A 191,424-nucleotide genomic window follows, 5' to 3' on the forward strand; every position below is an offset into this window, starting at 1 on the left:
CGCCAAGGCGGCTGGCTGACGGGAGCCAGGTGGGTCAGTTTTACTTCGGCGATTCTTGCCAAAGTGGGTCAGATTTAAATCGGCGTTGACAAATAATCGAAGACTTCCAAGTTGCGCTATATGAGAACCGCATTATTGGATGTGCGGCAGCGGAACATCACGGTTCGAACGTGCTTATCCGCTCAGTAGCCGTTGAGCCAGCATACCGAGACAGAGGTATTGCTGGGTGCCTGGTTGAGGCATTATTGATGCGGGCTCGGGGTACGGAAGCACGCGAAGCCTATATCTTCTCCACAGTTGCTCCAGCTTACTTCGCTCGATGGGGATTCGAGCTTGTCTCGGCTGAAGACGTGCCACTGGAGGTCATGTCCTCACCACCTGTCCAGCGCGCGGCTCTAACATCAGCGCTTTGCATGCGATGTAAACTGCGATAGGAAGATGGCCTTCCGCGCTACTAGCCCCGGGCTCCGCTGATTGCAGTCGCTGCTACATACGATCCGCGGATAGCAATCCTTCCCGGGAATACGGAGTTCGGGCCATGCCAGCTGTCTCGTGCACCAAGCGCGGCTGCCTGAGCCCAGCCAGCGAGTGAGCATCCCGAGAACCAAGATGCGCAGCGCTAGGGGTCAGCATCGTCGTGGGACACTCCAAAGCTATCGGATGCCTGCAAGGCGGCACGGATTCTTCGCACCGTTAGCCCGGCCAGGCACTCAGACGACGCTAGCCAAGACGGTATGCTGCGCGTGGACACTGCGATTCAGTGAGTGACCGACACCACCAGCCCGGACATGTCTTCCAAAATACATTTCTGGTAGACCTGTGCGACCACCGCCGCCCGAACGCCCTTGGCGGGGTCGCGTCCCATCGCTTCGAGTGTCTCCCACACCCATCCGGGACTTACAACATTCACGCGAACCTTGCCTTGCAATTCGAGCGCTGCTGCCCGCCCGAATGCCTCGATGCCGGCGTTCACGGTGCTCATTGCTGCGCCACCAAGGATTGGATGCTGCGCGAGGGTACCACTGGTCAGCGTGACCGACCCGCCCTGGGAGATGTACGGAACTCCATACCGGACAAGATTGACCTGCCCCATCAGCTTATTGGCCAGGCTGAATGCAAAATCATCGTCAGTCAGGGCATCCAGTGGGGCGAATTTCGCTGTGCCTCCTACGCAGACCACGGCGTCAACCGTGCCCACCTGTTTATACATTTCCAGAATCGACTGCCTGTCGGAGATGTCCACTGAGACCGCCGGAGAGCTACGGCTGGCCCCTACCACGTCATGTTCTTCCGACAATAAAGCGGTAATTTCCTTCCCAAGGAGTCCTGTGGCTCCAATGACCAGTATGCGCATACGTCCCCCTGATAACAGATGATGGGTAGGGAACGGTCCTTCAGTACTACCCAAACTCGCCTTCAAGTGAAATAGCCTTGCGCATAGCATACGCCTTACCGCCACTGCGCGCCGACTACCAGTACCTGCATACCGAGCGGCAAGGATTGGCCACCCACTCACGCAAGCAGTCGCCCTACCATGCCCGCAGAACAACCGCACCGATGCCTGCATCCCCCTGCCGCATTCATGACATACCGAGTTGTGAGAACCGGCCGCTGGGCTGCCACGGGAAGGTACCCACAAGCCCCACGGCCTGCAGCATTGTCGATGCTTTGCAAGCGCTTGATGCGCCGTCGAACGTACTTCGCGTCGACACCAGTGGGCTGTTAAAAAAGGGGGGTCAACCTCCGGCAAACTCCGGCCGTTTTCCCGATGGGAGCGTAACGCGATTTGTGCTCGGTCGCACGTACTGCGATGCATCATTACAGGACCATGGAGGCGCATGGAGGCACCTCATAGCCTGCTTGCTCGCTGTTGCCATTTCGCAAAACGATACGTAGAGACGCCACGTTATGACCTAGGCTTAAAGCGCTTTCTCAAGATTCGGCTGCGATGTCAGGTGCGCCACGAAGCGCATTGCAGTGCAGTGATGCCTTCAGGGCGATTCTGACAATTGTTGGGCGCTCCAGGAGCTCTGCGGCAAACAAGAACTGGGGTAATGGAGGGGGACATGAAAAGCACAAATGAGCAGTCGCTGCGCTTTCAGGTCGATAAATGGCTCGCGCCTGGTCCAACGTCGTCCGTCCACGTAGTCGAATTCAGTCGCACCCAATCGGGCCGGCGACGCTACGTATGCGTTGAGACCGTGCAACCGGCCGGTTTGCGCGCGTTGTTCTTCTTTCGGCACGATGACGGCTGCTGGCGCGTGTTTCCGCCTGCAGTAGATGGACCGCCAATGAGTGCTGACATTGTGTCGTTGTGAGCAGCCATTGCCAGTTCGTTTCAAATGGCCCGCCTCTGCTCAGCCGATTCTCCGCGCGGCAACTCGTACTACTGGACTCGGGCATGATGCCTCATATCAAGGTCTCCCTCGACTGGCTCGACGGGCGTACAGTTTGCTTGCGCCAATCCAAGTGCGCAAGAAATGTCTATGCTTGAAGCGCCCCTCCAGTCTCGGTCATTTTGGTAGGACAATATGAAGCCGACAATTCACCATTTCCATACGCATCCACCCCATCACGGTGCACGGTACTATTTGACGCTAGCAGCTTGCCTTCTGATGCCCGCCGCTATCTACGCGCTCATAGCGCGTTGGGCAAAGCTTTAACGGGCCTCCACGCTGGATTCCTCAGGCACCGGGTTCACATGCATGCAAAGGCCGATGTGAGCCTTGATTTGGCCCTTCGTCAACGCGCAGGTGCAGGCAGCCCGTGCGCCTGTTCCATGCACGGGAAGCGAAAGATGCATCAATTCTACTGACGGCACATAGCACGGGGTATGCCCCCGAATCTGCGAATGAGCTTCTTCGAGAGTTCTAGTTCTTCCGGCATGGCATCCATTGAGGCAAGCGAAGATTTACATGGTGGCCCTGCGCTATAAGCTTTTGCCGTGACGAGCACAGCCTTCGTACAACCTTCCGCGCAAGCTCTCATAAGCACGGCGCCAACGAGATGCATGACAATCCTGCGGTCGCTGTATTCCGGAAGAATAGCCACGGAGCGGACTACAACGGTCTTGTCATAGCGCTCGGCGCAGGCGCAGCCGACAACCTTGCCGTGCAGCAACGCGATGTGGAAGAGGCGCGAGGACAGGTCAATGTCGTCGTGGGGCAATCCACAGCTATCGAGCACCTGTGAAATGCGTTGCCATTCAGCTGCCTCCGCCGCACGAATTTTCAGGTCTCTTGCCATTCTAGGTATGTCCTCCCAGCGAGCGGAAAGCTGAATAACCTGCGTGAGTATGCTGCGCTTCTTACATTGCAGCGAACGTCGGCACTGGCGCTCTGGATTGCTCTGCCCCGCGTCGAACTGAGCAGAGCAGAGCATCGGGTCATTGCAGGTGTTGCCTACCGTTGATGGCAATGTTTGCGCCCGTCACGAAAGCGGCATCATTCGAGCGGAGATACGTAATCAATGCTGTCACTTCTTCCGGCTGGCCCAGTCGACCGACAGGGATTTGCGGGATGATTTGGGTATCGAGAACCCGGTGAGTACGTTACGACACGGTATGCCCGGCGTCGTGCAGCTTGATGGCAGTCGCCTCGCCCAAACCTCCCATGCCGCCTGTCACCAGTGCAGATTCTCCTGGCTATTGTCTCCTCCACTTCTTCTGAAATGCAAATTTCTACCTGGCCCAAAAATGGTCGAGCAATGTATGGTTTTTGAACGAAAGCAAGGCAGCGCGCCTATGGGAAAAGCGCGTCTTATGTCGCCATATCGCCATGGGCGAGGAGGCTATCAGTAGTGCAGTCCTTGCGCGTGGTGCTCTGCGCTCAAGTGCCAAATTGCTGGGCTAACTTTTCGAAACCCGTGCAGAAGCGGACTTATTGGAACCTTTCCCATCCGGGCTGCCGGGAAAGAAGTATGCACGAGTGGTTGCGAGAACTTCGTTGGCAGCTCGCTGCATCAACTCGAAGGTACTGGCAGTCAACGCGACCGATGATTGCAGCAGGTTACCCAAAACCTCAGCACTTGCCGGGGCGTTTTTCACATAGCTGTCGACCAAAATTTGCATACTCTGGATTTGCGCTTCATATTTCGCCTCCGCGATATGAGACGCTTCTAGTTGTGCTGTGTTGGCAAATTCGAAAAGTTGCCGTGCGTAATCAATGCCATTTTCAATCCCGCCAGGCGTCGCGAGATTCTTAGCGATGAATCGCTCTTTGAAATCCTTATTATCAAGAGCGATTTTCCATTGACCTTGGCTATATTCGAGCGCAGAAGTCGCGGCTTGTAGGTTCAACTCTGTGAGCGTTGGGAACCCTTCCACAACCGGTTTCGAAAGTGCAAACAACGACTCAAAACGGGACTTTTGAAGCGCAGCAAACTGTTCGGCCATTGAAGCGGACATGCGCAGTCTCCTAGGTAAGAAGTGCTGGACCGGCCATCGCCATGCCGGGCAGCCAAGCTCTTTGAACTAGCGTGAGCAAACTCAAGGAGGCTCAAATCCTAGAGCGTTTGTTCGAAATTGTTTCCTAGGGAAATACCTTGTTGAGTTTGCAAAATTGCGCATTGGGGAGCCGTATGAAGTACCCACGTAACAACTGCTTACGTAAAGTTTGCTGCGGTGCTGTTGAAAGTGCTCCTAATGTGGGTCTGCGTGCGAACTTTGCAGCACTTGCACTTTGTTACAGGCTAGGATTTGAGCTTGCAAGACTTCGGCGCCTACGATGGTCACTCCGGCGCGGCTGGTACCACTTGGGCGCCGCTAGTACACCCGGCCTTCCCCATGCCGGACAACAGCAAACGACAGTTCCGCAAAGGAGATGCGCATGCTGACACACCATGAGATGGCGACACTGTTTCTCGTCCAGGACGCCCGCAATCCCGAGGCCCTAGACCCGATGGACTTAAGTCAGCTCGTTGAGCATCGATTCGTGGTGTGCGACACGTATGGTCAAGGCGGTATGTGCCCGCAGCTCACTGACCGCGGCCGCAGCCTGCTCCAGGCAATGGGGCGGTACCACTGAGACCTATGAGCTTTTAGTCGCGGGCATGCCACCGCACAGGCTTAACGATACGAACCCAATATCGTGCGGGCTTACAGCTAGGCGCAAGTCGACTCCAGCGCCATTCCCCGAACACCTAAACATCGCGACAAATCGAGAGCGAATGTTAGCGTATGCGGGCACAAGCAGAACGAGATGAATGTTGAGGCGAGGGTCGATTCTGGGAAGGAACGCGTGTATATGACGCAAGGCCTCGTCCTTCGCACGGCAGCTCTATCTCGGAAAGATTTCAGTAGACCATGAAAGGTTTCGCTACGAGGCATTTTTCCGTGCTGTATGAAACGCCGGACGGCTGGGTTGCCGCGGAGGTGGACGGTTTGGACATCTCCCAGCACGGCCCTCTCGCGAGCTGTCCTGCTCCACGCGCGTTCGCTGCGTCAATGTTTGAGTGCTTGCCGCTGGTCGAATTGGAACCACAGCTTTCGGAATTGGACGAAATGATGGTGTGGATTCTCAGTCATCGCGCCGGTCAAACCGACGCTAGCCGTCGATGAGGCTGCTCCGCCAACATCTCCCCCCACACCGCCAGGACTACTTGCAAGTAGCGCGGTAAGGACCAGGACTAGCAAGTTGTCCAAAAATGGACAGGTTGCCGGTGGCTCGTATTCGACCGTCCGCAGAGTGCGTCCAAAATTGACATCGAAGTGTAGTGGCAAGCTGAGAGCATGTTTGAGTCTGCGCTGGCACCACCATTTGCCGTCTCGCAGGTGTCAGTCAAGCTGCCGCCACATGCAATACATTCTTGCACCAGCGCGCCGCTGAGATTCTTTCGATAGCTTTATCCCCTCAGGCATCTCTTCCAATGAGCTGAGCGAAAAACCGTGTCGTGCGAAATAGCTGGGGTGCGATGTCGTGAGCAATGCGGCAGCCTTGCACCCATTGGTGCGAGCGCGCACCAAGACGGCATTGATACCTTCGCGGGCTCTGTCGCAATAAGCCTCCGGTAGAATGGGCCGGTGTCGAACTCAGCAAGTGTTGGCAGCGGTCATGAACTTGGAAGTTGCGAAGGTATTGAAGCGTCTGCACTACCCACTGGACGTGATGCTGACCTGCGTGCGGTGGTATGTGGCCTACCCGTTGAGCCTGCGTCATCTCGAGCAAATGATCGCCGAGCGTGGCATCTCGGTTGACCATTCGACCGTGCACCGCTGGGCTCTGAAATTGCTGCCGGCGTTGAACAAGATCTTTCGCTCTCGCAAGCGCCCGGTGGGAAAAAGCCGGCGCATGGACGAGACCTACATCCTGGTACGCGGTCAGTGGAAGTACCTGTACCGGGCGGTCGACAAGGCGGGCCATACCATCGACTTCCTGTTGCGCGCCCAGCGCGACAAGGCTGCGGCGCGGCGCTTTTTCGAGAAGGCCATCGCGCATAACGGCCAGCCCGAGTCAGTGACCATCGACGGCAGCCCGGCCAACCCGCCGCCGACTTGGCGAGGAAGATTGGTTAACCTAACAGGGCCGCCACGACTGAGGTACGTCTTAACGCTGATGCCCTTCCTGATCGATCTATTCGGAAGCACAAACAAGAAACCCGCCGAAGCGGGTTGGTGGGTCGGGCGTCGGAACGAAGTAGAGGTGGGGTTGCGGCCCGGTATGGGTGGCCGCCTTTGGGTACATTCGTTCCGACTTGGGGTCAGTCTACGAGCAGCGACTTACGTTCACCTATTGGGAGAAACCGTGATGGCGAAACGAAGAAGTGACGCAGCGTAGACGACTTCGATCTCTGCGGGAGTGTCTTCGTTCAAGCCTTCAACAACCGCTGAGCGTTGCCTCGTCAAGGCCGCCTCACCTAGACTTGACGTTGATCAAGGGGACGAGGTAGGCCACCGTCTAGCCTTCCCGATTTGGCGACCCCCACGCCCGCGCAACGGAGAGAAGCAATGCTGACGCAGAAGACGAAGGACATCGTAAAAGCCACGGCACCGGCTCTGGCCGAACACGGCTACGACATCATCAAGTGCTTCTATAAACGCATGTTCGAAGCGCATCCCGAACTGAAGAACGTGTTCAACATGGCCCATCAAGAACAGGGCCAGCAGCAGCAGGCGCTGGCACGGGCGGTCTACGCGTATGCGGAGAATATCGAGGACCCGAGTAGCCTGATGGCCGTGCTGAAGAACATTGCCAACAAGCATGCGAGTCTCGGCGTCAAACCGGAACAGTACCCCATTGTTGGGGAACACCTGCTGGCCGCCATCAAGGAAGTGTTGGGCCAAACCGCAACTGACGACATCATTTCCGCATGGGCGCAAGCCTACGGGAATCTGGCTGATGTCCTGATGGGGATCGAAAGCGAGTTGTACGAGCGTTCAGCAGAACAACCCGGTGGCTGGACCGGCTGGCGTACCTTTGTCGTGCGCGAGAAGCGGCCTGAGAGCAGCGTGATCACGTCGTTCATCCTAGAACCTGCGGATGGTGGGCCGCTGGTGAACTTCGAACCCGGTCAGTACATCAGCGTCGCAGTCAATGTGCCCACACTCGGGCTGCAACAGATTCGCCAGTACAGCCTGTCGGATATGCCAAATGGGCGCAGCTATCGCATCTCGGTGAAGCGCGAAGGCGGCGATACACAGCCAGCGGGCTATGTCTCCTGTCTGCTGCACGATCACGTCAATGTCGGGGATGAGATCAAGCTGGCTGCGCCGTACGGGAGCTTCCATATCGACGTTAACGCCAAGACGCCCATTGTTCTGATCAGCGGCGGCGTGGGGCTGACCCCGATGGTTAGCATGCTGAAGCGAGCAATACAAGACCTGCAACGGCAAGTGGTGTTCGTTCATGGCGCACGAAACAGTGGGGTTCACGCCATGCGTGACCGGCTGCGCGAGGCCGCCAAGACGTATGCTAACTTCGATTTGATTGTGTTCTATGACGAGCCGTTGCCGCAGGATGTCGCAGGCCGGGACTACGATTACGCAGGGCTTGTTGATGTCAAGTCGATCAAAGATTCGATCCTGCTACCTGACGCCGATTACTATATCTGCGGACCGATCCCGTTCATGCGGATGCAACATGACGCGCTGAGGGATTTGGGTATTCGCGAGACACGTATCCACTATGAAGTGTTCGGCCCGGACCTGTTTGCCGAATAACACGAAGCCAGTCCATCAGTCCGCCGCCGACTTGGCGAAGAAGATCGGCGACCGGACGGCAATCGCTTATGTTTCTGTCAGCCTGGCGTGTCGAACTGCTTCCTTCTTGTTCTTGTCAGGTGACGACTTACGCGGCGTCATTCTTCCGGGACTGCTCGGGAACGGCGGAGATCGCTAGTTGCAGTTCCTCATCGCTGATGATCCCCGTCTCACACGCGGGACATCGCCACACATGAGCAACATGAATCGTGGTATCGCGTCTGGCCCCTACAGTGATGGCCAGCGGGAGTGAGACAGGAACCAGTTCGGCCTGTCCACAGTCGGGGCATTGCATGATGTGATCTTGAAGGAGGAATGCCCCCATTCCTGTATTTTGGCTTGTCCCAAGACCTCACATTTTTGCCGACGCGTCAGGGCTGGGCAAACCGATCATGGAACTATGCCACAGAAGGACGCCAGTCACCCGGACTCCGAAACGTGGTTCGCAATGGGATTGACAGGCAAAAAAACGCCCGCGATACAGCGGTGTGGCGCGGACGGTAGCAGGTACTACAAGGGCATTTTGCCCTGATCTAAGGCGGTTTTATGTCAGAATTAAACGGGACTTTGTGCCGCAATTCTGCATCGCGGCGCAGTTGATCACCATACGTTCTGTCGATCAGCCTGCCCTCGTTGAAGGTCAAGCAAGGGAACCCGGACCGGTTGACCACTGACCCGGAGTTTCTGACGATCAACCCATGCAGGTATGGCAGGACCACTGTCGGGTCATCGCCCGCTTCAATGGGACATGCGTCAATAAACAAGGCACAGACCTGTGCAACTCATGCTCGTCACCGAGCCGGAATACCGCGTTATCAAGGATATCCAGCGCTGCGCGGGCTTCCTCCAGGAATTGCCTACCATGTTTGTCGTTTCCACGCGCCGTGTCGTGCAGTCCAGCAAGCGGGAGCCGAGCGACTTTTCCAGTTTCTCGATCCGCCGGCTGAGCGCGGGCTGCGAGATGTGAAGTGCTTCGGCGGCCGTACGGAAGCGTCCTTTTTCGGCGATAGCGACAAACGCCTGCAGATCTTCCATAGCGAAATTAATGCGTGACATGCATCAGATCATCAAAACATTGCAATTCACAGATTAGTCGTCTCCGAATACTCTTGCAATGCCTGACCGGGACGTTGTGACGTGCCGCAAAGCGCACACAAATAGATTGATCCCGGAGACTTACCTTGAAATTCGCAGTTCGCCATCTCGCACTCGCCCTTACCCTGACTGCATGCACCTTGACCGCCTGGGCTGAAACCTGGCCCGCAAAGCCAGTAAAGTTCGTCGTACCGTTCGGTCCCGGCGGCGCCAACGACCTGGTTGCGCGCGCCGTGGCCGAGGCGGCATCCAAGCAACTGGGCCAGCCCATCATCGTGGAGAACAAGCCTGGCGCCGGTTCGGTACTGGGTGCCGACTATGTGGCCAAGTCCGCGCCGGACGGCTATACCTTCCTGGCACCGGCAGCCGGCGTGATCACCAACGGCATGATCAAGGCCCACCTGCCGTACAAGGAGCAAGACCTGGTGCCCGTCGCCATGCTGGCCGTCAGCCCGTCGGTCATCGTGGTGCCCGCCGACTCGCCGATCAAGGATTTCAAGGGTCTGGTTGCCAGCGGCAAGGGCGGCAAGAGCCTGAATTTCGCTACGGCGGGCACCGGAAGCACGCCGCACTTCGTCGCAGAAATGCTGAAGCTGGCGACCGGCGCAAAACTTGAGATCATTCCCTACAAGAGCGGCTCCGAAGGTATGGTCGCCGTTGTCGGCAAACAAGTAGACGCGACCTCCGAAGCCAGTGTTGTGGTCCTTCCGCAGGTCAAGGGCGGCAAGCTGCGCCCGATCGCTTCCACCTGGAATACCCGCATTGCCGCGATGCCGGATGTGCCCACCACCGCAGAACTCGGCTATCCCAGCGTATTCATCGGTCACTGGTCCGGCGTATTCGCACCGCGCGGTACCCCTGACGCGATCCTCGACAAAATGAACAAGGCTATCGACGCCGCTATCAAGTCACCTGAACTGCGGGCCAGGCTGATCCCGCAAGGTATCCAGCCGATGGGCGGGACGCGGGCGGACTTCACTAAGTTCCTGGCAGGCGAAAAGGCTCGCCTCGGCCCGATCGCGCGCGCAGCCAATATGAAAGAAGACTGATTGTCAGCGCGGTCCGCAGCTGTGAATCATTGGAGACGATATGAAGCCGACAATCTTTGCCGCCAGGCATACCTTGCTGGTTCTCATGCTCTGGCTGGCTGCTCCGGCCTGGGCAGACGAGATCCGCGTGATTACCTCGGGCGGCTTTACCGCTGCCTACCAGCAACTCGTGCCACTGTATGAGGCCGCCACGCAGGACCGTGTCATCACTGCCTACGGCGCGTCGATGGGCAATGCGCCCGATTCCATTCCCAGTCGGCTGGCACAGGGCGAGACGTTTGATGTGGTGATCCTGGCGGACTCGGGCCTTGAGAAGCTGATATCGGAAGGCAAGGTGGCAGCCGGCAGCCGGGTCGACCTGGCGCGATCATTGATCGGCATGTCCGTGCGCAAGGGCACGCCTAAGCCGGATATCAGCACGACTGAAGCCTTGAAGCAGACCCTGCTCAATGCAAAATCCATCGCGTATTCCGCCAGCGCCAGCGGCACGTACCTCTCTAACGAGTTATTCCCCCGACTTGGTGTCTCGGACAAGATCAAGGACAAAGCCCACAAGATCTACAGTGAACGTGTCGGCGCCGTGGTGGCGCGAGGTGATGCTGAAATCGGCTTCCAGCAGGTCAGCGAACTGCTGCCCTTCAAGGAGCTGGACTACGTCGGCCCGTTGCCAGCCGAGTTGCAACAGAAGGTGTTCTTTTCCGCTGGCACAAGCCGACTGACACCGGCATCTGCCCGGTTTGTCAAATTTCTTGCCTCGCCGGCTGCGGCTGCGATCGTAAACAGCACGGGATTGGAACCCGTAGCGACACCTCTGCCGCCACCGGCCCCTCCGGTTTTGGGCCAGCCGCAGAAGCCTTGACCATTGAGGCCTATACGCTCCCTGAACTTTTCGACACTACGCGAGCTACATAAAGCGCGGGCGCTACGACCGACAGCGCGATGGGGGCGTAAGTCCACATTTCTTGTAGAGCGATCGCATGGTGGAAGCCAGAACGGCATCGAAAGTGGTGGCCAATCCAGGCAGCGGCCTGTAGCTGCATCCACCACATATCCCAGAACATCCAAATGAGCCAAAAGGAGGCCGTATGGCCTCTTTCGCTACTTAATCTCTGTTTCCGGCCAAGAAGCGTCGTTCGCCTGCACCGTCATTCGGACATTTGGACGTCTGCGCCCCACCTTCCTTCCGGCATCAGGCCCAACGTCGATGACCCCTAGCCTTGGTGCTCTTCCAGCGGCGCTTTCCTCGACCTGAGCTGCGCGGCATGACTGCGACAGTGGATCGCCGGGGTGGCCGCGTTGAAGCGGTGAACTTCCCGCAGACACACAATGACAGCATCGGATCGGATTATTCGGCATCCGAGCCGCTTGTCGAAGAAGCGCTCAGGTATATGCCGCACCCCCCGTTGATTCGAAGTTCGATGCATTCAAACAGGTCGGTGCAGCCAAGTAATCCGTTACTGCGCCGATCGTTGGAATGGTCTGCGATGCAGTTCGGCGGAGTGCATGTAAACACTGAGGGCCGGCCCGGCCGGCCAGGCCAACATCATCAGATGTCGAACCGAATCTGTCCCCTGGAGCGGAGGGAACCTTTATGAGAAGATTGTGCGCCACAAGCGCCGCGAAAGTTAACCGGGTGCCGTGTTGCTCCCGGTGCTTCTCATACTTGCCAAAACCAAACCATAGGCAAGGTTATTCGTTGGCGTCTTGGGCGATGTCGTTAGCAGGGTTCGCTTACGCAGCATTCATCAGGAGACTCCATGAATCCGAAGTCAGGATTGCGGTGGTACACCGCGATTGCATCCCTTTGTCTGACGACGAGCTTCGCGCCGTCGTCGTACGCGGCTTCCGTGGCGCCGGTCGCCGCCGAGAACGGCATGGTCGTCACCGCGCAGCACCTGGCTACCAGAGTTGGAGTCGATGTGCTCAAGCGCGGTGGCAACGCTGTCGACGCCGCCGTGGCGGTGGGTTACGCGCTGGCCGTGGTGTATCCGGCCGCGGGCAACCTGGGTGGCGGCGGATTCATGACCATCCATCTGGCTGACGGCCGCAAGACATTCCTTGACTTCCGGGAGGTCGCGCCAAAGGGTGCAACCGCGAACATGTACCTGGACAAGGACGGCAATGTCATCAAGGGCGCCTCCACCAAGGGACATCTGGCCGTGGGCGTGCCCGGCACCGTGTCCGGCATGGAGTACGCTCGCCGGAAGTATGGAACGATGAAGCGCGCGGACCTGATTGCCCCTTCCATCAAGTTCGCCGAGAACGGCTTCACGCTCGAGCAGGGCGACGTGGATATGCTGCTCACCGCAACCAAGGACTTCCAGGAAGACCCTGCCTCCGGCGCAATCTTCCTGAACAAGGGGCAACCGTTCCAGGTGGGCCAGAAGCTGGTTCAACGCGACCTGGCCAAGACGCTGCGCGCGATCAGCAACGGGGGAACCGAAGGCTTCTACCAGGGCTGGGTGGGGAAGGCGATCGTCGCCTCCAGCCAGGCTGGGAAGGGCCTGATCACGCAGGCAGATCTTGATGCCTACAATACGCGCGAACTGGCGCCGGTCGAGTGCGACTACCGCGGCTATCACGTCGTGTCGGCACCGCCGCCGAGCTCGGGCGGCGTGGTCATCTGCGAGATGTTGAACATTCTGGAAGGCTACCCGCTCAAGGACCTGGGCTACCACTCCGCGCAGGCCGTGCACTACCAGATCGAAGCCATGCGCCACGCCTATGTGGATCGCAACAGCTACCTGGGCGATCCGGATTTCGTGAAAAACCCGCTGGACCGCCTCCTGGACAAGAACTACGCCGCCAAGATTCGCGCGGCGATCGACCCGAAGAAGGCAGGCGTTTCGAAGGACATCAAGCCCGGCGTGGAGCCGCATGAAGGCAGCAACACCACGCATTACTCGATTGCCGACAAGGCCGGCAACGCCGTTTCCGTCACGTACACGCTCAACGACTGGTTTGGCGCGAAGGTCACTGCAGCCACGACAGGCGTGGTCCTGAACGATGAGATGGACGACTTTACCGCCAAGGTCGGCGTGCCGAACCTGTATGGCCTTGTCCAGGGCGAGGCCAACTCCATTGCCCCAGGCAAGCGCCCGCTGTCCTCGATGAGTCCGACCATCGTCACCAAGGACGGCAAGCCGGTGATGGTGGTGGGCACGCCAGGCGGCAGTCGTATCATCACGGCTGTACTGCTGACCATGGTCAACGCCATCGACTACAACATGAACGTGCAGGAAGCCGTGGACATGCCGCGATTCCATCAGCAATGGCTGCCGGACCTGACCAATGTGGAGGACTACGCATTGTCCCCGGATACGCGCAAGATCCTGGAGGACATGGGGCATCGCTTCGGCCCGCCACAGCCTGCCAACCACCTGGCGACGATCATCGTCGGCGCACCGGCTCTCGGTGGCAAGCCGGTCGGCAACAACCGCTTCTATGGCGCCAACGACCCGCGCCGCAACACCGGGCTGGCGGCCGGTGGTTATTGATTCGGCATTGCACGTTGGTTGCCCGCTTTGGCGGGTAAGAAAGATGCAAACGGCGCGAGACCACTCGGCTCACGCCGTTTGCTTTTCAGCGCCGCTCATCGCTGGAATCCGTTGATGCCACGCTAAGGGCGCTTTCCTATAGCGGTCATTTGACGCCGCGGCGTCAAATGACCGAGAAGGGTCGGTCGGAGACGGCCGCAGTTTCGCGGCGGGCATCCGACCGAGATCGGCCAGTTTGAGTCATTTGCCTGACTGGGAGGAAGGAATTAGGTTGTTACGCATTGACACTGTTCCTGTTTCCCAATGTCGGCTCTTCAACCCATTAAGGTCAGTTGCTGGTCGCAGCTTAAACGACTTCCGATCAAAATCGGCTCGGAGTACCTGACCGCCATTGCCAATGCCGCCAGTCCCAATGCCGAGGGTAGGCATCAAGCGTTGTTCACCCCTAAATAGCTAACTCAAACAGTCTTCCGGAAAGGCCTGCCTTTGCCAGTACCTCCAGCGAAACCTGCTGGCGTGATGATGTGATATACAGGGTGGTCGAATCCGCCCCCCCGATACAGACATCTGACGGGCACGGTACCGGCATGCCGACGACGCGGTCTAGCGTTCCATCGGAAAGGAAACGCATCACACTCCATCCCTCACACAGTGCAGTCCAGATGCCGCCACTGCCGTCCAGTGCCAGTCCATGGGGTTTTCCCGCTCCCTTCGGCACCGTGGTCAGTCGGCGCACAATGCTGCTACCGGGTTCCAGGACCAGGATCGATCCAGATGCCGGCGTTGTGGCATAGAGCCGGCCGTCGGAGGTAGACCAGCGCAACGCCTGGACGCGTTCGCCCAGGGTCCACTGCGTCACCAACGCACCGCCCGGCTTCAGCAAGCCAATACTGCAACCCTCTCCGGCCGCTGGTACTGCCACCCAAAGGTCCCGGTCCGCGCCTTCGCACAAGGCGATGGCGTTGCGGGCGGCGGCGGGCCAGTTTTCGACCTCGCTGACCGTACCGTCCGGCGCAACGCTGGCAGCGCCGTTCTCATGCAACACCAGCATGGCATCCCCACGCGGCAGCAACGCGCGGATGGGGGACTCGATGCGCGCCAGGACGTAGTCATGTGGCTCGCCGCTGCCGAGCTCGAGGCAGCGCACCGCGGGTGCAAGCACATCGGCCCAGATGAGCCGGCTCGAGCCAGCCAGCCAGAACGGGTAGCCGCCCTGGAAGGCCCACTGTCCGGGGATCGGCTGTGCGGGCGTGTCGGTGGCCGGCGGCTTGATCGCCTCCATCTCCGCGCCAATGCGTCGCGCTGCCTGGGCAATCTCAGGGCCTAGCAACTCCAGCCGTTCGCGCGTCAGGCGGTAGGCAGGGCCGGCAATGCTGATCGCGCCGCGCACGGCGCCTTGGCCGTCCACGATCGGCGCCCCGACGCAGCGCACACCCAGCACGATTTCTTCATCGTCGATGGCATAGCCACGCGCGGCGGTGATATTGAGCTCCGCATTCAGGCGGCGCCGGTCCGTGATGGTCAGGGGTGTCAGAGCCTTGAGCGACAAGTCGCGCACGATCGCGTCGCGCGCCGGGCCCGCCATCGCGGAAAGTATCGCCTTGCCCTGACTGGTGCAATGCAGCGGCTTGCGCTGGCCCAGCGCCGCCGCGGAGCGCTCGCTGTGCGCGCCGTCGCAGCGCTCCAGCGAAATCACTTCGAGGCCGTCCAGCGTGGCCAGGTAGCAGGTCTCGCCGGTCAGGTCGCGCAGCCCGCGCATCTCGCTGGCGGCGGCCGCGACCAGGTCCGGCATGGTGTAGGCCTGCCGTGCCATCTCGAAGCAACGGAAACCCAGGCGGTAAACCTTGCGCGCCGGGTCGCGGCGCAGCATGCCGCGCGTTACAAGCGTGGCCAGCAGCCTGTAGATCGTCGTGCGCGGCAGCGCGAGCTGGGCGGTCAGCTCCTGCTGGCTCAGCCCGTCGGGTGCTGCCCCCACCGCCTCCAGCACATCGAAGGCCTTCTCAATGGCGCCGGTGCCGTCACCAGGATTCGCGGACATATCAATCTGTCTCAGTATGTGGAAATGTCGCGGACATGCCGTCTTGGAACGCCGCCGCAGCCATTCTAAAACCGGGCGAAGGTGTCTAGGATAAGTCCAAGGCGGGGCCCGGCCCACGGTCGCATTCCCCGCGCTACGCGATCCCAGATGATGGGACGCAACCCAGAGTTTCCCAATTCCCCGGACTTCCGAGACCTACCATGAGCGTGAATCCTTCCCCGCTGACCGCCATCCCCCAACGTGCCCCGGCTCCTCATGTGCCGGACTCGGTACTGGAACGCCTTGCCAAAGTCACCAGCGGCTCGCTGACTACCCAGCTCTATATCAAGGGCTTCCGCCAGCCGGTGCTGCACGGCCTCACGCCGCTGAACAAGAAGATCAAGCCGTTTGCAGGGCGCGCCTACACAATGCGTTTTATCCCGGCGCGCGAAGACATCGATGTCTACGGCAACCTCACCACTGAGCCCTCCGCCGACAACTTGCAGTGGGTCGGCGTGGAACAGATCGAACCCGGCCACGTGCTGGTGATCGACAGCAACCGCGACGGCCGCGCCGCGTCGATGGGCAATATGCTGATCACGCGGATGATGATGCGCGGCGCGCGCGGCGTGATCACCGATGGGTCGTTCCGTGACGGCACCGAGCTGTCGCAGATGGACTTCCCGATCTGGTGCACCGGCGTCACCGCAACCACACGACTGTCGTACCACCATGTCGCCGACCTGCAGGTGCCGATCGGCTGCGCCGGCGTGGCGATCTATCCGGGCGACGTGATCCATGGCGACGGCGACAACATCACCGTGGTGCCCGCTCACCTGGCCGAGGAAATGGCCGACCTTTGCGAACGCCGCGACGATATCGAGGCCTACCTGGCGCTGCGCGTGCAGGCCGGCGAAGCGCTGTGGGGGCTTTATCCGCCCAGCGAAGCGACCCGTGCCCAGCATCGTGAATGGGTCGCCGCCGGCCGCCCGCCGATCCCGCCGGCGGCCCTTGCCAACAGCCGCTGAACCACGAGAACAGACGTATGACGAAAACTTTCACGCCGGACTACTACGAAGCCCTGATCCGCCGCTACTTCGACGCCTGCAACGCCGCCGACTACGACGCGCTGATCGACTGCTTCACCCCGGACGCCGTGCACTACTTCCCTGCCGGCTTGCCTGAAGTGCCCTGGCGATCCGCAGACACTATCGCCAGGAAATGGATTTGGTGCGTTGACACACTCGGCTCGCAATGGACCATCGAGCGCATCCTGATCAGCCATAACCGGCCTGAGGCGATGATCGAATGGACCCATTGGAAGAACAATAGCGGCACGGCACTGCGCGGCGCGGAGTGGTACGACTTCGATCCGCATACCGGCAAGATCGCCGAGATCCGAGCCTACTACGCTTCGCCGGCTGACAAGAACGCAGCCATCAATGAACTGGTCGACTTCGACTACGCCGGGCGCGGCTACCACCTTAAGTGCGAATGAGTCATCCCATGCCAACCATGTTGCAATCGATCGACGCGCGCACCGGCCAGCGCGTGGGCGAGCCCTGGCCGGAAACGACGCCGGAACAGATCGATGCGGCCGTGAGCGCCGCCGCAGAGGCTGCCCAATCCTGGGCCGCCAGCGACGGCGGCACCCGCGCCAGACTGCTGCGCGGCCTGGCCGATGCGCTGGAAGCCTCGCGCGATACGCTGGTGCCGCTGGCCGACCGTGAAAGCGGCCTGGCTCTGCCGCGCCTGAACGGCGAGTTGGACCGCACCGCGTTCCAGTTGCGCGGCTTTGCCGATGTGGCCGAGCGCGGCGATGCCTTCGCCGTGCTGGATGATGCCGCGGTCGCGGGCGCGCCGCCGGCGGGGCGTCCGCGCCTGACCCGCATGCGCGTGCCACTGGGCCCGGTGGCGATGTTCGCCGCCAGCAATTTCCCGTTCGCATTCTCGGTGCTGGGCGGCGATACCGCGTCCGCGCTCGCTGCAGGATGCCCGGTGGTTGTTAAGGGCCACCCTGCTCAGCCAGAGCTGTCTCGCCAGACTGTCGCGCTGGCACAGGGAGTGGTAGCCGACCAGAACCTGCCCGTGGGCCTGATCGCGTTTGTCGAAGGCGCTTCTATCGAGACCGGCGTGCGTCTGGTGCAGGCCGGTCCGATCGCGGCGGTGGCCTTCACCGGTTCGTTTAAGGGCGGCACCGCACTGGCGAAAGTGGCCGCGGAGCGCCCGCGCCCGATCCCGTTCTATGGAGAACTGGGCTCAGTCAACCCCATCGTCGCGCTGCCGTCCGCATTGCGCGAAAACGGCGTGGCTTTGGCGCAGACGCTGGCTGCCTCCATCTGCCAGGGCAGCGGTCAGTTCTGCACCAGCCCGGGCGTGATCGTGGTGGCCAGGGATGCGGCGGGCGATGCGTTTGTCAGCGCGCTGGCCAGCGCGCTAGCCGGCCTGGCACCACATGCGATGCTGACTGCGGGAATCCGCCGCGCATTCGACCATGGCGTGGCGCGCTGGCAAGGCGTTGCCGGCGTGCGCCCGCTGGTGGCGGAGGTGGCCGATGCCGGCAGCGCGCCTCGTCCCTTCCTGGCTGAAGTGGACGGCGCCGACTTCATCGCCAACGCCGCGCTGCATGAAGAGGTATTCGGATCCGCGGCACTGGTGGTGCGCGTGGATACGCCCGCGCAGGCGGTCGATGTGCTGCGCGCCGTCGGCGGCTCGCTCACGGTGACGTTATGGGGCATTGACGCAGGCAGCGCCACACCGGACGCACAAACGCGTGACCTGGTCCGTGCGGCCACGCAGATTGCCGGCCGCGTGCTGTTCTCTGGCGTGCCCACCGGCGTTGCAGTCACCGCTGCCCAGCACCATGGTGGTCCCTACCCCGCTTCCACCGCGCCCGCGACGACGTCGGTCGGATACGCCGCGCTCGACCGCTTCCTGCGGCCCGTGGCACTGCAGGATGCGCCGGCCTGGCTGATTGCGCACAAGGGGGTGCCATGCTGAGGCATATCGTGCTGTTCCGCCGCAAGCCGGAAGTGAAGCAAGAACTTGACACGGAAACCGCGCTGGCCGCGCGCATGGCGGCGCTCGGCGCGCAGATCCCGGCGATCAGCGCGTGGACCTTCCGCAAGAACGAGATGGACCGGCCGATCTGCTGGGATTATGTGCTGGAGTCCGAAGTGGCCGATGCCGAAGCGCTGAACGCCTACCTGTTCCACCCGCTGCACCAGGCGCTGGTGACGGACCTGAAGCCATATTTTGAGTGGGCGGCGGTCGATTACACAGTGTGAGTCGGACGGCTGGTCTTCGCAATAAGGGCGCCTGATCGAGGCGCCCTTTCTTTTTATGGCTGGTTGCCGAACGACACCTTCTGCGCTGTCCACTTCACCGCCTGCTCACTCAGGCTGAAGCCAAGCCCCGGACGATCCGGCACGATCATGCGCCCGTCGCGCAATTCCAGGCGCTCGTTGAACATCGGCTCCAGCCATTCGAAGTGTTCCAGCCACGGCTCCCGCGGATACGCGGCAGCCAGGTGCAGGTGGATCTCCATGGCGAAGTGCGGCGCCAGCCGGATGCCCTTGTAATCGGCCAGGCTCATGATCTGCAGGAACGGCGTGATACCTCCCACGCGCGGCGCGTCAGGCTGGACAAAGTCGCAGGCGCCGCCCGTGATGAGTTGGGCATGCTCTCCAAAACTGGTCAGCATCTCGCCGGTCGCGATCGGGGTGTCGAGCGATGCCGCCAGCGCGGCGTGTCCCTCAGTGTCGTAAGCGTCGAGCGGCTCCTCGATCCAGACGAGGTTGTAGGCATCGAGCGTGCGGCCCATGCGTTGCGCGGTGGCACGGTCCCATTGCTGGTTGGCGTCGACCATGAACGGGAATGCGTTGCCCAGGTGCTCACGCACGGCCTTGACCCGCTTCAGGTCTTCAGCAGTGTCCGGCTGGCCTACCTTGATCTTGATGCCGCCGATGCCGTTGGCCCGTGACTTGTCGATGTTCTTGAGCACCTGGTCCAGCGGCATCGACAGGTAGCCGCCGGAAGTGTTGTAGCACTGGACCGAGTCGCGGTGCGCGCCCAGCAGCTTGGCCAGCGGCAGGCCGGCACGCTTGGCCTTCAGGTCCCACAAGGCCACGTCGAACGGCGCGATCGCCTGCGTGGTCATGCCGCTGCGTCCCATCGACGCGCCGGCCCAGAGCAGCTTGTTGAACAGGCGCGCAATGTCGTTAGGATCTTCGCCGATCAGCTCCGGGGCGATTTCCTGCGCATGGGCGAACATGCCCGGGCCGCCGGCGCGTTTGGAATAGCCGAAGCCAATGCCGGAATGGCCGTCTCGGGTATGGATCTCGGCAAAGATAAACGCAATCTCCGTCAGCGGGCGCTGCCGGCCGGTCAGCACCTTGGCATCGCTGATGGGCACGGCCAGCGGCAGGATGACAAGCGAAAGATCTATGGATTCGATGCGGTCTTGGGATGACATGGTATGGGCGGGATGGGAGGGGGAAGACGAGCCGGCCCAGTGTGGGCCGGTACACAACTACAGCGTCAAGGCAGACATGACGGCGATCACTCCGGCTTGATGCCGGCTTCCTTGATCACCTTAGACCAGCGTGCAGTCTCCGCCTGGACAAACTTCGTATAGTCCTGCGAGTTGGACGCGACCACGACAAAGCCATTGGACTCCAGCTTTTCCTTGACCGCCGGCTGCTTGAACGCCGTGACCATGGCCGCCTCCAGCTTGTCGACGATCGGCTTGGGCGTGCCCTTGGGTGCCGACAGGCCGACCCACGAGACCGCCGAGAAGCCGGGGAAGCCGGATTCAGCCACGGTCGGCACGTCCGGGAACAGCACGTTGCGCTGCTCGCTGGTGACCGCCAGGGCGCGCAGCTTGCCGGACTTCACGTAGGGCAGCACGGCGTCCTGGTTGACGAACATGGTGGGGATTTGCCCTGCCAGCACATCGGTAAGCGCCGGGCCGCCGCCCCGATACGGGATGCCGACCATGTCCAGCTTGGCGGTCTGCTTCAGCAGTTCCATTGCCAGGTGCCCGGACGAGGCGTTGGTCACGCCGTAGTTGACCTTGCCCGGATTGGCCTTGACGTAGGCGATGAACTCCTTGAACGTCTTGGCCGGGAACGCCGGGTTGACCACCAGCACGTTGGGGCCCGACTCCAGTTGCGAGATATGGATGAAATCCCTCGCGGAGTCATAGTTGGGCTTGGGCGTCATGCCATGCGCGATGGCGTTGCTGCCGATGCCGGACAGCAGCAGCGTATAGCCATCAGCGGGCGCCTTGGCCGCCTGCTCGGAACCGATGGTGCCGCCGGCGCCGCCCTTGTTCTCGACGATGAACGGCTGCTTGAGCGCCTTGCTCAACTGGTCTGCGATCATGCGTCCCATCAGGTCGCTGGTGCCGCCGGCCGGGAACGGCACGATGACCCTGACCGGACGGGTGGGCCAGTCTTCGCCCTGCGCCAGCGCGGCAAAACTCACCGGTAAAGTGCCGAGCGCGGCCAACGCGCAGGCGGCGAGAAAGGTTCTACGCTGCTTCATGGTTGTCTCCAGATTATGTTTGGGTACCGTGATTCTTGATGGCTCTTGCGGCCCGGACCGGTATCGGGGAATCGCGCTAGTCGACGACCCCGATCGGCCAGGGCACGAATTCATTCAGCCCGACGCCAAGCGCTTCGCTCTTGGTCGGCTCGCCCGAGGCGTGCCGCAAGATCTGCGCGAAGATGCGTTCGCCCATCTCGGCGATGGTCGCTTCGCCGTCGATGACCACGCCGCAGTTGATGTCCATGTCGTTGACCATGCGCGTGTACATCGGCGTGTTGCTGGCCAGCTTCATGGTCGGCGCCGGCACCGAGCCAAAGCATGAGCCGCGGCCCGTGGTGAAGCAGACCAGGTTGGCACCGCCAGCGATCTGGCCGGTGGCGGAGACCGGGTCGTAGCCCGGCGTGTCCATGAACACCAGCCCGTGCTGGGTGACAGGCTCGGCGTACTTGTAGACTTCCATCAGCGGCGCATTGCCGCCCTTCTTGGCGCCGCCCAGGCTCTTCTCGAGCACGTTGGCCAGGCCGCCGGCATTGTTGCCGGGGCTGACGCGCCCGTTGATCTGGGTATCGCGGCCTTTGTTGTACTCAAGCCACCAGTCGATGCGCGCCACCAGCTTCTTGCCTACTTCGGGCGTGACCGCACGCGCGGTCAGCGTGTGCTCGACGCCGAAGATCTCCGAGGTCTCCGACAGGATCGCCGTGCCGCCGTTCTGGATCAGCAGCTCCATCGCGGCGCCCAGTGCGGGATTGGCAGAGAGGCCGGAGAAGCCATCGGAGCCACCGCATTGCAAACCCACGGTGATGTATTCAGCAGACACCGGCTCGCGGCGTGCGGTGTCGGCCTGCGGCAGCATCTCGCGCACCAGCGCGATGCCTGCCTCTATTGAACGGCGCGTGCCGCCGGCCTGTTCGATGTTCAGCGTCTTCAGCATCGGCCCGGCCTGCAGCCCCTGATGCGCCAGGAAATCAGCCAGGTCGTTGTGCTCGTTGCCGAGCGCGATCACCAGCGCCCCGGCGGTATTCGGATGCCGGATATAGCCCCCCAGCGTGCGGCGCAGCAAGTCCATCGGCTCGCCGCTGCGTTCCATGCCGGCGCCCTGCTCATGGATGTAGGGCACCACGCCGTCCACGTGCGGATAGTCCCGTAGCGCGGCCTCATCGAAGGCGTTGGCGACCTTGCGGGCCACTGTCGAGCCGCCGTGCCCCACCACGAAGATGCCGATATAGTTGCGCGTGGCCACGCGGCCGTCGGTGCGGAAAATGCCCTGGAACCTGGCGCGCTGCGCCTCGGGAACGAACTCGGTGGGCTTGTAGTCCAGTCCTTGCCGGTAGTCCTTGACCAGATCGCCGAACGCGATGTTGTGGCTGTGCATCCAGGTACCCGGCGGCAGGTCCTCGGTGGCAAAGCCGATCACGGTGTTGTACTTGAACACGGGTTCGCCCTTGGCGATAAAGCGTGCCGCGATCTTGTGGCCGGACGGCACGTCATGCAGCGTGGTCAGGTGCTCGGAGGGTACGGCAGTGCCGGCTGGCACTTCGGTGCGTGCGACGACAACATTGTCGGCGGGATCCAGTCGGATGAAGGGGTTGCGGGTGGCGCTCATGGTGATTGTGGATTCGTTCGTGGACGTCGTCATGCAAGCACCCCGATCGGCCAGGGCACGAACTCGTTCTCGCCAACGCCCAGTTCCTCGCTCTTGGTCTGCTTGCCTGACGCGTGCGCCAGCATCTGCCCGAAAATCTGCCGGCCCATGATTTCGATCGAGACCTCGCCCGTGCCGGCGGGGCCGCAATCGATATCAAGGTCGTCCTCGAGTCTGGCGAACAGGCTGCTGGTCTCGGCCAGCTTCAGCGTCGGTGCCGGCATCGCGCCGAAGGCGCTGCCGGTGGCAGTGGTCACACACACCAGGTTGGCGCCGGCCGCGATCTGGCCGGTGGCGGAGACCCCCTCATAGGCCGGCGCATCCATGAAGACCAGTCCATGGGTGGATACCGGGTGCGCGTAACCGATGACGGCGGCAAGCGGCGCATGGCCGCCGCGCTGCAACCCGGCTGCTGCCGCCTGTGCGGCACGGAGCGAGCCGTCCTGCAGGCGCGTGTCGCGCCCGGCGTGATAGCTGCGCCACCAGTCCACGCGCGCAGCCAGCGCCTCGCGGACGGCGGGCGTGGCGGCGCGTGCGGCCAGGGCATCTCCGCCTTGCGCGACGTCGGCGGAGCCTGACAGCACCGCCGTGCCGCCCGCGGCGATCAGCAGGTCGACAGCGGCGCCAAGGGCGAGATCCGCCGTCGCGGCGACCGAACCCTCACGGCCAGCCGTTTGCAGGCCGACGACAAGGTGCGCAGCCGATACGGTCTCGCGCCGGCAGTCGTTGGCCAGCGGCAGCATGTCCCGGATCGCGGCAATGCCAGCCTCGATGGTGTTGGCCGTGCCGCCGAGTTCCTGCATGACCAGCGTTTTCAGCATCGCACCGGTCGCCAGCTGCTCTTGCTCCATGAAGCCGTAGATGTTGTTGCGCTCACAGCCAAGCGCAATGACCAGGCCGCCGGCAATGTTGGGATTGCGGAATGTGCCGGCGATGGTCCGGCGCAGCAGGTCCATCGGCTCGCCGGTCATCTCCATGCCGCAACCGATCTCGTGGACGAACGGCACCACGCCGTCGATGTTCGGATAATCGGCCAGGCGCGCTTCGGTGAACCAGTCGGCAACCTTGCGCGCGACGGTGGCGCCGCAGTTGCCGACCACGAAGACGCCAAGGTAGTTGCGCGTGGCCACGCGGCCATCGGTGCGAACGATGCCTTCGAACGTGGCATGCGACGCGCTTGGTGCTTGGGTGCCGGGGGTATCTTGCATGTTGTCTCGCGAATGCCGTCACGCCCGGGTGCTTGATGAGGCTGACGGTCGTCTGTCTGTTGGACGCGCTTCCATTCTTCGAGATGCTCGCGGACAATACAAGCCGACCAGCGCCGGCGCAGCATGCGCGTCCCAAACAATGGGACAGATGCACACCCGGCGGTCCATACACGCTTCAATACATCACATCTCCTTCGTCACAGCAACCATGTCACGCGATTCCCGCAACGCCAGAATCCATGCGAGCGCAGCCAGCCCCGGCGGGAAGATGATCGACGTAGCGCGCATGGCCGGTGTATCGCGCGTCACGGTGTCGCGCGCCATCAGCCATCCGGAACTGGTGTCGCCGGAAACGCTGGCCGCGGTGCAGGCCGCCATCGCGCAACTGGGCTACGTGCCCAACCTGAACGCGGGCAGCCTGGCCACGCGTCGCTCACGCATCGTCGGCGCAATCGTCCCTACCTTGGCGAATTCATGGTTTGCGGAAACCGTGGATGGGCTGGGCGAAATGCTGGAGGAAAGCGGCTATCAGCTCTTGCTGGGGCAGTCGCGCTATCGCGAAGCAGGCGAGGAAGCATTGATCGACACGTTCATTGGCCGCCAGGTGGACGCGCTGGTGCTGACCGGCGTCGACCACGGTGATGCGGTCCGGCGCAAGCTGCGCGCGTTCGGCAAGCCGGTGGTCGAGACCTGGGACCTGGCCGATGATCCCATCGACATGGTCGCGGGCTTTTCCAACGAGGCGGCAGGCGCCGCGGTCGCGCACTACCTGGCGCAACGGGGTTACCAACGCCTTGGCTTTCTTGGCGCGCAGGAACATCGCGCCGGCAAGCGGCTCGCCGGCTTCCGTGCCGCGGCGGCAGAACTTGGCTTGCCGGAGATTGAGGCGCAAGCCGTGCCGCCGCCGTCGACCATCGAAGACGGTGCATGGTTGCTGCGCCAACTCGTCACGCGGGCCCCGCAACTACAGGCGGTCTGCTGCAGCAACGACACGCTCGGTGTCGGCGCGTTGCTCGCCTGCCGGCAAGAGGGCTGGGCAGTGCCACAGCGCATGGCCGTGGTCGGCTTCTCTGACCTGGCGATCGCCGCGGCCAGCCAGCCCACGCTGTCCAGTGTACGCGTGCAAGCGCGCGAGATGGGCCGGCAGGCCGCACGCATGCTGCTGGAACGCCTGACCGGCGTGGCCGGTGACGACAGCCCGCGCGTGGCAGACCTCGGCTTCAGCGTGATCAGCCGCGAGAGCAGTTGACGCTCAGTGCTTTGCCGGCGTCGACCAGACGCCCGCGGCCTGCAGCAGCCCGCGCGTATAGCCGAGCGCGAACGACATGAAGCGCTCGCGGTTTTCGTCGAGATCGGACACCGGTACGTGATCGGGACACAAGGGACCCTTGTAGCCGCCACGCTGGTAAGCCTTGATCGCCTGGAACATGTCCACGTCGCCTTCATCCGGGAACACTTCCTGGAAGTCCAGGTAGCCCCCCCGGATATTGCGGAAGTGGACCATGAAGATCCGGCCGGTCGACGCGAACTCTTCGATTACCGGGATCATCGCCTTGCCCGGCTCGGTGAACATCTCGGCCACCGTTCCCTGGCAGAAGTTCAGCCCGTGGTTCTTGCTCGGGCTCAGTGCCAGGAATCTGCGGATCCCGTCGGCGGATCCCACCACGTGCTCGATGCCGTTGAGGCCGCCGACCGGGTACGCCGGATCATGCGGATGGCAGGCCAGCCGCACTCCGGCACGGTCCGCCGCCGTCACCAGCCCTTCCACAAGGAACTCGATCGCATCCCAGCCCGCCTTCTCCGTGACCGGCGGCACGTCGCGCGCCATCTTCTGGCCGCACAGCGTCGCGCTCTCGGCACCGCCCTCTTCCTGGTTGGTTGGATAGCCCACGCCCCAGTATGAGTGCTTGCGGTCTTCCTCCGGCGAGTACTCGGCATAGACGAAGCCCGAGTTCTGCGCGCCGCCGCGGCCGGGCCTCAAACCCGTGCGCGTGATGCCCACCATCTGCACGTTGTACTTGAGACAGGTGATGCCGGCATCGGCCGCCTTCTGGATGTTCTGGGCCAGCACATCGCGCTGCTTGCGCGCACTGTCCAGGTCGATCAGCGAGTCCAGCAGGATCGATCCCACATCCAGCGCGAACACCTCGAGCTTCAGGCCGAAGCTTTCCACCCACTTGCGATAGCTGGTCAGCTTGCTGGTGTCCCAGGCGCTGACGCCGCCGGCCGCCGACACCAGCTCGGTGCCGCGGTTGTCGAGCACCACGCTCTCCACGCCCAGTTGCGTGGAGAGGCGCAAGCGGCGCTCATCGGGGTTTAGCAGTTGTTCGCTGATGTACATGTGGCGTCTCCGTAACGTCGAATCGGGCCGTGGCGAGGCGGAATGCCATCGCCGCTGGGAAAAATGAACACGTGTTCATTGTTCTCATTCCGCAGGTTGCCGGCAAGTGACGGCAACGCCTGACTCCCTCCGCAATCCCACGTGCTGGGACACTGCGGGCCCTTTGATAAGCCGCGCCTTTCCAAGATGGGCACGTGTTCACTACGATTTCGCCCAACTTGCGCCCGAACGGGCCGAACAAGACCACACGGAGACGTCGTATGTCCGGTACGCATCACCCGGCCGCGCCCAAGGCGGCTACTACCGCTATCTCACCCTTGCCCTCATCACCATCGTCCTGGCCCTGAGCACGGGCGATCGCGCCACCCTTTCCGTTGCCGGCCCGCACATGTCGAAAGACCTCGGGCTGGATGCCGTGCAGATGGGCTGGCTGTTTTCCTCGTTCGCCTGGGCCTACGTGCTGAGCCAGGTGCCGGCCGGCTGGCTGGTGGACAAGATCGGCGCCAGGGCCGCCATCACCGCCGGCCTGGTGCTGTGGTCCTGCACCACCCTGCTGATGGGCGCGGTGCACTGGTTCACCTTCGCCTTCGCCGCGCTGCTGGTACTGCGCTTTCTGCTTGGGGCGATGGAGTCGCCGGTCGGCCCGGCATCCGGGCGCGTCATCGCAGCGTGGTTCCCGGCGTCGGAGCGCGGCGTGGCTGGCGCAATTTTCAACAGCGCGCAGTACCTGTCGCTGGTGGTCTTCACGCCCCTGATGGGGTGGCTGGACCATCAGTTCGGCTGGAATCACATCTTCACGGTGATGGGCGGGCTTGGCATCCTGCTGGCGCTGGTCTGGATGCGCCAGTACTTTTCGCCGGCGGAGCATCCTCGCGCGAGCCCCGCGGAGATTCGCTACATCGAGGCCGGCGGCGCCCTGGTCCACCTTGGCGGCAAGCGCGCCGCCGACGCCGCCAGGCCCACGCTGGCCGATATCGGCCAGTTGTTCCGCAGCCGCATGCTGGTGGGCATCTTCATTGCCCAGTACTGCATCACCTCGATTACGTGGTTCTTTGTCTCGTGGTTCCCCAGCTACCTCGTCAACGGCCGTGGATTCTCGATTCTGCAAGCGGACTTCGTGGCCGCCGTGCCGGCGATCTGCGGCTTCCTTGGCGGGGTCTCGACGGGCTTTGTCTCGGATGCGCTGTTGCGACGTACGGGCTCGCTGACGCTGGTGCGTAAGCTGCCGATCACGCTCGGCCTGCTGCTCAGTGCCAGCATGATCGCGTGCAACTACGTGAACACGGACTGGCTGGTGATTGCGCTGATGAGCGTGGCGTTCTTCGGCAAAGGCTTCGGCTCACTGGGCTGGACGGTGGTGGCCGACACCGCGCCGGCACGCATTGTCGGCAGCACCGGCGGCGTATTCAACGCGGTGGGCAATGTGGCCGGCATCGTCACACCGATTGTGATCGGCTATATCGTCGCCAATACGCACTCGTTCAACGGCGCGCTGGTCTACGTGGGCGCGCACGGCCTGGTCGCCATCCTCTGCTACTGGCTGGTGGTCGGCCGGATTGAACGCATGGTACTCCCTGCGCCACCCGCTGCCGCCACGACGCGCCAGCCAGGCACGGCTTACCGCGCCGCAGCGTGCGGCGCCGACGCTGGCAGGTCCGCCTGATCGCGGCGCCGGGCCGCACGCCAGACACCTTCAGCGAGATACAGACATGCCTGAATTGAAGAAGATGCGCAGCCAGCGCTGGCTGGGCCGGGAAGACTTCCGCACGTTCAACCATCGCTCGCGCATGATGCAGATGGGCTACGACCGCAAGGACTGGGAAGGCAAGCCACTGATTGCCATCCTCAACAACTGGTCCGATTACAACCCGTGCCACATGCATTTCAAGCACCGCGTGGAGGAAGTCAAGCGCGGCGTGCTGCAGGCGGGCGGATTTCCGCTGGAAATCCAGACCGTGTCGCTTGGCGAAAACCTGATCAAGCCCTCCGCCCTGCTCTATCGCAATATGCTTGCGATGGAAGTGGAAGAGATGATCCGGGCCTACCCCGCCGACGGCGTGGTCCTGATGGGCGGCTGCGACAAGACCACCCCCGCCATGCTGCTGGGTGCCACCAGCGCCAACCTGCCGTGCATCTTCCTGCCGGCCGGCCCGATGCTGCGGGGCAACTGGGGCGGCAAGACCCTCGGATCGGGTTCGGATGCGTTCAAGTACTGGGACGACAAGCGCGCAGGCATCATCGACAATGACGAGTGGGAAGCCATCGTCGGCGGCATCGCCCGCAGCCACGGTACTTGCATGACCATGGGCACGGCCAGCACGATGACCGCCATCGCGGAGGCGCTGGGCATGACGCTGCCAGGCGCGTCTTCGATCCCCGCCGTCGACGCCAGCCACCAGCGCATGGCCGCCAATGTCGGCCGGCGCATCGTCGAGCTGGTGGAAGAGGACCTGCGTCCGGCGCAGATCCAGACCCGCGATGCGTTCCTGAACGCCATCACCGTGGCCATGGCCATGGGATGCTCCACCAACGCGATCATCCACGTGATTGCTCAGGCGCGGCGTGCGGACCAGGACATCGGGTTGAAAGACTTCGACCGTATCAGCCGCGAAGTGCCTGTCGTCGTCAACGTCCGTCCCAACGGCACCAGTCAGTACCTGATGGAGGACTTCTATTACGCAGGTGGCTTGCCGGCATTGATGAGGACGCTGAGCCCGCACCTGCGACTGGATGTACCGACCGTCACCGGCAAGACGCTGGGCGAGAACATCGAGGGCGCACGCGTGTTCAACGACGACGTCGTCCGCCCGCTCGACAAACCGGTCTATGCGGAAGGATCGTTGGCTGTGCTGCATGGCAACCTCGCGCCGGATGGCTGTGTGATCAAGCCAAGTGCGATGAGCGCAAGGTTCCTGGTGCATAGCGGCCCGGCTATCGTCTTCGACGACTACCCGAGCCTGAAGGCAATGCTGGAGGATGAGAATGCCGACATTACCGAGGACCACGTGATCGTGCTGCGCAATACGGGCCCGAAGGGCGGACCAGGCATGCCGGAATGGGGCATGATCCCGATCCCGCAAAAACTCCTGAAGCTGGGCGTGCGCGACATGCTGCGCATATCCGATGCCCGCATGAGCGGCACGAGCTACGGCGCGTGCGTGCTGCATGTTGCCCCGGAAGCCTATGTCGGCGGCAATCTTGCCCTGGTGCGGACCGGCGACATCGTCGCTGTCGACGTGCCGAACCGGCGCATCGAAGTGAAGGTAGCGGACGAGGAACTGGCTCGCCGCCGTGCTGCATGGCAGCGACCCAAGCCCCGCTTCGGCCGTGGCTACGGCTGGATGTTCACCGAACACATCCTGCAGGCCAACGACGGTTGCGACATGGACTTTCTGCAGACGCAGTTCGGCGAGAGCGCAGGTGAACCGGACATTTTCTAAGCAGAGATATCTTCGCAGAACGTCGACGGGGCAACTACGGCTGAGAACGGAAAGCATTGCGGATCAAAGTGCTTGGCGCGCTAGCCCGAACACCGCAGTCGAGCTCATAAGCCGTAAGTGGTCCGCAGGTCATCGACGCTGGCGGCTGTGGGAAAGGCAGCACGGGCAGGCGCGCTCACGTTTATTCAGCCTTGCGATCTTGGCCTGCCTGACTTGACCGTTAGGCTGTGACCTCGCCTATCCTCTCCCGTAGGACAAAGGAAAGGTGGGTCTTCCGCACTTTGTGTGACGGCCCCGTCGAGGGCTTGATCTCGGGCCGATCTGGCCCCACGTTGATCGTTAGCATGAGCCAAGTTCTCGGTGGGATCGATCGTCGTAGAAGAGAGCGTGCAAAATCTTGGGAGACCCCACCTCCACGCCTGTGCGCCCTCGTCACACTAAGTGCGGAAGACCCAGAATTGCTTCGCTCTACGGCACCCGGCTTAACCCAGCGCACGCACCGAACTGCTGATGGCACGCGCGCTCTGCAGCAACGGCGGCGCCAGCCGGGCCTGCGCCTCTTCCAACGACCACCGGCTGGTGGGCGCGACCACATGGATGGCGCCAAGCGGCCGTCCGTTGCCGGCGATCACCGGCGCGGCAAGCGTCATGTCGCCGTGAAACAGTTCCTCGCAATTGATCGCATAGCCGCGCTGTCGCGCTTCACGCAGCGTCGCCACGATTTCCGCGACATCCGTGCGTGTATGCGGCGTGTGCGCGACGCGTTCCGAGCGCTCGATCAGCGTCAGCGCCTCGCCTTCCGGCAAAGCGCTCAGGTAGGCGCGGCCGGAGCCGGTGCAGTACATGGGAATGCGGCTGCCGATCGGCATGTGTACCGGCACGAACTGGGCGCTGACAAAGCGCGCGACATAGACCATGTCCGCCTGGTCCGGCTCCGTCAGGCAGGTGGTTTCCGTCGTCAGCTTGGTCAGTTCCGACAGGAATGGATTGGCCACGTCGATCAGCGGATCGGCGGCCAGGTAATTGAATCCGATCCGCATCACCCGCGGCGTCAACTGATAGCGCCTTGTCTTGGGATGTTTGCGCAGGTAGCCCAGGTGCTCCAGCGTGAAGACCATGCGCTGCGCGGAACTCTTGTTGATGCCAGCCGCCTCGGCAACCTCGCCGATGGTCATGGTGCGCCGCACGGCGCTGAAGGCGGCCAGCACGGCCAGCCCTTTTTCCAGCGACTGGTTGAACAGCAGGCTGGCCGCTTCTTCGACCGGGGGGTGAGAGTCTGGCATCACTGGGGACCTCAGGATTGATGTCATAAGAATCGTATATCGATTCGCCTGAAGCAACTAGTGGTTTTTATCTATTACGAATTGATCGATGCGGATCGAATATTGGCATGCAGGTTGCGTAAACCGCGAAACGCGCACCTTGGCGCGCCCCCTGACCCCCAAGCTAGGAGTGTTCCCATGTCTATCGCCACCATTTCCCGCCGCGCTGCACTGGTTCTGTGCGTGGCCGGCACCCTTTCGACCGCTTCGTTCGCCTGGGCCCAGGGAGGCGCACCAACCTACAACGTGGGCGCGACAGCCACAGGCGTGCCGTTTACGTTCCTCGATGTGAAGACCAACAGCATCCAGGGCATGATGGTCGACACGGTGACCGCCGTGGGCAAGGCTGGCGGCTTCAACGTCAATGTGCAGCAAACCGCGTTCGCGGCACTGATTCCTTCGCTGACCTCCAGCAAGATCGACATCATCTCGGCGGCGATGCTCAAGACGCCCGCGCGGCAGCAAGTGGTGGATTTCAGCGATCCGGTCTACTCCTACGGCGAGGGGCTTATCGTCAAGAGCGAGGACAACAAGGCCTACACCACGCTGGACGAGCTCAAGGGCGAGACCGTCGGCGCGCAGGTCGGCACGGTGTTCCTCGATATGCTCAACAAGAAGGGCATCTTCAAGGAAGTGCGCAGCTACGACTCGATCGCGGACATGACGCGCGACCTTTCGCTTGGCCGCATCAAGGCAGGCCTGGGCGACCAGCCGCTGATCGCCTACCAGTTGCGCCAGCACGCGTTTCCGGGCGTCAAGCTCGTCACGAGCTACAAACCGGTCAATGTGGGCGACGTCTGCCTGGTGGTCCGCAAGGGTGACACCGAAACGCTGGCAAAGGTCAACAAGGCCATCGCGCAGATCAAGGCCGACGGCACGCTGGCGAAGATCATCCAGAAATGGGGGCTGTAACAGCCATGGACGGCGCAACGTTCCTAAACCACGCACGCGAGTTCCTGCCCATCCTGCTTCAGGGTGCGGTGGTCACGGTACAGGTGACCGTGCTGTCGTTCCTGCTCAGCAGTGTCATCGGGCTGGGGCTGGCGCTGATGAAGCTGTCTCCCGTCAGCGTGCTTTCCAACGGGGCGGCGGCGGCGATCAATGTGATCCGCGGCCTGCCGATCATCGTCCAGCTTTTCTACATCTACTTCGTGCTGCCGGATGCGGGGATCCACCTCACCGCCTTCCAGGCGGGCGTGATCGGGCTCGGCATCGCCTACTCCGCCTACCAGGCCGAGAACTTCCGCGGCGGCATCGAGGCCGTCGATCCCGGCCAGCGCGAGGCGGCGCAGGCCATGGGCATGCGCGGACCGCTCATCATGCGCCGCGTGATCCTGCCGCAGGCCTTCCGCATCGCGCTGCCGCCCTATGGCAACACGCTGGTGATGATGCTCAAGGACTCGTCGCTCGTTTCCACCATCACCGTTGCGGAGATGACGCGCGCGGGCCAGTTGATCGCCTCGTCGACGTTCCAGAACATGACGGTCTACACGCTGGTGGCCCTGCTCTACCTGCTGATGAGCCTGCCGCTCGTCTATGGCCTGCGCCGCCTGGAGCAGCGCTTCGGTGCCGGAAGGAAGAAACCATGATCGACATCCAGAATCTGCACAAGCACTTCGGCGATCACCACGTGCTGCGCGGCGTGGGCCTGCATGTCAGCAAAGGCGAGGTGGTCTGCCTGATCGGCCCATCCGGCTCAGGCAAATCCACCGTCCTGCGCTGCATCAACGGGTTGGAATCCTATGACGGCGGCGAGATCCGCGCGTTCGGGGAGCGCGTAGACCGCGACAGCAAGGACATCCATCGGCTGCGCAGCCGCATGGGCATGGTGTTCCAGCGCTTCAACCTGTTCCCGCATCGCACGGTGCTCGAGAACGTGATGGAAGGCCCGGTCTATGTGAGAGCCGAGAGCCGCGACAAAGCGCGCGCCGATGCGATGAGCCTGCTCGACAAGGTCGGGCTGGCGGCAAAGGCACAGGCGCACCCGGCACAACTCTCCGGCGGCCAGCAGCAGCGCGTGGCGATCGCCCGCGCACTGGCGATGAAGCCCGAAGCCATGTTGTTCGATGAGCCGACCTCGGCCCTCGACCCCGAACTGGTCGGCGACGTGCTCGAGGTCATGCGCGACCTCGCGCGCGAAGGCATGACCATGATCGTGGTCACGCATGAGATGGGCTTTGCGCGGGAGGTGGCCGACCGCGTCTGCTTCCTGCACAGCGGCACCATCGTCGAAGAAGGCCCCGCGGCGCAGGTACTGGGCGCACCCCGCCAGCCGCGCACGCAGGACTTCCTGCGCCGCGTGCTGCACAAGCCGGCCGAGGCAACGGGAGACCTCGCCCTATGATCCCCACCCAGTCCGCGCCGGGCCAGCCAGCCTGCCCCGCCCCGCTGCCGCCGTCGCTGTGGGCTGCCACCGCCCCGCCCGCCCCCGCCACGCCGCCGTTGCAGGACTCGAGAACAGTCGATGTGCTCGTGATCGGCGGCGGCTACACCGGCCTGTCGACGGCGTTGCACCTCGCCGAGGCCGGCGCCCAGGTGTGCGTGGTCGAAGCCAATGAGCCTGGCTGGGGCGCATCGGGGCGCAACGGCGGGCAAGTCAATCCCACCCTGAAGCACGATCCGGACGAACTGGTCCGGATGCTTGGCGGCGAGCGCGCCGAACCCCTGATCGACGCCGTTTCGCGCTCCGCCGACCTGGTGTTCGACCTGATCGCCCGCCACGGCATTGACTGCCAGCCGGTGCGCAGCGGCTGGCTGCAGCTCTCCTATTCGCCCAGGGCTGTGCCGGCCATGCACGCTCGAGCGCGCCAGTGGGAACGTCGTGGCGCCCCCGTCGAGATGCTTGACCAGGCGCAAGTGGCGCGGCGCGTCGGGACGCAGGCGTTCGCAGGCGGCTGGCTCGATGGCCGCGCAGGTGGCATCCAGCCGCTGGCCTACGCGCGCGGACTGGTCCGGGCGGCGCAGCAAGCGGGAGCCGCCATCCATGGCAGCAGCGGCGTCACGGCGCTGGCGCGGCAAGGTGCCAAGTGGGTGGCGAACATTGCGACGGGCGCGACAGTCACTGCCGACCGCGTGGTGATTGCCACCAACGGCTATACCGGTTCGCTCTGGCCCGGCCTGCAGCAGACGCTGCTCAGCGCCAACAGTTTTATCGTGGCCACGCGCCCGCTCGAAGGCGAGAATGCCCAGGCCATCCTGGCACGCGGCGAGACGGCGTCGACCTCGCAACGCCTGCTGCTTTACTTCCGCAAGGACCACGCCGGACGGCTGCTGATGGGAGGCCGCGGTTTTTTCGCCGATCCGCGCCACCCACAGGACTTTGCCCATCTGGAGCGCTCGCTGGCGCTGCTGTTCCCACAGCTAGGGCCGCTGGAATTTGAGTACCGCTGGGCAGGCCGCATCGCCGTCACCCGCGACTTCATGCCGCATATCCACGAACCGGCCCCAGGCGTGACGATTGCGGTGGGCTGCAACGGTCGGGGCATCGCGCTGTGCACGAGCTTCGGAAAGCATCTGGCCGCCAGGCTGACGTCAAATGGTGAGCCATTTCCCTACCCGCTTTCGCCTCTGGCACCGATTCCGCTGCATGGCCTGCAGCGCTTCTATATTGCCGCGGGGGTCGCGTGGTACAGCTTGCTCGACAAGTTTGGCTGACAAGGCGACGTGTCCGCCCTGCCCCGGGCCGGCCGCTGTATCGCGCTCGAACTGCGGAAACGTGGGAGCGTACGGGAAGGCCATACGCTCAGCTCGGCGGGAAGGCGCTTGATCTTCGGCTGCCTAGCGCGAATGATCGTGCGGCGCTACCTGCCATCGGTCTGGCTCACTATCTCAAAGCGATGGATTAATTGGCTTGCCTTACACCATCAGCCGTGCACCCCGAGGTGGCCTGATCGTGGCAGTGCTGAATGTGATTGCCAAGGCCAAAGCACGCTGCCGGCTGGGAACTGTGACCGGGCACTTTTTCCCAGCGTTAGGGCGCTTGTCGCTGCACCGGTTCTCCGGGCGGGCTTACTGCCGCAGATTCTGCGTTCCGGACAAAGCAGTTCGCAATTCGATGTGGACTGGAGCGGCAAGATCAGCGTGATGCACGGCAACGTTGCACTTATGCTCGAAAGCATGAGCACGACCGTTGCATCCTCTGAGCCGCCCACCGCCGGCCCCACTGCGGACGACCACGCCCATCCCCGCCTGGGCGCCGCGCTTGCCTACATTCACCAGCACCTGGGCGAACCGCTGCCGCTGCCGCTGCTGGCCGACCTCGTCCAGCTGAGCGTCGGGCGCTTCGTGACCGTGTTCCGGCTGACGCTGGGCATGACGCCGCATCGCTACATCAGCCTGAAGCGAATCCGGCGCGCGCAATGGTTGCTCAGGCAGGGCCACTCTCCGGCGCTGACCGCGCACGAGTGCGGATTCTATGACCAGAGCCACTTCACGCGCTGCCTGAAGAGCGTCTGCGGCATGACGCCACGGCAGTTCCAGACGGCCAGCGCACCGCCCCCCGGGAATGCCGGCCGTAGCCTGCCAAAGCCCAGGGCTCAGGTTGCCGATGGGAACAGCCGTTCGATGGGATAGTGCGTCTTGATGAAAGGCGACTTGATCACGATGAAACTGAAGTACTTCTCGATCCCGATATTGCGCTCCAGCAGGCTTTCCATTAGTTCCTGGTAGTGGTTGACCCCACGGGTGATGAACTTGAGCAGGTAGTCATAGCCGCCGCTGACAAGGTGGCATTCGACGATCTCGTCCACCGCGCACACTGCCTTCTCGAAGCGCACAAAGTCCTCGCGATGGTGGTCCTCCAGCGTGATCTCCGTGAACACCGTCAGGATATCGCCCAGCTTGTCCATCCGGATCTGGGCGCTGTACCCGCCGATATAGCCGGCCTGCTCCAGCCGCTTGACGCGGATCAGGCACGGGCTGGCGGAAAGACCCACGGCATCGGCGAGGTCCACGTTGGTCATGCGGCCGTTCTTCTGCAGCTGGGCAAGGATGCGGAGGTCGAGTCGGTCAAGTTTGATGGGGGCGGACATGGGCTTTCAAGACTGGAATGACTGACACATTGTCCCCGCACGGCTCGGCGAGGGCAATCGGGGCACGCCCGGGAAGGGAGGCCGCATCCTTTCAGTACCCTTTCGCACGATCCACCAGCCCGATCAGCGGCTCGCCGCGCTGCAGGCGGCGCAGATTGTCGAGTACGACCCGGGCCGCCGTGCCTGGCTGCGTCATGCTGGCAATATGGGGCGTGAGCCAGACCCTGGGGTGGCGCCACAAGGGGTGTCCCGCAGGTAGCGGCTCCGGATGCGTGACATCAAGAATGGCATCGCCGAGCTGCCCCGAATCCAGCGCGGCCAGCAGGTCCGCATCGTTCAGGTGCTGCCCGCGCCCGACATGCACCAGCCCTGCCCCACGCGGCAGCGCGCCAAACACGCGAGCGCTCAATACTCCACGTGTTTCGTCCGTCAGCGGCAGCAGGCAAACCAGGATATCGGTGCGCGCCAGGAACGCATCCAGGCTCTCCGGGCCGCCATAGCACTGCACCCCTTCCAGGCGGCGCGGCGACCTCGCCCAGCCGGCGCAGTCGAAGCCGAACAGCCGCAGGTGCTCCAGCACCGCCTGGCCGAGCGAGCCGAGGCCGAGCACGCCAACGCGGCGCTCGTGTGCCGGACGCACCTGCAGGGGCTGCCACGCTTCCTGCGCCTGCTGCCGCTGGTACGCCGGCATGTCGCGATGCAGGGCGAGCACCGAGAACACGACGTACTCCACCATCCCGTCGACGATGCCGGGCTCGATCATGCGCACCAGCGGCACGTGCGCAGGCAGCGCGTCGAGGTCGAACTGGTCGATGCCGGCCCCCGTCGAAAACAGTACCTGCAGGTTCGGGAACCGTTGCGCGATCTGGTCGGGAGGCTCCCAGGCCGCCAGGTACCGGACCTGTCCCGGATCGCCGATATCGGGCCAGATGCGGAAATCGATGCCAGGGGCCTCGCGCGCGAAGACCTCGGCCCAGTCCCGGCCGCGCACGGGATCGGCCTTGTACAGGAAAGTCGTCTCTTGATGCATTGTCATTATCCGAGTGCCTTGTCGGCCAGCGCAAAGGAGAGGAATGGTGCCGTCGGCGCGACCGGAGTTCCCCGGGCCAGCACCGCCGCATCGGCGACGTGCGCCAGGCCGAGGCAGCCAAGCCAGTCCTCGAGCTCGCTGTCGACGTGAACGTCCAGCCGCAGCACGCGCCCGGTCACCAGGCCGGCCAGGTGCGCGATCATGGCCTTGGCCGCCATCGCGCACGGCGCGACCACGGGGCCGACCGCCGCGCCGCGGCCAAAGCGCCGCAGGATCGCGAAGCCGAGCGGCCCGTCGGGGTGATCCAGCACCACCGTGCCGATCGACTGGCGCAGCCAGGCCTGGATCAGCGGCAGGCGCTCAACACCGTGGGCCCCTTTGTCCATCCCGACCAGTAGCTGCAGGTCATTGCGACCGCCAGGACGCAGGCGGCAGTCTTCAGGCAGCGCCATCAACGGCGCCAGCAACGCTTTGCCCTCATATTGATGCACCTCGCCGATGCGCTCGAACCCCATGCGCGCATAGAAGCGATGCAGCTTCCCGGTGGCGTGAAGCAGCACCGTGCGACCGTCCAGGCCAGCACATAGCGCCTCCAGCAACACGCTGCCAATCCCCCGCCCGCGGAAGGCCGGGGCAACGATGACCAGCCCGATCGACGCGTCGCGCTCGCCCCACAGCCAGCGCATGCCGACACCGACCACCGCGCCGCCGAGTTCGGCAACGCGGCCCTCGCCCATCTGGAACAGCGTCTTCCAGTCGCTGAGGCGATGCGGCCAGCGTGCATCGTCCGAAAGCGCAAGCGCGACGGGCAGGTCGGACTGCGCCATCGGGCGGATGACGGGCGGTCCATCGCTTGCATGGAGGGGAGGCTGCGCGGAATTCATTGCGGTAGGGCCAGCGCCGGACGAAGAGAGAGTCCTGATGATGCGATGAACAGGCAAAGCCCGGATAGGAAAAATTTGCTGCACCAGAGGATGCACCGACGCTGTGCCACGCCTAGGGTAATCCCGGGGAATGTTGCGGTGCACATGCACGCCCGCTGTGCGCATGGCAGGCAATGCCAAACCGCCCACGTGAAACCGCAGGTTTTACTGTCATGGCGCGGAATACCCCACAAAGCCATCGGTCGCACATGCTTCAATGTCAGGGAGATGACACGTTGCGCGACCGTGCCGCCTGACCAGGGGCTTGCCCCGCGCCGCATGGTCGTGAGTTTCCGCTTTCGCAATCCCCCGAACTCCGGCCCCTTCCAGGAGCTATTGCCATGTCAGACAAGAAGCCGTTCGAGCGCCTCATTGGCCCCGCAGAATCCACCAGGATCATGAGCGCCCTGCGCCATGGCGCCAGCCGGCGCGACGTCCTGAAGATCCTGGCCGCCGGCGGCATGCAGCTTGGCCTTGCCGGCAGCCTTGCGGGCGCGGCTGTCTCGGCCCATGCGCAGACGCCGCGCCGCGGCGGCCGCATCCGTGTGGGCAGCGACAACGCGTCGCCCAGCGATACGCTCGATCCGTCCAAGCAGTCCAACAAGACCGACTACTGTCGCGGGACCATGCTCTACAACGGCCTGACAAGCCTGGATGCGAAGCTGGTGCCGCAACCGGCGCTGGCTGAGTCCTTTGCCTCGCAGGATGCCGTGACCTGGGTCTTCAAGCTGCGCAAGGACGTCACCTTCCACGACGGCAAGCCGCTGACGCCGGCGGACGTGGTCTTTTCCCTGATGCGCCACAAGGACCCGGCCATCGCCTCGAAAGCGAAGACGCTGGCGGACCCGATCAAGAGCGTGAGCGCCACGGGTCCGAACGAAGTGACCGTGGTGCTGGACGGCCCCAACGCGGACTTCCCCGTCATTGTCGGCACGTTCCACTTCCATATCGTGCGCAACGGCACCACCGACTTCAACACCGGCATCGGCACAGGTCCTTACAAGCTCAAGGAATTCAAGCCTGGCGTGCGTTCGGTGATGGTACGGAACGAAAACTACTGGAAACCAGGCAAGCCTTACCTCGACGAGATCGAGTTTGTCGGCATTGCCGACGAGGGCGCGCGCGTCAATGCATTGCTGTCGGGTGATCTCGACATCGTGGCCTCGATCAACCCGCGCTCCGTCGCGCGTGTCAAGGGCACGCCCACCACCGATGTGTTCGTGACGCAATCCGGCCAGTACACCGACCTGATCATGCGCCGCGATACCGGCCCGGGCACCAACCCCGACTTTGTCCAGGGCATGAAGCTGCTGCTCGACCGGGAGCTGATGAAAAAGAGCATTGCGCTGGGCTATGCCGTGCTGGGCAATGACCAGCCGATCGATCCCACCAACCGCTTCTACTTCGCCGGGCTGCCGCAGACCAAGCTCGATCCGGAAAAAGCCAAGTTCCATCTCAAGAAGGCCAACATCGGCAGTGCCGCCATCCCGGTGGTGGCCTCCCCCGCCGCGCAGTACTCGGTCGACATGGCCCTGATCCTGCAGCAATCGGCGCGGCAGGCAGGCATCAATATCGACGTCAAGCGGATGCCCGCCGACGGCTACTGGTCCAATCACTGGCTCAACAACCCGGTCGGCTTCGGCACGGTCCTGCCGCGCGCCAGTGCCGACACGCTGCTGACCCAGTTCTTCAAGTCCGACGCGGCCTGGAACGAGTCGCGCTACAAGGACCCGAAGTTCGATGCGCTGCTGCTCGCCGCGCGCGCCGAGACCGACCTGGCCAAGCGCAAGCAGATGTACGCCGACATGCAGACCATGATCCGGCGGGACGCAGGGATCGGCATACCGCTCTTTATCGCCACCATCGACGGCTACAACAAGCGGGTCAAAGGCCTTTCCGCGATCCCGCTGGGCGGCCTGATGGGCTACTCGTTCGCCGAGCACGTCTGGCTGGCGGCCTGATCCAAGGAGACACCATGAACCTGTTCATCTTGCGCCTGCTGGCGCGGCGCATCGGTCTGGCGCTGATCTCATTGCTGGCGGTCTCGGCCATCGTCTTCGCCATCACCGCGGTATTGCCCGGCGATGCCGCGCAGGAACAGCTCGGACAGGACGCCACACCGGAAGCCCTGGCCGCGCTGCGTACCCAGATGGGCCTCGATGTCCCCGCGCCGGTGCGCTACGCGCACTGGCTGGGCGGCATGGTGACCGGCAATGCCGGCGAGTCCCTGGTCACCCGCATGCCGGTGTCGGAGGCCATCGGCAGCCGGCTGCGGCATTCGCTGCTGCTGGCCGGCCTGACCGCGCTGATCTCGGTGCCGGTGGCGCTCGGCCTCGGCATCCTGGCGGCGGTCTACCGCGGTACATGGTTTGACCGCAGCGTCAGCCTGGGCGCGGTGGCGGTGGTCTCGGTGCCGGAATTCCTGGTCGCCACGCTGGCGGTATTGCTGTTCGCGGTCCACCTGCGCTGGCTGCCGGCGCTCGCCTATATCGGCAACGACGATTCGTGGGACAAGATCCTGCGTTCGCTGGCCATGCCGGTGCTGAGTCTGTGCTGCGTGATCGTCGCGCAGATGCTGCGCATGACCCGCGCGGCGGTGATCGACCAGCTCAAGGCGCCTTACATCGAAATGGTACGGCTCAAGGGCGCATCCTCAACCCGCATGGTGCTGTTCCACGCGCTGCCCAACGCCGTCGGCCCGATTGCCAATGCCGTGGCGCTGAGCCTGTCTTACCTGCTTGGCGGCGTCATCATCATCGAGACCATCTTCAACTACCCGGGGATCGCCAAGCTGATGGTGGACAGCGTCGCCCAGCGCGACATGCCCGTGGTCCAGGTGTGCGCCATGATCTTCTGTTGTGCGTACCTGATCCTCGTCACGTTTGCCGATGTGTGCGGCATCGTCGCCAATCCGCGTCTGCGCCACCGCTGAAGCCTTGAACGCCATGCAGGAGCTGCAACTCATGTCCCCCACCTCCAACACGCACGCCACCCCCGCCGTGAGTGCCCCCGACCAAGGCGGTCGCCGCCCGCGCCTGCCCAAACTGGGCATGACCGGCTGGATCGGCTGTCTTATCCTCATCGGCTGGCTGATTGCGGCCATCGTTGGCCCGATCCTGATCAGCCATGACGGCACGCCCACGGGCGAGATCCAGATCTTCGGCCCGATCAGCGCCGCGCACTGGCTCGGCACCGACTACCTGGGACGCGACATGCTGACGCGCGTGATCCTCGGCGCGCGCTACACCGTCTGCGTGGCACTGGTCTCGACCCTGTGCGCCAGCGGCATCGGCATCACGCTGGCACTGCTGGCCACCGTCAGCGGCCGCTGGATCGATGCCGGCCTGAGCCGCGGCCTCGATACGCTCACGGCGATCCCCAGCAAGATGTTCGCCCTGATCATGGTCGCGGCGTTCGGCTCGTCGGTGTGGATGCTCGCGCTCACGGCGGCGATCATCTACATCCCGGGCGCATATCGCATCGCGCGCTCGCTGGCGGTCAACATCAACGCGATGGATTACGTGACCGTCGCCCGCACCCGCGGCGAAGGCACCGCCTACATCATGCGGCAGGAAATCCTGCCCAACATCCTCGGGCCCATGCTGGCCGACCTGGGGCTGCGCTTCGTCTACGTCGTGCTGCTGCTGGCCAGCCTCAGCTTCCTGGGCCTGGGCATCCAGCCCCCCGATGCCGACTGGGGTTCGCTGGTGCGCGAGAACATCGGCGCGCTGTCCGAAGGCAGCATGGCGGTGGTGGCGCCGGCGCTGGCGATCGCCAGCCTGACCCTCGCCGTCAACCTTGTCATCGACAACCTGCCGGGTCGCTCGGCACGTACCGGAGTCAAATAATGGGCACGTCCGTAAAGGTCAGCAATCTGCGCATCACCGCAGGCCAGGCGACGTTGGTAGACGGTGTCGATTTCGAGATCGAACCCGGCAAGGTGCTGGCGCTGATCGGCGAGTCCGGCTCGGGCAAGACCACGACCGCGCTGGCGCTGATGGGCTTCGCGCGCCACGGTTGCGAGATCTCCGGCAACATCCGGGTCGGCACCACCGACGTGCTGGGGCTGTCGCCGGGCGAACAGCGCCGGCTGCGCGGACGCACGATCACGTATATCGCGCAGAGCGCGGCGGCCTCGTTCAACCCGTCGCGCACCATCATGGACCAGGTGGTCGAACCGGCGCTGATCCACCGGCTCATGGATCGCAAAGCTGCCGAGAAGAAGGCGGTCGCGCTGTTCCGCGAACTGGCGCTGCCCGATCCCGATGCCATCGGCGAGCGCTATCCCCACCAGGTCTCCGGTGGACAGCTACAGCGCCTGATGGCGGCAATGGCCCTGATCACCGATCCCGACCTGGTGATCCTGGACGAGCCGACCACGGCACTGGACGTCACCACGCAGGTCGAAGTGCTGCGCGTGTTCCGCCGCGCGGTGCAGGAACGCCGCACTACGGCCGTCTATGTCAGCCACGACCTGGCCGTGGTGGCCCAGGTGGCGGACCACATCCTGGTGCTGCGCGACGGCAAGATGCGCGAGCTGGGCGAGACCGACCAGATCCTGTACCAGCCCGCCGACGACTACACGCGCTGCCTGCTGGCCGCGGCGCGGCCGACCGAGCGTCCGGGCGCGCCAGTGGACCCGGACAAGAGCCCCCTGCTGCTCGAAGTCCGCGAAGTTTCCGCCGGCTACGGTGCGGTCGATGCGCACGGGCAGCCGGCCTCGAAGATCCTGGAGGGCGTGGGCCTGAAGCTGTACCGGGGCCAGGCGATCGGCGTCATCGGCGAGTCGGGTTCGGGCAAGACCACGCTGGCGCGGGCAATCGCTGGCCTGGTGGCGCCGTGCCACGGCAGCATCGCCTTCAACGGCCGTCCGCTGAAACCGACGGTGGCCGAGCGCAGCCGCGATGAACTGCGGCGCATCCAGATCGTGTTCCAGATGGCCGATACCGCGCTCAATCCCGCGCGCACCGTCGAGGAGATCCTGGCGCGGCCGCTGCAGTTCTTCCACGGCCTGCGCGGCGAAGCGCAACGGGCTCGGATTCGCCAGTTGCTCGATCTCGTGCGGCTGCCGGCCGGCGTGGCGCAGCGCACGCCTGGCGGCCTGTCCGGCGGGCAGAAGCAGCGCGTGAACCTGGCCCGGGCCCTTGCGGCCGATCCGGAGCTGATCCTCTGCGACGAGATCACCTCGGCGCTGGACACCGTGGTCGGCGCGGCCATCCTTGACCTGATGGCCGAGCTGCGCAAGGAGCTGGGCGTCTCGTATCTCTTTATCAGCCACGACCTGCACACCGTGCGCTCGATCTGCGACGAGATCGTGGTGATGCAGCATGGCCGCAAGCTGACCCAGGTCGCGCACGAGGACTACGACCGCGGACCGCACCACCCCTACTACGCGCTGCTGGCGCGCTCGGTTCCCGAGCTGCGCCGCGGCTGGATCGACGAAGTCGATCTGCATATCGACGGCGCAGTGGCCGCCGCCGCCTGACCCCATTCTCAAGGAGAGTTTGTTCATGCCTTTGTCCCTCCAGAACCAGACCTTGCTTCCCGGCCGCAACTTTATCGGCGGCGAATGGTGCGGCTCCACCGACGATCGCACGCTGTCCGTGGCTGACCCCGCCACCGACGAGGTCTTCGCGACCGTGCCGGACAGCACCGCGGCCGACGCACGCCGTGCCGTCGACGTCGCTCACACGGCATTCCCGGGCTGGCGCAAGACCCCTGCAAAGCAGCGCGCGCAGATCATCAAGCGCTGGAACGACCTGATCGTCAGCCATGTGGAAGACCTTGGCCGCCTGATCTCGCGCGAGCAGGGCAAGCCATTGGCGGAAGGCAAGGGCGAGGTACTGTATGCCGCCAGCTATGTCGAATGGTTTGCCGAAGAAGCCACCCGCACCGATGGCGACGTGATCGCCGCGCCGGTCCCCGGCCGGCGCATGCTGGCACTGCGCGAGCCGGTTGGCGTCATCGCGGCAATCACGCCGTGGAATTTCCCGGCCGCGATGATCGCGCGCAAGATCGCCCCGGCGCTGGCGGCCGGTTGCACGGTAGTGTGCAAACCTGCCGAGGATACGCCGCTGACCTCGCTGGCGCTGGTCAGGCTCGCCGAACAGGCCGGCGTGCCGACCGGCGTGCTGAATATCGTCACCGCGTCGCGCGAGCGCGCGGCCGAAGTCGTCGACGTATGGCTGGACGATGCCCGGGTGCGCAAGATCACCTTTACCGGTTCGACGCCGGTGGGCAAGCACCTGGCGCGCCGCTCCGCCGATACGCTGAAGAAGCTGTCGCTGGAACTGGGCGGCAATGCCCCCTTTATCGTGTTCGATGATGCCGACCTCGACGCCGCCGTCGATGGCCTGATGGTCTCCAAGTTCCGCAACGGCGGGCAGACCTGCGTGTGCCCGAACCGCATCTATGTCCAGGACAAGGTGCATGACGCCTTCGTCGACAAGCTTGCCGCCCGCGTCGGCGCGCTGGTCGTCGCGCCCGCTACCAACCCGGCTGCGCAGATCGGCCCGATGATCAACGCGCGGGCGGTCGACAAGATCGAACGTCATGTGAAGAACGCGGTCAGCCGTGGTGCCCGCGTGGTCGTCGGCGGCGAGCGCATCCGCAACGAGCAATGCCCGGGCCCGAACTACTATGCGCCCACCGTGCTGGTCGATGTGGATGCGTCCATGGACTGCTCCTGCGAGGAGACCTTCGGGCCGGTTGCGCCGGTCACGCGCTTCAGTACCGAGGCGGATGTCGTTGCGGCGGCAAATGCGACCCCGTTCGGTCTGGCAGCGTATTTCTACTCGAATGACTTGCGGCGGATCTGGCGCCTTGCCGATGCGCTTGAGTCGGGCATTGTCGGTATCAACGAGGGAGCGCTGGCCGCGGAAGCGGCGCCCTTTGGCGGCGTGAAGGACTCCGGCTACGGACGCGAAGGGTCGCGCTACGGGCTCGACGAGTACATGCATATCAAGTACGTCTGCCAGGGGCTGCTGGACTGAACTCTCCCATCTTCCTCTCGAGCGGCCGGCGCAAGCCGGCCGCTTTGCATTTGAAGCCCCTGCCCTCCCATCGAAGGAACTGCTGTTCCTCTCGTCACAACAGAATTCGCTGCTGATCCAGGCCCCGAAATCGGTCAAAGCGAGACCAGCCTCGTCCCTATACTGGTCCGGTAATTGCCAGAAAGCGCTGGCGATAAGATCCCTAGCAGGCTTCCACCGTGCCGCACACGAACTCCATGACAGCGATGCCCCAACGCCAGGCCAGTGCGCCAACCGACCTCAATGCGCTGCTGCGATTGCGCACCCGCCTGGAAGCCGAAACCACTGCGGAAGTGCGCTTCGACGCGGTCACGCGCGCCATCTACGCATCGGAAGCCTCGAACTATCGGCAGGTTCCTCTTGGCGTCGTCATTCCGAAGTCTGTCGACGACCTGGAGACCACCGTGCGGCTGTGCGGTGAGCTTGGCGTGGCCATGGTGCCGCGCGGCGCGGGCACCTCGATGAGCGGGCAGTCGGTCAACGCCGCAGTCTGCATCGACCATTCCAAGTATCTCCACACCGTTGAGCTGGTCGATCCGGTCCGGCGCATCGGGCGCGTACAGCCAGGCGTCATCTGCGATCACCTGAAGCAGGCCGCCGCCACGCATGGCCTCACCTTCGGCCCCGACCCCGCCACCCACAGCCGCTGCACGCTGGGCGGCATGATCGGCAACAACTCATGCGGCGCCCATTCGGTGATGGCTGGCAAGACCGTCGAGAACATCGAGCGCCTGGAGATCGTCACCGCCACCGGCGCACGCTTCTGGGTCGGCGCCACCGACGAGGCCGCGTATGCCGAACATCTGGCAGCAGGCGGCGAACAGGCGCGCATCGTCAAGGCCCTGCGCGAACTGGCCGAGCGCTATGCGGACGATATCCGCGCCGGCTTCCCGCGGCTCAAGCGCCGTGTCTCCGGCTACAACCTCGACCAGTTGCTGCCGGAAAACGGCTTCCACATCGCCCGCGCACTGGTGGGGTCCGAGGGAACCTGCGCAACCGTGCTGCGTGCCGACACCTCGCTGGTAGAGGGACTGCCCGAGCGCGTACTGCTGGTGCTCGGCTTCGATACCATCTTCGATGCCGCCGACTGCGTACCCGAGCTGCTGCCGCTCGGACCGATCGCAATGGAAGGCCTGGACACCGGCATCATCGGCGGACTGAAGCAGCTCGGACTGAAGCTCGACGACATCGCCGAGCTGCCGGCCGGGAATGCCTGGCTGATGGTGGAGTTCGGCGCTGCGCAGCGCGACCAGGCCCGCGAGCTGGCAGCCCGCGCCGCCACCGCGGCACGGTCGTTCCCCACGCTGCCGAATGTAAGGCTGGTCGACGATCCCTCGCTGATGGGACGCCTTTGGGGCATCCGCGAGACCGGGGCTTCGGCAACATCGTTGTCGACCGTTCCCGGACAACCCGACCCCACCGTCGGCTGGGAAGACGCCGCGGTCGAGCCGGCCCGGCTCGGCGCCTACCTCAGAGAATTCTCCGCCCTGGTCGAGCGCTATGGCTACAAGACCAATATGTACGGCCACTTTGGCGATGGCTGCATTCATTCGCGCATCACCTTCGACCTGCGTTCCCGGAACGGCGTTGGCGACTGGCGCAAGTTCCTGGCGGAAGCGGCGGCGCTGGTCGTCAAATACCAGGGCTCATTGTCCGGCGAGCATGGCGACGGCCAGGCCAAGGGAGAGTTCCTGCCCCTGATGTTTACGCCCCGGCTGATGCAGGCGTTCCGCGAGTTCAAGGCCATCTGGGACCCGAACGGCCTGATGAACCCCGGCAAGTTGATCGATGCGATGCCGGTGGACGCCAACCTGCGCATGGGTCCGTCATACCGGCAGGATCAGGCAACCAGCGTCTTCACCTACCCGATGGGGGATGGCCCGGGCACCGGCTTTGGCCGCGAGACCGAGCGCTGCATCGGCATGGGCAAGTGCCGGTCGCTCGATGGCGGCACCATGTGCCCCAGCTTCAAGGCCACCCGTGAAGAGCGCTACGCCACGCGCGGCCGCGCGCGCCTGTTCTTCGAGATGCTCAACGGCGAAGTCATCAGCGAGACCCGTGACGGTGAGGCGGTCAAGGACTCGATGGACCTGTGCCTGTCATGCAAGGGCTGCAAGCACGACTGTCCGACGCATGTCGATATCCCCAAGTACCGCAGCGAGTTCCTGTATCGCTACTACAAGCGGCGCCTGCGCGCGCCGATGGATGCCGCGATCGGGCGGCTGGGCCAATGGCTGCCAACGGCCACGCGTGCGGCTGGCCTGCTTAATGCCCTGATGCGCAACCCGCTGACCCGGCGCGTTGGCCACGCTTTCGGCCTGGCGCGCTCGGCCGTGTTTCCCGAAATCGCCGCCACCGCATTCCGCCGCACCGGCACAGCGACCCGCCTGCGGCAGGCCGGCACGCGGCCGTACGGCCAGCGCGACGTCGTCATCTGGACCGATACCTTCAATAACGGCTTCACGCCGCATGTGCTCGAGGCCGCCGTCGCGGTGGTCGAACGGCAGGGATGGAACGCGCGGCTGAGCACGCGCCACGTCTGCTGCGGCCGGCCGTTCTATGACGTCGGCATGCTGGACCAGGCGCGCCGCAACCTGCTCGAGATCCTGGACGTACTGTCCGCGCCGATTGCCGCCGGCGTTCCGGTGCTGGTGCTGGAACCAAGCTGCCTGTCGGTGTTCCGGGATGAAATGCCGGCCCTGCTGCCTGACGAACCGCGCGCCAAAGCGCTGGCAGCACTGACGGTCACGATGGCCGAGTTCGCCACCCGCGCCGGCATGGCGCTGGACAACGATGCCGAGGTCCACCTGCACGCCCACTGCCATCACCGCGCCTGCGGCGGCACGGCGGCGGAACGCCAGCTTGGCGCAAGCGTCCTCGATACCGGTTGTTGCGGGATGGCGGGTGCCTTCGGCTATCACCGCAAGACGGCCGAGCTGTCGCAGCGGATTGGCGAGAGCACGCTGCAGCCAAAGCTTGCCGCACTCCCGGCCGATGCGCTGGTGGCCGCGGACGGCTTCAGCTGCCGCACCCAGATCCGCAAGCTGACCGGGCGCGAACCGCGCCACCTCGCAGAGATCCTTGCCGACTCCAACCCTTCGCAACCACACCGCGACTCCGACTTCGCGGAACCTGAAAGAGGCGTACTGCAATGACCCAGTCCAACCAGGCCCATATCGCGGCCCGCACCCAACATGTGCCGCATGGCGTCGTCACCGCCCATCCGATCTTTGCCGACAAGGCCGAAGGCTCGTTCCTCTGGGATGTGGAAGGACGTCGCTATATCGATTTTGTCGGCGGCATCGGCGTGCAGAATATTGGCCATAACCACCACAAGGTCGTCGAGGCGGTGCGCAGGCAACTGGGTCGGGTGACGCACGCAGCGTTCCAGGTGGTCGGCTATGACGTCTATGTCGAGCTGGCCGCGCGGCTGAACAAGCTGGTCGGCGGCGCCGAACACTACAAGACGCTGTTCGCGACAACCGGCGCGGAAGCGGTGGAGAACGCGGTCAAGATCGCGCGTGCCTACCGCAATGTGCCGGGGATCATCGCGTTCCGCGGCGGCTTCCACGGGCGTACGCTGCTCGGCTCGACGCTGACCGGCATGAGCACGCCGTACAAGCAGAACTTCGGGCCGCTGGCCGGCGACGTCTATCACACGCCCTATCCCGATGAATTCCGCGGCTTCTCGGGCGCGGATGCGATTCGCGCACTGGAAGACCTCTTTGCCACGCAGATCGCCCCGGACCGGGTCGCCGCCATCATCCTCGAACCCGTGCAAGGCGACGGCGGCTTCCTGCCGGCCGGCAACGAGTTCCTGCGGTCCCTGCGCGCGCTGACCCAGAAGCATGGCATCGTGCTGATCCTGGACGAGATCCAGGCCGGCTTCGGCCGCACCGGCAAGATGTTCGGCTTCCAGCATGCGGGCATCCAGCCCGACCTGGTCACGGTGGCGAAGAGCCTGGCCGGCGGCATGCCGCTGTCCGGCGTGGTCGGGCGTGCCGAGATCATGGACGCGCCGGCACCCGGCGGCCTGGGCGGTACGTATGCTGGCAATCCGCTCGCCTGCGCCGCCGCGCTGGCGGTGCTCGACCTGTTCGAGGAAGAACAGTTGCTGGCCAGCGCGCACGCGCTGGGTGAGACGCTGCGCGCCGGGCTCGACCAGCTCGCGCGCGAGTTCAAAGCCATCGGCACCGTGCGCGGCGTTGGCGCGATGCTGGCTTTGGAGTTTGTCAAGGACAGCGACCCGTTCCAGCCCGACGCGACATTCGCTCAAGCAGTGATCGACCGCTGCCGCGAACGCGGCCTGCTGGTCATCAAGTGCGGCGTGCATCGGAACAATGTGCGGCTGCTGGCGCCGCTCAACACCTCCGCGGAAACGGCGCAGGAAGCTCTGGAGATCTTGCGCGCCGCGATTGCGCAAACCAGCGACGAGGCCCGGTAACAGGTCGGGTTCACCAGGCGGCGGACGACACTATGGACGTCCAATGCGCTGTGTGCATTGTCCGGATTGCTGACAAAGCCTCCCCATCGCGGAGGCTTTGTTCATGATGACGCCTCGCAGGCGGACTTGAGACTGGTGACAATCAACTACGAGTGTTTTCTCCCCGCTCCCATTTATGGGAGAGGGGCGGGGGAGAGGGCGGGAGTCTCCACGAAGAAGCGTCATGATGCTTGCCATGCGCCTGCCCTCTCCCCCGGCCCCTCTCCCGCAAGCGGGAGAGGGGAGCAAACCGGCAGCACGCAGGCTTTGTCAGCAATCTGTCCAATGCGCTGTGCGCATCTGCCCGCCTGGGCGGGAATGAGGACAGTAGAGGTTGATGCGTTATCTGAACTGCATTAGCCTGCCCGCCCCTTCAGGCATCGAGCCAGACATGCTCTGCAAACGAATAGCCCATCAGCCCACCCAGCGGGATCGGCGACAAGCCCTTGAGCTTGGATGAATATCCGTCGATGCTGGCCAGGAACAGCGGGATACCGATGCCTGCGTCCTCGTGGATCATGGTCTGCATGTCGGCATACATCTGGCTGCGCTTGGCGGTATCGGTTTCGGCCCGCGCTGCCAGCAGCAACTGGTCGAACTTGGCGCTTTTCCAGCGCGATTCGTTCCAGGCCGCATCGGACTTGAAGAACTGGGTGAGGATGGTGTCGGCACTGGGGCGCGGGTTCACGTTGCCAAAGCCCACCGGGCTGTTGAGCCAGTGGTTCGACCAGTAGCCGTCGGCAGGCATGCGCTTGATGTCGAGGTCCAGGCCGATGCGCTGCGCGGTCTGCTGCAGCACCATCGCGATCTCCACCGAATACATCGCGGCGGGCGAGGTCACCACCGGCACCTTGCCCGTCACGCCGGACTTGCGCAAATGGTACTTTGCCTTGTCCAGGTCGAAGGCGCGCTGCGGCAGGCCCTTGAAGCAGAAGCGGTTGGTCGGGTCGATCGGCTGGTCGTTGGCGACCACAGCATAGTCGAGCGCGATGGCCTTCTTCATCTGCTCGCGGTCGAACAGGTACTTCATCCCCAGCGCAAAGTCCGGGTTCATGCCCGGGCCCATGTCCTTGCGCATGATCAGGTCGGAGTACTGCCCCGATTGCGTGGCGAGGATGGCATAGCCAGGCGTACCCTTGACGCGCGCCACGGCGCGCGGGTTGACCGAGCCCACCAGGTCCATCCCCCCGGACAGCAGCGCGTTGACGCGCGCGCTCTCATCGCCGATACCGACGAACTCGATCTCGTCGAGGTAGGGCTTGCCGGGCTTCCAGTACGCCTCGTTGCGCACCACCACCGTGCGCACGCCGGGCCTGAACTCCTTGATCTTGTACGGCCCGGTACCGATGCCGGCGCTGAAGTCAGTGGTGCCATCCTTGACGATATGGAAGTGGAAGGTGCCCAGGATCACCGGCAGGTCGGCATTGGGGCTGGTGAGCAGCACCGTGACCTCGTTCGGGCCGGTGGCTTTGACGCTCTCGATCTGTTCGGCCAGCGCCTTGGCCTTGGAAGCGGTGGCGGGGTCCTTGTGGCGCATGATCGAGTACACCACGTCGGCCGGGGACAACGCCTTGCCATCGTGGAAGGTCACGCCCTTGCGCAGGGTGAAGACCCAGGTCCTGGCGTCGGTGGTGTTGAACGACTCGGCCAGCGCCGGCCGTGGCGTCAGGGTGCCATCGAGCACGGTCAGGCCGTTGTAGACCATGTTGCAGCGCACGTAATCGTTCTGGTTCGACTGCTTGGCCGGATCCAGCGTATCCGAGGCGGCGGCCGTGGCGGCTGCCACACGGATACGGCCGCCACGGCGCGGCGTCTGCGCATGGGCCTTGACGGCCGCGCCCGCCAGCGTGCCGGCCAGCGCGGCTTGCATGCCGCCCGCCAGCAGCATCCCCAGGACGTCGCGCCGCGTCGCCCCGCGTTTGAGCAGATCCATCACACGAAGGCTTTCGCTGGGACCGACAAGGTTCTCGAACTCGTTACGGCTATCGCTCATCGTAGTGCTCCTGATTGGTCTGGAAAGGAAACAGCGCGCCGGGGGGCGAAATTGTGGTTGGCCTGCGGGGTTGCCCGAGATAGTCAGGCGAACCGGTCCTTGAGCTGGTAGTACAAACCCACCGCCGGCAGGAACCAGGGCGGGCCGAAATGCCCGGGAATGCCGCTCCAGTCGCGATCCCGCCACGGGTTGGCGGCGGCGTCGCCGGCCATCACGGCGGCCATGCGCTCGCCCATGTGCACCGACATCTGGGTGCCATGGCCGCTGTAGCCCATGCTGTAGAAAAGACCATCGCGCTCGCCGGCATGCGGCAGGCGGTCCTGCGTCATGTCGACCAGGCCGCCCCAGCAATAGTCGAGCCGGACCTGGCCGAGCTGCGGAAAGGTCCGGGCCAGCCCCGCGCGCAGGATCTCTCCGCTGGCGGCATCCTGCTGCGGGCCGGAGACAGCAAAGCGCGCCCTGCCGCCGAACACCAGGCGGTGATCGGGCGTGAGGCGGAAGTAATGGTGGATGTTGGCCACCGTGACATAGGTACGGCGCCTGGCGAGCAGTGCGCTGGCACGCTCGGCGCCCAGCGGCTCCGTGGCCACGATAAAGCTGCCGACTGGCACGATGCGCCGGCGCAGCCAGCCGAAGGTGCCATAGCCACCGTGGCGCGAAGCGCCCGTGGCCAGCAGCACCTGGCTGGCCAGCACCGTGCCGCGCGTGGTGTGCAGGCGGTGCACCTGGCCGCGCACGCGCTCGATGCGCTGCACGCAGGTGCCCGTGTGAATCTGCGCGCCCTGGCGCTGCGCAGCCAGTGCCAGACCCTGCGCGAAGCGGCCCATGTGCATCTGGCCGCTGCGCTTGTACAGCAGGCCGCCGTGGAAGCAGTCCGACTGCACCTCGGCGCGCACCTGGGCCGCGTCGAGGATCTCCACATCGGTGTCCACGCCATCGGCGACCAGGCGCTCGGCGCTGCGCCGCAGCGCGTCCATCTGGTGAGCCCTGGTGGCGAGCTTGAGCTTGCCGTTGCGCTGGAAGTCGCAGGCGATGCCCTCGCCGCGCACGAGGCGCGCCACGGTATCGACCGCGTCGTCATAGGCGTGGTACCAGCCGCGGGCGCGTTCCACGCCCACCCTGGCGGCCAGCTCCGCGTAGTCCACCGCCAGCCCGTTGTTCACGTGGCCGCCATTGCGCCCCGAGGCCTCGGGCGCCACGGTGGCCCCCGCCTCCAGCACCACCACGCTGGCGCCACGCCGGGCCAGTGCCAGTGCCGCCGACAGCCCCGTGAAGCCGCCGCCGACGACGGCCACATCGACCTGTGGCGGCAGATCGTGCGCTTCCAGCGCCAGCGCAGGTACCGAATCGTTCCAGTAGGAGTCGAGTTTCATGGGGGTGGCGACGGGAGGTTAAAGCTCGGGTTCAGAGGCCGACGACGCCGGGCAGGTCACCGATGTCCTGGATCTCGGTGTAGCGGTAAGCCGGGTTGCCGGGCCCATGGCCGCGATTCACGAACACCTTGTTGACGATGCCGAGGTCGTCGGCCGACATCAGGTCGTAGCGCAGGCTCGACGACACGTGCAGCACATCCTCGGGGTTGCAGCCCAGCGAATCCAGCATGTACTCGAAGGCCTTTAGGCGCGGCTTGTAGGCCTGCGCCTGCTGCGCGGTGTAGACCCGGTGAAACGGTGCACCAAGCATGGCCACATTCTTCTGGATCTGCGTGTCGGCCGCGTTCGACAGGATCACCAGCGGAATCTCCTTAGCCACCTTGGCCAGGCCGGCGGGCACATCCGCGTGCGGGCCCCACGTCGGCACCGCGTCGTAGTACTGCTGGGCATCGCTGTCGAAATACTGGATCTTCCACTTCTTGCACAGGCGGCGCACGGCGTTCTTCAGCACCACCTCGTAGGGCTGCCAGTCACCCAGGACCTCGTCGAAGCGGTAGGCGCTGAAGTCGGCGACGAACTGCTCCATCTGCTCGGCGGGGATGCGGTCAGCGAAGATTTCGCGCGTCATCTCGCCCATGCGGAAACGCGTGAGCGTGCCGTAGCAATCGAAGGTCACGTACTTGGGACGGAAGGTCATGGTCTCGGATCCTCAGGGTTCTACCGGTCGCCGACCGGGGTGTGATTGCGAAACGATTGAAACATGCGGCCACGCAGCGGTTGTATGGAAATAAGGGGGTGGCACGCGACGAAACTGCGGTTTGCAACGGGGTCCACGGCATGTCATGCGGTTTGCACCGCCGGCGGGCGCGGGCTCGTCATGACGCACCGCTAATGCGCTGCAGCAAAATCGATCAGCACACTTTTGAAGCGCAGGTTCGCCTCCACGGCCTGCCGCCCCAAGTCCTTGCCGATGCCCGACTGGTGGTAGCCGCCCGTGGGGATCGCGAAGTCCGCGCTGCGCCCGTAGCGGTTGATCCATACCGTGCCGGCGGCGATGCCCCGCATGGCGCGCAGCGCCCGGCCGATATCGGCCGTGTGCACGCCGGCGGCCAGGCCGTAACGCTCGTGCGCGGCCAGCGCCAGGCCTTCTTCTTCATCCTCGAAGGTTTGCACGGTCAGCACGGGCCCGAAGATTTCCTCCTGCACGGCGGGATTGGCCGCGCTCACGCCCTCGATCAGCGTGGGCTGGAAGTACGCCCCGCCCGGGCCGCCGTCGAACAGGCCGCCGCCGCAGCGCAACCGCACGCCCGTGCCACGCGCGCGCTCCACGATGTCGAGGATGCGCGCCGCCTGCGCTGCCGAGATGATGGGTGGCAGCGTCGCCGCGTCGTCCCAGGTGGCGCCAGGCCGCAGCGCAGCAAAGCGCGCCGCGATGCGCTCGACCAGCGCCTCGGCGATGCCGCGCTGCACGATCAGGCGTGAGCCCGCGACGCACACCTGTCCCGCATTGCCGGTGATGGCGCCGGCGATGATGCCGGCCAGCCGGTCGAGGTCCGGCGCATCGTCGAATACCAGTTGCGGGCTCTTGCCGCCCAGCTCCAGCGTGACCGGCTTGGGGCCCTGCAACGCGCAGCCCGCCATGATGGCCGCGCCCGTTTGCGTCGATCCCGTGAAAGTCATCTTCGCGACCAGCGGGTGGCGCGTGAGCGCATCGCCCGTGGTGCGCCCGTCGCCCTGCACCACGTTGAACAGGCCCGGCGGCACGCCCGCCTCGATCGCCAGTTCGGCCAGGCGCACGGCGGAGAATGGCGTCTGCTCCGAAGGCTTGAGCACCACCGCGTTGCCGGCGGCAAGCGCCGCCCCCACCTTCCACGACACCATCACCAGCGGGAAATTCCACGGGGTGATCGCCCCGACCACGCCATACGGCTCCGCCACCACCATGCCCAGGTGATCGTGCTGCGTGGCGGCGACGTCCCCGCCAAGCTTGTCGGCATACTCGGCAAAGAAGCGCAGGCCCTCGGCCGTAAAAGGCACATCCCACGCCAAGGCATCGCGCACCGGGCGCGTGGAACACACGGCTTCGAGCGGCGCCAGGCCCCGCACATCGGCTTCGATCAGGTCGGCCCAGCGGCGCAGCACGCGCGCCCGTTCGCGCGGGGCGCGGCGCGCCCAGTCGCTCGTGCGCCAGGCCTTCCACGCGTCCTGCACGGCCGCATCCACCGTGGCGGCGTCAGCCAGCGGCAACTCGGCATGCACCTGGTTATCGGAGGGGCGCCGCACAGCGATGCGGCCCGCATCGGGCACCAGCCGTCCGCCGATGAAATGGCCCGAGGGCACGCGAACTGTCTGAGGGTCGAATATTTGCACGGATAGACGAGGCGCCACAGGCCGGCACCGAGGTTGGCTTCAGGTCATTCATGCTAGACAAGAAGGCTCAGCATTTGTCTCTGTTACAGCCTGCGCTACCGCATCGAATTGCAAAACCGGCACCTCCGGCAGACGAATCTTGCAAGTTACGGAAAAACCCCAATTCGTTCTGGTTCGACAGCACGATGTCGTCCAAGATAAGTGCCGGTGCCAACCTTCCACCACGAGGACATCGCCCATGTTTGCCCCGCTATCGCATGCCCAGGACACCAATGCCGACGACGGCGTGGTGCTGCGCCCGATGACCGCTGACGACCTGACGCGGGCCCACGCCCTGTCGCAGGAACAGCGCTGGCCCCATCGCCTGACCGACTGGGAGCAGATGTTCGCGCACGCCGAGGGCATCGTGGCCGAACACGACGGCCAGCTCATCGCCACCGCCCAGCGCTGGCGCTGGGGCGCGCACCACGCCACCATCGGCCTGGTGATCGTCACGCTGGCGTGCCAGGGCCGGCGCATCGGCCACCGGCTGATGAGCGCGCTGCTCGAAGGCCTGGACGGCTGCACCGTGTTGCTGCACGCCACGGCCGAGGGACGCGGCCTGTACGAGCGCCTGGGCTTCGAACGCACCGGCGAGGTCCGCCAGCACCAGGGCACGGCCCAGCCTGCCCCGTTGATCGCCCTGCCCTCCGGTTGGCGCCTGCGCCCCGCAGGCCACAATGAGGCCGCCGCGCTGCACCGGCTCGACGCGCAGGCGCGCGGCATGCCGCGCGCGGCGTTGGTCGACGACCTGCTGGCCAGCGCCGAGGCCTGCGTGGTGCTTGACTTCGAGGGTGAGCCGCGCGGCTTCGCCATGCTGCGCCGCTTCGGGCGCGGCCATGTCATCGGACCCGTGGTGGCGCCCGACGCCGAAGGCGCCAAGGCGCTGATCGCCTACCTGTGCGGGCTGAACGCGGGCAACTTCACGCGCATCGATATCGACTACGCCAGCGGGCTGGGCGAATGGCTGGAGGGCATTGGCCTGCCGCGCGTGGACGCGCCCACGACCATGGTGCGCGGCGCGCCACTGGCCACGCCGCCGGGGGCGCCAGCGCTGTTCGCACTCGTGACCCAGGCCACGGGCTGAAACCGCGCGAGGCTACTGAACGCGCCGCTGCCAAACAATCTGCTGCCACAGCCCGCATAACAGCAGCCTGCTTCGTTCAGCCCCCTCAATGCAGCACCACGCCATGTGCCACTCGCCCTACTCTTGAGGCAAAGGCCAGCCTGTGGTGCTGGCGCATGAATGGACCCTGCCATGACCCAGCTCACCGACCTGCCCCAGCTCGCCTCGCTTGACGCCGCCGACCGCGCGCACCTGATCCACCCTGTGTCTGCCTGGCGACTCCACGAGCAGCGCGGCCCCACGGTGCTGTCGTCGGGCCGTGGCGCCTGGCTGACCGACTCCAGCGGCCACGAAGTGCTCGACGCCTTCGCCGGGCTGTGGTGCGTCAACGTGGGCTACGGCCAGGAAAGCGTGGTGCAGGCCGCCGCCGAGCAGATGCGCCGCCTGCCCTACGCCACCGGCTATTTCCATTTCAGCAGCGAGCCGGCCATCCGCCTGGCCGAAAAGCTGGTGCAAATCACGCCCCGGTCGCTGAACCACGTCTACCTCACCCTCGGCGGCTCCGAGGCCGTGGATACGGCGGTGCGTTTCATCACGCAATACTTCAACGCCATCGGGCGCCCGTCGAAGAAGCACTTTATCTCGCTGGAACGCGGCTACCACGGCTCCTCGTCCACGGGCGCCGGTCTCACCGCCCTGCCCGCATTCCACCGCGGCTTCGACCTGCCGCTGCCGACGCAGCACTACATCCCCTCGCCCAATCCTTACCGCGCTGCCGACCCCACCGATGCGCAAGGCATCATCGGCGCCTCGGTGGCGGCACTGCGCGCCAAGGTCGCCGAGCTGGGGGCGGACAATGTGGCCGCGTTCTTCTGCGAGCCGATCCAGGGCTCGGGCGGGGTGATCGTGCCGCCCAAGGGCTGGCTCAGGGCCATGCGCGACGCGGCGCGCGAGCTGGACATTCTCTTCGTGGTCGACGAGGTCATCACCGGCTTCGGCCGCACCGGCCCCATGTTTGCCTGCGAGGCCGAAGACGTCGCGCCGGACATCCTGACCCTGGCCAAGGGGCTCACGGCCGGCTACGTCCCCATGGGCGCAACGCTGATCTCCGACCAGGTCTATGCCGGCATCGCCGACGGAGCACCCGGCGCGGCGCCCATCGGCCACGGTGCCACCTATTCGGCCCACCCCGTGAGTGCGGCAGTGGCGCTGGAAGTCCTGCGCCTGTATGAGGAAGGGGGCATCCTGGCCAATGGCCAGCTTGGCGCGGCCGCCTTCGCAGCCGGGCTGGATGCGCTGCGCAGCCATCCGCTGGTGGGCGACTCGCGCCATCGCGGCCTGCTGGGCGCGCTGGAGCTGGTGAGCGACAAGGCCAGCAAACGTGGCTTCGACCCATCACTGGGCCTGTCCGATCGCATTGCCTCGACCGCCTACCAGAACGGCATCGTGTTCCGCGCCTTCGCCGACAACATTCTCGGCTTTGCCCCGGCGCTGACGTACACCGAGGCCGAGTTCGAGCTGATGTTCGCGCGCCTGAAGAAGACGCTCGACGACGTGCTGGCCGTTCCGGAAGTGCGCGCCGCGCTCGCGAGCTGACATCGCTCATCAAAACGTACTGTCCGGTCAGATCATTGTTTCCAAACCAACGCTGAGCCGCCTATGCACGACGACGCCCATCCACAGCCCGCGCGATTCGTGCGGCTGGCAGAATCCGACCGTCCCGCCATCACACTGCGGATCGATGGCCGCAGTACCACCGCGCTGGCGGGCGACACCGTGCTGGTCGCGCTGCTGCTGCATGGCCGGCGCGTACGCGACAGCGAGTTCGGCGACGGCCCGCGCGCGGGCTTCTGCCTGATGGGAGCCTGCCAGGACTGCTGGGTGTGGACACCCGCCGGCGAGCGCCTGCGCGCCTGTTCCACGCCTGCCGAGGCCGGCATGGAGTTGCTGACCCGGCCACCCGCGCACCACTGGCCCGTGACACAGGACCTGCAGGAATCGCTCGAGCGCCACGCGCCGGGAGCCACCGTATGAGCGCGCCCTCGACATTGCCTCGCATCGTCGTGGTCGGCACCGGCCCCGCCGGCGTACGCGCAGCCCAGGCATTGGTGCAGGCAGGGCTGCGTCCAACCGTCGTCGATGAAGGCCGGCGCGACGGCGGCCAGATCTACCGGCGCCAGCCCGAAGGCTTCAAGCGCCCATACGCCAAGCTCTATGGCACCGAGGCGGACAAGGCACAGGCGCTGCACCGCGACTTCGACGCACTGCGCGCGCAGGTCGACTATCGCCCCGACACCCTGGCGTGGAACCTGACCGAAGGTGAGCTGCACGTCGTGCGCGAGGGCGAGCCGCAGACGCTTCCCTTCGACGCACTGCTGGTGTGCTCCGGCGCCACCGACCGGCTCATGCCGGTGCCCGGCTGGCACCGCGCCGGCTGCTACAGCCTGGGCGCTTCCCAGATCGCGCTGAAGGCACAGGCCTGCGCCATCGGTACGCAAGTCGTCTTCCTCGGTAGCGGGCCGCTGCTCTACCTGGTGGCCTCGCAGTACGTGCAGGCCGGCGCGCGCGTGGCGGCGGTACTCGACACGTCCCCCGCTAATAAATCCTGGGGCGCCATCGCAGGGCTGCTGGCGCGCCCGCGCCTCGCGCTGCGCGGGCTCGGACTGATCCGCGGCCTCAAGTCTGCCGGCGTACCGGTACTGCAGGGCGTGACCCCGCTGGCCATCGACGGCGACGACCGCCTTGGCGTGCAGGCCGTGGCCGTGCGCGATGCGCGCGGGCGCGAGCAGCGCTTCGAGTGCGACGCCGCCGGCCTGGGCTGGCACCTGCGCGCCGAGACGCAACTGGCCGACCTCGCCCGCTGCGAGTTCGCCTTCGAACCCGTGAGCCGCCAGTGGCTGCCGCGCATCGATGAGGACGGCCGCAGCAGCACACGCGGCGTCTACCTGGCCGGCGATGGTGCGCGCATCCTCGGCGCAGATGGGGCCGAGGCCGCGGGCCGGCTCGCGGCGCTGGCGGCGCTGGCCGACCTGGGGCATGAGCGCGGCCGCGCGCAATATGCCGCGGAATCGGCCGCCCTGCGCCGCACGCTGGACCAGATGGACCGCTTCCGCCAGGGGCTGGCGCGCGCCTTCCCGTGGCCGCACGCGCAGGCCGCCGCTCTGCCCGATGCCGCGATGGTATGCCGCTGCGAGGCCGTGACGGTGGGCGAGCTGCGCCGCTGCGTGACCGAACTGGACAGCCAGGAAGTCAATCGGGCCAAGGCCTTCAGCCGCGTTGGCATGGGCCGCTGCCAGGGCCGCTTCTGTGGCCATGCCGCGGCAGAGATCGTGGCGCAGGCCTGCGGCATCCCGGTCGAGCAAGTTGGTCGCCTGCGCGCGCAGGCACCGGTCAAACCTTTGATGATGAATACACGCGAGGAGCAGGCATGAGCAGCACGGCAACGAAGACACACGACGCCGATGTGCTGGTGCTCGGTGGCGGCCTGATGGGCACCACCACCGCCTTCTTCCTGCGCCAGCATGGCCTCTCGGTCGTGCTGCTGGAACGCGAGCTGGTTGGCCGCCAGGCCAGCGGCACCAACTTCGGCAATGTGCGCCGGCAGGGACGCGCGCTGCACCAGATGCCGCTGGCCAACCAGGCACGCGCCGTCTGGGGCCGTGTGAAGGAACTGCTGGGCGAAGACCTCGAGTTCGTCCCGTACGGCCACCTGCGCGTGTGCTACACCGAACAGCAGGCCGCGGTGCTCGAGCAGCACGCGCGCGACGTGAAGCCGCTCGGGCTGGACCTGGAGCTTTTCAGCGCGGAGCAGTTGCGCCGGCGCTGGGGCATCTTCGCGCCCGGCGTGGTGGCGGGATCGTATTCGCCGCAGGATGGCCATGCCAACCCGCGCCTGGCCGGCCCGGCCTTCGCGCGCGCCGCGCGCCGCGCCGGCGCGCAGATCGTCGAGCATGCCGAGGTGATGCAGGTCGAGCGCGACGCCAATGGCTTCGTCGCCCACACCGCCGATGGCCGGCGCTTTCGCGCACCGCAGATGCTGGTGGCATGCGGCGCCTGGTCCAACCGCATGGCCGAGCAGTTCGGCGAGGCCGTGCCGCTGGACGCGCGCGGCCCGCAGATGGGTGTGACCGAGCCGCTGCCCTATGCCATCGGCCCCTCCATCGGTCTGTCTTCGCCGATCGAGCACGAGGGCCTGTACTTCCGCCAGATCTCGCGCGGCAACATCGTCTTCGGCGGTGGCCTCAAGGGGCCGGCGTACACCGACCGCATTCGCGCCTACGTGAAGCCCGACAACGTGCTGCGCCAGCTACGCGAACTGCGCCGCTTCGTGCCGGCCTTCGAGCATGTGCAACTGATTCGCGTGTGGAGCGGCATCGAAGGCTACACCGCCGACTGGCAGCCGGTCATCGGCCCCAGCGCCAGGGTGGCGGGCCTGCACTACGCCTTCGGCTTCAATGGCGAGGGCTTTGCGATCAGCCCGGGCGTGGGCGAAACCATGGCGGAGCTGATCGCCACGGGCCGTACGTCGATTCCGCTCGAGCCTTATGCCATCGGGCGCTTTGCTCGTGAGCAAGTGCTGCAGGAAACGAGCTGATCCAGGTTATCGCAACACAGCCTGACAAAGCCTGCGTGCCGCCGGTTTTCTCCCCTCTCCCGCTTGCGGGAGAGGGGCCGGGGGTGAGGGCAGGCGCTGGCAATACCGACGCGCGTTACTTCGTTGATGCTCCAGCCCTCACCCCCACCCCTCTCCCACTTCGCGGGAGAGGGGAGCGTTTGCGCGAGTTCGCGACTCTGTCAGATGCACGAGCGTGAGATGCGCGGCTTTCGTCCCCGCTCGCGTGCTGCCTATTTCAGAATCACATAGACCTTTCGCAGGGTGCCCTGGATCTCCCAGATGCCGGTCGTGTTCGCCGGGAAGAACAGCGTGTCGCCGGCCTTGATCCGGATCGGCGTGCCACCCGTCGGCGTGAACAGGCACTCACCGGCAAGGATGTGCATGACTTCCGCTTCCGCCACTTGGCGTTCGTAGGAGCCGACCGTGCATTCCCACAGGCCGGTCCGGTTCTGTCCGGCCCCCTCGAGATCAACCTTGAAGCTGCTGGTGCGGCACGGCGGTTGGCTTAACGGTCTGCCGACAGGACCGTCGTCGGTCAGGTCGCTGCAAGTCACGGATTGCGGAATGATAGTGATGGGCATGGAGATCAGGGAGCGAGAGAGGGGAAAAGAGACGGGACGAGCAAGGGCGGTGCGACACCGCCCCGGATGGGACTGCCTTACTGGTTGTCCTCGACCGCATCCGCCAGTTGTGCCAGCGAATGGAAGTGGTAGTCCGGCTTGGTCAGCTCCGGCACTTCCATGGTGCCGCCGAATCCCTTCTGCGCATGACGGCGCTCGATCCAGCAGGTCTTCAGCCCCAGCTTCTTCGCAATGCCGATGTCGTGGTATTGGCTCTGCGCCACGTGAAGGTTGTCCTGCTGCTTGAAACCCCATTTGCCGTCATAGCGGCCACGCGCATAGGCGAAGTACTGAGGATCGGGCTTTTCCGTCAGGGCATCGTCACAGGTGACGGTGTCGTCGAACGGGAAGTCCAGCGTCTTTTCGAAGTGCGTCAGCGCCCAGCGCTGGGCGTTGGTCATCGCCACCAGCTTGAAATGCTTGCGCAGGCGCTTCAGCGCCTCGACCGAATCCGGGAACGCCTTCCAGTTGACAACAGAGTCCCGCAGGCCGCGGGCGAGTTCGTCGGAGTCCGGCAAGCCAAGGCTCTGTGCCATCAGGTGCCAGCAACGTTCCAGGTCATCGGGATACCACATCGTCTTGTCAGCGGCGCGGGTGCGGCGGTAGGCGGCGAGGAAATCCTCATCGCTGATGGTGCTGTCGGGCACGGTGCGACGGAAGTAGTCGAGCATCCCGCCCTCGAAGTCAATCAGCGTGCCAACCACGTCGAACGTAAGTACCTTGAAGTCTTTGAGTGCCATGAAATACCTCTACCAGGAAAGAAGAGAAAAAAGCAGGTCGCATACGGCAGCGACCGCGGTGCCAGACATCGAAACGCGTTTAGTGGTCGCTCACGACACCATGTCCTTGAGCTTGAAGTACAAACCGACGGCGGGAAGGAACCACGGCGGCCCCACATGACCCGGGATCGCCGGCCAGTCGCGCGTACGCCAGGGATTGGCCTCGGTCTCCCCCGCCATCACGCGGGCCATGCGCTGGCCCATCAGCACAGACATCTGCGTGCCGTGCCCGCTGAATCCCATCGCGTAGTAGAGGCCGTCGCGCTCGCCGGCGTGCGGCAGGCGGTCTTGCGTCATGTCGACCAGTCCGCCCCAGCAGTGCGTGATCGCCACGTCGGCAAGCTGCGGAAAGGCTTCCAGCATGGTTGCGCGCAGGATTTCACCGCTGCGGGTATCGGACTGCGGTGGCGAGGCGGTAAAGCGCGCCCGGCCGCCGAACAGCAAACGGTCGTCAGGCGTGAGACGGAAATAGTTGTGCAGGTTCGCGGTCGTGACATAGGTACGCCGCTCCGACAGCAGTGCCTGCGCGCGGGCACGCCCCAGCGGCTCCGTGGCCATGACAAAGCTGCCGATGGGAACGATGCGCCGGCGGATCCATCCGAAGCTGCGGTAACCGCCGTGCTGCGTGGTGCCGGTGGCCAACAGCACCTGATTGGCCTGTACCGTTCCGCGGGTCGTGTACAGGCGGTGTCCCTGCGTCTGCCCGATACGCTCGATCTTCTCCACGGCCGTGCGCAGATGAATCTGCGCGCCCTGGCGCGCGGCTGCCTGCGCCAGTCCGTGGGCAAAGCGGCCCATATGCATCTGGCCGCTCTTGCGGTACAGCAGCCCGCCGGCGTAGCGGTCGCTGGCAACTTCCTGCCTGACGCGGCTTGCGCTGAGGAGCTCCACATCCGGATCCACGCCGGAACTCACGAGCTGTTCGCAGCTACGCGCCAGCATGTCGTAATGCTCTGGCCGCGAGGCGAGCTTGAGCTTGCCATGGCGAACGAAATCGCAGTCGATGCCCTCATCCCGAATCAGCGCCTCCACGGCGTCCACGCCGGCGTCGTACGCGTGGTACCACTCGCGCGCCTGGTCGGCGCCCACGCGCGCGGCAAGCGTGGCGTAGTCGACGGCCAGGCCGTTGTTGACATGGCCGCCGTTGCGGCCGGACGCTTCCGCTGCAATGGAATCCTGCGCTTCCAGGACCACGACATTCGCCCCTTGCCTGGCCAGCGCCAGGGCCGCGGACAAGCCGCAGAAGCCGGCGCCGACGATCGCTACGTCGACTTTGGCCGGCAGCTCAGACGCCGAGGTCGGGAACGGGGCAATGCCATCGTGCCAATAGCTGTCAGCAGAGACATGCTCTCCCGACCGGGTGCGATCTGACAGGATGCCATTTCGGGTGATGAGAACGTTCCCCGATTCGCCGGGGCCGGGTGATGCTTGCGCCGGTTCTTGCCGGACCGTGCTGACGCTCAATGTAATAGGCTTGGTGACGAAGGCCTCGCCTCTCTTCTCGCCGGAAAAATCGACCGCCGATAACCCCATGTGACGCACAGACACGGCATTGCTCCGATAATCCGTTGTACGATGCACAAAGTGTAGGGAGCCCCCGCCAGCACGACAACTTCCTAATTGTTGGGGCGAACATAATCTGAGGTTATGGCAGATTTCCGGCGAAAACTTCCCAGCGCGAACGCCCTGTTCGTTTTCGAGGCCGCCGGGCGGTGTGGCAGCCTGACCAAAGCTGCCGCCGAGCTCTATGTCAGCCAGCCGGCTGTCAGCCGGATGCTGGCGCGCATGGAAGACCGCATGGGCGTGCAGTTGTTCGATCGGGTACGCGGCGGTGTCGAACTGACTGAGAATGGCCGCCTGCTACATCGCGCCATCACCGAAGGCTTCAACGTCATCCAGGCGTCGATCAGCGAGATTGAAGCGCGCGCAACAGGAATGGAGACCGTCACGCTCTCCGTTTCAACGGCCTTTACGACGCACTGGATCATGCCGCGCATGGAGAAGCTGCGGCGGGACTTCCCCGGCGTCGACCTGCGGTTCCAGCTGATCTCCGGCAAGGTGGGCGGGCCGATGCATGACGTCGACCTGGGGCTGCGCTTTTTCTCCCCCGGTGAAGCACCGTCGAACAGCGTGCTGCTGATGCCGGAAATCATCCTGCCGCTATGCAGCCCGGCATACCGGGACGATACCGGCCGCGACAGCGATGTGCTCATCAACCTGACCGACAGCAACCGGGACTGGCCGACGCTCTTCCCCGAGCTCGGTCAACGCAGCCGGGACTTGTACAACCTGAACTTCTCCGACTACTCGATCGTCGTGCAGACAGCAATGCTCGGCCAGGGCATTGCGCCGGGCTGGCTCAACGTTGTCACCCATTGGATGAGGCTGGGTGCGCTGGTGCCGGCTATCGAGCAGGTCCATGTTGCGAACAGGCAATGTTGTCTGGTGCAACAGGCGAACCCCTCTCCCCGCCCCACCGTCACCAGACTGCGCGACTGGATCCTCGAGGAAACGTATCAGGATCTGAAGGATATCGACCGCATGTATCCCGGCCTCGGTCTGTTGAAGCTCTCGAGGCGCACGCCGTAGTGAGGCTCTGGTTGGTGGTGGTCGAAGGCAAGACCGCACAACTGAGCAGGAGGCGGCAACCCAGGGCGCAGGCTATCCATGGATGCTTTTAGGCTACCTGGCGGTGCTCCAGCTTTGGTCGTCTCGCTATCGCATGGCTCGCGCTGCTTGCGGCGCCAAATGCACTTTCACTGACGAACCAGCTAACGGCTACGGTTCGGCCCAGATTCGGCCGTTGGCGGTCCCTTCGCAATCGACATTCAAGGGCCGGCTGCCCCCTGACAGCACACGCCTACCCGCTGCAGACGCCGGACGCGGCATCGATCCTCGCTGTCGTCCGGCGTCCCACTACGCGTATTTATCGCCGACCGTACTACGGATCGGATGTGTATCGTAGACGATGACCATCCGCTCGATCAGTCCGTTCACGTCGAACTCGAACACGTCGACACATTCGAAGCGCACAGCGGATCCGTCTTTCAACATCCAGTCGTAGATAAAGTAACCAGTCGCACGTCGAGCTCCTGTCGTGCTCACACAGACGTCGATGGGCGTAATCGTGCTGCGGCCTGACGCTTCACTGACTTTGGCAAAGAATGGCGCAGGCGCCATCCAGCCGAGAAACGGCGAGAAAATCCGCGCATCCGGTGTGAACAACGCACAGATGGCAGCGACATCACCGCGCTCCAACAACCCGAGGTAGGCGCGAACTTGCTGCGTGTATAGCGCTTCCGGTGGTGTGACCACAGCAATCCTCCGATCATTCGTTGAAAACGCACGGGAGACCAACAGCCGGCAATTCTCCGGCACGTTGCGATCGAGTGACCCTTACTGGCCGGCACCTCCAGCGCGGCATCGATGATGACCTGCTTCATCTATGCAGGCAGTGCTTTGGGTAATTTGTGCTTTGCCATCAAGGACCATTCTTGCTGTTGCAAGATATCATGCGGCGCCACATGATTGGGCATCCAGAGGCGTCAGTTCTGAAGCAAGACGTCTAGAAATCGGTCCACGATCAGATTTTTCCTTCGGCCCTTCCGCGTCGCGACGCCGAGTGTCACTACGAAGTGCATCGCTTTGGGGGCCAGCGTTGCGAGCATGCCCTTCTCCACCCAAGTTGCGGCGAAATGGTCCGGCAGGAAGCCAATATACTCACCCGTGAGAATCAAAAAAGCAATGCCTTCGCGGTCCGTCGCCGTTGCCGCGCAATTCAAGTCCTGGTGCAATTGCATGGCCTCAGGACTCATACGATAGCTCGGCGCCACGGCCAGCTCCTCTCGCAAGTCGGCCACGGACACCTTCTTCGCCGACGCAAACAGTCGATGGTTTCGACTGCAATAGAGCTGTGAGCGCTCTTCGTACAACGGACTGTAGTCCAGCGTTGAGAGGGTGGTGAGCATTGGCAAGGCCCCAACATGTAGACGGCCATCCAGCAGACCTCGCTCAATCTCGCTAGGCGTACTCATGCTGATATTGATGCGCACGCCATCACTCTGGCGCCGGATCGCCTTCAGGGCGTCCGTGATGCGCATCTTCGGCTGCGTCACCAGGTTGTTCATGAGCCCAATGTTGAGTTCTCCGCGAAGGCTCTGATGCAACTGATTCACCTCGGTGCGGAAGCCTTCGATGGCGGCAAGCACGGCCTCCCCTGCCCGGAGTACCTCGCGCCCTTCGTCCGTTAGAGCAAATCCCGCGCGCCCGCGTTGGCACAGCCGGACGCCGAGCCGTTTCTCAAGGTCACTCATATGAAGGCTAATCGCCGACCGTGTGATTCCTAACGTACTTTCCGCGGCAGTGAAGCTACCTACTTCTGCAACCGTCCGAAAAACCCGGAGTAGCCGGAGGTCGAAGTCCGTGACCTGTGAAAGCGGAAGCTTCTTCATAGGTGAGTAAATCAATAAGTAATCGTGAGAAGAATTGTATTTTACTCACACAAGGAAACGACCACACTCCAGCATGTAGACCCTCTTCAAAGGAAGCCTCCGTGAACCCCTCTACCGCCCACGCCCTCAAGAAAAAAAACGAGCTGAACCTCAGCGCTCACTGGATGCCGTTCAGCGCGAACCGCAGCTTTCTTCAGGCCCCGCGTCTGATCGTCGCAGCTGAGGGGCGTTACCTGATTGACGCCGATGGTCGCAAGGTCTTCGACGGGTTGTCGGGTCTGTGGACGTGCGGTGCCGGCCATAGCCGGAAAGAGATTCAAGAAGCCGTGGCAAGCCAGTTGGGAACCCTGGACTATGCGCCTGCATTCCAGTTCGGCCACCCGCTGTCGTTCACACTCGCCGAGCGCATCGTGGACATGATGCCTGGCAACCTGAAGCACGTCTTCTACACCAACTCCGGCTCGGAATGTGCCGATACGGCCGTGAAGATGGCGCGCGCATACTGGAGGTTGAAGGGCCAGCCGGCAAAGACCAAGCTCATTGGCCGAGCCCGCGGCTATCACGGCGTGAACGTCGCAGGCACGAGCCTGGGGGGCATCGGTGGCAACAGGAAGACGTTTGGTCAGCTGATGGACGTGGACCACCTGCCGCACACGCTCCAGGCAGATTGTGCGTTCACCAAGGGCCAGGCCGAGACCGGCGGCGTCGAGCTTGCCAACGAGCTGCTCAAGCTCATCGAACTGCACGACGCATCGAACATCGCGGCCGTCATTGTGGAGCCGATGTCGGGTTCCGCCGGCGTCATTGTTCCTCCCAAGGGTTACCTCCAGCGTCTGCGCGAAATCTGCGACCAGCACGGCATCTTGCTGATTTTCGATGAGGTCATCACGGGATTCGGCCGCATGGGCGAGGCGACCGGAGCGGAGTTCTTCGGCGTCACCCCCGACCTGATGAATGTCGCAAAGCAGCTGACCAACGGCGCAATCCCCATGGGCGCGGTCATCGCGTCGAGCGAAATCTACGAGACGTTTATGAACCAGTCGGCTCCGCAGCATGCCGTCGAGTTCGCACACGGCTACACGTACTCAGCCCACCCCGTCGCTTGCGCCGCTGGCCTGGCTACGCTGGACCTGCTCAAGCGTGAGAGCCTGATTCAGAAGGCTGCCGACCTGGCTCCCCATTTCGAGCAAGCAATTCACGGCATCCGCGGTGCAAAGCACGTCGTCGACATCCGCAACTGCGGCCTGGCCGGAGCGATCCAGCTGGCTCCGCGCGACGGTGACGCGACCATCCGCCCGTTTGAGGCCGGCCTTGCGCTGTGGAGGAAGGGCTTCTACGTCCGCTTTGGCGGCGACACGCTCCAGTTTGGTCCGGCGTTTAACACCACGACCAACGAGCTCGACGTCATGTTTGACGCCGTCGGCTCTGTCATCGAGACCCTTGCCTGAGGCAATTCGGGCCCCAGCCTTTTCAGCAACTCCCAATTCAGTATGAACACCATCCCGCATTTCATTAATGGCGAGCGTATCGTAGGCGAAGGCCGCCCCTCGTCGGTCTACAACCCGTCCACCGGCGAAGTCACCGGTCAGATTGTCCTGGCAGATTCCGCCACCCTGAGGCAGGCCATCCTGACCGCCAAGGCAGCATTCCCGGCATGGCGCAATACGCCCCCGGCGAAGCGGGCGCAGGTGCTGTTCCGCTTCAAGCAATTGCTGGAGGAGAACGAAAAGGCCATCGTCGAGCTCATCAGCCAGGAACACGGCAAGACCATCGAAGACGCTGCCGGCGAACTCAAGCGCGGCATCGAGAACGTGGAGTACGCGTGCGGGGCTCCCGAACTGCTCAAGGGCGAATACAACCGCAACGTAGGCCCGAACATCGACGCCTGGAGTGACTTCCAACCGCTGGGCGTGGTTGCCGGCATCACTCCGTTCAACTTCCCGGCGATGGTGCCGCTGTGGATGTACCCGCTTGCCATCGCTTGCGGCAACACCTTTGTACTGAAACCGTCCGAGCGTGACCCCAGCTCGACGCTCATGATCGCCGAGCTCTTTTACATGGCGGGCCTGCCCAAGGGCGTCCTTAATGTGGTCAACGGCGACAAGGAAGCAGTCGATGCGCTGATTGAGCATCCCGACGTCAAGGCTCTGAGCTTTGTCGGGTCCACGCCGATTGCGGAGTACATCTATTCCGAAGGCACGAAGCGCGGCAAGCGTGTCCAGGCTCTTGGCGGCGCAAAGAACCATGCCGTCTTCATGCCGGACGCTGACCTGAACAGCGCCGTCAACGCACTGATGGGCGCTGCCTATGGCTCCTGCGGCGAGCGATGCATGGCAATCTCGGTTGCCGTGTGTGTCGGAGACGAGATTGCCGACGCACTCATCCAGAAGGTTGTTCCGCAGATTCAGGCGCTCAAGATTGGCCCGGGTACCTCGTGTGGGCTGGATATGGGTCCTCTGATCACGGCTGCCGCACTCGAACGAGTGACCGGATACATTGCAGCGGGTGAATCCGCCGGCGCCAAACTGCTGGTTGATGGTCGCGGCTTCAAAGTGGCTGGCCACGAGAATGGCTACTTCCTGGGCGGCACGCTGTTCGACAACGTCAGCACCGACATGACCATCTATAAGGATGAGATCTTCGGACCGGTACTATGCATCGTGCGCGTCAAGAGCCTTCAGGAAGCGATGCAGCTCATCAACGCCCACGAGTACGGCAACGGGACGTGCATCTTCACGCGCGATGGTGAATCTGCTCGCATCTTCTGCGACGAAATCGAAGTAGGCATGGTTGGCGTCAATGTTCCGCTGCCGGTGCCCGTGGCTTACCACAGCTTCGGTGGCTGGAAGCGTTCCCTGTTCGGTGACCTCCATGCCTACGGCCCGGACGGCGTGCGTTTCTACACCCGTCGCAAGGCAATCACCCAGCGCTGGCCCAAGCGCGAGAGCACCGAGAAGGCGCAATTCGCGTTCCCGAGCAACAGCTAACGCGTAGGAGGCGAAGCTAGGGCCGCAAGGCCCAGTTTTCGCCTCCACCCTCGTTGCCCGCGACAGGCAATAAGCGGTGGTACTCGGCTATCCAGCTCGCGATCGGCTATCAAACGGCGTCGTTCTTGCCGTGGAACAATCCTCATCAGCAGCAAGCCATGAAAGTCATAGTTTTGGGCGGTGGTATTATTGGAACCTGATCGCGCGCACCATCCAACAGGCACTGGCCGCCGAACTTCCCGCGGTGGGTAGCAGGCCACCAATGAGGTCTCGCAAGACGAGATGAGGGGGATCGCTTCACATGCCGTGAAGCTGTTGGTGTCTGAGTTTGGAACCTGAGCAGCGAAAGTCTGAATCCGGCCTGCTCTTGACCGAAGGCATGTGCTGCTCTGATCAGCTCAGTCAGTGCGGGGCTTGGCCCGGAGGACAGGCACAGGGCGGTGTTGCGGCCGCGCTGGAGCCAACTGTCAAGGCTTCGGCATCTCCGCACGTGCTACCGCAAGGCCATCGATGCCGCTTCGCCTCACTGAATCGGCAAGGAATCCGTCCTCACGCATGGCATCAAGGGCCGTGTTGATCAACGCCAACCGCTCCGGCCGATTCGAGGGGACCGCAATACTCTGCGCGACACCGAACAAGTTGTCGGGCAACATGCGCAGTTGCGGCTCATTGCCCGCACGGGATGCCAGGCGTTGGCGACCGCCGGCGAAAGCGTCAACGGTTCCCTCACGGAGCCAGCGGAAAGGCTCCTGCATCGTATAGTCCGATGTGGCGCGCACCCTGGCGAACTTCAAATGCTGCTGCAACCAGACGCCAACCGTGTCATCCGTGTTCACCCCAATCGTCCGGCCGGGCCGGTCGAGGTCTTTGACTGACACAAGCGGCGAGTCTGCCCGGACCAATGCGCTCTGCTGTACCAGCACATACGTTTGCGAAAAGAGAACGCCTGAACGATCACGATTCGGCGCCACAAAGCCGATATCCGCGCTGTCATTCTTGACTGCCTCCAGCACTGACGCGGCGGTAGGAAGCGGCATGATCGTGACAGATACGTTAGCCTTGCGGCCCAATTCGCGTGTTATGTCCGCGGCCACGCCGGTGAAGGTACCGGTGACAGCATCGTGTCGCGCCTGGGCGACGTTCGCGACGATGTAGGCGGCTCTCAGGGTCCCTGTTGGCGCGAGCGTGGCATTGGCTGCGGTGGCGTTGCCGGTTGGTATTGCTGCCAAAACCAGCAGCGCACGCAAGCGCCGGAGCGCCTTCGTTGCGTTTTGAATGATCGGCATAACGGTTCTCCAGTTGAAATGGAATGGGGAAAGTGAGCCGACATGCTTGCGCTCAAACCACCATCGGATTGAGAGCACCATCCATGGTAACCAGCGCGCCAGTCACGTAGCTTGCGCAATCCGACGCGAGGAACAACGCAGTCCGCGCAACTTCTTCCGGGTGGGCATATCTGCCGAGCGGAATCCGTTCCTCGTTCGCTTTCAGAAGCTCAGCCTCGGACTTTCCGGTAAGCCTGGATTCGGTCTCGAGTGCATTCTTGACCCGGTCGGTATAGGTGGCGCCGGGATTAATGGCATTGACGCGGATGTTGTGTTTGCCCCATGCATTGGCGAGTCCCGACGAGACCAGCATCAGCGCAGCATTCGCGGCGCCTCCAGGCAGATGGAGCGGACTGGCAATCTTCCCGCCCGTACCAATGATGTTGACAATGGCGCCCTGACGGCGCGCCACCATGGTCTTCAACGCTGCGTCGATCGCGTGCATGTACGTGAAGTACTTCGCATCCATTGCAGCTCGCCAGGCCCCGGCGTTCAGTTCCGCAGGCACTACGCGCTTTGCGCCGCCAGCGGAGTTAACCAGAACATCGACCGGGCCCAGCCGGCCCTCGATCGTTCGGAACGCAGCTTCCGCGCTGTCAGGGTCCTGCAGGTCGGCAGGCTCTGCGACCACTGCGTGTCCCGCCTGGCTCAGGGCATCCACTGCAGCGCGCAACCCGTCCGGGTTGCGGGAAATAATGCCAACCCTGGCACCCTCAGCCGCGAAAGCGTGCGCGCACGCCAGGCCGATCCCCCGGCTTCCGCCTGTGATGATGACAACCTTGTCTTTCAGATTGAGATCCATATCATTACTCCGTATTGATTTAAGAATCACTCGGCCTTGATGTTGGCTTCCTTGACGACCTTCGCCCACCTGGCTGTGTCGTTGTTGATGATTGTTGCCATTTCCTGTGGAGAACTGGGGCGTGCTTCGAGGCCCTGGGCCTCAAAGACGGCCTGCACGTCCTTCATCGCAAGTACCTTCTGCAGATCTGCGTTCGCCTTTTCGATCACCATCGCTGGCGTGCCCTTTGGTGCGACGAAGCCGGACCAAATATCCACGGAATAGCCTGGAACGGTCTCGGCTACCGCAGGAACATTGGGAAAGGACTGGTATCGCTTCGCGCCTGTGCCCGCGAGCAAACGCAGCTTTCCGGCCTTGATCATCGGAATCAGCGAATTGGCCTGGCTCAGGAAAACGTCGACGCGCCCGCCAAGCAGATCGGTCAGTGCAGCCTGGGAGCCTTTGTACGGGATGTGCCGGATCGACGTGCCGGTCATGCTTTTCAGCAACTCCAACGAGAAGTTCTGTGGCGATCCCGCGCCCCCCGATGCATAAGTGAGCTCGTTTGGCCTGGACTTTGCCAACGCCAGCAGCTCAGGCACGTTGTGGACCGGAAGGGATGGATTCACGACCAGAAGGTTCTGGACCGAAATCCCCATGCCAATCGGCGCAAAGTCCTTCTGCGCGTCATACGGTACCGGCCCAATCAGCGGAGCAAAGACGAGTACGCTGTTCGGAGCGACAAGCCAGGTATAACCGTCTGCTGGTGCGCGAGCCACCATCCTCGCGCCGACCGCCCCCCCGGCACCGGGATAGTTTTCCACCACCACCGGCTGCCCCCACATTTCCGTCAGTTTTTGCCCAACGGTTCGCGCAAGCAGATCCGGACTTCCCCCTGCGGTGAACGGGACGATGACGCGCACGGGCTTTGACGGAAAGACCGGGTCCTGTGCCAGCGCCCCGGACACCGCAATAAGACAACAAGGCACGATGGCGCACAGCTTCAGCAAATTGCGACGAATCATGACGACTCTCCCCTGCCTTTAGTGAGACGAATGCGCCAATTGAATCGATTCGAAGCCCTTGGCGGCGTCGGGATTGTGAACGGCGATGGGCGCCCCATCGGCGTAAGCAAGGATTTGCCTGAATGCGTTGCCATACGCCGTCTCATGGTTGTCCATCTCGACGTAGCCGAGATGCGGTGTGCAGATCGCGTTGGGCAATTGCCGCAGCGGATCGTCAGCATCCAGGGCCGGTTCTTGCTCGAACACGTCGACGGCTGCCAGGCCGGGCCGGCCCGCCCGCAGCGCGGTGGCGAGTACCCCAGCGGCGATGAGCTCCGCTCGACTGGTGTTCACCAGCAAAGACGTCGGCTTCATCAACTGGAGGTCCGACGCCGTCACGCTACCCCGCGTTTCAGGCGTGAGGCGAACGTGTAGCGACAAGACGTCTGATTCCCGGAATAACTGTTCCCGGCTCTGCGCAACCATGTGTCCGTCCTCGCTGGCCTGCGCCCGGCTGCGCTCGCGCCCCCACACCAGGACGTTCATTTCGAAGGCGCGCGCATACTGGCCGATCACCTTGCCGATGCGGCCATAGCCAAGGATGCCAAGCGTCCGCCCCCGCAGGCCGCGGCCGATCGTGCTCTGCCATCGCCCCTGCTTCAGGGCCTGCACTTCATATGGAATGTGACGGGTTGCGGCGAGGATCAGGCCCCAGGTCAGCTCGGCCGCCGCATACGACGGTCGCGCAGTCAAAGTGGAGCTGACCACGACGCCATGTCGCGTACAAGCCTCGATATCAATGTGCGGCACGTGCCCGTTCTGGCTGATCAGCTTCAGGTCGGGCAGCCTGGACAGCAACGCCTCGCCCACGGGAGTGCGTTCGCGCAGCAGCACCAGCGCTTCCACGCCACGCAGCCGCTGCGCGAGCTGGTCCAGATCGTTTACGTAGTCGGTATGGACCGTTACCTCGTGGTCTTGCAGCAGCCTGAAACACTGAAGCTGCGGCACGATATTCGAGTAATCATCCAGAATCGCGATCTTCATGCCCTGCCTCCGGTCATGCGTTGCTCGGCAAATCGGGGACCGGCGTGCCGCGGTCAATCAGTGCGCATTTTCTCTGTTCTGCCTCGAATTTTTTCCTGGCCAATTCCAGCACCTCGGCAGCGCGCGCCTGGGGGATGAAACAGATACCGGTTTCGTCGGCGAAGACAATATCGCCCGGGGACACGCGAACGCCGTGTAGTTCGATGTCGCCGTTGATTTCGACGGTTTCAATTCGCCACTTGCCGGTAATCGGCGTGATTTCGGTGGACCATACCGGATATCCCACGCTGCGCGAATGGTCGACGTCTCGAATACCGCCGCTGACAATGGCGCCAGCCTCGCCTTGACGCTTGCCCGTCTGCGCCGAAATACCGCCAATATTGGATACGCCGGAGACGCCCGCAATCACCAGCACATCGCCGCGATGGGCCAGGTTGTGGGCTTCAAACTCAGCCATCTTGTTGACGTGAGCCCTGGCCGTCTCGTAGGCATGCTCGCGCTGCATGATGTTCCGTACCGTGAGCGCTGGGCCGACGATGCAGGCGTCGGCAATGGTCGGCCGGTAAAGCGAGGCCGGTAGTACTCCCGCGATACCGAGCTCGTCCATAATGTCCGACAAAATGCCGCTCGCGTGGCCGAGCTCCTTGAATCCCTCGATCAGATTCGGATCGGGACGCGGTGCCTCCATCAAACGGATGCGCTCGCGCGCGATTTTTCCCGTCAGCTTTTTTTCTTCCATTACGTCTCGCTCCAGGTCAGGATGGTTTTGGCGGCTTGGCAGGCTTGGGAGCGTGTTACAGGTTCCGCTCCCCCAGGCCGACCTTCGCGTAGATGGTGTTGATGTGCTCTTTGACGTCATCCGGCGTGTCATCGTCAGCCGGCAGGTGCGACCAGCCCACTTTGGCGCGGGCATAGCGTGCGATGACTTCGTCCTGGTCGGAGGTGCCACCGCTGATGCCGTAGGCGCCAACCATCACGTTGTTCTTGAAGACGGGAGCGCAGCCACCGGAGGCCACGACCTGGCCGTTGGTGAACACCGATGCGTTTGCCAGCATCTGGGGATTGCGCTCCTTGAACCACTGCTGGATGACCAGGCCATCCGGGAAGCGCGGGCTCATTGAGCGGAAAGCCGCAGCCGTGTAGGCCTTCGCCTTGGCGGTGTCCGGCGTGATAAAGCCGGCGTCGTCCATTCGTTCAAGCGCGATCAGGTGGCCCTCCGGACCAACCACCGCCACGGTGATGGGAACCCGCATCTCGGTGGCCTTTTCGACCACAACCTTGATGAATTCCCGGCACTCCAGTGCTGTGAGCTTTTCCATTGCGACTCTCTCTTCCTTAGTTGAGCTTGATACCGGCGTCCTTCATGACGCGTCCCCATTTGTCCGTCTCTTCCAGCATGTATTTCGCAAAGGCTTGCGGCGCCATGCCCTCCACTTCAAACCCTTGCGTCCCCAACTGCGCCTTCACGTCCTCTGACTTAAGCGCTTCGTGGAATGCCGCAGCAAGTTTCGTTTGCACGGCTGCCGGTGTGCCTGCGGGCGCGACAACGCCGAACCATACCGACGATTCAAAGTTGCGAAGTCCAAGCTCAGCCAGCGTTGCGAGCTTCGGTGCTGCTGGCGAGCGATGCGCACCGGCCGTGGCCAATGCGGTCAACTTGCCATCGTTGACATAGCGCATCACAGTCGACGCCGGTGCGAACATGACGTTGACCCGTCCGGCAAGCAGATCCGTCATGGCTTCGGAGCTTCCCTTGTAGGGAACGTGGAGCATTTCCACCCCGGCAACCTTGTCGAACAGCAGCGCTGCCAGGTGCGGCGAGGTACCAATGCCAGACGACGCGTAGCTCAGTTGACCGGGCTTCGATTTCGCCAGCGAGATGAAGTCCTGCAAAGACTTGGCATTAAGGGAGGGATGGACGACCAGCACGTTCGGCACGCGGCCAAGGAGCGTGATGGGTACAAACGATTTGGGCAGGTCCACGCCCACGGTGCCGCGCGAGTTCGCATTGATCGCATTGGCCACCGTCACGACGAACAGCGTGTAGCCGTCAGGCGGCGACGCGGCGACGGCACGGGCCGCCGCGGAACTGCTCGCACCGGGACGGTTGTCGACTATCACCGGCTGTTTGAGTATTTCCCCCGCGCGTTTCGCCACGATGCGCGACACGACGTCCGTTGAGCTGCCCGCGGCGAATCCGACGGTGAGCTTGATGGGTCGATCGGGAAAAGCCTGTTCCGCCATTGCACCGGCCGGACAAGCCAGTGCAAAGGCCGTGGAAAGGCCACAGATAAGGGCACGGCGTAGCATTTCTGTCTCCTGTGCAGGATGCCTTGTGTGTCATGGCATCCGTTGCCAGGATTTAATACCCGCGCCATCTATAATTCAAACGACTTATACCTATCAATATATTGGGTTTTTCAATGAATGTGACGCTAAAGCAGCTGCAGGCGCTTGTGCTGGTCGCGCGCTACGCCAGCTTCACCAAGGCGGCGGAGTCCATGCATCTCACCCAGTCAAGTGTGAGTCTGCTGGTCCGCGATCTCGAGGAAGCCCTCAATGCCAAATTGCTGGACCGCTCCACACGCTCGGTGGCACTGACGGAGGTCGGACAAGATCTCTTTGCCGGGGCGGAACGTATTCTCGGAGACCTCAACCACGTGGTCACGAACGTGGGCGAGCTGGTGGCAAAGCGGCGTGGCCGCGTGGTGCTGACCGCGCCGCTGGTTCTGTCCAGCACGTTTGTCCCGAGAGTGATTGCCGCGTTCCGATCGCGCTACCCCGGCATCGAGCTGCTGCTCAAGGACTCGCTACCCGATCAGGTACTTCCGCAGGTGGCGAATTCCGCGGCGGACGTTGGCATCGGGACATTCGGCTCGACTCCCGACGGTCTGCACGCCACCGTATTGTTCCGTGAACCGCTCGCCGCGGTCTTTCCCATCGGCCATGCGCTGGCTGGCAAGCCCCAACTAAACTGGTCCGATCTACGGGACATGCCCTTGCTGGCGTTGCCCCGTGGCAGCGTGCTGAGAGAACTCGCCGACAGTGGACTGATCGCTGCCGGTCTGGAAGGCGAACCTGTCTTCGAGGCGACCTACGTCGGCACGCTGATCGGGCTGGTCAAGGCCGGCCTCGGCGTGGCGATCGTTCCGGGCTCTGCGACCGTCCTGGCTGATCAAAGCCAAATCGCCTGGAAACGGCTGGACAATCCCGTGATCGAACGCGAAGTGTTCCTCATCCACCGCGGCGCGAGTTCGCTCTCTCCGGCGGCCGAAGCCTTGATCGAAACGATCGAGCAGGAAGCCTTGACGTTCTCGTCCGCCGTGACGGCATAGGCCGGGCACGCCTGCGCTATGGCACGACCACGCCAGGATCATTCCGGTAGTCGCGCACGATGCCAAGAAATCCCTGCAGCACGGGAGACGTGTCCCCCCGGCGATAGACGCAGCTCAGCTCGATGTCGCGCAATCTGGGATCTCTCAAGGGCTTGTACACGACCCCCGGCAAACGGAGATTGGCTGCAGACTCCGTCGTGATGGCAAGTCCAAACCGGCTGGCGACGAGAGCGATGCATGTCACCACGTCCTCGACCTCCTGCTCGACCCGCAGCCTGGCCCCTGCCAGTCGAAACGCTTCCGCGACCTCCTGCGCAAGACCATGCAACGGAATATTGGGGTAAAGGATCATCGGCTCGTTGTCGAGATCGGCAATTGAAATTGCAGCCCGGCTACACAGTGCATGCCCCTCGAAAAGCGCGACCAGATAGGGCTCGCGCAGGACCGATTCCACAACAAGGTCCTCTTCTTCCGGAACCAGGCGGTTAAACGCAACAGTGATACGGCGCTCGCGCAGCGCAGTGATTTGCTCACTCTTCGTCATGTTGTGAAGGCTGATCTGGACTTCAGGCCGGGAGGTATGAAACCTGGCCAGCAGGCGCGGGACTACATTCAGGATGCCCGCGCTGAAGATTCCCACGTCAAGCCGCCCGAGCAGGCCCGCGCCCGCGAGCCTGGCCTGTTCTTCCGCCAATTGGGTCAGCGCCAGGATGTTGGGGACGTCCTGCAGCAGTCGCTTGCCGGCCTCGGTGAGCTCCGTGCCGCGATTGCCGCGTTCGAACAGTCGCACGCCGATCTGCTCCTCCAGCGCCCGGATCTGTCTCGTCAACGGGGGCTGGGCCATGTGCAAGCGCTCGGCAGCCCGGCCAAAGTTGAGCTCCTCGGCGACTGCCAGGAAGTAACGCATCTGCCGCACGTCCATCGTCGTCCTTATCCAGCGGGGTCACGATACCGGAATGGTATCACCGGGCATGAAAACAGTATTGGACCGGCATGGCAGCACGCCGCAATACTTCCTCCAACTCAGGAGGTTCGCCATGCCAATCGTACATATCTCTCTCGTCAGCGGCCGCGATGAGGCCGTCGTGAAGCGCTGCCTCAAGGCCGTTGCACAGACCGTTCATGAAACGCTAGGGGCCCCGCTCGAATCGATCCGCGTTTTCGCCACGCCCGTAGAACCGGCGCACTGGGTCGTTGGCGATCGCGCCAAGGACGAACCCGCCCCCACAAGCAAGGTATCCCAATGAAGCCAACCGAAATCGCAACAGCTGCCCTTGCGTTGCGGCAAGCGGCGCAAACGCGCGAGTACATCGCCCCGTTACGCGAGACTTATCCGGACCTCACCATCGAATCTGCCTACGCGATCCAGCGTCTCAACACGGTGCAGAAATGTGGCGAGGGTCATCGCGTGGTGGGTTGCAAGATCGGCCTCACCTCCGTCGCGGTGCAGAAGCAGCTCGGCGTTGATCAGCCGGACTTCGGCATGCTGTTCGACGACATGAGCTATGGCGATAGCGAGCCCATTCCTTTCGAGACGCTCACGCAGCCCAAGATCGAGGCCGAGATCGCGTTCGTGCTGGGACGGGATCTGACGATGAACAATCCGGGACAGCTTGACGTCCTCAACTCCGTGGAATACGTGCTGCCGGCGCTCGAAATCGTGGGAAGCCGGATTGCAAACTGGAACATCGGCATCGCCGATACCATCGCTGACAACGCCTCTTCCTCGGCTTTCGTGCTCGGCAGCACGCCGAGAACACTCGGCGAGATCGACCTGCGTCTGTGCGGAATGGTGCTCGAGCGCGCCGGTGACCCGGTGTCGACGGGCGCCGGCGCCGCATGCCTGGGCAACCCTCTGAACGCCGTCGTTTGGCTTGCCCGCACGATGGCCGCGTTCGGCACCCCGCTGAAGGCAGGCTCGGTGGTCCTTTCGGGCGCATTAGGCCCGATGGCCGCGGTCCACGCGGGCGACATATTCGAAGCCCGCATCAGCGGGCTGGGCTCTGTCAGGGCCGTATTCGGGCAAACGGCCAGGGAGGCAGCATGAGCCAATATTCCGACTTCGCACGCATTCTCGACGAAGCCGCGCAGCGCGCGCAGGCCGTCGCCCAGTTTGATCCCGAGGGAGCCATGCCCCTCGCTGAAGCTTATGAAGTGCAGCGCGCATCCATCCGCTGCCGCCTGGATCGCGGCGAAAAACGCGTTGGTATAAAGATGGGCTTTACCAGCCGCGCCAAGATGCTGCAGATGGGCCTGTCCGACGTGATCTGGGGACGGCTCACCTCCGGCATGCTCATTGAAGAAGGTTCGACAGTCGACTTCTCCCGCTTCATCCATCCACGCGTCGAACCCGAGCTGGCGTTCGTCCTGCGCGAGCCGCTTTGCGGGCAGGTCACTGCAGCACAGGCGCTCGCTGCCGTGGAAGCCATCGCGCCGGCGCTCGAAATCATCGATTCGCGCTATCAGGACTTCAAGTTCTCGCTGCCCGAGGTCATTGCAGACAACGCCTCGTCAAGTGGCTTTGTCATCGGACCATGGCAGGACCCGCACCAGGACTTCTCGAACCTTGGCCTTACGCTGTCGATCGACGGGCGCACGGTGCAGGTCGGATCCACGGCCGCGTTGCTCGGACACCCGTTGCGTTCGCTGGTCGCTGCCGCGCGTCTGGCCGAACTCGCCGACGAGCCTCTGCAGGCCGGCTGGATCGTGATGGCCGGTGGCGCGACGCCCGCTGAGTGGATCAGGCCGGGGCAGTATGTCTGCCTCGAAATGGAGCGGCTTGGACGGACGGGCTTTCACGTCGGCGACTGAGGCAGGTTCTCCACCGCAGGTAAGACATCACCGAGTTTTATGGAGACAGACATGCAACATAAGGTCAAGGTTGCGATCATTGGTCCGGGCAATATCGGCACCGACCTGATGATCAAGGTCATGCGCAACAGCAAGCATCTTGAGATGGGCGCCATGGTCGGCGTCGATCCGACGTCGGATGGCCTGGCAAGGGCCTCCCGGCTCGGCGTTGCCACGACATCCGACGGCATCGAAGGACTGCTTCGACTCGAGGTGTTCCGTGATATCGATATCGTCTTCGATGCCACATCCGCAAGCGCGCACGGGCGCCACAACGAGGTCCTGCAACATGAAGGCGTGCAGGTGATCGACCTCACGCCCGCGGCGATCGGTCCCTATGTCATTCCGGCCATCAATCTCGAGGAAGAGGATGCGCCGAACATGAACATGGTCACGTGCGGCGGGCAGGCGACGATTCCGATGGTGGCGGCGGTGTCGCGCGTCGCCAGGGTCCACTACGCCGAGATCGTCGCATCGATCGCAAGCAAGTCCGCGGGACCCGGCACACGCGCAAACATCGACGAGTTCACCGAGACCACCCGTAAGGCGATCGAACAGATTGGCGGAGCCGAACGCGGCAAGGCCATCATCGTGCTGAATCCGGCGGAGCCGCCCCTGATCATGCGCGATACGGTCTTCGTGCTTTCGGAACAGGCCGACCGCGCAGCCGTGGAACAGAGCATCGCCAACATGGTGAAGGCCGTCCAGTCTTACGTACCCGGCTACCGCCTGAAGCAGGCCGTCCAGTTTGACGAGATTCCCAAAGACAAGCCGATCAATGTGCCGGGGCTTGGCCTGCGCCATGGGCTCAAGACCTCGGTATTCCTCGAGGTCGAGGGCGCAGCCCACTATCTCCCCGCCTATGCGGGCAATTTGGACATCATGACCTCCGCGGCATTGGCGTGCGGCGATCTCATGGCGCGTCGCCGGGTAGCCGCCGGGATCGCGCGTGGTGCAAAGGAGTCAGCGCAATGAACGACAGCAAGCGAATCTACGTCTCGGATGTCACGCTGCGCGACGGCAGCCACGCCGTGCGCCACCAGTACAGCATCGACAACGTGAAGGCGATCTCGGCGGCGCTGGATCGGGCCGGCGTCGACAGCATCGAGGTCGCGCATGGCGACGGCCTGGAAGGCTCCAGTTTCAACTACGGCTTTGGCGCACACACGGACGTCGCCTGGATCGCGGCCGCAGCGGAGTCAGTCCGGAACGCGGCAATTGCGACACTGCTGCTACCGGGCATCGGGACCATTCATGATCTGCGCAATGCGTTTGACGCCGGCGCTCGCGTGGTCCGCGTGGCGACACATTGCACCGAGGCGGACGTCTCACGCCAGCACCTGGAATATGCACGTGAACTCGGTATGGACGCCGTCGGCTTCCTGATGATGAGCCACATGACAACTCCGCAGAATCTCGCAACACAAGCGAAGCTGATGGAAAGCTTCGGCGCGACATGCGTGTATGTCGTTGATTCGGGGGGTGCACTGGGAATGAGCGACGTCCGCGACCGCTTCCGGGCATTCAAGGACGTGCTGAATCCGGAGACTGAAACAGGCATCCACGCGCACCACAATCTGAGCCTCGGGGTTGCGAACTCCCTGATTGCGCTCGAGGAAGGTTGCACACGCGTTGACGCGAGCCTTGCCGGGATGGGCGCCGGTGCGGGCAATGCCCCGCTGGAGGTATTTATCGCCGCGGCGGAACGTCAGGGGTGGAATCACGGCTGCGACCTGTACGGCCTCATGGACGCGGCGGACGACTTGGTCCGTCCGCTCCAAGATCGCCCGGTCCGCGTGGACCGCGAAACGCTTGCGTTGGGCTATGCCGGCGTTTATTCCAGCTTCCTGCGCCACGCGGAAATCGCGGCCGACAAGTACGGCCTCAAGACCGTAGACATCCTGGTCGAACTGGGTCGCCGCAAGATGGTAGGTGGCCAGGAGGACATGATCGTCGATGTGGCGCTGGATCTGCTGCGGGACGCAACGCCTCAGTGAGCGCGGCCTGGCGTTCTGCGAATAGCTCTTTGGTGAGGACGACCAAGCGAGGTTGTCCATTCTTCTTGCATATGGAGCGCTGATGACAACTTTCAAACTCAACGTCAATGGCAAGCCCCACACCGGTGCTGTCACATTAGGGAGGCGGCCGCGTAAGATGACGGGATGACGAAGACCAAATCGCTCTATCACGGCCACCGGTTTCCGGCGGCGGTCATCAGCCACGCGGTGCGCTGGTATTTTCGCTTCAACCTGAGCCTGCGCGACATCGAGGAACTGCTGTTCGAGCGCGGTGTGGTCGTTACCTACGAGGCAATTCGCCGCTGGTGTGACAAGTTTGGCGCTGGCTATGCCCATCGCGTGAAGGCCGCACGACGCAAACCAGGCAGCACCTGGCATCTCGATGAGATGTTCGTGACGCTGCGCGGCGAGCCATATCTGCTGTGGCGGGCGGTCGACGAGCACGGCGCCGAACTGGAGATCCTGTTGCAGAAGCGGCGCGACAAGGCTGCCGCCAAACGCTTCTTCCTGCGCGTGCTTCGCTCATGTCCGGCGCCGCGCAAGATTGTCACCGATCAGTTACGCAGCTACCCGGCCGCAATGGCGGACATTCCAGAGCTGGCCAGTGTCAAACACGTGTTCGTGAAAGCCGCCGCACGGGTAAACAATCGAGCCGAGAACAGCCACCAGCCGACCCGCGAACGCGAGCGGCGCATGCGTGGGTTTCGCGACCGAAAACGTACGCAGGCTTTTCTTTCGAGCTTCGGTCCGATCCGACAACACTTCGCGCTGAAACGGCATCTGCTGCGTGCTTCGCTCTATCGCAAACACCTTGCAGCGAGATTCGCTGCCTGGCACGAATTCACTGAAGTGGCCCAAAATCCGTCAACTGCCTTCTGATCAGTGATCCCTGCCACTGCCTTGCCTCGCTATCGGCAAGTTGACAGCGCCCTCGCCTGTAGTAACCCGGGCTGGTTCCAAGCCGAGTCCGGAAATGATTGCGCAACGTGGCTGCAGCACCAAAACCGACTTGCACCGCGATTTCATCCACGGATAAATCGGCCTCTTCGAGCAACGTCCTGGCCCGGCCCAGGCGCTCGGTAAGCAGCCACTCCCCTGGCGGCATCCCCATCGTACTGACAAAGTGCCGCTGAAAGGTCCTGACACTCATCGCCGTTTGCTTTGCCATTCTGACAATCGACCAGCCCTCGTCCAATGTTGCGCGCACCGCGTGCGGATATCGCGCCGCGAGTGCTGCGGCATGACGCCAGTGCACAGTCGCACGCTTTCCGTTGAGCAACCCTACTGTCGCCAAGACAAAGGCGCCCGTGCAGATTGGCATGACGCGCGCCCCGCGTTTGCTCGCCTTCCTCAACGCGCGGCAAAATTCCGGCGGGACGTCCGCTTCGAAACCGCGCCACCCCGGGACGATGATGATGGTCTTCGCGTTGGCCAGTGCAGCGGAGAGACATTTGGAGCACACGCATGTTTCATTGGGGAAGACGCCGGATGGCATATCATGCATTGCTGGCAATCCGCATCCGCCGAATATCCCGCAAGGGAGGCGCACCGAAGAGCCGGGCATACTCGCGACTGAACTGTGATGCGCTTTCATACCCGACGCGCAGACTTGCCGTTCCTGCGTCGAGGTTCTGGCTCAGCATCAGTTGGCGTGCTTCCTGAAGGCGTAGCTGCTTCTGGTACTGCAGCGGGCTGGTCCCCGTAATCGCGCGAAAGTGCTGCCGGAATGTCGACGGACTCATGTGTGCATTGGCTGCGAGTTCTTCCACCTGGAACGACTGTGCAAAATTCAGCTTGAGCCACGCCACTGCCCGGGCAATCTGCTCACTTGGCGAGCCGGTGGCCGCGAACTTTCGAAGTAGCGGCCCATAGGCCCCCGCCAGCAGGCGAATGGCGATTTCCTGCTGAATCAATGCGGCGACGTGAGGTATGAGTTCCGGCTCGTCGAGCAGTCGTACGAGCCGGATCAATGCGTCCAGGACAGGCGGCTCAAGGTCACTGACGGAAATTGCGAGATTCGGACTCTCCTTCCGAGGCTCCATCCCTTCCATTTCTGCGGCCAGTTCCATGACGATGCGCGGCTCAAGCGCCAGCATTAGGCCAAGGAACGGCTTGGCCGGCGTAGCGACCGTGACGTTCGACACGACAGGCACGTCGATCGTCGTCAGCAAGGATTGTCCGGCGGCGTAGTTGAACACCTCATTGCCAAGCATGACCTGCTTGCCACCCTGAGCGACCACCCCTAACCCGAACCCGTAGATGCATGGCATCGGGGCTGCGCTGGCGCTCCTGCGGTGGAGCGTCAGGCCCGAAATCCCGGTGAAATGGTCGCCGTCATTTTGGGCAATTTGGCCGATTGCCTCGGCGAGGGTGTCAATGGCCGCAAGCTTGCCAGGATTTCCAATCTTGTCACGCGCATTCATGCTCCTGCTCCGCCCTCCTTTTGCTGCAGGAAGTCTAGCACCGGCCCGATGACAGGCGGTCGTGACGGGCGTGCAATCGTCGGATTGGGCAAAAAGTGGGGCGGAATTGGCAAACAGTTTTCGGGCACCTTCCCGCAAACTGGGCCCCATCGCTACTCTCCATGGGCTTGCCAGATGTCGTCCCTCTTTACCCCCTACGCATTGAAGGGCGTCACCCTTCGAAATCGTATCGTCGTCTCTCCCATGTGCCAGTACATGGCCGAGGTCGGGCATCTGAGCGACTGGCATCAGAGCCACTACGCTACGCTGGCGCGCGGCGGCGCCGGGCTCGTCATCGTTGAAGCGACCGCCGTGTCACCGGAGGGACGGATTACGCCTGGTGACGTGGGCCTCTGGAGCGACTCGCACATTGCGGGCCTTGCCGCTGTGGCGAAGGCCATCAAGGCCGCCGGCGCCGTAGCGGGCATCCAGATCGGTCACGCTGGCCGCAAGGCCGGCTGCACGCCCCCATGGGAGGGCGGTGCCCCACTGGACATGAACGATCCGCGCGCCTGGCAGCCGGTGGCGCCGAGCGCGCTGCCGTTCATGCCCGCGAACCCGCATATGCCGCGGGAACTGCGCCTGGAGGACATCCGGCGCACGCAACAGCATTTCGTGGATGCCGCCGCTCGTGCCCTGCAGGCGGGATTCCAGTGGCTTGAGCTTCATTTTGCCCATGGCTTCCTCGCACAGAATTTCCTGTCCGCTCTCACCAATGCGCGGGACGACCAGTACGGCGGCTCGCTGGAAAATCGCGCTCGCTTCCTGATCGAGACGGTGGCCGCCGTGAGAGAGGTATGGCCGAAAAGCCTGCCGCTGACGGCACGCCTGGGTGTTGTGGAATTCAACGGTCGGGAAGACGAGACACTCGCTGAGTCCGTTCAGGTCCTGAAATGGCTGAAAGAAGCCGGCCTGGATCTCGTCGACGTCGGACTCGCACTGTCCACTGCGGACGAGCAAGTGCCATGGGGACCCAACTTCCTCGTTCCCTACGCGCGACAGATTCGTGCGCAAACTGGACTGCCGGTTGCAACCAGCTGGCAGATCACGAGTGCGTCAGAGGCGGACGCCCTGATCCGCGAGGGGCAGCTCGACCTCGCGCTGTTCGGCCGTACGTTGCTGGCGAATCCGCACTGGCCGTTCCGGGCGGCGCGGGACCTCAAGGTCGAGCAGGCGGCGTCAGTGCTGCCAACGCCGTACGCCTTCTGGTTGCAGAGCTGGGCGGGCTGAGGCCAGGCGATTCACGGCACTCGTACCCTGACCACCACCTACGGAGAACCCTCCCCGATGAGCACGCTCAACGTTAACGGCCGTAAGCACACGATCGATGTCGATCCCGGCACACCCATCCTCTGGGCGCTGCGCGACTCGCTTGGCATGACCGGCACCAAGTTCGGCTGCGGTGCCGCACTCTGCGGCGCCTGCACCGTGCATCTGGACGGCCAGGCCATTCGCTCGTGCATCACGCCGGTCTCTGCCGCCGAGGGCAAGTCCATTGTCACCATCGAAGCTGCCACCGATGGCAGCGACCGGGTCGGCACCGCAGTCCATGCGGCCTGGGTCAAGCACGACGTGGCGCAATGCGGTTACTGCCAGAGCGGCCAGATCATGAGCGCCACCGCCTTCCTCAAATCCCTGCCTCGCGGCAAGCAACCCAGCGCTGCCGAGATCGACGCCGCCATGGCGGGCAACATCTGCCGCTGTGGTACCTACCCCCGCATTCGCGCCGCGGTGGCCGATGCCGCCAAGACGCTCGCCTGAAGGATCCGCCATGTTGCCCAATTTCGATCACGGCGAAATGCCGCGCAATCTGCAGCGGCTGCTGGCCCGGAGCCAGAGCGACGAACCCGCCATGCTGCCGCGCCGCAGCTTCCTGAAGCTGGCCGGCTCCGTCGGCCTGGCGCTCGGTGCATTTCCGCATCTGGCCATAGCACAGGCCGCCAGTGCCGGCGGTGCCGCGAGCGCCCTGAAGCCGACGCAGCAGCCATTGGCGTTTGTACAGATCGCTGCCGGCGGCGAGGTCACCGTGACCATCAACCGGCTGGAGTTCGGCCAGGGCGTGCAGACTGCCTTGCCGATGATCCTGGCCGAGGAGCTCGACGCGGACTGGAGCCAAGTGCGCAGCCGGCACGGCTCGAACGACGCTGCCTACGTCGACCCGCTGTTCGGCATTCATCTCACCGGCGGTTCGCATTCGGTCAAGAACAGCTTCACGCAGTACCGTGAGCTTGGCGCCCGTGCCCGCGCGATGCTGCTGTCGGCGGCGGCGGCGCGCTGGAAAGTGGACGTGGCCACGCTGCGCACCCGCGCAGGGGTGGTGTTGGGTCCGGGTGGCCGCACGCTGACCTACGGCGAACTGGCCGAGGCCGCCATGGCGCTACCGGTGCCGGAGAAGGTCAAGCTGAAGGACCCGAAGGACTTTCGCATCATCGGCACGCCCACCACGCGCATCGATGCGCATGCCAAGAGCAGCGGGCGCCAGGATTTCGGTATCGACACGCGCCTGCCCGGTCAGCTCACTGCCGTGGTGGCACATCCGCCTGTGTTTGGCGCGCGCCTGACTACGGTGGACGACAGCGCCGCGCGAGCCATCAAGGGTGTCAAGGCAGTGCTGCGCGTGCCGGTCGACCGTGGTGGCGAAGGCGTGGCCGTGGTCGCCGACGGCTACTGGCCGGCCAGGCAAGGGCGCGACGCGCTGAAGCTGCAATGGAACACAACCCCGGTTGAAAAGGCTGACAGCGAACGGTTGCTGGCCCAGTACCGCGAACTGGCGACGCGGCCCGGCCTGCGTCAGTTCGACGCAGACATGGCGCCGCTGGCCACCGCGCCGCGCAAGCTGGAAGCGGAATTCGTGTTCCCCTATCTGGCGCATGCGCCAATGGAGCCACTGAACTGCACCGTGCAGTTGTCCGACGGGCACGCCGAACTATGGGTCGGCAGCCAGTGCCCCGGCCTGGACGGTGCCGCGGCGGCGCGCGCGCTGGGCCTCAAGCCCGAGCAGGTGAAGATCCGTGTGCAGATGGCGGGCGGCGGCTTTGGCCGGCGCTTCGCGAGCACGAGCGACTACGTGGTCGAGGCCTGCGCGATCGCCAAGGCCGCGCGCGCCGCCGGCATGAAGGCACCGATACGCACGCTGTGGAGCCGCGAGGACGACATCAAGGGCGGGTACTACCGCCCGATGCACCTGCATCGCGCGCGCATCGGCTTCGACCAGCAAGGCAAGGTGCTGGCCTGGGATCATGTCATCGTTGGCCAGTCGATTACCTCGGGCACGGTGTTCGGGGAATTCCAGGTGAAGAACGGCATCGACGCCACGGCCACGGAGGGCATGCGCGATCCCTACCCGCTACCGATGCGCCTGACCGTGCACCACCCCACGCCCAACGTGCCGGTGCTGTGGTGGCGCAGTGTCGGGTCCACCCACACGGCCTATGTCATGGAGACACTGCTCGACGAGATTGCGCGCGCCACCAGGCAAGACCCGGTGGCTTATCGCATGCGCCTGTTCGGCGAACAGCATCCGCGCCATCGCGCTGCGTTGCAACTGGCGGTGGACAAGAGCGGGTACGGCAAGAAGAAGCTGCCCGCCGGCCGCGCCTGGGGTGTCGCGGTGCACGAGTCGTTCGATTCCGTGGTGGCCTATGTCGTGGAGGCCTCGGTGAAGGAAGGCCGCCCGCAATTGCATCGCGTCACCGCCGGCGTGCATTGCAATCTGGTAGTGAATCCCCGCACCGTGGAAGCACAGGTGCAGGGTGCGGCAGTCATGGGTCTGTCGATGTGCCTGGCGGGCTCTGCCATCACGCTGAAGGACGGTGTCGTCGAGCAAAGCAACTTTGGCGACTTCACGGTGGCGCGCATTACCGACACCCCCGCGTTCGACGTCCATATCGTGCCGAGCGCCGATCCACCCACGGGCATGGGCGAGCCTGGCCTGCCGCCATTGGCGCCGGCGTTTGCCAACGCCATTGCGCGCCTGACGGGCAAGCCGCTGCGCCAGCTTCCCTTCAAACTGACGTGATCGTTGATTGAGGCTGCCCACCGACGGCAGGCCTTCCCTGCCGCTGTCGGCGCGTGGCCGTCAGCCCTCGGGCATCGATGCCAGACTTTGCTGTCTCGGGTCGATGCCTCGTCCAAAAGCATGCAAGCCCGGGACATCCAGTACGTGGATCGTGCCGTATTGCATACGAACCAGGCCGGCTGCCTCCAGTTCGTGCAGGGCGCGATTCACGACCTGACGGGACAGGCCGCACAGGCGTGCGATTTCCTCCTGTGAAATCCGCAGGACGTCAGACGTAGCCGTGCACAGTGCCGGGTTGAACAGTTCCGCGACGCAAATGGCTACCTGGGCCGTGGTTGTCTGCATGCGGTAACTCTCCACGACCGCAACAAACTGGCCGAGCCGCGCGTTCAACTGGCGCACCAGAAACTGGTTGAAGCTCAGGCTTGTTTCGAACAGCCAGTCAAAGGTCTCTGCCGGCACCAACGCGATCCAGCTGTCGCGCAGCGTGACCACTTCGTAGGGACGAAGCTCGTGCTTGAGCAGCGCCCCTTCTCCCAGCCATCCGCCGGAAGAAACGCCGATGAACGTTGTTCCACGGCCATCCGGCGATACGGTATTGACCTTCACCATGCCGTCCAGCACGCCAATCCAATGCAGGGCCGCTGCGCCTTGCTGGCAGACCAGCGACCCCGCGGCGTAGCTCGACACGCGGGTGTCTCGCTCAACGCGCCCTAGCTGCTCTGCAGAGAGGTGTCGCGCCCACGGCGCTTCCAGCAGGCGATCCCGCATGGCGGCGTATGAATCCGGCAAGAGTCCCTCGCAAGAACTAGATTAGTGGACCGGCGCGTCCAAGGTGCGCCGCGCTTCAACCGTTGCCCGCCCTTCTCAAGGCCGCGCCGACTTCTCCATAGAATGCCCGCAACTTCTCCACCTCGACATCCACAGGCAGCAAGGCGGGCCATAACAGCGCCACCATATCCCTGGCCGTCTTCTCGATATCCACTTGCCGCTGCCGGGCGATCGCGTCCCACAGGATGTGCTCCATCGGCCCGAGGATGGCCGAGCGCAGCAGGCTCAACGGCAGGTCATCCCGGATCTCGCCGTTGTCCCGCGCCCGCGCCAGCAAGTCCATCAACGGCGCCGTATAGCGGCGCTGCAGCGGTACGAACACCTCTCCCAGCCCCGGCCCTTTGGCACGGCCCTCCGACAACACCAGCGCACACAAGCCGGTCCCCTGGATCAGGAACAGCCTCAGGTGTGTCCTGACATAGAACTCCAGCTGCACCTTCGTGCTCTGCCCGTGCGGCATGCCTTGTTCCACGGTGCCGATGATCTCGTCATACCAGTCCTCGATCACGCGTGCGCATAGCTCGCGCTTGCCATGGAAGTAGGTGAACACCGTGCCCTCGGAGATGCCCAGGCGCTGGGCGATCTCGGTGGTCGTGGTCCGCTCATAGCCGAGCTCGGCGAATACCTCGCGGCTGACGCGCAGGATGTCCCGGATGCGTTGTTCCGCCTTGGCACCTGCGGGCACACGGCGGGGCGATGTGACGTCTTCCATCATTGAGTCCTAGCTTGCCCGAAGGCGAGATTATAGGGCCGGCTCAACCTCGACTTGAGCTTTACTCAATTTTAGGTTGCCATTTCGATTGGCACCATGTAATTTTCAATCATCGCACCAAGGGGCGTCAGGCGGACCTCGGAAGAATACATCGAAATCCTAGCGTGCACCCCGCCAATATTCGGGAAAACCCGAAGACATCGTCCCAGAATCCATCGATATGATGTTTGTTGAGTAACACTCACAAACATCTCACGAGACGAACCACAACCGGGCTTTGGAGACAAGTATGACGATGCAGGCCGAGTCCTCTCCCACCATCCTGCCGATTGGCGGGCTTTCGCATGTGAGGGGGGACACCAACATTCCGCTGTCGGAGCAGACCGTGCCGGAGTTGCTGGCGCAAACGGTGGCTCGCTACCCCGAGCGGGAAGCCGTTGCCTTTCGCGAGCAAGGGGTGCGCTGGAACTGGCGCGAATTCTCCGACGCCGTGGACGCACTGGCGGCAGGCCTGCACACATTGGGGCTGGCGAGAGGCGACCGGGTAGGCATTTGGTCCCCCAACCGGGTCGAGTGGCTGGTCACCCAATTCGCCACCGCGCGGCTGGGGCTGGTGCTGGTGAACATCAATCCCGCCTACCGCTTGTCCGAGCTGGAATACGCGCTGAACAAGGTTGGCGTCAAGGCGATCGTCGCGGCGGAAGCCTTCAAGACCTCACGGTACCTGGAGATGCTCCAGGTACTCGCCCCGGAACTGGCCACCTGCGCGCCGGGCGCACTGCAGGCGGCGCGGCTGCCGGCACTGCGCTGCGTCATCCGCATGGGCGACGACCATACGCCCGGGATGCTCCGCTATGCCGATGTGATTGCGCGCGGCACAGGCGTGGCGCGGTCGACGCTGGATGGCATCACAGCACAGCTGGACCGCCATGACCCGATCAACGTGCAGTTCACCAGCGGGACGACCGGTGCGCCCAAGGGCGCCACGCTGACCCATTGCAATATCGTCAACAACGCACGCTCCATTGCCATGGCGATGCGTTTCTCCGAGCAGGACAAGCTCTGCATTCCGGTGCCCTTCTATCACTGCTTCGGCATGGTCCTGGCGGTGCTGGCCTGCGTGTCCTCCGGCGCGGCAATGGTGTTCCCGGGGCAGGCCTTCGAGCCGGAAGCCACCATGCAGGCGGTCAGCGAAGAGCGCTGCACGGCACTGCATGGCGTGCCGACCATGTTCATTGCCCAGCTTGATCACCCGAATTTCTCGCGGTACGACTTCTCTTCCCTGCGCACCGGCATCATGGCAGGGTCGCCCTGCCCGATCGAAACCATGAAGCGCGTGGTGTCGCAGATGCACATGTCCGAGGTGACCATCGCCTATGGCATGACGGAGACGAGTCCGGTCTCCTTCCAGAGCAGCACCACCGATCCGCTGGACAAGCGCACCACCACGGTGGGCCGCATCCAGCCGCACCTCGAGGTCAGGATCGTGGATGCGACAGGCGCCACGGTCCCGGTAGGCGAAACCGGCGAGCTGTGTACCCGCGGCTATTCGGTGATGCTGGGCTACTGGGATGACGAGGCACGTACCGCCGAAGCCATCCGCGACGGCTGGATGCACACCGGCGACCTCGCCACCATCGACGCGGAAGGCTACTGCAATATCGTCGGCCGCGTGAAGGACATGCTGATTCGCGGCGGCGAGAACATCTACCCGCGCGAGATCGAGGAGTTCCTGTTCCGCCACCCGAAAGTCCAGGCGGTCCAGGCGTTCGGCGTTCCCGACCAGAAGTACGGCGAAGAGGTTTGCGCGTGGATCGTGCTCAAGCCTGGCGCGAGCGCCACTGAGGACGAAATCCGTGATTTCTGCCGCGACCAGATCGCGCACTACAAGATCCCGCGCTACATCCGCTTTGTCGACGAGATGCCCATGACCATCACTGGCAAGGTACAGAAATTCGTGATGCGCGAGCGCATGACGCAGGAACTGAAGCTCAGCGAATCCAGGACGGCCTGACGCGCTGGCGCCGGTGCACGGCGCCGGCCATCTCGCCCGATCCCACAGACAACACCAGAGACGACACCGCTATGAACACCCTCCCCGGCCTCAAGTTCGACCTTGGCGAAGACATCGAAATGCTGCGCGATTCCGTGCGCGCCTGGGCCCAGGCCGAACTGGCCCCGCGCGCGGCCGAGATCGACCGCACCGACCAGTTCCCGATGGACGCCTGGAAGAAGATGGGCGACCTGGGCGTGCTGGGCATCACCGTGGCCGAGGAATACGGCGGCGCCAACATGGGCTACCTGGCGCACATGATCGCGATGGAGGAAATCAGCCGCGCCTCGGCGTCGGTCGGCCTGTCCTACGGCGCGCACTCCAACCTGTGCGTGAACCAGATCCACCGCAACGGCACCGCCGCGCAGAAGGCCAAGTACCTGCCCAAGCTGGTCTCGGGCGAATGGATCGGCGCGCTGGCGATGAGCGAACCCAATGCCGGCTCCGACGTGGTCAGCATGAAGCTGCGCGCGGAGCTCAAGGGCGACCGCTACGTGCTGAACGGCACCAAGATGTGGATCACCAACGGCCCGGACTGCGACGTGCTGGTGGTCTACGCCAAGACCGAGCCTGAGCTGGGCGCGCGCGGCATGACTGCCTTTATCGTCGAAAAGGGCATGAAAGGCTTCTCGGTGGCGCAGAAGCTGGACAAGCTGGGCATGCGCGGCTCGCACACCGGCGAGCTGGTGTTCCAGGACGTGGAAGTGCCGGTGGAGAACATCCTTGGCGCCGAGAACGGCGGCGCCAAGGTGCTGATGAGCGGGCTGGACTATGAGCGCGCGGTGCTGTCCGGCGGCCCGGTCGGGATCATGCAGGCGTGCATGGACGTGGTTACCCCGTATATCCACGACCGCAAGCAGTTCGGCCAGAGCATCGGCGAATTCCAGCTGATCCAGGGCAAGGTGGCCGACATGTACACCACGCTGCAGGCCGCGCGCAGCTACCTGTACACGGTCGGCAAGAACCTGGACGGGCTGGGCAGCGGCCACGTGCGCCAGGTGCGCAAGGACTGCGCCGCCGTGATCCTGTACACGGCCGAGAAGGCCACCTGGATGGCGGGCGAGACCGTGCAGATCCTGGGCGGCAACGGCTATATCAACGAATACCCCGCCGGCCGGCTGTGGCGCGATGCCAAGCTGTACGAGATCGGTGCCGGCACCTCGGAGATCCGCCGCATGCTGATCGGCCGCGAGTTGTTCTCCGAAACCATGTAAGCGCGCCTACCTTCGCCATCTGCCGACCGACAGCACCATCTCGCGGCACACCCAGAAGCACGATATGCCAATCATCGAAACCAAACTGAACGCCCGCTCCGAATCCTTCAAGGCCAACGCCGGGGCCATGCAGGCCGTGGTAGCCGACCTGGAGGCCAGGATCGCGAAGCTCGCCGAAGGCGGCGGCAAGGACGCACGCGACAAGCACCTGTCGCGCGGCAAGCTGCTGCCGCGCGACCGCGTGCAGCAGTTGCTCGATCCGGGCACGCCGTTCCTGGAGCTGTCGCAGCTCGCGGCCTACGACATGTACGACGATGCCGCGCCCGGCGCGGGCATCATCACCGGCATCGGCCGCGTGGCCGGGCAGGAATGCGTGATCGTCTGCAACGACGCCACCGTCAAGGGCGGCACCTACTACCCGATGACGGTCAAGAAGCATGTGCGCGCGCAGGAGATCGCCGAGCAGAACAACCTGCCGTGCATCTACCTGGTCGATTCCGGCGGCGCCAACCTGCCCAACCAGGACGATGTGTTCCCGGACCGCGACCACTTCGGCCGCATCTTCTACAACCAGGCCAACCTGTCCAAGCAGGGCATCCCGCAGATCGCGGTGGTGATGGGGTCGTGCACCGCCGGCGGCGCCTACGTGCCGGCGATGAGCGACGAGTCCATCATCGTCAAGAACCAGGGCACCATCTTCCTGGGCGGTCCGCCGCTGGTGAAGGCGGCCACGGGCGAGGAAGTCAGCGCCGAGGACCTGGGCGGCGCCGACGTCCATACGCGCCTGTCCGGCGTGGCCGACTACTTCGCGCAGAACGACCACCACGCGCTGTCGCTCGCGCGCAATATCGTGCAGCACCTGAACCGCCGCAAGCCGGACCAGATCCGTCTGCACGAGCCGGTCGAGCCGCTGTATCCGGTGGAAGAACTGTACGGCGTGATCCCCACCGACACGCGCAAGCCCTATGACGTGCGCGAGGTGATCGCGCGCCTGGTCGACGGCTCCGAGTTCGACGAGTTCAAGGCGCGCTACGGCACCACGCTGGTGTGCGGGTTCGCGCGCATCTGGGGCTACCCGGTCGGCATCATCGCCAACAACGGCATCCTGTTCTCGGAGTCCGCGCTCAAGGGCGCGCACTTCATCGAGCTGTGCTGCCAGCGCAAGATCCCGCTGGTGTTCCTGCAGAACATCACCGGCTTCATGGTCGGGCGCAAGTACGAGAACGAAGGCATCGCCCGCAATGGCGCCAAGATGGTGACCGCGGTCGCCACCGCGCAGGTGCCCAAGTTCACGGTCATCATCGGCGGCTCGTTCGGCGCCGGCAACTACGGCATGTGTGGCCGCGCCTATTCGCCGCGCTTCCTGTGGATGTGGCCGAACGCGCGCATCTCGGTGATGGGCGGCGAGCAGGCCGCCAGCGTGCTGGCCACGGTGCGCCGCGACGGCATCGAAGGCAAGGGCGGCAAGTGGAGCGCGCAAGAGGAAGAGGCGTTCAAGCAGCCGATCCGCGACCAGTATGAGCACCAGGGCCATCCGTACTACGCCAGCGCGCGGCTGTGGGACGACGGCGTGATCGATCCCGCGCAGACCCGCACCGTGCTGGGACTGGGACTGTCCGCGAGCCTGAATGCGCCGATCGAGGACATGAAGTTCGGCGTGTTCCGCATGTAATCACGACAAGGAAGACCGATGTTCAACAAGATCCTGATCGCCAATCGCGGTGAAATCGCCTGCCGCGTGGCCGCCACCTGCCGCCGGCTCGGCATCCGCACCGTCGCGGTGTACTCGGATGCCGACGCCGACGCGCGCCACGTCGCCTTCTGTGATGAGGCCGTGCATATCGGCGGCTCGGCCGCGCGCGACAGCTACCTGCGCGCGGACCACATCATCGAGATGGCAAAGGAGACCGGTGCCCAGGCCATCCACCCGGGCTACGGCTTCCTGTCCGAGAACGAAGCCTTTGCCGAGGCCTGCGCCGCGGCGGGGCTGGTCTTCATCGGCCCGCCGGCCTCGGCCATCCACGCGATGGGCAGCAAGAGCGCGGCCAAGCAGCTGATGGAGAAGGCCGCGGTACCGCTGGTGCCGGGCTACCACGGCGAGGACCAGGATCCGGCACTGCTGCGCCGCGAGGCCGACCGCATCGGCTACCCGGTGCTGCTCAAGGCCAGCGCCGGCGGCGGCGGCAAGGGCATGCGTGTGGTCGAGTCGGGCGACGGCTTCGAGGCCGCGCTGACCTCGGTCAAGCGCGAGGCGTCGGCCAGCTTCGGCGACGACAAGGTGCTGGTGGAGAAGTACCTGACCCGGCCGCGCCATATCGAGATCCAGGTGTTCGCCGATACCCACGGCAACTGCGTCTACCTGCTCGAGCGCGACTGCTCGGTGCAGCGCCGCCACCAGAAGGTGCTGGAAGAAGCGCCGGCGCCGGGCATGACCGAAGAACGCCGCCGCGCCATGGGCGAGGCCGCAGTGGCCGCGGCCAAGGCCGTGGGCTACGTCGGCGCCGGCACCGTGGAGTTCATCGCCAACCAGGACGGCTCCTTCTACTTCATGGAGATGAACACGCGCCTGCAGGTCGAGCACCCGGTCACCGAGATGATCACCGGGCAGGATCTGGTCGAATGGCAGCTGCGCGTCGCCGCCGGTGAAGCGCTGCCGCTGACGCAAGAGCAACTGCGCATCGACGGCCATGCGCTGGAAGCGCGCATCTACGCCGAGAACCCCGACAACCAGTTCCTGCCGTCCACCGGCACGCTGCGCTTCCTGCGCACGCCGCCGGCGGTGCAGTTCATGCGCGGCGGTGACGCGCACGGCCCGGCCGGCATCCGCATCGATGCCGGCGTGCGCGAGGGCGACACCATCAGCCCGTTCTACGACCCGATGATCGCCAAGCTGATCGTCTGGGGCAAGGATCGCGACGAAGCGCTGGCGCGCATGCGCCAGGCGCTGGCGTCGTACCACGTGGTCGGCCTGTCGACCAACGTCGCCTTCCTGCAGCGGCTGGTGTCGTCCGAAGCGTTCTGCACCGCCGATCTCGACACCGGCCTGATCGAGCGCAACGAGAAAGTCCTGTTCCCGCCGCCGGCGCCGGTCGACATGGAGATCATCGCGCTGGCCGTGGCCGCGCTGCTGGATCGCGAGAACAAGGAACGACGCATCGACGCCGCCGACCAGCATTCGCCGTGGACCCATGGCGGCGCATGGCGGCTGAACAGTGGCGCGTCGCGCGCGCTGCGCTTCGGCTATGGCGAGCAGGTGCTCGACGTCACGCTGAACACCAATGCGCGCGGCAGCACGCTGTATTATGCAGGCATGGCCGGGCAGTTCTCCGCGCAATGCAAGGCAGACGATATTCGCGTCGACCTTGGCACGCGCCGCGCGCATGGACAGGTGCATCTCGAAGACGAGACGTTCCACGTCTTCAGTGCCGGCCGTCACGTCACGCTGACCTGGCTAGATCCCCTGGCCCATGCGGGCGAATCGGAAAGCGAAGGCGGCAAGCTGACGGCGCCGATGCCGGGCAAGGTCATCGCGGTGATGGTCGAGGCCGGCAGCACCGTCACGCGCGGCGCGCCACTGCTGGTGATGGAAGCGATGAAGATGGAGCACACCATCAGCGCGCCGGCCGACGGCGTGGTCAGCGAAGTGCTGTACGGCATCGGCGAGCAGGTGACCGAAGGAGCGCAACTGCTGGCGTTTGAGGCTTGATATGGGCAGGTTGCCGACAAAGCTTAGGCCTGTCGGCGCAGTAGCGCAGCGTTGGTGCGTCAATGTGTTGAACGCGAGCCAGCGCCATTGGTGAACGCTCCCCTCTTCCGCAAGCGGGAGGGGGAAGCAAACTGGCAGCATGCAGGCTGGCTTTGTCAGCAAGCTGAGGTGGCATCGCCTGCGATGCCACCCTCTTTTTTTTTGCAAGAAGCACGGAGCCAGCGTCCCGGGGACTAGCCTTCATTCCAGATCGTTCTCCAGCGGCGCCGGACGCAAGCCGCCAACCCTGGTGAACGCTCTGGCGAATTCAGGTTAAGAAATAAAAAAAGACCCCCTGCATCAGGGAGCCCCGAGGCGCGTTGCCGCACCCTCTGCATGCGGCATCACTGGCGCAGTGCCGCCGGACGCGTGCCGACTGCAACTGGCTCAGGAAGCTCGGCGCTGACGTCCTCGTCATGCACCGAGGCCGAACGGCGATGGTCCACCAATGCGATGGCGGCCAACGCAATCACCGCCGGAATGGCGATCGCGAAGAAGTTCTGCTGCAATGGCAGGTTCATCCCGACCAGGGTGCCGATCACGATCGGCGCCAGGATCGCGCCGCTGCGGCCGACGCCCGAGGCCCAGCCGATGCCGGTCGAGCGCACTGCCATCGGGTAGAACTGGCCAACGTATGCGTAGGCGAGGATCTGTGTGCCGATCGTCGTCGCGCCGGCCATGCCGACAAGCAAGTACAGCACCGCGGTCGGAACCTTATAGCCGAGCATCGAGATCGACACGGCCGCCAGCGCGAAGAACACCACCAGCACATGCTTGATGTGAAAGCGGTCGGCCAGCCAGCCGCCGCCGACCGCACCGGCGATCGCGCCAAAGTTCAACACCAGCACGAACGTCAGCGCGGAGCCAAGGCTGTAGCCCGCGTTGGCCATCAACTTCGTCAGCCAGGAACTGAGCGCATACACCATGAACAAACACATGAAGAACGCGATCCAGAACATCACCGTGCTGAAACCGCGTCCCTCATGGAACAGGTGGCGAATCGGTGCATCGTCGGCCTTGTGCTCGGACGGCAGTGCGAAGCGGTCATTCGCATGCGGCTGGTAGCTCGGCTCCAGCTTCGAGACCGTTTGCTTCAATTCGTCAATGCGGCCCGACCTGATCAGGAACGGCATCGACTCGGGCAGCGACTTCATGATCAGCGGGATCAGGATTGCCGGGAGTCCCGCTGCGATGAAAACGGATTGCCAGCCGTAGGTCTCGATCAGGCCTTTGCCCAGCACTGCGGCCAGCATGCCGCCCACCGCATACCCGCTGAACATCAATGTGACCATCGTGCTGCGAATCCGCTTCGGCGAGTACTCGGTCATCTGCGCGACCACGTTGGGCATGACACCGCCGATGCCGAGGCCGGCAAGGAACCTGGTAACGCTGAACAATACTGGGTCGCTGGTGAATCCAGCCGCCGCCGTAAAGACGCTGAACAGTCCGACGCAGATGGCAATGGCTCGGCGACGGCCGATCCGGTCCGCGAACGTACCCAGGAGAATGGCACCGACCATCATTCCGAACAGCGCTGAGCTGACCATGAATCCCGCGCTGGTCGAGTTGACGCCCATGTCTTTCATAATCGACGGTAGCGCGATCCCGGCGACTGCCAGGTCGTAGCCGTCGAAGACGATGATGAGCGCACACCAGAATAGTACGCGCCTGTGAAAACTATTGAAGCGGGCCTCGTCGGCCAGCTTGTGAACGTCGACTTGACGCATTGCTTGTCTCCCCGGTGCTGCTTGCACCAATGTTGGCGGCCTGCGTACACCCTAGACTCTGCAGGCCATTCCCCGTGAACGTCGAGATTCAGGGGGTGTCTAGTGACCGAAGCGCTGCTGAAGTGGCTTCGTGGTGTCGATGTACACGACCAGGGCGAGACAACGCCTTGCGGCAATCGTTGCCGCTGATTGAATTGCAAGCCACCGCCCCCATGCTCAGATAGCGTCGAATACGAGGGCGAGTTTGTCCATGCTCTCGCCTGGCTTCTTACCGAGGAATGTGTGGGGCGGCATGCCGTCGCTCACTGGTCGACGTCAGCATAGGCAATCTGTACGCATCGATCTGTCGTTGCAATGACAATCCACGCCGGGGATTTCCCTAGTACTTTAGCGCGCTGCCCGACAAAGTCGATGATGCCGCGCGCGCCGTGGCGATGGAACGGCACACGTGTTGCTCCATACCACAGGAGCCCTCTGCCAGCCCACGTGCCTGGCGCGGTGTCCGGCGCAGGAACAATCGAAACACCCTGCGCCGGCGCTGCGACATCATGGGCTTTCAGGGCACGAATGAAGGCTGGTCGCAACTGCAAACGCTGCCAGTACTCCGCTATCGCCGGCGTGAAGCGCGACTCAAGCGCCAAGTCCTGTGCGAGCAGCAAGGCGTAGCCCACGGAAACATCGGCCGCAGTGAAACGGCCCGAGCACAGGTATGCGTGCTTCTTGACTACCGGTTCCAATGTGCGCAAGCGCGCCAGAGGCCATTTCGCGTAATCTGCGGCGACGGTCGGCTGGCGCCGCTCTTCTGGCTCGAATCTCGAATAGCGAAGGACAAGTGTCTGCGGAAACGTAAGGGTAGCCTCACCGAAATGAAGGTAATTCAGGTAGGCGCCGAAATCGTCTTCTCCTGCTTCGACCTGCAGCGAAGTCGTAGAACAAAGGAAAGTTTGGTCTTCCGCACTTTGTGTGACGGCCGCGTCGAGGGCTTGATCTCGGGCCAAGTTTGCGGTGCGAGCCATCTCGGAAAGGCTGCGCCATGAAGTGGGCGGCGCGATTCGCACGACGAAGTTCGTGAAGGACTTCTACCAGATCGCGATTCCGTCAGAGGCAGTGGCGCGCGCCATCGCCTACGCGATTGAGCAGCCGGCAGACGTGGATATCAACGAAATCGTGCTACGCCCGACGGTACAGGAGTTCCGAGCGGTCAGGGACCACACGCCCGACATGACTGACGGCCGATCCGGCCGTTCAGCTCCGGCGGCAGAGGATATTTTGGAAAAGGACTGGCAGCGCCTACTTGCTGCTGTCGCGCGCGTCACCGCCGAGCGGGTCGACAATGATCATGGTGCGATCCAGCACGCCGCGCTCGTCAAAGTAGGCGCTGAAGTGCGCCGGCTGATAGGCGCCCGAGTAGAGCCGATAGGACCAGGCCTCGCGTTTCATCATGGGGTAGTACTCGATCGGCTCGCGGGGCCGGCCGAAGCGCTCGGCAACGTCCTGCTTGGTCCAGACGCCAGGGCGGGCCTCATAGATCTCCTTTTCGGTCAGCATCTGGCGGAAATTGGCCAGCTTGCCGCTTGCGTCGAAGTCCGCCGCGTAGACCTGGAAGCCGAGCGGCTGCTTCGAGTAGATCCACCGGCTGGTGCCGTTGGCGAGCTGGTATGTCTCCGAGGGTGCGCCGAAAGTATCGCGTACGGCGCTCTGCGGGCTGCCGAGCATCTTCTGGGCGGTCTCTACGGGCTGGAGGGTGGCACAGGCGCACAGCAGGGTGGCCGCAGCGGCGGCCAGCCAGGCGGACAGGCGATGGCGCATGATCGATCTCCGGTAGGGGCGGCGGGCGCGATTCTATTCAGCATAGTGCACGCCATGCAGGGACTCGTGCCTGCACTGCTTGGTAAACACGCGGGCCCGGCCGAATATTCCAACCCGTTACGATAATCCTTGGACGGGTCCAAACCCGCATCTCGTACCGAGTGATATGAGCCGCCGCAGTCGCAAAGCCGCTTGCGCCGGCTACTGGCGCGCTGTGCTAGAACGACACACACACCTGGCTGCGAACCCGGAGCACTGCTTCCTGCTGAAAGCGGGTCTTGTACTCGTTGACGATTGCTCGCGCCCCGGCTTCGCTGCGCTCGTCCGCGGGGTACACCAGACTGAGGACGTATGAGGCCTCGCGCACCACGCGGCCATTGGCGCCGCGCCATTGTCCTGAAGCAGGCCAGGCCGTGAGACCCTGCGCAAAGCGCGGAGTCACCGAGCCTTGCAGGAAGGCGTCCCATTCAGACGCCGACACCACCCCATCAGGCTTCGCCATGCCAAAGTACATCAGCTCGCTAACCGCGCGCTCCTCGCCGGCCGCGCACGTGGGGCCGGATACGGCTGCGCAGCCGGACAAGGCGAACGTCAGCGCCAACGGCAGCGCAACAGCGACGGCATCTCGGAAACAGCGCGGAGGCAGGAGCCGATCTTGCATCGTTGCGGGGGATTTCGCGACCACGCTCAAAATACCCGTCAAACGCAGCAGCGGAATCCGACGAACATGTCGCTGCGGTGCGGCAGGTAGAAATTCCGGTAGCGGGGATGCCGCATGCGGGCATGCGTGGCGAACGAGCCGCCGCGAACCGCGCGATGCGTGCCGAACCAGGGCGCGGAGTACTCCTGGTAGGGGTCTGCCGAGAAACCCGCATAAGGCAGGAAAGCATCGGCCGTCCATTCCCACACCGCCCCACCCCACTGGATCAGGCCGCGGCTCGCCGCATACTCCCATTCGGCTTCCGTGGGCAGGCGCTTGCCGGCCCACCGGCAATAGGCCTGCGCTTCATAGGCGTTGACATGGCAGACCGGCTGGTCGAGGGGAAGCGGCACCCACTGCCCGAACCAGCGCAATTCCCATGGCCCCGGCACGTCGCGCGCCGCCTGGCGCCACCGTGCCGGATGCGCCAGCCCGCTCTGCTGCAGCCAGGCCATCCCTTCATCCGACCACCAGCGCCGATCGCGATAGCCGCCCGCGGCAACGAACTCGGCGAATGCCGCGTTGCTGACGCATTGGCGGTCGATACGAGCCGGGGCGATGCGGACTGCGTGGGCCCACTTCTCATTGTCAAACACGAATCCGCCGTCCCCCGATGCCCCCATCAGGAAGGCATCGTCGGCGATCGCCACATCGCCGCCGCCGGGCGCGAGCGAAGGCATCGCAAGCGGAGCATGCAGGGGATAGTCAAGCGTCTGGCGCATGTAGGTCAGCGCCTCGGCGTGCATATCTTCGTGAAACAGGGCGAGACGGAAAAAATAGAGCGCCTCGTCAGTGTCGTCGGTTGCGGCAAGCCGGGTGCGCACGCCTTCCAGCACCGCGCCCACATAGTCGCGCATCTCCGCGAGCTGAGGCAGGTCCAGATGCCAGCGGTCCTGGTGGGCAACGCGCATGGAATCGAACCAGCGGTCGGCGTCGGCCAGCAAGGACGGGAGACTGGCAGAGAAGCGCCCTGCCTGGTCGGCACGCGGATCGCGCAGGATCCAGTGCTCCGTAAACCAGGCGATATGGGCATACTCCCACAATGGCGGGTTGATGCCCGGATCGTAGCGAACCTGCCATTGGGACGGCGACAAATCCTGCAGGATGGCCCACGTGCGTCGATGCGCTTCGACGAACGCCTCATCCAGCCCGAACTTGTTTATGCTTCTCGCAGCAAGCCCTTCAGCCTTCATCGCCATGCACCCTCCCCAGGCCACAGTGGCAATTATCAGTCCGGCACTGCGGAAAGCCAATAACGGCAACTGGCAAACCGCCAGCCGCTGGTCCCGCTTTCTGCGCGCCGACTACGATGTCCTGCTGGCCGCGGAGTGGCCGTCGGACGGCGAGCGCGGCGCCCTGCCCGACTGCATGATCGCCTTGCACGCCCGGCGGTCGGCAGACAGTATCGCAAGGTTTGCCGCAGCCTGCCCGGATCGTCCGCTAGTAGCGGTGCTGACCGGGACCGACCTCTATCGCGACATCCACTGCAACGAATCCGCCCGGCGCTCTCTCGAGCTCGCCACCCACCTGGTGGTGCTGCAGGACGAAGGGCCAGCCGAACTGTCTCCCCGGCATCGCGCCAAGTGCCGTGTGATTTACCAGTCGGCTCCGGCATGTGCGCCGGGTACACCCGGTGGTGGCACCTTCGATATCGTACTGGTGGGCCACATGCGGGCGGAAAAGGACCCTCTGACCCCCATGCAGGCGCTGGAACTGCTCCCCGACGATTCGAGCGTGCGGCTCATCCACATAGGCGGTGCCCTTGACGATGCGTACCTGCAAGCGGCGCAGGCTCTGCAAGCGCGTGCCTGGCCGGCGGTGCAGCGCTACGTCTGGCTGGCCAGCCTGCCGCACGCGGAGACGCGCCGGCGCATCCGGCAAGCGCAGGCGATGGTGATCTCGAGCGTGATGGAAGGCGGCGCCAACGTCATCGTCGAGGCCGTAAGCAGCGGTGTGCCGGTTCTGTCCAGCCGCATCCCGGGCAATATCGGCATGCTGGGCTCCGACTATGAGGGTTATTTCCCCGCGGGCGACGCCCGGCAACTGGCGCTGCTGCTCGAGCGGGTCAGCCGGGATGGCGCTTTTCTGGCCCGCCTGCGGGAGCAGGTTGCGCGCCGGGCGCCGCTGTTCGCACCGGCGCGGGAACGGGCGGAAGTGATTAAACTTGTCGCCGACGCCCTGAAACAAGCACAAGCGGCATCCCCGCCGTGAACCGGAAAACGAATGGCGGAAGTTGCGGACACCCGGTGTGCTGTCGGAGATCCTCAAGACTTCGAGGCAATTCGAAGTACTTCCGGGCCCGCGCCGCTGGTAGGCATCGAGACCAGCGACGGCCGCCCGTCCCCACCATTGCCGTGCCAACCCTGAATCCTTCCCCACTATGCTCCCTATTCTCTTGCGCACCCTGAAGCGCCTTTCCATCCTTGGCCTGCTGGGCGTGGTCGGTCTTGCCAGCGCCCAGCCGGTGCTCAAGGTGTCGGCCATCCCCGATGAGGCACCGACCGAATTGCAGCGCAAGTTCGCGCCGCTGGGCAAATACCTGGAAAAGGAAACTGGCATGAAGGTGGAGTTCGTGCCGGTCACGGACTACGCTGCCGTGGTGGAGTCGCTGGCAACGGGCAAGATCGACATGGCCTGGCTGGGCGGTTTCACCTACGTGCAGAGCAAGATCCGCACGAATGGGGCGACCATCCCCATCGTCCAGCGGCAGGAAGATGCCGCCTTCACCAGTAAATTCATCACCGCCGACAAGACGATCAAATCCCTGGCGGACCTGAAGGGCCGCACCTTCGCCTTCGGTTCGCCGTCTTCGACTTCCGGCCACCTGATGCCGCGGCATTTCCTGTTGCAGGCCGGCATCGATCCGGACAAGGACTTCAAGACCGTCGCCTATTCAGGCGCCCACGATGCGACGGTCGCCTTCGTCCAGGCCGGCCGGGCCGACGCCGGCGTCCTCAATGCCTCGGTCTGGGACAAGCTGGTGGAGCAGAAAAAGGTTGATACCGACAAGGTCAGGGTGTTCGCCGTCACGCCGCCCTATTACGACTACAACTGGACCGTACGCGGCGGTCTCGATCCGGCCCTGCGCAAGAAGCTGACCGAGGCCTTCCTCCGGCTTGACCCGAGCAACCCCGAACAGCGGGAGATCATGGCATTGCAGCGGACGTCCAAATTCATCACCACCCGGCCGGAGAACTACGCGGACATCGAGGCTGCGGCGCGTGGCGCGGGCCTGATCAAGTGAGCTTCCGCATCGAGACCGCCAGCATCCGCTATCCCAACGGACAGTGTGCGCTCAGCCAACTGACGCTCGCCGGGGGCCGCGGCGAACGCATCGCCGTCATCGGCCCATCGGGAGCCGGCAAGACCACCTTGCTGCGTTTGCTGGCAACAGCGCTGCGGCCAAGCGAGGGCCGCGTCGAGGTGCTGGAGCAAAGCCCCTGGGCGCTGTCCGCCGGACGCCTGCGGCGCTTGCGCTGCACCATCGGCATGGTGCACCAGGCGCCGCCAATGCCACCACGGCAGCGCGTCGTCACCGCTATCCTGGCCGGCCGCCTGGGCGTCTGGCCAGCATGGAAGTCGATGCTGTCCCTGGCCTACCCGGCTGACCTCGCCGGCGCCACCGAACAGCTCGCCCGCCTCGATCTGGCCGACCGCCTGTTCGACCGTTGCGATCAACTGTCCGGGGGCCAGCTCCAGCGGGTAGGCGTCGCTCGCGTGCTATACCAGCGCCCCGAGCTGATCCTGGCGGACGAGCCCGTCTCGGCGATGGACCCTGTGCTGGCCAACCTCACACTGGGCGAGCTGTGCAAGGAAGCGGCGACGCGGACAGCGACCCTGGTCGCCAGCCTGCACGCGGTAGATCTGGCCTTGCGCTGGTTTCCCCGCATCGTGGGGCTCAGGTCAGGCGCGATCGCCTTCGACCTGCCGGCCGAACGCGTCACCGATGTCCTGCTGCGAGAGCTTTATGCCTCCGAAAGCGAGTCGCCGCCGGTGCACGGCCGCGAGCCGCTGCTCATGGCCGCCTTATCGGCTGGCGGCGACCGGCCCAAATCGGCGTGCCGATGACCGCCCACCCGCGCGATCCGCAGGCGCTGCGCCGGGCGAGCGGCCTGGTCGTTGCGCTGCTTCTGCTGTGGCCCTTGCTAAGGCTTTCCCAGTTCAGTCCGTCGGCGCTGTTCGAAGCCGGAAACCTGAAGGTGATGGGGCGCTTTTTGCGCAACTTTCTTCCCCCTGAGGTTTCGGCCGAGTTTCTCGGCTACGTGGTCAAGGCCACGCTGGAGACACTGGCGATCGCCACTGCGGGAATTGCCCTCGCCTTCGTCGTTGCCACGCCGCTTGCCGTAGCGATGACGAACAGCCTGTCGATCTCCCGCATCGGACCTGGCCCCGCCCGCAAGCCGCGCATGGCATTGCGCGTCGGCGTGCGCGCCCTTGTGCTCCTGCTGCGCGGGGTGCCCGAGCTGGTCTGGGCCCTGCTCTTCGTGCGCGCCCTGGGACTGGGGCCTGCGGCTGGCGTGTTGGCACTTGCCATCACCTATGGCGGCATGCTGACGAAGGTCTATGCGGAAATCCTCGAGTCCAGCGACAGGCGCGCAGTGGACGCGCTCCTCGCCGGCGGCAGCGGGCGCCTGGTGGCGCTGCTCTATGGGCTGCTGCCGAATGCGGCGCAGGAGCTGGTTTCCTACACGGTCTATCGCTGGGAGTGCGCGATCCGGGCCTCGGTGGTGATGGGCTTCGTCGGCGCCGGTGGGCTCGGCCAATTGATGGACCAGGCGATGAAACTGCTCAATGGCGGTGAAGCCGCGACGATCCTGCTTGTCTTCCTGCTGCTGGTCCTGCTGGCGGATGCGGTCAGCGCCCGGCTGCGCAAACTGCTGGCGTAAATCATGGCAAACAAGACCAGCGCCGCCCAGCTCTGCTTGAGCTGCCTGTTCACCCTGATCGCCGTGGTGCTGGTGGTGTCGGCCAGCTTCGCTTATCTCTCGCTCAATCTTGGCCGGCTCTTCTCCATGGACGCGGCCGGCGAGATGCTGCGCTTCCTGCAATCCTTCTTTCCCCCCGACCTGTCGGCCGGCTTTCTTGCCAGGACAGCGAGGGGCATGCTCGAAACGCTCGCGATGTCTGCCGTTGGCACCTTGTGCGCGGCGGTCCTTGGCCTGGTCCTGGCGTTACCTGCCTCCGGCCGGCATGGCGCTGCGCTGAAGGCGCTGTCACGGCTGGTGCTGAACCTGTTGCGCTCGGTGCCCGAGCTGGTGTGGGCGGTCCTCACCGTGCTGGCCGTGGGCCTCGGACCATTTGCCGGCACCCTTGCCCTGGCCTTGCACACCGCCGGCGTGCTTGGCCGCCTGTTCGCCGAAGCACTGGAGAATGCGCCGGCCGCGCCGGCACAGTCGCTGCTGGCAACCGGGGCGTCCCCCGCCCTGGCCTTCCTGTATGGCACGCTCCCCTGCGTCCAACCGCAGTTCCTGGCTTACACCCTGTATCGATGGGAGACAAATATCCGCATGGCGGCGATCCTCGGCTTCGTCGGCGCTGGCGGGCTTGGGCAGATGCTGTACTTCGAACTCTCCCTCTTTCATCTGGCGCAGGCCTGCACCGTCATCATCGCCATGCTCGTCCTTGCGGCACTGGTCGACGCGGCGAGCGCATTCATGCGCCGTGATTGGGTCATGGTTCACGCTTGACCCCCGTGGCTGGCCAGAAAAAGGCGTGGCATGCCGGAGGGAGACAAGGCCTTTCTTTCCCAAGCGGTTACGCTGCGCCCGCCCCGCGCCCCACGTGTGCCAGCGCCAGTGTCAGCCTTGCCCCCACCTCGGCGTGTGCCTTCCAGCAAGGCACACCATTCTTCACGCGTGCGGCCGGCGAAGATCTCGGTGAAATGGCGATGCAACACCCGCCACCGTTTGCGGTCCCACTGACCCGCAAACTGCGGCAAGTCCTGCAGGCCCAGCTTCTCCAGCAGCAGGGCATAGAACTGTGGATCGAGCGCCCCCACGGTGACGAAATTCCCGTCCGCGCAGCGCTAGGTGGCATAGAAATGCGAGCTGTCGTGAACGTTCTCGCCTCGCTTTCCGACCACCAGGCCAGCCTTGCGGGTCGCAAGCAGAAGCTGCAGCATATGGGCCGAGCCGTCGACAATCGCCGCGTCCACAACGGTGCCCCTGCCGGTTTCGCGTCCCTTGAGGAGGCCCGCCAGGATGCCTACGGCCAGATACAACGCACCGCCGCCGATGTCGCCATTTGCCGTGATGGCCGACGAGGGCGGCTCCGCGGGGGTGCCGTTGTAGTAGAGCGCGCCGGAGAGCGAGATATAGTTGTTGTCGTGGCCGGCGACATGCGCCATCGGTCCAGTCTGGCCCCAGCCGGTCATGCGACCGTAGACCAGGCGAGGGTTGCGCGCCATGAGCACCACAGCGTCGCCGCCAAGCCGGGCGCCGGCCGGCGTCCCAACGGCTCGTCACGTTTAGGATGAAGAAACAAGCGAAGCCTTACCGTTCGCTTTGTTTCGTATCCGAGGAGAGAATCTTGTCGTTCCAGTCGTCCAGAGACTGGCTATAGGTGGTATGCGGCTTTTCCGTGAGGGCGGCCGAATCTGGCTTGTCGATGCAGCTGATGGTCCAAAACACGATGCGGCTCCTCTCGACGAAATCGTTGCGGAATGCGAGAGCATCTTAGGTGCCGGTCCGCCGTGGACGCGCGGTGCGAAATTGAATCTCCTTCAAGCACAGCTTGTAAATCGGATGATGCGCTCAATGGCACCGGGACTATCCTTTGCCGCGCTAGGCAAGGAGATGCAATTACGATTCAAGACAAAGTGGCGATCGTGACGAGCGTCAAAATCCGGCATCGACAAGACAAGCGCGATGCGGCTGGCCTGTGTGCCTTTGGACGGGACGGAGCTGCGTATCGAGGCTGAGAGGCTGGTGCCGGCGCTTGAAGATTGGGGCCCCTGTTTCCCGTCTGGCGCCGCCAGCGGCGCTCTCAGCGCAGATGCCGACACAACACTCCAGCGATGTACTGAACCATTTGGAACCATTGCCCGCTCATTGTCGGCCGATAAAGCGGCCACCTGCCCCGCAGATTGCGGTAGGTGCATCATCGAAACCCCTCCCCGTAGCTACTTGTTCCTCGGTACGCCGCTGCACGCTCCAGTGAGTTTCCGTGATTACCCATGACAGCGATCATTGCTTCATGCTGCAGCAAACCTGGTCACTGCGGCCGGCTACCGTCGTATCGAGATCGGGGATCTTGCTCTCTGGGGGCCTCGCGAACGACGGCGCGCTCTAGGCCATATTTCGGCTGTTGGCAACGGGTCGGCTAGTCCGCGGCGTTGTGTACACCGGCTGGCTCAACTGGAGTAGCGTATGAAAATGACGTCCTCATCTGACGCCGTCAGCATGGCACCCACGGTCGGCATCTTGGGGGCCGCCGAGATCCTCCACGTCCATCCCAAGACAGTGGAAGACCTGATCCGATCGGGGGCCATCCCCGCCGGCAAGGTCGGACGCGCTTGGGTGATGATGACCCGTGACGTGCTGGACTACGCCGAGAAACTCATCATCTTCCAAACGGCCGACCGGCTGTCCAGCCGTCGGACGCGCAATGTCACCAAAGCGCTGCGGCCAAGTCGGACCCTCTGAGGTTAGCGTAGCGCATCATCATGCGGTGGCTCTTGTGGCCGCTGATCTTCATGATCTGGCTCTCGGAAAGCGTTGTCTTCTCGAAAAGCCGGCTCACTGCTTCGTGCCTCAGGTCGTGGAATTTGAGGTCCGTGTACCCCGCCTGTTGGAAGATATCCAGATACCGCTTCGAGAGGTAATCAGAGATTTTTGCACGCGCCTTGGGGGCACGATCCCCACTCCACCAAGGGAATATCAAGCCCTTTGAGTGTGCATCGGGTATTTCACGGGTCGGGAGGTAATCTTCGAGCAGTTTCACTGCGACACTGGTCAGCGGCACCTGTCGCTTATCACCATTCTTCGTTTTGTCTAAAAACACAGTGCGCCGCTTCAAGTCCACCTGATCTTCCCACATGGTGTACATCTCAGAGAGGCGCATCGCGGATTCGACGGCCAAAATGAACAACACCCGGTGCGCATGGGGATCTTCAATCATCAGCGGCCGCTGTTTGCGCGCAAGCACCCCGCCATCGATCACGGCCAGGATGCGTTCATACTCACCTGGCTCGAGCCGTCGATCACGCTCGATATCCTCGCGCTTGACCCCAGCCGCTGCGGCGTCTGCCTTGCTGTACTGAGCATAGCCATCTGGCAAGGTGCGGAAAGGATGGTCCGGCATCGTGAGATGGCCCTTGCGCATGCCCCAGTCGGCCGCTCGCGCCAGTGCGCCGATGCGGGCTCGGATCGAAGCCGGCGCCAGCTTTTCTACGCGCTTCATCTCCGCGATGATGCGGTCAACCCATTTCGCATCGATCTTCGGCAGTGCTGTGTCGCCCCAACGTTTGACGCAGGCCTTCAGCGCGCCCTGATCCTTGACGCTTGGGTGTGCCTCCATCTCGTATGCCCGCACCAGTTGGACGAGCCTGACGATGCGGGATTCCGGCTTGAACTCTGCCGGCACAATCCCGCGCTCCAGCAGCACTTCAAGCTTCGCCGCGTACTCGTCGCCTTCGTGCTCGCTGGCAAAGGTGAGATACAGGGGCTTCTCAAGTACCCCTGCCCGTGCGGCTGGTAGAAGGTTCTTTCTGGTTGGTAGAGCCTCTCTTAGGCTCGGCTGGAGGGAGGTAAAATGCCAACAAAAAAGGACTTAGATCGCTCTAAGTCCTTGATTTTGTTAGTCGAGCGGTGGTGGGTGCTGAGGGGCTCGAACCCCCGACCTACGCCTTGTAAGGGCGCCGCTCTACCAACTGAGCTAAGCACCCGCTCGACCATCGCAGGCTGGCTGCCTGCAACTTGCTGATCGCTCCGCACCTCGCGGCAGTTGCCGTGGTTTGCGTTGCGAGGGCGCAAGTGTAATACAGGTGATTTCAGTTTGCCAAGACCTGCGCGCGCAAAAAAAACGCCGCCGGGCATCGCTGCCCTGCGGCGTTTCATTCATGCGGCCAAAGCTGCGTCAGTGATGCAGACGCTCAACCTTGGCCGCCGCCTTGTCCGCCACATCGGCGGGCTTGGCGTCTTCTTCCGGCAACGGCTCGGGCTTGCGCTCGAGCGCCAGTTCCAGCACCTTGTCGATCCAGCGGACCGGCACGATCTCGATGGCGTTCTTCACGTTGTCCGGGATCTCGGCCAGATCCTTGACGTTTTCCTCCGGGATCAGCACCAGCTTGATGCCGCCCCGGTGGGCCGCCAGCAGCTTTTCCTTCAGGCCGCCGATCGGCAGCACCTCGCCGCGCAGCGTGATCTCGCCGGTCATGGCGACATCCGCGCGCACCGGGATGCCGGTCAGCACCGACACCAGCGCGGTGGTCATCGCACCGCCTGCCGACGGGCCGTCCTTGGGCGTGGCGCCTTCGGGCACGTGGATGTGGATGTCGCGCTTCTCGAACATCTCATCCGTGATACCCAGGCGACGTGCCCGCGAACGCACCACCGAACGCGCGGCTTCCACCGACTCCTTCATCACATCGCCCAGCGAACCGGTACGCGTGATGTTGCCCTTGCCCGGCATGATCGCGGCTTCGATGGTCAGCAGGTCGCCGCCCACCTCGGTCCACGCCAGGCCGGTCACCTGGCCCACCTGGTTTTCCTTGCCGGCCAGGCCGAAGTCGTACTTGCGCACGCCAAGGAATTTGTCCAGGTTCTCGGAATCGACCTTGATCGTGCCCGACTCTTTCTTCAGCAGCAGCAGCTTGACCACCTTGCGGGCGATCTTGGAGACCTCGCGTTCCAGCGAACGCACACCCGCCTCACGCGTGTAGTAGCGGATGATGTCGCGGACCGCGCTTTCGGCAACCTCGATCTCGCCTGCCTTCAGACCATTGTTCTTGATCTGCTTGGGCAGCAGGTAGCGCTGCGCGATATTGACCTTCTCGTCCTCGGTGTAACCCGACAGGCGGATCACTTCCATGCGGTCGAGCAGCGGCGGCGGGATGTTGAGCGAGTTCGACGTCGCCACGAACATCACGTCGGACAGGTCGAAGTCCACTTCGATGTAGTGGTCCTGGAACGTGTGGTTCTGTTCCGGGTCCAGCACCTCGAGCAGCGCCGACGACGGATCGCCGCGGAAATCCATGCCCATCTTGTCGATCTCGTCGAGCAGGAAGAGCGGATTGCGCACGCCGACCTTGGACAGGCTCTGCAGGATCTTGCCCGGCATCGAGCCGATGTAGGTACGGCGGTGGCCGCGGATCTCGGCCTCGTCACGCACGCCGCCCAGTGCCATGCGCACGAACTTGCGGTTCGTGGCGCGCGCCACCGACTGGCCGAGCGAGGTCTTGCCCACGCCGGGAGGCCCGACCAGGCAGAGGATAGGCGCCTTCAGCTTGTCTACGCGCTGTTGCACTGCGAGGTACTCGAGAATGCGTTCCTTGACCTTCTCCAGGCCGTAGTGGTCTTCATCCAGCACGCGTTCGGCGTTGGCCAGGTCGTTGTTGACCTTGCTCTTCTTGCGCCACGGCAGGTTCACCAGCGTGTCGATGTAGTTGCGCACGACCGTGGCTTCGGCCGACATCGGCGACATCAGCTTGAGCTTCTTGAATTCGGCGTCGGCCTTCTTCTTGGCTTCCTTCGGCATGCGCGCAGCCTTGATGCGCTTGTCGAGTTCTTCCAGGTCGGCGCCTTCTTCGCCCTCGCCCAGTTCCTTCTGGATGGCCTTGACCTGCTCGTTCAGGTAGTACTCGCGCTGGCTCTTTTCCATCTGGCGCTTGACGCGGCCACGGATGCGCTTTTCAACCTGGAGGATGTCGATCTCGCCCTCGAGCTGCGACAGCAGGCTTTCCAGGCGCTCGGTCACATTGACCATCTCCAGGATCTTCTGCTTCTGCTCGAGCTTGATCGGCAGGTGCGCGGCGATGGTGTCCGCCAGGCGGCCTGCCTCGTCGATCCCTGACAGCGAGGTCAGGATCTCGGGCGGGATCTTCTTGTTGAGCTTCACGTACTGGTCGAATTGCGACACGATCGCGCGGCGCAGGGCCTCGGTCTCGGCGCTTTCGCCAGGTGCGGGCGGCACGGGCACGGCTTCGCACATGAAGTGCGATTCGTCCTCGCTCACCTCGCGGATATTCGCGCGCTGGGTACCCTCGACCAGCACCTTCACGGTACCGTCGGGCAGTTTCAGCATTTGCAGGATATTGGCGATGCAGCCGACCTCATACAGGTCGTCGGCGGTCGGCTCGTCCTTGGCCGCCGTCTTCTGGGCCACGAGCATGATGCTCTTGCCCGCCTCCATCGCAGTCTCAAGCGCCTTGATGGACTTCGGACGTCCCACGAACAGCGGGATCACCATGTGCGGAAACACCACCACGTCGCGCAGCGGCAACAGTGGGAGGCGAATCGGCTCGGCCGGGAGGAGTTGTGTTCCGGACATCATTTTCCCCAAGTCAGTCATTTAAGGCGTAAGTTGGGCCGCCCGAATCGATTACAAGATACGTGCCAATCGATTCATCAAGGCAGGCAGATGCCGCTCCCTGCACTTGCTGGCCCCTCTGAAACAGCATACCCGCGTTTCCTCCCTCTCGTCGGTAGAAATAAACAAAAAAAGCCGCTCGCTTCTACGCGAACGGCCTTTCCGCCTAGCTGCCGGTGTGGTCCCGACCACTTACCACGTCTGGCAGCCCTCGCGTCAGTTGGACCCCGCTACTTTGGGCTGCTGCTCTTCGTACATCAGCAGCGGAGGTGCATCGCCGTTGATCGTATTTTCATCGATCACCACCTTCTGCACGCCCTTGTAGTTGGGCAGGTCGTACATGACGTCCATCAGCGACTGCTCCAGGATCGAACGCAGGCCGCGGGCCCCGGTCTTGCGGCGGATCGCCTTGCGGGCGATGGCGCTCAGCGCACCCGGGCGGATTTCCAGCTCGACGCCTTCCATTGCCAGCAGCTTCTGGTATTGCTTGACCAGCGCGTTCTTGGGCTCGACCAGGATCTGCATCAGCGCGGCCTCGTCCAGCTTGGACAGCGTGGCGACCACCGGCAGGCGGCCGATCAGTTCGGGGATCAGGCCGAACTTGATCAGGTCTTCCGGCTCGGTCTGCGGCAGCACTTCGCTGGCCTCGCGCTCTTCCTTGCTCTTGACCTGCGCGGCAAAGCCGATGCCGGTCTTGTCCGAGCGCTGCATGATGACCTTCTCCAGGCCATCGAAGGCGCCGCCGCAGATGAACAGGATGTTGGTCGTGTCCACCTGCAGGAAGTCCTGGTTCGGATGCTTGCGGCCACCCTGCGGCGGCACCGATGCCATGGTGCCTTCGACCAGCTTGAGCAGTGCCTGCTGCACGCCCTCGCCCGACACGTCGCGGGTGATCGACGGGTTGTCGGACTTGCGCGAGATCTTGTCGATCTCATCGATGTAGACGATGCCGCGCTGCGCCTTCTCGACTTCGTAGTTGCAGTTCTGCAGCAGCTTCTGGATGATGTTCTCGACGTCCTCGCCCACGTAGCCGGCTTCGGTCAGCGTGGTCGCGTCGGCGATCACGAACGGCACGTTGAGCAGGCGCGCCAGTGTCTGCGCGAGCAGCGTCTTGCCCGAGCCGGTCGGCCCGATCAGCAGGATGTTGCTCTTGGACAGCTCGACATCGTCCTTCTTGCCGAGGTGCTTCAGGCGCTTGTAGTGGTTGTAGACCGCCACGGCCAGGATCTTCTTGGCCTGTTCCTGGCCAATCACATACTGGTCCAGGCTTTCGCGGATCTCGTGGGGCGTGGGGAGGTCCGAGCGCGCGGCCGCAGCGGCGTCTTTCTCGGATGCCGTGGCCTCGTCGCGAATGATCTCATTGCACAGGTCGATGCATTCGTCGCAGATGAACACCGACGGGCCGGCAATCAGCTTCTTGACCTCATGCTGGCTCTTGCCGCAGAAGGAGCAGTACAGAAGCTTTTCGCTGGATGAACCTTTTTTGTCCGCCATAGGAATCAGTCACTTTTGCAGTGCGCACACCGCGGGGCGAAAGGCTCCCCGGCGATACGCTTCAACGCATCATACGCCAAAACAATTGGCACCACCGGCGGTTCCCCCCGGCTGTGGGGCAAAAGCAAAAAACGAGGCTCGGGGCCTCGTTCCGGTGTAGCCTTCGCCATTTGAGCCCGTACCAGCCTGGCCGGCCGCCGCTGCGGATTGCGCCACGGCGGCCCGCTGCATCAGCCGCGGCGGGCGAGGACCTTGTCGATCAGGCCGTAGTCAACCGCCTGGTCGCCGCTCATGAAGTTGTCGCGATCGGTGTCGCGCGCAATCTTCTCGGCCGGCTGGCCCGTCACCTCGGACAGGATGGTGTTGAGCCGCTCGCGCAGGTACAGGATCTCGCGCGCCTGGATCTCGATATCCGAGGCCTGGCCGCGCGCGCCGCCCAGCGGCTGGTGGATCATGATGCGCGAGTTGGGCAGCGCCGAACGCTTGCCCTTGGCGCCAGCCGCCAGCAGGAACGCGCCCATGCTTGCCGCCATGCCCATGCACAGCGTGGACACGTCCGGCTTGATGAACTGCATGGTGTCGTAGATCGCCAGCCCCGCCGATACGGAACCGCCCGGCGAGTTGATGTACAGCGACACGTCCTTGTCGGGGTTCTCGCTCTCGAGGAACAGCAGCTGGGCCACCACCAGGTTGGCGGTCTGGTCGTTGACCTCGCCCACCATGAACACCACGCGCTCCTTCAGCAGGCGCGAGTAGATGTCATAGGCGCGCTCGCCCCGGCCGGACTGCTCGACGACCATCGGCACCAGCCCCAGGCCCTGGGTTTCCAGTGCCGAAGCCTGCGTGGTGGCGAGACGGTCAAGCAAATCATTGCGGGTCATGCATGTTCTCCATGGATTCGTCGGATCGCAAGGCAATCCGGGGTAACTCGGGAAGTTGCCCCGCCCCACGCCGTGGCGCGGGGCTGCGGGTCACTTCCGGCCTCAGGCTTGCTGCTGGTTGCCTTCGGCGGTGAGTTCCTCGAAGGACACCTTCTTGTCGGTGACCTTGGCCTTGCCGCACACGAAATTTACCACGTTGTTTTCGAGCACGTAGGCTTCCATTTCGGCCAGGCGCTGTTGGTCGCCGTAGTACCAGCGCATGACTTCCTTCGGGTCTTCGTAGCTCTTGGCGAAGTCCTCGATCTCGGCCTTGATCTGGTCAGCCTTGGCTTCCAGGCCGTTGGCCTTGACGATCTCGGCCAGGATCAGGCCCAGCTTGACGCGGCGCTCTGCTTGCTGCGCGAACATCTCGGCCGGGATCGGCATGTCCTTGGCGTTGGGCATGCCACGCTGCTCCAGGTCGCGGCGGGCCATTTCCACCAGGCGTTCCTGGTCTTGCTCGATCAGGGCCTTGGGCACGTCCAGCTCGCTGGCCTTCAGCAGCGCTTCCATGACCTGGTCCTTCAGCATGGAGTGCGTGCGGCGCTTCACTTCGCGCTCGAGGTTCTCGCGGATGTCGGCGCGCATCTTCTCGACGCTGCCGTCGGCGATGCCCAGCGACTTGGCGAAGGCATCATTGACTTCCGGCAGGTGCGCCCACTCGATCTTCTTCAGGGTCACCGTGAACTCGGCGGTCTTGCCGGCCACTTCCTTGCCGTGGTAGTCCTCCGGGAAGGCCAGCGGGAAGGTCTTGCTTTCGCCGACCTTCAGGCCCAGCGCGGCCTGCTCGAACTCGGGCAGCATGCGGCCTTCGCCCAGCACGAACGGGAAGTCCTCGGCCTTGCCGCCGGCGAACTCTTCACCTTCGATCTTGCCGACGAAGTCCAGCGTCACGCGGTCGCCATTCTGGGCCGCGACGTCGGCACCGCCGTCGCCATGCTCGCCGGCTTCGCCGCGGGCGTGGTAATGCACGCGCTGCTTGCGCAGGATGTCGATGGTCTTGTCGACTTCGGCATCGGTGATTTCAGTGCCGGTGCGGGTGACTTCGGCAGCCGACAGGTCGCCGATGGTCACTTCCGGGTACACCTCGAAGGTGGCGTCGAATGCGACTTCGTCCTCGCCCACGCCATCGTTCTTGATCTCGAACTTGGGTTGGCCGGCAACCTTGACGTCCTGTTCCTTGGTGATGTCGAAGAACTTGCGTGCGGCCTTGTCGAAGCGCACTTCGAACTCGACCTGCTGGCCGTACTGCTTCTCGACCATCTTCATCGGCACCTTGCCCGGACGGAAGCCCGACATCTTCACGGTCTTCGACAGGCGAACCAGGCGCTCCTGCTTTTCCTTCTCCACTTCGGCCTTGGGGATGGCCAGGGTCACCTTGCGGTCCAGCTTGCCGAGGTTCTCAATCACGTTCGACATGGTCGTAGATCCAATCCAGAAAATGTAGTTGTGTTCGTAGGTGCTACCGCTTGCGCATGTACCGCCCGCTTTACCGCCACGGCGCCGTCACGACAGGACGGCCGGGGCGGCGCACCGGCGAACGGGAAGCTCCGCGCAAACGGAAAACGGGGATTATCGCACGGTTTTCATTCGCTTCCGGCAGATTTTGCCCGGAACGGGCCCGGAACCGCCCGCCGGACCCCGCCGCGCTATCCCGTCTGCGCATGGCGCAGCGCGCGCAGCAGCAGGCGTGCCGGATCCACCGCATCGGCCAGGTCCGACTCCAGCGGCAGCGGCTCGCCCTCGATCTGGCTGGCCAGCAATTCAGCGGCCAGCGCAGCCCAGGTGAGGCCGCGCGACCCATATGCAAGGGCGGCGTAGAGCCCGGGCATGCGCGGCAGGTCACGCAAGTGCGCGCCGCGCAGCGATGCGGCCTGCGCCAGTGCAGCGGCCTCATCGGGCACCTGGCCGACCAGCGGCAGCCGGTTGTGCGTGACCGTGCGCACGCCGACATAGCCGGAGAGCGTCGCGGGGTCGATGGCGGCCACGGCATCGGCCTGGCGCGGCAGCATACCGGACAGGCGCGCCAGGTTGGCCGCGTGGACCGCCGGCTGCTCCACCAGCGGGCCTTCGTCGGCGTCGTAGCTGGAGCCGACCCGGCCAGCGCCGTCTGCGGCACGCGGCAGCAGGTAGCCGGCACCGGTCACCACGCAATCCGGCCAGCCGCCGAGCGCATCCACCTGCGCCGACCCCAGCGTGGTCAGCTGCCCGCGCACGCGCCGCATGGTCCAGTGCTGCTGCGGCAGCAGTTGCTGCGCCTCATGTGCGCTGGCCAGTACCAGCACCGGCGCCGATGCCAGCACTTCACCGTCCTGCCCGACCGCCTGCCATTGCCCGTCGACGCGTGCGATTGCAGCAACCCGGCAGCCGAAACGTGCCGTCACCGCATCGCCGGCACACGCCAGCTGCGCCGCGCAGATATCCGGCGGTGCCACCCAGCCGCCTTCCGGGAACCACAGGCCGCCACGCGGCACGCCGGCATGGTGGGCCGCCGCCGCCTCTTCAGCGCTCATCCAGCGCACGAATTCTTCCGGCAAGCCCATCGCCGCCAGCGCGGCGCGCTGGGCCTCGCCCTCGGCTTCGTCCTCGCCGATCTGCAGCACGCCGCAGCCATGCCAGCCGACCGGATGGCCGGCCTCGGCCAGCGCCGCCCAGGCGCGCAGCGCGTACTGGTTGCCGGCGCGCGACAGCCGCGACAGCAGGCTGTCGTCGGCGGACACGTGCGCATGCATGGCCGCCGCGCGATGCGCCGAGGTCTGCCGCGCCGGCCCGCCGTGGCCATCGAACAGCGTCACGCGCCAGCCGCGCGCGGCCAGCCGCTCGGTCACGGCGCAGCCGGCCAGGCCGGCGCCGATCACGATGGCATGGCGCTCGGCCCATTGCGCCGCCAGCGGCGGCGCATGGCGGCGCGCTTTCCATTGCGGGCGAAAGCGCGCGACGGTCATGTGCCACTTGCCGCCAAAGCCGGGCACCTTGCTGACTTCGAAACCGACGTCCTTGAGCCCGCGCCGCACAAAGCCCGCGGCCGCAAACGTGGCCAGCCTGGCGCCTGGCCGGGCCAGCCGCGCCAGTCCGCGGAACACCTGCGGCGACCACATCTGCGCATTGCGCGCCGGCGCGAAACCGTCCAGGTAGAAGGCATCCACGCCAGCCGCCAGCCGCGGCAGCATCTGCTCGACATCGCCCAGCGCCAGCGTCAGCACCACGCGCCCGCCGTCGAAGGCCAGGCGGTGCAGCCCCGGCAGCGGCAGCGGCCATTGCGCCTGCAGCGCCTGCGCCAGCGACTGCAGCCCGTCCAGTCCGGCGTGCAACTGCGCCAGCCCTTCGCGGGTGAACGGATGCTTTTCGATCGAGATGAAATGCAGCGTGCCGCAGCGCTGCGGATCGTCACGCCACGCCTGCCAGGTCGCCAGGAAATTCAGCCCCAGGCCGAAGCCGGTCTCGGCAATGACGTATTGGCGCTGGCCGGCCCACGCCTGCGGCAGACCATTGCCGCCCAGGAAGACATGGGTGGCCTGCGCCAGCCCGCCTTCGGTGCTGTGGTAGACGTCGTCGTAGCGGGGCGAATACGGGATGCCTTCGGCAGACAGGATGGGCTCGGCGGGCTCTAGTGCGCGCGGCATGGGACAGGAAACTCGGCGGAAGCAAAATGCCCGGGCGGATTCGCCGGGGCGTGGGAGGGGCCGGGGTTGGCCGGGGTTGGCAATTCGCGCCGGATGGTAGCATAGCGGCCTTCCCGCAGACCGCACCGCCCTGCCCCTTGATTTGCGCCGCCCAGGCGCCCCGCTCCACATGCTCAGCTACCGTCACGCCTTCCACGCCGGCAACCATGCCGATGTCCTCAAACACGCCGTCGTGGTGCAACTGCTCGAGCACCTGGCGCAGAAGGACAAGGCGTTCTGGTATATCGACACCCATGCCGGCGCCGGCCTCTATGCGCTGGACCACGCCTACGCGCAGAAGAAGGCCGAATTCGAAACCGGCATCGCGCCGCTGTGGCGCGCCGCCGCCAGCGGCACCCAGCTGCCGGCGATGCTGGACGAATACCTGGACCAGGTGCGCGCGCTCAACCCGGACGGCAACCTGCGCCACTACCCCGGCTCGCCCTGGCTGGCCTGGCAGATGCTGCGCGAGCACGACCGGCTGCGGCTGTTCGAGCTGCACAGCACCGAGATCCAGGTGCTGCGCGACAACTTCCGCGGCGCCGGGCGCCGCGTGATGCTGTACGACGGCGACGGCTTCGGCGGCATCAAGGCCATCCTGCCCCCGCCGCCGCGCCGCGCGCTGGTGCTGGTCGACCCCTCCTACGAGGACAAGCAGGACTACGCCCGCACCGTGCAGACCATCCGCGACGGGCTGGAGCGCTTTGCCACCGGCGTCTATGCGGTCTGGTACCCGCAGGTGCAGCGGCGTGAATCGGTGCAGCTGCCGGTGCAGCTCAAGGGCCTGCCGCTCCAGAGCTGGCTGCACGTGACCCTGACCGTCAAGCATCCGGTCGACGGCGGCCTGGGCCTGCACGGCAGCGGCATGTTCATCGTCAACCCGCCGTGGCGGCTGAAGGAATCGCTGCAGCAGGCCATGCCGGTGCTGACCGACCTGCTGGGCCAGGACGACGGCGCAAAGTTCACGCTCGAAGCCGAGGAGAGCTGAGGCGGCGCACCAGCCAGTCCAGCGCCATGCCGGCGGCCAGGCCGACGCTGTCGGCCAGCAGGTCGAGCCAGTCGGCCTCACGGTAGCCGGTCTGCCCCTGCAGCAGTTCAATCAGCCCGCCGTATGCCACCAGCCCCAGCAATACGGCCCAGCCACGGCCGGTGTAGGCGCGCCGGCCCAGCACGCCCAGCACCGCGAACGCCAGCATATGGTTGGACTTGTCCCAGCCGGTGGTCGGCAGGGGCTGCGTCGGCGGCATCAGCGAAAGCGCCAGCACCGCTGCCGCGCAGCCCCAGAACAGCAGGCGCCAGCGCAGCGGGGTCAGGGTCGGGACGGCAATCATCGGCATGTGTGCGGCATCTGGAAAGCCGACAATATATCCCTGCCGCTTGCCGCCGCCACCGGAGCGCCCGGCAGGGCTGGATTCCCCCCGCGCCTTGCGCTACAATCCGCAGCCTCGTTGCACTGCAGGCGCGAGCCATGCCGACACCACGGTTCGGCGGCCAGTGACGGCAGCAGCGGACAGATGAAAGGCGGGCAGTTCCAGCCGCCTTTTTTGCTTTCCTGTCCGGCGCAAGCCAGCGAGCATCGCGGCCGCCCGCCCGGGCAGCGCCGCAAGGACCGCGAGGGTGGCGAAATTGGTAGACGCACCAGGTTTAGGTCCTGACGCCAGCAATGGTGTAGGGGTTCGAGTCCCCTCCCTCGCACCACCCGCCTTTCAAGTGGCGGGCTGACAACTTCCGTTTTCAAATCCCCTTCGGCCCGCTTCTCCCGGCAGGCACCTCCACGCCGCGGCACTTTCCAGCCTGAGCCAGCGACGGTATTATTTCGCATCGTATCGATAATCGATACATACGTATATTGGTGCAATACTCACTCATCGTGGTGCAGCCATCCCGCGGATGGTGCCGCCCGGCCTCTCGCCCGCGACGCAACTATGCCGTCAAAACCCGTCCCGCCACCCGCGCCCGACCGCGACAACCCGCTGTTCAACCAGTCGCTGGAAAAAGGCCTCGAAGTCCTGCGTGCGTTCAACGGCGTCCACCGCACGCTGACCCTGTCGGAACTGGCCGCGCTGACCGGCATGAACAAGAGCTCGGCGCAGCGCACCATCCATACGCTGGAGGCGCTGGGCTATGTCGACAAGCACCCGCAGACGCGCCGCTTCCGGCTGACGCCGCGGGTGATGGAGATCGGCTACAACTACCTGGCGGCCGACGCGCTGATCCCGGTGGCCAGCCCCTACCTGTCGCAGCTGGCCGCAGCCAGCGGCGAGACCGCCAACCTGACCGAGCCGGTCGGACTGGACATGGTCTACGTGGCCCAGCTGATGACCGCCAAACACCTGCCGGTGCTGACGCCGGTGGGCATGCGCATCCCGATGTATTGCACCAGCTCCGGCCGGGCCTACCTCAGCACGCTGCCCGACGAGCAGGTCCTGGCGATGCTGGAGCAGTCGGCACGCGTGGCGCGCACGCCCGCGACGCTGACCGGCGTGGATGCGATCTTCGAGCGCGTGGCGGCGTGCCGCCGGCTGGGCTACGCCAGCAATGAAGAGGAACTGTTCATCGGCGACATGGGCCTGGCCGCGCCCATCGTCAACAGCCAGGGCGTGGCGGTCGGCGCGGTGCACGTGTCGCCGCCGGCCAGCCGCTGGAGCATGGCCGAGGCGCAGAAAAAGCTGGCGCCGCTGGTGCTGGAATGCGCGTGGGCGATCTCGCGCTCGATCGCCCACTAAGAACCCGTTTCAGAATGAAAAAGGGGACGCGTTCAAGCCAGGCACGGGGAACGCCGGCCAACTTGGGCAGGGGTGGTAGAACCCCTGAGTGCCAGTGTCTTTCGCGGACCCTTGCCGCGATCTATGCTGAAGGTGTCGGGGCGGCACCGAGCCGCTCCGGCATCGTTATCTCAGCCCTGATCGGAGGGCATATGAAATTCCCCGCCTTGCTGTTGGCAGCGTCGATGACCGCTGGCTGGTCATCGTTCGCACAGGCCGCCGGATGCCAGTACGACATGCAGTGCAAAGGAGAACGGATCTGCCAGCAAGGGCAGTGCGTCTTTCCTGACGCGGAAGAAACCGCGGAAGCCGGTGGGCCGGCGCCGCTGCCGGCGACCAAGCGCACGCCGGCCCCACCACCACCCCGTGGGTGCTGCACCGTGGCAGGCAAGTTGAAGCTGTCACCGGCCGCGGCCGCGGATACCAGCCTGGCGAGCGGCGATGCGTGCCAGGGGCTGACCGCCTCGGGCAAGCCGGTTCCCGGCTCGATCTGCAACTAGCCCTGGATTTGGCGCATGCGCCTAGCGCGCGTGCGCCAGCATGGCCTGCAGCAGCACGTTGGCGCCCGCCTCGATGTGCTCGGGCAGCGCGTCTTCCAGCTCGTTATGGCTGACGCCGTCCTTGCACGGCACGAAGATCATGCCGGTGGGCGCGCGCCGCGCGACGTAGACCGCGTCATGGCCGGCGCCGCTGACCACGTCCATATGCGGCAGGCCCAGCGCCAAGGCCGCGCGCCGCACGCTGTCCACGCATTCGGGCGCGAACACGCACGGCTCGAACTTCACCACCTGGCGGGTTTCGACCTCCACGCCGGCGGCCAGGGCAATGCCTTCGAATGCCGCCTGCATGGCCGCGTGCATGCGGTCCAGGCCAGCCTGCGACAGGTTGCGGAAGTCGACCGAGAAATCGACCCGGCCCGGAATCACGTTGCGCGAGTTCGGCGTGACCTGCAGGTAGCCGACCGTGCCGCGCCCGTGCGGCGCCTCGTCGCGCGCGATCTGGTTGACCGCCTCGACCATGCGCGCGGCCGCCAGCATCGCGTCGTGGCGCAGCGCCAGCGGCGTAGGCCCGGCGTGCGCGTCCATGCCGGTCACGGTCACGTCGTACCACTGCTGGCCCAGCGCGCCAGAAACCACGCCGATCGGCAGCCCGGCCGCCTCCAGCACCGGCCCCTGCTCGATATGCGCCTCGAAGTAGGCCGCGAACATGCCGCCCGGCACCGCGCCCGCCGGCTGTGCGCCGCGGTAGCCAATGGCCGCCAGCGCGTCGCCCACGCTGACGCCATCCACATCGGTCTGCGCGCGCGCAAAGGCTGCATCGAACTCTCCGGCGAACACGCCCGAGCCCATCATCACCGGCGTAAAGCGCGTGCCCTCCTCGTTGGTCCAGAACGCGACCTCCAGCGGCGCGCGCGTGGCGATGCCCAGGTCGTCGAGCGTGCGCATGACCTCCAGGCCGGCCAGCACGCCGAAGTTGCCGTCGAACTTGCCGCCCGAGGGCTGGGTGTCGATATGGCTGCCGGTGGCGACGGCGCGCGCGTCGGGGTCGCTGCCGGCGCGGCGCGCGAAGACGTTGCCGATCTCGTCGACGCGCACGTCGAGCCCGGCCTCGCGGCACCACTGCACCACCAGGTCGCGCCCCTTGCGGTCGGCTTCGGTCAGTGCGATGCGGCACACGCCGCCCCTGGGCGTGGCGCCGATCGCGGCGAGGTCCATCAGCGATTGCCACAGGCGGGCGCCATTGATGCGGGGAAGGTGTAGCTGGTCCATGTCTCGTTGCGGGTGGGGTGGAGGGAGAGGAAACGGCAGCAGGTTCAGCAAGAAGCAGACCACCGTCGCCCGCACTTCGGCCCGGGTTCCCGGCCCTGCCACCGTGGCACATGACTTGCTTTGCAGACATCCGTCCCTTCAAGCCAACCCAGGAGCAAGCCCGTGCACCACGATCCGTCCCCTCTCGCGAAAGGTCTCAAGTCAGCTGCCTCGGTCATGAGCGCCGCCGTGCTGGCGCTGTTCGCGCTGCCCGGTGCCGCCCATGCCGACAAGGTGCTGCGCATCGGCATGACCGCCGCCGACATCCCGCGCACGCTCGGCCAGCCCGACCAGGGCTTTGAGGGCAACCGCTTCTCCGGTATCCCGATGTACGACGGCCTCACCCAATGGGACCTGTCCAAAGGCAACGGCCCCAGCCTGCTGATCCCGGGCCTGGCCACCGAATGGAAGGTCGACGCCGCCGACAAGACCAAATGGGTGTTCAAGCTGCGCCCCGGCGTCAAGTTCCACGACGGCACCCCGTTCAACGCCGATGCCGTGGTCTGGAACGTCGGCAAAGTGCTGGACAAGACCGCCAGGCAGTTCGATCCCAGCCAGGTCGGCGTGACCGCCTCGCGCATGCCGACGCTGCGCACTGCAAAGAAGATCGACGACCTCACCGTCGAGCTGGTCACCTCCGAGCCGGATTCGTTCCTGCCCTACAACCTGACCAACCTGTTCATGGCCTCGCCCACGCAGTGGGAGAAGAAATTCGCCGCGGTGCCGGCCTCGGTCACCGATCCGGCCGAGCGCTCCAAGCAGGCCTGGGTCGCGTTTGCCGCCGACGCCGCCGGCACCGGGCCGTTCAGGATGAGCCGCTTCGTGCCGCGCGAGCGCCTGGAAGTGGTGCGCAATGCGCAATACTGGGACGCGAAGCGCGTGCCAAAAATCGACAAGGTGGTGATGGTGCCGATGCCCGAGGCCAACGCGCGCACCGCCGCGCTGCTGTCGGGCCAGGTCGACTGGATCGAAGCCCCGGCACCCGACGCCATCGCCCAGATCAAGAGCCGCGGCTTCCAGGTCTATGCCAACGCGCAGCCGCATATGTGGCCGTGGCAGCTGTCGTTCGCGCCCGGCTCGCCGTGGCTGGACAAGCGCGTGCGCCAGGCCGCCAACCTGTGCGTCAACCGCGCCGGGCTGAAGACCCTGCTGGGCGGCTACATGGCCGAGGCCAAGGGCATCGTCGAGGCCGGCAACCCGTGGTGGGGCAATCCCGGGTTCGATATCAAGCACGACCCGGCCGCGGCGAAAAAGCTGATGCAGGAGGCCGGCTACTCGGCCACCAAGCCGGTCAAGGTCAAGGTGCAGGTGTCGGCGTCGGGTTCCGGCCAGATGCAGCCGCTGCCGATGAACGAATACGTGCAGCAGAACCTGAAGGAGTGCTTTATCGACGTCGACTTCGACGTGGTCGAGTGGAACACCCTCTTCACCAACTGGCGCGTCGGCGCCAAGGACGCCAGCGCGCACGGGGCCAACGCCATCAACGTCAGCTTTGCGGCAATGGACCCGTTCTTCGCCATGGTGCGCTTCGTCAGCACCAAGACGCAGCCGCCGGTCTCGAACAACTGGGGCTACTTCGGCAATGCCGAGTTCGACAAGCTGATCGAGAACGCGCGCACCTCGTTTGACGAGAAATCGCGCGACGCGGCGCTGGCCAGGCTGCATGCCCGCATCGTCGAAGAGTCGCCGTTCGTGCTGATCGCGCATGACGTCGGCCCGCGCGCGATCTCGAAGAAGGTCAAGGGCGTGGTGCAGCCGCAGAGCTGGTTTATCGATATCGCGACGATGTCGATGGACTGATCCCGGCCGCGCCCGACGGACGCCGCGCGGCAGCCCCGCCGCCGCGCGGCCCGGCAATCCCGCCCAGTCTTCCCCGCGTGCCGCGCACTGCGCACGCACGCCCCCAACTTGCCGGATCCTCCCATGCAATACCTGTTCCGCCGCATCCTCTATGCCATCCCCATCCTGCTCGGGGTGGCGCTGCTGTGCTTCTCGCTGGTCCATATCGCCCCCGGCGATCCGCTGGTGTCGGTGCTGCCGCCCGACGCCTCCGAAGACCTGCGCCGCCAGCTGACCGCGCTCTACGGCTTCGACAAGCCCTTCCTGGAGCAATTCGTGCACTGGCTCGGCCGCGCGCTGCAGGGCGACCTGGGCACCTCGATCGCCACCAGCCGGCCGGTGATGGCCGAAGTCGGCGCCGCCGTGGTCAATTCCCTGCGCCTGGCCACCGTGGCCACGTTGATCGGCTTCAGCTTCGGCTGCCTGTTCGGCTTTGTCGCCGGCTACCTGCGCGATTCCTTGGCCGACCGCACCGCATCGCTGCTGTCGGTGCTGGGCGTCAGCATCCCGCACTACTGGCTCGGCATGGTGCTGGTGATTGCGTTCTCGGTGCTGCTGGGCTGGCTGCCGGCCACCGGCGCCGGGCCGGGCGGTTCGGGCGACTGGGCGTGGGACTGGGAGCATCTGCAATACATGCTGCTGCCGGCAGTGACCATGTCCGTGATCCCGATGGGCATCGTGGCGCGCACGGTGCGCGCGCTGGTGGCCGAGATCCTGGCCAACGAGTTCATCGTCGGCCTGCGCGCGCGCGGCCTGTCCGACCTGGCCGTGTTCCGCCATGTGGTCAAGAACGTGGCGCCGACCGCGCTGTCGGTGATGGGCCTGCAGCTGGGCTACCTGCTGGGCGGCTCGATCCTGATCGAGACCGTGTTCTCGTGGCCCGGCACCGGCTTCCTGCTCAACTCTGCCATCTTCCAGCGCGACTTCCCGCTGCTGCAGGGGACCATCCTGGTGCTGGCGGTGTTCTTCGTGCTGCTCAACCTGCTGGTCGATGCGCTGCAGACGCTGTTCGACCCGCGCATCCAGCGCAACTGAGGAGGCCGCCATGGACATGTCCCTCGACCAATCACCGGCCGCCGCTGCGGTGCAGCGCTCGCCCGGCTACTGGACCACGGTCGGCCGGCGCCTGCTGCGCAACCAGCTGGCCATGCTGGCCGCGCTGGTGCTGCTGGGGCTGGTGCTGATGGCGCTGTTCGCCCCGGCACTGATGCCCGCCGACCCGTACGCTGCATCGATCCTCAAACGCCTCAAGCCGATCGGCACCGAGCACTTCCCGCTCGGCACCGACGAGCTGGGACGCGACATGCTGTCGCGGCTGATGCTGGGCGCGCGGCTGTCGCTGTTCATGGGCATCACGCCGGTGTTGCTGGCCTTTGTCATCGGCAGCGCACTCGGCATCGTCGCCGGCTATGCCGGCGGCTGGACCAACACCGTGATCATGCGGCTCACCGACATCCTGTACGCCTTCCCGTCGGTGCTGCTGGCGATCGCGCTGTCGGGCACGCTGGGCGCGGGCGTGGGCAATGCGCTGCTGTCGCTGACCATCGTCTTTATCCCGCAGGTCGTGCGCGTGGCCGAAAGCGTGACCACCCAGGTGCGCAACCGCGAGTTTGTCGACGCGGCGCGTGCTTCCGGGGCGTCGTCGCTGACCATCGTGCGCGCCCATGTGCTCAACAACGTGCTTGGGCCGATCTTCGTCTATGCCACCAGCCTGATCTCGGTGTCGATGATCCTGGCCTCCGGGCTGTCCTTCCTGGGCCTTGGCGTCAAGCCGCCCGAGCCGGAGTGGGGCCTGATGCTCAACACGCTGCGCACGGCCATCTACACCCAGCCGTGGGTTGCCGCCCTGCCCGGCGCCATGATCTTCCTGACCTCGGTCTCGTTCAACCTGCTGGCCGACGGCATCCGCTCGGCCATGGAAATCAAGGACTGAACCATGCCAGCACTGATGCAGGCCCCTTCCCCACAGGCCGGCCGCGATGTCGGCGGCCCGGCGCAGCCGCTGGTGATCGCCCACCAGCTGGTCAAGCACTTTCCCATCAAGTCCGGCATGCGCGCGCGTGCCGCATCGGTGCGTGCGGTCGATGGCGTCAGCTTCGACGTGCTCAAGGGCGAGACCCTGGGCGTGGTCGGCGAGTCCGGCTGCGGCAAGTCCACCACCGCGCGGCTGCTGATGCAGCTGACGCAGCAGGACAGCGGCGAGCTGATTTTCGACGCGCAGAGCGTGGGCTCGGCCCAGCTGCCGATGAAGCAGTTCCGCAGCCAGGTGCAGATGGTGTTCCAGGACAGCTATTCGTCGCTGAACCCGCGCCTGACCATCGAGGCGTCGATCGCCTTCACGCCACGCGTCCATGGCGTGCCGGCGCGCGAAGCCACCGAGCGCGCCCGCTACCTGCTGCAGCGCGTCGGGCTGGACCCGGCACGCTTTGCCGGGCGCTACCCGCACGAGCTGTCGGGCGGGCAGCGCCAGCGCGTCAACATTGCCCGCGCGCTGGCGCTGCGCCCGCGGCTGGTGATCCTGGACGAGGCGGTCTCGGCACTGGACAAGTCGGTGGAGGCGCAGGTGCTGAACCTGCTGCTGGACCTGAAGGCCGAGTTCGACCTGACCTACGTCTTCATCAGCCACGACCTCAACGTGATCCGCTACCTGTGCGACCGCGTGATGGTGATGTACCTGGGCAAGGTGGTGGAGATCGGGGATACCGAGACCCTTTATCGCCACCCGGCGCACCCGTACACGCGCGCGCTGCTGGCGTCGATGCCGTCGATGGACCCGGACCACCGCACCGAGGTCGCGCCACTGGCGGGCGACCCGCCCAATCCGATCAACCCGCCGACCGGCTGCAGCTTCCATCCGCGCTGCACCATTGCGCAGGACGTGTGCGCGCGGCGCGAGCCGCAGTTGACCGACCTGGTGGCCGGGCATCCGGTCGCCTGCCTGCTGGCCACCGCGCCCTGAGGAGCCCACCATGTCCACCACCCCACAAAGCACACCCGGCGCGCCGATGATCTCGGTGCGGGACCTGCACGTCACCTTCTCCGGCGGCGGCAAGACCATCCGCGCCGTCAACGGCGTCTCGCTCGACGTGGGCGCCGGCGAGGCCGTGGCGCTGATCGGCGAATCCGGCTCCGGCAAGAGCGTCACGCTGCGCGCGCTGATGCGCCTGCACCCGCCGCGCCGCACCCGCATGGAGGGCCAGATCCGCGTCGACGGCGCCGACGTGATGGCGCTCGACAAGCGCGCGCTGGCCGGGCTGCGCGGCGGCACCATGGCGATGGTGTTCCAGGAGCCGCTGCTGGCGCTGGACCCGGTCTACACGGTGGGTCAGCAGATCGTCGAATGCATCCGCACCCACGACAAGGTCTCGGCCGCCGAGGCGCGAGAGCGCGCGCTGCAGGCGCTCGAGTCCGTGCGCATTCCCAGCCCGGAGCGGCGGCTGGCGGCGTATCCGCACGAGATGTCGGGCGGCATGCGCCAGCGCGCGATGATCGCGCTGGCACTGTCGGCGCGGCCCAGGATCCTGCTGGCCGACGAGCCCACCACCGCGCTGGACGCCACCGTGCAGATCCAGGTGCTGATCCTGCTGCGCGAGCTGCAGCGCGAACTGGGGCTGTCCATCGTCTTCGTCACCCACGACATCGGCGCCGCGGTGGAGATCGCCGACCGCGTCGCGGTGATGTACGGCGGGCGCATTGTCGAGGAAGGCCCGATCCGCACCCTGCTGCGCGCGGCGCGCCACCCCTACACCATCGCCCTGCTGCAAAGCCGCCAGCATGGCATGGACCGCGGCCAGCGGCTGCAGGCCATCGGCGGCGCCCCGCCCGACCTGGCCGCGCTGCCGCCGGGCTGCACCTTCGCGCCGCGCTGCCCGCATGCGCGCCCGCAATGCCTGGCCGAGGTGCCGCAGGCGGTCACCGTCGGTACCGGCCACCGCGTCAGCTGCGTGCTGGCCGCCGAGCCCGCGGTCGCCAGCGCGGCATAAGCCCCATCCCAGAACCCCAACGTATTCCAGGCCCCCCATGACGCTTGCCACCCATCCTGCCCGTGCCTTCATGCCGTACCCGGAGATTGCCGTCCCGCACGCCGCCAGCGGCCCGCTGCAGGGCCTGAGCTTTGCCGTGAAGGACCTGTTCGACGTAGCTGGCTATCCGACCGGCGGCGGCAATCCGCACGTGCTGGCGCGCTCGGGCATCAAGGCCGCGACCGCGCCGGCAGTGCAGCGGCTGCTGGATGCCGGCGCCGCCTTCGTCGGCAAGACCCACACTGACGAGCTGGCCTTCTCCATGAACGGCCAGAACGCCCACTATGGCCGCCCGGTCAACGGCGCGGCGCCGGAGCGCATCACCGGCGGCTCGTCGTCGGGCTCGGCCTCGGCGGTATCGAACGACTTGTGCGACTTCGCGCTGGGCTCCGACACCGGCGGCTCGGTGCGAGCGCCGGCCAGCCATTGCGGCCTGTTCGGCATCCGGCCCACGCACGGGCGCATTTCGCTGGAGCGCTGCCTGCCGCTGTCCGAGAGCCTGGATACCTGCGGCTTCCTGACGCGCGACATCGGCACCTTCGCGCGCGTGGCCGAGGTGCTGTTCGGCGCCGACCCGGCGCCGCTGCCGGCCGCGCCGCGGCTGCTGTTCGCGTCCGACCTGTTCGGCCAGCCGGCCCCGGAGGCCCGCGACGCGCTGGCGCCGGCTGTCGCCCGGATCGAAGCCGCGCTGGGCCGGGCCACGCCGGTCACGGTGGCCGACCGGCCGCTGTCCGAGCTGTGGTGGGCGTTCCGCTACGTGCAGGGCTGGGAGGCATGGCACAGCGACGGCGAACTGATCGAGCAACACGGGCTGGAGCTGGGTGCCGATGTCGCGGCACGCTTCGCCTTCTCTAAGGCCGTCACCCGCAGCCAGTTCGAGCAAGCCAGCGCCGTGCGCCGCGACTTCACCGCGCACCTGGGCCGGCTGCTGGGGCAGGACGGCGTGCTGGTGCTGCCGACCATGCCCGATATTGCGCCGCTGCGCGCCGAGCCGATCGCATCGCTGGAGACCTATCGCAACCTGGCCGCCCAGACGCTGTGCCTGACGCCGCTGAGCGGCTTCCCGCAGCTGAACCTGCCGCTGGCCGGCCGCGACGGCGCACCGCTCGGCATCTCGCTGCTTGGCCCCGCGGGCAGCGACCGCAGCCTGGTGGCACTGGCGGAGCGGATCATGGCGCACCAGGCGTGAACCGGTAACGCAAAGGGCACGCGGGTGGCCGGCGCCCCACCCGCATCAGGTGGCCCACCGCCCGAAGGCGCCGCCAGCCAGCCCGGCGCTCCTACAATGCCGTCATCGCATTGGTCCGCCGGCCCGCGCCGCACGGACAAGAGGAGCCCAGCATGTCCCCGGCCGGAGCCGCGCCAGCAGAATCCGCCAGCCAGTCCGCCACACCTGCCTTCCCGGTCACGCCGACCAAGCTGGTGCCGCCCCGCGGCGCGCGCCCGCTGATGCCGCGCGACACCCTGCTGGCGCGCCTGGCCGAGGCGCGGCGCCAGCGCTGCATCGTGATCCAGGGGCCAGCCGGCTGCGCCAAGACCAGCACGCTGGCGGCGTGGCGCCAGGCCCTGCTGACGCTGGACTTCGACGTCGCCTGGCTGTCGCTCGCGCCCGAGGACAACAGCCTCGCGGCGTTTTTCAACGGACTGGTCGCCAGCCTGGCCACGGTGGACCCTGCCATCGTGCGCGATGCCTGGGTGCTGATGGGCCGCGACGGCCACCAGTCGGCGGTAGAGCACTGGGTCATCACGCTGGTGCGGGCCATCGGCGCACGCCGGCGCGAGCTGGTGCTGATGCTCGACGATGTCCATCACCTGGCCGACCCCGGCGTGGTGCTGGCGCTGCGCTGGCTGCTCGACTACGCGCCGCCGCAACTGCACGTGGTGCTGGCCTCGCGCACCACGCCGCCGCTATCGCTGGCGCGGCTGCGCACGCAGGGGCTGCTGTCGTCATTCGGGCTGGCCGACCTGCGCTTCTCGGCACAGGAATCCGCCCGCTTCCTGCAGGAACAACTGGGCCACGTCGACGCCCGCGATGCCGGCCGGCTGCATGAACTCACCGACGGCTGGGCCGCCGGCCTGCAGCTCTTTGCCATCGACCTGAAGGGCAAGCGCGGCGGATCGTACAACCCGGTCCAGGTGCGCGACGCACAGACCTTTGCCAGCTATTTCGAGCGAGAGGTGCTGGTGCGGCTGACGCCGGACGACCTCGACCTGCTCACCCGCATGGCGCTGTGCCACCGCTTTTGCGGCGCGCTGTGCGCCACCCTGCTGGGCCGACCCGAAGCCGCCGCCGAGATCACCGCGCGGCTGGCGCACCTGGCGCGCGACGACCTTTTCATCGCCCAGATCGGCAACGACAGCCACGGCGAAGCCTGGTACCGCCTGCACCCGCTGTTGCGCGAGGTGCTGCTTGGACGCCTGGGCGGGCTGCCGCCCGGCACGCAGGCCGCGATGCATTCAGCGGCCTGGCAGTGGTTCAATGCGCATGACGACGTCGACGAGGCCGTGCGGCACGCGGTGCTGGCCGGAGACAGCGCGGCCGCCGCCGACATGGTGCACGGCCGCGCGCACGGCCTGCTGGCGCGCGGCGAACTCAGCCAGCTGGCGGCGCTGGTGCGGCAACTGCCGGCCGAGCAGATCCGGGCCCGCTTCGGCCTGCTGCTGGTCCAGGCCCACCTGCAGATGTATGCCGGCGACTCCGACGGACTGCAAGACAGCCTGCAGCGGATGCAGGCCCAGGGTGGGCGGCTGGGCCCGCGCGAGCACTATGCGCTGGCGATATTGCAAGGCAGCATGGCGCTGCTGCGCGACGACTCCGATGCCGTCGCCAACCTGCTGCCGACGCTGCAGCGCGTACCCGCCGGCGCGGACGACTTCACCCTGACCGGGCGCGGCAACATCCTGTCGTGGATGCATATCTACCGCGGCGAATACGACCAGGCGCGGCGCGTGATCGAGGACGGCGCGCCCTGCGGCGGCGCGCCGCGCGGCACGCTGCTGGGCCGCTGCATGGGCGGCATGACGCACGCGGTCGAGGGCCAGGTGCTGGTGGCCGAACGCGTGCTGCATGACGTGCTGGCCGACGCCGAGCAGCGTGGCGCCGCCTGCGCCGGCGTGGCCTGCATGGCGGCCGCGTTGCTGGGCGAAACCCTCTACGAACTCAATGATGTCGAGACGGCAGCCAGCCTGCTCGATGCCCGCATCGACGTGCTGGTGCGGATCTCGATCCCGGACACCGTGCTGCGCGCGCTGCTGGCGCTGTCCTGCAGCCGCTGGCACGCCGGCGACCACGCCGGTGCGCTGGCGTGCCTGGACCGGCTGGAGCGCTACGGGCAGCGCCACCGGGTCGACCGGCTGGTGGCCGGGGCCCTGTCACTGCGCTCGCGCCGGCTGCTGGAAGACGGCCATGTCGACGCCGCCGACGACGCGCTGCTGCGGCTGGAAGCGCTGGCGGCCCGGCATGCCGGCGCGGTGCGCAGCACCGCCTGGGAAGTGCGGGTCCACGCCGACCTCGCCCGCATCGGCATGTGCCTGCACCACAACGATTTCGACGGCGCGCTGACGCGCCTGGAGCCGCTGGCGGCGCTGTCCGAGGCCGGCGGGCGCTGGTCCCGCGTGGCCACCTTGCGCGTGCTGATGGCGCTGGCCCACCAGGGCCGCCGCGATCCCGCCGCCGCGCGCCGGCAACTGGTCGACGCGCTGCGCATCGGCCACCGCCACGGGCTGGTGCGCAGCCTGCTCGACGCCTCGCCGCAGGTGCCAGCCATGCTGGCGGCGCTGGCCGGCGATGACAGCCTGGACCCGGTGCTGGCGTTCTACGCGCAGCGCCTGGCCGACGCCGCCGGTCCGGGCGCGTCCGCCAGTCCCGCTCCCGCGCCGGCGCCTGCCGCCCAACTCGCGCGCCTGGCCACCCTCAGCGAGCGCGAGCAGGAGGTGCTGGGCCTGCTGGCGCAGGCCATGCCGAACAAGAAGATCGCGCGCATCCTCAACGTGTCGCTCGACACGGTCAAGTGGCACCTGCGCAATGTCTACGCCAAGCTGGAAGTCACCGGACGTGACGAAGCCGTGGCCCGGCTGCGCGACGCCGGCGCCCTGCCTACCCCCTGATCTACCCCACCTACACCACCGGTGTAGGGACTTCCCACCCGCCCCCGGCCACACTGGACCCAACGAGGCAGCGACACCGCTGCCGTCCACCAGTCAGACCGGGAGCCATCGATGGAAATCATCCGCAACGTCTATCGCGAAGACCACGAGATGTTCAGGGAAACCGCGCGCCGCTTCTTCGAGCGCGAATGCCTGCCGCGCCAGGCCGCCTGGGACCAGGCCGGCTGCGTCGACCGCGAGACCTGGCTCAAGGCCGGCCGCGAAGGCCTGCTGTGCGTCACCGTGCCCGAGGAATACGGCGGCGGCGGCGGCGATTTCGGCCACTCCGCCGTGCTGGCCGAGGAATACCACCGTTCCGGAATTTCCGGCCCGAGCTTCTCGGTGCATTCGGACATCACCGCGCCCTACATCGTGCGCCTGGGCACCGAGGAGCAGAAGCGCAAGTGGCTGCCCGGGATCTGCCGCGGCGAGAAGATCCTGGCCATCGCCATGACCGAGCCCGGCAGCGGCTCCGACCTGAAGTCGATCCGTACCAGCGCCGTGCGCGACGGCGACGAGTTCGTCATCAACGGCAGCAAGACCTTCATCTCCAACGGCCTGAACGCCGACATGGTGGTGGTGGTCTGCAAGACCGATCCGGCGGCGGGCGCCAAGGGCGTGAGCCTGATCATGGTCGAGGCCGACCGCGCGGGCTTTCGCCGCGGGCGCAAGCTGGAGAAGGTCGGCCAGCACGCCGCCGACACCGCCGAGCTGTTCTTCGACAACGTGCGCGTGCCGGTCACCAACCTGATCGGCAACGAGAACGGCGGCTTTATCCACCTGATGGAAGAGCTGCCGCAGGAACGCCTGATCATCGCCGTCTACTGCGCCGCCAAGCTGGAGCGCCAGCTGGAGCTGACGCTGCAGTACGTGAAGGACCGCCGCGCCTTCAACCAGACCGTGTGGGACTTCCAGAACACCAAGTTCAAGCTGGCCGACGTCAAGGCACAGGCCGTGGCGGTGCGCACCATGGTCGACTACTACATCGGCAAGCACATGGTGCAGAAGCTGTCGTTGCAGGAGGCGGCCATCGCCAAGCTGTACGCCACCGAGACCCTGTGGAAGTGCATCGACGACATGGTGCAGCTGCACGGCGGCTACGGCTACATGCTCGAGTACCCGATCGCGCGCGCCTTTGTCGACATGCGCGTGACCCGCATCTTCGGCGGCACCAGCGAAGTGCTGCGCGACCTGATCGCGCGCAAGCTCTGAGCCCCTCTTTCGAAACATCCTTCAGGAATCCATCATGAGCGAGAAAGTCCTGGTTGCCGGCGTCGGCATGATCCCCTTCGCCAAGCCCGGCGCAAGCCTGAGCTACACCGAAATGGGCGCCGAGGCCACGCGCCGCGCGCTGGCGGACGCCGGCATCGGCTACGAGCAGGTGCAGCAGGCGTTTGCCGGCTATGTCTACGGCGACTCCACCTGCGGCCAGACCGCGCTGTATGAAGTCGGCATGACCGGCATCCCCATCATCAACGTCAATAACAACTGCTCGACCGGCTCGACCGCGCTCTACCTGGCGCGCAAGGCGATCGAGACCGGCGATGCCGACTGCGTGCTGGCGCTGGGCTTCGAGCAGATGCAGGCTGGCGCGCTGAAGTCGCACTGGGATGACCGCCCCGTCACCCGCGCCCGCTTCCAGCCGATCATGCACGGGCTGACCGCCGACATGGCGCACCTGCCGCAGGCCCTGCGCACCTTCGGCGGCGCCGGCCGCGAGCATATGCAACGCTACGGCACCCGCATGGAAACCTTTGCCGCGGTGCGCGCCAAGGCCAGCCGCCATGCCGCCAACAACCCGCTGGCGCTGTTCCGCAAGGTCGTCACCACCGAAGACGTGATGAACGACGTGGAATTGCTGCCGGGCGTGATGACGCGCCTGATGGCCTGCCCGCCGACCTGCGGCGGCGCAGCCGCAATCCTGGTGTCCGAGCGCTTTGCCCGCCAGCACGGCCTGCGCACCGGCGTACAGATCGTGGCGCAGGCGCTCACCACCGATCCGCCCGCCTCGTTCGACCCGCCGTCTATGCTGAACTACGTCGGCACCCACATGACGCGCGCGGCGGCCAACAAAGTCTACGAGCACGCCGGCATCGGCCCCGAGGACGTCGACGTGTGCGAGCTGCACGACTGCTTCGCGCACAACGAGGTGATCTCGTATGAAGCCCTGGGCTTCTGCCCCGAAGGCGGCGCCGAGAAGTTCGTGATGGACGGCGACAACACCTACGGCGGCAAGGTGGTGGTCAACCCGTCGGGCGGCCTGCTGTCCAAGGGGCACCCGCTGGGCGCCACCGGCCTGGCCCAGTGCTACGAACTGACGCACCAGCTGCGCGGCACCGCCGAGCATCGGCAGGTGGAAGGCGCGAAGCTGGCGCTGCAGCACAACCTCGGCCTCGGCGGCGCCTGCGTGGTGACGCTGTACGGCAAGTACTGAGCCACTGAGAGACGTACCAGAGCAATGACGTGGCGCGCCGGCGGCATCGTGCTGCCGGCAGTGCCCCGCAAGGAGACCGCCATGAAACGTTCCACACTTTCCCGCCTGCTGGGCCTTGGCCTGGCCTGCGCGATGCTGCTGCCGGCACTGCCGGCAAGCGCCGCCGACAACTTCCCCTCGCGTCCGCTGCGCTTTATCGTGCCCCTGACGCAGGGCAGCGGCTCGGACACCGTCACCCGCTTCGTCGCCGAGCTGGTGGGCAAGGACCTGGGCCAGCCGGCCGTGGTCGAGAACCGCCCCGGCGCCGACACCATCATCGCCGTGCAGAGCCTGCTCAACGCGCCGGCCGACGGCTACAGCATCCTGATGATCTCGCCCAGCGCCATGGTCATCAACCCGCTGGTCAACGACAAGCTGCCCTACGACCCGCGCGACATCCGCCCGCTGGCCGCCGCGATCCGCGCTTCGGCGGTGCTGGTCACGGGCGCCAATTCGCCCTACAAGAGCTTTGCCGACGTCCTCGCCGCCGCGCGCAGGAAGCCGCATACGGTCAGCCTGGCCAACTACAGCTACCACTATCGCCTGGGCGGGCTGCAACTGCAGCAGATGGCCGGCATCGACCTGAACCATATTCCCTACAAGGGCGCGGCGCAGGTGCAGACCGACCTGATGGGTGGCGCGGTGGACCTGGCCTTGCTGGATGTCGGCGGCGCCCTGCCGCTGCTGCGCGCCGGCAAGCTGCGCCCGCTGGCCGTGACCACCCGCGCGCGCCACCCTGAACTGCCCGACGTGCCGACCGTGCGCGAAAGCGGCGTGGCCAACTATGAGTTGTCGGTGTGGATCGGCTTTGGCGTCAGCAGCAAGACGCCCGAGCCGATCGCGCAGAAGCTCGAGGCCTCGCTGCTGAAGGCGCTGGGCACGCCGGAATTCCGCAATTTCGCCGCGCGCACGGCCTATGCCGAAGTGCTGGCCGAGCCGGGCAAGCAGATGCGCGCCATGATCGCCTCGGAGCGGGTGCGCTACGGGGAACTGATCAAGAACTACGACGTCAGCGCGCGCTGAAGGCGCCGACCTGCACAACCCAGAGAACAGGATTCACCATGTCACAGCTTTGCAAGGACCGCGTTGTCGTCATCACCGGTGCCGGTCGCGGCATCGGGCGCGAATATGCGCTGGAGTTCGCCCGCCAGGGCGCGAAAGTGGTCGTCAACGACCTCGGCGGGCGCGGCGAAGGCGGCGGTGCCGCCAGCGGCCCGGCCCAGGAAGTGGTGGCCGAGATCCGCGCCGCCGGCGGCGAAGCCATCGCCAACTTCGACGACGTGGCCGACTGGGCCGGCGCCGAGCGCATGATCCGCGCCGCCATCGACACCTTCGGCGGCCTCGACGTGCTGGTCAACAATGCCGGCATCCTGCGCGACCGCACCCTGGTCAACATGACCGAGGAAGACTGGGATTCAGTGATCCGCGTGCATATGCGCGGCACCTTTGCGCCGTCGCGGCACGCTGCCGCCTACTGGCGCGAGGAATCGAAGGCGGGGCGCCAGCGCGCCGCGCGCCTGATCAACACCAGCTCGTCGTCCGGCCTGTACTGCAACGCCGGCCAGTCCAACTACGGCGCGGCCAAGGCCGGCATCGCCGCGATGTCGGTGATCGCCGCGCGGGAGCTGGACCGCTACGGCGTCACCGTCAACGCGATCTACCCGACCGCGATGAGCCGCCTGACCGAAGACATCTTCGCCAAGCGCCGCGCCGAGTTCACCGCCGGCGCCGCGCCGGGCTTCGATCCGCTCGATGCCGGCAACGTGGCGCCGCTGGTGGCCTGGCTGGGCAGCGTCGAGTCCGGCGACGTCACCGGGCGCGTGTTCGGCGTGCGCGGCGGGCGCATTACGGTGGCCGAAGGCTGGCACGCCGGCCCGCGCATCGAGAAGTCAGGCCGCTGGGACGCCGCCGAGCTCGGCCAGCTCATCCCCGCGCTGGTCCGCCAGGCCGCGGCCAACGCCGACACCTCGGGCGAGATCCCCGCCGCCTGATCACCGCACTGAGCACCGCACCCACGGAGCCGCACCATGACACCGACCCCCAAGTACCTGGGCGATCACGCCGCCCTGAACCCTGAGAAGCCCGCCGCCATCAACGGCACCACCGGCGAGGTCCTGAGCTACGGCGAGCTGGACCAGCGCTCGAACCGATTTGCCCAGTACCTGTACGCGCTTGGCCTGCGCCGCGGCGACCATATCGCGATGGTGCTGGAAAACAATATGCGCTGCTTCGAGCTGTGCTGGGCCGCGCTGCGTTCCGGGCTGCTGATCACCCCCGTCAACCGCTTCCTGACCGCGCCCGAAGCCGCCTACCTGATCGAGGACAGCCGGGCGCAGGTGGTGGTGACCTCCTACGCGATGCGCGAGCTGGCCGCCCAGCTGACTGACCTGATGCCGACCTGCCGCAGCCGGCTGATGGTGGACGGCACCATTCCCGGCTGGGACAGCTACGAAGCGGCCATCGCCGCGCACCCGGCCGGGCGCCTGGCCGAAGAATGGATGGGCGCGACCATGATCTACAGCTCGGGCACCACCGGCCGGCCCAAGGGCATCGTGCGCGCGCAGCCGCAGGGCTATGTGACCGAAGGCTCGGGCTCGCCGCGCCGGGCCCAGTTCGTTCGCTATGGCTTCGATGCCGATACCATCTACCTGTCGCCCGCGCCGCTGTACCACACCGCACCGCTCGGCTACGGGCTGGAGACCCAGTTCGGCGGCGGCACCGTGGTCTTCATGGAGAAGTTCGACGCGGTCGAGGCGCTGCGCATGATCGAGCGCTACCGCGTCACCCACAGCCAGTGGGTGCCGACCATGTTCATCCGCATGCTCAAGCTGGAGCCGGCGCAGCGCGAGGCCTTCGACCTGTCCAGCCACCGCGTGGCGATCCACGCGGCCGCGCCCTGCCCGCAGGAAATCAAGCGCGAGATGATCGCCTGGTGGGGACCGATCGTGCACGAGTACTACGCCGCCACCGAAGGCAACGGCGTGGCCACGCTGAACACGGCGGAATGGCTGGCGCACCCGGGCTCGGTCGGCAAGGCGCTGGTGGGCGTGCTGCATATCTGCGACGAGGACGGCAACGAACTGCCCTGCGGCGAAAGCGGGCTGGTGTACTTCGAGCGCGAAGTCCTGCCGTTCCACTACCACAACGATCCGGAGAAGACCCGCGCCGCGCAGCACCCGCGCCACCCCACCTGGACCTCGGTGGGCGACATCGGCCGGCTGGATGAAGACGGCTACCTGTACCTGACCGATCGCAAGGCGTTCATGATCATCTCCGGCGGCGTCAACATCTACCCGCAGGCGATCGAGGATGCACTGGTGGTGCATCCCAGCGTCGGCGACGCCGCCGTGATCGGCGTGCCCAACGCGGAGATGGGCGAAGAGGTCAAGGCCATCGTCGAACCGGCCGCCGGCATCGCGCCGTCCCCCGAACTGGCCGAGACCCTGCTCGAATACCTGCGCGGCAAGGTGGCGCGCTACATGGTGCCGCGCTCGATCGACTTCACCGACGCCATGCCGCGCCTGCCCACCGGCAAGCTGTACAAGCAGGCCCTGCGCGACCGCTACTGGAAAGCCCAATGACCGTGGCGGCAATGCCTGCCGCCACCTAGTAGTGTCCTGTTCCGCAAATACCTTGCCATGAAATCGCCCAGTTGGCCGCCATGCGTCGTTGCTCGTCGTTGCCATAGCTACGGCTATGGCGCCTCCTCGCGCCTAGCCTGACGACCAACTGGACGATTTCATTTTGGCAAGCCATTTACGGAACAGGACACTAGGAGTACGACATGAGCCAATTGCTGGACGCCTTCCGCCTGACCGCGCTGCCGCCCGCGGCGGAAGCCTTGCGCGCCGAAGTCAGGCGCTTCCTGGCCGAGCACCTGCCAGCCGCCAGCGCCGATATCCGCGCGCGCTCGTGGATGGGTTTCGATGCCGGTTTCAGCCGCCGGCTGGCGCAACGCGGCTGGGTTGGCGTGACGCTGCCGGCCAGCTATGGCGGCGCCGGCATGGATGCGTTCCACCGCTTCGTGCTGGTGGAAGAGCTGCTGGCCGCCGGCGCCCCGGTGGCCGCGCACTGGGTTGCCGACCGCCAGAGCGGCCCGCTGATCCTGAAGTACGGCACGCCGGCGCAGAAGGACTTCTACCTGCCGCGCATCTGCAAGGGCAGCGCCTTCTTCTGCATCGGCATGAGCGAGCCCAACGCCGGCTCGGACCTGGCCAGCGTGCGCACCCGCGCCACGCGTTGCGATGGCGGCTGGCGCCTGAGCGGGCGCAAGATCTGGACCACCAACGCGCACCATTGCCACTACATGATCGCGCTGGTGCGCTCGTCGGGGGTGCCAGAAGATCGCCAGAAGGGGCTGTCGCAGTTCATCATCGACCTGGCCGCGCCCGGCGTCACGGTGCGCCCGATCGTCGACCTGACCGGCGACGCGCATTTCTCCGAGGTCACCTTCGACGACGTGTTGCTGCCCGACGACGCGCTGGTCGGCGAGGAAGGCGGCGGCTGGGAGCAGGTCACGGCGGAGCTGGCGTTCGAGCGCAGCGGCCCGGAGCGGCTCTATTCCAGCATCGTGCTGGTGGATCGCTGGGTGCAGGCGCTGCGCGCCGGCCAGCCTTCGGACGCCGATGCCGCCAATGCCGCACTGCTCGGCAGCTTCGTGACCCAGCTGGCCACGCTGCGCAGCCTGTCGGTGGCCGTGACCGCGCGCCTGGCGCGCGGCGAAAGCCCGGTGGTGGAAGCGGCGCTGGTCAAGGACCTGGGCACGGAATTCGAGCAGTCCATCCCCGCCCTGCTCGAAGCCGTGACCAGCGCCGACCCCGGCGCCGCGCCGGACCCCGAGCTGTACCGCACGGTGGCTTTCCTGAGCCAGATCTCACCCACCTTCTCGCTGCGCGGCGGCACCCGCGAAGTGCTGCGCGGCATGATCGCCCGCGGCCTCGGCCTGCGCTGAGCGAACCAGACTTCCAGAGAGACGACATGTTTACCGAAGCCATCGAAGACATCCTGCGCGACCACGCCACCCCCGCCGCGCTGCGCGCCATCGAGGGCGGTGCGTCACCCGCGCCGCTGTGGGCGGCACTGGCCGATGCCGGCTTCCTGGAGCTGATGGCGCCGGAATCCGCGGGCGGCGCGGCCCTGCCGCTGCAGGCGATCGGGCCGGTCTTCACGCTCTTCGGCAGCCACGCGCTGCCGCTGCCGGCAGCGCAGGCCATTGCTGCCCGCGCGCTGCTGGCGCCCACGGGCAAGGCGGCGCCGGCCGGCATGATCACGCTGGCCGGCCAGTGCACGCGTGGCGCCGACGGCACCATCACCGCCCCCCTGCTGCCCTTTGGCGCGATCGGGGACTGGGTGCTGGCCAACGTGGAAGGCGGCATGCTGCTGCTCGATGCGTCGCAGGCATCGCGCCAGCCGTCCGGCGTGCACGGCAGCCTTGCGGCCACCCTGGTATGGGCCGCGCGGGACCTGCCGGGGCCGGTCGGCGACCATGGCGAGCGCGTGCGCGACTTCAGCGCCGCCATCCACGCGGCAGCGATGGCGGGCGCGATGGGACGCGTCTTCGACATGACGCTGCAGTACTGCAACGACCGCTCCCAGTTCGGCAAGTCGATCGGCAAGTTCCAGGCCGTGCAGCACCAGCTCAGCGTGATGGCGCAGCATGTGGCGGCGGCGGGGATCGCGGCGGAGCTCGCCTTTGCCGGCGACGGCCCCTTTCCGGCTCGCATGCCGGTGGCAATCGCCAAGGCCCGCACCAGCATGGCGGTGCCACTGGTCGCCGCCACCGCGCACGCGCTGCACGGCGCCATCGGCGTGACCGAGGAATACGACCTGCAGCTCTACACCCGGCGCCTGCACGACTGGCGCATGGCGGATGGCTCCGAGGCGTACTGGAACCGCCTGGCTGGCCAGGCCCTGCTGGCGCAGCCGCAGGCAACCATTACCGACTTCGTGCGCGAGACGCTCGCGGCCTGAACCCCTGCCTCCCATGCAAGCCACGTTCCGTACCCGCATCACCGAGCTGCTGTCGATCCGCCACCCGATCCTGTTGGGCGGCATGCATCACCTGGGGGAATCGCGCATGGTCGCGGCCATGGTCAATGCCGGCGCGATGGGGTTCATCACCGCGCGCTCGTTCGACTCGCTGGCCGCGCTGCGCGACGACCTGCGCCGCTGCCGCGACCTGGCCGGCGGCCAGCCGTTCGGGGTCAACCTGACGCTGGCGCGCCGGCCGGAGCAAAACCGCAACGTCCAGGCGTGGATCGATGTGGCGCTGACCGAAGGCGTGCGCTGCTTCGAGACCGCCGGCGGCCCGCCCGAGGGCCTGGTCGATCCGATCCACCAGGGCGGCGGCATCGTGATCCACAAATGCCCCAGCGTGCGCCACGCGCTGAGCGCCGAACGCATGGGCGTGGATGCGGTGACGCTGGTCGGCATGGAAGAAGGCGGGCATCCGGGCGCGAACCAGCTGCCCACCTTCGTCAACGGCGCCTTTGCGCTGGCGCAGCTGCGCGTGCCGCTGCTGCTGGGCGGCGGCATCGGCAATGGCCGCCAGATCGCGGCCGCCCTGGCAATGGGGGCAGACGGCGTAGTAATGGGCAGCCGCTTCATGGTCGCGGCCGAGATCCGCGCGCATGCGGCGCTCAAGCAGCGCATCGTCGACTCCGACCAGCACTGCTCCACCGCCATCCTCGGCTCGCTGGGCGACACCTGGCGGGTGCTGGCGAACGAAACCGCGCGCGAAGTGCAGCGCCTGGAGGCGGCCGGGGCGCGCAGCCATGCGGAGTTCGGCGACCTGATCCTTTCGTCGCGCACGCGCCAGCGTGTCTATGCCGATGGCGAGGTCGATGCCGGCATCGTCTCGCTCGGCCCGGCCGGCGGCTTCTGCGACGCCATCGAGCCGGCCGCGCAGATCGTGGCCGGGCTGATGGCGGAGGCGTCGCGGGCAGCCTCCGCCTTTACACAAACCTTTGAGCGAGCCTTCTCCGTAAACAGCCGCGCAGCCTGAGTCACGCGGCGCTTCAGCTTGCCAGCGCCGATACCCCGCCCTCCGGCCGCTTGACGCGGAACCACGTCGCGTACAGCGCCGGCAGGAACAGCAGCGTCAGCACCGTGGCAATGATCAGCCCGCCCATGATCGCCACTGCCATCGGCCCCCAGAACATCGAGCGCGACAGCGGGATCATCGCCAGCACCGCCGCCGCGGCGGTCAGGATGATCGGGCGGAAGCGGCGCACCGCAGCCTCGACGATGGCGGTCCATTGCGGCACGCCCGCGCTGATGTCCTGCTCGATCTGGTCGACCAGGATCACCGAGTTGCGGATGATCATGCCCAGCAGCGCGGTGATGCCCAGCTGCGCCACAAACCCCATCGGCGCGCGCAGCAGCAACAGTGTGGCGGCGGCGCCGATCAGGCCCAGCGGGCCAGTCAGGAACACCATGGTCGCGCGCGAGAAGCTGTGCAGCTGCAGCATCAGCAGCGTGAAGATGATGAAGATGCACAGCGGCAGCTGCGCCGCGATGGAGGCACCGGCCTTGCCGCTCTCTTCTTCCGCGCCGGCCACGGTGATGCGGTAGCCCGGCGGCAGTTGTGCGCGCAGCTTGTCCAGCTTCGGGTTGATCTGCGCGGTCACCGTCGGGCCCTGGATGCCGTCGACCACATCGGACTGCACGGTCACGCCGAAGTCGCGGTTCTCGCGCCACACCACGCCCGGCTCCGAGCGCAGCGTCACGCGCGCCACCTGCGTCAGCGGCACCATGCGCCCGGTGTTGGTCGGCACCAGCATGTTGTTCAGGTCCGAGATCGCATCGCGCTCATTGCGCGGGGTGCGCATCAGGATGTCGATCAGCTTGTCGCCGTCGCGGTACTGGCCCACCGGCACGCCGCTCAGCACAGTCTGCGTGACGCGGGCGATGGCATTGGTGGTCACGCCCAGTGCGCGCGCCTTGTCCTGGTCGATCTCCAGGCGCAGCATCTTGACGTTCTCATTCCAGTTGTCGTTGACCCCGACGGTATTCGGGTTGGCGCGCATCTCGGCCTTGATCTGGTCGGCCAGCTGGCGCACCCCGGCGGCGTCCGGCCCGATCACGCGGAACTGCACCGGATAGGCCACCGGCGGCCCGTTGGGCAGCAGCTTGACGCGGCCCCGCAGGTACGGGAACTCGGCATCCATCAGCTTGATGATGCGGCGGCGCAGCGCGTCGCGCACCTCGGTGCTGACCGGCATCACGATCACCTGCGCCACATTGGTCTGCGGGAAGATCTGGTCCAGCGGCAGGTAGAAGCGCGGCGCGCCGGTGCCGACGAAGGTGGTCAGGCTCTCGACCTCGCGGTCCTTGCCGACCAGCCGCTCAAAGCGCTTGGCCTCGGTTTCCATCTGGGCGAAGCTGGTGCCCTCGGGCATCCACAGCTCCACCATCAGCTCGGGGCGGCTGGAATCCGGGAAGAACTGCTTCTCGACAAACTTGAAGGCGTAGATGCCCAGCGCAAAGGCCACCAGCGTGATCGCGATCACCACCTTGCGCCAGGTCACGCACCAGTCCACCAGCCGGCGAAAGCGCGCATAGAACGGCGTGTCGAAGACCTCGTGGGCCTCGCCCGCGCCCGGGCCGTGGGTCTTGAGCAGCAGGTAGCCCAGGTAGGGCGTGAAATAGACCGCCGCCAGCCACGACAGCACCAGTGCCAGCGCCGTCACCGCAAAGATCGCGAAGGTATATTCGCCCACCGTCGAGCGCGCCAGGCCCACCGGCAGGAAGCCGGCCGCGGTAATCAGCGTGCCGGTCAGCATCGGCATCGCGGTGGAGGTATAGGCGAAGGTGGCCGCCTCCATCTTGGAGAAGCCCTCTTCCAGCTTGCGCACCATCATCTCGACCGCAATGATGGCGTCATCCACCAGCAGCCCCAGTGCCACGATCAGCGCCCCGAGCGAGATCTTGTGCAGGCCGATGCCGAAGATATGCATGAACAGGAAGGTCACGGCCAGCACCAGCGGGATCGTCAGCGCCACCACCAGCCCGGGACGCGCGTCCAGCCGCAAGGGCCGCGTATGCAGGCCCAGCGCGATGAAGCTGACCGCCAGCACGATCACCACCGCCTCGATCAGCACGCGCACGAACTCGCCGACCGAGCGCTTGACGGCTTGCGGCTGGTCCTGCACCTGGTCCATCTCGATGCCCACCGGCAGCTGGCCGCGCAGCTGGTCAAAGGCCGCGCGCAGGTTCTTGCCCAGCTCGATGATGTCGCCGCCCTTCTGCATCGAAATGCCCAGCCCGATCACGTCCTTGCCGTTGAAGCGCATGCGCGTCTGGGTCGGGTCGACATAGCCGCGGTAGACGTGCGCGATGTCGCCCAGGCGGATATTGGCAATGCCGTTGGGCCCGCGCAGCACCAGGTTCTCCAGGTCTTCCACGCTGGCGAACTGGCCCGACAGGCGCACCTGCAGGTTATCGGTCGGGGTGACCAGCACGCCGCTGCCGGTCAGGTTGTTCTGCTGCGAGATCTGGTCGGCGATGGCGTTGATATCCAGCCCCAGCTGGGCAAAGCGCGCCTGGTTGAACTCGATGAAGACCTTCTCGTCCTGCAGGCCGATCAGCGACACCTTGGCCACCGACGGCACGCGCAGCAGTTCCTGGCGCACCAGGTCGGCGTACTCGCGCAGCTCCTTGTAGTTGAAGCCGTCGGCCGAGAGCGCGTAGATGGTGCCGTACACGTCGCCAAACTCGTCATTGAAGAACGGCCCGCGCACGCCCGCGGGCAGAGTCTGCTGGATATCGCCGATCTTCTTGCGCACGGTGTACCAGACCTGCGCGGTCTCCTTGGCCGGCGAGGTGTCCTTGAGCTGGAAGATCACCGTGGTCTCGCCCGGCTTGGAGAAGCTGCGGATCTTGTCCGCATAGGGCACTTCCTGCAGCTGGCGCTCGATCTTGTCCGTCACCTGGACGGCGATCTGCTCGGCGGTGGCGCCGGGCCAGAAGGCCTGCACCACCATCACGCGGAAGGTAAAGGGCGGGTCCTCGTCCTGGCCCAGCTGGAAGAACGCCAGCATGCCGCCAAGCAGCAGCACCACCAGCAGGTAGCGGGTCAGCGGCTGGTGCTCGAGCGCCCAGCGCGACAGGTTGAAGCGGGAATGGTCCATCCGCTCACCCCTGCTTCGGGGTGGCGGCCGGTGCCGATGCCGGGGTCGATGCCGGCCCTGCTGCAGGCGCGACCGTCTGCAGCGGGCGCACCTTCTGGCCCGCGCGCAGCAGATGCACCCCGGCGGTGACGATGGTCTGGCCCGGGGCCAGGCCCTGGCGCACCTCGACCTCGTTGCCGATGGCCTCGCCCAGCGTCACCGGCACCGGCTTGACCGTGCCGGCGGCGGCGTCATAGATCCAGACCTGGTTGCGGCCCTGCTCCTGCAGCAGCGCGGTCAGCGGCACCCGGAGGGCCGGGGTGGCGCCGGTGCGCATGAAGGTCACCACTGCGGTCATGCCGAGCTTGAGGTCGGCGGGCGGGTTCGGCACCGTCACGCGGGTGGCATAGGTGCGGGTGACGGGGTCGGCCGCCGCGGCAATCTCGCGCACGCGGCCAGGCAGCGTGCGCTGCGGCTCGGCCCAGGTATGGATGGTCACGTCGGTAATGCCGCGCAGCAGGTCGACCTGGTCTTCGGGCAGGCCGATCGCGACTTCCTTCTCTGCCGTCTGCGCCACGCGCACCACCGGCTGGCCAGGCGTCACCACCTGACCCACCTCGGCATCGATCGCCGTGACCACGCCGTCGGCGTCGGCATGCAGGACCGAGTAGCCGGTCTGGTTGGACTGGCTGCGCAGCCCGGCCTGGGCCTGGCGCAGCCGCGATTCGGCGGCGTCGTAGTTGGCCTGGCGCCGGTGCTGCTCGGCAGCGCTGATAAAGCCCTTGGCGAACAGGTCGTTGTAGCGCTTCAGGTCGGCGGCTGCCAGGTCGCGGTCAGTCTTCGCGGCCTCGAACTGGGCGCGCGATCCAGCCTCGGCCAGCGACAGGTCGGTGGGATCAAGGCGCGCCAGCGGCTGGCCCTTGCTGACCACCGCGCCCACATCCACCAGCCTGGCGGCGATCTTGCCCCCCACGCGGAAGCCCAGCCGCGACTCCACGCGCGGGCGCACGTCGCCGGAGAACTCGAAGGCGGTCTTGTCGTTGTGCGGGCTCAGCTGCATCAGGCGCACCGGGCGCACCTCCGGCGCCGGCTCGGCCTTCTTGCCGCAGCCGGCCAGGGCCAGCAGGGTAGCCGTCAAAAGTGCGGCTACGGTCACGCCTCGACCGGTGTGGCGCGGCGGCATCGTAACGACAGGGGTATCTGCAGCCGCAACTTCCGGCACTTGGCAAAGCACTGGCATCGGTAGGCAACGAGTCGGATGGGAACAACTGACAAGACTGGCCGGTGACCGCAATCCCTCGCGCCCGGGAAGTCGTCGGGGCGGGCGGAATGGCCGCGGGCTGCCGGCATTGACAATAAATAACTTGCCGGTCAGTAATATAGCGACGACCCCCGGGTGCGTCAAACGGCAGGCGACGAAACGGCTGGAATGAAGACTCAGTTGCCGTTCCGGGCCGGTGAACTGCGCTGACAGGCTTCGGCATGCGCGACCATACCCTGCCCGGCGCGATGCTACAATCCGCCGCGCCGCTGCCGCTTCCCCCCACATCTTCGACCCGAGACCGGCGTGACGCCCGATCAGTATTGCCAAGAGAAAGTCGCCCAGAGCGGCTCGAGCTTCTATTACAGCTTCCTGTTCCTGCCGGCCGAGCGCCGCCGCGCCATTACCGCGCTGTACGCCTGGTGCCGCGAAGTCGACGACGTGGTCGACGACAGCCATGACGCGGGCCTGGCCCACCAGCAGCTGGACTGGTGGCGCGCCGAGCTGCGCCGCCTGTTCGACGGCGCGCCGACCCATCCCACCACCAAGGCCCTGCAGCCGCATGTGCGCAGCGCCGGCCTGCCCCAGGGCGAGATGTCCGAAGTGCTGGAAGGCATGGAAATGGACCTGACCCAGACCCGCTACCTGGACGAGCCCGGCCTGACCCGCTACTGCCATTGCGTGGCCGGCGTGGTCGGCACGCTCAGCGCGCGGCTGTTCGGCTATACCGACCCGCAGACGCTGGTATTTGCCGAGAAGCTTGGCCAGTCGCTGCAACTGGTCAATATCCTGCGCGACGTCGGCGAGGACGCGCGGCGCGGGCGCATCTACCTGCCGGTCAATACCCTGCAGCAGTTCCAGGTGCCCGCATCCGAGATCCTGAAGGGCCAGTATTCCGAGCGCTTTGCCGCGCTGATGCAGTACCACGCCGGCCGTGCCCGCGCGCTGTACCATGAGGCACTGGCGCTGCTGCCGAAGCAGGACCGCCGCGCCCAGCGTGCCGGCCTGCTGATGGGCGCGATCTACCACGCGCTGCTCGACGAACTGGAAGCCAGCCAGTTCCAGGTGCTGAACCAGCGCATTGCGCTGACGCCGCTGCGCAAGCTGTGGATTGCCTGGAAGACCTGGTTGCGCAACAGCTAGTTCTGCTCCTTTTCCCTGACCGACCCGTCCCAAGCCGTACCGCCATGACGCAGACCTCAGCCTCCCTCGGCGACGCCATTCTCGCCCACGCCGACCAGCTCGCCCGTTTTTCCGACATGGAAGGCGGCCTCACCTGCGCCTACCTGACCCCGGCCCACCGCGCCGCGCAGGCCCGGCTTGCGCAGTGGATGGAGGCGGCCGGCATGCAGGTGCGGATCGACGCCATCGGCAACGTCATCGGCCGTTATGCGGCCGACCCGGCCGTGCCCGGCGCGCGCGTGCTGATGACCGGCTCGCACTTCGACACCGTGCGCAATGGCGGGCGCTATGACGGACGGCTTGGCATCCTGCTGCCGATCGCCGTGGTCGGCGCGCTCAACCAGGCCGGCATCCGCCTGCCCTATCACTTTGAAGTGGTGGGGTTCGCCGAAGAGGAAGGCCTGCGCTTCAAGACCAGCTTCCTGGCCAGCAGCGTGCTGACGGGCCGCTTCGATCCCGCCCTGCTGGAGCGCCAGGACGCGGACGGCATCACGCTGCGCGAGGCGCTGGCGGCATCGGACCTGCCCGGCGCGGGCGATCTGCAGGCCCTGCGCGCCGCGGCGGTCGATCCGGCGTCGCTGCTGGGTTTTGTCGAAGTGCATATTGAGCAAGGCCCGGTGTTGCTGCACCACGGCCTGCCGCTAGGCGTAGTCACGCAGATCGCGGGCAGCAGCCGCTTTGCGGTGCGGGTCGAAGGCCTGGCCAGCCACGCCGGCACCACGCCGATGGGCATGCGCCGCGACGCCGCCGCGGGCGCGGCCGAGATGATCCTGCTGGTGGAGCAGCGCTGCGCGGCAGCGCCGACGCTGGTCGGTACGGTGGGTCAGCTGCAGGTGCCCAACGGGTCGAGCAATGTCATCCCGGCGGCCTGCACCTTCTCGATGGATATTCGCGCCGGCGAGGATGGCATCCGCGAGGCCGCCATCGCCGACATCGTGGCCGGCATCGGCCAGATCGCAGAACGGCGCGGGCTGGCCGCCCAGGTGGAGCGCGTGCCCCCGGTCAACAACGCGCCGTGCGCGCGCTGGCTGATGGACCAGTTCGGGGCGGTGCTGAAGAAGCGCGGGCTGCAGGCCTTCGAGCTGCCCTCCGGCGCCGGCCATGACGCCATGATGATGCAGCGCATCACCGACGTGGCCATGCTGTTCGTGCGTTGCGGCAACGGCGGCATCAGCCACAACCCGCTGGAAACCATCACGGCGGAGGATGCCCAGCTGGCGGCGGAGGTCTTCGTGGATTTCCTGCGGCACTTCCAGCCGCGCGCCTAAGCGCCACAGTGGCGTACCATGGGGGGCGCGGCACGATAAGAACGGGTCAGCCGCCCTGGTAGATATCGCGCCCGAAGTCGTAGAGGTTCTTGCGCAGCTTGCGGCGCTCGTCCGGCGACAGGCGCGAGCCGCCGCGTTCGTCCCCGCGCCGGCGCTCGGCGTCGCGCTGCTCGGCGCGATGGCGCTCGGCACGGGTCCGCGCCTCGCGCTGGCTGTTGCCGGGATCGCTGGCCTGGGTCGACGGATGGCGCTTGAGCAGGTTGGCCATGCCGGCCGATTGCGCCTGCACCGTCCCGGCCGGAATGCACAGCGCCAGCACGGCCAGCGCCAGCGCAAGGCAGGCGCCGGCGATACCATGCTGCGGATGTCCGTGCCGGGTTCGGTTCACTTTCATTGATAATGGCGATCTTGGCTTCGGGAAAAGCAGTCGTTGGACTGACTGATGGACTGCCCTGAAGCCGGGAATTCCGGTACCCCGTCCGGCGCCGCACCCTCTGCAAGCATCGCGCCAGCGCGGGCGAAGCAGGCTGGTCGAGGCAGTGGTTCGTCTGGTGCAAATGCGTGGAAATCTGCCGCGCATGGCGCCCAAAAAGACGGATTGCGCAGTGTAATCGCACGATTGGTGCACACTGCCATACCACGGGGTAAAGTATGTAACGTTTTGTTAAGCCATTTTGAGCGAAAGCGATAGTCGCTAAGATACCGCCATGGAAAATACCAGCCACAAGATTCTTGTCGTCGACGATGACCCGCGTCTGCGCGATTTGCTGCGCCGCTATCTGGGCGAACAGGGTTTCACCGTGCTGGTGGCGGAAAACGCCACCGCGATGAACAAGCTCTGGCTGCGCGAGCGTTTCGACCTGCTGGTGCTGGACCTGATGATGCCGGGCGAAGACGGCCTGTCGATCTGCCGCCGGCTGCGCGGGGCCAATGACCAGACCCCGATCATCATGCTCACCGCCAAGGGCGAGGACGTGGACCGCATCGTCGGCCTGGAAATGGGCGCCGACGACTACCTGCCCAAGCCGTTCAACCCGCGCGAGCTGATTGCGCGCATCCACGCGGTGCTGCGCCGCAAGGGCCCGGCCGAAGTGCCCGGCGCCCCGTCGGAAACGCCCGAGACCTTCGCCTTCGGCGACTTCGTGCTGAACCTGGCCACGCGCACGCTGACCAAGAACGACGAGGAAATCACGCTGACCACCGGCGAGTTCTCCGTCCTCAAGGTATTCGCCCGCCATCCGCGCCAGCCGCTGTCGCGCGAGAAGCTGATGGAAATGGCGCGCGGCCGTGAATACGAAGTGTTCGACCGCAGCCTGGACGTGCAGATCTCGCGCCTGCGCAAGCTGATCGAGCCGGACCCGAGCAACCCCCGTTTTATCCAGACGGTGTGGGGCCTGGGCTACGTCTTCATCCCCGATGGCGTGAAATAACCGATCGCGGCCGCTGTTCCTATCGTGGCGACCGTTATCGGTAGAACCGCAACGCGGTTCTTTGGTTCGCTGTTCTGGCGAACCTTCATGCTTATCGCCCTGCTGCTGGCGATTTCGCTGGGCATCTGGTTCCAGAGCTACCGGCTGTTCGAACGCGCCCCGCGCGCGCAGCAGATCGCCATGCAGGTGGTCAGCGTGGTCAAGCTCACGCGGGCCGCGCTGCTCTATTCCGACCCCGCGCGGCGGCGCTTCCTGCTGCTCGACCTGGTGCAGAACGAAGGCATCAAGGTCTATCCGCGCGAGAAGGACGACGACTTCGCCGCGCCCACCGCCAACCCGTTCCTGACCACCCTGGTGCAGCAGGAGATCCGCAGCCGCCTGGGCGAAGACACGGTGCTGGCCACCACCGTCAACGACATTCCCGGCGTGTGGGTCAGCTTCGAGATCGAGGGCGACGACTACTGGGTGGCGATCAGCCCTGAGCGCTTCGAGCGCGTGCCCGGCATCCAGTGGCTGTGGTGGAGTATTGCCGCGCTGCTGCTGTCGATCATCGGCGCGGCCTTTATCACCGCGCGCGTCAACTACCCGCTCAAGCGCCTGGCCAACGCCGCCCGCGCCATCGGCGCCGGCGGCGACCCGCCGCCGCTGCCCGAGCACGGCGCCAGCGAAGTGGCGCTGGCCAACCACAGCTTCAACCAGATGGTGCGCGACCTGCGCCAGCTCGACGACGACCGCGTGGTGATGCTGGCCGGCATCTCGCATGACCTGCGCACGCCGCTGACGCGCCTGCGCCTGGAAACCGAGATGTCGCCGATGGACACTGTCACGCGCGACGCCATGATCGCCGACATCGAGCAGATGGACGCGATCATCGGCCAGTTCCTCAACTACGCGCGCCCGCCGCTGGAGACCGTCGAGCCGGTGGACCTGTCGGCGCTGGTGCACGATGCCGTGGGCGTCTACGCCGCGCATGACGACGTGCGCGTGCACGTGCGCGCCAATGAGCCGGTGATGGCCGTGGCCAACCGCATGGAAGTGCAGCGCATCCTGGACAACCTGATCGAGAACGCGCGCCGCTATGCCAAGGACGAGCAAAGCGGCATGGCCGTGGTGGAGATCTCCACGCGCGTGGACGACAAGGAAGCCGTGCTGACCGTGGCCGACCACGGCAACGGCGTGCCCGACGGCCAGCTGTCGCTGCTGACGCGGCCCTTCTACCGGCTCGACGCCGCGCGCAGCGAGGCCAAGGGCGCCGGGCTGGGCATGTCCATCGTCAACCGCATCATGCAGCGCAACGGCGGCCGGCTGCTGCTGGCCAACCGCGCCGCCCCGGCCAGCGGCCTGGTGGTCAGCGCCTGCTTCCGGCGCGCCTGAGCCTGTCATGCAGCCGGCCTGAACATGGCGGGTTGAACTCGCCGCAATCGTCACCAACTTGCCATAAGCGGGCCCATCGCGCATGGCATACTCGCCCTTCCGCATCGAAGCCGCCTGGCTGATGCCGCGCGGCTGCCCATGCCGGGATTCGCTCCAGGCGTCACATGCTTTGCCTATCGGGCTCTTTGAGAATATCAATTAGCCCGGTACCTGGTGATGACGCATAATCACGTTTTGTCGCGGTAAGCCACGTAGCCGGCCCACGCCAGCCGCGCGGCAGCAGCACCGCTCTCATTGCAACCGTATCAGGAGAAGTCTATGAAGACCGTTGGTGACAAGCTCGAAGCCTTCCACGTCGTCGGTGTCAAGCCGGGTTTCAACAATCATGAAGAGAACGGCCAGTCGGCTTTCGAAGACATCACCGAAAAGTCGTTCGAAGGCAAGTGGAAGATCATCTACTTCTACCCGAAGGACTTCACCTTCGTCTGCCCGACTGAAATCGTTGCCTTCGCCAAGCTGAACGGCGACTTCGCCGACCGCGACGCAATCGTACTGGGCGGCTCGACCGACAACGAATTCGTCAAGCTGGCATGGCGCCGCGAACACAAGGACCTGAACAAGCTGGACCAGTGGCAATTCGCCGATGTGACCGGTTCGCTGATCGACCAGCTGGGCGTGCGTGACCACGCTGCCGGCGTTGCCCTGCGCGCGACCTTCATCGTCGACCCGGACAACGTGATCCAGCACGTGTCGGTGAACAACCTGAACGTGGGCCGCAACCCGGAGGAAGTCCTGCGCATCCTGGACGGTCTGCAAACGGACGAGCTGTGCCCGTGCAACCGTGCCGTTGGTGGCGCCACGCTGTAATTTGCTGTCAGTCGCCAGACACCGTGGCGATTCGCGGAGGGCCCTGCCCTCCGCATCAAAACCCGCTTGCGCGGGTTTTTTGAGCCCCGATCGATAGGAGAAATAAATGGAATTCCTCAGCACGATTAAGAATCTTATTCCAGATTTCGCCAAGGACATCCGCCTGAACGTGGACGGCACCATCGCGCGCTCTTCGCTGGAAGGCAATGATGCGGTGGGCGTGGCGCTGGCGGCGGCATTCGCGGCGCAGAGCAAGGTGCTGGTGGATGCCATCCGCAACGCCGGCGTGCTGTCGCCCGAGGAAACCAGCGCCGCGCTGACCGCAGCCGCGCTGATGGGCATGAACAACACCTGGTACCCGTACGTCGAGATGGCCGACGATCCGGACCTGGCCACCCAGCCGGCCGGCCTGCGCATGAACGCCTACGCCACGCACGGCGGCGTGGACAAGCGCCGTTTCGAGATGTACGCGCTGGCCGCCTCGATCGTGGGCAAGTGCCACTTCTGCGTGAAGTCGCACTACCAGCTGCTGAAGAATGAACAGGGCATGACCGCGCAGCAGCTGCGCGATGTCGGCCGCATTGCCGCCGTGATTGTGGCCGCCGCCAACGTGATCGCCGCGCAGTAAGCCCGGCCACAGCGCGCCCCCGCGCCCTCCGCGGCGCCCAGCCACGGGCGCCGTAGCACAGCAGCCGGCAGCTTCCCATCAGGAATTGCCGGCTGTTCCCATCCTGCAACCGCCCCGCGCCAGGGCTGCACACGTGCGGCGATCGGCCTACAATCCAGGCAGGACACGCACTTTCAGGCTGCCATGACCTTGCCTTCGCCGACTTCCCCCCGCTTCCACTACCGCCTGGCGGCGGTGCATGACTGGGGCGACATCGCCGCCGTCACGCAACAAGCCTACGGGCAATATGAGCTGGCCATCATGGAAGACTGCCGCGCCTCGTTCCAGCGCGGCATGCAGGCAGTGCTGGCGACCAGCCATCCGGATATGGAATGGTGGGTGGCGGAGACCGATCACGGCATCATGGGCGCCGTGCTGTTCTGCCATCCGGGCGCCACGCTGCCGGCACTGGACGGCAGCACCATCACCCTGACCCAGCCGGAAGCGCGGCTGCTGTCGGTCAGCCCGCAGGCGCGGGGCATGGGCCTGGGCCGCACGCTGATGCAGATCTGCATCCAGCGCGCGCGCGATATCGGCGCGCCCACGCTGGTGGTGCGCACCATGCCGGAAATGGCATCGGCCAACCGGCTGTGCCAGCAGATGGGCTTCACCAAGCGCACCGAAGCCGGCGCGCGCACGGGTGCAATGGCCCGCCTGATCGACTACACCTACGCCATCCCGCCGGAAAACGCCGCGGCACCAGACGCCGCGCGGCCCTGATCAGTCCTGCGCGTCGCCCACCGAGGCGCGCCAGAGCAGCACCGCGGCCTGCGCCACGATGCCTTCCTGGCGCCCTTCGAAGCCCAGCTTCTCGTTGGTCTTGGCCTTGACGTTGCAACGCCCGCGCGCAATCCCCAGGTCTTCCGCCAGGTTGCCCACCATCGCGCCGATATGCGGCGCCAGCTTGGGCGCCTGCGCGATCACGGTGGCATCCACATTGCCGATTTCATAGCCCGCCGCGCGCACGCGGCGCGCGGCCTCGCGCAGCAGCGCGCGGCTGTCGGCGCCGGCAAACTGCGCGTCGGTGTCGGGGAAATGGCGGCCGATATCGCCCAGCGCGGCCGCGCCGAAGAGCGCGTCGGTGACCGCGTGCAGCAGCGCATCCGCATCGGAATGGCCCAGCAGGCCGCGGTCATGCGGGATCTCGACCCCGCCCAGGATCAGCTTGCGGCCGGGCACCAGCGCGTGGACGTCATAGCCCTGTCCCACCCGGATATCGAAAGGCATCATGCGGTCAGGCTCCTTTGCCGTCGTTGCCCAGCAGCACTTCGGCCAGTGCGAAGTCCTCCGGGTAGGTCACCTTGAAATTGCGCAGCGAGCCGTTGACCAGCCGCGGATGCAGCCCCAGGCGCTCGATCGCGCTGGCCTCGTCGGTCACCACCGCGCCGGCCGCCATGGCGTCCTGCAGCGCCTGGCGCAGCACGCCCAGGCGGAACATCTGCGGCGTCTGCGCCTGCCACAGCCCCTCGCGCGGCACCGTGGCGCCGATGCGGGCGTCGTCCTGGGCGCGCTTGAGCGTGTCGGGCACAGGCACCGCCAGGATACCGCCGATGGCGGCGTCCGGATCGTCGTCGCCGTCGCTTTCCACCGCGCGCACCAGTGCGTGGATCATCGCCGGGGTCAGGCCCGGGCGCGCGGCATCGTGCACCAGCACCCAGTCGCTGTCGGTCGCGCCCAGTTGCGCCAGGTGATGCAGCCCGGCCAGCACCGAGGCATGGCGGGTATCGCCGCCGACAAAGGCGGTATCGAACCGCAGCCCGGCAAACGCGGCCGCGCCGAAGCGCGATTCCAGCGGCATGTCGTCCGGCGCCAGCACCAGCGCGGTGGCGTTGATGGCGTCGCACGCCGAGAACGCCGCCAGCGCGTACCAGATCATCGGCCGGCCGGCCACGGTCTGGTATTGCTTGGGAATGGCACCGCCGGCGCGGCTGCCGGTACCGGCACAGGGAATCAGGGCAAAGCGGCGAGCGGACACAGGATCGGCGTGGAGTGAAAGAGGCGCGGGCGCCTGCTGGCCAGCATGGCCAGCAGGACAACCGGTGCGCATTCTATAATACGGCCCTTGCCCGTCGCCATGCCGCGCCATTCCGCATTGACGCGTGCCCGGCAGGCGCCACGGGCCGTTGAGGTCCCCTGCTCCGACCCCCGCCCGCAATGCCGGCGGGGTGTCGTCGTTTTGAACGCCCCGCTGCCGACATGCCTGACGCCAAGCCCGCCTTCCCCTTTGTCAACCTGCCGCTGGTCAAGCCGGGGCTGCGCCACAGCGTGGCCGGCCTGCGCGGCTCGGCCGATGCGCTGGCGGTGGCCGCGTACGCACGGCAGCACCGCGAGCGCGCGCCGATGCTGGCCGTGGTCTGCTCCCATGCCGTCGATGCCCAGCGCCTGGCCGAGGAAATCCCCTGGTTCGCGCCCGAGCTGTGCGTGCGCCTGCTGCCCGACTGGGAAACCCTGCCCTACGACAGCTTCTCGCCGCACCAGGACCTGGTGTCCGAGCGCCTGGCCACGCTGCACGACATCCAGACCGGGCAATGCGACGTGATGCTGGTGCCGGCCACCACCGCGCTGTACCGGCTGGCGCCGCCCGCGTTCCTGGCCGCCTACACCTTCTTCTTCAAGCAGGGCGAGCGCCTGGATGAGAACGCGCTCAAGGCCCAGTTCACGCTGGCGGGCTACGAGCACGTCAGCGCCGTGATGCGCCCCGGCGAATACAGCGTACGCGGCGGCCTGATCGACCTGTACCCGATGGGCTCGGCGCTGCCGTACCGGATCGACCTGTTCGGCGACGAGATCGAGACCATCCGCGCCTTCGACCCCGACACCCAGCGCAGCCTGTACCCGGTCAAGGAAGTGCGGCTGCTGCCCGGGCGCGAGTTCCCGCTCGACGAAGCCGCGCGCACCGCCTTCCGCGGCCGCTGGCGCGAGCTGTTCGAAGGCGACCCGACCAAGTCGCCGATCTACAAGGACATCGGCAACGGCGTGCCGTCTGCCGGCATCGAGTACTACCTGCCGCTGTTCTTCGAGCACAGCGCAACCGTGTTCGACTACCTGCCCGCCGATACCCAGCTGGCCTTCGCCGGCAATGTCGACGAGGCCATCCGCCGCTTCTGGGCCGATACCACGCAGCGCTACAACTTCATGCGCCACGATCGCGAGCGCCCGCTGCTGCCGCCCGCGGACCTGTTCCTGTCCGAGGAGCAGTTCTTCGTCGCCGCCAAGCCGATGGCGCGCCTGGTGCTGCAGGCCGAAGCCAATGCGGACCAGGGCGCGTTCTCGGCCATCCTGCCCGACGTCTCGGTGAACCGCCGCGCCGATGATCCGCTGGTCAACCTGGAAGCGCTGCTGCTCGACAAGCAGACCCGCGTGCTGATGTGCGCCGACTCGGCCGGGCGGCGCGAGACCCTGCTGCAGCTCTTTGCCGAAAGCGGCCTGCGCCCGCAGCCGGTGGACGACTTTGCCGCGTTCCTGGCCGGCGAAGCGCATTTCTCGATCGCGGTGGCGCCGCTGCAGAGCGGTTTTGCGCTGCCGCAGGGGCAAATCGCCTTTGTCACCGAGGCCGAGCTGTACGCCGGCACCGCGCGCCGCACCGGCCGCCGCAAGCAGGAGCAGGCCTCCGCCGTCGACTCGATGGTGCGCGACCTGGCCGAGCTGAAGATCGGCGACCCGGTGGTGCACAGCGAGCACGGCATCGGCCGCTACCAGGGCCTGGTCACGCTGGACATGGGCCAGGGCGACGAGGAATTCCTGCATCTGGACTACGACAAGGCCAGCAAGCTGTACGTGCCGGTGCACCAGCTGCACGTGATCTCGCGCTATTCCGGCGCCGATCCCGATACCGCGCCGCTGCACCACCTGGGCTCGGGCCAGTGGGACAAGGCCAAGCGCAAGGCGGCCCAGCAGATCCGCGACACCGCCGCCGAGCTGCTCAACCTGTACGCGCGCCGCGCCGCGCGCGAGGGCTTTGTCTTCCCGCTCTCGCCCAAGGACTATGAGACCTTCGCCGAGAGCTTCGGCTTCGAGGAAACGCCGGACCAGGCCGCCGCGATTGCCGCGGTGATCGCCGACATGACCTCGGGCAAGCCGATGGACCGGCTGGTCTGCGGCGACGTCGGCTTCGGCAAGACCGAGGTGGCGCTGCGCGCGGCCTTTGTCGCGGTGCTGGGCGGCAAGCAGGTGGCGATGCTGGCGCCGACCACGCTGCTGGCCGAGCAGCACTTCCAGACGCTGTCCGACCGCTTTGCCGAATGGCCGGTGCGCATTGTCGAGCTGTCGCGCTTCAAGACCAAGAAAGAGATCGACGCGGCCATCAAGCAGATCAACGAAGGCACCGTCGACATCGTCATCGGCACGCACAAGATCCTGTCCGACCAGGTCAGGTTCGAGCGCCTGGGGCTGGTCATCATCGACGAGGAGCACCGCTTCGGCGTGCGCCAGAAGGAGGCGCTGAAGACCCTGCGCGCCGAGGTCGACGTGCTGACCCTGACCGCCACGCCGATCCCGCGCACGCTGGGCATGGCGCTGGAAGGCCTGCGCGACTTTTCGGTGATCGCGACCGCGCCGCAGAAGCGGCTGGCGATCAAGACCTTCGTGCGGCGCGAGGAAGACGGCGTGATCCGCGAGGCCATCCTGCGCGAGCTCAAGCGCGGCGGCCAGGTCTACTTCCTGCACAACGAGGTCGAGACCATCGAGAACAAGCGCGCGCGGCTGGCCGAGCTGGTGCCGGAGGCGCGCATTGCCGTCGCGCACGGCCAGATGCACGAGCGCGAGCTGGAACGCGTGATGCGCGACTTCGTCGCGCGCCGCGACAACATCCTGCTGTGCACCACCATCATCGAGACCGGCATCGACGTGCCGACCGCCAATACCATCCTGATCCACCGCTCCGACAAGTTCGGCCTGGCGCAGCTGCACCAGCTGCGCGGCCGGGTCGGGCGCTCGCACCACCAGGCCTATGCCTACCTGCTGGTGCATGACGTCGAGGGCCTGACCAAGCAGGCGGGGCGCCGGCTGGAGGCCATCCAGCAGATGGAAGAACTGGGCTCCGGCTTCTACCTGGCCATGCACGACCTGGAAATCCGCGGCGCGGGCGAGGTGCTGGGCGACAAGCAGTCCGGCGAGATCCACGAGATCGGCTTCCAGCTCTACACCGACATGCTCAACGCCGCGGTCAAGGCGCTCAAGGCCGGCAAGGAGCCCGACCTGATGGCGCCGCTGGCCGCCACCACCGAGATCAACCTGGGCACGCCGGCGCTGCTGCCCAACGACTACTGCGCCGACGTGCACGAGCGCCTGTCGCTGTACAAGCGGCTGGCCAACTGCGAGACCGCCGAGCGCGTGGACGATATCCAGGAAGAGCTGATCGACCGCTTCGGCCGGCTGCCGGCGCAAGCGCAGGCGCTGGTCGAGACCCACCGGCTGCGCATCGCCGCGGCGCCGCTGGGCGTGCGCAAGATCGACGCGGGCGAGGCCACCATCAGCGTGCAGTTCGTGCCCAACCCGCCGATCGACGCGATGCGCATCATCGACCTGGTGCAGAAGAACCGCCATATCAAGCTGGCCGGGCAGGACAAGCTGCGCATCGAGGCCAAGATGCCGGACGTGGCGATCCGCGCGCAGACCATCAAGCATACGTTGCGGCAACTGGCGTAGGAGTCTCCTGCATGGACGCGGCGCGCGGCCGGGTGTAGCATCAAATACTTAACAAGTTAGCGATAACGCCCCCATGCCTGCCCACGCCGCCTCCCACCGCCAGCCCGTCACCGAAACCGCCGCGCGCGGCAGCGCGCTTGAATGGACCCAGCGGCTGGTTGCGTACGACACCACCAGCCGCCACTCCAACCTGGGCCTGATCGAGTCCGTGCGCGACCATTTCCTGGCCAAGGGGCTGAAGCCGCATCTGAGCTACAACCCGCAGCAGGACAAGGCCAACCTGTTCGTCACGGTGCCCGCCGCCGACGGCAACACCAACGGCGGCATCGTGCTCTCCGGCCATACCGACGTGGTGCCGGTGGACGGCCAGGACTGGACCACCGACCCGTTCAAGGCGGTGGTGCGCGACGGCAAGCTCTACGGCCGCGGCACCTGCGACATGAAAGGCTTTATCGGCACCAGCCTGTCGCTGCTGCCGGCCATCCTGCAGGCCAGGCTGCGCGAGCCGGTGCACTACGCGCTGTCCTTCGATGAAGAGATCGGCTGCATGGGCGCGCCCTACCTGCTGGCCGAACTGCGCGACCGCGGCGTGACGCCCGGCGGCTGCATCGTCGGCGAACCCACCAGCATGCGCGTGATCGTGGCGCACAAGGGCATCAACGCCTACCGCTGCTGCGTCAGGGGCCAGGCCGCGCATTCGTCGCTGACGCCGCGCGGCGTCAATGCGATCGAATACGCCGCGCGCCTGATCTGCTTCATCCGCGACATCGCCGATGAATTCAAGGCCAACGGCCCCTACGACCAGGCCTTCGACGTGCCCTACACCACCGCGCAGACCGGCACCATCCAGGGCGGCATCGCGCTGAACACCATCCCGGCGCTGTGCGAGTTCGTGTTCGAATTCCGCAACCTGCCCGGCGTGGATCCGGAAGCCATCTACGCGCGCATCCAGGCCTACGCCAACGACGTGCTGCTGCCGAAGATGCGCGCCGAGCATGCCGATGCCGGCCTGACCCTGAGCAAGATCGCCGCCGCGCCGTCGCTGGACGTGGCCGAGCAGGAAGCCATCACACAGCTGGTGCGCGCGCTGACCGCCGACCGCGACACCAACAAGGTCGCCTATGGCACCGAGGCCGGCCTGTTCCAGCGCGCGGGCATTCCGGCCGTGGTGTGCGGGCCTGGCGATATCCAGCAGGCGCACAAGCCGGATGAGTTTGTTTCGCTGGAGCAGCTGGCAGCTTGCGAGGCCTTCCTGCACAAGGTGGTCGACAGCCTGCGCGTGGCGGGCTGACATCCCCCTCAGCCGCGTTGTGTGCCCGGCCCAGGACACACAACGCGGCACCCTTCTGGCCGCCCCATCCGGCGCGGCCGCAGCACTGCCTGCATCACACCAACAACAACGAAGGAGACCTTGCATGGCTGTCCGTGATTCCGCATCCCGTTCCACCACGCGCTTCGCGCTCGCCGGCCTGGCCCTCGCCACCGGCCTGCTCTGCCATACCGCGCAAGCGCAGGCACCGGCCGCCGCGTCTCCCACGCTTGCTGGCGCCGACACACTGCATGCGCAGATCGAAACCCGTGCCAAGGCGGTCGAGAAGCAGCTGATCGCATGGCGCCGCGACATCCACCAGCATCCGGAACTGGGCAACTACGAGACGCGCACGGCCAAGCTGGTGGCTGACCACCTGCGCAAGCTCGGCATGGAAGTGAAGACGGGCGTGGCCAAGACCGGCGTGGTCGGCGTGCTCAAGGGCGGCAAGCCCGGCCCGGTGGTGGCGCTGCGCGCCGACATGGACGCGCTGCCGGTCAAGGAGCGCGTGGACGTGCCGTTCGCGTCGAAGGCCAAGGGCCAGTACCTGGGCAAGGAAGTGGACGTGATGCACGCCTGCGGCCATGACACCCACGTCGCCATCCTGATGGCCACCGCCGAAGTGCTGGCCGGCATGAAGGACCAGCTGCCCGGCACGGTCAAGTTCATCTTCCAGCCGGCCGAGGAAAGCCCGGCCGACTTCGAACCCAATGGCTCCAACACGTGGGGCGCCAAGCAGATGGTGTCCGAGGGCGTGCTGGACAATCCCAAGGTCGATGCGATCTTCGGCCTGCATGTGAGCAGCGGCATTGAATCGGGCAAGCTGGGCTGGCGCAGCGGCCCCTCGATGGCGGCGGCCGACCAGTTCTGGATCGACGTCAAGGGCCGCCAGACGCACGGCGCGCGGCCGTGGGGCGGGATCGACCCGATCGTGGTGGCGTCGCAGATCGTGATGGGCCTGCAGACCATCCAGAGCCGCCAGGTCAACGCCATGCTGGAACCGTCGGTGATCACCGTGGGCACCATCCACGGCGGCAACCGCATGAACATCGTGCCGGAGAAGGTCGAGATGATGGGCACCGTGCGCACCTATGACGAAGGCATGAAGAAGGACATCCATGCCCGCATGAAGCGCACCACCGAGGCCATCGCCACCAGCGCCGGCGCCGAGGCCAACTTCCGCGTGGTGGAGCTGTACAACGCCACCATCAACCAGCCGGCCCTGACCGAGAAGATGGCGCCCACGCTGCAGCGCGTGGCCGGCGAAGGCAACTGGATGATCACGCCCAAGGCGACCGCGTCGGAGGACTTCTCGTTCTACCAGGAGAAGGTGCCAGGCCTGTTCTTCAACCTCGGCGTGACACCCAAGGGCCAGGATGTGACCAAGGCGCCTTCCAACCACTCGCCTGAGTTCTATGTGGACGAGCCGGCGCTGATCAACGGCGTGCGCGCCCTGTCCAGCCTGACCGTGGACTACATGGTGATGGCGCAGCGCTGAGCGGCTCGCCCGGGGCGCTGCGGCGGGGCTACAATAGCAGTTTTGCCGCGCGCATTGCGGCCAGCCCTGCCCCGCCTTGCCGCCAGCGCGGCAAGCGCCCGATCCTCATTCGTCATGCCCCTGATCCTCCAGAGCACTGCCCCGCTTTCCCCAGCTGACCTCGACACCGCCCGCACCCTGGCCCGCGCCTCTGAACTGGTGCTGCGCAGCGACACCGTGGCCGCTGCCGAGGAATGCGCGCCGCTGACGCCGGCGCTGCGCGATGCGCTGGACGACTTCTGCGGCCCGCGCGCGATCGACTGGGCGGTGGTGCCCGCGGGGCGCAAGCTGTCCGACTTCCGCCTGGTGGCGATGGACATGGACTCGACCCTGATCACGATCGAGTGCATCGACGAGATCGCCGATTTCTGCGGCCTCAAGGCCGAGGTCTCGGCCATTACCGAAGCCGCCATGCGCGGCGAGATCACCGATTTCAACGAAAGCCTGCGCCGCCGCGTGGCCCTGCTCAAGGGCCTGGACGCCAGCGTGCTGGACCGCGTCTATGAAGAGCGCCTGCGGCTGTCGCCCGGCGCCGAACGCATGCTGCAGACCGTGCAGGCGCTGGGCCTGCGCACGCTGCTGGTGTCGGGCGGCTTCGTCCATTTCACCGAGAAGCTCAAGGCACGGCTCAAACTCGACGTGACCCGCGCCAATACGCTGGAGATCGTCGACGGCAAGCTGACCGGCAATGTGGTCGGCGAGATCGTCAATGCCGATGTCAAGGCCCGCACCGTGCAGGAAGTCTGCGCCCAGATCGGCGCCACGCCGGACCAGGCCATCGTCATGGGCGACGGCTCCAACGACCTGAAGATGATGGCCGTGGCCGGCCTGTCGGTGGCCTTCCGGGCCAAGCCGGTGGTGCGCGCGCAGGCCAGCGTCGCGTTCAACCACGTCGGGCTGGACGGCCTGCTGGCGCTGTTCCCGCACTGATCTCGGGCCGCGGCAAACGCGGCATCGCGCGCCGGGCGGCAATCGCCCGGCCGGCCCCGCCCGCCCGGGCCGCCAGCGACAATTCGCGCTACAGCCAGCGCAAGTCCTTCCCCAAGTGCAGATAAATCCCTGAGACGCAGCGTCTACTTAGCGCTTCTTCAAATGCGAATCATTACCATTAATGTTTCGTTTATCTGACATTCCCCCATGCAAGTTCTGGCCGTCCTTCTCGGCCTGGCTGCGGCCGTGTGCCTGTACCTGGCCGCGCCCAACCAGGTCCTGCTGCCCCCCGGCAGGGTCGCGCAACCGCCTGTGCTGGGCTGGCTGGGCCTGGCCCTGGTCATCGTCAGCACCTGGCTGTGGAGCACCACCGACGGCTGGCCCGTGGCCATTGCGGCCAGTCTGGTGACAGTGCCCTGCGCGCTGTCGGTATGGCCCTTTATCGGCACCTATGCCGCGCGCAAGCGCCGGGCAGCACGGGAGCAACGGGCATGAGCGCAGACCAATCCGCGATGGGCACCAAGTGGCTGGCCGGTGCGCTGCTCGGGCTGCCGCTGGCGGTGGCGCTGTGCACGCTGTTGATCCTGTGGCTGCCGGGCGGCTGGGAGACCGGCATCGTCGCGGCCGTGGTGGCATGCCTGCCGGCGTGGGTGGCCATCATCAGCGCCAGCCTGCTGTTCCGTTCCAGCCGCACCGCCTGGATCTGGCTGGGCGGCGCCAACCTGCTCTGCTTCGGCGCGCTGTGGGCGCTGCGACTGGCCGGCCTGGCGCCGGCTGCACTGGCCGCCTCCTGAGAACCATCGTGAAAACCGCAACCCTGCGCCTGTACCAGACCCTGCATACCTGGGTCGGCCTGATGGCCGGCTGGGCCCTGTTTATCGCCTTCTTTGCCGGGGCGGTCACCGTCTTCCACCATGAGCTGCACGTATGGCAGTCGCCGTCGCGGCTGAAAGGCAATGCGCCGGTCGAAGCCAAGGCCGACCCGGCCGCGGTCGACCGCTTCATGCAGAAGCTGGTCGCGATCCACCCCGAGGCCGCGGCCAGTTCCTACGTGATCATGCCGTCGGAGGGCGAGCCCAATATCTCGGCCTACTGGCAGGACAAGGCCGGCGAGTGGCAGATGACCTCCGACGCCCGCCTGGCAGGCGACGCCGCAATGCAGCGCGACACCTCGCGCGACCACGTGATCGGCGAGCTGTCGGCGTTCCTGAACAGCCTGCACTACTCGCTCGGCATCCCGGTCGGCGGCATCTACTTCATGGGCGCGATCTCGGTGCTGTACGGGCTGGCGCTGGTGTCGGGCGTGCTGCTGCACCTGCCGCGGCTGAAGAAGGACCTGTTCGCGGTGCGCCCCGGGCGCAACCTGAAGCGCTTCTGGATGGACACCCACAATGTGCTGGGCCTGTTCAGCCTGCCCTTCCACCTGGTCTTTGCCATCACCGGCGCGCTGTTCTGCCTGTCGCTGGTGCTGATGATGGTGTTCAACACACTGAGCTTCGACGGCCGCCTGTTTGAAGCGGTGCCCCGTGCCACCACCGCCGTGCCGGAAGTGGCCGCGGCCAACCGCGCGGTGCCGACCATGCCCACGGCAACGCTGATGCAGATCGCGCGCGGGCACGGCGGCGAGCGTTTCACGCCCGAGTCGTTCCGCTTCCAGCGCTATGGCGACGCCAACGCCGTGGTGGAGGTGCGCGGCACCAGCACGCAAGCCCTCGGCAACCTGGGCTCGGTCGGCATCCATGCCGCCAGCAGCGAGCCCAACGCGGGCCAGCTGACCGCCAACCAGACCGCCGGCACGCGCGACAGCAACCACGGGCTCTACAGCGCGCTGTACGCGCTGCATTTCGGCACCTTCGGCGAGCTGCCGGTGCGGCTGGTCTACCTGCTGGCGGGGCTGGCCGGCGCCTTCCTGTTCTATTCGGGCAACCTGCTGTGGATCGAGTCGCGGCGCAAGCTGCGCCAGGCCGGGCAGCCGCGCGTGCACCGGCTGCTGGCGCAGGGCACGGTCGGCGTGTGCATCGGCTGCTGCATCGGCGTGGCGCTGTGCTTCCCGGCGGCGCTGCTGTGGCCGGAGCGCGCGGTGAGCTACACGTATTTCACGGTGTCTGGCCTGGCCTGTGCCTGGGCGCTGCTGCGCCCGCCGGTACGCGCCGCGGTGGAACTGCTCTACGCCGCCGCGCTGGCGTCGCTGACGGTGCCGCTGGCGAACGCGATCCTGACCGGCGACCACCTGCTGCACAGCATCCCCAGCGGGCACTGGATCATCGCCGGCTTCGATATCGGCGCGATCGCGCTGGCCGCGGGCTTTGTCGCCCTGGCCCGCGCCACGCAGCGCCGCGCGCGCAGCGGGCCGGCGGAGTCGGTCTGGGCGATGCCGCAGGCAGCCCAGGCTACCCAAGCCGCCAGGCCCACCGCGAACGCCAAGACGATGCCCAGCACGGATACGCCCTGAGCGCACGGCGCCCGCACGCAAAAACGGACGCAGCAGTGTCCGTTTTTGTTTCCTTGGCCGCGCCAGCCCGGCCGCTGCCCTACACTATCTCAGGCCAACAACATCGAGCCGACCGCCATGGAATCGACCTTCCACCAGTTTTCCGAACTGTTCGCCCAACTCGGCCTGGCCTCCGACGAAGCCAGCATCCGCAGCTTTATCGGCACGCATGCCCCGCTGCCCGACGATGTCGAACTGGCCGAGGCACCGTTCTGGACGCCCGCCCAGGCCACGCTGCTGCGCGACGAGCTGCTGGACGACGCCGACTGGGCCGAGGTAGTCGACCAGCTCAATCTCGCCCTGAGGCAGCCAGCCTGAGTCCGCTTACGCGGCCAGCGTAGCCTCCAGCGCCTGGCGCAGGTCGGCGATCAGGTCGCGCGTGTCTTCCAGGCCGATATAAAGCCGCACCAGTTCACCGGTATCCTGCCAGCCGGCCGGCGGCCAGGTGCCCGCCGGGCGCATGCCCTGCACGTGGTATGGCACGGCCAGGCTGTGGGCGCCGCCCCAGGACCAGCCGATCGCAAACAGCTGCAGCGCCTCGACGAAGGCATCCACTTGCTGGCGCGTATAGCGGGCCCGCAGGATGATGGCAAAGAGCCCGCTGGCACCGGTGAAATCGCGCCGCCAGCTGGCGTGACCGGGGCAGTCCGGCAGCGCCGGATGCAGCACGCGTGAGACCTCGGGCCGCTGGTGCAGCCACTCCGCCACTTCGCGGGCCGCACGGTCATGCGCGGCCAGGCGCACCGGCAGGCTCGGCAGCCCGCGCAGCACCAGGTGGCAGTCATCGGCGGAAACACCCCAGCCCATCAGCATGCGGGTGCGTTTCAGGCGGTCATGCAGCGCATCGTCGCAAGTCAGCACCGCGCCCATCAGCACGTCGCTGCCGCCGGACTGGTACTTGGTCAGCGCCTGCACCGAGATGTCGATGCCCTTGTCGAACGGGCGGAAGTAGACGCCGGCCGACCAGGTATTGTCGATCGCGGTCAGCACGCCGCGCGCCCTGGCCGCGGCGACGATGGCGTCGCTGTCGGGCACTTCCATGGTCACCGAACCAGGCGACTCCATCCAGATCAGGCGCGTATTCGGCCGGATCATCGCCGCCACCGCAGCGGCGTCCATGGGGTCGTAATAGCGCACGGTCACGCCGAATTCGCGTGCCAGCCACTCGCCGTGGTCGCGGTTGGGGCCATAGACGTTGTGCGGCACCAGCACGTCGTCGCCGCTCTTGAGCAACGCGAAGTAGACCAGCGAGATCGCCGCCAGCCCCGACGGCTGCAGCAGCGTGTGGCGCGCGCCCTCCAGCAGCGCCAGGTGCTGGCACAGCGCCTCGCTGGTCGGCGTGGCGTGCAGGCCATAGCGCCAGTAAGTGGTGGCACCGTCGCCATGGGCGCGCAGTTCGGCCAGGTTGCGGAACACCACGGTGGAGCCGCGGTGCGTGGCGGGAGAAAACGAGGCAAAGCCGGGCGCGATCTCCAGCTCGGGCTGGACCGCAACGGTTTGCAGGTAATGGGCGGGCGACGCGGGCTTGTCGGATGGCGAATCGGACACGGCGGTTTCCTTGCTGGCTGCTGGCCGGCCACGGCGCGCTGCCCTGGCGGTATCGCCCAGGCAGAAGCGCGGCACGGTCAGGAATGAGACTCGATGAGCCTTCGAGCTTACCAGCAAATGCCGGCCGCGCCACCGGCGATGGCAACGGCGGGCACCAGGAAGCGGCTTACCAGCCGGAAATCGAGGACTTTGGCGGCGGCGGCGCGTAGGTGACGCCGCTGTTGGGCCTCATGTCGAACGGGGGGATCACCAGCACGCCCAGCGGGCGGATAAAGAACGGCAGCACGATGGCCGGGTTGAACGCATCGGTCCAGCTGCCGCGCACGGCGCCACTGGCGTCGATGCTGCCTTCCCAGTTGCCCGACACGCGCGTGCCGTCGTCGGATTCCTCCATCAGGAAGGCACCGCCCTCCCACTCGCCGGCCAGCAGGCGCACACCGGCGCCACGGCCGGCGTATTCGCCGCGCACGCTGTCGCGCTCGTCGGGCTTGGGGCCCAGGCGCAGCCGCACCGGCTGGTCGCCGACCTTGCCGACGTAGACCGGCAGCGACGCATATTCCGGCCGCGGCGCCAGAGGCTTTGGCGCGCCAGTGGAAAGCGAGGTGCCGCCGCGCCGGGCTTCGCCGTCGCGAATGGCCTGGTTGATGCCCAGGCCTTCCCCGCCGGCTGGTGCAGCCCCGGGTGCAACGTTAACCGGGCCGGTCGACAGCTCGGTCGCCGGCGCAGCCTGCGCCGTGCCCGCCAGGGCGAGCACGGCGGCCAGGCCGAGCGTCCAGAGGTTCTTCGTCAGCAAAGCCAGGCGCAAGGCTAACCTCAGATACGCTCGAAGATGGCGGCAATGCCCTGCCCGCCGCCGATGCACATCGTCACCAGCGCGTAGCGGCCCTGCACGCGGTTCAGCTCATGCAGCGCCTTCACCGTGATCAGGGCACCGGTGGCGCCGATCGGGTGGCCCAGCGAGATGCCCGAGCCGTTCGGGTTGACCTTGGCCGGATCCAGGCCGAGCGCCTTGGTCACCGCGCACGCCTGCGCGGCAAAGGCTTCGTTGGCTTCGATCACGTCCAGGTCCGACACCTGCAGGCCGGCACGCTCCAGCGCGATCTTCGTCGCCGGCACCGGGCCGATGCCCATGGTCTTGGGGTCCACGCCGGCATGGCCGTAGGACACCAGGCGGGCCAGCGGCTTCAGGCCGCGGCGCTCGGCCTCGGCCCGCTCCATCAGCACCACGGCGGCGGCGGCATCGTTCAGGCCCGAGGCATTGCCCGCGGTGACGGTGCCGTTTTCCTTGACGAAGACCGGCCTGAGCTTGGTCATGTCGTCGATGGTGGCGTCATGGCGCACGTGCTCGTCGGTGTCGAAGGTGACGTCGCCCTTGCGGCCCTTGCTCACCACCGGGACGATCTGGTCCTTGAAGTAGCCGGCCTTGATCGCGGCCGAGGCGCGGCGGTGCGATTCCAGCGCCGCCTCGTCCTGCTGTGCGCGCGAGATGTCGTATTCCTTGGCGACGTTCTCGGCGGTCACGCCCATATGGATGCGGTGGAAGGGATCGTGCAGCGCACCCAGCATCATGTCGACCAGGCCGGCATCGCCCATGCGTGCGCCCCAGCGGGCCGCGGGCGCCAGGTACGGCGCGCGGCTCATGCTTTCCGCGCCGCCGCCGATGGCCACGTCGGTATCGCCCAGCAGGATGCTCTGCGCGGCGCTGACGATGGCCTGCAGGCCCGAGCCGCACAGGCGGTTGACGGTCAGCGCGGGGGCGTTGACCGTCACCCCTCCGTTGACGGCCGCGACGCGGCCCAAATACATGTCGCGCGGCTCGGTCTGGATCACGTTGCCGAACACCACGTGGCCGACATCGTCGCCCGATACCTGCGCGCGCGCCAGCGCCTCGCGCACCACCAGTGCGCCCAGTTCTGTCGGCGCCACATCCTTCAGGCTGCCGCCAAAGGTCCCGATCGCGGTACGGACACCGCTCACCACTACCACTTCACGCGTCATGACTTTGTCTCCATGAGGTTATGTTGCACCGCACAGTATAGCGGGACGCGGACGAAATCGAACGAGCGTACTTTTACCTAATCAATCCGTTTCAGACCTCGCCCCACAGGTCGTGGCCGTCGGCGCCGGTGATCTTCACGTCGACGAACTCGCCGGCACGGTAGCGCTGGGAATGGCGTTCCGGCGGCGCGATATAGACCAGGCCGTCGATTTCCGGCGCGTCCGCGGACGAACGGCCGATGCCGCCGTCCTGGTTGACCTCGTCCACCAGCACGCGCAGGATCTGGCCGACCTTGCGCTGCAGGCGGCGTGCCGAGACCTCTTCGGCCACTTCCATGAAGCGGGCGCGGCGCTCCTCGCGCACCTCGTCGGGCAGCGCACCCGGCAGGTCATTGGCGGTGGCGCCCTCCACCGGCGAATAGGCGAAGCAGCCGACGCGGTCCAGTTCGGCTTCGGCGATAAAGTCGAGCAGGGTCTGGAATTCCGCCTCGGTCTCGCCCGGGAAGCCGGCGATAAAGGTACTGCGGATGGTCAGCTCAGGGCAGATCTCGCGCCAGGCGCGGATGCGGTCCATGGTCTTCTCGGCATTGGCCGGGCGCTTCATGCGCTTGAGCACGTCCGGGTGCGCGTGCTGCAGCGGCACATCGAGGTACGGCAGCACGTGACCTTGCGACATCAGCGGGATGATCTCGTCCACGTGCGGGTACGGGTAGACGTAGTGCAGGCGCACCCAGGCACCGTACTGCGCGGCCAGCTCACCCAGTGCCCCCACCAGTTCGGTCATGCGGGTCTTGAGCGGGCGACCGTTCCAGAAGCCGGTGCGGTACTTGACGTCGACGCCATAGGCACTGGTGTCCTGCGAGATCACCAGCAGTTCCTTGACGCCGGCCTTGAACAGGTTCTCGGCCTCCAGCATGACCTCGGCCACCGGGCGCGACACCAGGTCGCCGCGCATCGACGGGATGATGCAGAACGAGCAACGGTGGTTGCAGCCCTCTGAAATCTTCAGGTAGGCGTAGTGCTTGGGCGTCAGCTTGATGCCGGCGGCCGGCACCAGGTCGGTGAACGGGTCATGCGGCTTGGGCAGGTGCGTGTGCACCGCCTGCATCACCTCGCCCAGCGCATGCGGGCCGGTCACGGCCAGCACCTTGGGGTGCACCGACGACACGATGTCGTGGCCCGCCGCATCCTTTTTCGCCCCCAGGCACCCGGTGACGATCACCTTGCCGTTTTCGGTCAGGGCCTCGCCGATGGCGTCCAGGCTCTCCTGCACGGCCTCGTCGATAAAGCCGCAGGTATTGACCACGACCAGGTCGGCGCCGTCATAGGTGCCGCTGATGGCGTAGCCCTCGGCGCGCAGCTGGGTGATGATCTGCTCGGAGTCGACCAGCGCCTTGGGGCAGCCAAGGGAAACGAATCCCACACGCGGACTATGGTCTTTCTGGGTCGTTGATTCTGAAGGGTTTTTCACGGTGCAATCCGAATGTGGGGCAGGCGCGGCGGAATATGCGGGGACAAGGCCGGCAGCCGGTGAGCCAATCAAGCATTTTAACCGTTTGCCATGAATTCTCGGCGCCTGACTCCACACATGTGGCCCAGGCTGCGGCAATGCCGCGTCATTCCGGCGCGGTAGCGGCTCCCGGCAGGCCTTCCAGGACCCGCTCTATCTCCAGCGAGTCCTGCATGCGCCGGATGGCCGCATGCAGTTCGGCGGCCTGTGGCCATGTCCGTTTGAGATAGCTGAGCCACAGTTTCACGCGCCCATGCTCATGGCAGGAGGCGATACGGGCATGCAGCTTTTTCAGGTAAGTGGCAATCTGGCGCAGCACCAACGGCCACTCCTGGTCCGACGGCGCGCTGTCCATCAGCCCGCGAATGCGCAAGGCCAGGAAAGGGTCGGACACGGCGCCGCGCCCGATCATCACGTCGGCGCAACCGCTGACGGCCCGGCAGCGTTCCCAGTCCGCGACCGTCCAGACGTCTCCGTTGGCAATCACCGGCACGTCCACCGCAGCCGCAATGCGCGCAATCCAGTCCCAGTGGGCCGGCGGCCGGTAGCCATGGTCCCGCGTCCGGGCATGCACGACGAGCGAAGCCGCGCCGCCCTCGGCCAGCGCCGTGGCGCAATCAATGGCCAGCGAGGTATCGGAGACGCCCAGCCGCATTTTTGCCGTCACGGCGATATGGGCCGGCACCGCCGCGCGCACGGACGCAACGATCCGGTTCAACAACTCAGGGTTCGTCAGCAGCATGGCGCCGCCGCCATGCCGGTTGACGACCTTGGCGGGACAGCCGAAGTTCAGGTCGATGCCATGCGGCGACAAGGTCGCGGCATAGGCCGCATTGCGCGCCAGCCATTCCGGATCGCTGCCGAGCAACTGGATCACCATCGGCGTGCCACTGCGGGTATAGCCACCGGCGAGGATTTCAGGCGTATCGCGCTCGTAGACGCGCGCCGGAAGCAACGAACCCGTCACCCGGACGAACTCGGACACACAGCCGTCGTAGCCGCCGGTATCGGTCAGCACGTCACGCAAGACATAGTCGGCAAGCCCTTCCATGGGGGCCAGGAGCAACCGGCTCATGGCGAAGCCTTCACCGAAGCGGAGAGCCGGGCCTTAACGGCCGGACGAGCACATTGAATGACGGAGGGCATCGGGATTCGCGCAGTAAAGGCGAGTCCACACTGAGCCGCCGCTGGAGAGAGTTGCGTGATTGCGTGCGCCTGGGGAGCGCAGACCGCGCATTCTACCTGCTTTGCGTCGTCGGGGTTTTCAGGGAGGTGTGCGGGCGCTGGGCATCCGCCTGCATGCGAGCGCTGGCTGAGTGCCAGCCAGCGTGCGGGATAGGCGGCGGGTGTAGAGCCCGCCGCTGCCAGTGTTTTACTTCTTGTCCGGCTGGTTGAACGGGAACGTCCCGAACATATTCTTGGCCTGGCTTTGCATCTGCTCCTGCATCTGCACGAACAGGTTCTTGCTCTGCTCGATGTAGTTGCTCATCATGCCCTGCATCATCGGGCCCTGCATGTTCATGAACTGCGACCACATGTCGGGGCTGAAGGTTTCGCCGGAATACAGGCCCTTGGAGTTCTCGGCCAGCTTGTTCTGGATGTCGATGAAGGCCTGGATGTTCTTTTCCAGGTAGGTGCCCATCATGCCCTGCATGGCATGGCCATAGAAGCGGATGATCTGCGACAGCATCGCGCTGGAGAACATCGGCACGCCGCCAGTTTCTTCTTCCAGGATGATCTGCAGCAAGATGCTGCGGGTCAGTTCGTCACCAGATTTGGCGTCAAGTACCTTGAATTCCTCTGAATCCATGACCAGCTGCTTGACGTCGGCCAGGGTGATGTAGGTGCTGGTCTGGGTGTCGTAGAGCCTGCGGTTCGGATACTTTTTGATCAGTCGCTCTGCGCCTTTTTTGGTCGTGGCCATCGGTGCTCTGTCCTTGTGTCATCGCTGTTTGCGCGCTGCTGCACCGCATGGGGTGCAGTGCGCAAATCGGTATCGCCCGCGCCATCTGCTTGTTGTCGTGCCGGCCGTCTGGTGGCCTGTTCGCGCATGGCTGCGCGTGGCGGCCTGCAACCTCGCCCCCGCGAGGGCCGCGCTGCACGAACATGGTGCTGGCTGCGCCGCTGCCCTGATTCTATGCCCAACAAGGCACTAAGAAAAGCGACCGGGCTTAAGGAAAACCCGGTGAATTGGCGCAAAAAGGGAGGAATGCCGCGCAGGCAGAAACGATTCGCGGGCCATGACGGCCCGCGAAACGGGCGGCGAAACGAAGCGTCCGCCGCCTTGTGCGCCGCGCTGGCTGCACCGCAATACGCGGGCGCCAGCGCCGGCTGCCGACTGGTTGAACCAGGCCGGCAGGTCAGCCCATATGCAGGCCGCCGTTGAGCGAGAAGTCGGCGCCGGTCGAGAAACCGGACTCCTCCGACGACAGCCAGGCGCAGATAGAGGCGATCTCTTCCGGCAGGCCCAGTCGCTTGACCGGGATCGTCGCGACGATCTTGTCGAGCACGTCCTGGCGGATCGACTTGACCATGTCGGTGGCGATATAGCCCGGCGAAACGGTGTTGACCGTCACGCCCTTGGTCGCCACTTCCTGCGCCAGCGCCATGGTGAAGCCATGCAGGCCGGCCTTGGCGGTGGAGTAGTTGGTCTGGCCGAACTGGCCCTTCTGCCCGTTCACCGACGAGATGTTGACGATGCGGCCCCAGCCGCGGTCGGCCATGCCGTCGATCACCTGCTTGGTGACGTTGAACAGCGAGGTCAGGTTGGTGTCGATCACCGCGTCCCAGTCGGCGCGGGTCATCTTGCGGAACACCACGTCGCGCGTGATGCCGGCGTTGTTGATCAGCACATCGACCTCGCCGACCTCGGCCTTGACCTTGTCGAATGCCGTCCTGGTCGAGTCCCAGTCAGCCACGTTGCCTTCCGAGGCAATGAAATCGAAGCCCAGGGCCTTCTGCTGCTCCAGCCACCTTTCGCGGCGCGGCGAGTTGGGGCCGCAGCCGGCCACCACACGAAAGCCATCCTTGGCCAGTCGCTGGCAAATGGCGGTTCCGATACCACCCATGCCGCCGGTCACATACGCAATGCGCTGAGTCATGTCCACTCCTTGATTGGCTCTTCGTTATCTGCCACCGGGCCCGTGCGAACCTGCGCGGGCCCGGCACACCTCTTGATTCTTAGTTGCGCTCGACCGCCAGCGCCACGCCCATGCCGCCGCCGATGCACAGCGAGGCCAGGCCCTTCTTGGCGTCGCGGCGCTTCATCTCATGCAGCAGCGTCACCAGGATACGGCAGCCGGATGCGCCGATCGGGTGGCCGATGGCGATGGCGCCGCCATTCACGTTGACTTTGGAGGTATCCCAGCCCATCTGCTGGTGCACCGCCAGCGCCTGCGCGGCGAAGGCCTCGTTGATCTCCATCAGGTCCAGGTCCTGCGGGGTCCAGTTGGCGCGCGACAGCGCGCGCTTGGAGGCCGGCACCGGGCCCATGCCCATCACCTTGGGATCGACACCCGCGTTGGCGTAGCTCTTGATCGTGGCCAGCGGGGTCAGGCCCAGTTCCTTGGCCTTGGCCGCCGACATCACCACCACCGCGGCGGCGCCGTCGTTCAGGCCCGAGGCGTTGGCCGCGGTCACCGTGCCGGCCTTGTCGAAGGCGGGCTTGAGGCCGGACATGCTGTCCAGCGTGGCGCCCTGGCGCACGAACTCGTCGGTCTTGAAGGCCACCGGGTCGCCCTTGCGCTGCGGGATCAGCACCGGGACGATCTCTTCGTCAAACTTGCCGGCCTTCTGCGCGGCTTCGGCCTTGTTCTGCGAGCCGACGGCGAACTCATCCTGCGCCTCGCGCGTGATGCCGTATTCCTTGGCCACGTTCTCGGCAGTGAGGCCCATGTGGTACTGGTTGTACACGTCCCACAGGCCATCGACGATCATGGTGTCGACCAGCTTGGTATCGCCCATGCGGAAACCGTCGCGCGAGCCCGGCAGCACGTGCGGGGCGGCGCTCATGTTTTCCTGGCCGCCGGCCACCACGATCTCGGCGTCGCCCGCCATGATCGCGTTGGCGGCCAGCATCACGGCCTTCAGGCCCGAGCCGCACACCTTGTTGATGGTCATGGCCGGCACCATCGCCGGCAGGCCGGCCTTGATCGCGGCCTGGCGTGCGGGGTTCTGGCCCGAACCGGCGGTCAGCACCTGGCCCATGATGACTTCGCTCACCTGCTCCGGCTTGACGCCGGCGCGCTCCAGCGCGGCCTTGATGACCAGGGCACCCAGTTCCGGCGCCGGGATCTTGGCCAGCGAGCCGCCAAATTTGCCTACCGCGGTGCGGGCGGCAGATACGATGACAACGTCAGTCATTGTGTAGTCCTTTCAATGGAAACGGGAGGGAACCTGCAAGCCAGCCGGCGCCGTGCATGACGCACGCCGGCCCTCATGCAAGCGTCATGCCTTGGCTTTGACGTATCGCCCAGGCGCGGGTTCGATCGCGGGATGGCGCGCATTGCCGTAGTCGGCGGGCGCGGCGCGTTTCGCGCCGGCCTGGCCTGCCAGCCATGCGGTCCAGTCCGGCCACCAGCTGCCGTGATGCTCGGTGGCGCCGGCCAGCCATTGCTGCGGCGACTCCGGCAGCGCATCGTTGGTCCAGTGGCTGCGCTTGTTCTTGGCCGGCGGGTTGATCACACCGGCGATATGGCCCGACGCACCCAGCACGAAGCGCAGCTTGTTCGCCAGCAGCGGGGTCGAGGCATAGGCCGCGGTCCACGGCACGATATGGTCTTCGCGCGAGCCGTAGATGTAGGTCGGCACGTCGATGCTGGCCAGGTCCACCGGCACGCCGCACACAGTCAGCTTGCCCGGCACCTTGAGTTCGTCCTGCAGGTAGGTGTGGCGCAGGTACCAGCAGTACCACGGCCCCGGCAGGTTGGTGGCGTCGCCGTTCCAGAACAGCAGGTCGAACGGCACCGGCGTGTTGCCCTTCAGGTAGTTGTCGACCACGTAGTTCCACACCAGGTCGTTCGGGCGCAGGAACGAGAAGGTATTGGCCAGCTCAAGGCCGCGCAGCAGCGCGCACGGCGCGCCGGCGGCGCCGCCCAGCGTGGCCTCGCGCAGCTGCACGTGGCCCTCGTCGACAAAGACGTCGAGGATGCCGGTGTCGGCAAAGTCCAGCAGCGTGGTCAGCAGCGTGACGCTGGCCGCCGGCTGCTGGCCGCGCGCGGCCAGCACCGCCAGCGCGGTCGAGACAATGGTGCCGCCCACGCAGAAGCCCAGCACGTTGATCTTGTCCTGGCCGCTGATGTCGCGCGCGACTTCGATGGCGCGGATGGCCGCGTGCTCGATGTAGTCGTCCCAGGTGCTGCCGGCCATGCTGGCGTCCGGATTGCGCCACGAAACCAGGAACACCGTATGTCCCTGCTCCACCACATGACGCACCAGCGAGCTCTCCGGCTGCAGGTCCAGGATGTAGAACTTGTTGATGCACGGGGGCACCATCAGCAGCGGGCGCGCGTGCACCTTGTCGGTCAGCGGCTTGTACTGCAACAGCTGGAAGTATTCGTTCTCGAAGACCACGGCGCCTTCGCTCACCGCGACATTGCGGCCGACCTCAAACGCGGTCTCGTCGGTCTGCGAGATCTTGCCGCGTGTCAGGTCTTCCATCATGTTGCGCACGCCGGCACGCAGCGATTCGCCGCCCGACTCGATCAGCAGGCGCTGCGCCTCGGGATTGGTGGCAAGGAAGTTGGCGGGCGACATCGCATCGACCCATTGCGAGATCGCAAAGCGGATGCGCTGGCGCGTCTTGGCATCGGCCTCGACGGCATCGGCCAGCTCGGTCAAGGCGCGCGCATTGAGCAGGTAGAACGCGGCAGCGAAGCGGTATGGCAGGTTGGTGCGCCATGCGTCGCCGGCGAAGCGCCGGTCGTGCAGCGGCCCGGTGGCCTCGGCCTTGCCCTCGGCCATGGCTTGCCATAGGGCTGAGAAGTCCTTCATGTAGCGCTGCTGGATATCACCCAGCTGCGCCGGCGCGATCTTGACGCCTGCCAGCGCATCCAGGCCCCGAATGCCGGACGCAGCCGCGTGGCCGTTGCCTTCAGTGCCCTGCCACTGGCGGGACCATTCCAGCCATGTGGCTGGATCGAATGGCCCCGGCGTGAACTTGAATGGTTGGGACTTGCCTTCCTGGGTGGAAGCTGCCGCACCTTTGCCGCTCGCCATGATTTGATTGTCTCTCTGCCGTCACTATTCGAACCGGCTCCGGGCATTGCCCTGGCCGGCACTTTGCATGGGGAGATGCTATCCGAATGGACCCGGCTTGCGCCTCCCCAAGCGGGAGGGTCTGCCGGCACATCTGCCCTGGAACTGGCTGGAAACCTCGACCGCACCTGCTGCGGCCGTGGCTTGCGTCCATTCCGATAGCGGCTCCCCTTTTATCCGGCAAGCGCAACATCCTCGCATGGCAACGCCATGCGCTATGCTTGCCGGAGAAACCTGGGAATCGTCAGCGATTCCGAGACATTTGAGCCCATTGTTGCCTTGCAACGCACGCGCTGTCAATGCGGGAATCCGCCCCGGCGCTGCGCGCTTCCCGACCTACCGGACGGTATGCAGCGCTCGCATCTGCCGAGGCCACAGAGCATAGGCGAGAAGGATGAAATTTTGATGTACATCGTGGCGATTGGCTGGCTCTACGTGGCGCTGATGATGGCGATCACCGAGCACAACGTGGTGGCAGGGGTTGCCACCTTCCTGATGTATGGCGTGGCGCCGGTGGCGCTGGTGCTCTACATCATGGGCACGCCCGGCCGGCGGCGGCGCAAGGCCGAAGCCGAGCGCGCGCAGGCGGCCAGGGGCAAGGACGAGTGAGGCAGCGGCCGGCTCAGTCCGCCAGCCAGACCAGGCTGGCCATGCGGCCGGTCACGCCGTCGCGGCGATAGGAGTAGAAGCGACCGGCATCGGCCACGGTGCAGGCGTCGCCACCGTAGACCTCAGTGCAGCCGGCACGCGCCAGGCGCGTGCGCGCCAGTGCATAGATGTCGGCAAGGTACTTGCCCGGCGCACCAGCGCGGAAGGCTGCGGCAACCGCGGCCTGTTCATCGGCGCGTGCCTGGGCCAGGAAGGCATCGCGCACTTCGGCACCCACCTCGAACGCATCGGGACCGATGGCCGGGCCCAGCCACGCCAGCCAGCGCGCGGCGCCAGCACCGGCAGCAGCCTGCATCCGTGACAGCGTGGCTTCGATCACGCCGTTGCACAGGCCGCGCCAGCCCGCATGCGCGGCGCCCACCACCGTCCCCTGCGCATCGCACAGCAGCACCGGCAGGCAATCCGCCGTCATCACGGCGCAGACGTGGCCGGGTGCCACCGCCAGGCTCGCGTCGGCCTGGGGCACGGGCGCGCCCGGGGCCGCCACATGGTCGACCGTCGCCACTGCGCAGCCATGCACCTGCTCCAGCCATTGCGGCATCGACGGCAGGCACGCGGCCAGCCGTGCGCGGTTGCGCGCCACGTCGGCGGGGTCGTCGCCAACGTGGGTGCCCAGGTTCAGGCCGCCCAGGGCTGCGCCGGCAAGCCCGTACGGGCCCTTGCTGACACCGCCCTGGCGCGTCGTGGACAACGCGCGCACACGCGCCGGCGCGGGCCAGTCAGGGACCAGCCAGGCGGGATCAGGCGCTGCGCTCATCGTCATCGCCGTCGTCACCGTCTTCGTCATCGCCGGCGTATTCCCAGTGGGCCTCGCCGCCTTCCCAGACTTCGTCCCAGGCTTCGTCTTCCTCGTCGGCCTGCGCCCTTTCAAAGTCCAGCGCATCGATCAACGCCTGCAGGTCTTGCGGCGGCTGCGCGGTCCACGACATGTGCCTGCCGGTGGCCGGATGCACCAGGCCGAGCTTGTACGCATGCAGCGCCTGGCGCTCATACGGCACCGGCAGCGTCACGCGGATCGCCGGGCGCTGCCCGCGCTGCGTGGCGCGGAAGTAGACCGGGTCGCCCACCAGCGGATGGCCGATCGACTCGAAATGCACGCGGATCTGGTGCGTGCGGCCGGTCTCCAGCTTGCACATCACCATCGACACGAAGCCCCGCCCCAGCGGCACCGTGGCCAGCGTGCGGAAATGCGTGCGCGACGGCTTGCCGCTGGCGGTATGCACGACCGCCATGCGCGTGCGCTCGCGCGGGTCGCGGCCGATGGGCGCGTCGATGGTGCCCTCGTCATAGGTGCGGCCCCACACCAGCGCGATATAGGTGCGCTTGACCGTGCGCGCCTGCAGCTGGCGCACCAGGTCGGTCTGCGCGGTGAGCGAGCGCGCCACCACCATCAGCCCGGAGGTTTCCTTGTCGAGCCGGTGCACGATGCCCGCGCGCGGCAGCGACGTGGCGGCGGGGTCGCGGTGCAGCAACCCGTTGAGCACGGTGCCGCTCCAGTTACCGGCAGCCGGGTGCACCACCAGGCCGGCGGGCTTGTTGATCACCAGCAGGGTGTCGTCTTCATAGACCACATCCAGCGGCACGTCCTCAGGCGCGAAGGCGGACGATTCCGGCGCGGCCTGCGGCTGGATCTCGATGCGGTTGCCCATCTGCACCGCGTCGCGCGGACGGCGCACCTGGCCGTCGACGCGCACCGCGCCGCTTTCGATCCACTGCTGCAGGCGGCTGCGTGAAAACTCGCTGAAGTGACGCGCGAGCAATTTATCGAGCCGTTCGCCATGCGAGGCGCTGTCCACCTCCAGCGACAGGGTCATGGCCGGCTCTGAAGCTGGCGCGCCGCTGCCGGACGGCGTTCCGGCAAGGTCTTCAAATTCCTCGGGATGGGCCTCGAAATCGGCCACGGACGCGGCTGCGCGCACCCGTTCTGGTGGAAGTCCTCCCACGCCACCTCCTGCTTCGGGGTGGGGCTGGGGGCTTGGGCTATAATGCTTGACGCTATTTTTCTTCATCCGGGATACGATTGCCCATGCAATTGCAGAGCATGAAACGCGCGCGCTGGCGCACGACAATTGGAGCGGTTCTGCTCGCAGGCGGCTGCGTCATGCTGTCTGCATGCGGCCTGCTGGCGGACCAACCCGACGAGACCGCAGGCTGGTCGGCCAACAAATTATATTCGGAAGCCAAGGATGCGCTGGATGGCGGCGACTACACGCGTGCCGTCAAGCTGTATGAAAAGCTCGAAGGCCGCTATCCGTTTGGGCGCTATGCGCAGCAGGCCCAGATCGATACCGCCTACGCCAACTACAAGGATGGTGAAACGGCAGCAGCCCTGGCCGCAGTGGACCGCTTCATCCAGCTGCACCCGAACCATCCCAATATCGATTACGCCTACTACCTCAAGGGCCTGATCAACTTCAACGACAACCTGGGCTGGCTGGGCCGATTCTCGGGCCAGGACCTGAGCGAGCGCGACCCCAAGGCCGCGCGCGCCGCCTATGACGCGTTCAGCACGCTGATCACGCGCTACCCGGAAAGCAAGTACACCCCCGACGCCACGCTGCGCATGCAGTACATCGTCAACTCGCTGGCCCAGCACGAAGTGCACGCCGCGCGCTACTACTACCGGCGCGGCGCGTACCTGGCTGCCGTCAACCGCGCCCAGCAAGCGCTGAAGGACTACGACGGCGCCCCGGCCAACGAAGAAGCGCTGTACATCATGGTCCGCTCATATGACGCGATGGGCATGAAGGACCTGCGCGACGACACCGCACGCGTGATGGAGCGCAATTTCCCGGACAGCGATTTCATCAAGTACGGCGCGCGCCGCAAGGACAAGGCCTGGTGGGAAGTGTTCTGACGCCGGCTGGCCAACGGCCATAAAAAAACGGGACGTATCGGAGGATACGTCCCGTTTTTCTTTTTCCGGCACCGGCAGCGATCAGTCCGCTGCCGCGTCCCCGGCTTCCTTGCCAGGACCGCGCAGCGACTCCAGGAACCGCACCACCGTCGCTGCCTCACGCGTGCGCGTGAACGGCGGCAGGCTTTGCCAGATCTGCCGGCCATAGGGCTTCTCGACCAGCCGCGTATCGAAAATCGCCAGCACGCCGCGGTCCGATTCCGAGCGGATCAGCCGCCCCGCCCCCTGCTTGAGCGTGATCACCGCATGCGGCAGCTGGTGCACGGCAAACGGGCTCAGGCCCTTCTTTTGCAGCACTTCCATGCGCGCGGCCAGCACCGGGTCGTCGGGCGGCGCGAACGGCAGTTTGTCGATGATCACCAGCGACAGCGCCTCGCCGCGCACATCCACGCCTTCCCAGAAGCTCTGGCTGCCGACCAGCACCGCATTGCCCAGCTCGCGGAAGCGGTCCAGCAACTCGGTGCGGCTGGCCTGGCCCTGCACCAGCAGCGGCAGGTTCAGGCCGCGCTCGGCAAACGCGTCATAAAGCAGGTCCGAGGCACGCTGCACGGCGCGCAGCGTGGTGCACAGCAGGAACGTGCGCCCGCCGGCGGCCTCGATCAGCGGCAATGCCGCCTGCACCACCGCGTCGGTGAACTGCGGCGACTGCGGCGGCGGCATGTCGCGCGGCACGTAGAGCAGCGCCTGCTTCGCGTAATCGAACGGGCTGGGCAGCGTCAGCGAGCGGTCCTTGTCGAGCCCCAGCTGCGCGGCGTAGTGGGTGAAGTTGCCCTTCACCGACAACGTCGCCGAGGTGAAAACCCAGGCGCGCGGCTGGCCGTCGCGCTGACGCGTGAAGATCGGCGCGATCGACAGCGGCGTGCGGTGCAGTTGCACGGTATGCGAGAACACCTCGACCCAGCGCACGGTTTCAGGCCCGGCGGGCACCGCTGGGGCGGCTTCGCCCTCGCCCTCGGTCTGCTGCGGTGCCGGCGCGGGCGCGGCATCGGCGCGCCACGCGGCCAGCTTGTTGGCCAGCTCCAGCGCGCGGCGGTGGCATTGCTGCAGCGATTCGGCACGCTCGGCCTGGCTTTCGAGCATCTCGACGAAGTCTGACAGCGCCTCGTCCAGCGCATCGAGCGTCTCGTTGAAAGGCTCGGCGATACGGCGGTCGGCCTCGATCTGGCCCAGCGCCAGCCGCGCATTGTCCTTGCTGAAGGCCAGGCGCAGGTCGCGCGCGGCGCGCTCCAGCGGCGCGGCCAGCGCGACCCAGTCCACCGCATCGCGCGCATGCGACAGGCCTTCGGCCACGGCATCGCGGGCGATTTCCAGCAGCTGGCTGGTGGAAAGCGTCTCGCCGAAGAACAGCGTGGCGGTCTCGGGCAGCTGGTGGGCTTCGTCGAAGATCACGGTGTTGGCCGCCGGCAGCAGTTCCGCCATGCCGGTGTCGCGCAGCACCACGTCGGCAAAGAACAGGTGATGGTTGACCACCACCACGTCGGCCTGCTGCGCTTCCTTGCGCGCGCGCATCACAAAGCATTCCTTGTAATGCGGGCATTCCGATCCCAGGCAGTTGTCGCGCGTGGAGGTCACCATCTGCCATACCGGTGCGTTCTCGGGCACGGACGCCAGCTCGGCCTTGTCACCGGTGGAGGTTTCCTTGATGAAGCGGCCGATGTCGCGCAGCCACGCCGCATCCTGGCGCGACGCCAGGCGCCCGTTGGCCTGTGCGCGTTCCAGGTGGTAGTGGCAGACGTAGTTGGCGCGGCCCTTGAGCAGCGCCACCGAGACCGGCACGTTCAGCGCATGGCGCACCGTGGGAATGTCGCGCAGGAACAGCTGGTCCTGCAGGTTCTTGGTGCCGGTCGACAGGATCACCTTGCCGCCCCACAGCATGGCCGGCACCAGGTAGGCGTAGGTCTTGCCGGTGCCGGTGCCCGCCTCGACGATGACGGAATCGCTCTGCGCGATCGCGTCGGCGACGGCCTCGGCCATCTTGTGCTGCGAGGCGCGCGGCCGGTAGCCGGGAATGGCCTGGGCCAGCGTGCCGGTATCGGCAAAGATGGTGGCCAGTTCAGCGCCGCGGCTGGCGCCGTCGTCGGCGGGCGCGGCAGGCACGGGCGACCCGGCGTCGGTCAGGCTGACGGCTTCGGACGGCTCAGGGGAATCTGGAAGATCGGACAAGGCAGGGGGGAGAATGTTGTATGGGCCGCCGGACGGGGCCGGCGGCGATCGGCAAGACAATGGGCAAGCCTGGCGCGGATGCGCTCAGGCCGGCACGTCGGGTTCGAGCTGCAGCTGCAGCAGCGTGATGGCGTCCTTCAGCTTGAGGCGGCGCTTCTTGAGCCGGCGCAGCTGCAGTTCGTCATGGACGGCGTCGCTGGCAAGCCGGTCGATCAGGAAATCCAGGTCGCGGTGCTCGATCTGCAACTCCATGATGCGCCGCTCCAGGGTGTTCAGGTTGCTGTCCATCTATGCCTCCGCTGCGCAGTCACGGTGCCGGGCATCAGAAGCCGAACGGCCGCGGCGCCGACGCCTGGCCCTGTTGCTCCTTCGCCTTGGCGCGGCGCTCTTCCAGCTCCTTCTGGCGCTGTTCGAGGTCGCGCTGCTTGGCCTCGTACGCCTTGACGTTCTCCTGCCGCTGGCGGGCCTGCTCGGCGCCCTTCTGCTGGGCCTCCTGCATGCGGGCATCGAAGTCAGACTGCTTCTTCTCGTACGCCTGCGCATTGGCGGCGCGCTCCGGCGCCTCGCCCTGGCGCTGCGCCTCGCGCAGCTGCTGTTCCTGCTGCTTCTTCTGGAAGGCCTCGCGGCTGGACTGTTCACTGGCCGAGCGCTTCGGCTGGCTGGCCTCGAACTCGGCGCTGCGCAGCGCCTGTTCGCGGTCGCGCTCGGCGGCGCGGTGGGCGCGTTCGGCCTCGCCAACTTCCAGTTCGCGCTTGCGCAGCACCTGCAGCTCCTCGCGCTGGACTTCCTTGGCGTTGTTGATGCAGTGGTTGACAAAGAACTTGCCGTAGCACTCGCGCTCGGCGGCGGCAAAGCGGTAGTTGGTCCAGGCGCGCGAATCCTCGACGGCCTTGCGTTCGGCGGCAAAGTCGCGCTGGCCGTTGGCGGCGGGCGGCGCGGCGGGCGCGGAAGCCTGGGCGCGCGCCTCGCGCAGCGGCATCAGCACGGCGCATACAGCCACGGCCAGTGCAGCCAGGCGGCCGAAGCGGAACAGGGAAGTTTCAGGCACGTTGGCGAAGGTTGGCATGGCCAGGATGGTGGCCTTGGCGGCGGCCGGGCGGGACTTGACGATCATGACCGGATTCTAGCATCCGGGCCGGGCACCGGCCTGCCATGCCGGCCCGTTCCGGACGTGCGCGGGACGCCGCCCGCCCCGCACCCGCTGCGCGCCCCGGCGGATCCCTCCCGCGCTTGTGGCAAAATGCCCCGCTTTCGACTGACTGCGTTTTTCGCTGCGCTCTCCGATGTCCAACCTGCCCGCATCCGTCTCGCAAAAGATTGTCTCGCTCATCGCGGCTGAACTGTCCGTGCAGCCCCGCCAGGTGGCCGCGGCCGTGGCGCTGCTCGACGAAGGCGCCACCGTGCCCTTCATCGCCCGCTACCGCAAGGAAGTGACCGGCAACCTGGATGACACGCATCTGCGCAACCTGGAAGAGCGCCTGCTGTACCTGCGCGACATGGAAGACCGCCGCGCGGCCATCCTCGCGTCGATCCAGGAGCAAGGCAAGCTGACGCCCGAGCTCCAGGCCGCCATCGAGGCCGCCGAAACCAAGCAAACGCTCGAAGACCTCTACCTGCCCTACAAGCCCAAGCGCCGCACCCGTGCCCAGATCGCGCGCGAATGCGGGCTGGAGCCGCTGGCGCAGGCGCTGCTGGCCGATCCCACGCTGGACCCGCAGGCCGAGGCCGCCAAGTACGTCAACGGCAATCCCACCGCCGACGGCGGCGTGCCTGATGTCAAGGCCGCGCTGGACGGCGCGCGCGACATCCTGTCCGAGCAGTTCGGCGAAACCGCGGAACTGCTGGGCAAGCTGCGCGAGCACCTGTGGACCAACGGCGTGGTGGCCTCCACCGTGATGGAAGGCAAGGAAACCGCCGAGGAAGAGAAGTTCCGCGACTACTACAGCTACAGCGAGACCATCCGCACCGTGCCGTCGCACCGTGCGCTGGCGCTGTTCCGCGGCCGCAACGCGGGCGTGCTGATGGTCAAGCTGGGCCTGGGCGAAGAACAGGACGCGATGGTGCCGCACCCGTGCGAAGGCATGATCGCGCGCCATGTCGGCGTCCAGAACCTGGGCCGCCCGGCCGACAAGTGGCTGGGCGACGTATGCCGCTGGTGCTGGCGCGTCAAGGTGCAGCCCCACCTGGAAACCGAACTGCTGACGCAACTGCGCGAAACTGCAGAGAACGAAGCCATCAAGGTGTTCGGCCGCAACCTGCATGAGCTGCTGCTGGCCGCGCCGGCCGGGCCCAAGTCCGTGATGGGCCTCGACCCGGGCATCCGCACCGGCTGCAAGATCGCCGTGGTGGACAGCACCGGCAAGCTGCTGGACACCGCCACCATCTACCCGCACGAGCCGCGCCGCGACTGGAACGGCTCGCTCGCCACGCTGGCGCGCCTGGCTAAGCAGCACAACGTGGCGCTGGTGTCGATCGGCAACGGCACCGCCAGCCGCGAAACCGACAAGCTGGTGCAGGACCTGATGAAGCAGATGCCCGAGCTGAAGCTGACCAAGATCGTGGTCAGCGAGGCCGGCGCTTCGGTGTATTCGGCGTCGGAGCTGGCAGCCAAGGAATTCCCGGACCTGGACGTGTCGCTGCGCGGCGCGGTCTCGATTGCCCGCCGGCTGCAGGATCCGCTGGCCGAGCTGGTCAAGATCGATCCCAAGTCGATCGGCGTGGGCCAGTACCAGCATGACGTCAACCAGCGCGAGCTGGCGCGGGCGCTGGACGCCGTGGTCGAAGACTGCGTGAACGCCGTGGGCGTGGACGTCAACACCGCCTCGGCGCCGCTGCTGGCGCGCGTGTCGGGCCTGAACACGGTGCTGGCGCGCAATATCGTCGAGTTCCGCGACACCAATGGCGCCTTCCCCAACCGCGACGCGCTGAAGCAGGTGCCGCGCCTGGGCGACAAGACCTTCGAGCAGGCGGCCGGCTTCCTGCGCATCAACGACGGCGACAATCCGCTGGACCGCTCCTCGGTGCACCCGGAAGCGTATCCGGTGGTGCAGCGCATCCTGGAGCACGTCAAGAAGGGCCTGCGCGATGTGATGGGCAACCGCGACGCGCTGCGCGGCCTGTCACCGACGCAGTTCACCGACGACTCCTTCGGCCTGCCGACCGTGCGCGACATCCTGACTGAACTGGAAAAGCCGGGCCGCGACCCGCGCCCCGAGTTCAAGACCGCGACCTTCCAGGAAGGCGTGGAAGACGTGAAGGACCTGCAGCCCGGCATGGTGCTGGAAGGCGTGGTCACCAACGTGGCAGCCTTCGGCGCGTTTGTCGATATCGGCGTGCACCAGGACGGCCTGGTCCATATCTCGGCGTTGTCGAACAAGTTCGTCAAGGACGCGCATGAGGTGGTCAAGGCTGGCCAGATCGTCAAGGTCAAGGTGATGGAGGTCGACGTCAAGCGCAACCGCATCGGCCTGTCGATGCGCCTGGACGACGAGCCCGGCCAGGCCGCGGCGCGTGCCGGCGGCGACCGTGGTGACCGCGGCGGCCAACGCAACGGCGGCGGCAAGGGCTCCAACGGCGGCCGCCGCGAGGCAGAGCCGGCCGGCGCCATGGCCGCGGCCTTCGCCAAGCTCAAGCGCTAGGGCCTGTCTGCAAGCCGATGGCAGGACGCCCCGCACGGGCAACCGTGCGGGGCTTCGTCGTTTTCAGCCGCCGTGCGCGATCCGCACGGCCAGGCCCTTGCCGGCGCCATCCGTGCGGTTGGCGAACGCAATCTCCAGCCCATGCAGCCGCGCCACCCGCTGCGCAATCGAAATGCCGAGGCCGTGGCCCTGCTCACGCTGCGCGGAACCGCCACGGAAGAAGCGGTCGCCCAGCCGCGCCAGCACGTCAGGCGCGACGCCCGGGCCCTGGTCGCGCACCGTGACGCCGTCAGGCCGGAAATCGATGGTCACCAGCGCGCCCGGCGGGCTGTAGCGGATGGCGTTGTCGAGCAGGTTGCGCAGCAGCAGCGACAGCAGGTTGGTGTCACCCGCCACCGGCAATGGCGCCTGCCCTTCCGGGGGCCATTCCAGCTCGACATCGACCTGCTTCTGCTGCGCCAGCGCCAGGCAGTCGGACAGCGCCTGCTGCGCCACCGGGACCCAGTTGACCGGCTGGCGCGACGGCAGGCCGGCAGCATCTTCCAGCCGGCTCAGCGTCAGCAGCTGCGACACCAGCCGGCTGATGCGGTCGATGCCGGTGGCCACGTTGGCACGTGCCTGCGCGCGCTCGGCGTCATCGGCCGAACGCTCGGCGATTTCCCACTGCGCCTTCAGCGCGGCCAACGGCGTGCGCATCTCATGGGCCGCATCGGCGGTGAGGCGCCGTTCATGCTCGATCGAATCCGACACGCGCGCCAGCAGGCGGTTCATGGCGTGCACCAGCGGCACCAGTTCGCCCGGCACGGCCTGCAGGCTGAGCGGCCGGCGGTCTTCGGGGGCGCGGCCTTCCATATCGGTCGACAACGCGCGCACCGGCGCCATGGCACGCCGCATGAACCAGATCAGCAGGCCGATCAGCACCGGCAGGCCTGCTGCCCACGGCAGCACCTGCGCGGCGATATAGGACAGGATCAGCTCATTGCGCTCGGCCAGTTGCTGGCCCACGCAGACACGCCAGCCCGTGTCGGGATCATCGAGGTAGTAAAGCCGCCAGGACTGCTTGTCGATGGTGACGTCGGCAAAGCCCTTCACACCCGGCGCACGCGGCAGCAGGTCGCCCTCGGGATCGATATGCAAGGGCTTGCCGTCCGGCAGCCAGGCGGCGATGGCGAGATCGCCCAGGCCGGCATCGCCCTGGTCGCCCTCGACCAGCTCTGGCAGCCGGGTGCGCGACGGCGCCGCGGCGACGTCCACCAGCGGCACCACCGAGTGCATCTGCAGCGCCATGCGCACCATGTCGGTGTCATAGAGTTCATTGATCTCGTGCCGGGCGCGCACGTAGGTCATGCCGATGGTCAGCAGCCACACCACCGGCGCGGCGATCAGCACCGCAAGGATGAGCCGGCGCTGCAACGTCATGTGCAGTCCTCGGCCGCGCCCAGCGTGTAGCCGGCGCCGCGGAAGGTGCGCACGATCTTCGGATGGATCTTGCGGCGCAGGTGGTGGATATGGACTTCCAGCGCGTTGCTTTCAACGCCGCCCTGCCAGTCATAGAGCTTGTCGCGCAGGAAGTCGCGCGTCAGCAGCCGGTTGGGGTGCGCCAGCAGCAGCTCCAGCAGCATGGCTTCGCGGCTGGTCAGCTCCAGGGGCTTGCCCTGCCAGTACGCCTGGCGCGCGGCCGGGTGGAATTCCAGCGCGCCGTGCTTCCACACCGGCGACGACAGGCCCGCGGCGCGGCGGGTCACGGCACGCAGCCGCGCCGCCAGCTCATCGAGCGCGATCGGCTTGACCAGGTAGTCGTCGGCGCCGGCATCGAGCCCGCCGATGCGGCTGTCGATGGCGTCGCGCGCGGTCAGCACGATCACCGGGATGCGGCAGCCACGCCCGCGCCAGCGCGCCAGCAGGGTCATGCCGTCCTCGCCAGGCAGGCCCAGGTCCAGCACTACCGCGTCGTAGTGGACCACGTCCAGTGCGTGGTCGGCTTCGGCGCCGGTGCTGAACCAGTCGACCGCATAGTCCAGCAACTGCAGCCCGCGCCGCAGTCCGTCACCCAGCATCGGGTCGTCTTCAACGATAAGGATTCTCATATTCCACGTGACCCGGGCGTATCACGGCATTGTGCATGCGCCGCCTTAATGTGCCATTAAGGTTCGCGAATTATCCTCCGCTGACCTTAAAAGCGTCCGCCCGTTCAACGCGGCCCGGGCCGCGGGCGTGGACATGGCCTTGCCCCCCGCCAGCACGTCGCCACTTCCGGCGCCACTTTTCCTTCCCTTCACGCCGAGCCGTTCCCGCATGCAGCATCGTTCCGATCGCCTCGCCGCCAAGCCAGGGCTCGTCACCACCCGGCCCGCAGCGCCGTGGCATGCCACGCGCCTGGCAGGCGTGCCCGCGCTCACGCTGGGGCTGGTGGTGCTGGCATTCGCGCTATTGTGGTTCGGCACGCTGGGCGTGCGCCACCTGCTCGGGCCCGACGAGGGCCGCTATGCCGAGATCGCCCGCGAGATGCTGAGCACGGGCGACTGGGTCACGATCCGCTACAACGGGCTGAAGTACTTCGAAAAGCCGCCGTTCCATATGTGGGCCACCGCGCTGTCATACGCAGTGTTCGGTATCGGCGACTGGCAGGCGCGCTTGTGCGTGGCGCTGGCCGGCATGGTCGGGCTGGGCGTATCGATGCTGGCCGCCGCGCGCTGGTTCGGTGCCCGTGCCGGGCTGCTGACGGGGCTGGTGCTGGCGAGTGCGCCCATGTGGAACGTCGCCGCGCATTTCAATACGCTGGACATGACCCTGTCCGGCATCATGGCCTGCGTGCTCGCCTGCATGCTGCTGGCCCAGCACCCTGATGCCACGCCGTCGGCGCGCCGCAACTGGATGCTTGCGTGCTGGGCGGCAATGGGCGTGGCGGTACTGACCAAGGGACTGGTCGGGCTGGCGCTGCCCGGACTGGTGCTGGTGGCGTACACCTGCGTGACGCGCGACCTGGCACTGTGGCGCCGCCTGCATGCGCCGGCCGGCATCGCGCTGATGCTGCTGGTGGCGATGCCGTGGTACTGGCTGGTGGCGCGGCGCAATCCGGAATTCCTGCGCTTTTTCTTTATCCACGAGCACTGGCAGCGCTACACCTCGACCGTGCATGCGCGCAAGGGCGCGCTGTGGTACTTCGTGCCGCTGCTGGTGGGCGGCTTCCTGCCGTGGCTCGGGCTGGTTCCCGGCATGGTCCGCGCGGTCAGGCAGCGCGCCGGCGTGGTTGCCACGGGTGGGTCCAGGCCGTTCCAGCCTGCGCTGATGGCAGGGCTGTGGGCAGTGTCGATCTTCCTGTTCTTCAGCCTGTCGGGTTCTAAGCTGCCCGGCTACATCCTGCCGGTGTTTCCCGCACTGGCGATCCTGGCGGGCGCAGCGCTGGCGCGGACCGGCGACCAACCCTGGCGCAGGCAGCTGTGCGCCATGCTGGTGGTGGGCGCGATCGGCCTGCTGGCGAGCCCGGTCGTGGCCACGCTGGATTCCAACAACACCCCCAACGCGTTGTACCGCGCGTACGCCGTATGGGCGGCGCTGGCATTCGCGCTGGTGCTCGGCAGCGCCGCCATGGGGCTGTGGCTGCTGCGGCGGCATGGCCGCCTGGCCAGCATCACGGCCTATGCATTCGGCATGCTGCTGGCGTTCTCCACCGCATTGCTGGGCCATGAAGCGATCGGCCGCTCCGCCTCGGCCATCGACATGGTGGCGCCGATCGAACGCGTGCTGCGCCCCGGCATGCCGCTCTACGGCGTCGGCATGCTCGACCATACCCTGCCCTTCTACCTGCGCCATCCGCTCACCATGGTGGCGCAGGCCGACGAGCTCGCTTTCGGCGCCGAGCAGGAGCCGCAGAAGTGGCTGCCGACCCTCGATGCCTTCGTCGATGCCTGGCAGCACGGCCCGCGTGCCATCGCGCTGCTCTCGCCGCAGGCATTCTCTGAACTGAGCGCGCGCGTGCCGATGCATGTCGTCGCGAGCGACTGGCGGCGCGTGGCCGTCGCCAACTTTCCCCTCGCCGGCGGGCGCTAGCCGCGCCGGCGCATCCTGATTTCCCCTGCCATTCGTCAAATCCAATGCAAGGCAAGAAAGTACTGATCCTCGGCGTCAACGGCTTTATCGGCCACCACCTGACGCGCCGCATCCTGGAAACCACGCCGTGGGAGGTCTACGGCATGGACATGTCGTCGGACCGCCTCGGCGACCTCG

At 65.7% G+C, this 191,424-nt stretch carries 162 protein-coding genes, 2 tRNA genes and 6 pseudogenes; 96 read left to right on the top strand and 74 right to left on the bottom strand.

What is annotated here, in order from left to right:
* The first annotated feature begins 95 nt into the window (after positions 1 to 95).
* A complete protein-coding gene (locus tag ACW4E8_RS21055) occupies positions 96 to 434 on the top strand; it encodes a GNAT family N-acetyltransferase (RefSeq protein WP_456806466.1) in 339 nt (112 codons plus the stop codon).
* 323 nt (positions 435 to 757) lie between these two features.
* Here ACW4E8_RS21055 and ACW4E8_RS21060 read toward each other — a convergent pair whose 3' ends face one another.
* Positions 758 to 1,354, bottom strand: a complete 597-nt coding sequence (locus tag ACW4E8_RS21060) for a short chain dehydrogenase (protein ID WP_456806315.1) — start codon at positions 1,352 to 1,354, stop codon at positions 758 to 760.
* A 712-nt stretch (positions 1,355 to 2,066) separates the two neighbouring features.
* On the opposite strand from ACW4E8_RS21060, the gene ACW4E8_RS21065 reads away from it, so the two are divergent.
* The gene (locus ACW4E8_RS21065; protein WP_456806316.1) at positions 2,067 to 2,318 is read left to right on the top strand and encodes a hypothetical protein; all 252 of its coding nucleotides are present in this window, start codon (positions 2,067 to 2,069) and stop codon (positions 2,316 to 2,318) included.
* A 490-nt stretch (positions 2,319 to 2,808) separates the two neighbouring features.
* Here ACW4E8_RS21065 and ACW4E8_RS21070 read toward each other — a convergent pair whose 3' ends face one another.
* The 4 genes and pseudogenes from ACW4E8_RS21070 to phaP all read right to left on the bottom strand — a co-directional run bounded on the left by ACW4E8_RS21070 (position 2,809) and on the right by phaP (position 4,405).
* Entirely contained in the window at positions 2,809 to 3,246 is a 438-nt protein-coding gene (locus ACW4E8_RS21070) for a GNAT family N-acetyltransferase (RefSeq protein WP_456806317.1), read from the bottom strand.
* A 139-nt stretch (positions 3,247 to 3,385) separates the two neighbouring features.
* Positions 3,386 to 3,538 (bottom strand): annotated as a pseudogene (locus ACW4E8_RS21075) (SDR family oxidoreductase); the annotation flags it as partial.
* Positions 3,534 to 3,613 (bottom strand): annotated as a pseudogene (locus tag ACW4E8_RS21080) (beta-ketoacyl-ACP reductase); the annotation flags it as partial. The pseudogenes ACW4E8_RS21075 and ACW4E8_RS21080, both read right to left, overlap by 5 nt.
* Positions 3,614 to 3,847: 234 nt before the next feature.
* On the bottom strand, positions 3,848 to 4,405 hold the full coding sequence (gene phaP / locus ACW4E8_RS21085; RefSeq protein WP_456806318.1) for a TIGR01841 family phasin: 558 nt from the start codon (positions 4,403 to 4,405) through the stop codon (positions 3,848 to 3,850).
* Positions 4,406 to 4,826: 421 nt separating this feature from the next.
* Here phaP and ACW4E8_RS21090 point away from each other — a divergent pair, with 421 nt between their 5' ends.
* The 4 genes and pseudogenes from ACW4E8_RS21090 (at position 4,827) to hmpA (ending at position 8,155) form a co-directional block, all read left to right on the top strand.
* Complete coding sequence (locus ACW4E8_RS21090) at positions 4,827 to 5,024, top strand: hypothetical protein (RefSeq protein WP_456806319.1); 198 nt, start codon at positions 4,827 to 4,829, stop codon at positions 5,022 to 5,024.
* A gap of 278 nt (positions 5,025 to 5,302) precedes the next feature.
* On the top strand, positions 5,303 to 5,557 hold the full coding sequence (locus ACW4E8_RS21095) for a hypothetical protein (protein WP_456806320.1): 255 nt from the start codon (positions 5,303 to 5,305) through the stop codon (positions 5,555 to 5,557).
* Between the two features lie 493 nt (positions 5,558 to 6,050).
* Positions 6,051 to 6,479 (top strand): annotated as a pseudogene (locus tag ACW4E8_RS21100) (IS6 family transposase); the annotation flags it as partial.
* Positions 6,480 to 6,943: 464 nt separating this feature from the next.
* On the top strand, positions 6,944 to 8,155 hold the full coding sequence (hmpA, locus tag ACW4E8_RS21105) for an NO-inducible flavohemoprotein (RefSeq protein WP_456806321.1): 1,212 nt from the start codon (positions 6,944 to 6,946) through the stop codon (positions 8,153 to 8,155).
* A gap of 805 nt (positions 8,156 to 8,960) precedes the next feature.
* Here hmpA and ACW4E8_RS21110 read toward each other — a convergent pair.
* Positions 8,961 to 9,250, bottom strand: a pseudogene (locus ACW4E8_RS21110) (LysR family transcriptional regulator); the annotation flags it as partial.
* Positions 9,251 to 9,375: 125 nt separating this feature from the next.
* Here ACW4E8_RS21110 and ACW4E8_RS21115 point away from each other — a divergent pair.
* From ACW4E8_RS21115 to ggt, 3 genes are all read left to right on the top strand, one after another.
* A complete protein-coding gene (locus ACW4E8_RS21115; protein ID WP_456806322.1) occupies positions 9,376 to 10,338 on the top strand; it encodes a Bug family tripartite tricarboxylate transporter substrate binding protein in 963 nt (320 codons plus the stop codon).
* 40 nt (positions 10,339 to 10,378) lie between these two features.
* Positions 10,379 to 11,197 (top strand): substrate-binding domain-containing protein, encoded by an 819-nt coding sequence (locus ACW4E8_RS21120; RefSeq protein ID WP_456806323.1) that lies wholly within the window; start codon positions 10,379 to 10,381, stop codon positions 11,195 to 11,197.
* 898 nt (positions 11,198 to 12,095) lie between these two features.
* Complete coding sequence (gene ggt / locus ACW4E8_RS21125; RefSeq protein ID WP_456806324.1) at positions 12,096 to 13,835, top strand: gamma-glutamyltransferase; 1,740 nt, start codon at positions 12,096 to 12,098, stop codon at positions 13,833 to 13,835.
* Between the two features lie 445 nt (positions 13,836 to 14,280).
* Here the strand turns inward: ggt and ACW4E8_RS21130 are convergent, their stop codons facing one another.
* Entirely contained in the window at positions 14,281 to 15,873 is a 1,593-nt protein-coding gene (locus ACW4E8_RS21130) for an IclR family transcriptional regulator domain-containing protein (RefSeq protein ID WP_456806325.1), read from the bottom strand.
* A 200-nt stretch (positions 15,874 to 16,073) separates the two neighbouring features.
* Here ACW4E8_RS21130 and ACW4E8_RS21135 point away from each other — a divergent pair, with 200 nt between their 5' ends.
* The 4 genes from ACW4E8_RS21135 to ACW4E8_RS21150 are packed head-to-tail and all read left to right on the top strand — an operon-like array spanning position 16,074 to position 19,139.
* Entirely contained in the window at positions 16,074 to 16,880 is an 807-nt protein-coding gene (locus tag ACW4E8_RS21135; protein ID WP_456806326.1) for an RraA family protein, read from the top strand.
* 17 nt (positions 16,881 to 16,897) lie between these two features.
* Entirely contained in the window at positions 16,898 to 17,350 is a 453-nt protein-coding gene (locus ACW4E8_RS21140) for a nuclear transport factor 2 family protein (protein WP_456806327.1), read from the top strand.
* A gap of 17 nt (positions 17,351 to 17,367) precedes the next feature.
* Entirely contained in the window at positions 17,368 to 18,852 is a 1,485-nt protein-coding gene (locus ACW4E8_RS21145) for an aldehyde dehydrogenase (NADP(+)) (protein ID WP_456806467.1), read from the top strand.
* Complete coding sequence (locus ACW4E8_RS21150) at positions 18,846 to 19,139, top strand: Dabb family protein (protein WP_456806328.1); 294 nt, start codon at positions 18,846 to 18,848, stop codon at positions 19,137 to 19,139. Before ACW4E8_RS21145 ends, ACW4E8_RS21150 begins: the two co-directional genes overlap by 7 nt.
* A 53-nt stretch (positions 19,140 to 19,192) precedes the next feature.
* Here ACW4E8_RS21150 and ACW4E8_RS21155 read toward each other — a convergent pair whose 3' ends face one another.
* The 4 genes from ACW4E8_RS21155 to ACW4E8_RS21170 all read right to left on the bottom strand — a co-directional run bounded on the left by ACW4E8_RS21155 (position 19,193) and on the right by ACW4E8_RS21170 (position 24,252).
* A complete protein-coding gene (locus ACW4E8_RS21155; protein WP_456806329.1) occupies positions 19,193 to 20,326 on the bottom strand; it encodes an L-talarate/galactarate dehydratase in 1,134 nt (377 codons plus the stop codon).
* 86 nt (positions 20,327 to 20,412) lie between these two features.
* Positions 20,413 to 21,399, bottom strand: a complete 987-nt coding sequence (locus ACW4E8_RS21160; RefSeq protein ID WP_456806330.1) for a Bug family tripartite tricarboxylate transporter substrate binding protein — start codon at positions 21,397 to 21,399, stop codon at positions 20,413 to 20,415.
* Between the two features lie 76 nt (positions 21,400 to 21,475).
* Positions 21,476 to 23,038: a UxaA family hydrolase gene (locus tag ACW4E8_RS21165; protein WP_456806331.1), complete on the bottom strand. Its 1,563-nt coding sequence runs from the start codon at positions 23,036 to 23,038 to the stop codon at positions 21,476 to 21,478.
* Positions 23,035 to 24,252: a UxaA family hydrolase gene (locus tag ACW4E8_RS21170; protein WP_456806332.1), complete on the bottom strand. Its 1,218-nt coding sequence runs from the start codon at positions 24,250 to 24,252 to the stop codon at positions 23,035 to 23,037. The genes ACW4E8_RS21165 and ACW4E8_RS21170 overlap by 4 nt, the downstream gene beginning before the upstream one ends.
* Positions 24,253 to 24,460: 208 nt before the next feature.
* On the opposite strand from ACW4E8_RS21170, the gene ACW4E8_RS21175 reads away from it, so the two are divergent.
* Positions 24,461 to 25,501: a LacI family DNA-binding transcriptional regulator gene (locus tag ACW4E8_RS21175; RefSeq protein ID WP_456806333.1), complete on the top strand. Its 1,041-nt coding sequence runs from the start codon at positions 24,461 to 24,463 to the stop codon at positions 25,499 to 25,501.
* 3 nt (positions 25,502 to 25,504) lie between these two features.
* Here the strand turns inward: ACW4E8_RS21175 and ACW4E8_RS21180 are convergent, their stop codons facing one another.
* The gene (locus tag ACW4E8_RS21180) at positions 25,505 to 26,593 is read right to left on the bottom strand and encodes a mannonate dehydratase (protein ID WP_456806334.1); all 1,089 of its coding nucleotides are present in this window, start codon (positions 26,591 to 26,593) and stop codon (positions 25,505 to 25,507) included.
* A gap of 106 nt (positions 26,594 to 26,699) precedes the next feature.
* On the opposite strand from ACW4E8_RS21180, the gene ACW4E8_RS21185 reads away from it, so the two are divergent.
* On the top strand, positions 26,700 to 28,256 hold the full coding sequence (locus ACW4E8_RS21185; RefSeq protein WP_456806335.1) for an MFS transporter: 1,557 nt from the start codon (positions 26,700 to 26,702) through the stop codon (positions 28,254 to 28,256).
* 46 nt (positions 28,257 to 28,302) lie between these two features.
* On the top strand, positions 28,303 to 30,033 hold the full coding sequence (araD, locus tag ACW4E8_RS21190; protein WP_456806336.1) for an L-arabinonate dehydratase: 1,731 nt from the start codon (positions 28,303 to 28,305) through the stop codon (positions 30,031 to 30,033).
* Between the two features lie 482 nt (positions 30,034 to 30,515).
* On the opposite strand, the gene ACW4E8_RS21195 is transcribed toward araD, so the two are convergent.
* The gene (locus tag ACW4E8_RS21195; protein ID WP_456806337.1) at positions 30,516 to 31,316 is read right to left on the bottom strand and encodes an IclR family transcriptional regulator; all 801 of its coding nucleotides are present in this window, start codon (positions 31,314 to 31,316) and stop codon (positions 30,516 to 30,518) included.
* Between the two features lie 177 nt (positions 31,317 to 31,493).
* Between ACW4E8_RS21195 and ACW4E8_RS21200 the strand changes: the two genes are divergently transcribed.
* From ACW4E8_RS21200 to ACW4E8_RS21220, 5 genes are all read left to right on the top strand, one after another.
* Positions 31,494 to 32,267, top strand: a complete 774-nt coding sequence (locus tag ACW4E8_RS21200; protein ID WP_456806338.1) for an ABC transporter substrate-binding protein — start codon at positions 31,494 to 31,496, stop codon at positions 32,265 to 32,267.
* A gap of 5 nt (positions 32,268 to 32,272) precedes the next feature.
* Entirely contained in the window at positions 32,273 to 32,944 is a 672-nt protein-coding gene (locus tag ACW4E8_RS21205) for an amino acid ABC transporter permease (RefSeq protein ID WP_039013137.1), read from the top strand.
* Positions 32,941 to 33,699, top strand: a complete 759-nt coding sequence (locus ACW4E8_RS21210; protein WP_456806339.1) for an amino acid ABC transporter ATP-binding protein — start codon at positions 32,941 to 32,943, stop codon at positions 33,697 to 33,699. Before ACW4E8_RS21205 ends, ACW4E8_RS21210 begins: the two co-directional genes overlap by 4 nt.
* The gene (locus ACW4E8_RS21215) at positions 33,696 to 35,009 is read left to right on the top strand and encodes an NAD(P)/FAD-dependent oxidoreductase (RefSeq protein ID WP_456806340.1); all 1,314 of its coding nucleotides are present in this window, start codon (positions 33,696 to 33,698) and stop codon (positions 35,007 to 35,009) included. Before ACW4E8_RS21210 ends, ACW4E8_RS21215 begins: the two co-directional genes overlap by 4 nt.
* A gap of 462 nt (positions 35,010 to 35,471) precedes the next feature.
* Positions 35,472 to 35,927, top strand: coding sequence for a helix-turn-helix domain-containing protein (locus ACW4E8_RS21220; RefSeq protein WP_456806341.1), 456 nt, complete (start codon positions 35,472 to 35,474; stop codon positions 35,925 to 35,927).
* On the opposite strand, the gene ACW4E8_RS21225 is transcribed toward ACW4E8_RS21220, so the two are convergent.
* The 3 genes from ACW4E8_RS21225 to ACW4E8_RS21235 form a co-directional block, all read right to left on the bottom strand.
* Complete coding sequence (locus tag ACW4E8_RS21225; RefSeq protein ID WP_456806342.1) at positions 35,891 to 36,385, bottom strand: Lrp/AsnC family transcriptional regulator; 495 nt, start codon at positions 36,383 to 36,385, stop codon at positions 35,891 to 35,893. The genes ACW4E8_RS21220 and ACW4E8_RS21225 overlap by 37 nt on opposite strands.
* Positions 36,386 to 36,476: 91 nt before the next feature.
* Positions 36,477 to 37,415, bottom strand: a complete 939-nt coding sequence (locus ACW4E8_RS21230) for a 2-hydroxyacid dehydrogenase (protein ID WP_456806343.1) — start codon at positions 37,413 to 37,415, stop codon at positions 36,477 to 36,479.
* 5 nt (positions 37,416 to 37,420) lie between these two features.
* On the bottom strand, positions 37,421 to 38,242 hold the full coding sequence (locus tag ACW4E8_RS21235) for a GNAT family N-acetyltransferase (RefSeq protein ID WP_456806344.1): 822 nt from the start codon (positions 38,240 to 38,242) through the stop codon (positions 37,421 to 37,423).
* A 437-nt stretch (positions 38,243 to 38,679) separates the two neighbouring features.
* Between ACW4E8_RS21235 and ACW4E8_RS21240 the strand changes: the two genes are divergently transcribed.
* The 7 genes from ACW4E8_RS21240 to gabT all read left to right on the top strand — a co-directional run bounded on the left by ACW4E8_RS21240 (position 38,680) and on the right by gabT (position 49,813).
* Positions 38,680 to 40,299 carry an ABC transporter substrate-binding protein gene (locus tag ACW4E8_RS21240; RefSeq protein ID WP_456806345.1) on the top strand — a complete coding sequence of 540 codons (1,620 nt, stop codon included), beginning with the start codon at positions 38,680 to 38,682 and terminating at the stop codon, positions 40,297 to 40,299.
* A 14-nt stretch (positions 40,300 to 40,313) separates the two neighbouring features.
* Complete coding sequence (locus tag ACW4E8_RS21245; RefSeq protein ID WP_456806346.1) at positions 40,314 to 41,270, top strand: ABC transporter permease; 957 nt, start codon at positions 40,314 to 40,316, stop codon at positions 41,268 to 41,270.
* Between the two features lie 31 nt (positions 41,271 to 41,301).
* Positions 41,302 to 42,186, top strand: coding sequence for an ABC transporter permease (locus ACW4E8_RS21250; protein ID WP_456806347.1), 885 nt, complete (start codon positions 41,302 to 41,304; stop codon positions 42,184 to 42,186).
* Positions 42,186 to 43,823 carry an ABC transporter ATP-binding protein gene (locus tag ACW4E8_RS21255; RefSeq protein ID WP_456806348.1) on the top strand — a complete coding sequence of 546 codons (1,638 nt, stop codon included), beginning with the start codon at positions 42,186 to 42,188 and terminating at the stop codon, positions 43,821 to 43,823. Before ACW4E8_RS21250 ends, ACW4E8_RS21255 begins: the two co-directional genes overlap by 1 nt.
* 25 nt (positions 43,824 to 43,848) lie before the next feature.
* Positions 43,849 to 45,330, top strand: coding sequence for an NAD-dependent succinate-semialdehyde dehydrogenase (locus ACW4E8_RS21260; protein WP_456806349.1), 1,482 nt, complete (start codon positions 43,849 to 43,851; stop codon positions 45,328 to 45,330).
* Positions 45,331 to 45,566: 236 nt separating this feature from the next.
* The gene (locus ACW4E8_RS21265; protein ID WP_456806350.1) at positions 45,567 to 48,524 is read left to right on the top strand and encodes an FAD-binding and (Fe-S)-binding domain-containing protein; all 2,958 of its coding nucleotides are present in this window, start codon (positions 45,567 to 45,569) and stop codon (positions 48,522 to 48,524) included.
* The gene (gabT, locus tag ACW4E8_RS21270; RefSeq protein WP_456806351.1) at positions 48,521 to 49,813 is read left to right on the top strand and encodes a 4-aminobutyrate--2-oxoglutarate transaminase; all 1,293 of its coding nucleotides are present in this window, start codon (positions 48,521 to 48,523) and stop codon (positions 49,811 to 49,813) included. Before ACW4E8_RS21265 ends, gabT begins: the two co-directional genes overlap by 4 nt.
* 412 nt (positions 49,814 to 50,225) lie before the next feature.
* On the opposite strand, the gene ACW4E8_RS21275 is transcribed toward gabT, so the two are convergent.
* The 4 genes from ACW4E8_RS21275 to ACW4E8_RS21290 all read right to left on the bottom strand — a co-directional run bounded on the left by ACW4E8_RS21275 (position 50,226) and on the right by ACW4E8_RS21290 (position 55,588).
* Entirely contained in the window at positions 50,226 to 51,845 is a 1,620-nt protein-coding gene (locus ACW4E8_RS21275; protein ID WP_456806352.1) for an ABC transporter substrate-binding protein, read from the bottom strand.
* A gap of 83 nt (positions 51,846 to 51,928) precedes the next feature.
* Positions 51,929 to 53,218: an NAD(P)/FAD-dependent oxidoreductase gene (locus tag ACW4E8_RS21280; protein WP_456806353.1), complete on the bottom strand. Its 1,290-nt coding sequence runs from the start codon at positions 53,216 to 53,218 to the stop codon at positions 51,929 to 51,931.
* A 31-nt stretch (positions 53,219 to 53,249) separates the two neighbouring features.
* Complete coding sequence (locus ACW4E8_RS21285; protein ID WP_456806354.1) at positions 53,250 to 53,915, bottom strand: haloacid dehalogenase type II; 666 nt, start codon at positions 53,913 to 53,915, stop codon at positions 53,250 to 53,252.
* 191 nt (positions 53,916 to 54,106) lie between these two features.
* On the bottom strand, positions 54,107 to 55,588 hold the full coding sequence (locus tag ACW4E8_RS21290; protein WP_456806355.1) for an aldehyde dehydrogenase family protein: 1,482 nt from the start codon (positions 55,586 to 55,588) through the stop codon (positions 54,107 to 54,109).
* 238 nt (positions 55,589 to 55,826) lie between these two features.
* On the opposite strand from ACW4E8_RS21290, the gene ACW4E8_RS21295 reads away from it, so the two are divergent.
* The 5 genes from ACW4E8_RS21295 (at position 55,827) to ACW4E8_RS21315 (ending at position 61,287) form a co-directional block, all read left to right on the top strand.
* The gene (locus ACW4E8_RS21295) at positions 55,827 to 56,714 is read left to right on the top strand and encodes a GNAT family N-acetyltransferase (protein ID WP_456806356.1); all 888 of its coding nucleotides are present in this window, start codon (positions 55,827 to 55,829) and stop codon (positions 56,712 to 56,714) included.
* Between the two features lie 171 nt (positions 56,715 to 56,885).
* On the top strand, positions 56,886 to 58,289 hold the full coding sequence (locus ACW4E8_RS21300) for an aminotransferase class III-fold pyridoxal phosphate-dependent enzyme (RefSeq protein WP_456806357.1): 1,404 nt from the start codon (positions 56,886 to 56,888) through the stop codon (positions 58,287 to 58,289).
* Positions 58,290 to 58,352: 63 nt separating this feature from the next.
* Positions 58,353 to 58,727 carry a (2Fe-2S)-binding protein gene (locus tag ACW4E8_RS21305; protein WP_456806358.1) on the top strand — a complete coding sequence of 125 codons (375 nt, stop codon included), beginning with the start codon at positions 58,353 to 58,355 and terminating at the stop codon, positions 58,725 to 58,727.
* Positions 58,724 to 60,124, top strand: coding sequence for an FAD-dependent oxidoreductase (locus ACW4E8_RS21310; RefSeq protein ID WP_456806359.1), 1,401 nt, complete (start codon positions 58,724 to 58,726; stop codon positions 60,122 to 60,124). Before ACW4E8_RS21305 ends, ACW4E8_RS21310 begins: the two co-directional genes overlap by 4 nt.
* Complete coding sequence (locus tag ACW4E8_RS21315; protein ID WP_456806360.1) at positions 60,121 to 61,287, top strand: NAD(P)/FAD-dependent oxidoreductase; 1,167 nt, start codon at positions 60,121 to 60,123, stop codon at positions 61,285 to 61,287. Before ACW4E8_RS21310 ends, ACW4E8_RS21315 begins: the two co-directional genes overlap by 4 nt.
* A 251-nt stretch (positions 61,288 to 61,538) precedes the next feature.
* On the opposite strand, the gene ACW4E8_RS21320 is transcribed toward ACW4E8_RS21315, so the two are convergent.
* From ACW4E8_RS21320 to ACW4E8_RS21330, 3 genes are all read right to left on the bottom strand, one after another.
* Complete coding sequence (locus tag ACW4E8_RS21320; RefSeq protein ID WP_456806361.1) at positions 61,539 to 61,889, bottom strand: cupin domain-containing protein; 351 nt, start codon at positions 61,887 to 61,889, stop codon at positions 61,539 to 61,541.
* A 77-nt stretch (positions 61,890 to 61,966) separates the two neighbouring features.
* Complete coding sequence (locus tag ACW4E8_RS21325) at positions 61,967 to 62,668, bottom strand: HAD-IA family hydrolase (RefSeq protein WP_456806362.1); 702 nt, start codon at positions 62,666 to 62,668, stop codon at positions 61,967 to 61,969.
* Positions 62,669 to 62,758: 90 nt separating this feature from the next.
* The gene (locus ACW4E8_RS21330; protein WP_456806363.1) at positions 62,759 to 64,255 is read right to left on the bottom strand and encodes an NAD(P)/FAD-dependent oxidoreductase; all 1,497 of its coding nucleotides are present in this window, start codon (positions 64,253 to 64,255) and stop codon (positions 62,759 to 62,761) included.
* Positions 64,256 to 64,354: 99 nt separating this feature from the next.
* Here ACW4E8_RS21330 and ACW4E8_RS21335 point away from each other — a divergent pair, with 99 nt between their 5' ends.
* On the top strand, positions 64,355 to 65,296 hold the full coding sequence (locus ACW4E8_RS21335; protein WP_456806364.1) for a LysR family transcriptional regulator: 942 nt from the start codon (positions 64,355 to 64,357) through the stop codon (positions 65,294 to 65,296).
* A 327-nt stretch (positions 65,297 to 65,623) separates the two neighbouring features.
* Here the strand turns inward: ACW4E8_RS21335 and ACW4E8_RS21340 are convergent, their stop codons facing one another.
* A complete protein-coding gene (locus ACW4E8_RS21340) occupies positions 65,624 to 66,022 on the bottom strand; it encodes a nuclear transport factor 2 family protein (RefSeq protein WP_456806365.1) in 399 nt (132 codons plus the stop codon).
* Positions 66,023 to 66,252: 230 nt separating this feature from the next.
* Complete coding sequence (locus ACW4E8_RS21345) at positions 66,253 to 67,158, bottom strand: LysR family transcriptional regulator (RefSeq protein WP_456806366.1); 906 nt, start codon at positions 67,156 to 67,158, stop codon at positions 66,253 to 66,255.
* A gap of 164 nt (positions 67,159 to 67,322) precedes the next feature.
* Between ACW4E8_RS21345 and ACW4E8_RS21350 the strand changes: the two genes are divergently transcribed.
* On the top strand, positions 67,323 to 68,606 hold the full coding sequence (locus ACW4E8_RS21350; RefSeq protein ID WP_456806468.1) for an aminotransferase class III-fold pyridoxal phosphate-dependent enzyme: 1,284 nt from the start codon (positions 67,323 to 67,325) through the stop codon (positions 68,604 to 68,606).
* A 42-nt stretch (positions 68,607 to 68,648) separates the two neighbouring features.
* On the top strand, positions 68,649 to 70,145 hold the full coding sequence (locus ACW4E8_RS21355) for a CoA-acylating methylmalonate-semialdehyde dehydrogenase (protein ID WP_456806367.1): 1,497 nt from the start codon (positions 68,649 to 68,651) through the stop codon (positions 70,143 to 70,145).
* A 467-nt stretch (positions 70,146 to 70,612) separates the two neighbouring features.
* Here the strand turns inward: ACW4E8_RS21355 and ACW4E8_RS21360 are convergent, their stop codons facing one another.
* Genes ACW4E8_RS21360 through ACW4E8_RS21390 form a run of 7 tightly spaced genes read right to left on the bottom strand, consistent with a single transcriptional unit; the run spans position 70,613 to position 76,609 of the window.
* Positions 70,613 to 71,431: a transporter substrate-binding domain-containing protein gene (locus ACW4E8_RS21360; RefSeq protein WP_456806368.1), complete on the bottom strand. Its 819-nt coding sequence runs from the start codon at positions 71,429 to 71,431 to the stop codon at positions 70,613 to 70,615.
* 52 nt (positions 71,432 to 71,483) lie between these two features.
* The gene (locus tag ACW4E8_RS21365) at positions 71,484 to 72,272 is read right to left on the bottom strand and encodes an SDR family NAD(P)-dependent oxidoreductase (protein ID WP_456806369.1); all 789 of its coding nucleotides are present in this window, start codon (positions 72,270 to 72,272) and stop codon (positions 71,484 to 71,486) included.
* Positions 72,273 to 72,298: 26 nt separating this feature from the next.
* The gene (locus tag ACW4E8_RS21370; RefSeq protein WP_456806370.1) at positions 72,299 to 73,276 is read right to left on the bottom strand and encodes a Bug family tripartite tricarboxylate transporter substrate binding protein; all 978 of its coding nucleotides are present in this window, start codon (positions 73,274 to 73,276) and stop codon (positions 72,299 to 72,301) included.
* A gap of 18 nt (positions 73,277 to 73,294) precedes the next feature.
* Positions 73,295 to 74,299, bottom strand: a complete 1,005-nt coding sequence (locus tag ACW4E8_RS21375; RefSeq protein WP_456806371.1) for a D-2-hydroxyacid dehydrogenase family protein — start codon at positions 74,297 to 74,299, stop codon at positions 73,295 to 73,297.
* A gap of 13 nt (positions 74,300 to 74,312) precedes the next feature.
* Positions 74,313 to 75,038, bottom strand: a complete 726-nt coding sequence (locus tag ACW4E8_RS21380; protein ID WP_456806372.1) for an RraA family protein — start codon at positions 75,036 to 75,038, stop codon at positions 74,313 to 74,315.
* 55 nt (positions 75,039 to 75,093) lie between these two features.
* Positions 75,094 to 75,618 carry a GlcG/HbpS family heme-binding protein gene (locus ACW4E8_RS21385; RefSeq protein ID WP_456806373.1) on the bottom strand — a complete coding sequence of 175 codons (525 nt, stop codon included), beginning with the start codon at positions 75,616 to 75,618 and terminating at the stop codon, positions 75,094 to 75,096.
* Positions 75,619 to 75,634: 16 nt separating this feature from the next.
* Positions 75,635 to 76,609 carry a Bug family tripartite tricarboxylate transporter substrate binding protein gene (locus ACW4E8_RS21390; RefSeq protein WP_456806374.1) on the bottom strand — a complete coding sequence of 325 codons (975 nt, stop codon included), beginning with the start codon at positions 76,607 to 76,609 and terminating at the stop codon, positions 75,635 to 75,637.
* Between the two features lie 113 nt (positions 76,610 to 76,722).
* On the opposite strand from ACW4E8_RS21390, the gene ACW4E8_RS21395 reads away from it, so the two are divergent.
* Positions 76,723 to 77,634 (top strand): LysR family transcriptional regulator, encoded by a 912-nt coding sequence (locus tag ACW4E8_RS21395; protein ID WP_456806375.1) that lies wholly within the window; start codon positions 76,723 to 76,725, stop codon positions 77,632 to 77,634.
* Between the two features lie 16 nt (positions 77,635 to 77,650).
* On the opposite strand, the gene ACW4E8_RS21400 is transcribed toward ACW4E8_RS21395, so the two are convergent.
* Positions 77,651 to 78,556 carry a LysR family transcriptional regulator gene (locus ACW4E8_RS21400; RefSeq protein WP_456806376.1) on the bottom strand — a complete coding sequence of 302 codons (906 nt, stop codon included), beginning with the start codon at positions 78,554 to 78,556 and terminating at the stop codon, positions 77,651 to 77,653.
* Between the two features lie 49 nt (positions 78,557 to 78,605).
* Here ACW4E8_RS21400 and ACW4E8_RS21405 point away from each other — a divergent pair, with 49 nt between their 5' ends.
* The 6 genes from ACW4E8_RS21405 to ACW4E8_RS21430 all read left to right on the top strand — a co-directional run bounded on the left by ACW4E8_RS21405 (position 78,606) and on the right by ACW4E8_RS21430 (position 83,381).
* On the top strand, positions 78,606 to 78,881 hold the full coding sequence (locus tag ACW4E8_RS21405; RefSeq protein ID WP_456806377.1) for a tautomerase family protein: 276 nt from the start codon (positions 78,606 to 78,608) through the stop codon (positions 78,879 to 78,881).
* Complete coding sequence (locus ACW4E8_RS21410; protein ID WP_456806378.1) at positions 78,878 to 79,681, top strand: 2-keto-4-pentenoate hydratase; 804 nt, start codon at positions 78,878 to 78,880, stop codon at positions 79,679 to 79,681. Before ACW4E8_RS21405 ends, ACW4E8_RS21410 begins: the two co-directional genes overlap by 4 nt.
* Positions 79,678 to 80,445, top strand: a complete 768-nt coding sequence (locus ACW4E8_RS21415) for a 2-keto-4-pentenoate hydratase (protein WP_456806379.1) — start codon at positions 79,678 to 79,680, stop codon at positions 80,443 to 80,445. The genes ACW4E8_RS21410 and ACW4E8_RS21415 overlap by 4 nt, the downstream gene beginning before the upstream one ends.
* A 51-nt stretch (positions 80,446 to 80,496) precedes the next feature.
* Complete coding sequence (locus ACW4E8_RS21420; RefSeq protein WP_456806380.1) at positions 80,497 to 81,459, top strand: acetaldehyde dehydrogenase (acetylating); 963 nt, start codon at positions 80,497 to 80,499, stop codon at positions 81,457 to 81,459.
* Positions 81,456 to 82,481, top strand: a complete 1,026-nt coding sequence (gene dmpG / locus ACW4E8_RS21425) for a 4-hydroxy-2-oxovalerate aldolase (RefSeq protein ID WP_456806381.1) — start codon at positions 81,456 to 81,458, stop codon at positions 82,479 to 82,481. Before ACW4E8_RS21420 ends, dmpG begins: the two co-directional genes overlap by 4 nt.
* 165 nt (positions 82,482 to 82,646) lie before the next feature.
* A complete protein-coding gene (locus ACW4E8_RS21430; protein WP_456806382.1) occupies positions 82,647 to 83,381 on the top strand; it encodes an IS6 family transposase in 735 nt (244 codons plus the stop codon).
* On the opposite strand, the gene ACW4E8_RS21435 is transcribed toward ACW4E8_RS21430, so the two are convergent.
* Both ACW4E8_RS21435 and ACW4E8_RS21440 read right to left on the bottom strand, forming a co-directional pair.
* Positions 83,344 to 84,006, bottom strand: a complete 663-nt coding sequence (locus ACW4E8_RS21435; RefSeq protein WP_456806383.1) for a helix-turn-helix domain-containing protein — start codon at positions 84,004 to 84,006, stop codon at positions 83,344 to 83,346. The genes ACW4E8_RS21430 and ACW4E8_RS21435 overlap by 38 nt on opposite strands.
* Positions 83,999 to 84,925, bottom strand: a complete 927-nt coding sequence (locus tag ACW4E8_RS21440; RefSeq protein ID WP_456806384.1) for an AraC family transcriptional regulator N-terminal domain-containing protein — start codon at positions 84,923 to 84,925, stop codon at positions 83,999 to 84,001. Before ACW4E8_RS21440 ends, ACW4E8_RS21435 begins: the two co-directional genes overlap by 8 nt.
* A gap of 174 nt (positions 84,926 to 85,099) precedes the next feature.
* Between ACW4E8_RS21440 and ACW4E8_RS21445 the strand changes: the two genes are divergently transcribed.
* Genes ACW4E8_RS21445 through ACW4E8_RS21455 form a run of 3 tightly spaced genes read left to right on the top strand, consistent with a single transcriptional unit; the run spans position 85,100 to position 88,982 of the window.
* Positions 85,100 to 86,194, top strand: coding sequence for an NADH:flavin oxidoreductase/NADH oxidase (locus ACW4E8_RS21445; RefSeq protein ID WP_456806385.1), 1,095 nt, complete (start codon positions 85,100 to 85,102; stop codon positions 86,192 to 86,194).
* Between the two features lie 57 nt (positions 86,195 to 86,251).
* Complete coding sequence (locus ACW4E8_RS21450) at positions 86,252 to 86,725, top strand: (2Fe-2S)-binding protein (protein WP_456806386.1); 474 nt, start codon at positions 86,252 to 86,254, stop codon at positions 86,723 to 86,725.
* Between the two features lie 10 nt (positions 86,726 to 86,735).
* On the top strand, positions 86,736 to 88,982 hold the full coding sequence (locus tag ACW4E8_RS21455; RefSeq protein WP_456806387.1) for a molybdopterin cofactor-binding domain-containing protein: 2,247 nt from the start codon (positions 86,736 to 86,738) through the stop codon (positions 88,980 to 88,982).
* A 60-nt stretch (positions 88,983 to 89,042) separates the two neighbouring features.
* Here the strand turns inward: ACW4E8_RS21455 and ACW4E8_RS21460 are convergent, their stop codons facing one another.
* Together ACW4E8_RS21460 and ACW4E8_RS21465 are read right to left on the bottom strand one after the other, a co-directional pair.
* The gene (locus ACW4E8_RS21460) at positions 89,043 to 89,672 is read right to left on the bottom strand and encodes a Crp/Fnr family transcriptional regulator (RefSeq protein WP_456806388.1); all 630 of its coding nucleotides are present in this window, start codon (positions 89,670 to 89,672) and stop codon (positions 89,043 to 89,045) included.
* A 157-nt stretch (positions 89,673 to 89,829) separates the two neighbouring features.
* Positions 89,830 to 90,525: a TetR/AcrR family transcriptional regulator gene (locus ACW4E8_RS21465; RefSeq protein WP_013956909.1), complete on the bottom strand. Its 696-nt coding sequence runs from the start codon at positions 90,523 to 90,525 to the stop codon at positions 89,830 to 89,832.
* Positions 90,526 to 90,814: 289 nt separating this feature from the next.
* Here ACW4E8_RS21465 and ACW4E8_RS21470 point away from each other — a divergent pair, with 289 nt between their 5' ends.
* The 4 genes from ACW4E8_RS21470 to ACW4E8_RS21485 all read left to right on the top strand — a co-directional run bounded on the left by ACW4E8_RS21470 (position 90,815) and on the right by ACW4E8_RS21485 (position 97,498).
* Positions 90,815 to 92,539 carry an AMP-binding protein gene (locus tag ACW4E8_RS21470; protein WP_456806389.1) on the top strand — a complete coding sequence of 575 codons (1,725 nt, stop codon included), beginning with the start codon at positions 90,815 to 90,817 and terminating at the stop codon, positions 92,537 to 92,539.
* Between the two features lie 71 nt (positions 92,540 to 92,610).
* Positions 92,611 to 93,792: an isovaleryl-CoA dehydrogenase gene (locus tag ACW4E8_RS21475; RefSeq protein ID WP_456806390.1), complete on the top strand. Its 1,182-nt coding sequence runs from the start codon at positions 92,611 to 92,613 to the stop codon at positions 93,790 to 93,792.
* A gap of 64 nt (positions 93,793 to 93,856) precedes the next feature.
* Entirely contained in the window at positions 93,857 to 95,464 is a 1,608-nt protein-coding gene (locus ACW4E8_RS21480; RefSeq protein WP_456806391.1) for a carboxyl transferase domain-containing protein, read from the top strand.
* An 18-nt stretch (positions 95,465 to 95,482) separates the two neighbouring features.
* Complete coding sequence (locus tag ACW4E8_RS21485) at positions 95,483 to 97,498, top strand: acetyl/propionyl/methylcrotonyl-CoA carboxylase subunit alpha (protein ID WP_456806392.1); 2,016 nt, start codon at positions 95,483 to 95,485, stop codon at positions 97,496 to 97,498.
* Positions 97,499 to 97,881: 383 nt separating this feature from the next.
* Here the strand turns inward: ACW4E8_RS21485 and ACW4E8_RS21490 are convergent, their stop codons facing one another.
* Entirely contained in the window at positions 97,882 to 99,264 is a 1,383-nt protein-coding gene (locus ACW4E8_RS21490) for an MFS transporter (protein WP_456806393.1), read from the bottom strand.
* Positions 99,265 to 99,566: 302 nt separating this feature from the next.
* Entirely contained in the window at positions 99,567 to 100,280 is a 714-nt protein-coding gene (locus ACW4E8_RS21495; RefSeq protein ID WP_456806394.1) for a glutathione S-transferase family protein, read from the bottom strand.
* On the opposite strand from ACW4E8_RS21495, the pseudogene ACW4E8_RS21500 reads away from it, so the two are divergent.
* Positions 100,252 to 100,458, top strand: a pseudogene (locus ACW4E8_RS21500) (oxidoreductase); the annotation flags it as partial. The gene ACW4E8_RS21495 and the pseudogene ACW4E8_RS21500 sit on opposite strands and share 29 nt — an antisense overlap.
* A 96-nt stretch (positions 100,459 to 100,554) precedes the next feature.
* On the opposite strand, the gene ACW4E8_RS21505 reads toward ACW4E8_RS21500, so the two are convergent.
* From ACW4E8_RS21505 to senA, 3 genes are all read right to left on the bottom strand, one after another.
* Positions 100,555 to 101,073, bottom strand: a complete 519-nt coding sequence (locus tag ACW4E8_RS21505) for a hypothetical protein (RefSeq protein WP_456806395.1) — start codon at positions 101,071 to 101,073, stop codon at positions 100,555 to 100,557.
* A 217-nt stretch (positions 101,074 to 101,290) separates the two neighbouring features.
* Positions 101,291 to 101,776, bottom strand: a complete 486-nt coding sequence (locus ACW4E8_RS21510) for a DUF3574 domain-containing protein (protein WP_456806396.1) — start codon at positions 101,774 to 101,776, stop codon at positions 101,291 to 101,293.
* Positions 101,773 to 102,972: a selenoneine synthase SenA gene (senA, locus tag ACW4E8_RS21515; RefSeq protein WP_456806397.1), complete on the bottom strand. Its 1,200-nt coding sequence runs from the start codon at positions 102,970 to 102,972 to the stop codon at positions 101,773 to 101,775. The genes ACW4E8_RS21510 and senA overlap by 4 nt, the downstream gene beginning before the upstream one ends.
* Between senA and senB the strand changes: the two genes are divergently transcribed.
* The 5 genes from senB to phnE all read left to right on the top strand — a co-directional run bounded on the left by senB (position 102,971) and on the right by phnE (position 107,460).
* Complete coding sequence (senB, locus tag ACW4E8_RS21520; RefSeq protein ID WP_456806398.1) at positions 102,971 to 103,984, top strand: selenoneine biosynthesis selenosugar synthase SenB; 1,014 nt, start codon at positions 102,971 to 102,973, stop codon at positions 103,982 to 103,984. The two genes, senA and senB, sit on opposite strands and share 2 nt — an antisense overlap.
* A 169-nt stretch (positions 103,985 to 104,153) precedes the next feature.
* Complete coding sequence (locus ACW4E8_RS21525) at positions 104,154 to 105,017, top strand: putative selenate ABC transporter substrate-binding protein (protein WP_456806399.1); 864 nt, start codon at positions 104,154 to 104,156, stop codon at positions 105,015 to 105,017.
* A complete protein-coding gene (locus ACW4E8_RS21530; protein ID WP_456806400.1) occupies positions 105,014 to 105,841 on the top strand; it encodes a phosphonate ABC transporter ATP-binding protein in 828 nt (275 codons plus the stop codon). Before ACW4E8_RS21525 ends, ACW4E8_RS21530 begins: the two co-directional genes overlap by 4 nt.
* Positions 105,838 to 106,659, top strand: coding sequence for a PhnE/PtxC family ABC transporter permease (locus tag ACW4E8_RS21535; RefSeq protein WP_456806401.1), 822 nt, complete (start codon positions 105,838 to 105,840; stop codon positions 106,657 to 106,659). The genes ACW4E8_RS21530 and ACW4E8_RS21535 overlap by 4 nt, the downstream gene beginning before the upstream one ends.
* Before the next feature lie 3 nt (positions 106,660 to 106,662).
* Positions 106,663 to 107,460 (top strand): phosphonate ABC transporter, permease protein PhnE, encoded by a 798-nt coding sequence (gene phnE / locus ACW4E8_RS21540; protein ID WP_456806402.1) that lies wholly within the window; start codon positions 106,663 to 106,665, stop codon positions 107,458 to 107,460.
* Here the strand turns inward: phnE and ACW4E8_RS21545 are convergent.
* Positions 107,451 to 108,197: pseudogene (locus ACW4E8_RS21545) on the bottom strand (CoA transferase); the annotation flags it as partial. The gene phnE and the pseudogene ACW4E8_RS21545 sit on opposite strands and share 10 nt — an antisense overlap.
* A 67-nt stretch (positions 108,198 to 108,264) precedes the next feature.
* Positions 108,265 to 108,402: a hypothetical protein gene (locus ACW4E8_RS21550; RefSeq protein ID WP_456806403.1), complete on the bottom strand. Its 138-nt coding sequence runs from the start codon at positions 108,400 to 108,402 to the stop codon at positions 108,265 to 108,267.
* Positions 108,403 to 109,140: 738 nt separating this feature from the next.
* On the opposite strand from ACW4E8_RS21550, the gene ACW4E8_RS21555 reads away from it, so the two are divergent.
* The gene (locus ACW4E8_RS21555; RefSeq protein ID WP_456806404.1) at positions 109,141 to 109,416 is read left to right on the top strand and encodes a helix-turn-helix domain-containing protein; all 276 of its coding nucleotides are present in this window, start codon (positions 109,141 to 109,143) and stop codon (positions 109,414 to 109,416) included.
* Here the strand turns inward: ACW4E8_RS21555 and ACW4E8_RS21560 are convergent.
* The 7 genes from ACW4E8_RS21560 to mnmC all read right to left on the bottom strand — a co-directional run bounded on the left by ACW4E8_RS21560 (position 109,382) and on the right by mnmC (position 119,336).
* Positions 109,382 to 110,377 carry a site-specific integrase gene (locus ACW4E8_RS21560; RefSeq protein WP_456806405.1) on the bottom strand — a complete coding sequence of 332 codons (996 nt, stop codon included), beginning with the start codon at positions 110,375 to 110,377 and terminating at the stop codon, positions 109,382 to 109,384. The genes ACW4E8_RS21555 and ACW4E8_RS21560 overlap by 35 nt on opposite strands.
* A gap of 204 nt (positions 110,378 to 110,581) precedes the next feature.
* Positions 110,582 to 110,657: transfer RNA gene (locus ACW4E8_RS21565), tRNA-Val, on the bottom strand.
* A 191-nt stretch (positions 110,658 to 110,848) separates the two neighbouring features.
* A complete protein-coding gene (gene lon, locus ACW4E8_RS21570; RefSeq protein WP_456806406.1) occupies positions 110,849 to 113,260 on the bottom strand; it encodes an endopeptidase La in 2,412 nt (803 codons plus the stop codon).
* 255 nt (positions 113,261 to 113,515) lie between these two features.
* Positions 113,516 to 114,793, bottom strand: a complete 1,278-nt coding sequence (gene clpX / locus ACW4E8_RS21575) for an ATP-dependent Clp protease ATP-binding subunit ClpX (RefSeq protein ID WP_456806407.1) — start codon at positions 114,791 to 114,793, stop codon at positions 113,516 to 113,518.
* 230 nt (positions 114,794 to 115,023) lie between these two features.
* Positions 115,024 to 115,674, bottom strand: a complete 651-nt coding sequence (gene clpP / locus ACW4E8_RS21580; protein WP_456806408.1) for an ATP-dependent Clp endopeptidase proteolytic subunit ClpP — start codon at positions 115,672 to 115,674, stop codon at positions 115,024 to 115,026.
* A 102-nt stretch (positions 115,675 to 115,776) separates the two neighbouring features.
* Entirely contained in the window at positions 115,777 to 117,132 is a 1,356-nt protein-coding gene (gene tig / locus ACW4E8_RS21585) for a trigger factor (RefSeq protein WP_456806409.1), read from the bottom strand.
* Positions 117,133 to 117,362: 230 nt separating this feature from the next.
* Positions 117,363 to 119,336: a bifunctional tRNA (5-methylaminomethyl-2-thiouridine)(34)-methyltransferase MnmD/FAD-dependent 5-carboxymethylaminomethyl-2-thiouridine(34) oxidoreductase MnmC gene (gene mnmC / locus ACW4E8_RS21590; RefSeq protein ID WP_456806410.1), complete on the bottom strand. Its 1,974-nt coding sequence runs from the start codon at positions 119,334 to 119,336 to the stop codon at positions 117,363 to 117,365.
* 169 nt (positions 119,337 to 119,505) lie between these two features.
* Between mnmC and ACW4E8_RS21595 the strand changes: the two genes are divergently transcribed.
* Positions 119,506 to 120,363: a 23S rRNA (adenine(2030)-N(6))-methyltransferase RlmJ gene (locus ACW4E8_RS21595; protein ID WP_456806411.1), complete on the top strand. Its 858-nt coding sequence runs from the start codon at positions 119,506 to 119,508 to the stop codon at positions 120,361 to 120,363.
* On the opposite strand, the gene ACW4E8_RS21600 is transcribed toward ACW4E8_RS21595, so the two are convergent.
* Complete coding sequence (locus tag ACW4E8_RS21600) at positions 120,338 to 120,712, bottom strand: VanZ family protein (protein WP_456806412.1); 375 nt, start codon at positions 120,710 to 120,712, stop codon at positions 120,338 to 120,340. The two genes, ACW4E8_RS21595 and ACW4E8_RS21600, sit on opposite strands and share 26 nt — an antisense overlap.
* Before the next feature lie 274 nt (positions 120,713 to 120,986).
* Between ACW4E8_RS21600 and ACW4E8_RS21605 the strand changes: the two genes are divergently transcribed.
* From ACW4E8_RS21605 to ACW4E8_RS21615, 3 genes are all read left to right on the top strand, one after another.
* Positions 120,987 to 121,073: transfer RNA gene (locus ACW4E8_RS21605), tRNA-Leu, on the top strand.
* A gap of 227 nt (positions 121,074 to 121,300) precedes the next feature.
* Entirely contained in the window at positions 121,301 to 122,101 is an 801-nt protein-coding gene (locus tag ACW4E8_RS21610) for an IclR family transcriptional regulator (RefSeq protein ID WP_456806413.1), read from the top strand.
* Between the two features lie 191 nt (positions 122,102 to 122,292).
* Entirely contained in the window at positions 122,293 to 122,640 is a 348-nt protein-coding gene (locus ACW4E8_RS21615; protein ID WP_456806414.1) for a hypothetical protein, read from the top strand.
* Positions 122,641 to 122,661: 21 nt separating this feature from the next.
* Here the strand turns inward: ACW4E8_RS21615 and ACW4E8_RS21620 are convergent, their stop codons facing one another.
* Positions 122,662 to 123,909 carry a Zn-dependent hydrolase gene (locus tag ACW4E8_RS21620; RefSeq protein WP_456806415.1) on the bottom strand — a complete coding sequence of 416 codons (1,248 nt, stop codon included), beginning with the start codon at positions 123,907 to 123,909 and terminating at the stop codon, positions 122,662 to 122,664.
* Positions 123,910 to 124,125: 216 nt separating this feature from the next.
* Here ACW4E8_RS21620 and ACW4E8_RS21625 point away from each other — a divergent pair, with 216 nt between their 5' ends.
* From ACW4E8_RS21625 to ACW4E8_RS21695, 15 genes are all read left to right on the top strand, one after another.
* Positions 124,126 to 125,748 carry an ABC transporter substrate-binding protein gene (locus ACW4E8_RS21625; RefSeq protein WP_456806416.1) on the top strand — a complete coding sequence of 541 codons (1,623 nt, stop codon included), beginning with the start codon at positions 124,126 to 124,128 and terminating at the stop codon, positions 125,746 to 125,748.
* Between the two features lie 123 nt (positions 125,749 to 125,871).
* Entirely contained in the window at positions 125,872 to 126,822 is a 951-nt protein-coding gene (locus ACW4E8_RS21630; RefSeq protein ID WP_456806417.1) for an ABC transporter permease, read from the top strand.
* A gap of 10 nt (positions 126,823 to 126,832) precedes the next feature.
* Positions 126,833 to 127,720 carry an ABC transporter permease gene (locus ACW4E8_RS21635; protein ID WP_456806418.1) on the top strand — a complete coding sequence of 296 codons (888 nt, stop codon included), beginning with the start codon at positions 126,833 to 126,835 and terminating at the stop codon, positions 127,718 to 127,720.
* 3 nt (positions 127,721 to 127,723) lie between these two features.
* On the top strand, positions 127,724 to 128,746 hold the full coding sequence (locus ACW4E8_RS21640; protein ID WP_456806419.1) for an ABC transporter ATP-binding protein: 1,023 nt from the start codon (positions 127,724 to 127,726) through the stop codon (positions 128,744 to 128,746).
* Positions 128,747 to 128,756: 10 nt separating this feature from the next.
* Entirely contained in the window at positions 128,757 to 129,770 is a 1,014-nt protein-coding gene (locus ACW4E8_RS21645) for an ABC transporter ATP-binding protein (RefSeq protein WP_456806420.1), read from the top strand.
* 37 nt (positions 129,771 to 129,807) lie between these two features.
* Positions 129,808 to 130,998, top strand: a complete 1,191-nt coding sequence (locus ACW4E8_RS21650) for an amidase (RefSeq protein ID WP_456806421.1) — start codon at positions 129,808 to 129,810, stop codon at positions 130,996 to 130,998.
* 152 nt (positions 130,999 to 131,150) lie between these two features.
* Entirely contained in the window at positions 131,151 to 133,916 is a 2,766-nt protein-coding gene (locus tag ACW4E8_RS21655) for a LuxR C-terminal-related transcriptional regulator (RefSeq protein WP_456806422.1), read from the top strand.
* A 111-nt stretch (positions 133,917 to 134,027) separates the two neighbouring features.
* A complete protein-coding gene (locus ACW4E8_RS21660) occupies positions 134,028 to 135,167 on the top strand; it encodes an acyl-CoA dehydrogenase family protein (RefSeq protein WP_456806423.1) in 1,140 nt (379 codons plus the stop codon).
* 34 nt (positions 135,168 to 135,201) lie between these two features.
* The gene (locus tag ACW4E8_RS21665; RefSeq protein ID WP_456806424.1) at positions 135,202 to 136,389 is read left to right on the top strand and encodes a lipid-transfer protein; all 1,188 of its coding nucleotides are present in this window, start codon (positions 135,202 to 135,204) and stop codon (positions 136,387 to 136,389) included.
* An 81-nt stretch (positions 136,390 to 136,470) separates the two neighbouring features.
* Positions 136,471 to 137,451, top strand: coding sequence for a Bug family tripartite tricarboxylate transporter substrate binding protein (locus ACW4E8_RS21670; RefSeq protein ID WP_456806425.1), 981 nt, complete (start codon positions 136,471 to 136,473; stop codon positions 137,449 to 137,451).
* Positions 137,452 to 137,489: 38 nt separating this feature from the next.
* Positions 137,490 to 138,419 (top strand): SDR family oxidoreductase, encoded by a 930-nt coding sequence (locus ACW4E8_RS21675; RefSeq protein WP_456806426.1) that lies wholly within the window; start codon positions 137,490 to 137,492, stop codon positions 138,417 to 138,419.
* A 36-nt stretch (positions 138,420 to 138,455) separates the two neighbouring features.
* Positions 138,456 to 140,009, top strand: a complete 1,554-nt coding sequence (locus tag ACW4E8_RS21680; RefSeq protein ID WP_456806427.1) for an acyl-CoA synthetase — start codon at positions 138,456 to 138,458, stop codon at positions 140,007 to 140,009.
* A gap of 203 nt (positions 140,010 to 140,212) precedes the next feature.
* Positions 140,213 to 141,379 (top strand): acyl-CoA dehydrogenase family protein, encoded by a 1,167-nt coding sequence (locus ACW4E8_RS21685; RefSeq protein ID WP_456806428.1) that lies wholly within the window; start codon positions 140,213 to 140,215, stop codon positions 141,377 to 141,379.
* Between the two features lie 26 nt (positions 141,380 to 141,405).
* A complete protein-coding gene (locus tag ACW4E8_RS21690) occupies positions 141,406 to 142,398 on the top strand; it encodes an acyl-CoA dehydrogenase family protein (RefSeq protein WP_456806429.1) in 993 nt (330 codons plus the stop codon).
* A gap of 13 nt (positions 142,399 to 142,411) precedes the next feature.
* Positions 142,412 to 143,431 carry an NAD(P)H-dependent flavin oxidoreductase gene (locus ACW4E8_RS21695; protein ID WP_456806430.1) on the top strand — a complete coding sequence of 340 codons (1,020 nt, stop codon included), beginning with the start codon at positions 142,412 to 142,414 and terminating at the stop codon, positions 143,429 to 143,431.
* A gap of 13 nt (positions 143,432 to 143,444) precedes the next feature.
* Here the strand turns inward: ACW4E8_RS21695 and ACW4E8_RS21700 are convergent, their stop codons facing one another.
* Together ACW4E8_RS21700 and ACW4E8_RS21705 are read right to left on the bottom strand one after the other, a co-directional pair.
* Positions 143,445 to 146,558 (bottom strand): efflux RND transporter permease subunit, encoded by a 3,114-nt coding sequence (locus ACW4E8_RS21700; protein WP_456806431.1) that lies wholly within the window; start codon positions 146,556 to 146,558, stop codon positions 143,445 to 143,447.
* Between the two features lie 4 nt (positions 146,559 to 146,562).
* Positions 146,563 to 147,777 carry an efflux RND transporter periplasmic adaptor subunit gene (locus tag ACW4E8_RS21705; RefSeq protein ID WP_456806432.1) on the bottom strand — a complete coding sequence of 405 codons (1,215 nt, stop codon included), beginning with the start codon at positions 147,775 to 147,777 and terminating at the stop codon, positions 146,563 to 146,565.
* Between the two features lie 327 nt (positions 147,778 to 148,104).
* Between ACW4E8_RS21705 and hpnD the strand changes: the two genes are divergently transcribed.
* Together hpnD and ACW4E8_RS21715 are read left to right on the top strand one after the other, a co-directional pair.
* Positions 148,105 to 148,941, top strand: coding sequence for a presqualene diphosphate synthase HpnD (gene hpnD / locus ACW4E8_RS21710; protein WP_456806433.1), 837 nt, complete (start codon positions 148,105 to 148,107; stop codon positions 148,939 to 148,941).
* A gap of 44 nt (positions 148,942 to 148,985) precedes the next feature.
* Positions 148,986 to 150,248, top strand: a complete 1,263-nt coding sequence (locus ACW4E8_RS21715; protein ID WP_456806434.1) for a Zn-dependent hydrolase — start codon at positions 148,986 to 148,988, stop codon at positions 150,246 to 150,248.
* Between the two features lie 46 nt (positions 150,249 to 150,294).
* Here ACW4E8_RS21715 and ACW4E8_RS21720 read toward each other — a convergent pair whose 3' ends face one another.
* A complete protein-coding gene (locus ACW4E8_RS21720) occupies positions 150,295 to 150,642 on the bottom strand; it encodes a hypothetical protein (protein ID WP_456806435.1) in 348 nt (115 codons plus the stop codon).
* Between the two features lie 313 nt (positions 150,643 to 150,955).
* On the opposite strand from ACW4E8_RS21720, the gene ompR reads away from it, so the two are divergent.
* The 5 genes from ompR to ACW4E8_RS21745 all read left to right on the top strand — a co-directional run bounded on the left by ompR (position 150,956) and on the right by ACW4E8_RS21745 (position 155,306).
* On the top strand, positions 150,956 to 151,678 hold the full coding sequence (gene ompR / locus ACW4E8_RS21725) for an osmolarity response regulator transcription factor OmpR (protein WP_010810107.1): 723 nt from the start codon (positions 150,956 to 150,958) through the stop codon (positions 151,676 to 151,678).
* Positions 151,679 to 151,702: 24 nt separating this feature from the next.
* On the top strand, positions 151,703 to 153,052 hold the full coding sequence (locus ACW4E8_RS21730; protein ID WP_456806436.1) for an ATP-binding protein: 1,350 nt from the start codon (positions 151,703 to 151,705) through the stop codon (positions 153,050 to 153,052).
* A 318-nt stretch (positions 153,053 to 153,370) separates the two neighbouring features.
* Positions 153,371 to 153,919: a peroxiredoxin gene (locus ACW4E8_RS21735; protein ID WP_018311419.1), complete on the top strand. Its 549-nt coding sequence runs from the start codon at positions 153,371 to 153,373 to the stop codon at positions 153,917 to 153,919.
* A 106-nt stretch (positions 153,920 to 154,025) separates the two neighbouring features.
* Positions 154,026 to 154,547, top strand: a complete 522-nt coding sequence (locus ACW4E8_RS21740; RefSeq protein WP_456806437.1) for a carboxymuconolactone decarboxylase family protein — start codon at positions 154,026 to 154,028, stop codon at positions 154,545 to 154,547.
* A 183-nt stretch (positions 154,548 to 154,730) separates the two neighbouring features.
* On the top strand, positions 154,731 to 155,306 hold the full coding sequence (locus tag ACW4E8_RS21745) for a GNAT family N-acetyltransferase (RefSeq protein ID WP_456806438.1): 576 nt from the start codon (positions 154,731 to 154,733) through the stop codon (positions 155,304 to 155,306).
* Here ACW4E8_RS21745 and ispF read toward each other — a convergent pair whose 3' ends face one another.
* Positions 155,307 to 155,816, bottom strand: coding sequence for a 2-C-methyl-D-erythritol 2,4-cyclodiphosphate synthase (gene ispF / locus ACW4E8_RS21750; RefSeq protein WP_456806439.1), 510 nt, complete (start codon positions 155,814 to 155,816; stop codon positions 155,307 to 155,309).
* A 4-nt stretch (positions 155,817 to 155,820) separates the two neighbouring features.
* Entirely contained in the window at positions 155,821 to 156,633 is an 813-nt protein-coding gene (ispD, locus tag ACW4E8_RS21755) for a 2-C-methyl-D-erythritol 4-phosphate cytidylyltransferase (RefSeq protein WP_456806440.1), read from the bottom strand.
* Positions 156,634 to 156,782: 149 nt separating this feature from the next.
* On the opposite strand from ispD, the gene mfd reads away from it, so the two are divergent.
* The 8 genes from mfd (at position 156,783) to ACW4E8_RS21795 (ending at position 166,817) form a co-directional block, all read left to right on the top strand.
* Positions 156,783 to 160,232, top strand: coding sequence for a transcription-repair coupling factor (mfd, locus tag ACW4E8_RS21760; RefSeq protein ID WP_456806441.1), 3,450 nt, complete (start codon positions 156,783 to 156,785; stop codon positions 160,230 to 160,232).
* Positions 160,233 to 160,305: 73 nt separating this feature from the next.
* A complete protein-coding gene (gene argE, locus ACW4E8_RS21765; RefSeq protein ID WP_456806442.1) occupies positions 160,306 to 161,523 on the top strand; it encodes an acetylornithine deacetylase in 1,218 nt (405 codons plus the stop codon).
* Between the two features lie 124 nt (positions 161,524 to 161,647).
* A complete protein-coding gene (locus tag ACW4E8_RS21770; RefSeq protein ID WP_456806443.1) occupies positions 161,648 to 163,039 on the top strand; it encodes an amidohydrolase in 1,392 nt (463 codons plus the stop codon).
* Between the two features lie 114 nt (positions 163,040 to 163,153).
* Complete coding sequence (gene serB, locus ACW4E8_RS21775; RefSeq protein ID WP_456806444.1) at positions 163,154 to 164,008, top strand: phosphoserine phosphatase SerB; 855 nt, start codon at positions 163,154 to 163,156, stop codon at positions 164,006 to 164,008.
* 207 nt (positions 164,009 to 164,215) lie between these two features.
* Entirely contained in the window at positions 164,216 to 164,503 is a 288-nt protein-coding gene (locus tag ACW4E8_RS21780) for a hypothetical protein (RefSeq protein ID WP_456806445.1), read from the top strand.
* Positions 164,500 to 164,802, top strand: a complete 303-nt coding sequence (locus ACW4E8_RS21785) for a hypothetical protein (RefSeq protein ID WP_456806446.1) — start codon at positions 164,500 to 164,502, stop codon at positions 164,800 to 164,802. Before ACW4E8_RS21780 ends, ACW4E8_RS21785 begins: the two co-directional genes overlap by 4 nt.
* An 8-nt stretch (positions 164,803 to 164,810) precedes the next feature.
* Positions 164,811 to 166,460 carry a PepSY-associated TM helix domain-containing protein gene (locus ACW4E8_RS21790; protein WP_456806447.1) on the top strand — a complete coding sequence of 550 codons (1,650 nt, stop codon included), beginning with the start codon at positions 164,811 to 164,813 and terminating at the stop codon, positions 166,458 to 166,460.
* A 117-nt stretch (positions 166,461 to 166,577) separates the two neighbouring features.
* A complete protein-coding gene (locus ACW4E8_RS21795) occupies positions 166,578 to 166,817 on the top strand; it encodes a DUF2789 domain-containing protein (protein ID WP_010810122.1) in 240 nt (79 codons plus the stop codon).
* Between the two features lie 6 nt (positions 166,818 to 166,823).
* Here the strand turns inward: ACW4E8_RS21795 and ACW4E8_RS21800 are convergent, their stop codons facing one another.
* The 9 genes from ACW4E8_RS21800 to phaC all read right to left on the bottom strand — a co-directional run bounded on the left by ACW4E8_RS21800 (position 166,824) and on the right by phaC (position 177,771).
* On the bottom strand, positions 166,824 to 168,047 hold the full coding sequence (locus tag ACW4E8_RS21800; protein WP_456806448.1) for a cystathionine beta-lyase: 1,224 nt from the start codon (positions 168,045 to 168,047) through the stop codon (positions 166,824 to 166,826).
* Positions 168,048 to 168,213: 166 nt separating this feature from the next.
* Entirely contained in the window at positions 168,214 to 168,852 is a 639-nt protein-coding gene (locus ACW4E8_RS21805) for a hypothetical protein (protein WP_456806449.1), read from the bottom strand.
* Positions 168,853 to 168,860: 8 nt separating this feature from the next.
* Entirely contained in the window at positions 168,861 to 170,045 is a 1,185-nt protein-coding gene (bktB, locus tag ACW4E8_RS21810; RefSeq protein WP_456806450.1) for a beta-ketothiolase BktB, read from the bottom strand.
* Positions 170,046 to 170,136: 91 nt separating this feature from the next.
* Positions 170,137 to 171,516, bottom strand: a complete 1,380-nt coding sequence (gene rimO / locus ACW4E8_RS21815) for a 30S ribosomal protein S12 methylthiotransferase RimO (protein WP_456806451.1) — start codon at positions 171,514 to 171,516, stop codon at positions 170,137 to 170,139.
* Between the two features lie 145 nt (positions 171,517 to 171,661).
* The gene (locus ACW4E8_RS21820; RefSeq protein WP_456806452.1) at positions 171,662 to 172,630 is read right to left on the bottom strand and encodes a tRNA dihydrouridine synthase; all 969 of its coding nucleotides are present in this window, start codon (positions 172,628 to 172,630) and stop codon (positions 171,662 to 171,664) included.
* A 297-nt stretch (positions 172,631 to 172,927) separates the two neighbouring features.
* Positions 172,928 to 173,479, bottom strand: coding sequence for a polyhydroxyalkanoate synthesis repressor PhaR (gene phaR, locus ACW4E8_RS21825; protein ID WP_456806453.1), 552 nt, complete (start codon positions 173,477 to 173,479; stop codon positions 172,928 to 172,930).
* Positions 173,480 to 173,915: 436 nt separating this feature from the next.
* Positions 173,916 to 174,656, bottom strand: a complete 741-nt coding sequence (locus ACW4E8_RS21830; protein WP_456806454.1) for a 3-ketoacyl-ACP reductase — start codon at positions 174,654 to 174,656, stop codon at positions 173,916 to 173,918.
* A gap of 79 nt (positions 174,657 to 174,735) precedes the next feature.
* On the bottom strand, positions 174,736 to 175,917 hold the full coding sequence (locus tag ACW4E8_RS21835) for an acetyl-CoA C-acetyltransferase (RefSeq protein WP_456806455.1): 1,182 nt from the start codon (positions 175,915 to 175,917) through the stop codon (positions 174,736 to 174,738).
* 84 nt (positions 175,918 to 176,001) lie between these two features.
* Entirely contained in the window at positions 176,002 to 177,771 is a 1,770-nt protein-coding gene (phaC, locus tag ACW4E8_RS21840) for a class I poly(R)-hydroxyalkanoic acid synthase (RefSeq protein WP_456806456.1), read from the bottom strand.
* A gap of 444 nt (positions 177,772 to 178,215) precedes the next feature.
* Between phaC and ACW4E8_RS21845 the strand changes: the two genes are divergently transcribed.
* Positions 178,216 to 178,419: a hypothetical protein gene (locus tag ACW4E8_RS21845; RefSeq protein ID WP_340529887.1), complete on the top strand. Its 204-nt coding sequence runs from the start codon at positions 178,216 to 178,218 to the stop codon at positions 178,417 to 178,419.
* A gap of 13 nt (positions 178,420 to 178,432) precedes the next feature.
* Here the strand turns inward: ACW4E8_RS21845 and pgeF are convergent, their stop codons facing one another.
* Together pgeF and ACW4E8_RS21855 are read right to left on the bottom strand one after the other, a co-directional pair.
* Positions 178,433 to 179,236 (bottom strand): peptidoglycan editing factor PgeF, encoded by an 804-nt coding sequence (gene pgeF / locus ACW4E8_RS21850; RefSeq protein WP_456806457.1) that lies wholly within the window; start codon positions 179,234 to 179,236, stop codon positions 178,433 to 178,435.
* Positions 179,220 to 180,488: an RluA family pseudouridine synthase gene (locus ACW4E8_RS21855; RefSeq protein ID WP_456806458.1), complete on the bottom strand. Its 1,269-nt coding sequence runs from the start codon at positions 180,486 to 180,488 to the stop codon at positions 179,220 to 179,222. Before ACW4E8_RS21855 ends, pgeF begins: the two co-directional genes overlap by 17 nt.
* A 17-nt stretch (positions 180,489 to 180,505) precedes the next feature.
* Here ACW4E8_RS21855 and ACW4E8_RS21860 point away from each other — a divergent pair, with 17 nt between their 5' ends.
* The gene (locus ACW4E8_RS21860; RefSeq protein ID WP_456806459.1) at positions 180,506 to 181,336 is read left to right on the top strand and encodes an outer membrane protein assembly factor BamD; all 831 of its coding nucleotides are present in this window, start codon (positions 180,506 to 180,508) and stop codon (positions 181,334 to 181,336) included.
* A gap of 81 nt (positions 181,337 to 181,417) precedes the next feature.
* Here ACW4E8_RS21860 and ACW4E8_RS21865 read toward each other — a convergent pair whose 3' ends face one another.
* The 3 genes from ACW4E8_RS21865 to ACW4E8_RS21875 form a co-directional block, all read right to left on the bottom strand.
* Positions 181,418 to 183,559, bottom strand: a complete 2,142-nt coding sequence (locus ACW4E8_RS21865; protein WP_456806460.1) for an ATP-dependent DNA helicase — start codon at positions 183,557 to 183,559, stop codon at positions 181,418 to 181,420.
* A gap of 84 nt (positions 183,560 to 183,643) precedes the next feature.
* Positions 183,644 to 183,847: a DUF465 domain-containing protein gene (locus ACW4E8_RS21870; protein ID WP_013956445.1), complete on the bottom strand. Its 204-nt coding sequence runs from the start codon at positions 183,845 to 183,847 to the stop codon at positions 183,644 to 183,646.
* Positions 183,848 to 183,881: 34 nt separating this feature from the next.
* Positions 183,882 to 184,673, bottom strand: coding sequence for a hypothetical protein (locus ACW4E8_RS21875; protein ID WP_456806461.1), 792 nt, complete (start codon positions 184,671 to 184,673; stop codon positions 183,882 to 183,884).
* A gap of 169 nt (positions 184,674 to 184,842) precedes the next feature.
* Between ACW4E8_RS21875 and ACW4E8_RS21880 the strand changes: the two genes are divergently transcribed.
* Positions 184,843 to 187,197, top strand: coding sequence for a Tex family protein (locus tag ACW4E8_RS21880; protein WP_456806462.1), 2,355 nt, complete (start codon positions 184,843 to 184,845; stop codon positions 187,195 to 187,197).
* A 63-nt stretch (positions 187,198 to 187,260) separates the two neighbouring features.
* Here ACW4E8_RS21880 and ACW4E8_RS21885 read toward each other — a convergent pair whose 3' ends face one another.
* Both ACW4E8_RS21885 and ACW4E8_RS21890 read right to left on the bottom strand, forming a co-directional pair.
* Positions 187,261 to 188,616, bottom strand: coding sequence for an ATP-binding protein (locus ACW4E8_RS21885; RefSeq protein WP_456806463.1), 1,356 nt, complete (start codon positions 188,614 to 188,616; stop codon positions 187,261 to 187,263).
* Positions 188,613 to 189,284, bottom strand: a complete 672-nt coding sequence (locus ACW4E8_RS21890; protein ID WP_456806464.1) for a response regulator — start codon at positions 189,282 to 189,284, stop codon at positions 188,613 to 188,615. The genes ACW4E8_RS21885 and ACW4E8_RS21890 overlap by 4 nt, the downstream gene beginning before the upstream one ends.
* A gap of 208 nt (positions 189,285 to 189,492) precedes the next feature.
* Here ACW4E8_RS21890 and ACW4E8_RS21895 point away from each other — a divergent pair, with 208 nt between their 5' ends.
* A complete protein-coding gene (locus ACW4E8_RS21895) occupies positions 189,493 to 191,247 on the top strand; it encodes a glycosyltransferase family 39 protein (RefSeq protein WP_456806465.1) in 1,755 nt (584 codons plus the stop codon).
* A gap of 44 nt (positions 191,248 to 191,291) precedes the next feature.
* Positions 191,292 to 191,424: NAD-dependent epimerase/dehydratase family protein (locus tag ACW4E8_RS21900; protein WP_456806469.1), on the top strand; the 133-nt coding region annotated here is incomplete at its 3' end.

Source organism: Cupriavidus sp. CP313 (genome assembly GCF_054072015.1).

Bases quoted from the DNA above. Each gene is read 5' to 3' on its own strand.
- ACW4E8_RS21060 (WP_456806315.1), bottom strand. From the start codon at position 1,354: ATGCGCATACTGGTCATTGGAGCCACAGGACTCCTTGGGAAGGAAATT.
- ACW4E8_RS21065 (WP_456806316.1), top strand. From the start codon at position 2,067: ATGAAAAGCACAAATGAGCAGTCGCTGCGCTTTCAGGTCGATAAATGG.
- ACW4E8_RS21070 (WP_456806317.1), bottom strand. From the start codon at position 3,246: ATGGCAAGAGACCTGAAAATTCGTGCGGCGGAGGCAGCTGAATGGCAA.
- phaP (WP_456806318.1), bottom strand. From the start codon at position 4,405: ATGTCCGCTTCAATGGCCGAACAGTTTGCTGCGCTTCAAAAGTCCCGT.
- ACW4E8_RS21090 (WP_456806319.1), top strand. From the start codon at position 4,827: ATGCTGACACACCATGAGATGGCGACACTGTTTCTCGTCCAGGACGCC.
- ACW4E8_RS21095 (WP_456806320.1), top strand. From the start codon at position 5,303: ATGAAAGGTTTCGCTACGAGGCATTTTTCCGTGCTGTATGAAACGCCG.
- hmpA (WP_456806321.1), top strand. From the start codon at position 6,944: ATGCTGACGCAGAAGACGAAGGACATCGTAAAAGCCACGGCACCGGCT.
- ACW4E8_RS21120 (WP_456806323.1), top strand. From the start codon at position 10,379: ATGAAGCCGACAATCTTTGCCGCCAGGCATACCTTGCTGGTTCTCATG.
- ggt (WP_456806324.1), top strand. From the start codon at position 12,096: ATGAATCCGAAGTCAGGATTGCGGTGGTACACCGCGATTGCATCCCTT.
- ACW4E8_RS21130 (WP_456806325.1), bottom strand. From the start codon at position 15,873: ATGTCCGCGAATCCTGGTGACGGCACCGGCGCCATTGAGAAGGCCTTC.
- ACW4E8_RS21135 (WP_456806326.1), top strand. From the start codon at position 16,074: ATGAGCGTGAATCCTTCCCCGCTGACCGCCATCCCCCAACGTGCCCCG.
- ACW4E8_RS21140 (WP_456806327.1), top strand. From the start codon at position 16,898: ATGACGAAAACTTTCACGCCGGACTACTACGAAGCCCTGATCCGCCGC.
- ACW4E8_RS21145 (WP_456806467.1), top strand. From the start codon at position 17,368: ATGTTGCAATCGATCGACGCGCGCACCGGCCAGCGCGTGGGCGAGCCC.
- ACW4E8_RS21150 (WP_456806328.1), top strand. From the start codon at position 18,846: ATGCTGAGGCATATCGTGCTGTTCCGCCGCAAGCCGGAAGTGAAGCAA.
- ACW4E8_RS21155 (WP_456806329.1), bottom strand. From the start codon at position 20,326: ATGTCATCCCAAGACCGCATCGAATCCATAGATCTTTCGCTTGTCATC.
- ACW4E8_RS21160 (WP_456806330.1), bottom strand. From the start codon at position 21,399: ATGAAGCAGCGTAGAACCTTTCTCGCCGCCTGCGCGTTGGCCGCGCTC.
- ACW4E8_RS21165 (WP_456806331.1), bottom strand. From the start codon at position 23,038: ATGACGACGTCCACGAACGAATCCACAATCACCATGAGCGCCACCCGC.
- ACW4E8_RS21170 (WP_456806332.1), bottom strand. From the start codon at position 24,252: ATGCAAGATACCCCCGGCACCCAAGCACCAAGCGCGTCGCATGCCACG.
- ACW4E8_RS21175 (WP_456806333.1), top strand. From the start codon at position 24,461: ATGTCACGCGATTCCCGCAACGCCAGAATCCATGCGAGCGCAGCCAGC.
- ACW4E8_RS21180 (WP_456806334.1), bottom strand. From the start codon at position 26,593: ATGTACATCAGCGAACAACTGCTAAACCCCGATGAGCGCCGCTTGCGC.
- araD (WP_456806336.1), top strand. From the start codon at position 28,303: ATGCCTGAATTGAAGAAGATGCGCAGCCAGCGCTGGCTGGGCCGGGAA.
- ACW4E8_RS21195 (WP_456806337.1), bottom strand. From the start codon at position 31,316: ATGCCAGACTCTCACCCCCCGGTCGAAGAAGCGGCCAGCCTGCTGTTC.
- ACW4E8_RS21200 (WP_456806338.1), top strand. From the start codon at position 31,494: ATGTCTATCGCCACCATTTCCCGCCGCGCTGCACTGGTTCTGTGCGTG.
- ACW4E8_RS21205 (WP_039013137.1), top strand. From the start codon at position 32,273: ATGGACGGCGCAACGTTCCTAAACCACGCACGCGAGTTCCTGCCCATC.
- ACW4E8_RS21210 (WP_456806339.1), top strand. From the start codon at position 32,941: ATGATCGACATCCAGAATCTGCACAAGCACTTCGGCGATCACCACGTG.
- ACW4E8_RS21215 (WP_456806340.1), top strand. From the start codon at position 33,696: ATGATCCCCACCCAGTCCGCGCCGGGCCAGCCAGCCTGCCCCGCCCCG.
- ACW4E8_RS21220 (WP_456806341.1), top strand. From the start codon at position 35,472: ATGAGCACGACCGTTGCATCCTCTGAGCCGCCCACCGCCGGCCCCACT.
- ACW4E8_RS21225 (WP_456806342.1), bottom strand. From the start codon at position 36,385: ATGTCCGCCCCCATCAAACTTGACCGACTCGACCTCCGCATCCTTGCC.
- ACW4E8_RS21230 (WP_456806343.1), bottom strand. From the start codon at position 37,415: ATGCATCAAGAGACGACTTTCCTGTACAAGGCCGATCCCGTGCGCGGC.
- ACW4E8_RS21235 (WP_456806344.1), bottom strand. From the start codon at position 38,242: ATGGCGCAGTCCGACCTGCCCGTCGCGCTTGCGCTTTCGGACGATGCA.
- ACW4E8_RS21240 (WP_456806345.1), top strand. From the start codon at position 38,680: ATGTCAGACAAGAAGCCGTTCGAGCGCCTCATTGGCCCCGCAGAATCC.
- ACW4E8_RS21245 (WP_456806346.1), top strand. From the start codon at position 40,314: ATGAACCTGTTCATCTTGCGCCTGCTGGCGCGGCGCATCGGTCTGGCG.
- ACW4E8_RS21250 (WP_456806347.1), top strand. From the start codon at position 41,302: ATGTCCCCCACCTCCAACACGCACGCCACCCCCGCCGTGAGTGCCCCC.
- ACW4E8_RS21255 (WP_456806348.1), top strand. From the start codon at position 42,186: ATGGGCACGTCCGTAAAGGTCAGCAATCTGCGCATCACCGCAGGCCAG.
- ACW4E8_RS21260 (WP_456806349.1), top strand. From the start codon at position 43,849: ATGCCTTTGTCCCTCCAGAACCAGACCTTGCTTCCCGGCCGCAACTTT.
- ACW4E8_RS21265 (WP_456806350.1), top strand. From the start codon at position 45,567: ATGACAGCGATGCCCCAACGCCAGGCCAGTGCGCCAACCGACCTCAAT.
- gabT (WP_456806351.1), top strand. From the start codon at position 48,521: ATGACCCAGTCCAACCAGGCCCATATCGCGGCCCGCACCCAACATGTG.
- ACW4E8_RS21275 (WP_456806352.1), bottom strand. From the start codon at position 51,845: ATGAGCGATAGCCGTAACGAGTTCGAGAACCTTGTCGGTCCCAGCGAA.
- ACW4E8_RS21280 (WP_456806353.1), bottom strand. From the start codon at position 53,218: ATGAAACTCGACTCCTACTGGAACGATTCGGTACCTGCGCTGGCGCTG.
- ACW4E8_RS21285 (WP_456806354.1), bottom strand. From the start codon at position 53,915: ATGACCTTCCGTCCCAAGTACGTGACCTTCGATTGCTACGGCACGCTC.
- ACW4E8_RS21295 (WP_456806356.1), top strand. From the start codon at position 55,827: ATGTTTGCCCCGCTATCGCATGCCCAGGACACCAATGCCGACGACGGC.
- ACW4E8_RS21300 (WP_456806357.1), top strand. From the start codon at position 56,886: ATGACCCAGCTCACCGACCTGCCCCAGCTCGCCTCGCTTGACGCCGCC.
- ACW4E8_RS21305 (WP_456806358.1), top strand. From the start codon at position 58,353: ATGCACGACGACGCCCATCCACAGCCCGCGCGATTCGTGCGGCTGGCA.
- ACW4E8_RS21310 (WP_456806359.1), top strand. From the start codon at position 58,724: ATGAGCGCGCCCTCGACATTGCCTCGCATCGTCGTGGTCGGCACCGGC.
- ACW4E8_RS21315 (WP_456806360.1), top strand. From the start codon at position 60,121: ATGAGCAGCACGGCAACGAAGACACACGACGCCGATGTGCTGGTGCTC.
- ACW4E8_RS21320 (WP_456806361.1), bottom strand. From the start codon at position 61,889: ATGCCCATCACTATCATTCCGCAATCCGTGACTTGCAGCGACCTGACC.
- ACW4E8_RS21325 (WP_456806362.1), bottom strand. From the start codon at position 62,668: ATGGCACTCAAAGACTTCAAGGTACTTACGTTCGACGTGGTTGGCACG.
- ACW4E8_RS21335 (WP_456806364.1), top strand. From the start codon at position 64,355: ATGGCAGATTTCCGGCGAAAACTTCCCAGCGCGAACGCCCTGTTCGTT.
- ACW4E8_RS21345 (WP_456806366.1), bottom strand. From the start codon at position 67,158: ATGAAGAAGCTTCCGCTTTCACAGGTCACGGACTTCGACCTCCGGCTA.
- ACW4E8_RS21350 (WP_456806468.1), top strand. From the start codon at position 67,323: ATGCCGTTCAGCGCGAACCGCAGCTTTCTTCAGGCCCCGCGTCTGATC.
- ACW4E8_RS21355 (WP_456806367.1), top strand. From the start codon at position 68,649: ATGAACACCATCCCGCATTTCATTAATGGCGAGCGTATCGTAGGCGAA.
- ACW4E8_RS21360 (WP_456806368.1), bottom strand. From the start codon at position 71,431: ATGCCGATCATTCAAAACGCAACGAAGGCGCTCCGGCGCTTGCGTGCG.
- ACW4E8_RS21365 (WP_456806369.1), bottom strand. From the start codon at position 72,272: ATGGATCTCAATCTGAAAGACAAGGTTGTCATCATCACAGGCGGAAGC.
- ACW4E8_RS21370 (WP_456806370.1), bottom strand. From the start codon at position 73,276: ATGATTCGTCGCAATTTGCTGAAGCTGTGCGCCATCGTGCCTTGTTGT.
- ACW4E8_RS21375 (WP_456806371.1), bottom strand. From the start codon at position 74,299: ATGAAGATCGCGATTCTGGATGATTACTCGAATATCGTGCCGCAGCTT.
- ACW4E8_RS21380 (WP_456806372.1), bottom strand. From the start codon at position 75,038: ATGGAAGAAAAAAAGCTGACGGGAAAAATCGCGCGCGAGCGCATCCGT.
- ACW4E8_RS21385 (WP_456806373.1), bottom strand. From the start codon at position 75,618: ATGGAAAAGCTCACAGCACTGGAGTGCCGGGAATTCATCAAGGTTGTG.
- ACW4E8_RS21390 (WP_456806374.1), bottom strand. From the start codon at position 76,609: ATGCTACGCCGTGCCCTTATCTGTGGCCTTTCCACGGCCTTTGCACTG.
- ACW4E8_RS21395 (WP_456806375.1), top strand. From the start codon at position 76,723: ATGAATGTGACGCTAAAGCAGCTGCAGGCGCTTGTGCTGGTCGCGCGC.
- ACW4E8_RS21400 (WP_456806376.1), bottom strand. From the start codon at position 78,556: ATGGACGTGCGGCAGATGCGTTACTTCCTGGCAGTCGCCGAGGAGCTC.
- ACW4E8_RS21405 (WP_456806377.1), top strand. From the start codon at position 78,606: ATGAAAACAGTATTGGACCGGCATGGCAGCACGCCGCAATACTTCCTC.
- ACW4E8_RS21410 (WP_456806378.1), top strand. From the start codon at position 78,878: ATGAAGCCAACCGAAATCGCAACAGCTGCCCTTGCGTTGCGGCAAGCG.
- ACW4E8_RS21415 (WP_456806379.1), top strand. From the start codon at position 79,678: ATGAGCCAATATTCCGACTTCGCACGCATTCTCGACGAAGCCGCGCAG.
- ACW4E8_RS21420 (WP_456806380.1), top strand. From the start codon at position 80,497: ATGCAACATAAGGTCAAGGTTGCGATCATTGGTCCGGGCAATATCGGC.
- dmpG (WP_456806381.1), top strand. From the start codon at position 81,456: ATGAACGACAGCAAGCGAATCTACGTCTCGGATGTCACGCTGCGCGAC.
- ACW4E8_RS21430 (WP_456806382.1), top strand. From the start codon at position 82,647: ATGACGAAGACCAAATCGCTCTATCACGGCCACCGGTTTCCGGCGGCG.
- ACW4E8_RS21435 (WP_456806383.1), bottom strand. From the start codon at position 84,006: ATGCATGATATGCCATCCGGCGTCTTCCCCAATGAAACATGCGTGTGC.
- ACW4E8_RS21440 (WP_456806384.1), bottom strand. From the start codon at position 84,925: ATGAATGCGCGTGACAAGATTGGAAATCCTGGCAAGCTTGCGGCCATT.
- ACW4E8_RS21445 (WP_456806385.1), top strand. From the start codon at position 85,100: ATGTCGTCCCTCTTTACCCCCTACGCATTGAAGGGCGTCACCCTTCGA.
- ACW4E8_RS21450 (WP_456806386.1), top strand. From the start codon at position 86,252: ATGAGCACGCTCAACGTTAACGGCCGTAAGCACACGATCGATGTCGAT.
- ACW4E8_RS21455 (WP_456806387.1), top strand. From the start codon at position 86,736: ATGTTGCCCAATTTCGATCACGGCGAAATGCCGCGCAATCTGCAGCGG.
- ACW4E8_RS21465 (WP_013956909.1), bottom strand. From the start codon at position 90,525: ATGGAAGACGTCACATCGCCCCGCCGTGTGCCCGCAGGTGCCAAGGCG.
- ACW4E8_RS21470 (WP_456806389.1), top strand. From the start codon at position 90,815: ATGACGATGCAGGCCGAGTCCTCTCCCACCATCCTGCCGATTGGCGGG.
- ACW4E8_RS21475 (WP_456806390.1), top strand. From the start codon at position 92,611: ATGAACACCCTCCCCGGCCTCAAGTTCGACCTTGGCGAAGACATCGAA.
- ACW4E8_RS21480 (WP_456806391.1), top strand. From the start codon at position 93,857: ATGCCAATCATCGAAACCAAACTGAACGCCCGCTCCGAATCCTTCAAG.
- ACW4E8_RS21485 (WP_456806392.1), top strand. From the start codon at position 95,483: ATGTTCAACAAGATCCTGATCGCCAATCGCGGTGAAATCGCCTGCCGC.
- ACW4E8_RS21490 (WP_456806393.1), bottom strand. From the start codon at position 99,264: ATGCGTCAAGTCGACGTTCACAAGCTGGCCGACGAGGCCCGCTTCAAT.
- ACW4E8_RS21495 (WP_456806394.1), bottom strand. From the start codon at position 100,280: ATGGCTCGCACCGCAAACTTGGCCCGAGATCAAGCCCTCGACGCGGCC.
- ACW4E8_RS21505 (WP_456806395.1), bottom strand. From the start codon at position 101,073: ATGCGCCATCGCCTGTCCGCCTGGCTGGCCGCCGCTGCGGCCACCCTG.
- senB (WP_456806398.1), top strand. From the start codon at position 102,971: ATGCACCCTCCCCAGGCCACAGTGGCAATTATCAGTCCGGCACTGCGG.
- senA (WP_456806397.1), bottom strand. From the start codon at position 102,972: ATGGCGATGAAGGCTGAAGGGCTTGCTGCGAGAAGCATAAACAAGTTC.
- ACW4E8_RS21525 (WP_456806399.1), top strand. From the start codon at position 104,154: ATGCTCCCTATTCTCTTGCGCACCCTGAAGCGCCTTTCCATCCTTGGC.
- ACW4E8_RS21535 (WP_456806401.1), top strand. From the start codon at position 105,838: ATGACCGCCCACCCGCGCGATCCGCAGGCGCTGCGCCGGGCGAGCGGC.
- phnE (WP_456806402.1), top strand. From the start codon at position 106,663: ATGGCAAACAAGACCAGCGCCGCCCAGCTCTGCTTGAGCTGCCTGTTC.
- ACW4E8_RS21555 (WP_456806404.1), top strand. From the start codon at position 109,141: ATGAAAATGACGTCCTCATCTGACGCCGTCAGCATGGCACCCACGGTC.
- lon (WP_456806406.1), bottom strand. From the start codon at position 113,260: ATGTCCGGAACACAACTCCTCCCGGCCGAGCCGATTCGCCTCCCACTG.
- clpX (WP_456806407.1), bottom strand. From the start codon at position 114,793: ATGGCGGACAAAAAAGGTTCATCCAGCGAAAAGCTTCTGTACTGCTCC.
- clpP (WP_456806408.1), bottom strand. From the start codon at position 115,674: ATGACCCGCAATGATTTGCTTGACCGTCTCGCCACCACGCAGGCTTCG.
- tig (WP_456806409.1), bottom strand. From the start codon at position 117,132: ATGTCGAACGTGATTGAGAACCTCGGCAAGCTGGACCGCAAGGTGACC.
- mnmC (WP_456806410.1), bottom strand. From the start codon at position 119,336: ATGCCGCGCGCACTAGAGCCCGCCGAGCCCATCCTGTCTGCCGAAGGC.
- ACW4E8_RS21595 (WP_456806411.1), top strand. From the start codon at position 119,506: ATGCTCAGCTACCGTCACGCCTTCCACGCCGGCAACCATGCCGATGTC.
- ACW4E8_RS21600 (WP_456806412.1), bottom strand. From the start codon at position 120,712: ATGCCGATGATTGCCGTCCCGACCCTGACCCCGCTGCGCTGGCGCCTG.
- ACW4E8_RS21610 (WP_456806413.1), top strand. From the start codon at position 121,301: ATGCCGTCAAAACCCGTCCCGCCACCCGCGCCCGACCGCGACAACCCG.
- ACW4E8_RS21615 (WP_456806414.1), top strand. From the start codon at position 122,293: ATGAAATTCCCCGCCTTGCTGTTGGCAGCGTCGATGACCGCTGGCTGG.
- ACW4E8_RS21620 (WP_456806415.1), bottom strand. From the start codon at position 123,909: ATGGACCAGCTACACCTTCCCCGCATCAATGGCGCCCGCCTGTGGCAA.
- ACW4E8_RS21625 (WP_456806416.1), top strand. From the start codon at position 124,126: ATGAGCGCCGCCGTGCTGGCGCTGTTCGCGCTGCCCGGTGCCGCCCAT.
- ACW4E8_RS21630 (WP_456806417.1), top strand. From the start codon at position 125,872: ATGCAATACCTGTTCCGCCGCATCCTCTATGCCATCCCCATCCTGCTC.
- ACW4E8_RS21635 (WP_456806418.1), top strand. From the start codon at position 126,833: ATGGACATGTCCCTCGACCAATCACCGGCCGCCGCTGCGGTGCAGCGC.
- ACW4E8_RS21640 (WP_456806419.1), top strand. From the start codon at position 127,724: ATGCCAGCACTGATGCAGGCCCCTTCCCCACAGGCCGGCCGCGATGTC.
- ACW4E8_RS21645 (WP_456806420.1), top strand. From the start codon at position 128,757: ATGTCCACCACCCCACAAAGCACACCCGGCGCGCCGATGATCTCGGTG.
- ACW4E8_RS21650 (WP_456806421.1), top strand. From the start codon at position 129,808: ATGACGCTTGCCACCCATCCTGCCCGTGCCTTCATGCCGTACCCGGAG.
- ACW4E8_RS21655 (WP_456806422.1), top strand. From the start codon at position 131,151: ATGTCCCCGGCCGGAGCCGCGCCAGCAGAATCCGCCAGCCAGTCCGCC.
- ACW4E8_RS21660 (WP_456806423.1), top strand. From the start codon at position 134,028: ATGGAAATCATCCGCAACGTCTATCGCGAAGACCACGAGATGTTCAGG.
- ACW4E8_RS21665 (WP_456806424.1), top strand. From the start codon at position 135,202: ATGAGCGAGAAAGTCCTGGTTGCCGGCGTCGGCATGATCCCCTTCGCC.
- ACW4E8_RS21670 (WP_456806425.1), top strand. From the start codon at position 136,471: ATGAAACGTTCCACACTTTCCCGCCTGCTGGGCCTTGGCCTGGCCTGC.
- ACW4E8_RS21675 (WP_456806426.1), top strand. From the start codon at position 137,490: ATGTCACAGCTTTGCAAGGACCGCGTTGTCGTCATCACCGGTGCCGGT.
- ACW4E8_RS21680 (WP_456806427.1), top strand. From the start codon at position 138,456: ATGACACCGACCCCCAAGTACCTGGGCGATCACGCCGCCCTGAACCCT.
- ACW4E8_RS21685 (WP_456806428.1), top strand. From the start codon at position 140,213: ATGAGCCAATTGCTGGACGCCTTCCGCCTGACCGCGCTGCCGCCCGCG.
- ACW4E8_RS21690 (WP_456806429.1), top strand. From the start codon at position 141,406: ATGTTTACCGAAGCCATCGAAGACATCCTGCGCGACCACGCCACCCCC.
- ACW4E8_RS21695 (WP_456806430.1), top strand. From the start codon at position 142,412: ATGCAAGCCACGTTCCGTACCCGCATCACCGAGCTGCTGTCGATCCGC.
- ACW4E8_RS21700 (WP_456806431.1), bottom strand. From the start codon at position 146,558: ATGGACCATTCCCGCTTCAACCTGTCGCGCTGGGCGCTCGAGCACCAG.
- ACW4E8_RS21705 (WP_456806432.1), bottom strand. From the start codon at position 147,777: ATGCCAGTGCTTTGCCAAGTGCCGGAAGTTGCGGCTGCAGATACCCCT.
- ACW4E8_RS21715 (WP_456806434.1), top strand. From the start codon at position 148,986: ATGACGCAGACCTCAGCCTCCCTCGGCGACGCCATTCTCGCCCACGCC.
- ACW4E8_RS21720 (WP_456806435.1), bottom strand. From the start codon at position 150,642: ATGAAAGTGAACCGAACCCGGCACGGACATCCGCAGCATGGTATCGCC.
- ompR (WP_010810107.1), top strand. From the start codon at position 150,956: ATGGAAAATACCAGCCACAAGATTCTTGTCGTCGACGATGACCCGCGT.
- ACW4E8_RS21735 (WP_018311419.1), top strand. From the start codon at position 153,371: ATGAAGACCGTTGGTGACAAGCTCGAAGCCTTCCACGTCGTCGGTGTC.
- ACW4E8_RS21740 (WP_456806437.1), top strand. From the start codon at position 154,026: ATGGAATTCCTCAGCACGATTAAGAATCTTATTCCAGATTTCGCCAAG.
- ACW4E8_RS21745 (WP_456806438.1), top strand. From the start codon at position 154,731: ATGACCTTGCCTTCGCCGACTTCCCCCCGCTTCCACTACCGCCTGGCG.
- ispF (WP_456806439.1), bottom strand. From the start codon at position 155,816: ATGATGCCTTTCGATATCCGGGTGGGACAGGGCTATGACGTCCACGCG.
- ispD (WP_456806440.1), bottom strand. From the start codon at position 156,633: ATGCGCACCGGTTGTCCTGCTGGCCATGCTGGCCAGCAGGCGCCCGCG.
- mfd (WP_456806441.1), top strand. From the start codon at position 156,783: ATGCCTGACGCCAAGCCCGCCTTCCCCTTTGTCAACCTGCCGCTGGTC.
- argE (WP_456806442.1), top strand. From the start codon at position 160,306: ATGCCTGCCCACGCCGCCTCCCACCGCCAGCCCGTCACCGAAACCGCC.
- ACW4E8_RS21770 (WP_456806443.1), top strand. From the start codon at position 161,648: ATGGCTGTCCGTGATTCCGCATCCCGTTCCACCACGCGCTTCGCGCTC.
- serB (WP_456806444.1), top strand. From the start codon at position 163,154: ATGCCCCTGATCCTCCAGAGCACTGCCCCGCTTTCCCCAGCTGACCTC.
- ACW4E8_RS21780 (WP_456806445.1), top strand. From the start codon at position 164,216: ATGCAAGTTCTGGCCGTCCTTCTCGGCCTGGCTGCGGCCGTGTGCCTG.
- ACW4E8_RS21785 (WP_456806446.1), top strand. From the start codon at position 164,500: ATGAGCGCAGACCAATCCGCGATGGGCACCAAGTGGCTGGCCGGTGCG.
- ACW4E8_RS21795 (WP_010810122.1), top strand. From the start codon at position 166,578: ATGGAATCGACCTTCCACCAGTTTTCCGAACTGTTCGCCCAACTCGGC.
- bktB (WP_456806450.1), bottom strand. From the start codon at position 170,045: ATGACGCGTGAAGTGGTAGTGGTGAGCGGTGTCCGTACCGCGATCGGG.
- ACW4E8_RS21820 (WP_456806452.1), bottom strand. From the start codon at position 172,630: ATGAGCCGGTTGCTCCTGGCCCCCATGGAAGGGCTTGCCGACTATGTC.
- phaR (WP_456806453.1), bottom strand. From the start codon at position 173,479: ATGGCCACGACCAAAAAAGGCGCAGAGCGACTGATCAAAAAGTATCCG.
- ACW4E8_RS21830 (WP_456806454.1), bottom strand. From the start codon at position 174,656: ATGACTCAGCGCATTGCGTATGTGACCGGCGGCATGGGTGGTATCGGA.
- ACW4E8_RS21835 (WP_456806455.1), bottom strand. From the start codon at position 175,917: ATGACTGACGTTGTCATCGTATCTGCCGCCCGCACCGCGGTAGGCAAA.
- phaC (WP_456806456.1), bottom strand. From the start codon at position 177,771: ATGGCGAGCGGCAAAGGTGCGGCAGCTTCCACCCAGGAAGGCAAGTCC.
- ACW4E8_RS21845 (WP_340529887.1), top strand. From the start codon at position 178,216: ATGTACATCGTGGCGATTGGCTGGCTCTACGTGGCGCTGATGATGGCG.
- pgeF (WP_456806457.1), bottom strand. From the start codon at position 179,236: ATGAGCGCAGCGCCTGATCCCGCCTGGCTGGTCCCTGACTGGCCCGCG.
- ACW4E8_RS21855 (WP_456806458.1), bottom strand. From the start codon at position 180,488: ATGAAGAAAAATAGCGTCAAGCATTATAGCCCAAGCCCCCAGCCCCAC.
- ACW4E8_RS21860 (WP_456806459.1), top strand. From the start codon at position 180,506: ATGCAATTGCAGAGCATGAAACGCGCGCGCTGGCGCACGACAATTGGA.
- ACW4E8_RS21870 (WP_013956445.1), bottom strand. From the start codon at position 183,847: ATGGACAGCAACCTGAACACCCTGGAGCGGCGCATCATGGAGTTGCAG.
- ACW4E8_RS21875 (WP_456806461.1), bottom strand. From the start codon at position 184,673: ATGATCGTCAAGTCCCGCCCGGCCGCCGCCAAGGCCACCATCCTGGCC.
- ACW4E8_RS21880 (WP_456806462.1), top strand. From the start codon at position 184,843: ATGTCCAACCTGCCCGCATCCGTCTCGCAAAAGATTGTCTCGCTCATC.
- ACW4E8_RS21885 (WP_456806463.1), bottom strand. From the start codon at position 188,616: ATGACGTTGCAGCGCCGGCTCATCCTTGCGGTGCTGATCGCCGCGCCG.
- ACW4E8_RS21890 (WP_456806464.1), bottom strand. From the start codon at position 189,284: ATGAGAATCCTTATCGTTGAAGACGACCCGATGCTGGGTGACGGACTG.
- ACW4E8_RS21895 (WP_456806465.1), top strand. From the start codon at position 189,493: ATGCAGCATCGTTCCGATCGCCTCGCCGCCAAGCCAGGGCTCGTCACC.